Genomic DNA, 229,524 nt, shown 5'->3' with positions numbered 1-229,524 from the left:
GCGGCGGCGTCCGAGTAGCGCGACCACAGCGTGCCTGATTCCGCCATGGCCTCGCGCGGCGTCTGCCCCCAATGCGCCGAGGAGGCCGCCTCATAGAACGGATAGACGGTCACGGGCCGAAACACGCCGAGCTTCACCGCTAAGGGCTTCTGGAACGCCGCGCCGCGCTTCGGTTCCTCGACGTCATGGGCGAACGGCGTCCACGGGAGCTTGACGCCGGTGCGCTCCGCCTTGGTCGCGGTCGATTGCGCCTCGGCGCCGCAGATCGCCGCCACGCTGCACTCGCCGCGCGCGATGCGCTGGGCCGCCTCGTGGATGTAGCGGATCGGGCTCTCGCCGCCGACTGGGCCGTAATGGCAATGCGCGGGCGAGATGCCGAGGCGTTGCGCCAGGAGCTGCTCCGGATCGCGATAGCGCCAGCTCAGGAAATTGACGACGTCGAGCGATTGCACCTCGCCGAGCAGTTTTGCACCGGCGTCTTGTTCGGCGCGCCGCAGCGCCTGTTCGAGCAGGTCGAGCGGTTCGAGACCCGCCGCGATCTCCTTCGGGCGATCGATGATCTCGCCGATGCCGACGATGACGGGGATGCGGTCTTCGGGGATATTGGTCATTTCTTCTTGCTTCAATTCACGATGTCAGTTGTTCGTCATTGCGAGCGCAGCGAAGCAATCCAGAATCTTTCCGCGGCGGCAGTCTGGATTGCTTCGCTGCGCTCGCAATGACGAATGGACTACTCTGCCACCAGCGCATTCATGTGCTCGACGGCTTCGGCAAAATCCTGCTTGAACTCCTGTACCACGGCGCCCGCTGATTTCACGCTGTCGATCAGGCCGACGCCCTGGCCGACGAAATAGCTGACGAGATCGCGCGCCCTCGCGTTGCCGCTTGCGGCGGCGCGGTCGATCGAATGGAAGGCGTCGCGGCTGATGATGCTTTGCAGCGGCATCGGCAGCGCGCCCGGGCTGTCCGGCGCGCGGTCCCAGGCATCGGTCCAGACCGAGCGCAGCTGCCGCGCCGGCTTGCCGGTGCGGCCCTTGGAGCGGACGGCATCACGCGAGGACGCCGCGATCATCTTCTCGCGAAAGATCTCGCTCGTCTCGGACTCGACGGTCGCGAGCCACACCGAGCCGGTCCAGGCGCCGGCCGCGCCCATCGCCATGCAGGCCGCCATCTGCCGTCCCGTCATGATGCCGCCGGCCGCCAGCACCGGCACGTCGCGGATCGGCTTGATCGCCTTGATCACCTCCGGCACCAGCACCATGGTCGAGACCTCGCCGCAATGGCCGCCGGCCTCGGTGCCCTGCACCACGAGGATGTCGACGCCGGCCGCGACCTGGCGCAGTGCGTGCTCCTTGGCACCGACCAGCGCTGCGACCGGCACGCCATGCTTCTTGCCCATCTCGGTCATCGCCTTCGGCGGCACGCCCAGCGCATTGGCGATCAGGCGGATCGGATGATTGAAGGAGATTTCGAGCAGCTGAAGCGCGGTCTTGCCGTCGAACGGCTGCGGCTGGTTGTCCGCGACCTCGGTGGTGGTCAGCTCGATGTCGTACTTCTTCAGGAGATCGCGCGTGTAGTTGCGGTGCTCCTGCGGCACGCGCGCCTCCAGGCTCTTCCAGGTGACGTCCTTCTCGCCCGCGGTCGAGATGTTTTCCGGAATCAGCACGTCGATGCCATAGGGCTTGCCGTCGACATGATCGTCGATCCACTTCAGCTCACGCTCGAGCGTATCCGGCGTATGCACCGTCGCGCCCAGCACGCCGAAGCCGCCGGCGCGGCTGACGGCGGCGACGACGTCACGGCAATGGCTGAAGGCGAGCAGCGGGAATTCGATCCCCAGCATGTCGCAGATCGGCGATTTCATGGCTCTCTCCCGGCGGCAGGCTTCGCATTCTCGTTGCTTTCGCTGGCAAAGCAAAGTGACGCGAGCGGATCGATGACATGCCGGATCCGGCGGTGCATCTTGTGTATAGACGTTGCGCTCTATCCGTTGGCCGCGCAGGCCCTGCGGGCGCCCGGGAATGACGGAGGGGAGGGGCTGCCATGACAAAACGCAGAGTTGTCCCATCCGGCAATGCATTGCGGCGCCCTTGTCATCGGCCGTTTGCGGGCTAATTAATGCAGACGCATCTTTTTTCCCGGAGCCCCGTATGACCGACGCCCCCGCCTACGTGCCGCCCAAAGTCTGGACCTGGAACAAGGAGAACGGCGGGCAATTCGCCAACATCAACCGACCGATTGCCGGCCCCACCCACGACAAGGAGCTGCCGGTCGGCAAGCACCCGCTTCAGCTCTATTCGCTGGCGACGCCGAACGGGGTCAAGGTCACCGTGATGCTGGAGGAGCTCTTGGCGCTCGGCCACAAGGGCGCCGAATATGACGCCTGGCTGATCAAGATCGGCAATGGCGATCAGTTCGGCAGCGGCTTCGTCGACATCAATCCGAATTCCAAGATCCCGGCGCTGATGGACCGTTCCGGCCCCGAGCCGATCCGGGTGTTCGAGTCAGGCTCGATCCTGTTCTACCTCGCCGAGAAGTTCGGCGCCTTCCTGCCGAAGGATGTCAAGGCCCGCACCGAGGCGATGTCCTGGCTGTTCTGGCAAATGGGCAGCGCGCCCTATCTCGGCGGCGGCTTCGGCCATTTCTACGCCTATGCGCCGACCAAGATCGAATATGCCATCGACCGTTTCGCAATGGAGACCAAGCGCCAGCTCGACGTGCTCGACCGGCGTCTCGCCGACAACGAATATCTGGCGGGCAAGGACTACACCATCGCCGACATGGCGGTGTGGCCCTGGTATGGCGCACTCGCCAAGGGGCTGGTCTATGGCGCCGGCGAATTTCTGTCGGTGCAGGACTACAAGAACGTGCAGCGCTGGAGCGACCAGATTGCGCAGCGCCCCGCCGTGAAGCGCGGCCGCATGGTTAACCGCGTCTCCGGCGATCCCGCCAGCCAGCTCCACGAGCGCCACGACGCGAGCGACTTCGAGACCAAGACCCAGGACAAGCTCGTGCCCGCGACGTAGCTGACGGGTTCATCACCTCTCCCCGCAAGCGGGGAGAGGTCGAATTCGATCGCAGATCGAATTCGGGTGAGGGGGTACAGGTCCCTCGACAGTCTCGCGCGTGGAGAAACGCCCCTCACCCCAACCCTCTCAGCGCGAGCCAAGCTCGTCGCGGCCCCGTAAGAATGGGGCGAGGGAGCGCACCGGTGCTGCGGCCTATTTCTTCATGCCCTCCGCCGCCGGAAACACCACGCGGTCATCGGTGCGGCAGTAACGGTCGGCGAACATGCGGCCGATCGGGTGATAGCGGTCCATGTGCACCCGCATCGCCTTGTCGTCCCAGAGCTCGTCGCGAATGTGGAAGTGGAGGCCTTCGCCCATGATCAGCCGGCGATCGTCGTTGACGTCGATCAGCTTCCAGAGCTTGCACTCCATCGCCCAGGGCGTGTCAGCTAGCCGTGGCACCGCGATCTTCGTCGAGGGCGCAAGCTTCAGCCCGAGATAATTGGGCTCGCTGATCTCAGGCGGAAAATCGCCGCTGCTCTCGTGCATCGCCCGCGCCAGCGGCTCGTCCGTGAGGTTGACCACGAATTCACCGGTGCGCTGGATGTTGAGAAACGTGTCCTTGTCCTCGCCGTTCGGCTTGCGGTTCGCCGCGAACATGCAGAGCGGCGGATCCTCGCAGAAGGCGTTGAAGAAGCTGAACGGGGCGGCGTTGACCACGCCGGTCGGCCCGAGCGTGGTCACCCACGCGATCGGCCGCGGCAGAATGAAGGACGTCAGCACCTTGTAGCGCTCGCGTGGCGTCAGCTCGCTGGCGGCGTAGTCCATTGGGGCTCCTCGGCTTTCTTCGCCTCTCCCCGCCTGCGGGAAGAGGCCGATGCGCGGAATGCGCGGCGGGTGAGGGGGCTCTCCGCGAGTCCGACTGTCACCGTCCTCGCGGAGAATCCCCCTCACCCTCTCCCCGCAAGCGGGGAGAGGGAAAAGAGATAAGGCGCCTTACGCCATGCTCAGCTCGTGGCGGCCCACCACCATCCAGTGCACCTCGTCCGGACCGTCGGCGAAGCGCAGGTGCCGCACGTCCTGATACATCTCGGCGAGCGGGGTCCAATGCGAGATGCCGGTGGCGCCGTGCATCTGGATGGCCTGGTCGATGATCTTGCAGGCGCGCTCGGGCACCATGGCCTTGACCATGGAGACCCAGACGCGGGCCTCCTTGTTGCCGAGCACGTCCATCGCCTTCGCTGCCTTCAGCACCATCAGCCGCATCGCCTCGATCTCGCAGCGCGCCTGCGCGATGATCTGCATGTTGCCGCCGAGATGGGCGATCTTCTTGCCGAAGGCCTCGCGGGTGAGGCCACGCTGCACCATCAGGTCGAGCGCCTTCTCGGCCTTGCCGATGGTGCGCATGCAGTGATGGATGCGGCCCGGGCCGAGGCGGAGCTGCGAGATCTCGAAGCCACGGCCTTCGCCGAGCAGGATGTTCTCCTTCGGCACGCGCACATTGTTGAAGCGCATATGCATGTGGCCGCGCGGGGCGTGGTCCTGGCCGAACACGTACATGGGACCGAGCACCTCGACGCCGGGCGTGTCGCGCGGCACCAGGATCTGCGACTGCTGCTTGCTCGGCGGCGCGTCCGGGTTGGTCTTCACCATCACGATGAGGATCTTGCAGCGGGGATCGCCGAGACCCGAGATGTAGTACTTCTCGCCGTTGATCACCCATTCGTCGCCGACCAGCTTTGCGGTGGTCGAGATGTTCTTGGCGTCGGAGGAGGCGACGTTCGGCTCGGTCATGACATAGGCCGAACGGATCTCGCCGTTGAGCAGCGGCTTCAGCCATTTCTCCTTCTGCTCCTTGGTGCCGACCCGTTCCAGCACTTCCATGTTGCCGGTGTCGGGCGCCGAGCAGTTCATGGTCTCCGAGGCCAGCGGGCTCTTGCCGAGCTCGGCGGCGATATAGGCGTAGTCGAGATTCTTCAGGCCCTGGCCGGTCTCGTCATCGGGCAGGAAAAAGTTCCAGAGGCCTTCCTGCTTGGCCTTGTTCTTGGCCTTCTCCAGCACCTCGAGCTGCTTCGGCGTAAAACTCCAGCGATCTTCCTTGCCTTCGCCGGCCTTGGCGAACTCGATCGACATCGGCTCGACGGTGTCGCGGATGAACTTCTTGACGTGATCATAGAGCGGCCGGACCTGGTCCGACATGCGCAGGTCGTTGAGCTCGTCGCCGGGATTGAGCGTGTAGTTGGTGGTGCGGGGAATGTAGGTGTGTTTTGTCATTGGTCCTCCCGGGGGTCACTGAGATCGCATTGGGGGCGAGAATAGTCGCAGCGACGCCGAAGCGCGAGCGCGCATTTACCGCGCGGAGCCATGCCACCTGATGGAATATCGCGAGGGCGTTTGAAATGTTGTTTGAATGGGGCGACGCGCAAGTGGGCTCTAAGCGCCGTCCGATCCCCAGGAGTCCGTCATTGCGAGCGCAGCGAAGCAATCCAGAATCTTAACCGCCGCGGCAGCCTGGATTGCTTCGTCGCAAGAGCTCCTCGCAATGACGGGAGAGACCGGTCGACCTCAGGCAGGCATCCGATGCATCGCGCAGATCTTGTTGCCATCGAGATCGCGCAGGTAGGCCAGATAGAGCTTGCCGCCCGGGCCCTGGCGAATGCCGGGCGGATCTTCGATCGATTTTGCGCCGGCTGCAACGCCCGCTGCGTGCCACGCATCGACCTGTTCCGGCGAATTGGCGGCAAAGCCGATCGTGCCGCCGTTGGCGCAGGTCGCCGGTTCGCCGTTGATAGGCTTCGATACCGAAAACACGCCGGTCTTGGTGATGTAGAAGATGCGGTGGCCGTCGACCCTGGCCGGCCGCACCTCGAGCGTGCCGAGCAGTTGGTCGTAGAACGCCTTGGCCTTGTCCAGGTCGTTGGTACCGATCATGACGTGTGAAAACATTTGCCCGTTCCCTCAGTGTTGTAGCCCGGATGGAGCGATGCGAAATCCGGGTCTTGCTTGCTTTTGGCCGTCCCGGACTCGCTGCGCTCCATCCGGGCTACGAGAATCAAAACGCGGTATAGCCGCCGTCGATCACGAACGTATCCGCGGTGTGATACGACGACGCCTTGCTCATCAGATACACCGCGATGCCGCCGAAATCGGAGGCTTCGCCGAAGCGCCGCATCGGAATCCGCGGCATCACGTTGGCTACGAACTTGTCGTTCGCCATGAGCCCTGCGGTCATGTCGCTCTTGATCCAGCCCGGCAAGATCGCATTCGCGGTGACGCCGTGACGCGCCAGCTCGACGCCGAGGGCGCGCACCAGCGCGTTGATGGCGGCCTTGGTCGCGGCATAATGCTCGTTGCGCGCCGTGCCGAAGATCGAGGCGAGGCTCGAGGTCGCGACCAGCCGGCCAAAGGGATCGCCGGCATTGGCGCGATCCGTCATGTGCTTGGCGGCGGCCTGGAACGCGTGGAACACGCCGTCGAGATTGGTCGCGAACATCGTGCGCCATTCCTCCTCGGTGCGCTCGATGAAGGCGCGCCGGCCACCGCCGCCGATGCCCGCATTGGCGAAGCAGCCATCGACCCGGCCGAAGGTGTCGAGCGTCGCCTTCATCGCTGAAGCGACCGAGGCCGGATCGGTGACGTCGCAGACGCGGCTGTCGACCTTGCCGGACAGGCCCGCCATGCTCGCGGCAGCGGCCTTGTTCTTGTCAGCATTGCGGCCCCAGATCGAGACGTTGCAGCCCTGGCCCGCGAGCGCCTGCGCGATGCCGAGCCCGATGCCGCCATTGCCACCGGTGATCACGGCGACGCGGCCGGAAAGGTCGAAGAGGTTCATGGCGCGTTTCCTGTTTTTAGACTGCGGCGCATCAGCCGCTGCGCACAAGATTGCTTGCTATGCTCCGATCACCATGGACAAGACCGCGCCAAAAATCAAATATGCGCCCCGGCAAGACGAATTCCGGCCTGCGAAACTGACGCGGGCCGCAACCGATGAGGAAACCATGCAGTTCAAACACGTCACGCTCGACTTCGATGGCTCGGTCGCGATCCTCAAGCTCGACCATCAGGAGGTGATGAACGCGGTCTCCGTCGACATGCTGGGCGGTCTTTCCGAGGCGCTCGATGCGATCGAGGAGAAGAAGGACGCGGTGCGCTGCGTGGTGCTGACCGGTGCGGGGCGGGCGTTCTGCACGGGCGCCAATCTGCAAGGCCGCAACAACCAGGCGAAGAAGACCAAGGCCGGCCTGACGCTGGAGACCGGCTTTCATCCCTTCCTGCGCCGCATCCGCAACCTGCATTGCCCCATCGTCACCGCGGTCAATGGCCCGGCCGCCGGCGCCGGCATGAGCTTCGCGCTGCTCGGCGACATGATCCTATGCGCGCGCTCGTCCTATTTCCTGCAGGCCTTCCGCCGTATCGGCCTCGTGCCGGATTGCGGCTCGACCTGGCTGTTGCCGCGCCTTGTCGGACGCGCGCGCTCGATCGAATTGTCGTTGATGGGTGAGCGCTTGCCGGCCGAGAAGGCACTGGAATGGGGCCTTGTCAACCGCGTCTATGATGACGGCGTCTTGATGGAGGAAGCGATGAAGCTGGCGCGCGATCTCGCCAGTGGGCCGACGGTGGCGCTGTCGCTGATCCGCAAGCTCTATTGGGACAGCCCGGAAAATTCCTTCGAGGATCAGCTCAATCTCGAATTCCAGTGCCAGCTCCGCGCCGGCGACACCGAGGATTTCCGCGAGGGCGTCGGAGCGTTCCTCGAGAAGCGGCCCGCGCAGTTCAAGGGCAAATGATCGAGGCGGCGCTTTCACGCAGCGTCCGGCGCTGGTGCAAAGGGGCGACCGGCGCGACCTCTGCGGCAAAGCTCTCCGGCGGCGCCAGCCAGGAAACCTGGCGCTTCGACATCACCCATCCCGATGGCGTGATCGGCGCGATCCTGCGCCGCTCGCCGAAGGGCTATGGTGCTGCACCGACGCGCGCGGCCGGTCTTGCCGCCGAGGCGAAGTTGATGCAGCTCGCTTTCGAGGCCGGCGTGCCGTCGCCGCGCGTGATGCATGTGCTCACACCGGAGGACGATCTCGGCACCGGCTTCGTCATGCAGCGGGTCGAGGGCGAGACCATCGCGCGCAAGATCTTGCGCGATGAAGAGTATGCGGCGGCGCGGCCGCGTCTGGCGCGGCAGATCGGCGGCATTCTCGCAGGTCTCCATCGGCTACCGCAGGACAAATTGCCTGCGCTGCGCAACAGGGGCGCGACCCAGGAGATCGCCGAGTTCGAGCGCGACTATCGCAGCCTGAACTGGCCCAAGCCCGTGTTCGAGCTGGCGCTGCGCTGGCTGCGCGATCACGATCCCGGTCCCTCGGCCGAGACCACGCTGGTGCACGGCGATTTCCGCAACGGCAATCTCATCATCGGCGCCGATGGCGTTCGCGCCGTGCTCGACTGGGAGCTCGCCCATCTCGGCGATCCCATGGAGGACCTTGGCTGGGTCTGCGTCAATTCCTGGCGTTTCGGCGAGATCGACAAGCCCGTCGGCGGTTTTGGCACGCGCGAGGAGCTGTTCGCCGGCTATGAGGCGGCAGGCCGCAAGGTCGATCCGGACCGCGTCAAGTTCTGGGAGGTGATGGGCACGCTGCGCTGGGGCATCATGTGCGGCGGCATGATGCAGCGCTTTCGCGAGGGGCCCGACCATTCCATGGAGCGCGCCATGATCGGCCGCCGCGCCAGCGAGACCGAGATCGATCTGTTGCGGCTTTTGGCGCCGCGCGGGAGCTGACACATGCAGGACGAGCCGACCCCGATCGAGCTGACCAAGGCAGTCGCCGATTTCCTCCGCAGCGACATCACGCCGCTGATCTCCGGCCACCAGGCCTTCAAGCTGCGCGTCGCCATCAACATCCTCGACCTCGTCACGCGGCAGTTGACGCGGGAGGAGGGGAGTGATGCGAAGGAGGTGGAGCGCCTGCGCGCGCTGCTCGGCATCAACGGCTCGGTCATGGAGCTGAACCGCGTGCTCGCCGAGCGCATCGCCAGGGGAGAAGTCGATCTCGCGACCCCCGGTCTCGCCGAGCATCTCTGGGCGACCACGATGGACAAGCTCGCGGTGGATCAGCCGAACTACGCGTCCTACAAGCGCGAGCTGGGGCGGGGCGGATAGCTCTTTCCCCGTCATTGCGAGGAGCCCTTGCGACGAAGTAGTCCAGACTGTCTCTGCTGGGCAACCTGGATTGCTTCGCTACGCTCGCAATGACAGTGTTGAGAGAGGGGGCGCTCCTCTCTCCTCCGTCATTCCGGGGCGTCGCGAAGCGACGAACCCGGAATTCATTCATCCGCACGTTCTGTCGCTCGATGGATTCCGGGCTCGCGCCTGTCGGCGCGCCCCGGAATGACGAGTTGGGAAGACCCGTTTCCTACTTCCCCACCCATTTCGGCGGGCGCTTCTCGGAAAACGCCTTCGGGCCCTCGATGTAATCCTGCGAGGCGACCATCGCCTGCACGGCCGGATAATCCCGCTGCTCCGCGATCGCCTGCTCCAGCGACGCGCCGAGCCCCTTCTGGATCGCCTGCTTCGAGGCCCGGATCGACATCGGCGAATTCTTGGCGATCATCTCGGCCCAGCGCAGCGCGGCCGCGAGCGCCTCGCCCTGCGGCACCACCTCGTTGACGAAGCCGAGCTCGAGCCCTTCCTTGGCGCTGACATGGCGCGCGGTGAGGATCATGCCCATGGCGCGCTTCAGCCCGATCTGCCGCGGCAGCCGATGCAGGCCGCCGGCGAGCGCGGCAAGGCCGACGCGCGGCTCGGGCAGGGCAAAGGTCGCGTTCTCCGCGGCGATGATGAGGTCGCAGGCGAGCGCGATCTCGAAGCCGCCGCCCATGGCGACGCCGTTCACGGCGGCGATGATCGGCTTGTCGCAGTCGAAGCGTGAGGTGAGGCCGGCGAAGCCGCCCTTGTCCCAGCCGCGCTTTCCCCCCGCTGCCTGCCACTTCAGATCGTTGCCGGCGCAAAACGCTTTATCGCCGCTGCCCGTGACGATCGCGATCCACTGCTCGGGATCTCCGGAGAAGTCGTCGAACACCTTCTGCAATTCGAAATGCGCATCGGTGTGCAGCGCGTTGTAGACCTCGGGCCGTGACAGCGTCACGATCGTGATCGGCCCCTTGCGTTCCACCTTTGAGAATTTCAGCTCCATCGCGCGCTCCCGGATTTCTTTCGAAGGAATATTGGCGCCATACTACCGTGCGGGTGCGCCAGAGCACCATCAAATTGCGCGGGCGCGCCTTGCGCTCCTCACATCTCGGCTTGCTTGACTTGCACGCGCTCTTCTCACCTTAATCGCACCAAGCAAGAATGCGCCCAGCGCCTTAACGCAAAACGACAAAATCAATCCGGGAGAGAACCTGTGGATTTCTCATTGCCTGCCGATCTCGTTGCCTATCTCGGAGAGCTCGACCGCTTCATCGAACGCGAGATCAAGCCGCTGGAACAGGCCGACGACAACATCCGCTTCTTCGACCATCGCCGCGAATGGGCGCGCACCGATTTCGAGAATGGCGGCCTGCCGCGCCATGAATGGGAGGCCTTGCTGCGCAAGGCCAAGGATCTCGCGGACGCCGCCGGGCATCTGCGCTTTCCGGTGCCGAAGCAATATGGCGGCAAGGACGGCTCCAATCTCTGGATGGCCGTGATCCGCGAGCATTTTGCCGCCAAAGGCCTCGGTCTGCATAACGACCTCCAGAACGAGCACTCCATCGTCGGCAACTTCCCCGTCGTCACCATGCTCGACCGCTACGGCCGCGACGACCAGAAGGCGATGATCGACGGCTCCATTAAGGGCAAGTACCGCATCACCTTTGGCCTGACCGAGCCGCATCACGGTTCGGACGCCACCCACATGGAGACGCGCGCGGTGCCCGCGACCCGCGACAACGTCAAGGGCTGGATCATCAACGGCGAGAAGATGTGGACGACAGGCATGCACGTCGCCACGCACTGCGCGCTGTTCGCGCGCACCAGCGGCAACGATGGCGATGCCCGCGGCATCACCTGCTTCCTGGTGCCGGCCAAGAGTCCCGGCGTCAGGGTCGAGGAGTACATGTGGACCTTCAACATGCCGACCGACCACCCGCGCGTCAGCTTCACCGACGTCTTCGTGCCGGAGGATGCGCTGTTCGGCGAGGTCGGCCGCGGCCTGTCGCTGGCGCAATGCTTCGTGCACCAGAACCGCATTCGCCAGGCGGCAAGCTCGCTCGGCGCCGCGGTCTACTGCATCAACGAGAGTGTGAAATACGCGCGTGAGCGCAAGCCGTTCGGCAAGGCGCTGGCGGAAAACCAGGCGATCCAGTTCCCGCTGGTCGAGCTTGCGACGCAAGCCGAGATGCTGCGCCTCTTGATCCGCAAGACCGCCTGGGAAATGGACCAGCTCAACGAGGAGCAAATCGAGCGCACGCTCTCCGACCGGGTCTCGATGTGCAACTACTGGGCAAACCGCCTCTGCTGCGAGGCCGCCGACCGCGCCATGCAGGTCCATGGCGGCATGGGCTATTCACGCCACAAGCCGTTCGAGCACATCTATCGCCACCACCGGCGCTACCGCATCACCGAAGGCAGCGAGGAGATCCAGATGCGGAAGGTGGCGGGGTTCTTATTCGGCTATATGGGGCCGGGGAAGCATTAGAGGCTCGCAATGCTCTCGTAGGGTGGGCAAAGCGAAGCGTGCCCACCACCTCTATCCGCAAGCATCAAGCGTAGAGAGATGGTGGGCACGGCGCTTTGCGCCTTTGCCACCCTACGGCACCGCGGATCAATTCACCCGCCGATCCTTCCCCGCCCAATACGGCTCGCGCAATTGCCTGCGCAAAATCTTGCCGCTCGGATTCCGCGGCAGCGCCGGCAAAAACTCCACGCTCTTCGGCGTCTTGTAGCCGGCGATGCGGGTCCGGGTGAAGTTGATGATGTCGGTCGCGGTCGCCTGCTTGCCCGGCTTCATCACCACCACCGCCTTCACCGCTTCGCCCCACTTGTCGTCGGGCACGCCGATCACGGCGGCTTCCGCGACATCGGGGTGATCGCACAGCGCGCTCTCGACCTCGGCCGGATAGATGTTCTCGCCGCCGGAGATGATCATGTCCTTGATGCGGTCGTGGATGTAGAGATAGCCGTCCTCGTCCATGTAGCCGGCATCGCCGGTGCGCAGCCAGCCGTCGCTGCGCAGCGTGGATGCGGTCGCCTCCGGCAGGTTCCAGTAGCCCGCCATGTTGGAGCCAGAGCGCGTTGCGATTTCGCCGACCTGCCGCGGCGGCAACGGCTTGCCGTCCACGTCCAGAATCGCGATCTCCACGCCCGGCAGCGCCTTGCCGGCCGAGCGCATCCGCTCCAGCCCTTCGACGTGATCCTCCGGCGGCAGCGCGACGATGGTGCCGGTGGTCTCGGTCATGCCGTACAATTGCACGAAGCCGCATTTGAAGACCTCGATGCATTCCTTCAGCAGCGCTGCGGGAATCGGCGAGGCGCCGTACAGCATGTATTTCAGCCGCGAGAAGTCGACCGTCCTGGCGCGCGGCTGCCGCACCACGAATTGCATCGCCGCCGGCACCATGAACAGTTTTGTGATGCCCGACTGCTCGAAGAAGTCCAAAACCTTGGTCGGGTCGAACTCGCGTGCGATCACCCCGCGGGCGCCGTGATAGAGTCCCATCACACCCCAGCCGGAGCCACCGATATGGAACACCGGCATGGCCACCAACGACACGTCGTCGGTCGACCACCGGTTCCACTCCGGCTTGTCCTCGGCATTGCCTGATTGCACCAGATTGAGGAAGTTGGCATGCGACAACATCGCGCCCTTCGGCTTGCCCGTCGTGCCCGACGTGTAGAGCTGGATCGCGATGTCGCGGGTGTCGATCGGCACCTTCGGATCATCGCCGCTCTGCGCATCGCGCCATGCCGTAAAATCTGGCCATTCCGGCGCGCCGCCCTCGGTGGTGATGATGGTGTGGACGCTTGGTATCTGATCCCTGATCTGGCGGACGAGCGTGATGAACTCCGGTCCCACGAAAAGCACCGGCGCGTTGCAATCTGAAACGATGAAGGCGACCTCGGGCCCTGCTAGCCGCCAGTTCACCGGCGCCATCACGACGCCACCCTTCATCGCGCCCATCAGGAGCTCGAAGTAGATGTCGCTGTTCTTGCCGAGATAGGCGATGCGGTCGCCCTTCTTCACGCCCATTGCGAGGAGCGCGTTCGCGACCTTGTTAGTCTTGGCGTCGAACTCGGCGAAGCTGGTGGTGCGGCCTTCGAATTCATAGGCAATAGCGCTGCCGCGGCTTTTCGCACGCTCGCGCACCATGTCGGCGAGGTTCGCCAATGGCTGTGTGGACATGTTTCTCCCGCAGGCGTTTGTTTTTATGCCGGGGAGTGTGGCGTCATCCGCGGGTGAAGACAAGATGGGACAAGATCGGCTGCGGTTTCATGTCCCGGACGCTGCGCAGCACGAAGTGATGCGCTGCAGAGCCGGGACCCAGCATGCTGCATTGTGCGTTGAGAGAGTTGGGCCCCGGCTCAGCAGCGCACCACGTCGCACCGGACGATGCTTCGCATCGCCGGGGACGCGCTGCGCTTCGTCCGGGGCACGGAAAAGCGTCACCCCCGCTTCGCGCGGTCCTTCTCGTTCTGCGCCATGATGCTCTCGCGCGCGGTCTTCCAGTCGTCGTCGCTCCAGTCGCGGAGCTGGTAGAAGTTGCCGCCCATGGCGAGCGCCTGGGCGCCGTCCATGGCGATGGTCTCGCCGTTGATCCAGTCGCAGCCGCCGGAGATCAGGAACACGGCCACGTTCTGCAGTTCCTCCATGGTGCCGACGCGGCCCATCGGGTTCATCGCCTTGGTGCGCGCGCCGGCTTCGTCACCGGGCTTGATGCGCTTGCTCATGCCCTCGGTCGGGATCTCGCCCGGGGCGATGGTGTTGAGGCGGATGCCGTGTCGTCCCCATTCGGTGGCAAGCGACATCGTCATGGCGTGGATCGCCGACTTGCTCATCGCCGAGGGCACCACGTAAGGCGAGCCGTTGCGCACCCAGGTCGTGGTGATCGAGACGACGTTGCCGGGCTGCTTCAAGGCGATCCAGCGCTTGCCGACCGCATGTGTCACGTAGAACGTGCCGTGCATGACGATGTTGGCGACCGCATCGAAGCCGCGCGGCGAGAGCTCCTCGGTTCGCGAGATGAAATTGCCGGCCGCATTGTTGATGAGATCGGTGAGGGGGCCATCGCGGAAGATGGTCTCGATCATCTCCTCGACTGCAAGCGCGTTGCGGATGTCGACGCCGTGGCTGGTGACGCGGCCGCCGTAGAGATCCATCAGCTCGGTCGCGGTCTCGTCGCACACGATCTTGCGCCGGCCGCAAATGTGCACCTCGGCGCCGAGCTGGAGGAAGCGCGCCGCCATCGACTTGCCGAGACCGGTGCCGCCGCCGGTCACGAGAATGCGCCGGCCGGCCAGAAGATTTTCCTTGAACATGGCTGTTTCCTCTGTCGCGATTGTCAGTTAATTGGTCGATTGACTAAATCCGGCCGCCGGCGTCCTGTAAAGCGGCACTGAACAAGAACACGCAAGAACTAAGGGAGAATTCGTCCATGGACGATCGCGTCTCGATCTCGATCTCGGAAGGCGTTGCCGATGTGCGCCTGGTGCGCGCCGACAAGATGAACGCACTGGATCAGCCCATGTTCGAGGCCCTCGTCGCCGCAACCGACCGGCTCTCGAAGGAGAAAGGCGTGCGCGCCGTCGTGCTCTCGGGCGAAGGCCGCGCCTTCTGCGCCGGGCTGGACATGGGGCGTTTTGCCGCCATGAAGGAGAAGGGCGGCAACGGAATTCCGGGGGGCGAAAATCGCGATCTCACGGTGCGCACCTATGGCAAGGCCAACTTCGCGCAACAGGCGGTGTGGGGCTGGCGCCAGCTACCGATGCCCGTGATCGCGGCCGTGCACGGCGTCGCCTTCGGTGGCGGCTTCCAGCTCTCGCTCGGCGCCGACATGCGCTTTCTCAGCTCGGATGCGCGCATGTCGATCATGGAGATCAAATGGGGCCTCGTGCCTGATATGGCGGGCACGCCGATCCTGGCCTCGCTGGTGCGCGACGACATCCTGCGCGATCTCACCTACACCGGGCGCATCTTCTCCGCGCAGGAGGCGATGGCTTACGGCCTCGCCACGCGCATCTGTGACGATCCGCGCGCTGCGGCGCTGGAGGTCGCGCGCGATATCGCAGGGAAGAGCCCCGATGCGATCCGCGCGGCCAAGCGGATGCTGAACAACCTGTCGGTCGATCCGGGCCCGGCGCTGCTCGCCGAATCCGTCGAGCAGCAGAAGCTGATCGGCAGTCCCAACCAGACCGAGGCGGTCCGCGCCAACCTGGAGAAGCGCGCGCCGAATTTTGCGGATTAGAGTCCGTCATTCCGGGGCGATGCGAAAGCATCGAGCCCGGAATCCATAACCACGATCGGGAGTATGGATTCCGGGCTCGCCCCAATGGGCGCGCCCCGGAATGACGACTGTGGTTGTGTCGACGCCCTCCAACCCGACGAAAGATCGGAACTCAACAAATGACCGAAACCTCCCCCTTCCTCGGCATCGTCTCCGGCGAGCGCCGCCGCTCTCACGTCGAGGTCACTGAGCGCGCCGACCGCATCGCGTCCGGCCTCGCCAAGATCGGCGTCCGCCCGGGCGATAGCGTCTGCATGCTGATGCGCAACGACATCGCCTTCCTCGAAGCCGCCTACGCCGCGATGCGGCTGGGCGCCTATGGCGTGCCGATCAACTGGCACTTCAAGCCGGAGGAGATCACCTACATCCTGAAGGATTCCGGCACCGCCGTCCTGATCGCTCATGCCGACATGCTGCACGGTTTGCGCGATGCGATTCCTGAGGGAGTCACCGTGCTCAGCGTGCCGACGCCGCCGGAAATCCGCTCCAACTACAAGATCGATCCCGATCATCTGACGACGCCTGACTTCGCGATCGATTTCGAGTCCTGGCTCGCGCAACATCCGCCCTATGAAGGTCCGATCGTGCCGCAGCCCATGAACATGATCTACACGTCGGGCACCACCGGCCATCCCAAGGGCGTCCGCCGCAACGCACCGACGCCGGAGCAGCAGGCTGCCGGTGAGCGCATGCGTGCGATGATCTATGGGCTCAAGCCCGGCGCCCGCGCATTGCTGCCGGGGCCGCTCTATCATTCCGCGCCGAACTCGTTCGGCATCCGCGCCGGCAAGCTCGGCGGGGTGCTGGTGCTGATGCCGCGCTTCGAGGCGGAGGAATTTCTGCAGGCGATCGAGCGCTACAAGATCGACACCATCTTCATGGTGCCGACCATGTTCATCCGCCTGATGAAGCTGCCCGAGGAGGTGCGCAGGACGTACGACGTCTCCTCGCTGCGCCACGTCATCCATGCCGCCGCTCCGTGTCCGGCCGACGTCAAGCGTGCCATGATCGAATGGTGGGGGCCGGTGATCTACGAGTTCTACGGCTCGACCGAATCCAGCGCCGTGACCTTCGCGACCTCCGAGGATGCGCGGAAGAAGCCCGGCACCGTCGGCAAGATTTCGCCGGGCGCCGAGCTGCGCTTCATCGGCGACGACGGACGCGTGCTCGGCGTCGGCGAGATCGGCGAGATCTATTCCCGCATGGCCGAGATGGCCGATTTCACCTATCACAACAAGCCGGAGAAGCGCGCCGAGATCGACCGCGACGGTTTCATCACCTCCGGCGACGTCGGCTATATCGATGAAGACGGCTACGTCTTCATCTGCGACCGCAAGCGTGACATGGTGATCTCGGGCGGCGTCAACATCTACCCCGCGGAAATCGAGTCGGTGCTGCATGCCCTTCCAGGCGTGCACGATTGCGCCGTGTTCGGCATCCCCGATGCCGAATTCGGCGAGGCGCTGATCGCCGTGGTCGAGCCGCAACCCGGCGTCACGCTCGAGGCCACCGACGTTCGCGCGAGCCTGAAGACGCATCTGGCCGACTACAAGGTACCCAAGCACATCGAGATCCGCACCGGCCTGCCGCGCGAAGATTCCGGAAAAATCTTCAAACGCCGCCTGCGCGATCCCTATTGGGAGCAGGCGGGCCGGAAGATCTAGCCCTGCTTGATAGCCGTAGGGTGGGCAAAGCGTCCGCCGTCGCTCGAAGAGCGAAGGCGGAGGCGTGCCCACCAAGTTCGCTTCCGAAGGCAGTTCGTGGGCACGGCGCAAGGGCGCCTTTGCCCACTCTACGAGACTGCGGAGAGATCATCCCGGGTTATGCGGCGCTCCGGGCTTCACCTTGCGCGCCCTGAAGCGTCCTGGCGCGGACAAATTCCGAGCCTATATGAATGGGATCACCACCTCCGGATCGTCCCATGGCCCCCGTTTCCATCCTTCTCAACATCCTCTGGATCCTCATCGGCGGCGCCTGGATGGCGTTCGGCTGGTTGATCGCCGCGATCGTCATGGCGATTACCATCATCGGCCTGCCCTGGGCGCGGGCGGCGTTCAACATCGCCGTCTACACGCTGCTGCCGTTCGGCTCCCGGGCGGTCAACCGCTACGATGTCACCGGCGTCGAGGATATCGGCACCGGCCCGCTCGGGGTGATCGGCAACATCATCTGGTTCGTGCTCGCCGGCTGGTGGCTCGCACTCGGTCACCTCCTGACCGCGCTCGTTCTCGCCGTCACCATCATCGGCATCCCGTTCGCCTGGGCCCATCTGAAGCTCGCCGGCATCGCGCTCTGGCCAATCGGCAAGGTGATCGTGCCGGCTTAGGACGTTGCCTCAACGTCGGCGTTCGGCGGCAGAGCGGAGCCGTGCGGCGCCGTCGCGGATTCAATCGCGCGGGCTACTTCTTTTTTGGTGTCAACCAGTCCTCGTCTTCCAGGGACGGTGCTTGTTTCTGCTGTTCCAGGATTTTTCTGTACTCCTCCGGGATCACCTGGCTGCGAGATGCTTCATGCAGCGTGTGCGGGAACCAGGTCGCAATGCCGGGGAAGGCAATCATCAGGCCAACGCAGATCACCTGCAGCACCATGAACTGGAACATGCCAGCGTAGATCGTTCCGAGACTCCAGCCCTTGACCACCTGCTTGAGATAGTACGCTGACATGGCGACGGGCGGCGACAGGAAGGCGGTCTGCAGCACCACCGCAACCAACGCTCCGAACCATATGAGGTCGATGCCCATGCCTTTCACGACAGGATAGAAGATCGGCAGAAACACCAGGATGATGGCCGGCCACTCAAACGGCCATCCCAGCAGGAAAATGAGAAGGAGCACGACAATCAGCATGAGGCTCGGCGGCAACTGTAGGCCGAGCATCGTCTCGGTGATCCAGTTCGCCGAGCCAAGGCGGGCGAACACCGCACCGAAAATGTTCGACGTGACCGCCAGCAGGAGGACCATGCTCGACGTCGCCATCGTCGAGATCAGCGCCCGTTGCAGTCCGCTGAGCGAGAACCTGCGATATGCGATGGCCAGGATCAGCGCGCCGACGCTGCCGATGCCGGCGGCCTCCGTCGGCGTCGCAAGCCCCCCGATGATCGAGCCGAGCGTCGCCGTGATGAGCCCGAGCAGCGGCAGCGTGCCGACGGCGACCTCGCGTGCAATGTATCCAGCGGAGTAGATCCGCTCATCCTTTGGCACTGGCGGCCCGAGCTTGGGATTGATGAAGGAGCGGCCCATCAGATAGATGATGTAGATGCCGGCCAGCAGAAAGCCCGGTCCGAAGGCTGCAGCATAGAGATCGGCGACCGAAACCCCGAGCACCGGCCCCATCACGATCAGCATGACCGACGGGGGAATGAGAATACCGAGCGTGCCGCCCGCCGTGATGGTGCCCGCTGAAAGCTTGGCATCATAGCCCGCCTTCGTCATGATCGGCGATGCCATGATGCCAAGAACGGTAACGGCTGCGCCGACGATGCCTGTCGCCATCGCGAACACGGTCGAGGTCAGGATGACGACGAGGAAGAGCGCGCCGCGCACCGGCGCAAGCAGCATGCGGAACGCCGTAAAAAGGCGCTCCATGAGTCCCGCCTGCTCGGTGATGAAGCCCATGAAGATGAACAGCGGTACGGCGGCGAGAAGTTCTTCCTTCATCATGCCGATGGTCTGGAAGTAACCAAGCTCGAAGACCGTCCCGCCCATGCCCCAGTAGCCGAACGAGAAGGCGAGAAACAGCAACGTGAACGAGATCGGCACACCGATGAAGATCGCGCCCAGCAGCACCAGCAGCATGATGAGGCCGATGAGCGCTTCTGCGGTCATATCTCGACTTTCTCCTTATGCTCCAGCTCGACGCCGGTGCGCGCCATGTAGATGCTCTTGATCAACTCGGACACGCCCTGGACCAGCAGCAGGAGGCAGGCGAGCGGCACGACGAATTTGAACGGCCACAGCACGGGCCGCCAGGGAGTCTGGTCCGAAGTCTCGTTGATCAGCCAGGCGTAGTGAAATTCGTTCCAGCTGATCAGGAACAGCATGATCAGGCTCGGGAAGAAGAAGACGACGTAGGAGATCGTATCGATCCAGCCCTTCCTACGGATCGAGAACTTCTCCCAGAAGAAGTCGGTACGGATATGAGCACCCTTGTGCAGCGCGTAAGCGGCGCCAAGCATGAAGAGCGAGCCGTACAGCATGTAGGTTGCGTCGTAGGCCCATATGGTCGGCGCGTTGAACAGGTAACGCGCTCCAACCTCGTAGGCGACGGCGAAAACCAGCGGCACCGAGAGCCACGAGATGATCGTGCCGGTCCGGTCGGTGAAGCCGTCGATCATCCTGATGATAGCCAGAAGCGCCGGTGGCTGCCCGCCTGTTATCTCAGCCATGCCTCGCTCCTGTCGCCGATCACTCGTGCGGCGCAAGCAGGCCGCCTGCGTGCGAATTGAGGGCGGTCAAATCGGCCGCCCTCGGAGGAAGTCCTATTTCTCGGTTGGGAAGTAGTAGTTCGCCATGAAGGAGTATGGCGGGAAGTAAGACCTCTTGTACGGCACCACAGCGCTGGCATACGCCTTCTGCGAGTCGTGCACCTTCTTGAAGAACGGGTTCTTGGCGCCCTCGGCCGCCGCGATCTCGTCCCACTTCTTGATGAAGGCCAGCAGGATCTCCGTCGGCGTGCGGAGGATCTGTACGCCGTGCTTCTGCTGCATCTCAATCAGCGCATCGGCGTTCTGGCGCTGCCACTTGGTCCACCAGACGAGGAATGTCTCGTTGGCCGCCGACTTGATGATCTCCTGATGTTGCGGGCTGAGCTCCTTCCACACATCGCCGTTGATCACGAGCTCGCCGACCGTCACGTTCTCATGCAAGCCGGGTGAATAGTGATACTTCCAGACATTGTGGAAGCCGAGCTGCATGTCCTCGATGCCACCGACCCATTCGGCGCAATCGATCACGCCGCGTTGCGCGGAGGGAATGATTTCTCCGCCCGGCATGTTGACCACCGTGAAGCCGAGCGCCTGCCACACTTCGCCGGCCATGCCGGTCTGGCGGCATTTCATGCCCTTCATGTCCTCGACCGTCTGGATCGGCTTCTTGAACCAGCCGAACGCCTGCGGCCCTGCAGGCAGGATTGGAAACACGACGAGGTTGAGCTTGAGCTCCTTCTGATAAAACTCGTTGTAAAGCTCGAGGCCGCCGCCGTGATAGAGCCAACCCATCACGTCCATGAAGTCCATGCCGAAGGTGCCGCCGGGACCGCCGGTGAACAGGATCGCGGTCTTGTTCTTGCCGGTCCAGTAGCCGGCCCACGCATGCGCTCCGTCGAGCACCTTCTTATTGGTTGCGTCCAGCACCTCGAACGCCGGCACGACCTGGCCGGCGGGCATCGCCTCGATCTTCAGCGCGCCGGCTGACAGCTTGTTCACTCGGTCGACGAAATAGGTGAAGTTGTCATAGAGCGTGAGCGACGCCGGCCATGTGGCCTGCATCTTCAACACCTTCGTCTGCGCCATGACTGTTGTGGTGGATACGACAAACGCCGAAGCGATCAGGGCAACGGCGACCAACCCCAGAAACATGCGTTTCATGAGCTATCTCCTCCCTTGGACAACGTGACCGCGGCGAACTATTTTCTTCGTTGTTCTTGATCGCCAAGTCTTCAAACCACGTCTGTCATCATTCTGCCACCATCGCCGCAAGTTGTCATCTTGCTTTCTGGCCGCAGCAAGCGCTGGATTTGGACATGGGCGAGACGTCAGCTCTTTGACCCTTCGGCGACGAACCTCCATTCGTTTGTTGCGCTGGCTGTCGGTGGCAAACCAGACGCCGGGGGGCGCCTTGGGCTGCGGCCGGACGCGTCCAGGCGATGCGGCGCACACCATGCCTCGCGTTGCCCGACGGGCAAAACACGCCAATGCAGGTCAAGTGGCGGGGAGTGCAAATATTCTGATTGACCGAATTCGCTGTTTCGGGTAAACCGCAGCACATCCCGGCTCGTCAAAGGGACGTTTCGCGATCGTCACGATACGTAGGCCGGGATGCGATGGACGCGGCAGCGCCGGCGCGTGACGGGATGGCAGGGCGGGCAAACCCGTGAGCCATCGCGATCCGCGGCACGACACGGTGTGGTCACAGCGTTGCTTTTCGGCATTGGGGGCGAGCACGCGCGAGCTTCCGACTGTCCGGGAGGGACGTTCGCGGACGGCAAAAGCGTGTGGTCCTGACGCCCGGGGTCTGTGCGTCAAGGCTTGCGGTGGTGAAGCGGCCCGACCGGGTGCGCGCATCAGTGATCCGCAAGGCGACGGGGGCAATAGTGCATCGCTCCCCGGGGAGAGCGCGCCATAAGCCGTAAAACCATTGCGCAGGGAAGGCCGGGATGTTCCGGCATCACCTGTGGTCACCCCGCGTGCGTCTTGTCGCGTGCGGACCTTGGGTGCCGGCTGGCGCCCGGCCTTCCCTGCGCCCTTGCTTCTCGATGAGGGCGAAACGGGCAGCAAAACTTCGGGCGCCTGCGCCGCGAGACCGCGAAGGCATGCTTATTATTCGACCAGCTATTTTCTCGTGCCCCGGACGCAGCGCAGTGCGCCGCACCTTCGCGGCGTGGTGCGCTGCAGAGCCGGGGCCCATTGCGGCGATGTGCCCTGAGGCTCCTGGGGCCCGGCTCTGCGCAGCAACGCTAAGAGGCGTTGCTGCTTGTCCGGGACACGAGATCGTCGCACTCCGATCCACGGTGCGTCGCCCCAACTTCATCTTGCACTGCGGTAGAAAAATATCGCACACTCCGTCGGACCGGGCCGCCAAGGCGCGAGCAGGGGAGCGAGCCATGTCCCTCCAGACCGTACCATCCGACAGCACTGAGCAGCGCCCCAACCGCCCTGAGGATGTCCAGGCGATGGAGGCCGATGCCCGGCTGCGGGACGACATCCGCCTGCTCGGACGCATCCTCGGCGACACCGTGCGCGACCAGGAGGGGGCCGACGTGTTCGACCTAGTCGAGCGCATCCGCCAGACCTCGATCCGGTTCCACCGCGACGAGGACCGGCTCGCCCGCCGCGAGCTCGAGCAGATCCTCGACAGCATGTCGACCTCCGAGACGGTGCGGATCGTCCGCGCCTTCAGCTATTTCTCGCACCTCGCCAACATCGCCGAGGACCAGAACAACATTCGACAGATGCGCGCGCGCGCGGCGGCCCAGAATGGCGGCTCCGGCGTGCTGGCGGAGACACTGGCGCACGCCAAGGCGGCGGGCATTGGTCCCGACCAGCTTCGCACCTTCTTCAAGACCGCGCTGGTCAGCCCGGTGCTGACCGCGCATCCGACCGAGGTCCGCCGCAAGAGCACCATGGACCGCGAGATGGAGATTGCAGCCCTGCTCGATCGCCGCGAGCGGGTTGCACTGACCGCGGAGGAGGCGGCTGCCAGCGACGAGCAGCTCCGCCGCGAGGTGCTGACGCTGTGGCAGACCAATCTCTTGCGCCGGACCAAGCTCACCGTGCTGGATGAGGTCGCCAACGGCCTGTCGTTCTACGACTACACCTTCCTGCGCGAGGTGCCGCGGCTCATCAACGCGCTGGAGGATCGGCTGGAGGAGGGCGGCGAGCAGGCGGCCGGCGAGCTCGCCTCGTTCCTGCGCATGGGCAGCTGGATCGGCGGCGACCGCGACGGCAACCCGTTCGTCACTGCCGACGTCATGCGCGGCACGCTGCGGCTGCAGTCGAGCCGGGTGATGCAGTTCTATCTGAACGAGCTGCACGTGCTCGGCGCGGAGCTGTCGATCGCAGCCCATCTCGCCGACGTCTCCGAGGAGCTGCGAACGCTTGCCGAGCGCTCGCCGGACACCTCGCCGCACCGGAGCGGCGAGCCCTATCGCCTCGCGGTTTCAGGCATCTATGCCCGTCTCACCGCGACGGCTGAAAAGCTCGAAGTCGAGATCACGCGCCGGCCTGTCGGCAAAGCGGCGCCTTACGAGAGCGTGAGGGAGTTGCTGGCCGATCTCGACGTGCTGCATCGCTCGCTGATCTCCAACAACGCCCGCGTCATCGCCCGCGGTCGGCTGCGGCTCTTGCGCCGCGCGGTGGATTGCTTCGGCTTTCACCTGGCCCGGCTCGACATCCGTCAGAACTCGGCCATCCACGAGCGCACCATCGCCGAGCTGATCGACGCCGCCAATCCCGGCATGTCCTATCTCGCGCTCGGCGAGGACGCCCGCATCTCGCTGCTGACCAACGAGTTGCGCTCGACGCGCGCGCTGGTCTCGCCCTTCGTCAAATACAGCGACGAGACCATGGGCGAGCTCAACGTGTTCCATGCCGCCGCGGAAGCGCATGCGAAATTCGGCTCGGACGCCATTCCCCAATGCATCATCTCAATGTGCAAGGGCATGTCGGACATGCTCGAGGTCGCCGTGCTCCTGAAGGAGGTCGGCCTCGTCCATCCCTCCGGCCGCAGCGCCATCAACATCGTGCCGCTGTTCGAGACCATCGAAGACTTGCAGGCTTCGAGCAGCATCATGGACCGCATGCTGTCGTTGCACGATTACCGCCGGCTCGTCGACAGCCGCGGCAGCGTGCAGGAGGTCATGCTTGGGTACTCCGACAGCAACAAGGACGGCGGCTTCGTCACCTCGGGCTGGGAGCTCTACAAGGCCGAGATCGGCCTCGTCGAAGTGTTCGAGCGGCACCACGTGCGCTTACGCCTGTTCCACGGCCGCGGCGGCTCCGTGGGGCGCGGCGGCGGGCCGAGCTATGACGCCATCATCGCGCAGCCCGGCGGCGCGGTGAACGGCCAGATCCGCATCACCGAGCAGGGCGAGATCATCTCGTCGAAATATTCCAACGCCGAGGTCGGCCGCAACAATCTGGAGATCCTCGCCGCCGCGACGCTGGAGGCAAGTCTGCTGCATCCACGCCAGAGCGCGCCGCGCCGCGAATATCTGACCGCGATGGACGAACTCTCGAACCTCGCCTTCAAGGCCTATCGCGGCCTCGTCTACGAGACCGAAGGCTTCGTCGATTACTTCTGGTCGTCCACCGTCATCAACGAGATCGCCACGCTCAACATCGGCAGCCGTCCGGCCTCGCGCAAGAAGACCCGCGCGATTGAGGACCTCCGCGCGATTCCCTGGGTGTTCTCCTGGGCGCAATGCCGATTGATGCTACCGGGCTGGTACGGCTTCGGCAGCGCGGTCGAACAGTGGATCGCGGAGCATCCAGAGCAGGGCATGCCGTTCCTGAAAGAGCTCTACCAGGAATGGCCGTTCTTCCGCATGCTGCTGTCGAACATGGACATGGTGCTGGCGAAAAGCTCCATCGCGATTGCCTCGCGCTATGCCGAGCTGGTGCCGGACGAAGCCTTGCGTGAGAAGATCTTCGGCCGCATTCGCCGCGAATGGCATTCCTGCATCGAAACGCTGCTCGATATCATGGGCCAGGACCGATTGCTCCAGGGCAACCCGCTGCTGGAGCGCTCCGTCCGCCACCGCTTCCCCTATCTCGATCCGCTCAACCACGTGCAGGTCGAGCTCTTGAGAGAGCACCGCGCGCAGAACCCCGACGAGCAGGTGCTGCGCGGGATCCAGCTGACCATCAACGGCATCTCGGCGGGGTTGAGGAATACGGGGTGAAGGCGAGTAGCGAATGGCGAGTAGCGAATAGAACCCTATTCGCCATTCGCCACTCACCATTCGCGCTATCTTACACCGGATCCCAGGTGAAGATGTCGGCCGAACGATCCAGCTTGTAGAATGAGCCCTTCAGCGCCGGCATGCCGTGTTCGGCGATCGACTGCGGCGTCCAGCCTTCGCTCCGCTGCACCGAGCGGATCGGGCGGTTCTGGCTGAACAGGAAGATCTCATTCATGCGCACGCCAAAGATCTGGCCGGTGACGTCCTTGGCGGAATCGCCGAGCAGGTAGCCGCAGAGCGGCGCGATCTTCTCCGGGCCCATCTGCTTGATCTTCTCGACGCGCGCCTTCTCGGCGTCGGTCTCGGTCGGGATGGTGCCGATCATGCGGGTCCAGGCGAACGGCGAGACGCAGTTGGAGCGGACGTTGAAGCGCCCCATGTCGAGCGCGATCGACTTCGACAGCCCGACGATGCCGAGCTTGGCCGCCGCGTAATTGGCTTGGCCGAAGTTGCCGATCAGGCCGGAGGTCGAGGTGAAGTGCACGAACGAGCCCGACTCCTGCTCGCGGAAGATGCGCGCTGCGGCGTGGCTGACGTAGAACGAGCCCATCAGATGCACCTTGATGACGGCCTCGAACGCTTCCACGCTCATCTTGTGGAAGATCATGTCGCGCAGGATGCCGGCATTGTTGACGACACCGTCGAGCCGGCCGAAATGGTCGGTCGCGGTCTTCACGATCTTGCTGGCGGGAATAGCTTCCGCGACGCTTTCGAAATTGGCGACGGCCGTGCCGCCGCGCTTCTTGATCTCCTCGACCACCTCCTCGGCGGGCGCCGCGTTCGCGCCGGCGCCATCGGCGGCTCCGCCGGGATCGTTGACGACGACCTTGGCGCCCTCGGCGGCGCACAGAAGCGCAATCTCGCGCCCGATGCCACGGCCTGCGCCGGTGACGATGATGACCTTGTCTTGCAGTGATTTGCTCATGTGGGTTCTCCGCTATGCGTTCCGGCGTTTCTTACCTCGCCCCCGCTTGCGGGGAGAGGTCGGAGCGCATCGAAGATGCGATCCGGGTGAGGGGGTACAGGTCTCGCGGCCATCTCATCCGTGGAGAGAGGCCCCTCACCCCAGCCCTCTCCCCGTAAGAACGGGGAGAGGGAGAGGCGAGCAGCGCGTTACCTCTCGTTCGTAAACACGATCGTGCCACTCGCGGCGAACATGCCGCCGACGCCGTGGCACACCGAAATCTTCGCGTTCGGCACCTGCGCCGGCGCGATCCCGCGCATCTGGCGCACGCTCTCCTGCAGCGCGTACATGCCGTACATGCCCGAATGCATGTAGGAGAGGCCGCCGCCATTGGTGTTGAGCGGCAGTTTCCCGCCGGGGCGCGTGTTGCCGTCTGCGATGAACTGGCCGGTTTCCTCGTAGGGCATGAAACCGAGATCGCCGAGGCCGAACAGCGGCAGATGCGCGAACGCATCGTAGATCATGAGATGGTCGACGTCCGCGTGTGCGATGCCGGCCTCCTTGAAGGCGAGCGGGCCCGCGGTCTTGAACGCACGCGAGGAGTTGAACGTCTCCATCTGGCTGACCATCGGCGTCTCCACGCTCTCGCCGGTGCCCATGATGTAGACCGGCTTGCGCGGAAAATCCCTGGCGCGGTCGGCCGAGGTCAGGATCAGCGCGCCGCCGCCGTCGGTGACGAGGCAGCACTGCAGAAGCCGGAACGGATAGGCGATCATGCGCGAGTTGAGGACGTCGGCGACCGTGATCGGCTCCTTCATCATCGCGCGCGGATTCTTCGCCGCCCACTCACGTTGCACCACCGCGACCGAAGCCAGCTGCTCGTGAGTGATGCCGTAGGTCTTCATGAAGCGCAGCACGGGAATCGGGAACATGCTGGGCGGGCCATAGACGCCGAAAGGAGCCTCGAACTGGCCGTTGAGGCTGTCGGCCGGCGTCGAGCGCGGCAGTTTGCCGATCATCGACTTGCCGCTCTCGGCGTGGGTGATCAGCACCGTCTTGCACAGACCCGCCTCGATCGCCGCCGCGGCGTGGCGGACATGCAGCATGAAGGAGCAGCCGCCGACCGAGGTGCCGTCCACCCAGGTCGGCTTGATGCCGAGATAGTGGCAGACCTGCTGCGGCGTTTCGACCGCGGTGGCGAAGCCGTCGATGTCGGACAGCTTCAGCCCGGCATCGGCAATGGCGTTGAGCGCGGCATCCGCATGCAGCTGGAGCTGCGAGGCGCTGGGGATGACGCCGAGCTCTGTGGTCTCGGCCGCGCCGACGACGGCAACCTGGTTCTTGCGCATGGTCTTACCCCTTCGCCGGGCGGAAGACGGGGAGGGTGATCTTGTCGTCGAGCTCCTGGAAAGCGACCTCGAGCTTCATGTCGAGTTCGAGCGCCTCGGGGGTCTGCGGGCAGTCGACGATGTTGCTCATCATCCGCGGGCCCTCGTCGAGCTCGACCACCGCGATGGCGTAAGGCGGCGTGAAGCCCGGCGCGGCCGGACGATGGTTGATCACGTAGCTGTAGAGAATGCCCTGGCCGCTCGCCTTGAAGATGCTGACCTTGCGCGAGGCGCAGGAGGGGCAGAACGGGCGCGGCGGGAAGTAGACATGGGCACAGGCATCGCAGCGCTGCAGGCGCAATTCGCCGGCCTTGGTGCCGTCCCAGAAGTGCTGGGTCTCCGGCGTCGGTTTCGGTCGCGCGCGCTGCGGTTCGGCCATGTTGGCGGCTCCTCCCAAGAGACTCCCGAGCGACAGGCCTCGCGCCCGCCGGTTTCGAACTTGATGCGACAATCGACCATGGCGCGTCAACGGTCCAGCAATGCGCATGCATGCCATCATGCGCACAATGCTTGTGTCGAGCTGAGCCAGCGCTATAGATTGCGCGCGAAATATTCCGTGAGACAGACATGCCCGATTTTCCGACACTGGCGCAGCTCGCCGAAGACCTCGAAAGCGGCCGCACCACCTCCCGCAAATTGGTCGAGGCCTGCCTCGCCAGGATCGCCGACCCCGCGGGCGAGGGCCAGCGCGCCTTCATCCATGTCGACAAGGACGCCGCGCTCGCCGCCGCCGATGCGATGGATGCCTTGCGCAAGGCCAAGGCGGCGCCGTCGCGCTATGCCGGCATTCCGATCTCGATCAAGGATCTGTTCGACATCAATGGCCAGGTGACGCGCGCCGGCTCGCGCGCGCTGGATGACTCAGCCCCGGCCGAGCACGATGCCGCGACGGTGGCGCGGCTGCGAAAGGCCGGCTTCGTCGTGATCGGTCGCACCAACATGACCGAGTTCGCGTATTCCGGCATCGGCATCAATCCGCATTATGGCACGCCGAAGGGAGCTTGGAACCGGTCCGAAGGCCACGTGCCCGGCGGCTCGTCCGCCGGCGCGGCGGTGTCCGTGCTCGACGGCATGGCGCATGGCGCGCTCGGCACCGACACCGGCGGCTCCTGCCGGATTCCGGCCGCCTTCAACGGCATCGTCGGCTACAAGCCGACGCAGCGCCGCGTGCCGCTCGACGGCTCGGTGCCGCTTTCATTCTCGCTCGACAGCATCGGACCGCTCGCACGATCGGTCAGCTGCTGTGCCATACTCGATGCCGTGCTCGCGGGTGAGCCGATCGTCGCCTTGAGGCCGCGGCCGATCCAGGGCATGCGCCTTGCGGTGCCCACCACGATCGCGCTCGATGACCTCGACGCCGAGGTGGCCAAGACCTTCGAGCGCGCGCTGAAGACGCTGTCCGATCACGGCGGCATCGTCGAGCGTATCGAGATGGCGGAGTTCCATGACGTCGGCCCGATGAACGCCAAGGGCGGTTTTGCGGCCTCCGAGAGCTATGCCTGGCACCGCTATCTCATCACGGCCAAGGGCGACGTCTACGATCCCAGGGTCGCGGTGCGCATCATGCGCGGCGAGGCGCAGAGCGCGGCCGACTACATCGACCTGCTCAACGAACGCCGCTCGCTGATCGCGCGCGTCAATGCGCGCATCGCGCCCTATGATGCGCTGGTGCTGCCGACCACGCCCAACACACCGCCGAAGATCGCCGACCTCGCCGACGATCAGGCGTTCACCCGCGAGAACATCCGCGCCTTGCGCAATTGCAGCCTGATCAACCTGATCGACGGTTGCGCCATCTCGCTGCCCTGTCATCGCGAGGGCGACATTCCCGTCGGCCTGATGCTGGCGGGCGCAGGCGGCTCGGACCGCCGTATCTTCGAGCTTGCTGCCGGCATGGAGGCCGTCATTCGTGTTTGACCTGACTTTCACCGTCGATGCCCAGGACACCACCACGCCGCTGACGCTGGCGATTGACCAGCTGGTCATCGCCGGCTGGACCGGCCGCGACACGGTCGCGCGCGACAAGCACATCGCCGAGCTGGAGGAGATGGGCATCGCCCGCCCGGCCTCGACGCCGATCTACTACCGCGCCTCGGCGCGGCGGCTGACCCAGGAGGACAGCATCGAATGCACCGGTGGCGATTCCTCCGGCGAGGTCGAGTTCGTGCTGATCGGCTGGCAGGGCCGCATCTTCGTCGGCTGCGGCTCCGATCACACCGACCGCAAGGTCGAGGCCTACAACGTCACGGTCTCCAAGCAGATGTGCGACAAGCCGATCGCCTCGACGCTGTGGCAGCTCGAGGACGTCATCGGCCATTGGGACAAGATGATCCTGCGCTCCTACGCCACCATCAAGGGCGAGCGCATGCTCTACCAAGAGGGCACGCTGGACGCGATGCTGCCGGTCGCCGACCTCATCGCGCGCGGCTTTGACGGTAGCAAGTTCCCCGACGGCTGCGCCATGTTCGGCGGCACCTTCGCCGCCAAGGGCGGCATCCGCCCGGCGGATCGGTTCGATTTCGAGCTCGAGGATCCCGTGCTGAAGCGGACGATCAGGCATGGCTACGACGTGGTGACGCTGCCGGTGAGGGGGTAACTCGCTCCACAAGCGACGGCCTCGTAGGGTGGGCAAAGCGAAGCGTGCCCACGTATTGCGAAGACGTGGGCACGGCGCAAGAGCGCCTTTGCCCACCCTACGAAACTGCCGGTGAGGGGTTGATCCCTCTCCGCGTCATTGCGAGCGAAGCGAAGCAATCCAGGCTCTCTCCGCGGAACCAGTCTGGATTGCTTCGTCGCAAGGGCTCCTCGCAATGACGGGGAGACGATCATCGGAAATCGGGTGGTTGTGGCGCCCGGGATCTGCGACACCCGCTCCCGTCATTCCGGGGCGCGCCCACTTGGGCGCGAGCCCGGAATCCATACTCCCGATCGTGGTTATGGATTCCGGGCTCGCGACTGCATCGCGCCCCGGAATGACGGATGGATAGGATCATCGCCATGGCCATCGCGAAACTCGTTTCCGCTCTCGATGAAACAGCCGACCTCGCCGGCCACGTCGACGCCCTCGACTGGCCCCAAATCACCGCCGAGCTCGACTCCCAAGGCTGCGCCGTGCTGAAGAACCTGCTGACGCCTGCCCAATGCGGCGCCATTGCCGCGCTCTACCCGGACGATGCGCACTTCCGCAGCCGCATCGTGATGGGCCGCCACGGCTTTGGCCGCGGCGAGTACAAGTACTTCGCCTATCCGTTGCCCGAACTGATCGCGCAGCTCCGCCCCGCGCTCTACGCGCACCTGCAAGCCGTCGCCAATCGCTGGAATGAGGCGATGGGGATCGACATCCGCTATCCCGGCACACATGCGGCGTTCCTGAAGCGCTGCCACGACGCCGGGCAGACGCGGCCGACGCCCCTGCTGCTGCAATATGAGGCTGGCGACTACAATTGCCTGCACCAGGACCTCTATGGCGAGCACGTGTTCCCGCTCCAGGTCGCGATCCTGCTGTCCGACCCCGGACGCGATTTCAGCGGCGGCGAGTTCGTGCTGACCGAGCAGCGTCCGCGCATGCAGTCGCGGGCCGAGGTGGTGCCGCTGGCACTGGGCGATGCGGTCGCCTTCGCTGTGCATCATCGTCCGGTGCAGGGGACACGCGGCACCTACCGCGTTAATCTGCGCCACGGCGTCAGCCGGATCAGATCCGGCCGGCGCCACACGCTGGGTGTGATCTTCCACGATGCCAAATGAGCGCTGCGATTGACGGGTGATCTGTTCGACAGCCTCGCCGAAGCCCAACCGTCGCGTGAGAACATCGCCGACGGCGCCGTACTGCTGCGCGGCTTCGTCAAGCCGATCGAGAGCGCGCTGATCGACGCGGTGCGCGCCATCGTGGCGCAGTCGCCGTTCCGGCGGATGACGACGCCGGGCGGCCATCTGATGTCGGTGGCGATGACCAATTGCGGCGATCGCGGCTGGATCACCGATCACACCGGCTATCGCTACGACCCGATCGATCCGCGCACCGGTGCGCCATGGCCGGAGATGCCGCCGCTGCTCCGCGATCTCGCCCGCCGCGCCGCGGAGCAGGGCGGCTTTGAACGCTTTGCCCCCGATGCCTGCCTCGTCAATCGCTATGAGCCGGGCACGCGGCTGTCGCTGCATCAGGACAAGGACGAGCTGGACTATTCCGCGCCGATCGTCTCGGTCTCGCTCGGCCTGCCCGCGACCTTCCTGTTCGGCGGCCTCGTGCGCAATGACAAGCCGCGTCGCTTCCGGCTCGTCCATGGCGACGTCGTGGTCTGGGGCGGGGCCAGCAGGCTCGCCTATCACGGCGTCGCGCCGCTCGCCGACGGCGAGCATCCGCTGTTGGGAAAGAAGCGGATCAATCTGACCTTCCGCAGGACGCGCTGACGCGTTTCCTCGCCGCCTTCGCTCGTCTAAGCTTCGGGCGGGGAGGCGGCGACATGACGACCACACAGAGCTCGGCCGGCACGGGCACGGCGAACCGCACGGGGCTGTATCTCGCGGTGCTGCAATTGGTGTTCACGCTGGGCTGGACGACCTACGTCGTCTACCTGCCAAAGCTCGCCGCCGATGTCGGCATCGCGCCGTCCGCCGTGATCCTCATCCTGATGCTGGATCAGGCGATTTTCACCATTGCCGATACCGCGATGGGAGTAGCCGCCGATAAGCTCGCGCCCCATGTCGGCAGGCTCGGCCTGTTCGTCGCCCTCGTGACCGCGATCTCCTGCGGCGCCTTCGTCGCACTGCCCTTCGTTGCCGGAGCCGGTGCGGCGGCGCAGGGCTGGTTCATCGCGCTGATCGTGATCTGGTCGATCACGTCCTCGGTGCTGCGAGCGCCGCCGCTGACCTTGCTCGGCAAGTACCGCGCCAAGCCGCAGGTGCCGTTCCTCGCCGCGCTGACCATGCTCGGCTACGGCGTCGCCGGCGCGCTCTCGCCCTATCTCGGCGTGGTGCTGCGCGAGCACGATGCGCGGTTGCCCTTCGTGATCTCCAGCGCAGTGCTGCTCCTGACCGCGCTCGGGCTGTCCAGGATCGAGCATGACGTGGCGCGCGACACCGTGCCATCCACACCGGACGAAGCGGCAAAGCCGCTCGGTCTCGTCCCGATCGCCTTCATCGTCGCGATGATCGCGCTCGCACTCGGCTACCAGCTGCACTTTGCCATGAACAGCGCGCCGTTCTATCTGCGCTTTGCAGCTCCCGGCGACCTGCAATGGCTGATGCCGGTGTTCTGGATCGGCTTCAACATCGCGATGTTTCCGGCAAGCCTGATCGTCAAGCATCGCGGCGGCCTCGTCGTGATGGGCGCCGCCGGCCTGTTCGGTGCGATGGCGATTGCGGCGGCCGAATTCGCCGGCAATCTCAACACGCTGATCGCCGCGCAATTTCTCGCCGGAGCTGCCTGGGGCTGCATGCTGATGAGCGCGGTCTCGGCTGCGCTCGCGATCGGCTCGACCGGCGCGGAAGGCAAGGTCACGGGCCTCGTCTTCTCCGCGCTTGCCCTCGGCACCTTCGCGCGGATGGCGGCGGTTGCCGGCGGCCTGCAGAAGATGCCGGAATACGCGCCGCTGCTGCACTGGGCGCCGGTCGCCTGCTGGTCGGTCGCGGGCGCCGGTCTGCTGGTGATTGCAGCCGCGCGGCTGCAGGGCGCGTCTAAAGCGCGATGAATTAGGCTTGATCGCGCAACGACGGAGGTACGCTCCCTCTCCCGCTTGCGGGAGAGGGTTGGGGAGAGGGTGCTTCCGCAATGGGACAATCCCCAAGAGGAGAAAGCCCTCACCCGCGCCTTCGGCGCGACCTCTCCCGCAAGCGGGAGAGGTGAACAAGCCGCGACAATCGATTCAACCTAAAGCCATTTCGCCTCAAGGCTTCGGCGGGTGAATGAAGGCCCACGGGCTGACTTCGGAATCCCGGGGCACCTCGACGGAAATCAGCACCGGCCCGCCGTGGCCGAGCGCCTTCTCCATCGCCGCCTTGAATTGCTCCGGCGCGGTGACGCGCGCAGCAGTCACGCCAAAGGATTCCGCGAGCTTGACGAAATCCGGATTGACGAGGTCGGACGCCACCACTCGGCCATCGAAATGCTGGCGTTGGTCGCGGCGGACATTGCCGTAGGCGTTGTTGTTGAACACCAGCGTCACCACGCCGATGTTGAACTGCACGGCGGTGGCAAGCTCCTGCACGCCGAACATGAAGCCGCCGTCCCCGGTGATGGCGACGACCGGCTTGTCGGGATTGGCGACCTTGGCGCCGAGCGCGGTCGGGAAACCCGAGCCGAGCGTGCCCTGGTAGCCCGAGGTGATGAAGGTGCGCGGCTGGTAGATTGGAAAGCCGTACCAGGAGGCGAAGCCGACCTGCGACAGTTCGTCGGTGACGATCGCATCTGCCGGCAGTACCTCGCGCAGGATGTTGAGATAGGCCATCTGCGGCTGAACCCGCTGGATCTCGGCTTGCGCGGCCGCGGTGGCCTCGCGGATCGTGCCGCGCCGTCCGGAAGTCTTGCTGTAGCCGGCCCTGCGAACGGCGGCGGCGAGATCGCGGGTCGCGGTCTTGGCATCGGCGACGATCGCGGTGTCCGACGAGAACCGCCGCATCTCGACCGGATCGATGTCGATGCGGATGCTCTTCAGGCCAGTGGGCCGATACGGCCAGCGCGACATGGTCGGCAGCTCAAGCCGTGTGCCGATGCCGATCATGAGATCGGTATTCGGCCACAGCCTGTAGGCCGCGGCCATAGTGAGCCCGAGCTCGTGCGCATTGGAGACGATGCCGCGGCCGCTGCGGAAGGCGACCACGGGCGCATCGATCATCTCGGCGAGCTCGAGGATTTCCTCACCCGCTTCGATCGCGCCGCTGCCGACGAAGATCATCGGCGCCTTGCTGGTCCTGATGAGCGCGGCGGCCTGCTTGATCATATCAGGATCAGGCTGCGGCGCCGGCAGAGGCTCCAGCACCTTCGCAGGCGCCGCGTCGGCACGCTGGGTGAAGACGTCCCAGGGCATCTCGACCGACGCGGGGCCGCGCCGTCCCGACATCATCTCCTGGAAAGCGCGCGCGACGATCGTCGGCGCATCGCCGGGATATTCGATGCGCTCGGCCCATTTCACATAGGTGCGCAAGGTCGCGAGTTGGTCCGGCATCTCATGCAGATGGCCGCGACCCTTGCCCAGGAACGAAGTCGGCACCTGGCCGGTGACGCACAGCACCGGCTCGTTGCAGCCGAACGCGGTGAGCAGCGCGGCGCTGGCATTGAGCACGCCCGGGCCGGGTACCACGCTGAACACGCCGGGCCGGCCGCTGGAGCGCGCATAGCCGAATGCCATGTAGCCGCAGGCCTGCTCGTGCCGCGCGCCGATCACCTTGAGCTGGGCCTGGTGGAACGCGTCGAACAGGCCGTAGACCTGCGCGCCGGGCAGGCCGAACACGGTGTCGACGCCGTGGGCGACAAGCCCGCTTACGATCGCTTCGCCGCCGGAGAGGCTGGTCATTTGGTTATTCCATTTCGCTTGTTGTTCAGGCTTCGTCGATCACGCCGTTGCGCAAGCGCCCGATCCCCTCGGCCTCGACCTCGACGACATCGCCAGGCTTCAGATAGCGCGGCGGATCGAACCGCGCACCGGCGCCGGTCGGCGTGCCCGTGACGATGATATCGCCGGGGACCAGGGTTGCGAAGGTCGAGATATAGTTCAGGAGATAGCGGAACGGAAACATCAGCCGGCTGGTGCGATCGTCCTGCCTGAGCTCGCCGTTGACATGCGTGGTGAGCCTGACGTCCGCGATCTGCGATTCCCGCGTGTAGGGCACCAGCCACGGGCCGAGGCTGCCGCTGGAATCGAAGTTCTTGCCCTGCGTCACGTTGAACTTGGCGTGGCGCAGCCAGTCACGCACCGAGCCCTCGTTGCAGAGCGTCAGCGCGGCGATGTGATCGAGCGCGGCGCTTTCGGGAATGTGCCGGCCTTGCTTGCCGATCACCAGCACGATCTCGCCCTCATAGTCGAGCTGCGCCGAGGCGCGCGGGCGCACCAGCGGCGTGTCGTGGCCGACGAAGGAGCGGGGCGAGCGCATGAACATGCTGGGATATTTCGGCGCCTCCTGGCCGTCCTTGTACTCGGCGTTACGATCAGGATAGTTGACGCCGATGCAGATGATCTTCTCCGGTGCCGGGACCGGCGGCAACCAGGTGATCTCGCTGAGTGCGTGAACCGGCGTGCGACCAGCGGCTTCCTCTGCAAGGCTCACGAGCTTTCCGGACGCGATCACCTCGCGCAGCGTCGGATAGGTCTGGGCATAGCGCGCGGAGAGATCGACGATGCCGCCTTCCAGAACGGCGCCGTACTTGGTTTCACCCTTGACGGAATAGGTGGCGAGACGAGGCAGCTTCATCAGTCCGCCACCAGCACATCGGCCACGAATTTCGGCTCGCGCACGGCTTGGCCCGTGAACGGCGAGCCCTGCTCGAACCAGGACCGCGGCGCCGGGGCGCCCCACAGCGTCTGGCGGCGCGGATCGCGCAGCGACCAGCGCAGCGGCTCGTGGTCGTGATCTCCGGTGAAATAGTCGCTGGTGTAGAGCTCGAGGCGGTGTCCGTCGGGATCGCGCACATAGAGGAAGAACGCGTTCGAGATGCCATGGCGTCCCGGCCCGCGCTCGATGTTCTTCACAAAACCTTGCGAAGCCATGACGTCGCAGAGATGGATGATGTTCATCGCCGTCGGCGTCCAGTAGGCGAAGTGATGGAGGCGCGGCCCCTTGCCGTTGGTGATCGCAAAATCGTGGACATTGCCCTTGCGATGCATCCAGGCCGCGGCGATGCGCCCGTTCGGCCCGTCCTCCTCGGCATATTCGGTGAGGCGAAAACCGAGCCGGGCGTAGAATTCCATCGTGTCCTGCACTTCGGCCGCGAAGACGTTGAAGTGATCCAGCCGCTGCGGGTGGCAGCCCCGGTAGAGGTCGTAGCGGCGCAGGAGATGCGGCCGCCGCTCCATCGCCGCGTAGAGCTCGATTCTAAAGCCGAAGGGATCGGTGAATTGCAGCGTGCGGCCCTGGAACGGCTGGTCGACGAAGGCGTAGGCGAGGCCGTTCTCGGACAGGAACGTGGCGGCCTTGTCGAGATCTTTGTCGTTGCCGACCTTGAAGCCGAGCCGGGCGCAAGCCGGCACCGCGGCCTTGCGCAGCACCAGCGAGTGATGCTGGTGCTCCTCGGCCGCGCGCAGGTAGACGGCCTCTTCGTCGGCGTCCTCGACATGCAGGCCGACAATGGTCTCGTAGAACTCGCGGCTCAGCTTCAGGTCGGTGACGTCGAGCACGACGTGGCTGGAGCGGATGATGTTGAACGGCGGTTCGAAGACATGTTGCGGTACCGGCATGTGCGTTTCCCCTTCTCGGCTTCGTCATTCCGGGGCTTACGAAGCACGAACCCGGAATCCATTCATCCACCAACTCTGCTGCTCGATGGATCCGGGTTAGGCTCTTCGAGCCGCCCCGGAATGACACCGCCGCTAAATTCCCAGCTTCTGAATCTTGTGCGTGCCCCGCGCTAGCGAGACGTGCTTGGTTTCCATGTAGAAGTCGAACGAATAATCGCCGCCGTCGCGGCCGATGCCTGAAGCCTTCATGCCGCCGAACGGCGTCGGCAGATGGCGGACATTCTCCGAGTTCAGCCAGATCATGCCGGCCTCGAGCGCATCGGCAACACGCAGTGCGCGTCCCATGTCATTGGTCCAGACATAGCCGGTCAGGCCGTAACGGATGTCGTTGGCGATCTCGATCGCGTCCACCTCGTCTCGGAAGGGCAGTACGGTCAGGAACGGCCCGAACACCTCCTCCTGCGCGACCCGCATCTTGCCGTGCGCACCGGTCACCAGCGTCGGCTCGACATAATGCCCGCCGCCGGGGCCGTCGTAGGCCTTGCCGCCGACCGCAATGGTGGCACCGTCCTGGCGCGCCACGTCGAAATAGGAGCAGACCTTTGCCAGATGCCGCTCGTGGATCAGCGGGCCGATCTCGGTGGCGGGATCGAGGGGATGGCCCACCTTGAGCGCCTTCACCCGCGCGGTCAGCTTCTCCACGAATTCTTTCGCGATGCTCTGCTGGATCAGCAGCCGACTCGAAGAGGTGCAGCGCTCGCCATTGAGCGAGTAGATCATGAACACGACGGCATCGAGCGCGCGGTCGAGATCGGCGTCGTCAAACACGATCACCGGGTTCTTGCCGCCAAGCTCGAAATGCACGCGCTTCAAGGTCGGCGCGCCCTGCATCATGATGGCCGAGCCGGTCGCGCTCTCGCCGACGAAGCCGATTGCCTTGATGGCGGGATGCTCGGTCAGCGCCTTGCCCGCTTCCTCGCCAAAGCCGTGCACGGTGTTGAGCACGCCGTCGGGGACGCCGGCTTCCTTCACGAGCCTTCCCAGAATGGAAGCGGTCACCGGCGACCATTCGGCCGGCTTGTGCACGACGGTGCAGCCGGCCGCCAGCGCTGGCGCGATCTTCCAGGTCGAGAGCATGAACGGCGTATTCCATGGCGTGATCACGCCGACCGGGCCGATCGGCACCCGCGTCGAGACGTTCCAATGCTCCTCGCTCGGCGTGTTAAGGCCGTCGCGCGCCTCGCTGCATTTGTCGGCGAAGAAACGGAAATTCTCGGCGGCGCGGATCGCGGCCTTTGCCATGAAGCGATAGGCCTGCCCGGTATCGATGCATTCGAGCACCGCGATGTCCTCGGCATTGTCCTCGATCGCATCGGCCACCCGATGCAGCAGCTTCTTCCGCATCGGCGGGCCCATGTCGCGCCACGACTTGAACGCGAGTGCAGCCGCAGTCGCTGCCGCGTCGATGTCCTCGGCATTGCCCCGCGCGACGCTGGCGAGCACGGCGCCATCGACCGGCGACCTGGTCTCGAACGTCTCGCCCGAGATCGAGGCGACGGTCTTGCCGTCGATCATGTGGCCGATGCCGTCCGCGCGCAGAGTTTTCAAAAGCGGCGCGAGGCGGTCACGGTTGGCCTGGAACAGATCGGCTTTCGGCGTGGGCTTATCCATGAGCGGCCTCCGCTTTCAGGGCGTCGTGAATGTTGTTGCGCTTCCAGCTGGTGTCCTTGTCGTTGATCTGCATGTCGAACGACAGGGCGAACTTGCTGGCGGCGAAGACGGGATCGAGATGTCTTGAGAGCGCCTGGAAGACGTGCTCGCCGGCCTTCTGGCGGGTAGGCAGGTCGCGGCCCTCGCCGATGCGCAGCACCATGTCCAGGAATCCGTAGTCCTGCCGCGCGTCCGCAATCGCATAGTGCTCGCAGCGGATGGCACGAACGCGGATGCCGCCGAGCGGGAAGATACCGGTCTCGCTAGCTGCCTTGCGCACGACCTCGCACACCGCGGCGATGTCGAGACGGTCGTCGAGATTGGCCGAATACTCGATGGTGAAATGCGGCATCGCGGTTTCACTCCCTGTCTTCTTCCGCCTAGGCGAAGTAGCAGCTCACCGAGCCGTAGGCGCCATAATCGGCCTGGATTGTGTCGCCCTTGCGGGTCTCAATCGGACGGATGAACGAGCCGGCGAGCACGACCTGGCCGGGCTCGAGCGCCAGCCCAAGCGGGGCGATCTTGTTGGCGAGCCAGGCGACGGCAGTCGCGGGATGATTGAGCACGCCGGCGGCAAGGCCGGTCTCTTCCAGCTGGCCGTTCTTGAAGCAGAGCGCTCCGATCCAGCGCAGGTCAGCATCCAGCGGGCGGATCGGCCGCCCGCCGAGCACGATGCCGGCATTCGCCGCATTGTCGGCGATGGTGTCGAAGATCTTTCGCGTCGCCTTGGTCTTGGGATCGACGCGCTCGATCCGCGTATCCAAAATCTCCAGCGCCGGCACCACGAAGTCGGTGGCGTTGAGCACGTCGAACAGCGTGCAGTCGGGCCCTGAAAGGCGCTTGCTCATGACGAAGGCGAGCTCGGCCTCGACGCGCGTCGCGATGAAGCGCTCGGTCGGAACGAGGCCGCCATCAGCGAAGAACATGTCGTCGAGCAGCACGCCGGAATCCGGCTCGTCGATGCCAAGCGCGCTCTGCATCGCTTTCGAAGTGAGGCCGATCTTGTGGCCTTTGACCACGCGCCCCTCGGCGATCTTGACGTCGACCCAGGCCTTCTGAATCGCATACGCATCCGAGATGCTGATGTCCGGGAAGTCGTGCGAGAGCTGCCGGATTTGCGTGCGCGTCTTCTCCGCCTGGTGCAGACGCCTCGCGCAAGCTTGGATATCGTCGTTGGAAAGCGCCATTTGTGATCTTACAAATCGTGGTGCCGCGGAGATACTTAACATGTTAAGTGAATGCGTCAAACACAAATTCGGCTTGCTGCACTGCAAACGTTTTGCGGCTTGAAGGGGCGTCATGACCAAGAAATCTGCCGATCCCGCCAACGGTCACCCGCCTGCCGCGCGCCAGGTGCCGATGCGCGATTTCTCGCGCTCGCTGCCGATGTCGCTGCTGCGAGCCCGGGAAGCGGTGATGCGGCAGTTTCGTCCCTCGCTGCGCGAGCACGGCCTGACCGAGCAGCAATGGCGCATCCTGCGCGCGCTGGCGGCGATCGAGGCGGTCGAGGTCACGGAACTCGCGCGCACCGCGTTCCTGCTCGGGCCGAGCCTGTCGCGCATCCTGCGCGACCTCGAGGCGCGCAACCTGATCGAGCGCAAGACGGCGAAGGCCGACCAGCGCCGCAGCATGGTCTCGATCTCGAAAGAGGGGCTGAAGCTGATGGCCTCGGTCGCGCCGACGTCGGAGGCGATCTATGCCGAGATCACGCGGCGCTTCGGCGCCCGCAAGCTCGCCGAATTGCAGGAGATGCTCGGCGAGCTCGAACGGAGCCTTGCCGGGCTCGGCGGCGCGGACGAGACAATAGCCGGGGAGTGAAACCAGATATGCGTGCGTGCGCGGCGAGAGCCATGGACATTCACGCTTTTTTTCGCTCAAAGTGCGGCCCAACCGATCCGCGGCGAGTGAGAGCAACAGGGAAGGAAAGGCAACGTGGCGAACAAAGTCAAAGAGATCTGGAAGTCGGGCAAGGCGGTCGTCAACGCCTGGCTTGCCATTCCCTCCGGCTTCTCGGCCGAGATGGTCGCGCAATGCGGCTTCGACAGCGTCACGGTCGACATGCAGCACGGCGTGCAGGACTATCTCTCGATGGTGCAGTGCTTCCAGGCCATGGACAAGCATCCGATCACCCCGATGGTCCGCGTGCCCTGGAACGAACCCGGCATCATCGGCAAGGTGCTCGATGGCGGCGCCTATGGCGTGATCTGCCCGATGGTCAACACGCCGCAGGAAGCCCGGAACCTGGTCTCCTATTCGAAATATCCGCCCAAGGGCGTGCGCTCCAACGGTCCGATCCGCGCCGGCATGTACGGCACCGCCGGCTCCTATCAGAAGACGGCCAACGACGAGATTGTGCTGCTGCCGATGATGGAGACGCGGACCGCCGTCGAGAACATGGAAGCGATCCTCGACGTCGAAGGCATCGACGGCGTCTATATCGGCCCGTCCGATCTCGGCTTCTCCTACGGCCTCGAGCCCAAGCTCGACCGCAGCGAGCCCGAGATCCTCGCGATCTACGAGAAGATCATCAAGGAATGCGGCAAGCGCGGCCTCAACCCGGGGATCCATTGCAGCGGCGCCGAAGGCGCGGCGCGCGCGATCAACATGGGCTTCAAGCTGGTGACGCTGTCCAACGAAGTCGGCCTGATGACCACCTACGCCAAGATGCAGGTGAACGCGACCCGCAAGGATTCGGGCGGCAAGGCGTAAAAAACCCGCGAATGGCGAATGGGAGTAGCGAATAGGGCTGCTCCCATTTCCACTCGCCATTCGCTATTCGCTACTCGCCTCCGAAGGAGACTTCCATGACCATCAGCCCCGTCATCCGCCTGCATCCCGATGATGGTGTGGTGATCGCGCGCGCGAGCCTGCCGCCGGGAACATTGGTCGCCGACGGCGTGACCACGGTCGATCGCATCCCCTCCGGCCACAAGGTCGCGATCAAGCCGATCGCCGAAGGCGAGCCGATCAGGCGCTACGGCCAGATCATCGGCTTTGCCACGCAAGCCATCGCGCCGGGCCAGCACGTGCACGTGCAGAATTGCGGCATGGGTGATTTCGCCAAGGACTATGCCTATTGCGTCGACGTCAAGCCGACGCCGAATTTCGACCTGCCGGCGACCTTCGAGGGCATCCGCCGTCCGGACGGCCGCGTCGCCACGCGCAACTATATCGGCATCCTCACCTCGGTGAATTGCAGCGCGCATGTCGCGAGCCTCGTCGCCGACGTCTTCAAGAAGAATCCCTTCACCGGCGACAATCCGCTCGCCGACTTCCCCAACGTCGACGGCGTCGTCGCGCTGACCCACAAGACCGGCTGCGGCATGACGCAGAACGAGCCGCTGGCGCTGCTCCGCCGCACGCTCGGCGGCTATGCGCGGCACGTCAACTTCTCCCACGTCATCGTGCTCGGCCTCGGCTGCGAGGTGAACCAGATCGGCGGCCTCATGGAAGAGCAGAAGCTTGCCGGACGACTGCGCGCGATGGACATCCAGGAGGTCGGCGGCACCCGCAAGACGGTCGAAGCCGGCATCGCCTTCGTGCGCGAGGCGCTGACTGACGCCGACAAGGTCAAACGCGAGACGGTGCCGGCGAGCGAGCTCACCGTGGCGCTGCAATGCGGCGGCTCGGACGGCTATTCCGGCGTTTCCGCCAATCCCGCGCTGGGGGCGGCCAGCGACCTCATCGTGCGTCACGGCGGCACCGTGATCCTGTCGGAGACGCCGGAGACCTACGGCGCCGAGCATCTCTTGACACGCCGCGCCGTCAGCCGCGAGGTCGGCGAGAAGCTGGTCGACCTGATGCGCTGGTGGGACGAATATACCACGCGCGAAGGCGCCGAGATGAACGCCAATCCGAGCCCCGGCAACAAGGCCGGCGGCCTCACCACCATTTTGGAAAAGTCCCTCGGCGCGATGGCGAAGGCCGGCACCACCAATCTCGTCGAGGTGCTGCGCTATGCCGAGCCCGTCACCAAGAAGGGGTTCGTGTTCATGGACACGCCCGGCTACGATCCAGTAGCTGCGACCGGGCAGGTCGCCGGCGGCGCCAACCTCGTCTGCTTCACCACGGGCCGCGGCAGCGTGTTCGGCTGCAAGCCGGCGCCGTCGATCAAGCTCGCCACCAACACGCCCATGTACAAGCGCATGGAAGAGGACATGGACGTCAATTGCGGCACCATCCTCGAAGGCGAGGAGAGCGTCGAACAATGCGGACGGCGCATCTTCGAACTCATCCTCAAGACCGCCTCGGGCCAGCCCACAAAGAGCGAGAGCTTCGATTTCGGCGGCGCCGAGTTCGCGCCCTGGGTGCTGGGCGCGACGATGTAGTCGCGCTTGGCTAGCGCTGCGCAGCCCATCAAGAGCCGCCGGTAGCCGATGACCGCAACCGGAATCGGAGCGCGTGTGGCGATCCGAAATGCAACGACCGTTCGCTAAGTAATGATACGTAGGTGGGCGCCGGCTGCAAAAAGTTCCCGGCTTACACCTGGTTAACATTGTTGCCGTAGACACGAGGGTGATGCGGCTTCACAGCGTGGTGGGGCCGGCGTGACTTGAGGATCGAACCGATGCAAGCGATACGTCCCACTGGGGTGGAAAATCTCCTCGGTGAGGAGGAGCTGATCGTATCGAAGACCGATCTCAAAGGCCGCATCACCTACGCCAACGACGTCTTCATCCGCATGGCGAAGTACTCGTGGAAGGAGCTGATGGGCGCGCCCCACAGCCTGATCCGCCATCCCGACATGCCGCGCGCCGTCTTCAAGCTGCTGTGGGACACGCTGCAGTCCAAGCAGGAGATCTTCGCCTACGTCGTCAACCTGGCGAAGGACGGCAGCCACTATTGGGTGTTCGCCCACGTCACGCCGACATTCGACGAGCGCGGCAACATCGTCGGCTATCACTCCAACCGTCGCAAGCCGGATCCCGCGCAGATCGAGCGCATCAAGCCGATCTACAAGACGCTGTGCACTGAGGAGGCGCGGCATGCCAATGCCAAGGAGGGCATGCAGGCGAGCTTCGAGACGATGGTCGGGCTGCTCAAGCAACAGGGTGTCGGTTACGATGAATTTGTGCTCTCTCTCTCTAAGGCGCAGGGAGCGACCGCGCTCGCGTGTGGTCTTGCCGTCGTTGCGTTCGTTCTCTCGCTGCTCGGCATATCCGGTATCACGAGTGCCGCTTCTCTCGGCGCGACGATCGCGCTCTCCGGCTATGCCGTCTGGTGCCAGCACCGCGCGGCGGTTTCCGTCGACGAGGTCGCCGATGTCTGTCGCAAGGCGGCGGCCGGCGATCTCGAGGCGCGCATCCTCAGCGAGCGGCAGGCCGGGCGCATCGGCGCCATCCAGAAATCGGTCAACGACATGCTCGACATTACCGATGCGTTCCAGCGTGAAGCTTCGGCGTCGATGGAGTATGCCAGCCGCGGCAAGTATTTCCGCAAGATCCTGGCGCGGATTGCCCGGCTCGTTCCGCCGCTCGGCGACCGTCATCAATTCCGGCACCGACAGCCTTGGCCGCAGGGTCGTCGAGATCGCGGACCTTGCCAGGCAGTTCGGCGCGCATCTCGACCAGGTTGCGGGCACGCTGATGGGCGCGGCGACCGATCTCGAATCCGATGCCGGCCAGATGGCGGCGGCGGCGGAGAAGACCAGCCTGCAAACCTCCGGCGTGCTCAGCGCGTCCGACCAGGCCTCGCGCAACGTCGCCACTGTCGCCAGCGCCGCCGAGCAGCTCGCATCGTCGATCGCCGAGATCAACCGCCAGGTGGCCGGCTCGACCGCGAGCACGGGGCGGGCGGTGAACGAAGCCAATCGCGCCGGCGGCGAGATCCGGAGCCTTGCGGACGCCGCGATGCAGATCGGCGATGTCGTCAAGCTGATCAGCGAGATCGCCTCGCAGACCAACCTGCTCGCGCTCAATGCCACCATCGAGGCGGCCCGCGCGGGCGACGCCGGCCGCGGCTTCGCGGTGGTGGCCTCCGAGGTCAAGAGCCTCGCCAACCAGACCGCCAAGGCGACCGAAGAGATCAGCGCCAAGGTCGGCGAGATGCAGCAATCGACCACCACTTCGGTCGCTGCCGTCGAGGCGATCGCGCAGACCATCGCGGAGATCGACGGCATCTCCGCCTCGATTGCCGCCTCGATCGAGCAGCAGGGGGCGGCGACGCGCGAGATCGCCCGCAACGTTCACGAAGCCTCAACCGGCACCTCGCAGGTCTCCTCCAACGTGACGGGCATCAGCGAAGCCGCCGCCGACACCGGCCGCGTCGCTGCCCGCGTCAACCACGCCTCCGAACGCGTCCACGGCGAAGTCGAGACGCTCCGCCGCGAAGTGACCCAGTTCCTGCAAAGGCTGACCTCGGCGGCGTAACGTTTCTGCAAACGAGGTCGTCATGCCCGGGCTCGTCCCGGGCATCCACGTTCTTGGTTCTGCGCGGCAAAGGTCGTGGATGGCCGGGACAAGCCCGGCCATGACGCCGTGGAAGCAGCACCGCGCCAACCCTAACGTCGGATGCGATCGCCCCCATGGCGATTGGGATACTTCCTAGGCACCCCGTGCCCGTTGTTAGTGCTTGATCGCACTCCCCTCAGGTGTTCTGCTCAAAAAAGCTGCTGGAGCACTGCAACCCGTGTCGATCTACGTCGCGCTACACCACGTCACGCACTACAAATACGACCGCCCGATCGACCTTGGCCCGCAGACCATCCGGCTGCGGCCGGCGCCGCATACGCGCACGCCGATCCTGAGCTATTCGCTCAAGGTCACGCCCTCAAATCATTTCGTGAACTGGCAGCAGGACCCGCAGGGCAACTGGCTGGCGCGCTACGTCTTTCCGGAGAAGACCACCGAACTGAAATTCGAGGTCGACTTCACGGCGCAGATGACCGTGGTCAACCCGTTCGACTTCTTCGTCGAGCCCTATGCCGACAGCTTTCCGTTCGAATATCCCAAGGATCTGAAGACGGAGCTTGCGCCTTATCTCGAGACTATCAAGCCCGACCGCCTGTTCGCCAAGTTCCTGGATTCGATTCCCCACGAGGCCCCCAACACCGTCAACTTCCTGGTCGACCTCAATCGCGAGCTCCAGAAGAAGGTCCGCTACATCATCCGCATGGAGCCGGGCGTGCAGACGCCGGAGGAGACGCTTGCCTCAGGCGCGGGCTCATGCCGCGACTCCGCCTGGCTCTTGATCCAGACCTTGCGCCATCTCGGCCTCGCCGCCCGCTTCGTCTCGGGCTATCTGGTCCAGATCCGTCCCGACATCGATCCGATCGAGGGACCGCCGGAAGTCGAGAACGACTTTACCGATCTGCACGCCTGGGCCGAGGTCTATCTGCCGGGTGCCGGCTGGATCGGATTCGACGCGACCTCGGGCATGCTCGCAGGCGAAGGGCACATCCCCGTCGCAGCCACGCCGCACTATCGATCCGCGGCGCCGATCTCCGGCGGGGCCGGCTTTGCCGAGGTCGAGTTCTCCTTCGACATGAGCGTGAGGCGCATCCGCGAGGCGCCGCGCATCACAAAGCCGTTCTCCGACGAATCCTGGGCGCGCCTCAACGATCTCGGCGAGCAGGTCGACGGCGATCTCGCCGCCCATGACGTGCGCCTCACCATGGGCGGCGAGCCGACCTTCGTCTCGGTCGACGATCTCGAGGCCGGCGAGTGGAACACGGAAGCGGTCGGCCCGACCAAGCGCGCGCTCGGCGACGATCTGATCCGCCGGCTGCGCACGCGCTTCGCGCCGGGCGGGCTGCTGCATTACGGCCAGGGCAAATGGTATCCGGGCGAGAGCCTGCCGCGCTGGGCCTTCGGCCTCTATTGGCGCAAGGACGGCGTGCCGATCTGGAAGAATGCCGACCTCATCGCCAAGGTCGAAAACCCGCGTCGCGCCGAGGTGAAGGACGCCGAGACCTTCATGGAAGGCACCGCGGCCCGGCTCGGCCTCGATGCCGGCTACATCATGCCGGCTTATGAGGACACCGCGTACTGGCTCCAGAAGGAGGCGGAGCTTCCCGTCAACGTCGATCCCTCCGATTCCAAACTATCCGATCCGGAAGCCCGCGCGCGGATGGCGCGCGTGTTCGACGAGGGCCTCAACACACCGCGCGGCTTCGTGCTGCCGATCCAGCGCTGGAACGCGCCGCCGCGCTGGCGCAGCGAGCGATGGCAACTCCGGCGCAATCATCTGTTCCTGATGCCGGGCGATTCGCCGCTCGGTTTGCGCCTGCCGATCGGCTCGCTCGGCTACGTCCCGCCCAACCAATATCCCTACATCGTCGAGCAGGACCCGATGGAGGCGCGGGACAAGCTGCCGGTGTTCACGCTCGCCGCGCGTCCGGAATCCCCGCCGCGGGCCGCGCCCGAGCAGCTCAACACCTCCGTCCCGGTTCGCACCGCGATGTCGGTCGAAGTCCGCGACGGCGTGCTCTGCGCCTTCATGCCGCCGGTCGAGCGCATCGAGGACTATCTCGAACTGATTGCCGCGCTCGAAGCCACCGCGGAGGAGATGCAGCTACAGGTCCATGTCGAGGGTTATCCGCCGCCGTTCGATCCGCGCATCGAGGTGATCAAGGTGACGCCCGACCCCGGTGTCATCGAGATCAACATCCAGCCGGCGAAGAACTGGCGCGATGCGGTCGAGATCACGACCGGTCTCTATGAGGATGCGGCGAAGGTGCGCCTCGGCGCCAACCGTTTCCTGGTCGACGGCCGTCACACCGGTACCGGTGGCGGCAATCACGTCGTGGTCGGCGGCTCCTCACCGCAAGACTCGCCGTTCCTGCGCCGGCCCGATCTTCTGAAGAGCCTGGTGCTGTATTGGCAGCGCCATCCCGCGCTGTCCTACTTCTTCTCCGGGCTTTTCATCGGTCCGACCAGCCAGGCGCCGCGCATCGACGAAGCCCGGCACGACAGCATCTACGAGCTCGAGATCGCGCTCTCGCACGTGCCGCCGCCGGGCACGCAGACGCCGCTGTGGCTGGTGGACCGGCTGTTCCGGCACCTTCTGGTCGACATCACCGGCAATACCCACCGTGCCGAGATCTGCATCGACAAGCTCTATTCACCGGAAGGGCCCACGGGCCGGCTCGGCCTCGTCGAATTCCGCGCGCTCGAAATGCCGCCGGATCCGCGCATGTCGCTCGCGCAGCAGCTCCTGATCCGCGCGCTGATCGCAAAGTTCTGGCGCGAGCCGCTGAGCGGCAAGTTCGTGCGCTGGGGCACCGCGCTGCACGATCGCTTCATGCTGCCGCATTTCATCTGGGAAGATTTTCTCGACGTGCTCGGTGAGCTCAAGCAATCGGGCTATCCGTTCGAGCCGGAATGGTATCTGGCCCAGCTCGAATTCCGCTTCCCCGCTTTCGGCCGCATCCATCATGGCGGAGTGACGCTGGAGCTGCGGCAAGCGCTCGAGCCTTGGCACGTGCTCGGCGAGGAGGGCTCGGCCGGCGGCACCGTGCGCTATGTCGATAGCTCGGTCGAGCGGCTCCAGGTCAAGGCCGAAGGCTTCGTCGAGGGCCGCCATGTCGTCACCTGCAACGGCCGCCGCCTGCCGATGACCCCGACCGGCCGCTCCGGCGAGGCTGTGGCCGCCGTCCGCTTCAAGGCCTGGCAGCCGGCCTCCGGCCTGCACCCGACCATCCCCGTGCACGCGCCGCTGACCTTTGACCTGATCGATACCTGGAACGGCCGCTCGCTCGGCGGCTGCGTCTACCACGTCGCCCATCCCGGCGGGCGCAACTACGACACCAAGCCGGTCAATACCTACGAGGCCGAGGCCCGGCGGCTGGCGCGCTTCCAGGACCACGGTCACACCCCGGGTCCGATGCAGCCGCCGCCCGAGGAACGCACAAATGAATTTCCGCTGACCCTCGACTTGCGGACCCCGCTCCTGCAATGAGTATGATGGTGGGGGAGGGAAAGGCCCATGGGCGAGGGCGCAGCCGAAGACAACGACCAGGCGGGCAGGGCAAATGCCCAGCAGCGGATTGCGCAGTGGGTCCGCGACTATAGCCGCCTGCCCGGCATCCCCGACGAGTTCCTGGGGCCCGACGGTGCGCCGCGCGCGGTCTGGAGCCGCTTCTTCGACGCCTTCGGCGCGCTGGCGCCCGACGAGATCGAGCGCCGCTTCGGCATGGCCGATCGCCATCTCCGCGAGGCCGGCGTCACCTACCGCGCGCCCGGCGATAGCGCCGACCGGCCCTGGTCGATCAGCCATCTGCCGCTTTTGATCGACGAGGCCGACTGGCAGCAGCTTTGCGCCGGCATCACCCAGCGCGCCGAGCTGCTCGAGCGCGTGCTGCGCGACATCTATGGCGAGGGGCGCCTCGTGGCCGAAGGCGCGCTCCCGGCCGCGGCGATCGCCGGCAGTCCCGAATATCTCCGTCCCGTCTGCGGCGTGCCGCCGCCCGGCGGACGCTATCTCTCGATCTATGCCGCCGATGTTGGCCGCGGGCCCGACGGCCGCTGGTGGGTGCTCGGCGACCGCACCCAGGCGCCATCGGGTGCGGGCTACGCGCTGGAGAACCGCCTGGTGCTGTCGCGCGCCTTCTCCGATCTCTACAAGTCGATGAACGTGCCGCGCGTCGCGCCGTTTTTCGAAGCGTTCCGCGACTCCCTTCGCGCGCGCGCCGATCGCGACGAGCCCAGGATCGGCGTGCTCACCCCCGGCAGCTTCAGCGAGACCTATTTCGAGCACGCGACGCTGGCGCGCTATCTCGGATTCCTGCTGGTCGAGGGCGACGATCTCGCGGTCAGCGACAATCGCGTCCACATCCGCACCGTCGCCGGCCTGAAGCGGCTGGATGTGCTGTTGCGCCGGGTCGATTCCAACTCGCTCGATCCGCTCGAGCTCGATGCCTCCTCGCGGCTCGGCGTGCCCGGCCTGATCGACGTGCTGCGCAAGGACGGCGTCGTCGTCGCCAACATGCCGGGCTCGGGCGTTTTGGAGGCGCGGGCGCTGCTCGGCTTCCTGCCGGCGCTGAGCCGCCGCCTGCTCGGCGAAGACCTGAAGATGCCGCACATCGCGACCTGGTGGTGTGGCCAGCGCGTGGCGCGCGACGAGGTGCTGGCGCGGCTCGACGAGGTCGCGATCGAAGGCGCCTATCGCCGCGGCGTTCCCGGCTTCGACTCCAGCGGTCCGGTGCTCGCGAGCGAGCTCGACGCGAGCGGACGGCAGCGCCTGATCGAGGCGATCGGCGCGCGCGGCATGGACTATGTCGGCCAGGAGGTGGTGCGGCTCTCGACCATGCCGGTGTGGGAGCATGGGCAGCTCACGCCGCGTCCCTTCGTGCTGCGCGTGTTCGCGGCCGCCACGCCGGATGGCTGGGCCATCATGCCGGGCGGCTTCTGCCGCATCGCCGAGCAGCCGGACGCGCGCGCGGTGTCGATGGGCGACGGCGCGCGCGCCGCCGACGTCTGGGTCGTCTCCGACAAGCAGGTCGCGACCGCGACGCTTCTGCCCGCGATCGACAAGGTGCGCATCCGCCGTATCGCCGGCGTGCTGCCGAGCCGCGCCGCCGACAATCTGTTCTGGCTCGGCCGCTATCTCGAGCGCGCCGAGGCGACGCTGCGGCTGGTGCGCGCTTTGGGCTCGCCGAGCGGGCCGAACAAGGGCACCGCGGCCTCGGTGCAATCGGCCGAACGCATCCAGCGCCTGCTGGTGGCCTGGGGCGCGGTTTCGCAATCCTCACGCACGGCCGCGGGGCGCATCGTCGCCGAAGCGCTGCAGGGCGCGGAGCGTTTCGGCTCGGCCCTGTCGCTGGTGAGGGCGGCGCAGCGCACGGCGACCTCCTTGCGCGAGCGGCTGTCGCCCGATGCCTGGCAGGTGATCACCGAGATGGCCGAGCGCCTCGCCATCGAGGTGGAGGACGACGACAGCGTGCTGAGCGCCGCCGAGCTGACCTTGCAGGAGCTGGCGAGCTTCGCAGGCCTTGCGCAGGAGAATATGAATCGCGCCGCCGGCTGGCGCTTCCTCGACATCGGCCGCCGTATCGAGCGCGCCATCAACACCACGCGCTTCACCCGCCAGTTCGCCTATGACGAGGCCGGTGACGAGGATCTCGACATCCTGCTGACGCTGGTGGATTGCCAGATCACCTACCGCTCGCGTTATCTGCTGGCGCCGATCCTGGCCCCGGTGCGCGACCTCGCGGTGCTCGACGGCTACAATCCGCGTTCGGTGGCGTTCCAGGTGACGACGCTGAACGAGCACATCGCCGCGCTGCCGAGCCTGAAGGAGCATGGCCTGATCGAGAAGCCGCAGCGTCTGGCGGTGGCGATGCAGGCGATGCTCGCGACCGCCGAGGCTGAGAAGCTCGAGGTCAAGACGCTGTTCGCCCTGGAGCAGGATCTGCTCAGCCTCGGCGAGGCGATCGGGCAGCACTACTTCCCGCACGGCCCCAATGCCAGCCGGCCGGAAAAGCTGACGGGGCTGGCGTGATCTACGACATCCGTCACGTCACCACCTACGAGTACGAGAATCCCGTCAGCTTCGCCCGCTGCACGCTGCGACTGGAGCCCGCAAGCGGCGGCGGCCAGGAGCTGATCTCGCACGAGGTCGAGATCCATCCGCGCCCGGCCGAGCGCAATGTGCGGCGCGACTTCTTCGGCACGCTGACCGAGAGCGTGGTGATCGAAGCCGCGCATCGCAATCTGCGCATCGACTCGCGCTCGCGCGTCTCGGTGTCGCGCAAACCGCCGGCCCGCGATGCGGTCAGCCCGCCCTGGGAGAGCGTCCGCGATGTCGCGTTCGAAGCCACCAGCCTCGGGCCGTCCTCGCCGGTCGGCTATGTCTTTGCTAGCCCCCTGGTGCCGGTGCTGCGCCCGGTCAGCGCCTATGCGGGGATAAGCTTTCCGCCCGGCGCGGGCATCCTCACCGGCGCCGTCGACCTGATGCGACGGATCCGCGGCGAATTCCGCTACGATCCGAAGGCGACCGTGATCTCGACACCGCTCGACGAGGTGTTCGACAAGCGTCACGGCGTCTGCCAGGACTTCGCCCATGTCATGATTGCCGGGCTGCGCGGGCTTGGCCTGCCGGCGGCCTATGTCAGCGGTTATCTGCGCACCGCTCCGCCGCCGGGACAGCCGCGTCTGCAAGGCGCCGACGCCAGCCATGCCTGGGTCTCGTTATGGTGCGGGCCGGAGCTCGGCTGGATCGATCTCGATCCGACCAACGATCTCCTCATCGGCAACGATCACATCGTGCTCGCAATGGGGCGCGATTTTTCCGACGTCTCGCCGGTCGACGGCATCATCGTCGGCTCGCCCAAGCAGAAGCTCAGCGTTGCCGTCGACGTGCTGCAGGTGGAGTAGGGCGGGTACGTCAGCCTCTTCGATGCAGCACAATCACATGCCCAGGAGCGGCGTATGCCACCCTCTTTACAGCGCTAAGCGGTCAGCACGTCTTCGATCCGGATCGGCAGGGTGCGGACGCGCTTGCCGGTCGCATGAAAGACGGCGTTCGCGATCGCGGGGGCGATACCGACCAGGGCGATTTCGCCGAGACCCTTGACCCCGAGTTCATTGACGTGCGGATCCGACTCCTCGAGGAAGTGCGCTTCGACCTGGGGAATGTCCAGGTTGACGGGCATCAGGTAGTCGGCCATGTGAGCGTTGACCGGCCGGCCGTCGCGAGCGTCGAGAACGGTGCGCTCCATCAGCGCCATACCGATGCCGCCGACCATTCCGCCGGTGCATTGGCTGCGGGCGAGACGCGGGTTGACGACGCGGCCGATGCCATAGGCGCCGACCGCGCGGCGGACGCGGATCGTGCCGACGTCGGGATCGACGGCGACCTCGACGAAGACGGCGCCGAACGAGTGCATCGAGAACCTGGCGGCAGCCTCGGGATCCCGCTGAGACGACGCCGTGGCTTCGATCGGTCGATCGTTCCGGTCCTTCGCGGCCTGTTCCCGCACGGCGATGCAGGCAGCGCGGATCGCGGAGCCGACCGAGGCCATGGTCCAAGAGCCGCCGTGGGATGGTGCAGGCGGATAATCTGAGCGGCCAAGGCTGAAGCGCACCTTTTCGACGGGGAGCCCGAGAGTCTCGGCGGCGACCTGCGTCATCGACGTATAGGTGCCCGGACCCATGTCGCTGGCCGCGATCTCGACCTCGGCTGTCCCGTCGCGAAGCAGCCGCGCCCGCGCGGTGGCCGGCGCGTGAAAGGCCGGATAGCTTGCCGAGGCTACTCCCATCCCGATCAGCAGGCGGCCGTCGCGCATCGAGCGCGGTTCGGGCGTACGGCGCGACCAGCCGAATCGTTCGGCCCCGAGATCGTAGCATTTCATCAGCGATCGGCTGGAGAAGGGCTTGTTTTCTCCCTCGTCGATCTCCGGCTCGTTCCGGCGCCGCAGATCGATCGGATCCAGGCGGAGCCTATAAGCCAACTCGTCCATGGCGCATTCGAGCGCGAAAACGCCGCTGGCCTCGCCAGGGCCACGCATGTGGTTTGGCGTTCCGGTATCGAGCGGGACCAGGCGGTAGCGCGTCCGCACGTTGGGCGAGGAGTAGAGGAACGTCGTGACCGAGGTCAGGGCTTCCATGAATTCTTCGTAGCGACTGGTCTCGCCCGTACCTTCGTGCACCACGCTGATGAGCTTTCCATCCGCCGTGGCGCCGAGAGCGATCCTCTGCACCGTGCGCGGCCGATGTCCGGTCGTGAAGAACATCTGCTTGCGCGTCAGGACGAGCTTCACCGGGCGGCCAACGTGGCGGGCGGCCATGGCCGCGAGCGTCACATGAGGCCAGGTTCTGAGCGAGGTCCCGAAGGCCCCGCCGATGAACGGGCAGATCACCGTCACTTTCTCGGGTGACAAACCGAAGATCGCCGCGATCTCGGCCTGCTCGTTGACGACGAACTGGCTCTTGCTCCAAAGCGTCAGGCGGTCACCGTTCCAGCTGGCGATCGTCGCATGCGGCTCCATCGGATTGTGGTTCTCGCGCGCGATGTCATAGGTCTCGTCGACCTTCACCGGCGCGTCGGCCAGAGCCTTATCCGCGCTTCCGCGCGTCGTGTCGGCGGGAAGCCGGGCGTCCGGCTGTTTGCCGGCCTCCGGTACGATGGGACGAGCTTCAGGGCCCGCGGAATCGACGATTGGCCGCTCGGCCTTGTAGGTGACGCGCAGCGCCGCGGCGGCCCGCTCCGCCTGCGCGATGGTCGCGGCAACGACGAGCGCCACCGGCTGGCCGTGGAAGCGCACAAGATCGTCCTGCAGCACATGCAGCCGCTCGCCCGTCGCCGGATCGATGTAGCTCTTGTGCGGGCCGTACGCCAGGCGTGGCGCGTTGAGATGCGAGAGAACGGCGAGAACGCCCGGCATCTTCTCGACCGCCGCGCTGTCTACGCCGGTCAATCGTCCAAGTCCTATTGTGGCGCTGACGATCACGGCATAGGCCTGGCCCGGCTGATTAAAATCGGCCGCGTACCGCGCGGAGCCGGTGACCTTGGCGCGGCCGTCCACGCGGGGCAGCGGCTGTCCGATGACGCTGATCGTCATGCAATTCCTCCCGTCATTTCGAAGGCGCGGACGATCGTCCGCGGCAGGAGTTCGAGTTTGTAATGATTGCCGGACAGCGGGCGGGCCCCTTCCAACGCCGATCGGGCGGCCGCCTCAAACACCTGCCGGCCTGGTACCTTGCCGATCAGCGCCGCTTCCACCGCGCGCATGCGCCAAGGTCGGGTGCCGACCCCGCCAACCGCGAGCCGCGCGCCGCGGATCACGCCGTCCACGACGTCGAGCGCCGCTGCCGCGGAGACCAGCGCAAATTCGTAAGACGCGCGGTCGCGCACCTTGAGGTAGCGCGCCCGGCGGCTATCAGGCCCCCCGGGGACCCGCACTTCAACGATGAGCTCGCCCGGCAGCAGCGTGTGTTCGAGATGGGGGGTGTCGCCGGGCAAGCGAAACAGCTCCTCGACCGGGAAAGTGCGCTCGCCCTTCGGCCCCCTGACCTGCATGGTGGCGTCGAGCGCGACCAGCGCGACCGCAACGTCCGAGGGGTGCGTCGCCACGCAGTGATCGCTGGTGCCGAGAATGGCGTGACCGGCATTCAGGCCGTCGCGTGCGGCGCAACCTGAGCCAGGGCTGCGCTTGTTGCAGGATGCGTCGAGCATCCGAAAGTAGGGGCAGCGGACGCGCTGGAGCAGGTTGCCGCCGATCGAGGCCATGTTGCGCAGTTGCGGTGAGGCGCCCTCGATCAGGCTCTCGGAGATCAGCGGGTAAAGACGCTGAACATCGGAGTGGGCGGCGATGTCGGCCATCCGCGCGAGCGCGCCGATGACGAGATTGGACCGGTCGACGCGAATACCGGAGAGCGGAAGCGCATTGATGTCGACGAGCTGCTGCGGCTGCTCCACCTCGTCGCGCATGAGATCGATCAATGTCGTGCCGCCGGCGATAAGGCGGCCTCCGGAGGATGCGGCGGCGACGGCGGCCTCGATGGAGGTCACCTTCTCGATCGTGAACGGGAGCATGGTCAGACCCTCTTGGCGGCGTCGGCAACAGCGGCGACGATCCCGGGATACGCCCCGCAGCGACAGATATTGCCGCTCATCCAGAACCGAATGTCGTCCGGCGAGCCCGCATGGCCTTCGGCGATGCAGCCGACCGCCGACATGATCTGCCCGGGGGTACAGAAGCCGCATTGCAAGCCGTCGTGCTCGACGAATGCGCTCTGGAGCGGATGAAGCTCACCATTCTTCTCGAGACCCTCGATCGTCTCGACTGTGGCCCCGTCGTGCATCGCAGCCAGCGTCAGACACGACACGACCCGCCTGCCATTGAGCAGGATGGTGCAAGCGCCGCAGGCGCCCTGATTGCAGCCCTTCTTCGTACCGGTGAGACCGAGATCTTCGCGCAGGACGTCGAGCAGGGATTGCCGCGTATCCAAGTCAAGCTCCTGTCTCGTTCCGTTCACGTTCAGGCGAACCCGTGCCGTCGATGCAGCGGGCTTGCTTTCGGATGCGGGTTGCGCGGCAACTTGGGGCACCACCGCCATGGAAGCCGCTCCGCCGACAGTCAGCAGGAGCGAACGGCGCGATACTCCGCCCCGCGTGCTTTCGGTCTCAGCAGCGCCGGCGGCGAACGGCTCTTGGTTTGTCATGGTGGTCGGGATCCCCTCGGATGATCCCGCCCAGTAAGCCATGATCCCGGCGGACGCACCGTTCCGATATTGCGGCGACTATCGCAATCTTGCGACGAAGTGGCGCCGGCGCCTAAGGACTCTGCTTCTCGCCCATTGCGGCGAAAGGCCGCCCAGCTGTGAGGGGGCGCAATGAGATCAAGCCTACCCTCGCGCTATCTTCCCATCGGCGTTGTCTCGATACCGCCATGTCCATCATGCGCAGTATTTGGGCAATCAGTCAGAAGACATTTCGGGCCGAAGCTTCCCTTCCCCGCAATGTCGTGAAATATTGGTATGTTGATGAAGCGCCTGTCGCGGGTGCGGTCAAATAGTGCGTAACCAAAGCGATGCCCGATCCGGTACACACACGAGAACGAAACCCTTCCCAATCTATGATCCGGATTCTATCGGAGGCACCGCCGCCGTTGGCACCCATCCAGCTAGACTGCGGCACTCAACTCACTCATCGTTTTGTTCGCGGCACGCGTTACGGCTATGCCCCGGGCATGCCCGGACACCTTGTCGGCACCTATTATGGTGAGCCTCAACACAGTGCGTGGACTGTTGAGCGACGGCGGCTCTCCGCTCCGCTGCGGACCAATTCCATCACAGTGATTCCCGAGCGGCATGATGGAGATTGGGAAGTTGACGGACCGCTGCACGTGTCCCATGTCTACCTCACCAACGAACGACTGGAGCATTGCCGAACGCTCATCGGCGGACGAGGCAATGTAGAGCTGATAGCACGCGTCGGCAGCGAAGACGCCGTGACCTCGCAGATTCTCGCGATCCTCAGCAACCCCGCCGTCATTGCCGATCCTTCGGCAAAGTTGCTGGTCGATCGCTCGGTCGACCTGCTCTGCATCCAGTTGTTGCGTTTGCACAGCATAGTACAACTGCCGCAGAGCCCCGCCTATACTCGCGGCGGGCTCGCACGCTGGCAGCTTAAGCGTGTGACCGATTACATGCTGGCGCATCTCGACAAGCCGATCGGCCTCGACGAACTGGCGTCGCTCGTCGGCCTCAGCCGCTACCACTTTTGCACGGCGTTCCGCCTCTCGACCGGATTGACGCCGCATGTCTGGTTAACTCGGCAACGCATATTGCTTGCACAACGGCTGCTGAATGATCCAAATCTATCGATCAGTGAAGTTGCGCTCGCGGTCGGATATTCGACGCCATCGGCTTTCGCCCAGACCTTCCGCAGAATTGTCGGCACGACGCCCCGAAGTTTCCGCCGATCCTTGTAGCCTCACATCGGATGTCTGCTTCTGGGCCCATCTCCGACCCGGGGCGAGGACGCCAGCGCGCTGCTATCGAGGTGGAGCGGACTCTCCAAGGAGTGCAGCGCGGGCTTATAAGTAGCGCCCCTGGTAATGGTCGGCGCTCGCCGTTCATCTCACCATGGTCTCGCGATCCCAGGCCTTGTAATCGGGCGAACCCTGGGTGCGGATAGGACCGTCATAGCCGTATTCCACCATGTGCACGGTCACATAATCTTCTCCAAAAAAAGCGACGCCGTAGGATTGCGGCAGGTCGCAGGCGCTCAGCAGCTGCGTCTCGGAAAAGAGCGGATAGCTCGCATGGTTGGTGCCGCGCAGCGACGAGACGGGGACGCCTGCAATCGAGCCTGCAAGAGGCAAGTGACAATGCCCGAAGAAGACGTGGCGGATCTTAGCCCGATGGCGGCTGACGAGATGCCGGAACGGAGCCTCGTCGAGCAGGCCGATCTGGTCGAACGGGACGAGATGCACCGGCATGGGATTGTGGTGCATGAAGAGCAGGAACGGCCCGTCATGCTCGGCAAGCCGGGCCTCGAGCCAGCCGAGACGATCGTCGCAATAGCGGCCGGCGTGCGTTTCCGGATGGGCGGTGTCGAGAAACAGGCAGCGCCCCGCGGCCGTATCGTGGATGCCCTGGACGAAGCCGTTCTCGTCGGCGAGGTCGGGGAATACGCTCAGGAAGGCGGCGCGCCGGTCGTGGTTGCCGATGCACAGCCGCACCGGCAGCGGATATGCGTCGAGGCGCTGCTTGAGCCATTGATAATCGGCGAGATCGCCCCAATCCGAGAGGTCGCCGGTGATCACCATCAATTCGGCGTCGTGATGATCGTTCAGCGCATGCGCCAGCGCCCGCTCGAAATTGACGCGCGGATCGCGGCCGCCGATGGTCGAGCCGGGCGCCGTCAGGTGAATGTCGCTCAGGTGCAGCAGTTTCATCGCCATCTCCAGTCATTGGTCCGGCACGGGCGCCGATGGCGTCCCGTGCCGGCAGATGTTAGGACGCTCAGCGCGCCGCGCCGGTCGTCTTCGGCAGCAGCTTCTGCACGTCAGCCGTCATGTCGGCGAGAACGGCCTCCGGCTCCTTGGCGCGGGCGCCCGAGATGATCGAATTGAGATGATCCTTGATCACGTCGGTGATCTTCAGGCCGTTGTCGCCGGGGAAGGCGTACCACTTCGTGAGCAGCGCGAGTTGGCTGACCGCGGTGTAGTTATTGGGGTTCTTGACGTAGAAGTCCTTCAGATAGACCTCGTTGGCGACCTTGTTCGGCGGCATGTAGCCGGTCGTCTCCGCCATGATCGCAGCGCCCTTGGCGCCGGTCCAGAACTTCACCACTTCCCAGGCGGCATCGCGCTTGGCCTTGTCCTTGGCGAGGATCAGCACGACGTTGCCGCCGGCCGGCAGCCTGCCCTTCGGGGAGGCGACGTCCGGGAACGGAATTGTCTTCAGCGCGAACTTGCCGCCGGTCATCTGTGTGACCTTGTTGAGGTCCGAGGTCGAGGTGACGTGGACGCCGGTCTTGCCGGCCGCGAACGCGGCGCGCATCGACGGCTGGTCGAGATTGGGCATGCCGGCCTCGTTGACGAGCCGCGCGATCGTGTTGATGGCGAACTTGCCCTCGGCGCCGTCGAAGGCGACCTTGGTCTCATCGGCATTGAGCATGGTGCCGCCGCGCGCGAACACCGGCGCCTGCCACAGCCAGTTGCCGGTGATGTCCCAGGCATAGGTGACGCCGTTGGTGTCGTTGCCGAGCGCCTTGATCTTCTTGGCGAGCGCGATCAGCTCGTCCCAGCTCTTCGGCAGATTGTTCACGTCGCCGCCGGCCTGCTTCACCAGGTCGAGATTCACGTAGACGATCGGCAGCGAGATCGCGAAGGGCAGGGCGTAGACCTTGCCGCTGGCGGTGCCGATGTCGAACATCGCCTGGTGGAAGCCCTGCTTGTCGAAATCCTTTTCGGCGGCGATGTAGCCGTCCAGCTCGGCCGGGATGCTCTTGTCGACCAGGACGCGGATGCGGTTCAGACCCTGGAACGAGACATCAGGCATCTGATTGGTCACGGCCTCGCGGAGCACCTTCTGGGTGCCGTCCTCGTAGGATTCGTAAGGCGCCCGCATCGTGACCTTGATCTCCGGGCGCACCTTGGCGAATTCCTCGGCGATGCGCTTGTGCGTCTCGGTGAACAGCTCCGGATAGGGATATTGCATCACGATCTCGGTCTTTGTCTGCGCGAGCGCAGATCCGGCCGCAAGCGACAGAGCCGCCGCGGCGATGATGGTCTTCAGCATGATAGACTCCTTGTTTGAGGTGACGTGGCTACTTGATCCCGGTCAGGGTGATGCCCTCGATGAAACGGCGCTGGGCAAAGAGGAAAGCGATGACGAGCGGCGCGATGATCACCATCGCCGCCGCCATCAGCGGGCCGTAGCTGGTGCCGGCCTCGCTGTTGCGGAAATGGGCGACCGCGAGCGGCGGCGTGCGCAAGTGCTCGCTGTTGAGCACGATCAGCGGCCAGAAATAGTCGTTCCAATGCGCGACCACGGAGAAGATCCCGAAGGCGGTCACTGCGGGAATCGCGGCCGGCAGCATCACCCGCCAGACGATGCCAAATTCGGAGATGCCGTCCATGCGCGCGGCGTCGACGAGATCGTCGGGCACGGTCTTGAAGAACTGGCGCATCAGGAAGATGCCGAACACCGAGATCGTGAAGGGCAGCACGAGCGCGGCATAGCTGTCGAGCAGGCCGATCTTGTGCAGCAGCAGGAAGACCGGGATCGCGGTCGCCTGCGGCGGGATCAGGATCCCGAACAGCACCAGTGCGAACAGCGTCTCGCGGCCGAGGAAGCGAAGTTTTGCGAGCGCGTAGGCCGCCGGCAGCGCCACCATCACCTGCAGCACGAAGATCGAGACCGTGACGATGATTCCGTTGAGCAGGAAGCGCAGCAGATTGGCCTTGGCGAAGGCCTCGCGCAGGTTCTCGACAAGCGCGAACTGGTGCGGGATCAGGTGCAATTCGCTGGAGAAGATCTCGGTCTGCGGCTTGGATGCGGTCGAGATCATCCAGATGAAGGGTGCCAGCATGAGCGCGGCGCCCGCGATCAGGAGCACGTGGCGGAGGATCGCCCGGAACGGGATGGGATGCGCGTTGCTCATGTGTAGTGCACGCCGCGATCGGCGAGCCTCGATTTGATCAGCGTGAGCAGGAGGACGAAGACCAGGAAGACGACGGTGATGGCCGCGGCATAGCCCGAGCGGAAAAACTCGAAGCCTTCCGTGTACATCGTGTGGATCAGCACCTCGGTGGATTTCGACGGGCCACCCTTGGTCAAGACGTGCACGGTGTCGAACACCTGGAACGAGCGGATGCCGGAGATCACGACGACGAAGGTCGTGACCGGCCCCAGCATCGGCCAGGTCACGAGGCGGAAGCGTGCCCAGCCGCTCGAGGCACCGTCGATTTCGGCCGCCTCGTAGAGCTGCTTGGGGATGGAGACGAGGCCGGCGAGGAACAGCACCATGTTGAAGCCGACCGCCTGCCAGATGCCGATCGCGCACAGCGCATAGAGCGCCGTGCTGCGGTCCTGCAGCCAGGCGAAGGCCGGCAGGCCGGCGCCGCGGAGCAGCCCGTTCACCAGGCCGAATTGCGGATGGAGCATGAATTCCCACACCACCGCCATCGCGATCAGAGTCGCCATGACGGGCAGGAAATAGATCGTCCGGTAGAGGCTGCGCAGGCTGGTGCCGCTCTGGATCAAGAGCGCGATCGCAAGGCCGGCGATCACGGCGCCGGGCACTACGATCACGACGTAAGTCAGCGTGTTGCGCAGCGCGGTCCAGAACACCTTGTCGGCGAACAGGTCCTGGTAGTTGGCCAGCCCGATCCAGGAGAAATGCGGCGCGCCGAGCTGATAATCGGTGAAGGAGAGGGCGATCACGCCGGCGAGCGGACCGAGCAGCATGACCAGCATGAGCGCGGCGGCCGGCGTCACCAGCGCGTAGGCGGCATGAGTCCGCCTGCTGCCATGGGCCGGCAGCGTGCGCCTCGTCGTGCCCGTGGGAGCGACGGCCGCGCCGGTGGTCATGGAGCCGTCAGACATGGGCGGGCTCACGGATGCGCTCGGCCTGCTCCACTCTGAGCTCGATCCGTTTCCCGGCCGGATCGAACATCCGCACCGCGTCTGGTGCGAAGCCGAAGGCGACGGAGCTTGCCATCGCCGGCAAATGCTTGACGTCCGCGAGCCGCGCGATCAGGCGCGACCCGGTGCCTTCGACCGCGAGATGCACGAAGGCTTCGGCGCCGAGATTCTCCAGGTGGACGACGGTTCCGGAGAACGGCCCGGTGCCGAGCTCGATCCGCTCCGGGCGGACCCCGATGCGACAATCGCCGGCCGCCGCGTTGCACGAGAGCTTCAGCGTGGTCCCCAGCACATCGACGCCGCCGTCCTTTCGGATCCGGCCGGGGAGGACGTTGATCTTGGGGCTGCCGATGAATTCGGCAACGCGGATGTCGCCGGGCTCGTTGTAGATCTCGGCCGGCGTGCCGGCCTGGATCAGCTCACCGCCCATCATGACGGCGATCCGGCTCGACATCGTCATCGCCTCGGCCTGGTCGTGCGTGACGTAGACGAACGTCGCCTTGAGGCGGCGGTGCAGCTCGGCGAGCTCTGCGCGCATGTGGACGCGCAGCTTCGCGTCAAGATTGGAGAGCGGTTCGTCGAACAGGAAGGCCACCGGCTCGCGCACCATGGCGCGTCCGACCGCGACGCGTTGCCGCTGTCCGCCAGACAATTGTCCAGGCTTGCGCCGCAGCAATGGGGTGATGTCGAGCTGCTCGGCGATGCCTTCGATGTCGGCGCGAATGTGCCGTTCCTTGGCGCGCCGGCCCGGCAGCAGCGCACCCAGCAGCGGCAGTCGCTCGATCGCGGAGAGGCGCCGCATCCGCAGCGGCACCGCGATATTGTCGAAGGCGCTCAAATGCGGATAAAGCGCATAGGATTGGAAGACCATCGCGAGGTTGCGCGCGCTCGGGCGAATGCCGTCGACGGGGCGGCCGTCGATACGGACCTCGCCGGAATTTTGCGGCTCGAGCCCGGCAATGATGCGAAGCAGGGTCGACTTGCCGCAGCCGGACGGGCCGACCAGCGAGATGAACTCGCCGTCGGCGATGCGGAAATCGATGCCCTTCAGGACGTCGGTGCCGTCAAAGGACTTGCGGATTGCGGATAGTTCGATTTGCGCCATGCGCACTGATCCCCTGCTGGTCCGTTTGCGGCGCACGAGGAGTAGGAAGCGCGTCTGACATTCACATAACGGTCAATGGCCTTCCTTATGGTCATCCCAGGTTTTGCTTTCGCCCGGTCCGACGGGGAATATCATCTTGGGGTTGTTGTCGTGGCGTTGACGTCTTCGCGTGTCCGGGCGGTCAATGCCGTGTTCGAGACCGGCAGCTTTGCCGCTGCGGCAAGGCGGCTCGGGGTGTCGCAGCCGGCCGTTGCGCAGCTGGTGCGGGATCTGGAGGCCGAGTTCGGGGTGGCGCTGTTCGACCGGCACGGCCAGACCCTGATCGCGACGTCGCTGTGTCGGCGGCTCTATGCCGCCACGAGCCGCATGCAGGCGGTCGAGGCGGATGCGCTCGCCATCCTGCAGCAGCGCGACGAGCTCACGGGGGGTGAGCTTCGCATCGGGCTTGGCAACGCCATGCCCGGCATGGCGTTGATCGCGGCGTTCCGCAATCTGTATCCGAAGATCCAGATCAACATCGAGATCGGCAGCTGGTCGGCGATCATGGCCGCGGTGGTCGACCAGCGCGTCGACGTCGCCGTATTGCCGGAGGTGCCGCAGGACAACCGCTTCCGGCGCGAGCCCTGCGTGCAGCAGCGCGTCGTTGCGATCTGCCATCCCGTTCACGATCTCAGCCGCCAGTCGCGCGTGTCCATCGCCGGCCTCATGCAATATCCGCTGGTGTTCCGGACCCGGGATTCCGCGACCCAGCGCGCCGTGGACCGGGCGTTTCGCACCCTCAACCTGCGCGCCAGTCCGACGATCATCGTTAATACGCGCGAGGGGATGCTGGAGGCGGTCGCCAACCGGCTTGGCGTCGGCTTCGTGTGGGAGCACGGCTCGAGCCGCATCGACCGGATCGCGAAGGTGGCGATCGCGGAAATCGAGGCGGAGTCGCCCGAATACATCTTCTCGCTGGCCGGCAAGCGCGGCAAGCTGGTCGAGCTGTTCTACCTGGCCCGAAGCCTTTCGCGCCCGGCCGACGGCGCCGATATCCTGGCCGCGCCCTGAGCGGTCCGAGAAGCGGCGCCGCTCCCGCGCCTTCCGGCCCAGCCTCTGGTTGTGCCGAACTGTGACGGCAACCGTGATGTTACGCAGCGGGGCCGGCAAGATGACAGGGAATTTTCGCCCCGGAGTTTGGTGACCCGGCCCAAGATGGGCTATGCTCCCCGGCAAGTCGAGACAAGAATGAGACGTCGGGAGACGGCATGGGATACCAGCGGCGGACGGGGCTGCATCCATGATGACCTTACCCAGGCTGGCGGCCGAATCCCTGGAGAAGGTGCTGGGCTCGTTCATGCGTCGCAGGTTCGGTGAGACGCCGGCCAACATCATCGAGAGCGCCACCCGCACGACGATGGAATGCATCGGCAACAGCGATGCGCTCTATCACAATATCGAGCACACGATGCTGGTGACGCTGGCTGGGCATTCGATTCTCAGCGGTCGGTATCTCCACACGCACCTGGCGGCAGAGGATTATGTCCACGTCCTGATTGCCTGCCTCGCTCACGATATCGGCTATGTGCGCGGCCTGTTCGAGGAGGATGACGAGGACGGCTTCCTGGTCGACGCGGCCGGCACCAAGGTTTCCCTGCCGCGCGGCGCATCGGATGCCAGCCTGATGATGTATCACGTCGATCGCTCGAAATTGTACGTGATGCGGCGACTGAGGCATATTCCGGGGCTTGACCCGGAACGCGTCGCCCGCGCGATCGAAGGCACGCGGTTTCCCGCCCAGCCGGGGCAGGAATACGATACCGAAGCCTCGATCCTGCGCGCGGCCGACTTCATCGGCCAGCTCGGCGATCCCAACTATCTGCGCAAGGCCAACGCGCTCTATTACGAGTTCGAGGAGGTCGGCATCAACCGCCAGCTCGGCTACGACTCGCCCGCCGACATCGTGAACCGCTATCCGCAATTCTATTGGAACAGCGTTGCTCCGCACATCCAGACCGAGATCGGCTATCTCAACAAGACCGAGATCGGCCGGCAATGGATCGCCAACCTCTACAGCAACGTGTTCCGTGCCGAGCGCGACATCTCGCTGTCCGGTCCGCAGAAATAGCTGCGACATGCATGCAACAAAAAACCGTCACCACTGACGTCCTCGACATCGCCTATCGCGAATACGGTGCGCCGGACGGCTGGCCCTGCATCATGGGGCACGGCTTTCCCTATGACGTGAACGCCTATGCCGAGACCGCGCCGATCCTCGCCGAGGCCGGCGCACGCGTGCTGGTGCCCTGGCTGCGCGGTTACGGGCCGACGCGGTTTCGCTTCGCCGAGACGCTACGCTCCGGCGAGCAGGCGGCGTTAGGTGCCGATCTCCTGGCCTTCATGGATGCGCTCGGGGTCAAGCGTGCCATCGTCGGCGGCTATGATTGGGGCGGGCGCGCCGCCTGCGTGGTTTCGGCGCTCTATCCGGAGCGCGTGATCGGTCTCGTCTCCGGCAATTCCTACAACATCCAGAACATCGCCCTCGCCATGGAGCCGGCCTCGCCGCCGGAGGAGGCGGCGTTCTGGTATCAATATCTCTTCCACAACGAGCGCGGCCGCCGCGCCTTGGAGCGCAACCGCCGCGGCTTTGCCCGTCAGCTCTGGACGATGTGGTCGCCGAAATGGGCCTTCGATGACGCAACGTTCGAGACGAGCGCCGTGTCCTTCGACAATCCCGATTTCGTCGACGTCGTGATCCATTCCTACCGCCATCGCTACGCGCTGGTTGCCGGCGATCCCGCCTATGCGGGGATCGAGGCGAAGCTTGCCGCGCAGCCGCCGATCCGTGTCCCGACGATCGCGATCGACGGCGACAGCGACGGCGTCAATCCCGGCACCGCCCACCACGCGCGCAAGTTCGAGGGGTTTTTCGAGCGGCGCGTCTTCACCGACGCCGGTCACAATTTGCCGCAAGAGCGGCCGGCCGAATGGGCACAGGCCGTGATCGACGTGCGGAAAGCGGCTGCCTCATAGGCGGCCCCGAGGCGCCCTCGGCGCACCTCATCATGAGGGGATTGGCGGGTCGGCACTAGGCCATCCTCCCGTTCCCCAAATTTCCCCGACTTTCGGGAACCTTTTCCGATTGGCGCCGTCCAAGCTGTGGGCCCGCTTCCATATGCGGGCTCGTTGCAGGGGAGAAGCTTGATGAAGTCACAAGTGCGCAAGCTGGAACGTGTCGCCGTGGCGCAGACGCCGTCCGATCGGCCTGACAGGGCGGAGGTCGAACAGGCGATCCGGACCATGATCCGCTGGGCCGGCGATGATCCCGCGCGCGACGGTTTGCGCGAGACACCTGCTCGCGTTGCACGCGCGTTCGCAGAGTATTTTTCCGGATACGCACAGGACCCGACCGAAATCCTGCAAAAGACCTTCGAGGAGATCGAAGGCTATGACGAGATGATCGTGCTGCGCGGCGTTCGCTTCGAGAGCCATTGCGAGCACCACATGGCGCCGATCGTCGGTCGCGCCTGGGTCGCCTATATTCCGCAGGGGCGCGTCGTCGGCATCTCCAAGCTCGCACGCGTGGTGGACGTCTACGCAAAACGGCTCCAGATCCAGGAGAAGATGACCGCACAGATCGCCAACACCATCAACGACGTGCTCAAGCCCGAAGGCGTCGGCGTCATCATCAAGGCGACACATCACTGCATGACCACGCGCGGCGCGCACAAGCCTGGGACCGATCTCGTCACCAGCCGCATGCTGGGCGTATTCCGCGACAATGCGCTGACGCGCCAGGAACTGCTGGGGCTCGCCAATTCGGACGACTGACTCGCGCGCTCATGATGGAGGCGTTGCCATGGCCGAGGATAAGAAGCCGAGCGGACCCGACCTGACCGAAGGCGTGGCCCTGACCGAGTTCAAGGACGGCAAATTGCTCGGTCACGTCGGAGAGGACGATGTCCTGCTGGTGCAGGCTGGCAGCGAGGTCTTTGCGATCGAGCCGGCCTGCAGCCATTATCACGGCCCGCTCGCCGAGGGCCTGGTGGTGGGCGACACCATCCGCTGTCCCTGGCATCATGCCTGCTTCTCCCTGCGCACGGGCGAAGCCACGCGGCCGGCGGCCTTGAACGCGCTGGCGGTCTGGGAGGCCACGCGCGATCAGGACAAGATCATCGTCCGGCGCAAGCGCGAGGCCCTGACGCCGCCGTCCGCCCATCGCAGCGCACCGGCGCCAGACAAATTCGTCATCGTCGGCGGTGGCGCCGCCGGCTTCGCCGCCGCCGAGACGCTCCGGCGCGAGGGCTTTGCCGGTGCCATCACCATGTTCAGCAATGACGGCGCGATGCCGGTCGACCGGCCAAATCTCTCCAAGGATTACCTTGCGGGCAACGCGCCGGAGGACTGGTTGCCGCTGCGTGGCGAGGACTATTACCGCGACTCGGGCATCGATCTCAGGCTCAACGCCGACGTCGTCGCGATCGATGCCAAGTCGCGCAGCGTCACGCTCGGCAACGGCGACAAGCTGCCGTTCGATCGGCTGCTGCTGGCGACCGGCGCCGAGCCGCTCAAGCTGCAGATCCCGGGCGCGGACCAGCCGCATGTTCACACCCTGCGCTCCGTCGCCGACAGCCGGGCGATCATCCAGGCGGCGGGGAGCGCCAAGCGGGCGCTGGTGATCGGCGCCAGCTTCATCGGCCTCGAGGTCGCGGCGTCCTTGCGGGCCCGCAAGATCGAGGTGCACGTGGTCGCGCCGGACGAGCGGCCGATGCAGAAGGTGCTCGGCGCCGAGATGGGCGATTTCGTTCGCTCCCTTCACGAGGACAACGGCGTCGTCTTCCACTTGAAGGAAACGGTGGAGAAGCTCGATGGCCTACGTGCGAGGCTGAAGAGCGGTGCTGTCATCGAGGCCGACCTCGTCGTGGTCGGCATCGGCGTCAAGCCGCGCCTCGCGCTCGCCGAGCAGGCGGGGCTAACCGCCGATCGCGGCGTCAGCGTCAGCGAATATCTGGAGACCAGCGTCGCCGGTATCTTCGCGGCCGGCGACATCACGCGCTGGCCCGATCCCCATTCGCGGCAGAGCATCCGTGTGGAGCATTGGGTGGTGGCGGAGCGGCAGGGTCAGACCGCCGCGCGCAACATGCTCGGCAGGCGCGAGCGCTTCGACGCGGTGCCGTTCTTCTGGAGCCAACACTATGACGTGCCGATCAACTATGTCGGCCACGCTGAGAACTTCGATGACGTCGCGATCGACGGCAATATCTCCGGAAGGGACTGCCTGCTGAAGTACCGCAAGGGCGGCCGCGTCCTCGCGGTCGCTTCAATCTATCGCGATCTCGACAATCTCAAGGCCGAGCTCGAGATGGAGCGCACGCGCGGCTGAAGCCCCGCGCGCGAGCTTGATTTGCGTCAACATTGCGACAGGTGAAGGCTGTTCTGCTGGCTGTCGTCCCGGTGCGGTGTGTGCTATCCTGGCGTGTGCCCGCGGGCTTCGCATGCAGGAGTGGCCCATGACCAGTGCTTCAGACGCATCTCATCCTTCCAGCTCGGGTATCTCTGCGCTGCACGGCAAATGGGGGTGGATCGTCGCGCTAGGCGTCGTTTACCTCATCGCCGGCTTCGTTGCGCTCGGCAGCATGGTCATGGCGACGGTGGCGAGTGTGATCGTGGTCGGCGCCATGATGATCGTCGCCGGCGTGACGGAGATCATCGGCGCATTCCAGATGAAGAGCTGGGGCAAGTTTCTGATCTGGGCCTTGCTCGGCGTGCTCTATGTCATCGCCGGCTTCCTGACCTTCGCCAACCCGCTGTTCGCGGCAGTCCTGCTGACATTGTTCTTGGGCGCATCGCTGATCGCCTCGGGCGCGGTGCGGCTGTTTCTTGCCTTCAGCATGAAGCGCGAGAGCCCGTGGCTGTGGGTCGCGCTCTCGGGCGCCATCACGCTGCTGCTCGGCCTCCTGGTCGTGGCGCGCTGGCCGGTGAACAGCGTCTACATCCTCGGCCTGTTTCTCGGTATCGACCTGATGATGGCCGGCGCCGGCTGGATCAGCTTGGGTTTCGCCTTGAAGCGGCGCGGCTAGCGCAACGCCATCAGCAACTCGACGCAAGACCCTCTTGCGGAACTCCGCTGAGCTGACGTGCTGACAAGAGTCAGCACGCCGCGTGACCGTCTCGCGCGGCGATGATCATCGGGGAGAAACCATGAAAGCCGCTTTGGTCCTGGCCGCAGCGCTGGCCGCCGCCTGCGCGTCCGCCCCTGTCTCCGCGCAAAAATCCTACGGTCCTGGGGTCAGCGACACCGAGATCAAGATCGGCAACACCATGCCCTATAGCGGTCCGGCCTCGCCGCTCAGCATCACGGGACGGGTGATCTCCGCCTATTTCGACGAGATCAACGAGAAGGGTGGTGTTGGCGGCCGCAAGCTCAACCTGATCTCGCTGGACGACGCCTTCTCCCCGCCCAAGACCATGGAAGCCGCGCGGCGCCTCGTCGAGGGCGACGGCGTCGCCTTCATCTTCGCCACCATGGGCACGGCGCCGAGCTCGGCGATTGCAAAATATCTCAACAGCAACAAGGTGCCGCAGATCTTCCTGATCAGCTCGGCCTCGAAGTGGAACGATCCCGCCAACATGCCGTGGTCGATCGCGCTGCCCTGGGCACCGAACTACACCAGCGAGGCCGCAATCGATGTCGCCTATGCCCGCGCCAAGAACCCGAATGCGCGCTTTGCGGTGCTCTACCAGAACGACGACGCCGGCAAGGAATATCTTCGCGGTGTCAAGGAGGCGCTCGGTGCCGACGCCGACAAGGCGATCGCGATGGCCTCGAGCTTCGAGGTCGCCGACCCCACCGTCGATTCCCAGGTTCTGACGCTCGCCAATACCAAGGCCGACGTCTTCATGATCTATTCGGTGACGCCGCGCGCCTGCGCGCAGGCGATCCGCAAGGCGCACGAGGTCGGCTGGCAGCCGACGCGCTTTCTCGCCTCGGGATGCGCCAACAAGGCCACCGTGATGGCGCCGGCCGGGCTTGAGGCCGGCAAGGGTGTGCTGTCGCTCGGCGCGCTGAAGCCGTTCGTCGAAACGCCCAGGGACGACCCGGCGATGACGGCCTATATCGACTTCATGAAGAAGCGCCTGCCGAATGCCGACATCAACAACGTCGCCGGCCTCTACGGCTACACCGTCGCCGAAGCGCTGGTGGTCTTACTCAAGCAATGCAAGGACAATCTGACGCGCGAGAACATCATGGCACAAGCGGCGAATCTGAAGAACGTGCCGCTGTCGCTCCTGATGCCCGGCATCACCCTTAACACCACGCCGCAGGATTTCCGCCCGATCAAGGACGGCTACATGCTCCAGTTCGACGGCAATGACTGGATCGTGGCCAGCGAATTGCTGCGCGGGACGTGAGAGGCGGGTTCTCGCGGCGGATGCGAAATCGTAGGGTGGGCAAAGGCGCACTTGCGCCGTGCCCACGATCTATCAATGATGACCGAGAAAGAGCGTGGGCACGCTTCGCTTTGCCCACCCTACGAGACTGATGTCTCCATCACGTCATGGCCGGGCTTGTCCCGGCCATCCACGCATTTCCCCGCGGCACGAAGAACGTGGATGCCCGGGCCTTCGCCTCGCCGAAGCGGCTTCGGCCGCGCAGGCGGGATAAGCCGGGCATGACGACCTCAAATGTAGCGAACAGGAGACCAGCATGGATTTTCACCACTCCGCCCGTTCGCTGGAGCTCCAGGACCGCGTTCGCCAGTTCATGCAGGCCCATGTCGAGCCGGTCGAGGAGCTCTATTACGAGCAGGTCAAGCCGGAAGCTTCACGCTACAAGACTCCGCAAATCCTTCAGGATCTGAAGCGGCTGGCGCGCGATCAGGGGCTCTGGAACCTGTTCCTGTCCGGCGAGCACGGCCCGGGCCTGACCAACCTCGAATACGCGCCGGTGAAGGAGATCATGGGCCGCATCCTCTGGGCGCCCGAAGTCTTCAACTGCTCCGCGCCCGATGTCGGCAACATGGAGGTGCTCGCCAACTACGGCACCAAGGCGCAGCAGGAGCGCTGGCTGGCGCCGCTCCTCGAGGGGCGTATCCGCTCTGGCTTCTCGATGACGGAGCCGCAGGTCGCCTCCAGCGATGCCACCAACATCCAGTGCGAGATCAAGCGCGACGGCGACGATTACGTCATCAACGGCCGCAAATGGTTTACCTCGGGCGCGATGAACGAGGATTGCGAGATCCTGATCGTGATGGGCAAGACTGCGCCCGACCACCCCGACCGCCATCGCCAGCAATCCATGATCCTGGTGCCGAGGAATACGCCCGGCGTACGCATCGTCCGCGACATGCTCACCTACGGCTTTGACGATGCGCCCGTCGGCCATCCCGAGATCGTCTATGACAACGTCCGCGTGCCCGCCGAGAACATTCTGCTCGGGGAGGGCCGCGGCTTCGAGATCGCGCAAGGCCGGCTCGGCCCCGGCCGCATTCATCACTGCATGCGCCTGATCGGCTGCGCCCAGCGTGCGCTGGAATTGATGTGCCAGCGCGCGGTCTCGCGCGTCGCCTTCGGCAAGCCGCTCGCAGAGCAGGGCTCTGTACGCGAGGATATCGCGCACTCCTTCTGCGAGATCGCGCAGGCGCGCCTGCTCACCTTGCAAGCCGCCGACAAGATGGACCGCGAGGGCAACAAGGCCGCGCGCGACCTGATCGCCGCGGCCAAGATCGTGGTCCCCAGCATGGCCGCCCGCGTCATCGACCGCGCCATCCAGATCCACGGCGCCGCCGGGGTCTCGCAGGACACGTTCCTCGCGCGCGCTTACGTCTACGCCCGCTTCATCCGCATCGGCGACGGGCCGGACCAGGTGCATCTCGCGGCCGTCGGGAAGGAGCTGATCAGGCGCGGCGGGGTGATGGGGTAGCGCCGTGGCCCTTGGCCGGATTGCGCATCGGCGGCGCTTCGAAGCGCCGCGACGGGCAAGTCCTTTGGCCGCGATGCCGTATGGCCTCAGATCACTGTAGTACAATAGTAACTACTGCTGACCGAGAGTGACCCTGCACGCCATGGCGGGTTCACCCAGGTGAAAGAGCACAGATCGCTTTCGCGCGAGAAAACGTCCGATACCGACGTTACAGGAAGCGCTCGCGTCCTGGAGGTGCCGGCGGGCCATTTCCGCATGAGCCTGCGTTGGCTGATCGTCGCGGCGCTCCTCCTGGCTGCCTTGCTCGTCCAGATACCGATCGTCCTGAACCCGGATCTGGCCTGCCTGCTGACGGAGGGCGAGCAGGTCCTGGATGGCCGCAAGCCGGGCGTCGATCTCTTCGAGCTGAATCCACCCCTGTCGGTCTATTTGTACATGCCGGCATCGATGCTGGCGCGAACGACCGGAATTGCGCCTGAAGTGATCGTGATCATCCTGATCCTGGTCGAAATCGTCGTCGCGCTTCTGATGATCGATCGTGCCGCTGCGGCGGCAAGGCTGGGGGCTGAAGAGCGGATCGTTGCGACCTGCCTGTTCGCGTTCTTGTTCGCAATTCTTCCGAGCGGCGTATTCGGACAGCGTGAGCACGTCGCCGTCATTGCGCTGACCCCTTTCGTCGCCGTCACCGCGATCCGCTGGCGTGGCCTCAGCCCCGGACCGGTTGCGATCCTGGCGGGACTTGGGGCCGGGCTCGCCATGAGCATCAAGCCCCACCTTGCCATGGTCGTTGGGCTTCCGATCGTGCTGGCGGTCTTCCGCCAGCGCTCGCTCAGGCCGTTGTTCTCTCCGGAAGCGATGACGGCGGCGGCTGTCGTCATCGGATACGGAGCGGTCCTCGCCAGCGTTTTCCCCGCTTATCTTTTCGACTATGCGCCGATGGTCTCTGCCGCATATCTGCCGTTGCGGATGAATCTGGGCGATCTGCTGTCTTTCCCGGCCATGGTGTTGGCCGGGTCCGTCGTGTTTCTCGGCTTGCTGGCCCCGCACGAGTTCAAGTTTGGAGGCAACGCGACCCCGTGGTTGGCTGCGGCGCTCGGTGGAGCTGCGAGTTTCGTTCTCCAGGGCAAGCATTGGACCTACACGGCGTTTGCGCTCTGTGTCTTTGCGATCGCCGCGCCGCTGTTGCATGCGCGCATCAGGACGATGCGGATGCCGGTCATGATCGCCGGCCTCGCCGCCGTTGCGCTCATCGGCTATTGCCTGGCCTTGCAGGTCCGGCCGTTTCCGCCGCTCAAGGAGCGCATCCTGGCCCTCGCAAAGCATCCGCGGCTGATCACGATCGGCGATCACGTCGCGCTGGGGCATCCGCTCGTCCGCGAGGTCAACGGGACCTGGGTGGGCAGCTCCTGCATGCAGCTGTTGGCTGCCGGCGCGATGATGCTGCAGAAAACGACGACGCCAACCGAAGGCGAGCGCGCAAGACTGGACAGCATCATCGATTTCGAGCGGCGGCACTTGCTCGCAGACCTGCGCGCCGGTCGTCCGGATGTGATCCTCGTGGATACCCGGCTGCTGAGCGCGGTCCCGTTCGACTGGCTGGCCTGGGCGAGGTCCGATCCGGAGCTCCAGGCCGAGCTAACTCGTTACCGCGAACTCGAGGATGCCGGCGGCCGGGTCCGGATCTTGGTCGCTCGATCGGGTTCGGAGCGGTAACCCCGTTCGGTTGCCAGCCGCGGCAGGCGCCACGCTCGGCATGCTGACATCATGCCCCTGTTTTGCCCGACGAGTCAAAATCGGTCCGTAAGAACAGCACGCTTTCGCGCCGTTCGGCCAAGCCACTGAAAAACCTCACCCCGCCTACTGTGCATGGGGTTGTTTTTCCGTTTTTGCTGGAGCGACCGTTTTCGCGGCGCCAGGCGGGCCGCTATCCCGCCTTGGCGATGCGCCCGTCCGCCGACCCCGCGCGCAGGTTCTGGAAGAACGTCTCCACCTCCCGCGACAGCGTCTGCGCCGTCTCGGTCAGGCTGCTGGCGGCGGTGAACACCGAAGCCGCCGCAGTATCGGTCTCGCCAATGGCATCGCGCAGCGAGGTGATGTTCGCCACCAGCGTCTCGTTGCCTTGGGCGGCGCTTTGCGCGTTGGAGGAGATCTCGCGCGTGGCCTGGTCCTGCTGACTGACGGCGCCGGCAATCGCGGATGTGACCTCGTTGATCTCGCGCACGGCCCCGCCGATCTCGCGCACGGCGTCGACGGCGTTCCGCGTCGAGGCCTGGATCATCGCGACGTTCTCGCTGATCTCGGCCGTGGCCTTGGCGGTCTGGCCCGCGAGCGCCTTCACCTCGTGGGCGACGACAGCAAAGCCGCGGCCGGCATCGCCGGCGCGCGCCGCCTCGATGGTGGCGTTCAACGCAAGCAGGTTGGTCTGCTCGGCGATCGCCTGGATCAGGTTGAGCACGCCGTCGATGCGTTGCGTGGCTGCAGCGAGGCTCTCGATCTCGGAGATCGACTTCTCGGTGCGCTGGCCGGTCTGCTCGACCGCGCCGGCGCTCTGCCGCACCTGGCGGCCGATCTCCACCACCGAGGCTGAAAGCTCCTCGGCCGCGCCCGCCACCGCGGTGACGTTGTGCGAGGCCTGCTCGGTGGCGTTCGCCGCGGTGCCGGCGCGGCTGCTCGCATCCGCAGTGACACGCGTGATGGTCTGCGCGGTCTCGCGCATGACGGAGGCGTTGTCGCTGAGGCCGCGCATGATCGCGCCGATCGCCTCGCGAAATTGCTCGACGGACCGCTCGACGTGACGGGCGCGCTCCTCGCGCGCGGCGGCGTCTTGCGACACTTGCGAGGCGAGGTTGCGGTTGCGCCCCATCGAGTCCTGGAACACCTGGATGGCGCGGGCCAGCGCGCCGATCTCGTCGGCGCGGTCGGAGTGCGGCACCACGACATCGTCGGCGCCGTCGGCGACCTGCTTGATGGTGGCGGTGATCGCGGCGAGCGGCCGGGCGATCGAGCGGGCAATGATGACGATGCCAGCGACGACGAGGGCCAGCGCCACGCCGCCGAGGCAGGTGAGGATGAACGACAATGTGCGGGCGGTCTCGGTCTGCTGCGCGATCTGCCTGCCGCGCTCGGCATAGACCTTGGACAGCGCCTCGAGGTCCTTGTTCAGCGCCGAGCGGACGCTGCGGTTGGCGTCGTTGTCGCCCCATTCGCGGCCCGCTGCCGCGTTGATCTCGACGCCGCGCCGCACCAGCTCCTTGCGGAACTCGACGAACTGCTCGATGCGCTTCTTGAAGGTCGCGAACTGCTCGGCATCGTCTTCCTTGACGATGGTCTCCCAGCGTTTCACGACGTCGAGGATCTGGGCGTTGAACTTGAGCAGGCCGTCGCCGTATTTCTTCACCACGGCCGGCTCGGTCGACATGTAGATGCCGCGCGATTCCATCACCACCGCATAGACGAGGGAGTTGACCCGCTCGACGTTCAGCGCGGCGGAATTGGCCGTCTCGATCGCGACTGCGAGGTCCGCGCTGCGGCGGCTGTTGTAGTCGGACAAGATCGCGATCGCTGCCGTGAGCAGCGCGAACAGCGCGAAGATCGCATAGAGCTTGCTGGCAAGCGTGAAGCGGCCTGCCGGCTTGGCGGCATTCCCAGATCGGACGGATGTCATGATGTTCAAGGAGCCCGGATTGGCCTGACCGGCCGGTGAACGGGGTCAGGCAAATTGTTGCAAAACTATGCAGAACGAAGATGGACGCCTCGTTAACGCGCGGCCTGGCCGCCTCCGTCCTAGGTCGAAGGAAAGGCAAGTCATTTCAGCGTCTTGATCCGAAGGTTTAGTTTCAGGATAGTCTTTTGGGATAGTCTTGGAGTCGGCCGTTGGCCGAGCAACCCGGAGAGACCCTTGGTCTACCGCCACAGCATCGACGCCACGACCTACAGCTTTCCCGACCTGCGCGACCTGCTCGCCAAGGCGACACCCCCTCGCTCCGGCGACCGGCTGGCCGGAATTGCCGCAGCCAGCTCCGAGCAGATGATCGCCGCGCGGATGGCGCTCGCCGATGTGCCGCTCGGCCAGTTCCTGCAGGAAGCCGTTGTTCCCTACGAGGCCGATGAGGTCACTCGCCTCGTCATCGACAGCCATGACGCCAGGGCGTTCGCGCCGGTGGCATCGCTGACGGTCGGCGCCTTCCGCGACTGGCTGCTGTCGGACGCCGCAACGCCCGAGATCCTGCGCAAGCTGGCGCCCGGCATCACGCCGGAGATGGCGGCCGCGGTGTCGAAGCTGATGCGCAACCAGGATCTGATCCTGGCCGCGCGGAAATGCGAGGTCACCACCGCCTTTCGCAACACCATCGGCCTGAAGGGGCGGATGAGCACACGCCTGCAGCCGAACCATCCCTTCGACGATGCAAGGGGCATCACCGCCTCGATCCTCGACGGCATCCTGCTGGGGGCAGGCGATGCCTGCATCGGCATCAATCCCGCCAGCGATGATCCGGCCGTCATCGCGCAATTGCTGCGGCTGCTCGACGAGATCATCGCGCGGCTGCAGATCCCGACGCAAGGCTGCGTCCTGACCCATGTCACGACGACGCTGTCGCTGATCGGGCAGGGCGTGCCGGTCGACCTCGTCTTCCAGTCGGTCGCGGGCACCGAGGCCGCCAACCGCAGCTTCGGCATCGACCTCGCACTGTTGAAGGAGGCGCAAGAGGCCGGGCTGTCGCAGTCGCGCGGCACGGTCGGGCGGAACCTGATGTATTTCGAGACCGGCCAGGGCTCGGCGCTGTCGGCGGGCGCCCATCACGGCGTCGACCAGCAGACCTGCGAGGCGCGCGCCTATGCGGTCGCCCGCGCCTTCGCTCCGCTGCTGGTCAACAGCGTGGTCGGCTTCATCGGCCCCGAATATCTCTATGACGGCAAGGAAATCATCCGCGCCGGGCTAGAGGATCATTTCTGTGGCAAGCTGCTCGGCCTGCCGCTCGGGGTCGACATCTGCTACACCAACCACGCCGAAGCGGATCAGGACGACATGGACAATCTCCTGACGCTGCTCGCCGCCGCCGGCGTCACCTTCATCATGGGTGTTCCCGGTGCCGACGACGTCATGCTGAACTACCAGTCGACGTCTTTTCACGACGCGCTCTATGTCAGGGACGTCTTCGCGCTGCGCCGTGCGCCGGAATTCGACGACTGGCTGGCGCGCTCGGGCATTGCAGGTGCCGATTTCCGGATTGCCGGCGATGCAGGCCTGCTGCCCGATTTTGCCGCGCGGCTGATCGCATGAGGCGGAAGGTCAACTCGGTTGGGAAACCATCGGCGCCTCTCGGAATTATGCTTACGCCACAATATTGAGAAATTCCGGCGACAGCATTACGCTATGTGTCGGGCTGGCAATTTCCGCACCATCGGTTGAGTGTGGCGGGGGAGCTTTGATGCGAGCTGAAAGTAACGGAACGTCCCGGCGGATTCTCTGCGTGTTTCCGCGCTACACCTCGTCCTTCGGCACGTTCGAGCATTCCTATCCGCTGACCGATGGCGTTCGCGCCTTCATGCCGCCGCAGGGGCTGCTGCTGATCTCCGCCTATCTTCCGAAGGAGTGGCAGGTCAAATTCGTCGACGAGAACCTGCGCCGCACGACGAGGGAGGAGTTCGAATGGGCGGAAGCGGTCTTCGTCAGCGGCATGCACATCCAGCGCCAGCAGATGAACGACATCTGCCGCCGTGCCCATGAGTTCGATCTGCCGGTCGCGCTCGGCGGGCCTTCCGTCAGCGCCTGTCCCGACTATTACCCGTCCTTCGATTATCTGCATGTCGGCGAGCTCGGCGATGCCACCAACCAGCTGATCGAGATCCTGTCGCGCGACACCTCGCGGCCCGAGCAGCAGGTCGTGCTCACGACCAAGGACCGCGTGCCGATGACGGAGTTTCCGATTCCGGCCTACGAGCTCGCCGACGTGAAGAAGTACTTCCTCGGCAGCATCCAATATTCCAGCGGCTGTCCCTACCAGTGCGAGTTCTGCGACATCCCCGGCCTTTACGGCCGCAATCCGCGCATCAAGACGCCGCAGCAGATCATCGCCGAGCTCGACCGCCTGCGCGAATGCGGCATGACCGACACGGTCTATTTCGTCGACGACAATTTCATCGGCAACCGCAAGGCGGCCATGGACCTGCTGCCGCACCTGATCGATTGGCAGAAGCGGACCGGCTACGTGGTGCGGCTCGCCTGCGAGGCGACGCTCAACATCGCCAAACGCCCCGAGATCCTCGAGAAGATGCGCGAGGCCTATTTCATCACCATCTTCTGCGGCATCGAGACGCCGGATCCCGACGCGTTGAAGGCGATGCAGAAGGACCACAATATGATGGTCCCGATCCTGGAGGGCGTGCGCACCATTAACTCCTACGGCATGGAGGTGGTCTCGGGCATCATCATGGGGCTCGACACCGACAAGCCGAACACCTCGGAGGCGCTGCTCGCCTTCGTCGAGGAGTCCCGGATTCCGCTGCTCACCATCAATCTGCTGCAGGCGCTGCCGAAGACGCCGCTATGGGACCGGCTTGAGCGCGAGGGGCGGCTGGTCGAGGACGATGGCCGCGATTCCAACGTCGACTTCCTATTGCCCTATGACGAGGTCGTCGCGTCCTGGAAGCACGCCATGGCAGTCGCTTACGCGCCCGACAAGGTCTACGCGCGCTATCAGCACCAATGCGACCACGTCTATGTGAACCGGCTCAAGGTGCCGGTGCCGGACGAGATGAAGACCTGGCCGAACATCCGGCGCGGCCTCGTCATGCTACGCAACATCTTCTGGAAGGTCGGCGTGCTTGGCGACTACAGGCGCGTGTTCTGGAAGTTCGCGCTGGGCCGCATCAAGCGCGGCGACATCGAAGGCCTGATCGGCTGCACGCTGATCGCGCACCATCTCATCACCTTTGCGCGCGCGGCCTCCAGCGGCAAACAGAACGCTTCGAACTATTCGATCCGGCTGCGCGAGGCCGCCGTTCCGGCCGAATGATGCCCCATGTCTGACCCGGCCCTGCCGCGCCGTCCGACCCTCGATTTGCAGTCGTTCACGCCTGCGCGCGTCGCGCTGGGACGCAGCGGCGCGAGCCTGCCGACGAAGGCGTTGCTCGATTTTACGCTGGATCATGCCCGCGCCCGCGATGCCGTGCATGCCGCCTTCGATACGCCGCGTCTCATCGCCGATCTCGACGCGCTCGGTGTTGCCGCGACCGAGGTGAGGAGCCGGGCGGTCGATCGCAGCGACTATCTGCGGCGGCCGGATCTGGGACGGCAGCTCGACCCCGGCTCGGCCCAGCGTCTGGCACGAAGCATCTCGGCGCCGTGCCAGCTCGCGGTCGTGATCGGAGACGGCCTGTCCGCGGCGGCGGTCCATAGCCATGCGGCGATCGTGGTGAGGCGCCTGCTGCCATTGCTTGCGGAGGGGGATGCTGTCGCGGTTCGCCATGTCGTCGTCGCATCGGGCGCGCGCGTCGCGCTCGGCGACGAGATCGGCGCCATTCTCGGTGCGCGCATGGTCGTGATGCTGATCGGCGAGCGGCCCGGCCTGTCCGCGCCCGACAGCCTCGGCGCCTATCTGACCTTTGCGCCGAGGCCCGGCCGCACCGATGCCGAGCGCAATTGCGTCTCCAACATCCATCACGCCGGGTTGAGCCACGAGGAGGCGGCGTTCAAGATCGCCTGGCTGGTCCGCGAGGGGCTGGCCCGGGAGATCACCGGCGTGGCGCTGAAGGACGAGAGTGCGGACCGCGCGCCGCGCCAGATTGGCACATCCTCGCCGGGATGACGGTCATTCCAAGCCCGGATCGCCACTTTTCTGATCGATTCGGCCGCGCCGGGCCTGCTTGCGAAAAGACCTGTTGACCTGCTAAACCGCTGCCGGCGATTTTCCGCGCATTTTCAAAGGGCAAGCCTCCCATTGGTATGGCGTTTTCAAGCCGTTCGCGCGGCGCGATAAGCTCGCAAGGCCGAGCCGATTTAGGAACTGGATAAGGCATGCTCGAAAAGCACAGCGAGAATGAGGTTCATGTCGACAAGGTCGAGCAGGGACCTACGTCCTCCATCGCCTTCGGGCTGGAGCGGCTCGGGCTGATCGCCGTTCGGGCCCCGATCGTCTCCTGCATCGTCCTGCTCGCGTTGATCGTCGGCGCGGTGTTCGGGATCTACCGGATCAAGATCGACGATTCGCTGTCGCAGCTGTTCCGCTCCGACAGCCGCGAATTCCGCCAGTACGAAGAGGTGACCAAGAAGTTCCCGGCGGAGGAGTTCGATGTCCTCGTCGTGGTCGAGGGCAAGACCCTCCTGGAACGCAGCAACCTCGAGAAGCTGCGCGATTTCGTCACCGACCTGCAGCTGGTCGAAGGCACCCGCGGGCTGGTCTCGCTGTTCTCGGCGCGCCAGGCGCCGGCCCCCGGCAAGCTGCCGGCGGCCCTGTTCCCGGCCGAGCTGCCCGAGGGCGCGGCCTATGACAAGTTCATCGAGACCGTCAAGAACAACGAGATCATCCGCGGCAAGTTGCTGTCGGAGGACGGCACGCTGGCGTTGATCGTGCTGTCGCTCGATCCCGAAGTGGTCGGCTCCAACAAGCTGACCAAGACCGTCGGCGACATCCGCGCGCTGATGAAGGAGGATCTCGGCGACACCGGGCTCAACGTGCAGCTCTCGGGCGTGCCGGTGATGCAGCTCGAGATCCGCAATGCGGTCGAGCGTGACGGGCTGACCTACAACATCCTCGGCATCCTCGCCGGCTGCATCATCGCCATCATCTTCTTCCGCAAGATCTCGTTCATGATCGCCGCGGCATTCCCGCCGATGATCGCGATTCTGCTGGCGCTCGGCGCGCTCGGCTGGGCCAATTTCAACCTCAACATGTTCCTGAACGTGATGACGCCGCTTATCATGGTCATCAGCTTCTCGGACTCGATGCAGCTCACCTTCGCCGCGCGCGACCGGCTGATCGCGGGCCAGGACAAGTTCACCGCGTTCAAGAACGCGGTGCTGGTGGTGGGCCCGGCCTGCGTGCTGACGCATGGCACCGCCGGCATCTCCTTCATCGCGCTGATGTTCTCCGACTCCGACCTGATCCGCAAGTTCGGGGAGGCGGGCCTTGCCGCCACCATCATCGCGCTGGTCGCGGTGCTGTCGCTGGTGCCGGTGTTCGGCGTCCTGTTCGTGCGCAACGAGAAGGTCTTCGCGGTCAAGTTCCAGGGTGCGGACGCCGGTGTCCAGGCGCTGCGCAATTTCTGCTACTGGATCGCGGTGCGCATGGTCGGCCGGCCCGGCCTGTTCAGCCTGATCGCGGTGCTGTTCGTCGGCGGCCTCGGCGTCATCTATGCCAATCTGGAGCCGCGCTACCGGCTCGCCGACCAGGTGCCGGACAAGCGCCAGGCGGTTGCTGCCAGCGATCGGCTCGATGCCAAGCTCACCGGCGCCAATCCCGTCAACGTGCTGATCGTGTTCCCCAAGGGTGAATCGCTCTATTCACCGCAAACGCTCCAGACCATCGCCGAGGTGCATGCGACGGTCGAGAAGTCCGCAGGGGTCGGCAACGTGTGGTCGCTGGAGACGCTACGCCGCTGGCTGGCGGAGAAGGCCGGCAGTGCCGATGTCGCGACGCTGAAAGAATATGTCAGCGTCATCCCCGAGCACCTGGTGCGGCGCTTCATCGACGCCGAGCAGGACGCCGTGGTGGTGGCCGGCCGCGTGCCGGACAAGGATTCCAGCCAGCTCCTGCCGATCGTCGACAAGCTCGATTCCGAGCTCGACGCCGTCCGCAAGAAGCATCCCGGCTATGAGATCGCCGTGACGGGTCTCGCCGCCATCGCCGCGCGCAACTCGGCCAACATGATCGAGAAGCTGAACCACGGCCTCACGATCGAATTCGCGCTGGTCGCGATCTTCATCGGCCTCGCCTTCCGCTCCTGGGTGGTGACGCTCGCCTGCATCCTGCCGGGCATCTTCCCGGTGGTGATGTCGGGCACGGTGCTGTGGGCGATGGGCGAGGGACTGCAATTCGCCAGCGTGGTCGCGCTGACCGTCTCGTTCGGACTTGGCCTCTCCGCCACCATCCACTTCCTCAACCGCCTGCGGCTGGAGAACAAGCCGGGCGTCGGCTCGGCGCTGGCGGTGGAGCGGGCGACCGTGCTGGTGGGACCGGCGCTGATCCTGACCACGGTGGTGCTGGCCTGCGGCCTCGTCGTCACCGTGTTCTCCGACCTGCCGTCGCTGCGGCTATTCGGCTGGCTCAGCGCCTTCTCGATGGTGATGGCGCTCGTCGCCGACCTCTTCATCCTCCGGCCGACGGCGATGTGGCTGATCAATCTGCACGCCAAGCTGCACGGCCCGGACAAGCAGGCGATCTGAGTGGCTTCATCCACCGGACACTCGGCGCAGTCTGAATGACTGCGCCGGAGTTCCGGTCGGGGACGAATCATGCAGTACGACGGCTCCATCGTGGCGTTTCAACAGAAGCGAGGCGGTGATTCAGCTGCTTTTTTCGTCCCGTTCCTGACATCGGGTATGACCCTGCTCGACGCGGGCTGCGGGCCCGGCACCATTACGGCAGCGCTGGCGGACCACGTCGAAAAGGCCGTCCCTCGATATCGAGCCGACGGCCATTACCGCCGCCAATCGGCTCGTGTCGGCGGCGGGCTCGACCAATCAGGCCTTTGTCGAAGCCGATATGACGGCGCTGCCGTTCGCGGATGGAACGTTCGACGCCGTGTTCTTTCACGCGGTGCTCTACCATCAGAGCCGGGAGATATTGGCGCGAACGCTGGCCGAAGCGCGCCGCGTGCTGAAGCCGCGCGGTCTCGTCGCAACGCGCGATGCCGATGTCGGCGGCAACGTTCTTCATCCTGAAATCGACGGCGTGCGGCTCGCGCTCGATCTCTGGCAACGCTGGTACCAGCACGACGATCCGGAGGCGCTTCGCTTCGGGCGCCGTCAGGGCTCCATCCTCCGAGCCCACGGCTTCGCGCCGGTCTGGGCTGGTGCGAGCTACGTCAACCACAGTGCCGATGCGCAGAGCCGCAGCGAGGCCGTTGCCGATGCGCAGCGGAGCCTGCTGGGGCTCGGACCGCAACTCGTGGCCAGGCGGCTCGCGACAGACGATGAGATCCGGGCCGCGCTTGCCGGATGGGAGGCCTGGGAACGCGATCCGGACGCGGTCTATTTCCGATGCCGCTGCGAATGCATCGCGCGAAAGGACTGATCCGGCGCGGTTCGGCTCACGCCTCGACGCGAACGATCCCGTAGGGATTGAACTTGAAGTCGCCCTCGGCGTAGTCCTGCTCCCGCGACAGCGCGAGCTTGCGGTCGCGCAGCGTTGCCTCGGTGCCGCGCTCGGCCATTGCCTCCGCGATCTCGTCCATCAGCTTCGCTGCGTTCCGGTCGCTGCCGCGCGATCGCGCGACATAGATATCCGGCAGTCCGACGAGGTGGAAGCCGACGCTTTCGTTGTAGGTGTCGCCGGCGAGCGGCCGCTTGGCGAAGGCGAGGCGGCAGGTCCGGGCCATGGCTGCCGTGACAAGGCCCTGGCTCGGGTTCGCGGCGGCCTTGCACTCCCGGGCCAGTTGCCGCCATCGCGCGAGGCCGTGGGCAACGCCCGCGCTTTCGCCCTTCACGGCGGTGGCGCCGGCCTCGATCATCTCCTCGACAATTCGCAAGGCGGCAGCTGAATAGGCGACCGTCTTGTGCTGCTCCATCGGCGGGCTCAGCACGTAGAGGACCGCTTTGTGATTGAGTACGGCCATTTCGTCCGCCTCGGACCACGCTTTCGGAAAGACGCGGTCCCAGCACACACCGAAAGAGCGCTCCATGTGCGGATCGGGTTTGGCTTGCGAATAGGTGCGGTCGATCTCGAAGCCGAAATCGGCGATCGTCTTCGCCACCGCCTTCGGCGGATGCAGCAGGCTTTCATTCTTGCCGAGGAAGCAGAGCACGTGACGCGGCTTCACGGACGAAGGCTGCATGTTCGCCCCCTGCTGCTCGCTGGCGAAGGCGCGGCTGGCCACGAAGAGCCCGGCGGCCTTCAGCAGATGTCTGCGGATCGGCTCCATCTCAGCAAATCCAGCCGGTCAGTTCGTGTCAGCAAAAAGCCCCCGGCTCGCGAGAACCGGGGGCATGTTCTTCATTGCGTGCGAAAGGCCTTCAGCCCTTCGTCATCGTGATGTTGACGCCGCGGATCTCGCCCTTGGACGAAATCTGCACCGTCTGCTTGGTGCCGTTGGTGCGCAGCGACAGGTTGGCGGCAAAGCCGTTGGCCTCGACGAAGACCTCGATCTGGCCGCCGCCGGCGGTGCCCTGGAGATTGCCGAAGATGTTGCGGCTGGACTCGCTCCAGTTGCCGGAGATGCGGTCGCCCTGGCTCGTCACGTCGCTGGTGAGGTTGAACTTGTAGCTGTCGGAGGCGCAGCTCAGCGCCTGCTTCAGGTTGAGGCCGCTGCCGGCGACCTTATAGTCCGCCTTGCAGCGAATGCGCTCGGTGGAGCCGTCGGACAGCGACACCGTGCCGGTTCCGGTCCACGCGCCGTCGAAACCGGCAAACGGTCCGGACGACTGAGCATGACTTGCCGATGCCGAGAAGAGCAGCGCCGCCCCGATGCCGGCCGCCTTGATTGCCAGTCCAGATCGCCCAAAGAATGTCATCTCGAATATCCCGTTTTGGAACGACGTTCGCTTCGATTGAGAACGTCTCGCCACACCGAAAGTTTAGTACTCCGAGCAAGTCGCAGGTTCAAAGCCTGGCGGCCAGAGACGGCGGTTCACGCGACCCCGCCGTGCTTCCAGGGCCGCGATTTGCCGCGTTTCGTCATGTTTCCGGCAGCCGACGACGGGCGAAGAGATGCAGCGCGGCAACAGGTCTGCATTAAAACGCGATGCTCCAGAATTATGACGTAGTATCAAGCCCTTACATCTGCCAATGAAGGCGCGGGGAAGACCTGATTCGGCGCGGGCGGCGCCAATTTGGCCGCATTTGCCAGTGCTTGTGCCTTCTCTGAGGCCGCTACAAGCGGCGACTTGCCATCAGAACCAATCCGCTCCGGCCATCCGCCCTGCGCAGTCCGGGATCGGTGCGATTCTGCCGTCAGAATGAAGGAATACAATGCGCAATCTTCTCGTCGCTCTCACCCTGCTGTCGGCCTCCCTTTCGACGACGGCGTTCGCCCAGCAAGGGCGTGGCACGGAGGCCGAGCAGAAGGCCTGCACCCGCGATGTGCAGAAGTTCTGCCGCCCGGTCATCGACCAGGGCGATTTCACCATCCTGGCCTGCCTCAAGGAGAACCGGGCCAAGATCTCGCAGGCCTGCGACCAGGTGCTGAAGAACCACAATCAATAAACTCGGCCATTGGCCCAGAAAGGCGGCCCTCGGCCGCTTTTCCGGGCCTAATCCGAAGGGGCAGCCATCGACGGACAGGATTGGTTTTGCGGCCGTATTCCCCTATATGGGGGCCGCGGCGGCGTCGCCGGCGTGAGCCCGCCCGAGCGAAAAAGCCCTTCCTGTCCAAACGATTGTAAACCAGCCCTCGATGACCTCTGCGAGCGAATTGCGATCCGGCAAGGGTGACCGCGACGAGAATTTTCCCGTCGCGTCCTGGATCATTCATCCGCGTCATCGCGCCCTGATCCTGGCCTATTACAATTTCGTCCGCACAGCCGACGACATCGCCGACCACGCGACGCTACCCGCCGACCAGAAGCTCGCTTATCTCGATCTGCTCGAGGCGGAACTGCTCGGCAAGGGCGACACCCAGCCTGAGGCCGTCAGCTTGCGCCGCGCGCTCGCCGAGCGCGGCATGGCGCCGCGTCATGCGCTCGACGTGCTGATCGCCTTCCGCATGGACGTGACCAAGCTGCGCTATGAGACCTGGGACGAGGTCATCCATTATTGCCGCTACTCGGCGATGCCGGTCGGCCGCTTCATGCTCGACGTTCACGGCGAGAGCACCTCGACATGGGCCGCCTCGGACGCGCTCTGCGCGGGCCTTCAGATCAACAATCACCTGCAGGATTGCGGCAAGGATTATCGCGAGCTCAATCGCGTCTATCTGCCGCGCGATGCGCTGGCAGCACACGGCGCCTCCGTCGAGCAGCTCGGTCTCGCGCAGTCGCCGCCGGCGATGCTGGCCTGCCTGCAGTCGCTCGCCGCACGCAACGAGGCGCTGCTCGGGGAGGGCAGGTCGCTCGCAGCCGAGATCCGGGATTTCCGTCTCGGCGTCGACGTCTCCGTCATCCAGGCCTATGCCGACCGCATCGTGCGCCTGCTCAAGGTACGCGATCCCTTGCGGGAGCGCGTACATCTGAACAAATTCGAGCTGCTCGCCTTCAGCCTCGCCGGAATCATCGGCGAAGTGGGCCGCCGTGCGATCCGTCGCAAGGCCATTTCCAGACCGGGGACTGCCCATGACGCTTGAGGCGACCACGCCCGGCGCCAATTACGGCTCGACCGCATCCGGCAGCTCGTTCTATGCCGCGATGCGCATCCTGCCGCGTGATCAGCGCGAAGCGATGTTTCAGATCTACAGCTTCTGCCGCCAGGTCGACGACATCGCCGATTCCGACGGCCCGCGCGACGAGCGACTCGCCGCACTTCAGGAATGGCGCAACGATATCGACGCGCTCTATCAGGGCCATCCGCCGCCGCGGCTGAAGGACTATGTCGCCTCGGTGAAGACCTTCGGGCTCAAGCGGGAGGATTTCCTCGCCATCGTCGACGGCATGGAGATGGACGTGCCGCAGGACATCCGTGCGCCCGACATGGCGACGCTGGATCTGTATTGCGATCGCGTCGCCAGCGCCGTGGGGCGGCTGTCGGTGCGCGTGTTCGGCATGCCCGAGGAAGATGGCATCCTGCTCGCACACCACCTCGGCCGCGCGCTGCAGCTCACCAACATCCTGCGCGACATCGACGAGGATGCCGGCCTTGGCCGGCTCTATCTGCCGCGCGAGGCGCTGCTGCATGCCGGCATCACCTCTGATGATCCGAACCGCGTGATCGCCGAGCGCGCGCTGCCGAAGGTCTGCATGCCGCTGGCGCAGCGCGCCAAGGTGCATTTCGAGAAGTCGGACGAGATCATGAACCGCAACAGGCGCCGCGCCGTGCGCGCGCCGCGGATCATGTCGAAATACTACCATTCCATTCTGGACCTCCTGATCGCGCGCGGCTTCACCGCGCCGCGCGAGCCGGTGCGTGTGTCGAAGATCACGCGCATCCTGATCCTGCTCCGTTACGCTTTCATCTGATGCAAAACACAGCTCACATCATCGGCGCTGGAATTTCCGGCCTCTCCGCCGCCGTGCGGCTCGCCAATGCCGGCTTCAAGGTCGCCGTGCACGAGGCGACGCACCAGGCCGGCGGCCGCTGCCGGTCCTATTTCGACGGCGCCACCAATCTCACCATCGACAACGGCAATCATCTGCTGCTGTCGGGCAACAGCCATGCGCGCGCCTATGCGCGCGCGATCGGCACCGAGGCGGGCCTTGTCGGCCCCGAGCGGGCGCAATTTCCGTTCGTCGATATCAAGACCGGGCAGCGCTGGCAGATCGATCTCGGCGATGGCCGGTGGCCGACCTGGGTGCTCGACGAAAGCCGCCGCGTGCCCGACACCGGCCTTTCCGATTATCTCAAGCTGGCGCCGCTGATCTGGGCGTCGGAGGAGACGCTGGTCGGCAAGTCGATTCCGACCGAGGGCATCCTCTATCAGCGCCTGGTGCAGCCGCTGCTGCTGGCAGCTCTCAACGTCGATCCGCCCGAGGGCTCGGCCGGGCTCGCCGGCGCAATCGTGCGCGAGACGCTGCTTGCGGGCGGGCAGGCCTGCCGCCCGCTGATCGCGCGTGATGGTCTCAGCGCGGTTCTGATCGAGCCCGCCGTGAAGTTTCTGCAGGGGCGTGGCCACACCGTTCAGCTCGGCCATGAGCTGCGCTCGTTCGTCAGCACGGACGGCAAGGTGACCGCGCTGAATTTCGGCGGCGAGGATTTGATCCAGCTCGGCGCGGGCGATGTCGTCGTGATGGCGGTGCCGCCGCGCGCGGCAGTCAACCTGCTGCCGGGGCTGAAGACGCCGACCGAATTCCGCGCCATTGTGAACGCGCATTTCCGCTTTGAGCCGCCGCCGGGCTCGGCGCCCATCCTCGGCGTGATCGGCGGCGTGGTGGAATGGCTGTTCGCGTTCCCGAACCGTCTGTCGGTGACCATCAGCAATGGCGACCGGCTGGTCGACATGCCGCGCGAGGAACTGGCGCAGACGATCTGGAACGAGGTCTGCCAGGCGGGAGGTGTGTCCGGTGAGCTGCCTCCTTGGCAGATCGTGCGCGAGCGCCGCGCCACATTTGCGGCGACGCCGGCCCAGAACGCCCTGCGTCCCGGGCCGGTCACTGCGCTGAAAAACCTATTTCTCGCCGGGGACTGGACTGCTACGGGACTGCCAGCAACCATCGAGGGATCGGTCCGGTCGGGTGACCGCGCCGCCGATCTGGTTTTGGCCGCCGAAGGATCCTGAGAGGCGGCCTAAGGGGCAATTGTCCCGGTCAACTTCAATCGACTATCGGAGCAATCGAGCGACATGGATTCCGTGACCGCGACCAACCGCGAAGCCTTGGAATCGAGCATTGCCTCGGCCACCCAGGGCCTCCTCGGCCTCCAGCAATCCGATGGCCATTGGGTGTTCGAGCTCGAGGCCGACGCCACGATTCCCGCGGAATACATTCTGCTGCGGCACCATCTGGCCGAGCCGGTCGATGCCGTGCTCGAGGCCAAGATCGGCAATTATCTGCGCCGCATTCAGGGCGTCCACGGCGGCTGGCCGCTGGTGCATGACGGCGAGTTCGACATGAGCGCCAGCGTCAAGGCCTATTTCGCGCTGAAGATGATCGGAGATTCCGTCGATGCGCCGCATATGGTGCGCGCGCGCGAGGCGATCCGCTCGCGTGGCGGGGCGATCCACAGCAACGTCTTCACCCGCTTCACGCTGGCGATGTACGGCGTGCTGACTTGGCGCGCGGTGCCGGTGCTGCCGGTCGAGATCGTGCTGCTGCCGTTCTGGTCGCCGTTCCACCTCAACAAGATCTCCTATTGGGCGCGCACCACGATGGTGCCGCTGATGGTGATCGCCGCGCTGAAGCCGCGCGCGAGGAATCCGAAGGGCGTCGGCATCGACGAATTGTTCCTGCAGGACCCGCGCTCGATCGGCATGACCGCCAAGGCGCCGCACCAGAGCATGGCCTGGTTTCTGTTGTTTCGTTCGCTAGATGCGATCCTGCGCGTGGTCGAGCCGCTGTTTCCGAAGAGCCTGCGCAAGCGCGCGATCGACACCGCGCTCGCCTTCACCGAGGAGCGGCTCAACGGCGAGGACGGGATGGGCGCGATCTATCCGCCCATGGCCAACATCGTCATGATGTACGACGCCCTCGGCAAGGACGAGAACTTCCCGCCACGCGCGATCACGCGCCGGGGCATCGACAAGTTGCTCGTCATCAAGGACGACGAAGCCTATTGCCAGCCCTGCGTCTCTCCGGTGTGGGACACGACGCTCACCGCGCATGCGCTGCTGGAGGCCGGCGGTGACAAGGCGGTGCCGGCCGCCAAGCAGGGCCTCGACTGGCTGATCCCGAGGCAGGAGCTCGAGCTGAAGGGCGACTGGGCGGTGAAGCGGCCCGATGTGCGCCCGGGCGGCTGGGCCTTCCAATACAACAATGCCCATTACCCGGATCTCGACGACACCGCCGTGGTGGTGATGTCGATGGACCGCATGCGCCGGGAGCACGGTGCGGCCGGCTATGACGCCGCGATCGCCCGCGGCCGGGAGTGGATCGAGGGCATGCAGAGCGACGACGGTGGCTGGGCCGCCTTCGACGTCAACAACCTCGAATATTACCTCAACAACATCCCGTTCTCGGACCATGGCGCGCTGCTCGATCCGCCGACCGAGGACGTCACGGCGCGATGCATCTCGATGCTGGCCCAGCTCGGTGAGACCGCCAAGACCAGCAAGCAGGTGGCCGCCGGGGTCGCCTATTTGCGGAAGACCCAGCACCCGGAGGGGTCCTGGTACGGCCGCTGGGGTATGAACTTCATCTATGGAACCTGGTCGGTGCTGTGCGCCCTCAACATGGCGGGCGTCGACCACAAGGACCCCATGATCCGCAAGGCGGCGGCCTGGCTGACCTCGATCCAGAACGACGACGGCGGCTGGGGCGAGGACGCCGTCAGCTACCGGCTCGACTACAAGGGTTGGGAGGCCGCCCCCTCGACCGCCTCGCAAACGGCATGGGCCTTGCTTGCCCTGATGGCGGCAGGCGAGGTTGATCACCCAGCCGTCGCCCGCGGGGTGGAGTACCTGATTGCAACACAAGACAAAAAAGGACTGTGGGACGAGCAGCGGTACACCGCCACAGGCTTCCCCCGCGTGTTCTATCTACGTTATCATGGTTACCCAAAGTTCTTTCCGCTGTGGGCGTTGGCGCGGTATCGGAACTTGCGGAACACCAACAGCAGGGTGGTAGGGGTCGGAATGTGACTTTGGGGACGGGGGACTATGTTACCGCGGGTCAGGCCATCGACCCGCGGCCGATACTGATCGTGACCGGATTGGTTCAGGAGGCCCGCATTGCGGCCGGGCCCGGAATGGCGGTCATTTGTTCATCCAGCAGCCCGACCCAGTTGCGGGCGCTTCTGACGGTGGTGGATCCTGAGACGATTCGCGGCGTGATCTCGTTCGGCGTGGCCGGCGGGCTCGACCCGAGCTTGCGCTCCGGCGACGTCGTGCTGGCGACCGAGGTGCTCTCCGGCGACACCCGCTGGGCCGCCGGCCTGTCGCTCGGCGACGAGCTGATCGAGCGCCTGACCTCCGGCCGCCGCCGCGTGGTGCGCGGCAGCCTCGCCGGTGCCGAGGAAGTGGTCACGAAGCGCTCCTGCAAGGCGGCCCTGCACTCCGAAACCGGGGCGGCCGCCGTCGACATGGAAAGCCACATCGCTGCGGCCTACGCCGCCGAGGCCGGGCTGCCCTTCGCCGCCGTCCGCGTCATCAGCGACCCCGCCCACCGCGCGCTGCCGGCGCTCGCCCGCGCCGCGATCAAGCCGAACGGCCAGATCGACCTCGGAGCCGTGCTGCGCGGCATCGTGCGCAATCCGGCAACGCTGCATGCCCTGGTCTCGACCGGCATCGACTTCAACCGCGCGCTGCGGTCGTTGCGCGGCTGCCGGGACTATTTGATCGGGACGGAGTTCGTCGAGAGCGAGGCCTTGGTGTCGAAGGCGGCGTGAGCGGGGTCTTCGATCTGAGAATAAAGAAAAGGCCCGGTCGCGCGACCGGGCCTTTTTCGTTCGGTGTCTGTAGCCCGGATGGAGCGAAGCGTAATCCGGGGCCTTGCTACATGGAGAGACCATCCCGGATTTCGCTTGCGCTCCATCCGGGCTACGGACTCTGCGTTTTACGCTGCCGTCGACGCCTTCTGCGCTGCTTTCGCCTGCGCAGCCGCAGCTTCGTCCTTGCGGATCTCCGAGAGCTTCTTCTGGACCTGCTCGGAGAAGATGTACTGCGCCGGGCGCTGCTTGGAGAGGTCGATTTCCGGCGCCATCGGGCCGCTCGTCCGCACGCCGCGCAGCGCCACCCACATCGCCTTCAGCGGGTTGTTGAGCGCTGCGGTCGCAGCCGTGGGCTCGTAGCCGCAATGGGCCATGCAGTCGGCACACTTCTCGTACTTGCCGGTGCCGTAGGAATCCCAGTCGGTGGTCTCCATCAGCTCCTTGAAGGTCTTCGCGTAGCCTTCACCGAGCAGGTAGCAGGGCTTCTGCCAGCCAAAGATGTTGCGCGCGGGCATGCCCCACGGGGTGCATTCGTATTCCTGGTTGCCGGCGAGGAAGTCCAGGAACAGTCCGGAATGCATGAAATTCCACTTCTTGCCCTTGCCCATCGCAAAGACGTCGCGGAACAGCTTTTTGGTCTTGGTGCGGTTGAGGAAGTGCTCCTGGTCCGGCGCGCGCTCATAGGCGTAGCCCGGGGACATCGAGACGCCGACGCCGAGCTCGGTGGTGAGGTCGAGGAATTTGGCGATCTCCTCGGCCGGGTGGCCGTCGAAGATGGTGGCGTTGACGTTGACGGTGAAGCCGCGCGCCTTGGCCGCCTTGATCGCCGACACCGCGCGGTCGAACACGCCCTTCTGCGACACGGCCTTGTCGTGGTGGTCGCGCAGGCCGTCGAGATGCACCGAGAAGAACAGATAGGGCGAGGGCTCGAACAGATCGAGCTTCTTCTCCAGCAGCAGCGCGTTGGTGCAGAGCGAGACGAACTTCTTGCGCTCAACGAGGCCGCGCACGATCTCGCCGATCTCCTTGTGAATCAGCGGCTCGCCGCCGGGAATGGCGACCATCGGCGCGCCGCACTCGTCGGCGGCGTCCCAGCACTCCTGCGCCGTCATGCGGCGGTTGAGGATCGCATCGGGATAATCGATCTTGCCGCAGCCGACGCAGGCGAGGTTGCAGCGGAACAGCGGCTCCAGCATCAGCACGAGCGGATAGCGCTTGCGGCCAAGCAGTTTCTGCTTGAGCAAATAGCCGCCGATACGCATTTCCTTGAAGAACGGGATGGCCATTACAGGTTTCTTTCTGGGCTTTTTAATTCGGGTGGGTCAGCTCGCGGCCAGTTGGGCCGGAAGCCGGAATTCGATGTTTTCCTCGCGGCCCGGCAACACCGAGACCTTTACCGGTCCGATCCGCCGCATCGCTTCGATCACGTCATCCACGAGTACCTCGGGCGCCGAAGCGCCGGCCGTGACGCCGACGGTCCTGGCATCCTTCAACCACTCCGGATTGAGCTCGCTGCCGTCGGCAATCAAATAACTCGCGACGCCGGCCTCAGTGCCGATTTCGCGGAGCCGGTTCGAGTTCGAGCTGTTGGCAGCGCCCACCACCAAGATCACGTCGACCAGCTTGCTCAAATCCCTTACCGCAGATTGGCGGTTCTGTGTCGCATAGCAGATATCCCGGATATCCGGACCTTGAATGTCTGTAAAGCGGGCCTGAAGGGCCGCGATGATGTCCTTGGTGTCGTCGACCGACAGGGTGGTCTGGGTGATGTAGGCCACTGGCGTATCCGCCGGCAGGGTCAGCGCCTTAACCTCTTCAACGCTCTGGACAAGCTGCACCGGCCCCGGGACCTGGCCCATCGTGCCCTCGACCTCGGGATGGCCGGCATGGCCGATCAGGATCAGGGTGCGGCCCTTGCCGATGTAGCGCTTCCCCTGATTGTGAACTTTCGTGACCAGCGGGCAGGTGGCATTGAGCACCGGAAGGTCGCGCGCGGCGGCCTCTTCCTCGACGCTACGGGCGACGCCATGGGCGCTGAACACCGTCACCGCCTTCGGCGGTACCTCGGAGAGTTCCTCGACGAAGATGGCGCCTTTGGCCTTCAGGCTCTCGACGACGTATTTGTTGTGCACGATCTCATGGCGCACGTAGACGGGCGGGCCGTACTTCTCCAGCGCCCGCTCCACGATTTCGATTGCTCGCACCACCCCCGCGCAGAAGCCGCGCGGTTGCGCCAGATAAACTTCCATTGGACGCCCCTCACGCAAGTTGCACCAATCCGCTCTTTGCAGTCCCCAAGCGGCACTCCGATACTGACCAATGAGTTGCAATATCCGCACCATTGGTTCGCGCCTGCGGTAGCCACCCACCCCTGTGGACGGCTCCGGCGCATGGAGGCGCAATACTTTGTGTCAAAAAATCGGCGGTAGGGGAAGGTGGAACCGCTGAGGGGGGCGTCAGAGGTATTTTAGTAGGGATTGCGGTATGCCTACGTGCGCGACATTCCTGCATAGTCCTTCGTCACGTTCCCGCCTCAACTCCCTGGCTATACCGGCCGCCCCGCATGATTTTGCCACGGTCTCCCGCCGTTTACCTCGAACCTTCTGGCGGCGAGAACCACCCAAAACAGCAATAGGTTTCGGCCGGGAACTCCGATAAACAGCGGGCGTTTCCGGCAAGCTGTTAACCGCAGAAAGAAAAGAAGTGCTGCAAAGCGTCGTCGTTGCCATCGTCAGGGCCTGCACCCGGTTTGCCTCCCTCGTAGTCGTTCTCGGGCTCCTGCTGTCGGTGGGGGCGGGCTATTACGCTGCGCGCCACTTCGCCATCAACACCGATATCAACTCGCTGATTGCCCAGAATCTGGACTGGCGGCAGCGTGACCAGCAATTCGACAAGGCGTTCGATCAGAACGAAATGATCCTCGCTGTGGTCGAGGCCAGGACGCCGGAAATGGCGAGCGCCGCGGCAGACGCGCTCTATGCCAGGCTGAAGGACGACAGGACCAACTTCCACTCGATGCAGCAGCTCGGCAGCGGCGCGTTCTTCGAGCGGAACGGCCTGTTGTTCCTGCCGACCGAGGAGGTCGGCAAGATCACCGGCCAGTTCGAAGCCGCCGCGCCGCTGATCGAGATCATGGCCGGCGATCCCTCGATCCGCGGCCTGACCGGGGCGCTGGAGACCGGCCTTGCCGGCGTCAAGCGGGGCCAGGTCAAGCTCGACAGCACCGAGCGGCCCTTCAACCTGATCGCGCAGACAGTCGAGACCGTGCTCAACAAGGGCAACGCCAGCTTCTCCTGGCGCGAACTCGTCAGCGACGAGCCGCTCAAGGACTCCGACAAGCGCACCTTCATCGAGTTCAAGCCGATTCTCGACTACAACGCGCTGGAGCCCGGCAAGGATGCGACCGACGCGATCCGGAAAGCGGCGGCGGATCTGGATTTTGCTGGCAAATACCAAGCGCGGGTGCGGCTGACCGGCCCGGTGCCGATCGCCAACGAGGAATACGCGACCGTTCAGGAGGGCGCTGTCGTCAACGCCGTCGGCACGATTCTCGTCGTGCTGGTCATCCTATGGCTCGCGCTGCATTCGTCGAAGATCATCTTCGCGGTGTTCGTCAATCTGTTCGTCGGCCTGGCGATCACGACAGCAGCCGGCCTGATGATGGTCGGATCGTTCAACTTGCTGTCGATTGCGTTCGCGGTGCTGTTCGTCGGCCTTGGAGTCGATTTCGGCATCCAGTACAGCGTCCGCTACCGCTCGGAGCGCTACAAGCACGACGATCTCGCCGGCGCGCTGGTGCTGGCAGCCAAGCGCTCGGCGGTGCCGCTGTCGCTGGCGGCGATGGCGACGGCCGCGGGCTTCCTCTGCTTCATGCCGACCGACTACAAGGGCATCGCAGAGCTCGGCCAGATCGCCGGCGTCGGCATGCTAGTGGCGTTCATCTCGTCGATCACCGTGCTGCCGGCGCTGCTCAAGCTTTTGAACCCGCCCGGCGAGCCGGAGCCGGTCGGGTACGCCTTCCTGGCGCCGCTCGACCACTTCCTCGAAAAGCACCGCGTGCTGATCGTCGGCGGCACGCTGCTGCTCGCGCTCGGCGGCCTGCCGCTGCTCTACTTCATGAAGTTCGACTTCAACCCGATGAACCTGCGCAATCCGCACGCCGAGTCGATCGCGACCTTCCTCGATCTGCGCAAGGATCCGAACACCGGGGCCAATGCCGTCAACGTGATGACGACGTCGGAAGAGCAGGCGAAGCAGGTCGAGGCGAAGCTGGAAAAGGTGCCTGAGGTGCTCAGGGTGATGTCGCTCGACAGCTTCGTGCCGCAGGACCAGCCGCCGAAGCTGAAGCTCATCGCGCAGGGCGCCAAGGTGCTGAATCCCGCCCTCAACCCCGATCAGATCGATGCGGCGCCGACGGACCAGGAGAATGTCGAATCGCTGAAATCTTCGGTCGACAATCTGCGCCGGACGGCGGGCGACGCGAAGGGCCCTGGCGCTGTCGCCTCACGCCGTCTCGCCGGCGCGCTCGAAAAGCTCGCCAGTGCCGACGAGGCCACACGCAACAAGGCGCAGGACGTGTTCGTCACGCCATTGAAGATCGTGTTCGATCAGCTCCGCAACGCGATGCAGGCCGGGCCCGTCACACTGAACTCATTGCCGCCCGAGCTCGTCAGCGCCTGGAAGAGCAAGGACGGCATCATCCGTGTCGAGGCGCTGCCCAAGGGCGATCCCAACGACAACGATACGCTGCGCAGATTTGCGGCAGCGGTGCTCCAGGCCGAGCCGACTGCGATCGGCGGGCCGGTCTCGATCCTGAAATCCGGCGATACCGTCGTGAAGGCGTTCATCCACGCCGGTATCTATGCGCTGCTGGTGATCGGGCTCCTGTTGTGGATCACGCTCCGTCGCTTCGTCGACGTGCTGATGACGCTGGTGCCGCTTCTGGTTGCCGGCGTGGTGACGCTCGAGATCTGCGTGTTGATCGGACTGCCGCTGAACTTCGCCAACATCGTCGCGCTCCCGCTGCTGCTCGGTGTTGGCGTGGCGTTCAAGATCTACTATGTCGTGGCCTGGCGCTCGGGCAGGACGAACCTGCTCCAGACCAGCCTGACGCGCGCGATCTTCTTCAGCGCGCTGACCACGGCGACCGCGTTCGGCAGCCTGTGGCTGTCGAGCCATCCCGGCACGTCCAGCATGGGCAAGCTGCTGGCGCTCTCGCTGGTGACGACGCTCGCCGCCGTGCTGCTGTTCCAGCCGGCCCTAATGGGCAAACCCCGCAATCTCAGGGAGTAGGCAGATGTCGCCGACCGGGTCGGCGGCGCCCTTCTGACCGGGCTTGGCTGCGCCGGCGGCCTTGGGAGCAGCAGGTGCAGGCGTGGTGGTGCCGCTCCCGGCTTGGGCTGCTTGGGCCCCTTGCCCCGCTTGCCCCCCTTGGGGCTTCGGCGCAGTGCCGCTGGATTTCGCTGCGCCCTTGGCCATGGCGTTGGCAGGGCTCGAAGGGATCGGCGGGCCGACCCGGGTCCAGGTTTCGCCGCCGCAGAGGAAGCCCATGACGCAGCCCTTGATCTCCAGCTGGTCGGGACCGGCCGGCGTAATGGTCGCGCTGTAGAGCTGGCCGTCCTTGGCGTTGTAGACCTGTCCTTCCCACTGGTCGACGCCAGGCTTCTTCTTCATGTCGATCAGGGTTGCCATGCCGAGCGTCGGCCTGTTCTTTTTCGAGACATCCGGATTGTTCTCGTCGCGTCCGCCGGGCTGCTTTTCCCAGGAAACCGCGCCCCACATGCTGCCATAGCATTGGGCGACGCGAATGTTGGCGACGCCGTCGGCGACCCGCCAGTCGCCGGTCGGATCCGCGGCGAGCGCGGGCGTCAGGCCGGCGTAACCGCCAGCCAGTATTAGTCCGGTGTAAAGGGCCAAACGCATGTGTGTTCCTTGGCAGTGCAACATGGTCTAAAGCTGTGCTTGCGAAGATGGTCCGAAAAAGGGCAAAAGGCCGCACAGACCGTTTTCAGCAACGGTCCGTTTTCAGTTGACGAGACCGCCCTCAACCGAAGTATGTAGCGGATGCACAGCCCAAATCCAGACATGTCTCAGCTATTCGCGGACCGTCAGGCCCAGCGCAGCACCCTGCATAACCGGTATCTGAACGAGCAGTTCGTCCGGGTTCTCAAGACCATCGGCTACGATGTCGGCTTTCAGAAGGGGCATGGGCAGTATCTCTACGACCGCGAGGGCGCGCGCTACCTCGACCTGTTGTCCGGCTTCGGCGTGTTTGCGATCGGGCGCAATCATCCGGTCATGCGCGAGGCGCTCAAGAGCGTGCTCGATGCCGACCTGCCCAACCTCGTCCAATTCGACGTCTCGACGCTCGCAGGTGTGCTGGCCGAGCGCCTCCTGAAATACGTTCCCTATCTCGACAAGGCGTTCTTCGCCAATTCCGGCGCCGAATGCGTCGAGGCCGCGATCAAGTTCGCGCGCGGCGCGACGGGGCGTCCCGGCATCGTCTATTGCGCGCACGGCTATCACGGACTGACCTACGGCGCGCTGTCGCTGACCGGCGATGCCAATTTCCGCACCGGCTTCGAGCCGCTGCTGCCGGGCTGCACCGCGATCCCGTTCAACGACCTGGCCGCGCTGGAAAAGGCGCTGGCCTCGCGCGAGGTCGCCGCCTTCGTCGTCGAGCCGATCCAAGGCAAGGGCGTCAACATGCCCAGCGACGAGTTCCTGCCCGGCGCGGCCGCACTCTGCAAGAAATACGGCACGCTGTTCGTCGCCGACGAGATCCAGACCGGCATGGGCCGCACTGGCCGCTTCCTGGCGGTCGAGCATTGGAACGTCGAGCCCGACATGGTGCTGCTGTCGAAGTCGCTGTCGGGCGGCCACGTGCCGGTCGGCGCCGTGCTGACGCGCAAGAGCATCTTCGACAAGATCTTCAACCAGATGGACCGCGCGGTGGTGCACGGCTCCACCTTCTCCAAGAACGACCTCGCGATGGCCGCGGGCATCGCCACGCTCGACGTCATGGAATCGGAGAAGCTGATCGATGCAGCCGCCAAGCGCGGTGCCGAGCTGCGCCTCGCGCTGACGCGCATGGTGCCGGGCTACGAGCTGCTCAAGGAAGTCCGCGGCAAGGGCCTGATGATCGGCATCGAATTCGGCCCGCCGAAATCGTTGCGCCTGCGGGCCTCCTGGAACGTGCTGGAGACCGCCAACAAGGGCCTGTTCTGCCAGCTCATCACCGTGCCGCTGTTCAAGGATCACAAGATCCTGACGCAAGTCGCTGGCCACGGCAGCCACACCATCAAGCTCTTGCCGCCGCTCACCATCACCGAGGAAGACTGCGCCTGGATCGAGCGCGCCTTCGACGACGTCATCGCCGGCAGCCACAAGGTCCCCGGTGCGATCTGGTCGCTCGGCAAGACGCTGGTGGACAACGCGGTGCGACGGTCGGCCTAGAGACGATCGCTCAGGCCGCCTCGTCCGCGGCCGAAACTTACCCGGCAAACTCGCGCACGGCTTCCACCACGTGCTCCGGCACTTCCTGCGCGACGCAGTGGCCGGCATTCTCGAAAACCCGCGTGGTCACGCCCGGAATCAGCGACACAGCGCGTCTCGCCATCTCCTTGTAGATTGGACCCGACTTCGCCGCTGTCGTGACGCGCACCGGACAGTCGAGCTTGGTGAGCGAGGCAAACGGATTGCCGCGGGCATCCCCAATGTAGACCTGCTCCATCGCCTCGTAGATGGGGAGCAAGATCGCGGCTTCGATTTCCGGCGTGCAGCAGAGCCGGATACGGCCGTCATCCAGGGGCGCGAAGCCGTGGCGCACATACGCCCGTAGCGAGGTTTCGGTCCAATCCGCAAACGCCGGTGCTGCGCGGTAACGTTCGAACACGGCGTCGGGACTGTCGAACTCGGCGCGTCGGCGCAGCGTGCCCTGCACGCGGGCGAGCGATTCCTCGCTCAATCCGCCGGAGCGCGCCGCGCGCGGGTCCATGACGGTCGGCTCCATCACGAACAGGCGCGCGAAGCGACCGGGCAGGAGTTTCGCCGCGAGAAGGAGATCGGTCGCACCCGCGCTGTGGCCGATTCCGTAGATGTCGCGGAGATCGAGCGTATCGACCACCCGGCAGATGTCGTCGGCGTAATCAAGGAAGTGATAGGCGCCGGGCTTGTGGCTTGCACCATGACCGCGGCGGTCGAGGGCATAGACGGTGTAGGTCGATGCGAGCTCGCGCGCGACCTCGTGCCAGACGTCGGCGACGAAACCGGTGCCGTGTACGAGCAGGGCAGGCGGCTTACCGCTCTCGCCCCATTGCAGCATGGCGATGTTGGCCTCGGCCGGGCCGATCGAGAAGCGGTGCGGGTCGATCATGGTGGCAAGATGCTACTTCGCATCCTCCAGGATCATCGTGGCGCCCTTCTCAGCGATCATCGCGGTCGGCGTATTGGTGTTGCCCGAGGTGATCGTCGGCATGATCGAGGCATCGACGATGCGCAGGCCGTCGAGGCCGTAGAAGCGCAACCGCTCGTCCACCACCGCCATTGGATCGTTCGCCGTGCCCATCTTCGCGGTGCCGACGGGATGGAAGATGGTGGTGCCGATGTCGCCGGCGGCTTTCGCGAGGGAGGCATCGTCGTCGCCGACGGAGGGACCGGGCAGATATTCGCTGGGGCGATATTTGGCCAGCGCTTTCTGCTGCATCAGGCGCCGCGTGGTGCGAATAGCGTCGGCGGCGACCTGGCGGTCGTCGTCGGTCGACAGGTAATTTGGCGCGATGATCGGCTTCTCGTCCGGGCTCGCCGAACGAAGGCGCACGTTGCCGCGCGAGGTCGGCTGCAGATTGCACGCGCTCACCGTGATCGCAGGGAAACGGTGCAGGGGATCGCCGAACTTGTCGAGCGAGAGCGGCTGCACGTGGAATTGGATGTTGGCGCGGGCGCGCGTCGCATCCGAGCGGGTGAAGATGCCGAGTTGCGACGGTGCCATGGTCAGCGGGCCGCGGCGGCGGAAAGCGTAGTCGAGCCCCATCAGGCCGCGGCGCAACAGATTGTAATAGGTCTCGTTCAGCGTGCGCACGCCCTCGACCTTGTAGATCGCGCGCTGCTGCAGGTGATCCTGCAGATTGCGCCCGACGCCGGGCTTGTCCATGACGATGTCGATGCCGAGCGGCGACAGCCAGTCGGCCGGTCCAATGCCGGAGCGATGCAGCACCTGCACCGAGCCGATGGAGCCTGCCGAGAGCACCACCTCGCGCTTTGCGCGCGCCTCGATGATCTCGCCGTTCTGGATGAAGCGCACGCCGACGGCGCGGCCCTGCTCGATGATGAGGCGGTCGACCAGCACGTGCTTCTCGAGCCGCAGATTGGGGCGCCTCAAGGCCGGCTTGAGGAAGCCGCGCGCCGAGGACCAGCGCCGGCCGCGCTTCTGGTTGACGTGGAAATAGCTGGTGCCTTCGTTGTCGCCGGTGTTGAAATCCGGGATGCGCTTGATGCCCATCTCCTCGGCGGCGTCACCGACCGCGTCGAGAATGGCCCATGACAGCCGCGGTGCCTCGATGCGCCAGCCGCCCCCGGCGCCGTGATGCTCGCTGGCGCCGAGGAAGTGATCCTCGAGGCGCTTGAACAACGGCAACACGTCGTCATAGCCCCAGCCGGTCAGGCCAAGCTGGCGCCAATGATCGTAGTCGGCAGCCTGTCCGCGCATCGAGATCATGGCGTTGATCGCCGAGCAGCCGCCGATCACCTTGCCGCGCGGATAGGCCAGCGAGCGGCCGTTCAGGCCGGGCTCGGCCTCGGTCTTGAACATCCAGTCCGAACGCGGATTGCCGATGGCGAAGAGATAGCCGACCGGAATGTGGAACCAGATCCAGTTGTCGTCGCCACCAGCTTCAAGGATGAGAACGCGGTTGCCCGGGACAGCCGACAGCCGGTTGGCGACGATGCAGCCCGCGGTGCCGGCTCCGACGACAATGTAGTCAAACTCACCTTCAAGTCGCCTCGGCATTCTGCTTCCACCCGGATGGTCTCTTTGCTTTCCGTTAATAGGCAGACGCAGCCGACCGGGACAAGCCCGGCCATGCCGGGTGAACAGGGCTAGGCCCCGATTGCCGGCGGTTGGGTGGACCGACGCTTGCATGGTAGACAGACCTTGCATTTCCAACAGCTCGAGACCTTCCATGCCCATCGTGAACCGCGTCGCCGACCTTCAACCCGATATCCAGGCCTGGCGGCGGGACATCCATCAGCACCCCGAGCTGCTGTACGATGTCCACCGCACCGCAGCATTCGTTGCTGACCGGTTGCGGGAGTTCGGCTGCGACGAAGTCGTGACCGGTCTCGGCCAGACCGGCGTCGTCGGCGTGATCAAGGGCAACAAGCCCACCGGCGAGGGGCTCAAGGTGATCGGCATGCGTGCCGACATGGACGCGCTGCCGGTCGAGGAGCAGACCAATCTGCCTTACGCCTCCAAGATCCCCGGCAAGATGCACGCCTGCGGCCATGACGGCCACACCGCGATGCTGCTCGGGGCGGCCCGCTATCTCGCCGAGACGCGCAATTTCGCCGGCGATGCCGTGGTGATCTTCCAGCCCGCCGAGGAGGGTGGCGCCGGCGGCGCGGCCATGGTCAAGGATGGCCTGATGGAGCGGTTCGGCATCGAGCAGGTCTATGGCATGCACAACGGCCCGGGCATCCCGGTCGGCTCGTTCGCGATCAGGCCAGGCCCCATCATGGCGGCGACCGACGAGGTCGACATCATGATCGAGGGCGTTGGCGGCCATGCCGCGCGTCCGCACAAATGCGTCGATTCCGTGCTGGTCGGCGCGCAGGTGATCACCGCACTGCAGTCGATCGTCTCGCGCAGCGTCGATCCCCTGGAATCGGCGGTCGTATCGATTTGCGAATTCCACGCCGGCAATGCCCGCAACGTCATTCCGCAGACCGCGACCCTGAGAGGCACCATCCGCACACTGTCGCCTGAGGTGCGCAAGCTGGTCGAGAAGCGCGTGCATGAAGTCGTGGCGGGCATGGCGCAGATCACCGGCGCCAAGATCGACCTGCACTACAAGCGCAATTATCCGGTCGTGAAGAATCATGCGGCGGAAACCGAAGTGGCACGGCGCATCGCCACGCAGGTCGCGGGCGAGGCCCATGTCCACGAGATGGCGCCGCTGATGGGCGGCGAGGATTTCGCCTACATGCTGGAAGCGCGGCCCGGGGCCTTCATCTTCTGCGGCAACGGCGACAGCGCCGGCCTGCATCACCCCGCCTACAATTTCAACGACGAGGCGATCGTCTACGGCACGTCCTATTGGGTGAAGCTGGTCGAGGAGCAGCTCGCGGCGTCGTAGGACCGGGTCCGAAGCACAGATGAAAGGGCCCGTGCATTCCACGGGCCCTTGTCTATTTGAGAGATCGGATCGTCAACAACGGCGTGAAGCCATTTCCCGCTGTATTCACGCAGCCCGTGCGGCCTTCTTCTGCAGGCCGGCGGCGATCTTCAGATCTTCGACGAAGCGCCGATATTCCAGAACCTTGGCTTCGGGATCAGGCAGTCGCAGCAGATAGGACGGGTGCACGGTCACCAGCGCCTTGCGGCCTTCGGGAAGCTCGATCAACCGGCCGCGGTTCTTCCCGATAGGGGTGATCTTGCCGAACACGCTTTGCGCGGCGGTGGCGCCCATCGCCACGATGAGATCCGGTTGGATTGTCGAAACTTCCCGCTCATACCATTGCCGGCACGCCCGGATCTCGGGTGTGTTCGGCTTCTGGTGCAGGCGAATCTTTCCGCGCGGCACGAATTTGAAGTGTTTCACCGCGTTGGTGACATAGACCTTCTTGCGGTCGACGCCGGCCTCCTCCAGCGCGCGATCGAGCATTTGCCCGGCCGGGCCGACGAAGGGATGGCCGGCGAGGTCTTCCTTGTCGCCGGGCTGCTCGCCGACCAGCATGATGTTGGCATTCTTCGGCCCTTCGCCGAACACGGTCTGTGTCGCGTCCTTGTAGAGATGGCAGGTGCGGCAATGCGCGGCCTCCTCGCGGAGCGTTTCGAGATCGTCGGCAGCTGGCTTGCGTCTCATCGGAGCCTCCGGCCGCTTCTGAGGCTTGTGCGGATCGGTTGCGGCATTGGCGATCATGGCGCCGGTCATGCGCTCGGCGTCTTCGATCAAGGGCTTAATGATCGAGGCCTCGGGCAGGTTCCTCCAATATTTCTTCGGCATCTCGGCCTGCATCGCCTTCACCTTGAGCCGGGCCGGATTGAAGATGCTGGCATAGTAGCGCCGCCAGGTTTCCTCCAGCCGGTCTTCGCCCGGCGCCTCGCTCTTGCTGACGCCCGGCGTGAAGGAGAGCGCATGGCCGTCCCAATGCGCGCAGAGGTCCGGCGTCAGGATCGACCAGGGCATGTCGGCAAAGCGCTTGGCGAAGAACGGCGCGGCGAGCTCGACGACGTGATGCTCCGGCTCGAACCAGGCGACGTAGTGCGCCTGGCGTTCCCTGCCGATCTCGCGGAAGCGCACGAAGGCATGCATCTTGTGCTCGTCGCGATAGACCGCTTTCGCCATGGCCGTGACAAGCGCGACATCGGGGTCGGTCGCGACCTCGATGAGATCGTGATTGTCCTTCAGCCGGAACAGCAGGCGATACAGGATCGCAAAGCGCTCGTTGTCGCGATGCAGGATCGCCGCCTTGGCAAGCTCGACGAATTTTGCCGAGACGGTGAACGTGCCGTCGTTCACCTCGAGGATCGGAGACGGCGCTTGCGGCGCGAACAGCTCGGCTTCACGGCCCTGCACGGTCCAGGTGGCCTCGCCGGGCGGCACGTGATGGAGCACGAGGCTACGCGCGGCTTTGCGCCAGCCGTCGAAATCGGTTTCGGTGTCGAGCATGATGTACTGCATCAGAAGCCAAATCCCAGTTGCGTTGCTTTCGGCTTGAACCGTTCGATCAGCCCGGCAGCATCGAGACGATGCGGTGCGGGACGGTGATCGCTGAGGACGATGAACGGCAGTGCCTTGTTGCGGGGCACATGCAGCCGCGCGAGGTCGGCGAGGCGGATCGTGGTGGTGCGCCGCGTCGCGAGGATGCGTTCGACCGTCCTGGTGCCGAAGCCCGGCACCCGCAGCAGCTCCTCGCGGCTGGCGCGGTTGACGTCGAGCGGGAAGCGGTCGCGGTGGCGCAGCGCCCAGGCGAGCTTGGGATCGATGTCGAGCGGCAGCATCGCGCTGTCGTCGACGATCTCACCGACGTCGAAGCCGTAGAACCGCATCAGCCAGTCGGCCTGGTAGAGCCGGTGCTCGCGCAGCAGCGGCGGCTGTATCAGAGGCAAAGCATGGCTCGCGTCGGGGATCGGGCTGAAGGCGGAGTAATAGACGCGCCGCAGCCGGTAGGCGCCGTAGAGATTGGCGCTGGTGTGGAGAATGGTGTGATCGGAGGCGCTATCTGCGCCGACGATCATCTGCGTACTTTGTCCGGCGGGCGCGAAGCGCTGCGGTTTGGCCTTTGTCTTCGCGCTGCGGCTGTCCTCGGCCTCGTCCAGCTTCAGCCGCAGCCGGCCCATGGTGCGGCGGATCGCGCGCACGTCCTTCTCCGGCGCGAATTGCTGCAGGCTCGTCTCTTCAGGCATCTCGATGTTGATCGAAAGGCGGTCGGCATACTTGCCGGCCTCGGCGATCAGCGCGTCGTCGGCCTCGGGAATGGTCTTCAGGTGGATGTAGCCGCGGAAGTGATGCTCCTCGCGCAGTTTTCGCGCGACGTTCACCACTTGCTCCATCGTGTAATCAGGGCTGCGGATGATGCCGGAGGAGAGGAATAGGCCCTCGATGTAATTGCGCCGGTAGAAGTCGAGCGTGAGCTTGACCAATTCGTCGATGGTGAAGCGGGCGCGTGGGACGTTCGAGGAGGCGCGGTTGACGCAATAAAGGCAATCGTAATTGCAGGCGTTGGTCAGCAGCACCTTGAGCAGGGAGATGCAGCGTCCGTCCGGCGCGTAGGAATGGCAGATGCCCATGCTTGGGGCGGTCGAGCCCATGCCCTTGCCGTCGCTGGAATCCCGCTTCTCGGTGCCGCTGGAAGCGCAGGATGCGTCGTATTTGGCGGCATCCGCCAGAATCTCCAGCTTGCGTTGTACGTCCATGTTTGAATCTCTTTGATTCCGCTCATGAATCTTTGGATGCGCCAATTCGATTGACTCTGCCGGCGCCGTTAGCTTTATATTAGAACATATCATGAACAAATGAGCCAGCTGCTGGTTCTCTTTTTGAGAGCCATCGGCAATCACCTCTGAGGAGCGGCGAGCATGAGCGGCGCACGTATGAGCGCGCTTGCGATCCTGCGCGGCCAGATCGAGCGCATCGAGACGGCGGAGGTCGTGCATCCGCGCGATCGCATCGCCCTCGGCCATGGCGCGGCCGACGCCGTGCTGAAAGGCGGGCTCGCGCGCGCGGCGATCCACGAGGTGTTTTGCGAAGGGCGTCAGGGCGCGGCTGCGACGGGGTTCGTCATGGGCCTTGCGGGACGCGTGAGCGCGCGCCGGCCGCTATTGTGGGTGCGGCAGGATTTTTCGGAGCTCGAAACCGGTGCGCTGTCGATGAGCGGGTTATCCGAGCTAGGCCTCGACCCTCGCCGTGTGGTGATGGTGCGCGCCGCCGATGTCGAGAGTGCGCTGCGCACCTCGGCCGACGCGCTCGCCTGCGATGCGCTGGGCGCCGTCGTGCTCGAGCTCTGGGGCGATGTCAGGCAGTTCGATCTGGTGGCAAGCCGCAAACTGACGCTGGCCGCGCAATCTTCCGGCGTTACCGGCCTCTTGCTGCGCATGGCGGCGCAGCCGCTGCCTTCGACCGCGGAGACACGATGGATGCTGCGTGCGGCGCATTCGCCTCCGGGCTCGATGTGGAGTGCCTGGGGCGCGCCGGTGTTCGATGCCGAGCTCTTGCGCAATCGTCATGGCCCGTGCGGCCGGTGGATCATGGAATGGAATTGTGATGAGTGCCAGTTCAGTGAACCCTCGACGTATCCTCAGCCTGTGGCTGCCGCGCCTGCCCATCGACAGGATCCAGCGGTTCGTTGGCAGCGCCGGGCTGGGTAAACCCAATCATGAGCCTGATATCGTCGTCATCAAGGACAACAATGCGCTGGTGATCCATGCGCTGGACGAGGCCGCCGAGCGCCTCGGTCTGTATATTGGCCAGCCGCTCGCCAATGCGCGGGCGATGTGCCCGGACTTGCGTGTGTTCGACGCCGATACCGTGGCCGATGCGAAGACGCTCAGCGATATCGCCGATTGGTGCGACCGTTTCACGCCGCTGGTGGCGCTCGATCCGCCGCACGGGTTGTTCCTGGACATCACCGGCTGCGCGCATCTGTTCGGCGGCGAGGCCGCGTTGTTGCGGACATTGGTCCGCGCATTAGCCCGTCAGGGCTTTGCCGTCAACGCGGCGATCGCCGGCACCTCGGTTTGTGCGCGCACGCTGACGCGGCAGGCCACGGGTACCATCGTGGCCGATGGCGGGGAGGCGGAGGCGATCAGGTCGTTTCCAGTCTCCGCGCTCGGTGCAGGTGAAGCCATCACCACCGGCCTGCGCCGCGCCGGGCTGAAGACCATCGGTGATGTCGCATCGCGCAGCGCCTCCGAGATCACGGCGCGGTTCGGCGCCCGGTTCTCCACGCTGCTCGCCCATGCGCTGGGGCAGGGCGATGCGCCGATCAGCCCGCGCAAACCGCCGCCCGATTACATCGTCGAAAAACGCTTTGCCGAGCCGATCGCGACCGACACCATGATCGCGATGACGCTGTCGCGGCTGGCCAATACGTTGATCGCGTCCATGGAGAAGCAGGGCAAAGGCGCGCGGCGGCTGGAAGCGGCATTCTTCCGCACCGATGGCGCGGTGCGTACGATCACGGTCGAGACTGGACGTCCGGTGACGCGAAGCGCCGTAATCGACCGCTTGTTCCGCGAGCGGCTCGATGCACTCGCCGATCCCCTCGATCCCGGCTTCGGCTTCGACATGGTGCGCCTATCGGCGAGCCGCACCGAGATCGTGGTGCAGGAGCAGCGCGATCTCGATGCCCATGTCCACGACAACGACGAGCTCGCCGCGCTGATCGACCGCATCGCCGCGCGCATCGGCGGCAAACGCGTCGTCGTGCACCTGCCGCAGGATACTCATATTCCCGAAAGCGCGGTGCTGGCCGCATCGGCGCAGCATCATCTCGCCGCTGCCATGCAGGCCGAATGGCCGGCGCGCGTCGCGAGCGAGCCGCCGCTGCGTCCCTTGCGCCTGTTCGACAAGCCGGAGCCGATCAAGGTGCCGTTCGCGACCGTGCCCGATGGCCCGCCGCATCAATTCACCTGGCGGCGCGCGCTGCATGCGGTGGTGCGGGTAGAGGGACCCGAGCGCATCGCGATGGAATGGTGGCGGCAGGACGGCAAGCAGCTGACGCGGGATTATTTCCGCATCGAGGATGCCGAGGGCCTGCGCTTCTGGATCTTTCGTGACGGTCTCTATGAAGGCGAGGTGTTCGACGGTGACGGCAAGCCGGCGTCTCCCGGCTGGTATGTGCATGGTCTCTTCGCATGAACAGCCCCGCTTATGCCGAGATCGGCATCACCACCAATTTCTCCTTCCTGCGCGGCGGCTCGGATCCGCGCGCCTATGTCCACCAGGCGAGCGCTTTAGGAATTCCTGTGATCGGCATTGCCGATCACAACACGCTCGCGGGTGTGGTGCGGGCCTACAAGGAGCTCGACAATGACAAGGTGCTGCACAAGCCGAAATTGTTGATCGGCGCCCGCATCGTCTTCGTTGACGGTACGCCCGACATCCTGGTCTATCCACGCGACCGCGCGGCCTATGGCCGGCTGTGCCAGCTCCTCACGAGAGGCAAGCGCGGCGACGACATCACGCGGATCGAGAAGGGGGAGTGCCGTCTCACCTTGGCCGATCTCCTGGAATTCTCGGAAGGCCAGCTCCTGGTGTTGACGTTGCCGCATCGTTTCGAGCCGGCGCGGGCGCTGGATGTCCTCGCAAAACTCAGGGATAGCCGTGCCGAGGGCGTGTGGCTCGCGGCGAGCCTGCTCTATCGCGGCGACGACAAGCGTCGCCTGTCGCGGCTTGATGATCTCGCCGCAAAGGCAAAGGTGCCGCTGCTCGCGACCAACGAGGTGCTGTATCACGATCCCCGCCGCCGTCCGCTCCAGGACGTGCTGACCTGCATCCGGGAAAAGACCACGATCGAGGCGATTGGGCGGAAGCTCGAGGCCAATGCCGAGCGCTTCCTGAAGACGCCACGCGAAATGGCGCGGCTGTTCCGGGATTTTCCCGAAGCGATCGCGCAGACCCTGCGCTTTGCGGACGCAATCGAGTTCTCGCTCGATCAGCTCAAGTACCAATATCCCGACGAGCCGGTGCCGCCGGGCAAGACCGCGCAAGGGCATCTGGAGGATCTGACCTGGGCGGGCGTCGACAAATATTTCGGCGGCAAGATCGGCGACAAGCTGCGCGCGACTCTCAACAAGGAGCTCGCGCTGATTGCCGAGCTGAAATACGCGCATTATTTCCTCACCGTGCACGATATCGTGCACTACGCGCGCAGCCAGAACATTTTGTGCCAGGGTCGCGGCTCGGCGGCGAACTCGGCCGTATGCTACGTGCTCGGCATCACCTCGGTCGACCCGACCAAGGTGGACCTCTTGTTCGAGCGCTTCATCTCCAAGGAACGGCTGGAGCCGCCCGACATCGACGTCGATTTCGAGCATTCGCGGCGCGAGGAGGTGATGCAATATGTCTACCGCCGCTACGGTCGCCACCGCGCCGCGATCATCGCCACCGTCATCCATTATCGCCCGCGCAGCGCCATCCGCGACGTCGGCAAGGCGCTCGGCCTGACCGAGGACGTCACCGCCGCGCTCGCCGACACCGTCTGGGGCAGCTGGGGCAAGGGCCTCAACGACATGCAGGTCCGGCAGGCCGGGCTTGATCCCGGCAATCCCATGATCAATCTCGCGGTCGAGCTTGCGACCGAGCTGATCGAATTCCCGCGCCATCTGTCCCAGCATGTCGGCGGCTATGTGCTGACGCAGGACCGGCTCGACACCTATGTGCCGATCGGCAATGCCGCGATGGACGATCGCACCTTCATCGAATGGGACAAGGACGACGTCGACGCGCTGAGCATGATGAAGGTCGACGTGCTCGCCCTGGGTATGCTGACCTGCATCAGGAAATGTTTTGATCTCATCGACCAGCACAAGGGCGAGCGTTTTGTGCTGGCGAGCGTCCCCCAGGACGACCCCAGGGTTTACGACATGCTGTGCCGCGGGGAATCGCTCGGCGTGTTCCAGGTCGAAAGCCGCGCCCAGATGAACATGCTGCCACGGCTGAAGCCGCGCACCTTCTACGATCTCGTCATCGAGGTCGCGATCGTGCGCCCCGGGCCGATCCAGGGCGACATGGTGCATCCTTACTTGCGGCGGCGGAACGGGCTCGAGAAGGTGAGCTACCCCTCGCCGTCGCCGGAGCATGGCGACAAGGACGAGCTCTACAAGGTGCTGCACAAGACGCTCGGTGTCCCGCTGTTCCAGGAGCAGGCGATGCGCATTGCAATCGAGGCCGCGCACTTCACCTCCGAGGAAGCCAACGGCCTGCGCCGCTCGATGGCGACCTTCCGCAATGTCGGCACTATCGGCCAGTACGAGGAGAAGCTGATCGGCAACATGGTCGCCCGCGGCTACGATCCCAATTTCGCCAAGAGCTGCTTTGACCAGATCAAGGGATTTGGCTCCTACGGCTTCCCGGAGAGCCATGCTGCGAGCTTTGCACAGCTGGTCTATATCTCGTCATGGCTGAAGCACTATCACCCCGACGCCTTCTGCTGCAGCCTGTTGAACTCGCAGCCGATGGGCTTCTATGCACCGGCGCAGATCGTCGGCGATGCCCGCAAGAACGGCGTCGAGGTACGCGACATCGACGTGTCCTACAGCTTTGCGCAGAACACGCTGGAGGAGGGGAGCGGCAAATTCTGCGCCGTGCGGCTGGGCTTCCGCCAGATCGATGGATTTCATTGGCTGGACGAGGATGAGGAGCGCCTGAAGCGCTCTCAGCTGTCATTCCATAGCGATGCGCCAGCGTCGAGCCCGGAATCCACGATCGGGAGTATGGATTCTAAGGTGCGCAATTGCGCACCAGAGCTCGCGCCAAGATGCGCGCCCCGGAATGACGACGTGGAGAGAGTGCCCGACTGGGCCGACCGCATCGTCGCCGCGCGCAACCGTCGTCCCTTCACCTCGCTGGAGGATTTCGCCCGCGACACCGGCCTGCCCAAGCGCGCGCTGATCCTCTTGGCGGATGCCGATGCGTTCCGCTCGCTCGGGCTCGATCGCCGCGAAGCGCTGTGGCAGGTGCGGCGGCTGCCTGACGACATGCCGCTGCCGCTATTCGAGGCGGCGACCGCGCGCGAGCAGCCGGACGAAGGCGCAAAGCCGCTGCCGGTGATGCCGCGCGCAGAGCAGGTGGTTGCCGACTACCAGACCATCCGCCTGTCGCTGAAGGGACATCCGATGGAATTCTTGCGTGAGATGTTTACGCGCGAGCGTATCGTCGCCTGCAAGGAGATCAGCCATGAGAACGAGCGGCGACGCGTCCGCTGCGCCGGCGTGGTCCTGGTGCGACAGCGGCCGGGCAGCGCCAGCGGCGTCGTGTTCATGACGCTGGAGGACGAAACCGGCATCGCCAATGTCGTGGTCTGGCCCAAGATCATGGAGCAGTACCGGAAAGAGGTGATGGGCGCACGCCTCATCCTGGTCGAAGGCTACATCCAGAGCAGCCCGGAGAAGGTGACGCATCTCATCGCCCAGCGCATGGTCGACCGCTCGCACGATCTGGTCGGATTGGCCAACGATGCGCTCGGCCGCAAGCATCCGCTGCCCGCCGGCGCCACCGTGGTCGAGCCGCTCAACGAAGATCCCCGCGCGCTTACGGACATGCCTGCGCAAAAAATCCGCCACCCCCGCAACGTCCGCATCCTGCCGCCGTCGCGGGATTTCCATTGAGGCTCGTGCCTCTCGCAAAGCTGCAGTAGGGTGGACAAAGGCGCGTAAGCGCCGTGCCCACCTTAGAGCATGATCCGGAAAAGTGTGAAGCGGTTTTCCGAAAAGATCATGCTCAAACAATAACCTAAAGCGCGATGACGAATAATCCTAATCGCATCGCGCTTTAGCATCTCGTTGCGAAAGCGGTGGGCACGCTTCGCTTTGCCACCCTACAAGCTCGTCGCTGATGATGCCGTCCCTTAAAAGTTCACCCGGTTCGAGATCGCGCCATCCACCACCAGATTCGAGCCCGTCGTGAACCCCGACACCGGGCTGGCCAGAAACACCGCCGCGCTCGCGATGTCCTGCGGCGTCGCCATGCGGCCGGTCGGATTGCGCTTCATCGCGTCCTGGTACCGCTCCGGCATGTTCTTCTCGATCATCTCCCAGACGCCGCCCTTGAAATAGACGGTGCCGGGCGACACGACATTCACGCGGATCTTCTTCTTCGCGTATTGCCGCGCCAGTCCCTTGGCCATGTGGATCAGCGCGGCCTTGATCGGGCCGTAGGAGCTGGCCGCGTCCGCCTGCGCCGCTGAAATCGACGAGATGATCACGAACGCGGCATCGCCGCTGCCGGCGCCGCTTGTCTCGAGGAACGGCCGTGCGGCGTCGAAGGCGTGCACGGCGCCGAGCACGTCGAGCCGGAAATTCTGCTCCCAGGATGCGGGATCGTGCCCTTGCGCCATTGCGCCGGCATTGGAAAACAAAAGGTCGATGCCGCCGAGCTCTTTTGCTGCAGCCTCGATCCAGTTTTTGAGCGCCGCGCCGTCGGTGACGTCGACCGGGCCGCCGGTGGCGTTGATGCCGCTCGCCTTCAACTCCGCGACGGTGGTAGCAACCTGATCGGCGTTGCGGGCGCACACCGCGACATTGGCACCTTCACCGGCCAGCGTCGCCGCAATCGCCCGCCCGATGCCGCGCGTGCCGCCGAGCACGACGGCGTTCTTGCCTTTGAGACCGAGATCCATGGTTGGCTCCGTTTTGTTGGTCGTGCGACTGTAGCTGTTTCAAGAAAGCTTCAGAAGTCTCTCGATCGTCATTGCGAGGAGCGCTTGCGACGAAGCAATCCAGACTGCAGCCGCGGAAAGATCCTGGATTGCTTCGCTGCGCTCGCAATGACGTGGGGAGAGGCAGGGCCCACCTCACTCGGGCGCCGCCCCGACCGGCGGGCCACCGGGCGGCCGGTGCAGGAAGGTCAGCGAGGCATAGGCACCGGCCCAGGAGCCGATCGCAGCGAAGGCGACATAGAAGGCGTTCTCGGTGTAGCTGATCACGGCGTAAGAGGAGAGCAGGTACCAGATCGCGCTCCAGTTCGCCGCGGGGATGCGCTTGCGGGCGATCACGGCCGAGGTGAACATGACATAGACGGCGTCGGTGGCCGCCGTCGCGATGAACACGGCACCTGCGATGAGGGGATCGATGGCGACCATTGCATTCCCTTATGTGCTGATGGATGGTCGTAAAAATACAGCATGATCCGGAAAAGTGTGCAGCGGTTTTCCGAAAGATCATGCTCAATCGCAAGGGAGAGAAGCGGTCATGCAAAGCCCCGCCGACATCCTCGAGGGCATCTGGACCTCCGCTGGCGGGGATCCGACAGCGCTCGGCCGCGTGCGGCTGACTGGCGAGGAGCCGCAAATACCGTCCTCGTTTCGCGTTGCCGTCGCCGGCCAGACCACGATCGCGGCGGCCGGCCTTGCCGCCGCCGAGATATGGAAGCTGCGCAGCGGCGAGGCGCAGGACGTCTCCGTCGACATCCGCCACGCTGTCGCCGAATGCCGTTCCGAGCGCTATCTGCGCCTCGACGACAAGCCGCCGCCGCCGGCTTGGGACGCGATCGCCGGCGTCTACCGAACCGGCGATGGCCGCTTCGTTCGCTGCCACACCAATTTTCCGCATCACCGCGACGCCGTCTGCAAGGTGCTCGGCTGCGAGCCCGAGCGCGAGAAGGTGCAGGCCGCGCTGATGCAGTGGAAAGGCGAGGACTTCGAAACCGCGGCCTACGCCGCGTGCGGCGCCGTCGCCTTGATGCGCTCCTACGACGAATGGTCCGCGCACCCGCAGGCGCGCGCGCTCGCGCGATTGCCGCTGCTCTCGATCGAGAAGATCGGCGAGGCGCCGCCTAGGCTGTGGCCAAGAGGCGATCGTCCGCTCTCGGGCCTTCGCGTGCTCGATCTTTCCCGCGTCATCGCCGGCCCCGTCGCCGGCCGCACGCTCGCAGCGCACGGTGCGGACGTGCTGCTGGTGTCAGGCCCGGAGCTGCCCGCAATCGACTGGCTCACCATCGACACCGGCCGCGGCAAGCTCACCACCTTCATCGAGCTGAAGAGAAAGGCCGGGCGGGCGCAGCTGCGCGAGCTGTTGAAGGACGCCGACATCTTCTCGCAAGGCTATCGTCCGGGCGCGCTCGCCGCGCTCGGCTTTGCGCCAGAGGACGCGGCGCACATCACGCCCGGCATCGTCTATGTGACGTTGTCAGCCTACGGCCATGCCGGTCCTTGGGCCGAGCGGCGCGGCTTCGACTCGCTGGTGCAGACTACGACCGGCTTCAACCATGCCGAAGGCCAGGCCGCCGGCATCGATGGTCCCAAGGAATTACCGGCACAGATGCTCGATCACGCCACCGGTTTTCTGATGGCGTTCGGCGCGATGATGGCCAAGGCACGCCAAGTTCGCGAAGGCGGCAGCTGGCACGTGCGCGTGTCGCTGGCGCAGACCGGGCGCTGGCTGTGGAATCTCGGCCGGCTCGAGGGCGGATCGAATATCCCGGATCTTGGGGGAGAAGCCGTAGATGCTGCGTTTATGCAGCACATGCAATCTGGCTTCGGCATGTTGAAGGCGGTGCAGCATTCCGCACTTCTGTCGAAGACGCCGGCGCAATGGAGCCGTCCGGCGATGCCGCTCGGCAGTCATCCGGCACAATGGCCGGGCCGAAGCTGACATGAAGCTGACGTGGGACTGACGTGAAGCTGACGTGTCGCAAGATTTTAAAGCAAACGGAAAGGGCCACGCGCTTTTTAGGTTGTTTGAACTCTCAATTCGGCACTATTAGCGCGATCGACGAGGCACTCATTTGCCGAGATCGTCGCAGACACGCCCGGGCCCCATGGCACTTGAAAATATCAAGCGATTGCACCTGATTGCAAAACAACGGGTGATCGCATCCATAGTTTTACTAGCTCTCGCCGGCGCCGGTGTCGGAGCGTACGGCTTGTTCTCTTCGGGCCCGAAGGCAAAGAATCACTCCGAGATCTCGAGCCAGTCGCGCAGAAATGCGCAGACCTTCGCGCCAACGCCGTCCGAATGGGCGACGCTGACGATCGAGCCGGTCAAAGCCAGGAGCTTCCGGGCCGAGTATGTCACCGAGGGCAAGGTCGCGGTCGACGAAGACCGCTCGACGCCGGTGTTCTCGCCCTATGCAGGCCGTGTCACCAAGCTGCTCGCCAAGCCGGGCGAGACGCTGAAGCAAGGTCAACCGCTGTTTACGATCGAGGCCGCCGACACCGTGCAGGCCCAGAACGATTTCATCGCGGCGATGACCTCGCAGAACAAGGCGAAGTCGGCGCTCGAGCTCTCCGACATCCAGTTCAAGCGCGCCAAGGACCTCTATGAGGGCCATGCCATTCCGCTCAAGGATTACCAACAGGCGGAAGCGGCCCAGGTGCAGGCGCGCAACGACATGCGCTCTTCGATGACGGCGCTGGAAGCCGCGCGCAACAAGCTGCGCATCCTCGGCTTCACCGACGAGGCCATCAAATCGTTCCAGGAAAAGGGCGTCATCGATCGGGAGATCACGATCCATTCGCCGATCTCCGGCACCGTCGTGCAGCGCAAGATCGGCCCGGGCCAATACGTCAATTCCGGCGCCAGCGATCCGGTCTTCGTGGTCGGCGACCTCTCCACGGTCTGGCTCACCGCCTTCGTGCGCGAGAGCGATGCGGCCGCGGTGTGCATCGGGCAGGACATCACCGTCAACGTGATGGCGCTGCCGGGCCGTCCGTTCAGCGCCAAGATCAACTACGTTGCCGCCGCGATCGACCCCGCCACCCGCCGCCTGCAGGTCCGCGCCACGATCGACAACAAGGACGGGCTGCTCAAGCCGGAAATGTTCGCGAACGTCACGATCTATTCGGCCGGCGACCGCGCCGCGCCGGCGGTGCCGAAGCAGGCGCTGATCTACGAGGCCGACAAGGTCCGCCTCTGGGTCGCGCGCGAGGACAAGTCGGTCGAGCTGCGCCAGATCAAGATCGGTCTCATCAACGGCAACCTCGTCGAGGTCACCAGCAATCTGAAACCCGGCGAGCAGATCGTCACCAAAGGCAGTCTGTTCATCGACCGCGCGGCGTCCGGCAGCTGATCGACGACCCAAGAAAATTGAAGACCTGAATGGATCGTCTCGTTGCCCTTGCCGTCAACCGGCGTTTCCTGATGGTCGGCATGTTCGTCGCCGTGCTGATCGGCGGCTTGATCGCGTTCAACCGGCTCAACATCGAGGCCTATCCCGACCCGACCCCGCCGATGGTCGACATCGTGACGCAGAGCCCGGGCCTGTCGGCGGAGGAGATTGAGCGCTACATCACGATCCCGATCGAAACCCAGGTCGCCGGCCTGAAGAACATCAAGACCATCCGCACCATCTCGCTCTACGGTCTGTCCGACGTCAAAATCCAGTTCTCCTTCGCCTACACCTATGACGAGGCGCTGCAGCAGGTGCTGAATCGCCTGGCGCAGCTCGCGCCGTTGCCGGGCAACGTGCAGCCGCAGATCTCCCCGCTCAGCCCGATCGGCGAGATCTTCCGCTATCGCCTCGTCGGTCCGCCGAACTACAGCGTGCTCGACCTCAAGACCATCCAGGACTGGATGCTGCAGCGCCGCTTCCGCGCGGTGCCCGGCGTAATCGACGTCACCGGCTGGGGCGGCAGGAGCAAGACCTACGAGATCCAGGTCGATTTCAACAAGCTGGTCGCCAACGGCCTGACGCTGCCGCAACTGCTCCAGGCGGTCGGCAATTCCAACGTCAATGTCGGCGGCAACACCGTCGATATCGGCCAGCAATCCGCCGTGGTCCGCGGCGTTGGCCTGATCCGCTCGATCGACGATCTCGCCAACACCATGGTGGCGCAGACGGGTGGCAATCCGGTGCTGGTGAAGGACGTCGCCACCGTCACGGTCGGTCAGAAGCCACGTCTCGGCATTGCCGGCCTCGACGATTCCGACGACATCGTGCAGGGCATCGTGCTGATGCGGCGCGGCGAGCAGAGCTCGCCGACCATCAAGCGCGTCCACGAGCTCGTTCAATCCATCAACAATTCCAGCATCCTGCCGCCTGGCGTGCGCATCGAGCGCATCTATGACCGCGGCGACCTTATCGAGCTTACCACCCACACCGTGCTGCACAACATGGTGGTGGGCATTCTGCTGATCGTGCTGTTGCAGTGGATCTTCCTTGGCGATCTCCGCAGCGCGCTGATCGTCGGCGCCACCATTCCGTTCGCGCTGTTCTTCGCCGTCATCATCCTGGTGCTGCGCGGGGAATCGGCCAACCTCCTGTCGGTCGGCGCGATCGATTTCGGCCTCATTGTCGATGCCACCGTGATCATGGTGGAGGCGATCTTCCGCCGCCTCACGCAAACGACGCCGATGTCGGGATCCGAGCATATGTCGCCCGAGACGCTGTTCGGCATGAAGAGCCATGCCATCCTCAGCGCGGCCGCCGACGTCTCCCGATCGATCTTCTTTGCTGCGGCGATCATCATCGCGGCGTTCCTGCCGCTGTTCACACTCTCTGGCGTCGAGGGCAACATCTTCGGGCCGATGGCGCGGACCTATGCCTATGCGCTGGCCGGCGGACTGCTTGCCACCTTCACCGTGACTCCCGCGCTGTCCGCCATCATCCTGCCCGCTCATGTCGAGGAGACCGAGACGAAGGTGATGCTGATCCTGCACCGGCTCTACATGCCTGTGCTGAATTGGGCGGTCGCCAACCGCAACATCGTCCTTGGCGGTGCGGTCGGCCTGGTGTTGATGACGGTCGCGCTCGCCCGGTTGCTCGGCCTCGAATTCCTGCCGAAGCTGGAGGAGGGCAACCTCTGGATCCGTGCCACGCTGCCGCCGACCATCTCGCTGCAGGAAGGCAACAGCTACGTCAATGAGATGCGCAAGGTGATCCGCGCCCGGCCCGAGGTCGAATCCGTCGTGTCGCAACACGGCCGTCCCGACGACGGTACCGACGCCGCCGGCTTCTTCAACGCCGAGTTCTTCGCGCCGCTCAAGCCCGTGAGCCAGTGGCCCGGCACCCGCGACAAGGAAGAGCTGACCGCGCAATTGCTCAAGCAGCTCGACGATCGCTTCCCCGGCGTCGAATTCAACTTCTCGCAATATCTCCAGGACAACGTCTCCGAAGCCGTGTCCGGTGTGAAGGGCGAGAACTCGATCAAGCTGTTTGGTAGCGATCTCCAGGCTCTCACCGACACCGCCAACAAGATCAAGCAGGTGCTGTCGACCGTGCAAGGCGTCACCGACCTTGCGGTTTTCACCTCGCTGGGCCAGCCGACTGTTCAGATCGACATCGACCGCGCCAAGGCGGCGCGCTACGGCCTTGCACCGGGCGACATCAACGCCACCATCAAGGTCGCGATCGGCGGCGACACCGCCGGCGACCTCTATGAGCCCGGGAGCGACCGCCACTTCCCGATCATCGTCCGCCTCGCGCCGGAGTACCGCCGCAGCGCGGAGGCGATCCAGAATTTGCGGATCGGCGCGCCCGGGCCGAACGGCACCGTCACGCAGATTCCGCTGAGCGAGGTCGCGACCATCAGCCTCGTCTCGGGTGCGGCCTACATCTATCGCGAGCAGCAGGAGCGTTATCTGCCGATCAAGTTCTCGGTGCGCGAGCGCGATCTAGGCAGCGCGATCCGCGAGGCGCAGGACAAGATCGCCGCGCAGGTGCAGCTGCCGCCGGGCTCGCATATGGAATGGGTCGGCGAGTTCGGCAATCTGCAGGACGCGATCCGGCGGCTGTCGATCGTGGTGCCGATCTCGCTGGCGCTGATCGGCGTGCTCCTCTGGTTCAATTTCGGCTCGATGACCGACACGCTGCTCGCGATGAGCGTGATCCCGATGGCGATCTTCGGCGGCGTGCTCGGCCTCTTGATCTCGGGCACCGCGTTCAGTGTCTCCGCGGCGATCGGCTTCATCGCGCTGTTCGGCATCGCGGTGATGGACGGCATCATCATCCTGTCGCAGTTCAACCAGCTGATCGAGGAGGGCATGGACCGCATGAGCGCGGTGGTGCGCACCGGCGAGCTGCAGCTCCGGCCGGTGCTGATGACCTGCGTGGTCGCAGGAGTCGGCCTGCTGCCGGCGGCGCTGTCGGAAGGGATCGGCTCGCAGGTGCAGAAGCCGCTCGCGGTCGTCGTTGTCACCGGCATGATGCTGGCGCCGGTCGTGATCCTGGTGACCTTGCCGGTGCTGATCTCCTTCTTCTCCCGCCGCGCACGCTGATCGTCAGAACCCGTAGAGCCGCGCCGGATTGTCGACCAGGATCTTTTTGCGCACCTCGGCATCCGGTGCCCACACCGGAAGCTGGTTGAGCAGGCGGCCGTCGTCGATCTGGTAGAGCGGCGCGATGTCGGTGGGCTTGCGGCCCTCGACGCGGCTCGAATCCGGATGCGGCCAGTCGGTGCCCCAGACGATGCGGTCCGCATTGGCCGCGATCAGCGCGCGGGCATAGGGCACCATGTCCTGATAGTCGGGCGCCAGCTTCGACGAGCGATAGGCGCCGGAGATCTTCACATAGGCCTTGCCGGATTTCACCAGCGCGACGAGATCGGAGAAGCCGGGCTGCTCCAGGCCGAGCGAAGCCTCGAGGCCGCCGAAATGGTCGAACACGACCGGCACCGGCGCCGTCTCGACGAGGTCCTTGATCGCAGAGATCATGGCAAGCGTGGTGTAGAGCTGCACGTGCCAGCCGCGCGCCTTCATGCGCTCGACGACGGCGGTGAAGCGCGGCCGGCCGACATTGGGGTCGTTGACGCCGCCGGTCGCCAGATTGAGACGGATGCCGCGGAAGCCCTCTTGATGCATCGTATCGAGCGCGCTCTCCGGCGTCTTGTCGTCGATCACGGCGACGCCGCGCGCGGTCGCGCCGCGCGCCTTCATGCCGAACAGCGTGGAGGAATTGTCGATGCCGTAGACGCTCGGCGTCACGATCACCACGCGCTCGATATGCAGCGCCTTGTGCAGCGCCGCCATTTCTTCCGGCGAAGCCGGCTCCGGCGTATAGACACGCCCGGCGAAGAACGGAAACTTTTCGACATCGCCATGAATGTGGGTGTGGCAGTCGCAGGCATGCGCCGGCACATCGAAATTGATCGGCGTCGAGGGCTGCGCCGCGCGGGCACGGGCTTTGCTAGTCATGGCTACTCCGGCCGCAAGGGAGGCAAGCAGGACGCTGCGTCGGCTGAGCACGGTTTCTCTCCCGGTTTGTTTTTTATCGGCGAGTGGGAGGAGATTATCACATCAGCCGGGCAACTGCTCCGCTTCGCTGCATAGCTGCTCGACAAGGTCCGCAAGCGGACGTGAGCCGTCCACGCGCACGACCGGGCAGGGCAGGCCCGAGAGCCACGCTTCGTGCTTGGCGAGACTGCGGCCTTCGCGATCGCCGGCTTCGTAATGGGAGGCCCATTCGACGAAGTCTTCGGTTTCGCCATGGCGCCAGCCGCCCGGTGCGACGGCATCGGCGCCGAAATGGGCGGCCTCGCGGGCGCGCAATCGTTTCATCCGGATCTCGCGCGGCGCGGTCACGAAGACGACCAGGTCGAAGTACGAAACGAGCTCTTCGCCCCAGCCGGTGACGGACCCGCTCAGCACCCAGTCGAGACGCGGCAAGAACATCTCGTGCATCAGGCGCAGGCGGTCGGCGGCGGGGCGGGTCGTCCGATAGGGCGGCACCGTCGGCAGCCAGAAATAGTCGTCGCTGTCATGATGCGGCAGCGCCAGCCGGCCCGCGAGCGCGCGGCCGATCGTGGTCACGCCGCAGCCCGAGGCTCCCATCAGATGGATGCGGCGGCTTTTCATGTGCATCCACCAAAGAGACTTAAGGCTACTGCCCCGACGGCGTCCGCAGGCCGTGCCAGGCGTCACGGACCTGATGGTAATGCACCTCGGGCAGGTAGTCCGGCGTGTTCAGGTTCAGCGTCTTGACGTCGAGATGGCCGATGGCGCTGAGCAGCGTGTAGGAGGCGATCACGCGGTCGCGTTGCGCGCCGATCAGGCGGGCCTTGGCCTGGATCAGGTCGGCCTGCGAGTTCAGAACGTCCACCGTCGTGCGCTGGCCGCCGGCCGCCTCGCGCTGCACGCCCTGCAGCGCGACGGTGGCCGCCTTCACCTCGGATTCCGAGGCCGAGACCGTGACCTTGGCGCCTTCATTGGCGACCCAGGCGCTGACCGCCGCCGTGCGCGCCTGGTTGCGCACCTGGTCGAGAACGAGGCGGCTCTGCGCCGTGATCTCCTTGGCCTGCCGGGTCTGCGCCGCGGCCTGGCCGCCGTCGTAGATCGGCGCGGTGACGTTGGCGACGATCGAGGCTTGATCCTCGGCGAAGGTACCGAGCGTCGGGTCGTTGTTGCGGCTCTTGCTGGCGCTGCCCTGGATGGTTGCGCTCGGCAGCAGCGTGCCTTCGGCGATGCGGATGTTGGTGGAGGCGACATCGACGTCGAAGCTGGCGGCCATCACCGCCGGATGCTGGCGGATCGCCATCGTCATGGCGTCCTCGCGGCTCTTCGGCAGATAGCGGTCGACGGCCTCGGCAGGCCTGAGCTGCGAGGGCGCATTGCCGATCACTTGCGCATAGGTGGCCTGGCTGACCGCAAGCGCGACCTCGGCCGCGTTGAGATCGGCAAGGCCACGATTGAGGCGGGCCTCGGCCTGCGCGGTGTCGGTCGGCGTGACGTCGCCGGCATTGAGCCGGCGCTGGGTGACGGAGAGCGTCTCGCGCAGGAAGGCGACGTTGGAGCGCTGCGCCTCGACCAGTGACTGGTTGGCGAGAACGTTGGTGTAGGCGGTGACCGCATCGAGCAGCACGCCCTGGCCGACATTGCGGAGCGCTTCGCGGCCCGACTGCACCTGGAGCTCGGCGGCCCGCACGCCGTTGGCGGTGCGGAAGCCGTTGAACAGGCTCTGCGTCACGGTGACGCCGATGATCCAGGGCTTCAGATTGCCGGTCTGGATGGTGTTGTCCGGCAACAGATTGCGCACCGATTGCAGGCCGGCGCTGAGGCTCGCCACGATCTGCGGCCGGTAGCCGGCCAGCGCCTGCGGCACGTTCTCGTCGGTGGCGCGCTGGCGCGCACGCTCGGCATTGAGCTGCGGATTGGTCTGATAGGCTTTTGCCAAGGCGTCCGGCAGGGCTTCGGCCGATGCCACGGAGGGAAGGGCGCAAGAGAGCGCCAGCGTGGTCCATGTCGCAAGCACATGACCCGCGCCCGATCGACGTCGCGTCACCCCGCGACCAGCTCTGGCGGTACGCCCAATCATGTAATCCCGCTTAACCCCGGCTGTCCGCCCCCCGCCGACGATGGCCTCTTAACTGTTTAGCCAGCCGAGGTCCCGCAGGCAAACTGCCGCGGGCAAAACTCCCATGTATTCCGTGCTTGTTGCAGGCGCGTCACAGGCTGTGCGCGGGAAAGCGCCAGAGCCTTACACTGGCCTGACCGGCTCGTGCGCTACCGGTTCTTGTTCACAGGCTTGCGCTTCTCGATGAACGCCGCCATGCCCTCCGAACGGTCCTCGAGCGCGAAGGTCGAATGGAACAGGTTGCGTTCGACGCTCATGCCTTCGGAAAGCGTGGTCTCGAAGGCGCGGTTCACCGCTTCCTTGGCCATCGCGGCCGCAGGGCGCGACATCGCGGCGATCTTCTCGGCGGCCGCCATGACCTCGTCCATCAGCTTGTCGGCGGGTACGATACGGCTGACCAGGCCGGAGCGCTCGGCTTCGGCGGCGTCCATCATCCGGCCGGTGAGGCAGAGGTCCATGGCCTTGGACTTGCCGATCGCGCGCGTCAGCCGCTGGGTACCGCCGATGCCGGGAATGGTGCCGAGCGTGATCTCGGGCTGGCCGAACTTCGCGGTGTCGGCGGCAATGATGAAATCGCACATCATGGCAAGCTCGCAGCCGCCGCCGAGCGCGTAGCCGGCGACCGCGGCGATCGTCGGCTTGCGGCAGCGCGCGATGCGGTCGCCGCCGATCGCGGCGAAATCCTCGGAGAACATGTCGATGAAGCCCTTGGGCTGCATCTCCTTGATGTCGGCGCCGGCGGCAAAGGCCTTCTCGTTACCGGTCACGACGATGCAGCCGATGGCGTCATCGGCCTCGAGATCGTCGACCGCAGCTGCGATCTCGCGGAAGACGCCGAACGAGAGCGCGTTGAGCATCTTCGGCCGGTTCAGCTTGACGATGCCGACCGCGCCGACGCTCTCGACGATGATGTGTTCGAACGTGCTCATGCTCCACCCACGCTTTCGATTGAGCGGGCAATGTGCCCGCTGGCGCGGATGCCTTCAAGGGGGCCGGACGCGGGACGCGCGCGGGGGCGCGTCCCGGCGGAACCGGCCATCAGGCCATGAACATGCGCGCGGCGGAGGCCAGGGTCAGCAATGTGCCGACGCCGATGAAGATCTTGCCGATCAGGGAGCTCTGGTCCCAGGCCGAGCTCTGCTGGCTGCTGGCCATCACCGGCGCCGGCCGCGGCTGCGCCTCGGTTGCGGCGATCACCGCCTTCTGCGGCGGCGGGGTCTCCTGCAAGGCCCGATCGATGTCGTTGAGTTGATCGGGCGCGACGACCTGGCTTTCGGGGTTCTCGGCGCTGGTATTATCGGCGGCTGCCTGGACGTTGTCGTTGGCGCGGTTCGTCATCGCGGAGGCTGCCGCGGCAGTCGGAGTGTCGGCGGCGAGCTGCGCATTGGCGTTGGCGACCTCCGGGGCCAGCTGGCTCCAGGCTGGGACCTGACCGTCGGTCTTGTCTTTCTTGGCCTCGTCGGGCTTGGCCGCCGTGTCCTTCTTGTCCGCCTTGTCCTCGGATTTCTGCACCGTCTTCTTGCTGTCGGTGCGGCGCGACTCGTGGCGCCGCTGCTTGGCCGTATCGGCCCCTTTGTCGGCGCTCTCCGGTTTGTTGCCTGCTGCCGCGTTCGGCGCCGCCTGTGCGAGGCCCCCGGACAGCAAGACAAGCCCGGCCAAAACGATCAGGGCCGCGCGCGCGCTGGTTTTCATCATGTCGACGATCTCCCCAATTCCGCCCGTCCCGGCAGCAAACAGAGACCCCGGGGCGTGACGACAGCGGGGCAGAAAATGGGAATCTTCGGGCCACACCCGGCAAAAACGCGGCAGACCGCCTCCCCAAGCCGCCCGCCCGATGCAGGACGCACCGATCGGTGTTAAGAGCCGTCGCAGATGTTTGCGGCCGCATCGGTCGCGCGGCCCGGATCTTGATCACGAATTCGTGATAATTTTGGCGCCCGCGTAACAAATTGAACGAGCGGCCGAATTGCATGGTGAGGGGCGCGCGTGCGCGGACGTGAGGACGAATGGACCGGCCTGATGCGGTCGGCCATGGCTGGCGATGATGCGGCGTATCATCGTCTGTTGAAGGCAGTCACGCCGGTGCTGCGGGCCGCCGCGAGGCGTGGCTTGGCGCGGGCGGGTCAGCCGCCCGACCAGGCCGAGGATATCGTGCAGGAGATTCTGTTGGCGGTACATCTGAAGCGGCATACCTGGGACAGCGAAGCCCCCTTCGCGCCCTGGCTGTTTGCGATCGGCCGCAACAAGCTGATCGATGCGCTCCGGCGGCGCGGCAGGCGCGTGTTCGTCAACATCGACGATTTCGCCGAGACGCTGCCGGGCGAGGCGCCGCAGGACACCGCTTCGGCCGGCGAGGTCGCCGCCCAGCTCGGAACCCTGCCGCAGCGTCAGCGCGACGTGCTGCAATCGATCGCGGTCGAGGCCGCCTCGATCAAGGATACGGCGGCAAGGTTGTCGATGAGCGAGGGTGCGGTCCGGGTCGCGCTGCATCGCGGACTTGCGGCGTTGACCGCCAAATTGCGGGACCATTGATCATGGACACCGATCAACTCATTCGCTCGCTCGCCGCCGACAATCCGCACCGCGCGCCCCGCGTCGGCGCCGTGCTGAGCATGGCCCTGCTGGTGGCTGCGCCGCTGTCGATCCTGATCTTTGCGACGTTCTTCGGCGTGCGCGCCGACGTCATGAGCGCCATGCGCAACCCGTTCTTCGACATGAAGTTCGCGGTGACGTTGTCGCTCGCAATCCCCGCCATCATCGTCAGCCTTCATTTGTCGCGTCCCGAAGCCCTGCTGCGCGGCTGGGGCTGGCTGCTGCTGCTGCTTCCCGTCGGGCTGCTCGCCGTGGCGATTGGCAGCGAGGCGATGATGGCGCCGGCGATGCCGATGACGATGCGCCTGGTGGGTAAGAACTCCAGGGTCTGCATGGTCGCGATCCCCGCAATGGCGCTGCCACTGCTTGCGGGGGCGCTGTTCGGCCTGCGCCACGGCGCGCCGTCTCGTCCCGCGCTCGCCGGAGCGCTCGCGGGGCTGGTGTCGGCGGGACTTGCGGCGACTCTCTATGCCTCGCACTGCACCGACGATTCCCCGCTGTTCGTCGCGACCTGGTACACGCTCGCGACCGCGCTGGTGACGGCGATCGGCGCGGCGGTCGGATCGAGGGTGTTGCGGTATTAAAGCATGATCCGGAAAAGTGCGAAGCGGTTTTCCGGAAAGATCATGCGCAACCAACAACCTAAAGCGCGATGACGATTCATCCAAATCTCATCGCGCTTTAGCCGCGCCGGCTTCACGCCGCCGGCGTCGCGTGCAACTGCATGCGGTGGAAGCGCAGCACCTGTTGCGCGGTCGATGAGCGCAGCGCCTCATAGGTGTCGCGCAGCTTCAGCATGTCGGTCTGCGACCCGCCGGAGAGCTTCTCGCGCAAGGCGATGATGGCGCGCACGCTCGACCATTGCATGCCCGCGGCCTTGGCGAGGATCATCACGCCTTCGGTGCGGCTCTCGATCATCATGGTCTCGGCGGTCTCGACCGCGATCCCCGCGAGTGCGGCCAGCGCCGCATTGGTCTCGTCGAACTTGCCCTGCTCGGCGAAGGTGGCGACCTGGAGCTCGTTGAGGCGGCCGTCCTCGTGCAGCGACTTCACCAGCGCGCGAGCCATCTCCGTCTGTTTCGTCCTGGCGACGGCGCGAACCCGTTGGGCCGCTTCCTCGACGGCCCTCGACACCTCGTCCGCGAGCTCGGGATGCGCAGCCGCGAGCTTCCTGCGCACGCTCGAGGATGCCTTGGCGACCAGCCTCAGATAGTGATGCCGCGGCAGGTCGGGTCGCAGGCCGATGCAGCCGCCGAGGTCGTCGTCGCGCTCGGCGCGGACGACGAGGTCGGCGAGACTCTCCTCCGAGAACCGCGCGCCCGGATTGCCGACCGTCGATTGCACCACGTCCTCATTGCCCCGCGCCACCAGCACGTCGGTCAGCGCTTCCGACAGCGTCCGCCGCAGCGAGATCGCCTTGAGATGCGCCTGGCCCCTGGTGCGCGCAATCTCGACCAATGTTGCCTCATCCAGCCGCTCCGACTTCGACAGCACGGGGCCGGAGACTTCGATCACCTCGTCGAGCGCGAGCGTGCGGATGATCTGCGGCGGCGCAGCCGCGATCGGCGCGAGCCGCTCGGCGAGCAGCGCCTTGGCCGACGTCTCGATCTGCTCGATCAGGCACTGGAACACGTCGTCGAACACGCGGATATGGTCGTCGGAATAGTCGACCGCGTTGCCCACGAAGAGATCGGTGACGCGGCGGAGCGTCTCCACCCGGCGCGCGACGGTGCCGTGCGAGAGGGCAGCCTGCAACTCCTCGAGCAGGCTTTCGGATGGTCTTGCGGAATTGGATCTCATTGCTCTGTCCTGGAGCGTTCGGCCCGGCAGCGGCGTCTGTCGTGCCGGAGAAAAATGGATCGGTCAGCTCGTTGCAATGCAGTTGCGCCCTTGCGCCTTGGCGGAATAGAGCGCGCTGTCGGCACGCGCGAGAAACGTGTCGGCAGTATCGACGTCGCGCAGCGTCACGACGCCCGCGGAAATGGTCACCCGCAGGCTGAGGGAGAACGCGCCCCAGTCGAGATCGGCGACGATGCCGCGCAGGCGCTCGAGCGTGCGGAGCGCGACGTCACCCGACGTATCCGGCAGCAGCAGCAGGAATTCCTCGCCGCCGTAGCGGCCGAAACTGTCGGCCGGGCGGATGTTGGCGAAAATGGTGATCGCGAAGGTGCGCAGCACCTCATCGCCAATGGGATGGCCGTAAGCGTCGTTGATGCGCTTGAACCAGTCGAGATCGATCAGCGCGATCGCGAAGGGCGTGGATGCCCGCCGCGACTTTTCGATCTCGGTGTCGAGAAGCCGCATGATGCAGCGGCGGTTGTAGGAGCCGGTGAGCTCGTCGAGCTCGGCCAGTTCCTCGATGCGTCGATAGGCGGCCTTCAATTCGATGCTGCGCTTGTACAGGATCTTGCGTAACGTGGCGCCGAACAGGCCGAGGAAGGCGCACTGCCCGATCACCAGCACGAAGCAGAGCATCGAGGCGGTCCGCTGCAGCCGGGTCGCGACCGGCAGTCCGATCGGCAGGTCCGATCCCAGGAAAACCACGGTGAGCCCGCAGGTGGCGAGGCCCCAGGTGAGCATGGCCTGGCTCGACGTCATCCGCAGCGTGCCGAACGCGAAGATCAGAAACAATACGGCAAGGAACGCGACCCCGATGGTGGGCACCGCGAGCAGGAACACCAGTTGCAGCGCCATATGCGCCGAGATCTGATAGACGGTGAGGTAATGATCGTCGAAACGGTCGCCGAAACCGGCCTCCGACAGCACCGTGAAAGTCCCGATGATCAGAAGGCCGCCGAGCCAGAACAGCGTCGGAACGGCCACGGAGACCGCGCCGTCAAAGGCGTAGAGCAGCAGGACCGCGCCGCCCAGCGAATAGCTCGCGACCTGGCCGATATACATCTGGCGGCGCTGCCAGACGCGGCGCGCCTTGACCTCGGGAGCCGTCGTCTCGGGCGCGAGGACGAGATCCGCGACCTCTGCGGCATTCCTCTCCGGAAAGGACGTCGCGGCCGTATCCATGGTCCCGCCAATGGTGCATGTCAGCGTAAAAACCTACGTGGCAAGCCTTTAGGTTTGGTATCCTTTGAAATCGAATCCGAACCGTGCAGCAGGGAACAAGGCGATCATCTAGCGTGAGAATTTTACCGATGATCACGCATCGTGTGCGCTGCGGTCGAGCCGAAGCAAGGCTTGGCGCGACAAAAGTGGTGCAGGGCTGCTATGGAACCGGATGAGGCCGGCCTGCCTATGTCCGGGCAGGCATCCCGCAGGGAATATCGCAGTATTATGGTACCGATTCGGATGAGCGACGCTGACCACCACGGGTGGGACAGGAAAAATGCCCGTATGTGGGGTAGCTCACACAAGCCCCCGTATGACTGCGGTAGGTTCAACAATTTTGCCCCCCACATCGAACCGTCCACCGCATCGACCCGACCAACCTTGCGAGACGGCCATTGAGCGCGACACAGGCGGCTTCAGACGAGATCCTGATCGCCAGGATCGCTCAAGGTGACCGGCTCGCCATGCAGGTGCTGTACGGGCGGCACCATGTCAGGGTTTACAGGTTCGGGCTGAGGCTCGTGCGGGACGAGCAGGCGGCGGAAGACCTCATCAGCGAGGTGTTTCTCGACGTCTGGCGTCAAGCCGGCAAATTCGAGGGCCGATCTGCCGTTTCCACCTGGCTGCTGGCAATCACCCGATTCAAGGCCCTGTCTGCGCTCCGGCGCAGGAAGGATTTCGAGCTGGACGAAGACGCCGCCAACGCGATCGAGGATACGTCCGACGATCCGGAAACGGTGGTGCAGAAGAAGGATACCAGTGAGGCGTTGCGGGAGTGTCTGACGGGCCTCTCGCCGGATCATCGGGAAGTCGTCGATCTCGTCTACTACCACGAGAAGTCCGTGGAAGAGGTGGCCGAAATCGTCGGGATACCGGAGAACACTGTGAAGACGCGCTTGTTCTATGCGCGCAAGAAACTGGCCGAACTGCTGAAGGCAGCCGGCGTCGAGCGAGGCTGGCCATGATGGCTTTGAGCAAGAAGATGCTGGAGCAAGAGCCCAGTGAAATTGAACTGCTGCTGCCCTGGCACGCTGCCGGCACGCTGAACGCGCGCGATGCGCGCCGTGTCGAGGAAGCGCTGGCGCGCGATCCGGACCTGGCGAAGCAATATGCGGCGATCCGGGGCGAGTACGAAGAGACCATTCATCTGAACGAGAGCCTTGGCGCTCCGTCGGCGCGCGCGATGCAGAAGCTGTTCGCCGCGATCGATGCCGAGCCGGCGAGGGCCAGCGGCTCGCTGCCGCTGTCGGCGCGTATCTCGACCTTCTTCGCGAGCTTGTCGCCGCGCACGCTGGCGTGGTCGGCGAGCCTCGGTGCCGTCGCGCTCGTGCTGCAGGCCGGCATCATCGGCGCCGTGCTGATGAAGAACCAGCCGGCGACCTTCCAGACCGCTTCGCTCTCGACCAGCGCACCGATCACGCGCGAGCTTGGTAGCGCCGCCGCGCCGGCGCGCGCGCTGGTGCGCTTCACCCCTGAGGCGCGCGTCGCCGACATCACCGCGCTGCTCGACAGCTACCAGGCTTCGATCATCGGCGATGCCAAGGGCGGCATGTTCCGCCTCCAGTTCGACAAGGCGATGAACCAGGACGAGCTCGCTTCGCTGCTCGGCAGGATGCAGCGCGAGAAGTTCGTCAACCTCGCCGTCGCGGCGCCCTAGGCGCGCCGCCGAGCCGATGACGGGCAAATCCGAGAGCAGGGTGCGCACTGGGGCCCGCGCTTCATCCGTCGGCGTTGCGCTTCTGGTCGCCTTCTGTTTTGGCGTGGAAGTTGCGCAGGCGCAGGCGATCATGCGCACGCCGACGATCAGCGTTCCCTCGCGCACGCCGACCGTCTCTCCAAACATCACCCCGCGGGTCAGCCCGAACATCGCTGCGCGCGCGGTGAGCGTTGGCCGCGGCCCGCGGACGATGGCGACTATTCCCACGACGTCGCGCATCCGGCCGACGACGCCGGTGCTGCCCTATGCACGTTACTCGCCGAACCTCTATCCGGCCTGCACCGCGCCCTATCGCAGCGGCGACGGCGAATGTCTGGCGCAGCCGAACGCGGGCGGCGAGGGCACTGGAAAATCCGGCAAGAAGAGCGCCGGCAAAGGGCGCGGGAACAACACGCCGGTGGCGCTGATCTCGCGCAGCTTCGCAGGCGAATTCGTCGCCGAGATCGACGGCGCGCTGTCGACGGCCGAGGCCGACGAGCTGGCGCGTCGCCACGGCCTGACCCGCCTCGCTTCCGAGAATTTCCCGCTGATCGGAGCCACGTTCGGCCTGTTCCGCATCGCCGACGGCCGGCCCTATGAGACCGTGCGGCGCGAATTCGCGGCCGACGGCAGCGTGCGCTCGCTGCAGCCGAACTTCCGCTACGTGCTCCAGGACCAGAAATCGTCGGCCGCCACCGAGGGCGATCCTGCGCAATACGCGCTGGCAAAGCTGCGCCTGCCTCAGGCGCATACGTTGGCGCACGGGGCCAACGTCACGATCGCCGTGATCGATTCCGGCATCGACGCCCGGCATCCCGAGCTCGCCAATTCCGTCGCCGACAATTTCGACGCGCTCGGCAGTGCCGAAGGGCCGCACGTCCATGGCACCGGCATCGCCGGGGCGATCGCGGCCCATGCCCGTCTGATGGGCAGCGCGCCCGAGGCCCGCATCATCGCCATCCGCGCCTTCGGCGGTGCCAATGGCGGTGCGGAGAGCTCGTCCTATATCATCCTGCGTTCCCTGAATTACGCCGCCGAGCACGGCGCGCAGATCGTCAACATGAGCTTTGCCGGCCCGAAGGACGCGGTGATCGAGCGCGCGATCGCGGCGACGGCCGCGCGTGGTCTCATCCTGATCGCCGCCGCCGGCAATGCCGGGGCGAAATCGCCGCCGCTCTATCCGGCGGCCAACCCCAACGTGATTGCGGTCAGCGCGACGGATCGGCAGGACAGGCTGTTCTCCGCCTCCAACCGCGGCAACTACATCGCCGTCGCGGCCCCCGGCGTCGACATCTTCCTGCCGGCACCCGACGGTAAATACCAGGTGACATCGGGAACCTCGTTCTCGGCCGCCTATGTCTCAGGCGTCGCGGCGCTGCTGCTCGAGCGCAACCACGCACTCAAGCCGGAAGCGCTGCGCATGACGCTGGTGAAGACCGCACGCGACCTCGGCTCGCCCGGGCGTGACGACCTCTTCGGCGACGGCCAGGCCGACGCGTTTGCCGCCGTCATGGCTGTTCCCGCCGATAGCACGACGCCGGTCGCTGCTGCCCCCGGTACAACAAAACGTGAAGATGCTCCGAAGCGTCGCGAGGAGCCCGGCGCACGCGCGATCGAGCAAACCTCGCTGTCGAGCGCGGAGGATAAACCCGCGGTTTCTCAGGCAGATAGGCCGCCGGCGCGATAGTCGCTGCGACAACTTTACGCTCACGCCAAAGGTTAAAAAATCAAGCCGCGCATTTGAACGTTCAGTCCGCTGCCACGACCAACTGATGTGGGAGCGGTCATCCCTCCCCATCAGTCATATCAGGCGCGAGCGCCCATCCACCCCAAGCGCCCATATGGCTCGACCCGTCCGGTTGTCCCCCCGGACGGGTCTCTTCTTTTCAGAGCGTTTTCGAGCGAAGTGGGTGCCGGTTCGCGTGAAGAAAACGCGTCAAGACAAGAATCTGGCGTCCGATTTTTCGAAGCTTCACATCCGTTCATCTTGCAGTTGAAGATCGCCGTGGCTTCGGTCGCCGCCGCGAGGGCGTCCCGCCGCAACTCCGTCATGCTTGTGCGAAGCTTGACTCGAAAACACGGAAAATCACCGCACGACTACGGTATTTGACGACGAGCGTTGCGTCGTTGCTGGACAAGTCAAAACTTTTCCACAAAATATTCTTGTCGCGTCTAAATTGATTCGTGTGCGTTGCGTCCCCCGCGTCCGTGTTTTCTCCTGACGGGCTGGTTCATGACACATCGCCAAGAGTCAATTCATGCCGTGGCCGTCGGCCGCGACATCGCAGCGCGCTGGTGCGCTCTCGCCGAGCAGCGCCTGCAACATCTCTCCGAGATGTTCGAGACCGGCCGCTGGCGCCGGTATCATTCCGAGATTGCCTTCCTTGAAAACATCCAGGAAGCCAAGCGCGCCGTCCAGACCTGGCGCGCGCTTGCGACCGGCGGCGATGTCGCCGAGGCGGCTGCGAGCGTGACGCCGGCATTCGGTTGGTCGCCGGCGACGATGCCTCGCATGGCGCCGCGCGAGCAGCAGGCGCAAACGATGCAGCCCAAGACCTTGCAGCCAAAGGCCGTTCACATCGCCCCCGAGACCACCACGCCGGTCAGGCTCGATCCGAAGCCCGACGTGCTCGCGGAGATCACCGAAGCCCCGATCGCGCCGCTTGCTATGCCCGTAGCTTGGCCGTCGTTCACCGCGCCTGCCGAGATGCCGCCGCTCAGGGCGCCCGCTGCGAAGGCACCGTTCACTGCGCCTGCCGTGAGATCGTCGCTCGCGGAGCCGGCCGCAACACGGCCATTCGCCGCGCCGGAAGTGAGGCCGCCCGTGCCCGCCGCGAAGCCGCCGAAGACCGCGCCCGCAGCGATGGCGGCGCTCCTGCCGCAGTTCGCCCCGCCCGCCGAGGAAATCGTCGCCGCCCCCGAGCGCGTCGTCGAATTCACTTTCAGCCTCGACGGCCTGGAAGCGAAGTACCCGCTGCTCCGGAACGCCTTCTAGCGCCGCACCGCATTGCCGCCGACCACCAGCTGCGCAAAACGTTGTGCGCCGTCGGCCGATAGATCCGACGTCACCGCGCGGGCGTGATCGAGGCCGACCACGGCGCCGCGCGGCGTTTCGGAGATCATGTTGTTGTTGACCAGCGCGGTGCCGGCACCCGGCACGACGGAGACGCCGACGCCGGCCAGCGCCTTGCGGATCACGTTGCCCGTGATCGCGACGTCGCGCAGATATTTGCCCCAGCCGGCGACGATGCCGTAGGACGGCGCGTTCTCGATCACGTTGCCGGTCACCGAAGAATCCGCCTCGATGTAGATGCCGACACCGGCATCGTCGTCGGGCGCGGTCCCGATCGGCCGCTTCGGGATCAGGTTGCGGATGATGTTGCCCTGGACCACTGCGATGCGGCCGCCCTCGTTGAAATTGCAGACCGAGACGCCGACGGCCGCGCCGTCCACAATGTTGTTGGCGATCACTGCAGCCTCGAATGCGAACTCGGAATAGAGCGCCACCTCGCGCACGTCGCTGACGCTGTTGCCACTGATGTGGATGTTCGAGGCCGAGTTGCCGCGCACCGCCGAATAGTCGCAATTCCTGATGCGGTTGCCTCGCACGATCACGTTGCCGGCGCGAAAGGCGTTGATGGCATTGCCGAACTGGCCCGAGCCGCCGGGGCCGGCCTTGATGTTCTCGATGCGGTTGTCGGCGACCAGCGTGCCGTCATCCCCGATCGCGGTGCGCAGGATCTCGATCCCGTTGTCGTTGGTGCCGAGAATCGTGTTGCGGCAGACGCTGAGGCCCCTGGCGTCGAACGACACGACCGCCGTCACCGCGATGTCGTTGAAGATGTTTCCGGAGATGTCGCCCGCGACCTGCTCGAGCCAGATGCCGCTGCCGCCCGAGCTCGCGATAGCGCATTCGCTGATGCGCACGTCGCGCCCGCCGAGGACGTGGATCAGGCCGCGCCGTGGCGGCAGCGGGATGCCGCCGCCCTCGAAGGTGATGCCGGTGAGGCCGATCGCATCGGAGCCGTCGCTCTGGATCGCCGAGGCGCCGCCGGTGAAGACGAGCTTGGTCGCGCCGCGCACGCCGATCAGCTGCGCGCCGTTCGGCAGCCGCAACAGACCGGTCCGGTACACGCCGGGTGGCAAGGCGAGCGGCAATTGCGCCCGCGCGGCCTCGTCGATGGCACGCTGCAGCGCGCGGGTCTGGTCCTCGCTGCTGCCGGGCCGCACACCATATTGCGTGGCATCGCGGCCGAGCAGCGACGTCAGCGGCGCGGCGCGCGCGGCATCGGCCGGCATGGCCAGCGCACCGGCAATGCCGGCGGTCGAAGCCCCGATGAGATGACGGCGATTGAGGTTCATGACGCGTCCTCCGGCGGACGCGGGAGGTGTCCGCAGCGGTTTCGTAGCGCAGCAGGGCGAGGACCGTGAGGATTGTTCGCGGTAGGGTTAAATGTTTACGCAAAAGACGGTGCCGTAGGGTGGGCAAAGGCGCGCTTGCGCCGTGCCCACGACCTGTCCGAGGCAGTAACAGAAGACGTGGGCACGCTTCGCATTGCCCACCCTACGAGGCCGGCGTGTTCCGCGCCTTGCGCGCCAACTGCACCATCTCCATCAGCATCGCTTCCCCCGCATCCACCAGCTCCTCCAGCGTGATGCGGGCCGCGCCCTTGCGGCGCACGCCGCCGCTGCGTGCGAGCAGGGGAATGTGGATGAACGCCGCAAGCCTGGGTCCGCCCGCCTTCACGCGCTCGATCGCGCGCCAGCTCAAGTAGTTGCAGAGATAGGCGCCGGCGTCGCGCGAGGCACGCGCGTCGATGCCGGTGAGGCGCGCGGCGCGCAGCAGCCTTGCGGTGTGCGGGCCGAACATCATCGCGTCGGCATGGCCGGCGATGCCGCGCTTGGTCGAGCGGGTGTTGGCGGCGTCGGGCCAGAGCATGGTGACGGCGTTGCGCGCCCGCGTCTCGATACGCAGGTAAGGCGTGCGTGCGGCGAGGCCGAACATCAGCAGCGCGTCGGGCTTTTGCGCAGCGAGCACGTCGGGTAATTGCCGGTCGACCGCGGCATAGGTGACCGGAAAAATGTGGCTCGAGAGCGCGACATCGTCGAGCGCGGGCCGGCGCAATTGCGCCAGCCGCGCCACCAGCGGCTGGGTCGGATTGTAGGGCGCGCCGGGAAACGGACCGAAGCCGGTGAGAAGAATGCGGAGCTTGTCGCTCATTGCAGCAACTCCAGCATCTGCTCGGCGGCGAGCGCCGGCGTGAGGTGGCCATCGGCGACCTCGGCCTCGATCTTTCGGACCTTGCTCCGCACCGAGGCCTCGCTGCGCAGCCGTGCCAGCATGCGCTGCTCCAGCATCGACCACATCCACTTCACCTGCTGCTCGCGCCGCCGCGCGGCGAAATCGCCGGACGCGTTCATCGCCTTGCGGTGATCCAGAACCTTCTGCCAGATCTTTGCGATGCCGTCGCCGGTCAGCGCCGAATAGGTCTCGACCGGCGGATGCCAATGCTCGGACCGCGGCGCCAAGATATGCAGCGCGCCGCGATAATCGGCCGCGGTGATCTTGGCGCGCTTCAAATTGTCGCCGTCGGCCTTGTTGATCGCGATCATGTCGGCGAGCTCGACCAGGCCCTTCTTGATGCCCTGCAGCTCGTCGCCGCCGCCCGGCAGCATGAGGGCGAGGAAGAAGTCGGTCATGTCGCAGACGGCGGTCTCCGACTGGCCGATGCCGACGGTTTCCACCAGCACGACGCCGAAGCCGGCGGCCTCGCATAGCAACATCGCTTCGCGCGTCTTCGCCGCGACGCCGCCGAGCGTGCCCGAGGAGGGCGAGGGGCGGATGAAGGCGTCTCCAGACGCCGACAGCCGCGCCATCCGGGTTTTGTCGCCGAGAATCGAGCCGCCGCTGCGCGCCGAGGACGGATCGACCGCGAGCACCGCGACCTTGTGGCCCTGATCGATCAGATACGTACCCAGCGCATCGATCGTGGTGGATTTGCCGACGCCGGGCGAACCGGTAATGCCGACGCGAAACGCCTTGCCGGTGTCGGGCAGCAGCATCTGCACCAGCTCCCGCGCCAGTGCCTGGTGGTCGCTGCGCCGGCTCTCCACCAGCGTGATGGCCCGGGCGAGGGCCGCACGACTGCCGGCGCGTACGTCACGGGCGAGGGATTTGATGTCGAGCGAGGCCTTCTTCTCAGTCATGCCTCTGCTTTACAACGGCGAGGCGGGGCAGGCGAGGCCCGCCCGCCCGATATCACCGGGTCGTTGCCGCGGCGGTCTGCGGCTGTTTCACCTTGCGCCAGATCCACACCATGACCGGCCAGAGCAGCGCGCCGATCGCCATCGCGGCGAGGATGGCCGCGACCGGACGCTCGAAGAACGGCAGAATGCTGCCGTCCGACTTGATCAGCGAGGTGACGAAAGCCTGCTCCACCATGGTGCCCATGACGATGCCGAGCACCATGGCGGCGACGGGATAGCCGTTCGTCTCCATGACATAGCCGATCACGCCGAAAGCGGCGACGGTGACGACGCCGAACATGTTGTTGCCGATCGCGAACGAGCCGACCGCGCAGCACAGCATGATGATCGGCATGATGGCCGAGCGTGGTGCCAGCAGGATGTAGGTGGCGACGCGGATCATGGCGATGCCGAGCGGGATCATCAGGATATTCGCGATGATGAACATCAGATAGATCGCGTACATGCTCGACGCCTTCTCGGTGAACAGCGTCGGGCCGGGATTGAGCCCCTTCATGTAGAGCACGCCGATCGCAATCGCGGCGATGGTGTCGCCGGGGATGCCGAACAGCAGCGAAGGCACCCAGCCCGAGGCGATGCTGGCATTGTTGCTGGCGCCGGCCTCGACCAGGCCCTCGACATGGCCGGTGCCGAACTTTTCCGGCTCCTTGGAGAAGCGTTTCGACATCGCATAGGAGACCCAGGCGGCCATGTCGGCGCCGGCGCCGGGCAGCACACCGATGATGATGCCGACGATGTTCCCGCGCGTCATCTGCCAGCGATAGAGCTTGGTCAGCTTCCACTGGCCGGCCATGATGCTTCCGAATTTGCGCCGCGGCAGCGGCGGCGGCTCGGGCGTCAGCATCGCGCGCATCACCTGCGCCACCGCGAACACGCCGACGAGGGCCGGGATCGGCTCGATGCCGCCGAACAGGTCCGTAAGCCCAAAGGTGAAGCGCGGGACGCCGCCGGGATTCTCGATGCCGATGCAGGCGACGAGCAGGCCGATGAACATGCCGGCGATCGCCTTGACGGGCGAGGAACGCGCCACCAAGGTGGCGCACATCAGGCCGAGCAGCGCCAACCAGAAATATTCGAAGGTCGAGAACGACAACGCGATCTCGGCGAGCGGCGGCGCCAGGATCATCAGCGACAGCACGCCGGCGATGCCGCCGACCGCGGAGAACCAGACGCCGGCGCCTAGCGCGAGCTCGGCCTGGCCCTTGCGCGTCATGGCGTAGGCTTCATCCGCGTAAGCCGCGGATGCGGGCGTGCCCGGGATACGCAGCAGCGCGCCGGGAATGTCGCCGGAGAAGATCGCCATCGAGGACGCCGCCACGATGGTCGCGATCGCCGCGATCGGTGACAGATAGAAGGTGACGGGGACGAGCAGGGCGGTTGCCATCGTCGCCGACAGGCCCGGCAGCGAGCCGATTACCAGCCCATACACGGAGGCTGCGAACATGGAGATGATGACCTCCCAGGTGGAGATCAGCGCGAACGCATCAATCAGGGTCTTCAACATCGATCACCAGGGCGTCGGCAGCAGGCCAACCGGCAGCGGCACGCGGAGCAGCTTGCCGAAGATGAGATGAATGGCGAACGGCGAGAGCATCGCGAGCGGCAGCGCCAGCTTCAACTTCGCCCCGAGCGCGGTCGAGGTCACGTAGACCATGATCGCCGCGGTGATGATGAATCCGAGCCGGTCGGCGGCAAGAACGTAGAACAGCAGCAGCGCCGGCGGCAGCAGCGCGCGCAGGCCGTAGAGCTTGCCCTGCGGCGGCGGGGCAGCCGCCTGGCCGTCCTCGAACGGGACCAGCTCTTCCTCCTCCTCGAAGGAACGGCCGATCCCGAACACGATCGCGAGCCCGCACAGTGCAAGGCCGCAGCCGATCACCAGCGGAAATACATTGGGGCCGACCGGCTGCCCCGGCACCGGCGGCAGAATGTAGCCGCCATAGGCGGCAGCCGCGCCGAGCGCGACGAGAAACGATCCCGTGACGGAGTCGGGAAGACGCATAGGGGAGTCCTACAGGAGGTGCGCTCCCTCTCCCCGCTTGCGGGGAGAGGGTTGGGGTGAGGGGGAGTCTCCGCCGGGGAGGTGAGAGATGGACTCGCGGAGAGTTCCTCGCACCCCGATCAAGGCGTCGCAGGTGCGGATCACGCCTTGCTCAGGCCCGCGGCCTTCATCGCCTCGCCCATTTGGGCGTCGCCCTTGTCCATGAAGCCCGCGAAATGGGCCGCATCGCCCCACACGGTGCCGAAGCCGCGATTGCTCATGAAGTCCTTGAACTCGGCGGAGTCGTAGACCTTCTTCAGCGCGGCGGTGAGCTTGGTTGCGATCTCCGGCGGCAGATTTTTCGGCCCCGCAATGCCGCGCCAGGCGCCGGTTGCGTAGTCGATGCCCATGGCCTCCTTCAGCGTCGGCACGTCCTTGAACACCGGATTGCGCGCGGGCGCCATGATGGCAAGGCTCCTGGCCTTGCCGGCCTCGATGATGGCGCGCGCTTCCGGCACCGAGCAGGTGGTGAGATCGACACCGCCGGCCGCGAGATCCTGCATTGCGGGTGCCGCGCCGTTCGACGGCACCCAGGCGACCTGGTTGGCGGGCAGGCCCATCGCCTGCATCCAGCCGACCAGCGCCAGATGCCAGATGCCGCCCTGGCCGGTGCCGGAGGCCTTGAACTTCCCCGGAGGCGCCGCCTTGATCGCGTCGGCGAGCTCCTTGACCGTCTTGTAGGGCGAGGAGGAGGAGACCTGGATGCCGGGCGGATCCTCGTTCATCAGCGCCAGCGGCGTGTAGCTCTTCGGCGTCAGGTCGGTGAGGCCCTGCCAGTGCATCATCGAGATTTCGACGGTCAGCATGCCGATGGTGTAGCCGTCGGGCTGCGCGGTCGCGATCGCGCTATGGCCGACCACGCCGGAGCCGCCGGTGCGGTTGACCACGTTGAAGGGCTGGCCGAGGTCTTTCTCCAGCAGTGCTGCGACGATGCGCGCGGTGGCATCGGTGCCGCCGCCGGCGCCCCAGGGCACGATCACGGTGACCGGCCGGGCCGGATAGGCTTGCGCAAGTGCGGGCTTGAAGCCGAAAGCGGCGGAGGCCGCGATAGCGGCGGTGGAAGCCGCAAAGGTGCGGCGTGAAATCTTGGACATTGAATCCCTCCCAGCGGCGCCCGTGATGCCGGGCGCTCTTGTCAACTCGGGCATTCTAGTCGGCTTTGCGTCGCCGCCGCAAGGTAGCGCTACCAACCGGAAGGCCATGTTGTGTGAAAGCAGACGCCTCCTCGAACGGGCGGTCGGAAATCGGGTGGGTTTTGTCCGCGCGCCTGGCCAACCTCTGCGCGCAACGAAACCAAAGGCAAGCCACCGATGACCCAAGCCTATTACAGCGCCGTGCTGGACCACCCGCTCGACGACGTCTGGTCCCTGATCCGCGATTTCAACAACTACCCCGCTTATATCGACGGCGTGAGCGAGAGCGAGATCGAAGACAACAGGCGCGGCGATGAAGTCGGCGCCGTCAGGCGCTTCTGCTATCTCGGAAACTGGATCCGCCAGCGCCTGGTCGGTCACTCGGACGACCAGCACAGCCTGACCTATGCCGGTCTCGAAGCGATACCCTATCCGCAAGACGACGGCGGCCCGAGTCCGGCGCCGACGCGCTACCAAGGCACCATGCACCTGCGTCCGATCATCGAGGGCAACCGAACCTTCATCGAATGGTCGGTTGCGCTCGAAACTGAACCTGCGGACGCCGAGCGCTGGAAAGCGTTGTTTGCCTCCTGGATTCCCGATTGGACGGATTCCCTCGCGCGGACGCTGGCCCGAACCCGTCCGCGATCCCGTTAGCCTGAGCTCACGGCTCGTCCGCGTCGCCCTTGGGCCGCGCGCCGCCGAAGATGCGGGCGCCCTCGGCCGTGAGGTAAGGCCTCAGCGTCTCCCACGGCACGAAGGCGACATACTCGCCCTCGGCGTAGGGACCGACGGCATAGGGCGGATAGTGGAAGGTGAGGCCGGAGCTCTTGCCGGCCGCGGTGGAGGGCCCGAGCGTCACCGCGCCGATCTTGAGGAGGCGCGGCTCCACGGACTTGAACCACTCGTCGGTCGCGGTCTCTCCGGCGCCGCGCTTCTTTTTCTCGTCCTTGATCGAAGCGATGATGGCCTTCACCATCGCCTTCATAGTGGGGCCGCCATCGGCGGTCTCGGTGAAGAACGGGCGGATCGAGATGCGCTTGTTCGCGGCCTTGTCCCACAGGATTGTGTTCACGTCCGAGTTGGGATGCGCGCCGCCTGTGTTCATGTAGTCGTTGCGCAGGACGCTGACATACCGGTCGGCAACCACGGAGCGGATTTCATATTTGCGCTCGAACTCCCAGCCGCCCTCCTTGAAGAACTGCGGGTCCGCTTTGTGCGCGGCAGCGGCTTCCGCGCCATTCTTGTCGAGCCACTTCTTGCCCTCCGCGAGGCAGTCCGCCGCCAGCGCCGCATCCGCCTTGATCCTGTCGCCGAGGAAGACGCGCGCTTCGATGCTCTTGGTCTTGACGATCGTATCGGGTTTGGGATCGGCGGCGTGGGCGGAAAACGCACATGTTGCGCTCAGCGCCAGGGCGACGCTCAAACCGGCGATGAACTTCAAGGTTAGTGCTCCTGCGTGAGCGTCAGAATATTTCGACAATATCGTCCGCGATCCGCTCCGCAAAGCGGGGAGAAATGGAGCGGCGAACAGTTGCCTGTGCTTGCAAGCCAGTCGCATCCTCGATGATGTGCTCGACATCGATCAAGTTGAGCAGGGAAAACGAGGTGTCCGGCTCGATCTCGACGAGCACGTCGATATCGCTATCAGGCCGATAATCGTTGCCGGCTCGCGAGCCGAAGATGGCAAGCTTTGCTACGCCCTTGCCTCTGATGGCATCCGCGTTCTTGCGTATCGCAGCGACGATTTCGTCACGCGTCATGGACACACCTGGCCGTCACACGGCCAGTCTATCATCTACTCCGCCGCCTCGCTATGCCCCAGCCGGGCGTTCAGCTTGCGGATCAGCTCCTCGGCGGCGTCCGCGATCACCGTGCCGGGCGGGAAGATCGCCTCGGCGCCGGCGGCATAGAGCGCATCGTAATCCTGCGGCGGCACCACGCCGCCGACGATGATCATGATGTCGTCGCGGCCCTGCTTCTTCAGCGCGGCTTTCAGCTCCGGCACAGCGGTGAGGTGGGCGGCGGCCAGCGAGGAGACGCCGAGAATGTGCACGTCATTCTCGACCGCCTGCCGCGCGGCTTCGTCGGCGGTGGCAAACAGCGGCCCGATGTCGACGTCGAAGCCGATATCGGCGAACGCCGACGCGATCACCTTCTGGCCGCGGTCATGGCCGTCCTGGCCGATCTTGGCGACCAGGATGCGCGGGCGGCGGCCTTCGGCCTCCTCGAAGGCGTCGATCAGCGCCTGAACCTTCTCGACCTGGGTGCCCATGCTGGACGCCTCCCGCTTGTAGACGCCGGTGATGGATTTGATCTCGGCGCGGTGCCGGCCGAACACCTTCTCCATCGCGTCCGAGATCTCGCCGACGGTCGCCTTGGCGCGTGCCGCATCGATCGCGAGCGCCAGCAGATTGCCGTTGCCTTCGCCGGCCGAGCGCGTCAGCGCGGCGAGGGCGGCATCGACCTCCTGCTGGTTGCGCTCGGCCTTCAGCCGCTTGAGCTTGTCGATCTGAAGCCGGCGCACATTGGTGTTGTCGACCTTCAGGATCTCGATTTTGTCCTCGTCGGTTGGCTTGTACTTGTTGACGCCGATCACCGCCTGCTTGCCGGCATCGATACGTGCCTGCGTCTTGGCCGAGGCCTCCTCGATGCGCAGCTTCGGCACGCCGGCCTCGATCGCCTTCGCCATGCCGCCGAGCTCCTCCACCTCCTGGATGTGGCCCCAGGCCTTGGCGGCGAGGTCGCGCGTGAGCCGCTCGACATAATACGAGCCGCCCCAGGGATCGATGATGCGGGTGGTGCCGCTCTCCTGCTGCAGGAAGAGCTGGGTGTTGCGGGCGATGCGCGCCGAGAAATCGGTCGGCAACGCCAAGGCCTCGTCGAGCGCGTTGGTGTGCAGCGATTGGGTGTGGCCTTGCGTGGCCGCCATCGCTTCCACCGTAGTACGCATCACGTTGTTGAAGACGTCCTGCGCGGTCAGCGACCAGCCCGAGGTCTGGCTGTGCGTGCGCAGCGACAGCGAGCGCGGGTCTTTCGGATTGAACGGCTTGAGCAGCTTCGCCCAAAGCAGGCGCGCCGCGCGCAGCTTGGCAACCTCCATGAAGAAGTTCATGCCGATCGCCCAGAAGAACGACAGGCGCGGCGCGAAGCGGTCGACGTCGAGGCCTGCGGCAAGGCCGGCGCGCAAATATTCGACGCCGTCGGCCAGCGTATAGGCGAGCTCGAGATCCTGCGTCGCGCCGGCCTCCTGCATGTGATAGCCGGAGATCGAGATCGAATTGTACTTCGGCATCTTTTGAGAGGTGTACGCGAAGATATCAGAGATGATCCGCATCGAGGGCGCGGGTGGATAGATGTAGGTGTTGCGCACCATGAACTCTTTTAGAATGTCATTCTGAATGGTGCCCGACAGCTTCTCCGGCGGCACGCCCTGTTCCTCGGCAGCGGCGACATAGAGCGCGAGGATCGGCAGCACCGCGCCGTTCATGGTCATGGACACGCTCATCTGGTCGAGCGGAATCCCTGCAAACAGCGTGCGCATGTCGTAGATGGAATCGATGGCAACGCCGGCCATGCCGACATCGCCGCCGACGCGCGGATGATCCGAGTCATAGCCGCGGTGAGTGGCAAGGTCGAAGGCGACAGAGAGGCCCTTTTGCCCCGCCGCGAGATTGCGGCGATAGAACGCGTTGGAATCCTCCGCCGTGGAGAAGCCGGCATATTGCCTGACCGTCCAGGGCTGGTTGACGTACATGGTCGGGTAGGGGCCGCGCAGGTACGGCGCGATGCCCGGATAGGTCTCGAGAAAATCGAGCCCGGCCAGATCAGCCTCGCCATAAGCGGGCTTCACCAGAATGCCCTCCGGCGTCAGCCACGGTTCGGCGCTGCCGGCAGGGGTGGCAGTTGCAGCTCGCTCGAAAGCGACCTCGGCGAAATTGGGAATGCGGGTCATTCCTTGGAATCCTCAAACCTGCGATTGCGCTCGATCAGCTTTTGCACATTCTTCTTGTAAACGGGATCGTCCAGGCGGCTCTGAGTCACTCGGCCGGTCCCGTCCCAGAGCAGCCATGCGAGCAGCTTTTCAGTCTTCCATTCTGCCAGACCGAGCAACGCTTGTCCGAGCAGTTGAAACATGGACCGCCTCAATCATGATCCGGATGCTGATGGCTGACGATGGTCGCCATCTTCTCCGGTCCGTAATTCTGCTGCGTTGTCTGGCTCGGCAAATTGGCGATGCCGACGACCCAGCCGAGGCGGGATTCGATGCCGAACTGCCGCGTCGGCACCACCCGGTCAGGGCGATCGAAGGTACCGGTCATGATCTCGATCCGGTCGCCGTCGATGCGGCCGAAGCTCAGCGGTGTGCCGCAGGCGGCGCAATAGCCGCGATCGGCGATCGAGGAGGAGCGGAAGAACGACGGCTTGCCCTTGGTCCAGGCGAAATCGGTCTTGTTGATGTCGGCCAAAGAGGCGAACGGCGCGCCGCTCGCCTTCTGGCACATCCGGCAGTGGCAGATCGAAATCCTGGTCGGCGCCGTCATGACCGCAAATCGCACGGCGCCGCATTGGCAGCCGCCGGTGAGAACGGGTTTGCTGGTGTCGGTCATCGCTGTTCCATCCGTCGGTAGGCGTCCTGCAGTGCCGCAAGCGCATCGCCTCCGGCGAAGACAAAGCCCGTGACGCCGGCGGCTCGCAGCGCCGCCTCGGCCTCGGCCGGCCGGCCCGCCAGGTAGATATGTCGCCCGCCGGCCAATTGCAGGGCCTTTGCCGCGGCCTCGGCGTGTTCCGCATAACCCTTGTCGCTGGAACACAGACAGGCCAGCTCGGCGCCGGAGGCCTTGAAGGCCGCGGCCAGCTTGGCCGAATCGGCAAAGCCCTCGCTGCCTGTGGCCTCAATGCCGCCCGCCTCAAAAAAGCTCTTCGCGAACGTTGCGCGCGCGGTGAAATCGGCGGGCGTGCCGAGATTGGCCAGGAACACCTTTGGCCGTGCGCCCCGCGCCTTCAAACTCGCGTCGGATTTGTCGCGCAGCGCCTCGAACGGTTCCGCGAGACGGATCGGAGGCAGCGCCTCGAACTTGTAGGTCTGTTCGCCGTAGGGCGGAAGCGCGATCGGCGCTGCCTTCAGGACAGTGGCTTCGCTCTCGTGCAGGTTCGGAAACTCGCTGGCGCCGGTCAGTATGTCCCTGCGCTTCGCGATATTGGCCTCGCGCGCCTTGCGCGTGGCCGCGACCTTGCTTTGGAACACACCCTGCTGAAGCGCCGCGAACGCGCCACCGGCGCTCTCGCTCTCCTGGAACAGTGCCCACGCGGCATCGCACAGCTGCGCCGTCAGCGTCTCGATGCCGCCAGCCCCCGCCGCGGGATCGCTGACCTTGGCGAGGTTGCATTCTTCCAGCAGCAGAAGCTGCGTGTTACGCGCCACGCGCCGCGCGAACGGATCGGGCAGGCCGAGCGCCAGCGTATGCGGCAGCACGGTGATGGCATTGGCACCGGCCAGTCCCGCGGCGAACGCCGCCATGGTCGCGCGCAGCATGTTCACGTAGGGATCGCGTTGCGTCAGCATGCGCCAGGCGGTATCGGCCGCGATGAACAGCGGTTTCGGCGCCAGCCCGCAAGCGGTCTCGATGCGCGCCCATAGCAGCCGCAGGGCGCGGAACTTGGCCATGGTCAGGAATTGGTCGGCATCGGCGGCGAGCCGCGCATAGACCATGTCCTGCGCGGCTTCCAGCGGAATGCCCGCGCCTTCGATCGCGCGCAGGTAAGCGAGGCCGCAGGCGAGCACGAATGCGAGCTCCTGCACCTCCGAGCCGCCGGCATCATGGATCACGCGGCCGTCGGCGGAGGCGAACGGCCCCTTGAAGCCGAGCCCGGCGAGGCCCTTGATGGCGCCCGTAATCGCAGGGGCAACTTCGTCCCAGGTATAGGGGCTGTGGCCCCACACCGCGCCCGCCGCGAGCGGGTCGAGCCCGAAGCGGATGTTGCAGGCGCCGGGATCGAGGCCGTTGCTCTTCACATATTCCGCGACATGGATCGCGGCCATCCGCGATTGCGGTCCGATCTCGAGCTCGATGCCGATGCCGGCGTCGAGGTGAATGTCTTTCAGGATCTTTGCCACCGCCTCGGCCGACGGTTCCAGGCCGAACCCGCGCGCGCCATTGGCGCCGGCAAACACCAGCGCAAGCCCGCTCGCACCGTTCTCCAGATCCTGCAGCGCCTGCGCGTTCGCGAGCGCCGCATCGGGATGGTCGATCCGCTGCACGATCTGCCACGGCGCAGCCGGCGGTCGGCCCATCACCGGCACAACGCCCTTCGCGCGCGGATAGAGCGGCTCGATCTTGATGCCGTCATAGGTCTTGCCGACCAGCTTCTCGAACGGCGCGCCCTTCAGCACGCCGTCGACCAGCTTGCGCCAGTCCTCAGGCGTGGCCTTGGGAAAATCCGCCGCCAGCGGCAGGTCGTCAGTCACGGAGGTCATGCGGCGCGGGGCTCCCGAAAATCTTGTTATTCGCAGGCGAAATTGCCATGGCGGACCGTTCCTGCAAACGGTTGTTTTTGGTTAACCGGTATCCGGAAGCCGCTCAATCCCTTGCGTCGAGACGCTGGCGAGCCCGTCACGCACACGAATGGCTGAGATCACGCGGTCAGGTGCGATTTCGGCCAGCGGCACCAGCACGAAGGCGCGTTCGAACAGGCGCGGATGCGGCAGCGTCAAATCGGGCTTCTGCAAGGAGACATCGTCGTAGGCGATCATGTCGAGATCGAGCGTGCGCGGGCCCCAGCGCCGGTCTTTCTCGCGCGTGCGGCCGAATTTCTGCTCGACTTTCTGCAGCACGAACAATAGCGCATGCGGATCGAGGCTGGTCTCGATCTCGATGCAGGCATTGATGAAGGGATCCTGGTCCTCGTCGCCCCAGGGCGGGGTGGCATAGTCGGACGAGCGCGCGATCAGCGCCGCCTGTGCCATGCCGCAGATATGCGCGATCGCCTTCTTGAACGTCGTGCGGACGTCGCCGACATTGCCGCCAAGTGCGATCAGCACGCTCGCCATGCTAGGGATGCCGCGAGCGCGTCAGCACGATGCCGACATCGTCGAAGATCGCGGCGATCGGCGCGTGCGGCTTGTGCACGGTGACCTTCACGGCGCGGATGCGCGGAAAGTGCGACAGGATGGCATCGGCCACCGCGCCGGCCGCGCGCTCCAGGAGCTTGTAATTGGTATTCTTGAACGCCGCCGTCGTCGTCGTCACGACATCGGCGTAGGACACCGTGTCCGCGAGCCGGTCGCTGCGCGCAGGCTCGGACAGGTCGGTATAGAGCTCGAGATCGATGACGAAACGCTGGCCGACCTCGGTTTCGTGATCCATCACGCCGTGGCGGGCATGGATCGACAGGCCGGTGACGAAGATCGTGTCGGTCATTGCTTGCTCTCGATGGCCTGCGCCACCCGCAGGGCCTGCAGGGTTTCGGCGACGTCATGGGTCCGGATGATCTTGGCGCCGCGCTGCGCGGCGACCAGATGCGCCGCGATCGAGCCGGCGAGCCGCTCCGATGGCTCGGACGGCGACACCGAGGCGATGAAGCGTTTGCGAGAGGCGCCGACCAGGATCGGCAGGCCGAACATGTCGAGCTCGCGCAAGCGCGCCAGCGCGGTCATGCTCTGCTCGGCGGTCTTGCCGAAGCCGATCCCGGGATCGAGCACGATTTTTTCGCGCGCGATGCCTGTCTTCGCGGCAATATCGAGCGAGCGCAGGAAGAATGTCTTGATATCAGCGACGATGTCGATGGCGGGATCGACGCTGTCGCGGTTGTGCATGACGATGACCGGAACGCCCCTGGCGGCGATCAGCGGTGCCATGCCGGCGTCGCGCTGCAGGCCCCAAACGTCGTTGGCGATCGCCGCGCCCTGGTCGAGCGCGAAGGCCACCACCTCCGCCTTCATGCTGTCGATCGAGACGGGCACACCGAGCGCCACGACGTCCGATAGCACCGGCTTCAGCCGCGCGAGCTCTTCCGCCGCCGTGACCGGCCGGGCGCCCTTGTAGGGCCGGGTGGATTCGGCGCCGATATCGATGATGTCGACGCCGGCGGCGATCATCGCCCGCGCCCGCTCCAGCGCCCGCGCCGGCGCGGTGAACTCGCCGCCGTCGGAGAAGGAATCCGGGGTGATGTTGAGCACGCCCATCACCGCAGGAAGCGGCCCGCCCACGAGCGTCCGCAGTGCGCCGATCCCGGCCGAGCCGGCCGGCGGGACGGAAGGGGAGGGCGAGGCATTCATGCGGCCCGCTTTGCGCGGTCGCGAAGGGGGTGTCAAGCCGGGATTGAGGGCGATTCGCGGCCATTCCGATGCGCACAGACGGCCGAAAGGATGCGATGTTTTTGCCCACACGCCGTCATTGCGAGCGCAGCGAAGCAACCCAGAGTGTCACCGCGGAAAGATTCTGGATTGCTTCGCTGCGCTCGCAATGACGATGCGGGAGCAGTGGTACCCCACCTCTCCGGCTTGATCCGCAGCTTAGTACGTAATCTTCGGCGGCAGCTTCTTGGCCTTGGCGATGATGTCGCCGACCGACTTCTCGGAAGGCAGGACGCGGACCAGCTTCTTCTTCTCGTTGGCCTCGCGCATGCTCTGCGCCAACCTCGCCGGATTTCGATAGGCGAGCTCGCGCACGGTGGTGACGCCGGCGGCGCGGACGAGCCCGACCTTGGCCCTGCCCATGCCGGGGATGCGCATGTAGTCGGAGACGTTGGCCCATTCCAGCAATTGCTGCTCGCTGATGCCGGTCTTGGCCGAAAGCGCCTTGCGGCCCTTCACGGTGGACGCCGCCTCGAGCAGCGCGTCGGTGGTGCGGATTCCTTGCGCCTTCAACTTGTTGGCGGCAAAGGCCGGCAGGCCCTCAATCTCGGAAATCGGATATGTCATGATACTCGATATGAAAAGCGTCGCTCAGGCGAACTGGCTGAGGCCCGGCGTCCCCGCGATGATCTTGCCCATCTGATCCGCTCCGATTTTGTCTCGCCCGTAGCGGAAAAGTTCACGGGCGACGTTTTGAATCTCGGACATGCCGAGCCCCAGGCCCATCAGGCGGGTGCCGACGGCCATCAAGCCGCCGCCCATCAGCCGCGACAGACCGCCACCGCTCTTGGAGGCTTCGATCGCAGCTTCCGCTCCGGGGATCTGGTCGATCAGGGCCTGCACACTGTCGGAAGGGCCCTCGTTGCGAAGGAAGGCCAGGATAATGCCGACGGTCTTTTCAGCGACAGCACCATCTATGCTGGCGTTTGTCGCCAGCCGTCCGATCAGCTCGTCCATAAGACCCCGCCCCTCAGCCGGTTTGCATGCCGGAATATTGCTTTCGAAAATGATCTTGAGCCGGTGTGACGTGAAATACAAGCGATGAACGCAGGCGCCGTCGCGAACGCGCGAAAAGTGTTGCCGCCGTGCAAGAGCCTAGAACGAATCGGCGAAAAATTGCCGCTATGCGAAACGCCTCGTTGCTACTTTGGGCTGACCGTGTCCGTCCGGTCGGACAATGTCGCATGCGCAGGAGCCGCTGAACCGATTTAATCGGCGCACGAGATGCGTTAAACTACGGAATTGGTGCATTCGGGTTTCGAGACGCGAAACTCGGCAGAGAGATCAGAGAGAATAATGACCGCACAGGACAGCAAGCTCGGCGATACCGACGACAAGATCTTCGTCGGCAAGGGAGACGAGCAGGCTTGGCTGACGCTTGCGCTGGCCAATCGCCACGGCCTCGTCACGGGTGCAACCGGAACCGGCAAGACGGTGTCGCTGCAAGTGATGGCGGAAGGATTTGCGCGCGCCGGTGTTCCGGTCTTCGCGGCCGACATCAAGGGCGACCTCTCCGGAATCTCGGAAGTCGGCGAGGCCAAAGACTTCATTCTCAAGCGCGCCGGCGAAATGGGTCTCAAGTTTCAGCCGGACCAGTTCTCGACCGTGTTCTGGGACGTGTTCGGCGAGCAGGGACATCCGGTCCGCGCCACCGTCACCGAAATGGGGCCGCTATTGCTGGCGCGGATGCTCGACCTGAACGAGGTGCAGGAAGGGGTTCTCAACGTCGCATTCCGCGTCGCGGACGAGAACGGCCTGCCATTGTTGGACATGAAGGATCTGCGATCGCTGTTGGATGCGATCGTGCCCGCCAGCGGCAAGAAGGGACCGGATGCTGAGGAAGATCCGTTAGCCGAGATCCGGAAGGCCGCGCAGAGCTTCGGCAATGTGAGCAAGGCGACGGTTGGAACCATTCAACGCCAGCTGCTGGTGCTGGAAAACCAGGGCGGAACGAAATTCTTCGGTGAGCCTGCACTGGAGCTGAAGGATTTCATGAAGACCGATAGCGACGGTCGCGGCATCGTCAACATCCTGGTTGCCGACAAGCTGATGGAGAGCCCCAGGCTCTACGCTACCTTTCTGTTGTGGTTGCTGTCGGAGTTGTTTGAGGAATTGCCGGAAGCCGGCGACCTGCCGAAGCCAAAACTGGTGTTCTTTTTCGACGAGGCGCATCTGCTGTTCAACGATGCGCCGAAGGCGTTGATGGACAAGATCGAGCAGGTGGTTCGTCTGATCCGTTCCAAGGGCGTCGGCGTCTATTTCGTCACCCAAAATCCGATCGACGTGCCGGACAAGGTGTTGGCCCAATTGGGCGGTCGCGTGCAGCATGCGCTGCGCGCCTTCACGCCGCGCGACCAGAAGGCGGTTGCCGCTGCGGCGCAGACCTTCCGGCCCAACCCGAAGCTCGACACCGCCAAGGTGATCACGGAGCTCGGCAAGGGCGAGGCGCTGGTGTCCTTCCTCGAGGGCAACGGCACGCCTTCGATGGTGGAGCGGGTGATGATCCGGCCGCCGACGGCGCGGATCGGGCCGATCATGCCCGAGGAGCGCAAGGCGATCATGAGCAGGAGCCCGGTGAGGGGCAAATACGATACCGCGGTGGATCGTGAGTCCGCCAATGAGATGCTGCAGAAGCGCGTAGCCGGCACGGCTGCGCCTGCCGACGCACAAAATGGTGGAGCCGGCGCAGGCGGCGGAATCCTTGGCCAGATCGGCTCGATCGTCGGCACCGTCTTCGGCACCAACGTCAAGCGAGGTCGTCTGTCGACCGGCCAGGTCATTGCCCGCGACGTGACGCGATCGGTCACCAACCAGGTGATCGGCGGGATGGCCGCCAATATCGGCAAGTCGCTCGGCGGCCAGCTCGGCGGCTCGATCGGCCGTACGCTGGTCCGCGGCGCGCTCGGCGGATTGCTACGGCGTTAGGCAGAGCGCCCGGCGGGCAAGCATGCATCGACCCCTTTCGCGATCTGCAAGGGGCCGAACGTCACACATCGTAGTGAGGCGACTCCCTAAGCCCCTGCCGGTCTGCTAGGTCCTGGACGATCCCAACAAGCCGCCGCGTCCCATGCATGTGATCGACCTCGACTACAATACGGCGAACTGGCCATCCTCATGCTGCTGTCGCTGCCGTGGTTTCCGCTCGCCTTCCAGGCTTGGGGCAACAACCTCGCTGCGACCGCCATCCTCGCAGGGTGTCTCGCCTGGCACATCCGGCATCCGCCGCTTGCGGCTGGCCCCGAGGCCGCACGGGCGCTAAAACCCGGGACCTCTTGAGACTCAAACAACCAGGATAGCAATCATGGCCAACGCGCAGCTCCAATCCGTGCTCGACCACATCGACAAGGATTTCGACAACAGCCTGCAGCGCCTGTTCTCGTTGCTGCGGATCAAGTCGATCTCGGCCGATCCCGCCTTCGCCGATGATTGCAAGGCTGCCGCCGAGCATCTCGCCAGGGACATCGCCAGCCTCGGTGTCGCCACCGAGGTGAGGCCGACCGCGGGTCATCCCGCCGTCGTCGGCAAGACCGGCGCGGGCGGGCGGCCGCACGTGCTGTTCTACGGCCATTACGATGTGCAGCCGGTCGACCCGCTCGATCTCTGGCATCGTCCGCCGTTCGAGCCCGTCGTCACCGATCATGCCGACGGCCGCAAGATCATCGTCGCGCGCGGCGCCGAGGACGATAAAGGGCAGGTGATGACGTTCGTCGAGGCCTGCCGCGCCTGGAAGAAGGTGACGGGCTCGCTGCCGGTCGACGTCACCTTCCTGATCGAAGGCGAGGAGGAGGTCGGCTCGAAGAACTTCGTGCCCTTCATCGAGGCCAACAAGGACGAGTTCAAGGCCGATTACGTGCTGGTGTGCGACACCAGCATGTGGGACCGCAACACGCCGGCGATCACGACCTCGCTGCGCGGCCTGCTCTATGAAGAGCTCAAGATCACCGCCGCCAATCGCGATCTGCATTCCGGCGTGTTCGGCGGCACCGCGATGAACCCGATCCGCCTGCTCACGAAGATCCTGGGTGGCCTGTTCGACGACGACAACCGCATCACCATCCCCGGCTTCTATGACGGCGTGAAGGACACGCCGCCCGATATCCTGGAGCAGTGGAAGAAGCTCGATTTCACGCCCGAGACCTTTCTCAAGCCGGTCGGGCTGTCGCTCCCGGCTGGCGAGAAGGGCAGGCTGCTGGTCGAGCAGGCCTCGACGCGCCCGACCTGCGACGTCAACGGCATCTGGGGCGGCTATATCGGCGAGGGCTCCAAGACCGTGATCCCCTCGCATGCTTCGGCCAAGGTCTCGTTCCGCCTGGTTCAGGGCCAGGACCCGCAAAAGATCCGCAAGGCGTTCCGTGATTACGTGACGGGGCGCATTCCCGGCGACTGCAAGGTCAAGTTCGGCGACCATTCTGCCGCGCCCGCAGTCGCGCTCGACTGGACCATGAAGCCGCTCGCCGCCGCCAGCAAGGCGCTCGCGGAGGAATGGGGCAAGGAGACCGTGCTGATGGGCTCGGGCGCCTCGATCCCGATCGTCGCCGACTTCAAGCGCACGCTCGGCCTCGACTCGCTGCTGGTGGGGTTTGGCCTTGACGACGACAACATCCACTCGCCGAACGAGAAATACGACCTGCAGAGCTTCCAGAAGGGCATCCGCTCCTGGGCAAGGATCCTCGCCGCGCTGGCGGAGGTGAAATAACGCACGGTGCCGTAGGGCGGGCAAAGCGCAGCGTGCCCACTACTTCGCGCGCAAGCCGCAAGATGGTGGGCACGGCGCGATGCGCCTTTGCCCACCCTACGAGACCTCACCCCGTCATTGCTTCGCTGCGCTCGCAATGACGACTCAAATAAAAACGCCGCCCGGAATTGGGCGGCGTTTCATTCCGATACGTGCAGAGGTAGTTTGACGCAAACACTACCTCAATTTCGTGAAAATCTCAAGACCTGTAGCCGGGATTGACGCGGTCGAGCTTCCGCAGCAAGGGCGGCCAAACGAGATTGGTGGCGCGCAGCTCGGCGCGGTCGCGGTTCGACAACAGCTCCGTGTTCTTCTCGATCGCGATCTCCTCGACCGGATAGACCGGCGTGCCGAGCGCGCGCGTGCGCACCTGCATCGAGCAGGCGCGCTCGAGATGGTACATGCGCTCGAACGCGGAGGCGACCGAGCGGCCGACCGTCAGCGTGCCGTGATTGCGCAGGAGCATGTGGTTGTGGTCGCCGAGATCCTTCTGCAGCCGCGGCCGCTCCTCGTGGTCGAGCGCGATGCCTTCATAGTCGTGATAGGCGAGGTCGTGGGTGACGAGCTGGGCGGTCTGGTTCAGGGGCAAGAGGCCTTCCGCGCTGCTCGACACCGCGGTTCCGTCGAGAGTGTGGAGGTGCAGCACGCAGATCGCGTCCTCGCGCACCTCGTGGATCGCCGAATGGATGGTGAAGCCGGCAGGGTTGATGCTGTACTCGCTCTCGGAGAGCTGATTGCCGTGCAGGTCGACCTTGACGAGGCTGGAGGCCGTGATTTCCTCAAACATCAGCCCGTAGGGATTGATCAGGAAGTGATGGTCGGGACCGGGCACGCGCGCGGAGATGTGGGTGTCGACCAGATCGTCCCAGCCGTAGAGGGCGACCAGGCGATAGCAGGCGGCGAGATTGACCCGTTGCTGCCACTCCGCCTCCGTCATGTTGGAGGGGACTTCCCTCAGGCGAGCTTCTGCTGGCGACATGGCTGATCTCTCCGAACCTCGTTGTTGCGGAACGGGAGCGTAGTCGCGGGAGAGGCTTGCGGCAAGGCGCGAGGAGCGTGGCTGTCAAGCGTGGCCCGCATGGAGCGCGTAGCCCGCATGGAGCGAAGCGGAATGCGGGGCAGCTCGCACGATGCCACAGGTCCCGGATTACGCTTCGCTCCATCCGGGCTACGGATACGGAGAAATCCTACGGCGCCGGGATCGACAGCAGGCTGGAAATGCCGCGGCCGCGGATGTCGTAGACGCGCGCGAACACCACGTCGTCGCGCTTGATCTCGACCATGACCGGGGCGGTGAGGCCCTTGCAGTAGAACTCGCCGAGCGTCATGGCGAAATCGGCCGCGTTGGAATCCCAGCCGATGGTGAAGTCGGGCCCGAGCGCCACCTGGGCCGGGCGCTGCGGACCACACACCGCCACCTTCCATTTGCGGTTGCCGGGCGGCACTTCCTGGCGCTCGACGAGCTGCTCGCGCAATCCGTCGGAGGCCTGCTTCAGGGCGAGACCCCAATAGTCCAGCATGAAGCGGTCGTCGGCGCCGCGCACGGTGCCGGCGATGTGGTTGAAGTGCGTGTATTGATAGGGGTGCAGCCGGATCATCTCGGCGAGCGACAGCGCAAGGCCGAAGCAGAAGGTGGCGAGCACGACCGGCTGCCAAGTGCGGTGATTGGCCCGCAGGCGCTCCATCGTCCGGGCGAAGGCGACGCCGCCGAGCACCGCCATCGGCGGGATCACGAAGACGAAATGGCGGATGCCGTTGTAGAGCGCCGGGCGCTTCACCATCGCGATCGCGAGCGGCAGGGTCGCAGCCAGCGTCAGCATCAGGAGGATGGTCTTGCGGCGCGCCGGAACCTCGCGCCGCGGCAGCATGGCGAAGGTGCTGACGATCGCACCGCCCATCAGAACCAGCATCACCTCGGGCAGCTGCAGGGCGAACAGCGTCGGCAGATACGACCAGGGCATGTCGGGCACCGACACGATCGCACCGTCGAACATCTCCTTCCACGGCTTCTCGAAGAAATGCGAGAAGTAGGTCAGCGCCGCCAAGGGATTGCCTGGCTCCATGATCGACCACGGCCAGATCAGGCCCATCACGAGGTAGCCGAGCACGAGGCCTGGCAGCAGCACATAGACGACATGGACGAAGCGGCGAACGGATTCGCGCGGACCTTCGGTGCGCAATTCCTCCAGCAACAGCGGCACGAAGCCGACCACGGCGTAGACGAGCGCGAGTCCGCCGAGAACACGGCAGCCGAGCGAAAGGCCGGCCCCCAAGCCGACGATCAGGATCGTGCGCGGCGATGGCTGCGGATATTCCTCGGCGAGCCGGACGAGGCCGAGCATCAGGACGACCATGGCGACCGCGAAGGGTGCATCCTTCGGGTTCATGAACATGTGGCCGTAAAAGGTCGGGCAGAGCGCAAGCAGGAGGAGGGAGGCCAGACCGGCAAGGGGTCCGCCGATGCGGCGGCCGAGCCGCCATGTCACGGCAAGCCCGATTACGCCGACGATGGCGCCGACCAGACGGCGGGTCTCGAACAGCTCGAGCGGAATGACCTTGTGCAGCAGGGCCGCGACCATGTCGAAGCCGCCGCCATACATGTAGAGATTGGCGAAGGAGAGTGCTGCGGTGTCCTTGAAGCCGGAACCGAACATGCGCAGCAGCAGGTCGGCATATTCGGCGTGGGTGTAGTCATCCCAGCCGAGCCCGTAGTCGCGGAAGGTCAAGCCCGCAATGACGGCGACCGCGGCCAGCACCAGCATGGCGAGATCGTCGCAAGTCCGTTCGATCGAGCGCCGCTGAGGCGTGTCGATCGCCGAAGTCGTGATGGATGTCATGGCTATCGGTGCCCCGGAATCCCCTTTTGGCCCTGCTGGCGCGCGCGGGCCTCAACCCCGGACTCCCTATAGCGCAGTTCCATTACCAAGTAATTGGGCATTATGGCTAAATTCCTGATGCGACGCAGCAATTCCGGTTGGCACCCATTCAGATGACTTTGCGAGCAGCTTTAGCAGTAGCGAGCCTCGGCTGAAGGGAATGTGAATAAGTCCCTGATTTCCTTCCCTTTAGGAACACTGCCCAGAATTGGCCGTTGGCGTGGAACAGCGTATGACGGTATCGTGGCGTAGCGGTTCTCGCGCGTGGATGCGCGGCCGGGGGTGAGTTCGATGAATTTGGCATTGCTGATCGTGGGGATTTGCGCCGTGCTGGCGGGTCTCCTCGCGGTGATTTTCGGCATGACGATCAGGGAATTCAGCCTCGGCGGGACTCTCATAGTCTCCGGCACCATTGGCGTCTGCTCCGGAATGTTACTGATCGGCCTGCATCTGGTGCTGCTCGAGCTCAGGGGCATCGCACGCCGGCTGGCCGGTGCGGTCGCGCCATCCGAGGTTCGGGTCAGGCCCGCGCTGCCGGGCCTCGCTGTGCCTGGCGTAGTCGCGCCCGAGCCGGTGCCCGCTGCGGCGGTGAGAGCCGAGCCGGCGCCGCCGCCACCGCCCGCAAGTCCGCCGCCATGGCAGAGCGAAGCTGCCGCGCGCGAGCGGCCGCATGCCGAGGCACCGCAGCAGGAGCCGGAAGCCCCGACCCCGCCTCCCGCTCCGGAAGCGTCGCGCCGGCGCAACCTGCTGTTCGCCTCGACCTCACGCAAGGAGCGCGAGCGCGCGGAGGCGAAATCCGGTGAAGTTGCGCCGCCGCCTGCGGAGGCGGGTGAGGCTCCCAACTTTCCGCCGCCTGCGAGCTTTGACGTGGCCTGGCCGAAGCCGGACCGTACGCGCGCGTCGGAGCCGCAGGCCGCCCCGCGCCGTCCGCCGCCGCGCTCGCCGTCGCCCCCCGCAGAGACCGCCCCACCGTCGCCACCCGAGCCGCCGCCCGTGGAGCCCGCACCCGTGACGGTGCTCAAGTCCGGCGTCGTCGATGGCATGGCCTATTCGCTCTATTCCGATGGCTCCATCGAGGCGCAGATGCCGGAGGGCATGATGCGCTTTGCCTCGATCGACGAGCTCCGCGCCCATCTCGACCAGCGCGGTTGAGGCGGTCCGCTGAAGTAAAGCGGCGCCTTTCACCAGTAATCAGTGCATCGTCGTCAGTTGTCGTGTTCTAGCCGAATGTATTCTTGACAGTGAATACTTCGGTGGCGTCAATCCCGTAACCACAAGCGGACAAGGGAGGGGCGCATGTCGGATGCGGGGGCGAAGAATTTCATCGAGCTGACCGCGAGCATCGTGTCGGCCTATCTCCGCAACAATCCGACGCCGGCGGCCGAGATTCCGAACCTGATCAGTCAGGTGCATGGCGCCTTGGTGCGGGTCTCGTCAGGCCGCACCGAGACCGCGCCGCTGGAGCCGGCCAAGCCCGCCGTCTCGCTCAAGAAGTCGATCGCGCCCGATTATCTCGTGTGCCTCGAAGACGGCAAGCGCTTCAAGTCGCTGAAGCGCCATTTGCGCACGCAGTACAACATGACGCCGGAGCAGTACCGCGAGAAGTGGGGCTTGCCGGCCGACTATCCCATGGTCGCCCCGAACTATGCGGTGGCGCGCTCGCAACTGGCCAAGCAGATGGGCCTCGGGCAGCAGCAGCGGAAGAAGGGGAAGTAGTTCAGGCCCGAGATCCCGTAGGGTGGGCAAAGGCGCTCTTGCGCCGTGCCCACGAATTCTCACCAATCACACGCAAATGGTGGGCACGCTCCGCTTTGCCAACCCTACGGCAGTTTGCTGTGTGGTTCGGTACGTGCGCTCCTCACTCGAGCGGGCTTTGCTCACGTCGCTTCCGCGAGCGCCTCTCTCGCATCGGTCTTGATGCGCTCGACCATCGAGCGCAGGCCGTTGGAGCGCTGCGGCGTCAGATGATCGCGAAAGCCGAACTCGTTGAACACGGCGATCGCGTCGGTATCGAGGATCTCCCGCGGCGTGCGGCCCGAATACAGCGCGAGCACGATCGCGACCAGCCCGCGCACGATATGGGCGTCACTGTCGCCGCGATATTTCAGGACCGGCTCGCCATTGCTGCGATCGACCGTCTTCTGCAGCCAGACCTGGCTGACGCAGCCCTGGACCTTGTTCTGGGCCGAGTGTTCTGCCTCCGGCATCGGTTCCAGAGTGCGGCCGAGCTCGATGACGTACCGGTAGCGGTCGTCCCACTCGTCCAGAAGCTCGAAATTGTCCCTGATATCGTCGATCGTCGTCATATCGGCCCGCAGTTCCCGCTTACCGCCAATATAGAGACGCGAAGCCCTGAAATCGATAGGGCTTGGACGCTAATTCGCCGGCCCCGGTCCGCGCCATTCGAGCGCAAGGTCATCCTGGGTCAGGGTATCGCGCGGCGCCTCGCTCGCTGCAAGATCGCCTTCGCCGGCCTGCGCGATCGAGCCGGTATGGTCGGGCGCCTTCTTGCTGTCGGTCTTGCCGTCGTTCCTGCCGCCGTCGTTCTTGTCGTTGGTGATCTGCTCTTTCTTGTCGTTGATGATCTGATAGAGCTTCTTCGCGCCGTCCTGGGCGCGCTGGCCGATGATGGTCGCGGCCTGGCCGCCGACCTCGCAGGCCGCCGGCTGGCGCTTACAGAACTGGGTCACGTCGGAAACGGCCGCGGTCGCGGCCTGCACCGCATCGGCGGCGCCGATCTGCGGCAGCTTGTCCGATTCGGGCGTCTTGTCCCGCGGCAGGAGCACCAGCACCAGCCCGAGCCAGAATGTGATGCGGAGCAGAAAGCGCATCTTATCGACCTGTCCGTTAGACTCCGCCCGCGGCGATCTCCCGCGGATGTCGGACCTAGCGATCCTCGATAAATCGCAAGTGATTGCCTTGAGCTTAATTCGCGGAAAATTGACGCAAAATTCTTCCGCAGCGACGTTCCGGTAAATTTTCGATTGACGCCACCGCCCGTGTTTCTGCCGGCCACCCCGCATCCACCAATTCGAAACCATGCGGAGCAGGGTGAAACCCTGCGTTCACCATTCGCAGCGAAGACGTCGCCAAATCGTCTAAAAAGCTCCGCGATAACGCGGTGTCCGGCCCCACGCTGTGCCGCCTTAGCACTCGTTTAAGGTCGCTCTGACACGGTAGCTCAACGACAAGGAGGCGTTCCGGCGCGTCTTCCAAGAGACGATTGAGCCGAAGCGCGAGACCCGTGACAGTTTTGAGTATCATCCGCGATTGTCTCGATGCACTGCTGCATCCCTCCGCGCGCTACGATGCGCTGATGCGCGCACGGCATCGCGCCTTCATGGCACCGCGGCTGCTCGGCAGCCTAGCCGCCTTCGCTGCATTTCCGGTCTATCTCGCCATGCGCGGCGCGCCGAGCGCGATCGAGGTCGCGGCCTTTGCCTGGCTGATCGCGCCGATCATGTTGTCCTGGTTCCTGTCGCGCACCGGCCGTTACGAGGGCGCGCACGTGCTGTCGTCGCTGGCGCTCGCCGGCCTGATCATGGCCGTCGCGATCACGACGGGCGGCATCGAATCCTTCGCCGCGGTCTGGCTGATCGTGGTTCCGCTCGAAGCTGCGCTGTCGGCCTCGCGCCGCGTCGCGGCGTTCGCCTCGCTGCTCGCGCTGTCCTGCGCCGGAATGCTGATCCTGGTGAGCCAGCTCGGCTGGTTGCCGGTGGTTGAGCCGAGTGCCGCCGAGCGCGGCGTGCTGATGGCTTTCGGCGTCACGTCTGCCACTCTTTATGCCGCCGGTCTCGCCTTCGGCGCGGAATCGCTCGCGCGCACCAGCGTTGCGCTGTTGTCGCGCGAGGAGGAGCGTTACCGCCTGCTGGCGCGCAACATGAGCGATGTCATCTCGCGGCATCAGCGCAACGGTGCGGTGCAATTCATCTCGCCGGCGGTGGAGGCCATGCTCGGCATGCAGGTGGCCCAACTGCTCGGCCACGGCCTGTTCGACCGCGTCCACGTCGCCGATCGGCCGGCCTATCTCACGGCACTGTCCGACGCGGCGCGCGGCGAGGTGCGCAGCGTCGAGTTCAGGCTGCGGCGCGAGCCCGCCGCCGAGCGCGGCCAGGTCGATTTCATCTGGGTCGAGATGCGCTGCCGTCCGCTCGATCAGGACGGCGCGCGTGACGTCACGTGCGAAGCCGAAGTCGTTGCCGTGATGCGCGACGTCACCGACCGCAAGCTTTTCGAGCAGGCGCTGGACCAGGCGCGCAGCGCCGCCGAAGCGGCCGATGCCGCCAAGACGCGCTTCCTCGCCACCATGAGCCACGAGCTGCGCACGCCGCTCAACGCCATCATCGGCTTCTCCGAGATGATCGCGCAGGAGCAGACCCTGATGCTGGGTGCTGCGCAGCGCAAGGAATACGCCCAGCTGATCAACGATTCCGGCCAGCACCTGCTGTCGGTCGTCAACGGCATCCTGGACATGTCGAAGATGGAATCGGGCAATTTCGAGATCGCGTCCGAGCCGTTCGCGCCGCGCGCTTCGCTATTGCATTGCTGCAATCTGCTGGCGCTGAAGGCGCGGGAGAACGGCATCGACCTGATCACCGACGCGCCGCAGGACCTGCCCGTCATGACTGGCGATCCCAGGGCCTTCAAGCAGATCGTGCTCAACCTCGTCGCCAACGCCATCAAGTTCACCGAGCGCGGCGGTCAGGTCTGCGTATCGGCCGCCGTGTCCGGTTCGCAGCTGACGCTGCGCATCAGCGACACCGGCGTCGGCATCGCGCCCGACGATCTCAAGCGCATTGGCGCACCGTTCTTCCAGGCCGGCACAACCTATCAGCGCCGTCACGAGGGCACCGGCCTTGGACTTTCGATCGTGAAGAGCCTCGTGGCGTTGCATCTCGGCGAATTGACGGTACAAAGCAGGTTGGGCGAGGGCACCGCGGTCACCGTCAAGTTGCCGCTCGTCTACACGCCGCCGCAAGCCAAGCCGGCCGAGCGCAAGATTGCGACGCTGACGCCGGCGCTGCGTCAGGATCTTCAGGACCAAGCTCACGACCAGTCTCAGGACCAACCCGCTCTGGTGAAGAAAAGTGCCTAAGAAGTCTGCCAAGGACGAAGCCGCTCCGCGCCGCCGTGGCGCCAAAGCTGCGGTCATCGACGTCGAGACCGAGCGCAACCTCGTGATGCGCGTGCTGCTGCACAGCCCCAAGGACACGCTGGCAGGCCTCGTCGCCGTCGCCGCGATCGCCGCGATCGTTGCCAATGCGCTGTTCCTCCAGACCGGCCGGCACCCCGCGCCGATGTTCGGCACGGTGATCAATCTTCCCGCGCCGTCGTCCGTGCCGCTGTCGAATCCCATGCCGCGTCCACGTCCCGTCGGCGCCGATACCTCGCCGCTCGAGCCGCGCGCCACCGAGTTCCGCGTCGAGCCCAAGCCTGTCGAGCCCAAACCCCCCGAGCGTGCCGCCGAGAAGCCGCCCGAGAAGCCGGTCGAGGCGACCGCCTCGACGCGCTCGAATGATCCGATGACCAATCTGGTCAAGGCGACCACTTCGACGCCGCCCGCGGCGCTGCGTCCGCCGGCGCCGATCCCGGCGCAAAGCCCGGCCGCACGCCGCATTGCCGGCGTGCAGCGCGCGCTGTCCGAATACGGCTACGGCAATCTGAAGATCACGGGCACCATGAGCGGCGAGACCCAGGCCGCGATCCAGAAATTCGAGCGCGAGCACAAGATGCAGGTCACCGGCCAGGTCTCCGACCGTCTGCTGCGCGAGCTCGCCGCTGCGATCGGCCGCCCGGTCGAATAAGCACCAGGCCGGCGCAGAGTCACAGTCCCATGTGCGCTCGGTGCCTCCGCGGGGAGGGATGTCGCCACAATTGACTTCAGATTATTTTGTAGTTACAAAATAATCTTGTGAAGATCGTTTGGGATGAGCCAAAGCGCCGAGCCAATCTCGACAAGCACGGGATGGATTTCGCAGATATCAACGAGACCTTCTTCGACAATGCTTTGGTTTTGGCCACTTATGGCAACCGCTGGCGCGCGATCGGTATCAACATTCGTGGCGTCATCTCGGTGATCTTCGCGTCCCTCGGAGCCGAGGGCGTCAGCATCGTCAGCATGCGTTCTGCCAGCAGGAAGGAAAGGAGGCTCTATGAAGAAAGCCGTCGCTAAGAAGGGCTACACCGCACGGGACATGCGAGCTGTGAGCGACAATCCGGAATGGACCAAGGATGACTTTGCTAAGGCCAAGACTTTCGACGAGGTTTTCCCCGGCATGCGGAAGGGCCGCGGTCCCAATAGAGCCCCGACGAAACAACAGGTGACCTTGCGCCTGAGTCCGGCCGTGCTCGATCACTTTAAGGCGGAAGGTCCGGGTTGGCAGAGCAGGATCGACGAAGAGCTGATCAAGGTGGTGAAGCGCAAGCGCACCTCCGCCGCGGGTTAGCTCATGCGTTTGAAATCCAACATTTGGGTGGCGGCTTACCTCCGTCGCTGCCAGACCGAGGGCGTGTTCGGCGCCGTGCGGCGTCGCGGTGCCGAGGAAGCGGGCGCGGTGTTCGTGAAGGTGTCGCTGCTCGACGGCAATGCGATGCTGTATGCGCCGGCGCCGCAGACCGTCTATGACGACGGCCGGCCGGTCGATCGCTTCTTCGTCCCTGTCGCGCCGCAGCCTCTGCCGGATCACACGATCGAGGAGCGGCTGATCAAGGAAATCCGCTTCGATCCGGATGCCTGGATCGTCGAGACCGAGGATCGCGCGGGCCGGCATTTTCTGGAATTGGCGAAGGCGTAGCCTCAACCGTCATTGCTCGCAATGATGGGGTTGGAGTTCGTTGCGTGCCTCACCGCTGCCGCTCGCTGAGGCGGCGTAAGCAAATCAGCGATCCGACGAATTAGTCCCCGTCCGCACCGCCGGGCTCGAGCCGGGCTGCACGCCCGGCCGCGTCTGGCTCGCGCCGGCACGTGCGCGCTGGCGCTCCCCGTCATGCAGCGAGGACTGATACTTCGCGCGGGTGACCGCGAGCGTCGAGCCGCGCCAGGCCGCCAGCATCACCAGCGCCGATCGCTCGGCGAGGCGGTCGTAGAGCCGCGACAGACGGTACACGGCGGTCACGGACGTGCCGATCTCCGGCTTGAAGAACAAGAGAATGCGCTGGAACACCGGGCTCGGCATGTCGAGCGCGCGCGCGGCGACGGCAAGCGCCTCGCCGCCGGCATCATCGACGATCTGGGCTGCAACGCGCGAGGGCAGGATCAGGCTGTCGCCGAGCTCGAAGGTGAAGCTTTCGATATCGCCCGCGATCGCCGCCATCTCCAGGATCTGGATCGCGCGCTTGGCGCGCACGGTCGGAATACGGGGGGCGGCTTTCAGCGGGGTCTGCGCCAGATTGTGCAGGATCAGCGCGCGCTCGGAGGCGCCGGCGCGGAAGAACATGTCGTGGATCTCGGCCGCCTCTTTCGGCTGCATCGCCATGTTGGCGGCCATGCGTTGCTCGGCCTCGGTCGGCACGCGCGCCGGAGCAGACGCGCGCGGCGGGGCGGGGATCTCCCGGGCCAGTGGAACCCTGCGGCCTTCCTGGGTCGCGACCAAGCCTAGCTTCTGCAGGATCGGGACGGGCGTCTGCGGATAGACCGCGAGGCGGGCCTTGACGGCCGCGCGCGTCGCATCGTCGACCTGGTCGATCAGCCGCGTGGCGAGTTCGACGAATTGCCGCTGCTCGTCGTCGCTGTGGGTGCTCGTCTGGACGTAGAGGTCGGTCAGCACGCGCAGCAGCGTCGGACGGACATCGACACCTTCGCGACGGGACAGGGTCATCAGCCCGTCGAATCCGGGAAACAGCGACTTGGTCATGGAGGCGTACGCAACTCGGGAAAGACTTGGTGGCGAGCCTAGCGCAGCTTCGTTTAAAGCCTCGTTAAGGAAAACGAGGCGTGAAGCCGGCCCTGCAATTTGAGGCGTTGTCGTGCCGCAACGGGACGGCGCGGCGCGGTCCGTGCGGCTACGGTTGAAGCGGCCCGTTTACACCCCGTTAACCATGAGCTGATCTTAATGAATGCATGTTGCTGGGGCGCGTTCGGTCGCGCGGCAATTGAAGAGAGCTGACATGGGGACCATCATCGAATTTCCGGCCGGTCGCCGGGTGGGCTCGTCGGGGGATGTCGCTCCGCGCGCGGACATGGGAATGGTCCTGATCCTTCCCGTGATTCGAATCGAGCGCGAGGCGGACGAAACCAGCGGCGATCGCGGGCCGGAGCAGGGCACAGCGCCGGGGCGCCGTCGTCGCCGCCGCTGACATCCGGCTTCATGCAATGCCGGACGTCATCCGCCAGATCCGGCCTGTCCTATCGGCCGTCCTGTTCACGCTGCTGGGCGTCTTGCTCGCGGCGTGTAGTGGTGGCGACTTCGGCCGCACGCGCGAAAGCATGCGCAGCGACGACATGCATCGCTGGCTCGGTGCGGAGGTTACCTCCAGCGTCGGCCTGAGGCCCTCGCAATTCCAGCTCACCGACGAAGAGCGCCAGCTTCGCGACCTCGCCTATCCCATGATCGAGCCGCCGCTGTCGCGCCCCGCATGGAAGAGCGTGTTCGGCGACTACAAGGCGCTGCCCTCGCCGTGGCGGCAGAAGGTCGTGTTCGACCGCACCATGTACGGGCGCACGCTGATCGACGAGCCGCACCGCTCGCATTCCTCGCGCTACGCGCAGCTGATCGAGGACGTGCGCAACGACATCACCCGCTTCGAGCCGTTCTTCGCATCCGCGATCCGCGTCATCGATCTCGACAGGAAGCGCGATGCGAGCATGGCGCGTGTCTCCGCGCTGTCGCCGAGGGAGAGGGACGACGCAGTCGCGCGCATGCAGGAGAACTCGCTGATCATCCAGTGGGTGCAGCAATGCCTGGAGCAGCGCATCTCGTCCTACCGCTGGGCGCTGGAGCGCCTGGTGATCCAGGCTCCCGACGGCATGGCCGCCGATGCCGACCGCCTGATCGGCGAGCTCGCCGCCCAAACCGCCAATCCGCCGGTCCAGGGGCAACCGCCCTATGGTCGCGCGGTGATCTCGAAGGGCTGAGCACGCGTTCTCTGCCTGTCGAGCGCGGCCGCCCCGCGGCCGATCGGCCCGATTCCCCGGGTCGCCTGACCGGTTCCACGTGACCGTGCCGCCTGTAGCCGCCCGACCCGTCGAGGACTCCGGGAACCGCATTGATGGCCCTTGTCCTTCCGCGCAGGCCGGATAGGATCGCCTCGTTTCTTCGAATTCATTTTATCCAAAGGTCCTTCGAGATGAGCTTAAACGCCGCGCATCCGCGCAAGAGCCGTCTGGACATTTCCTCGCGCCACCTGTTGGCATTTGCCATTCTGCTCGGATCGACCTGCTCCGCGACCGCGCTGACCAAGGAAGCAGCGCTCGAGAATTGCCGGATGAGCGTCGGCAAGCCGATCGTGCAGGCCTGCATGCGCGCCGGCGGCGCCAATCTCGAAGCTTGCCGCGCCAAGGCCTCGCCCCAGGTCAGGGCCTGCACAATGGCGGCGCTGAACGCCGCCAATGGCCGCGCCAATGTCGCCGTCGAGCTTCCAAAGGAGACTGCTCCCAAGCTTGAAGCCGGCACGGCACTGCCGAAGGATTTCGTCGCCCCGCCGCGCAGCATCTCCGACATCACGGCGATCCTCGACGGCGATAAGCCCAACGAGAAGATGATCGCGGAATTGAAGTCGGAGGCCGACTCCGTGCCCACGGGCAAGGAATCCCGCCAAGACCTCGCGCAGCTCTATTTCGATCGCGCCAATGCACGCGCGCAGCTCGGCCGGCTCGCCGAAGCGATGGCTGACGCCGACAAGGCCGTGGAGGTCGGGCGTGGCGCCGTCGGCCCGAATTTGCTGGGGCGCATGTTGCAGCTCCAGTCCCTGCAACACTCGCTCGCGGGCGATCCGAAGCGCGCGCTCGAGATCATGCAGAGACTTTTGCGCGAATCGGCCAGCATGCCGGGCGCCAAGGGATTTCAGTTCGTGACGAACCGCGGGATCGCGGTCGTTCTCATCCAGATGGGCGACCTCGCACAGGCCGAAGCCTATCTCCGCCGCAGCCAGACCGCGATCCAGGAGGCCCGCACCAGCGGCCATCCCAATTGGCGTGCGGCCTATGCGAAGTTCGGTCAGAGCTGGGAAGGCGAGCTGGAGCTCACTCGCGCCGCGATCTTCGAGGCGCGCGGACAGTTCGCAGACGCCGAGGCCGCCTATCGCACCGCCGAGCTGCGCAAGCGCGCAAGCACGAAGGCGATCATGGCGTCGGACAGTGCGCCGGCCGAGACCCTTCTGCTGCAGGCGATCGATGGCACCGTGTTGAGCCAGGCGCGCATGAAGGCGAAGCAGGGCAAGTTGGCCGAGGCCGAGGTGGACGCGCGCCGCGCGCTGCTGTCGCGCCTGAAGGATACCGGCAAGTACAATCCGGTTACGCCGCGCTTCGTCATGGGCATGGCGGGCATTTTGGTCGATCAGGGCCGCTACGAAGAGGCCGAGAAGCTCGGCCGTGTCGCCCTCGATATCAACAAGACCGTGGGTGTGCCCGAGGATTCGCAGGCGACGGTGCAATTGCTGTCGCAGCTCGCGGGCATCCTGACGCTTCGCCGCCAGAACGCCGAAGCGGGCGAAATGTTTGCGAGGATAGAAAAGGCCGTCGCCGGCTGGGACCCGCAGCGCCGCCAGGTGTTCGAGCTCAATCCCTCTCGCATCCTGTCCCTCTATGATTCCGGACAGCTGGACGCCGGCATTGCCGCCGCGGAGCAGCTCGTGAAGAGGCAGATCGCCCGGGTGGGGGAGAATCATTTCGACGCCGCCTCGGCACGCGGCACGCTGGCGGTCGGATTGATGCGCGCCCGCCGCGATGCCGACGCAATCCGCGAGTTTAGGGCCGCCATTCCGGTGATGATGGCGAGCGCCAACGATAACGCCGACGACGAGAACACGACGGTGGTGGCCGCGCGCAGCCAGCGGCTGCAGACCATCGTCGAGAGCTATCTGCTGCTGCTCGGCAGGGCCGAAGGAGGCAGCAGCAACGTCGGCGAAGAGACGTTCAGCCTGGCCGATGCCGTCCGCGGCCGCTCGGTGCAGCAGGCGCTGGCTGCCTCGAGTGCGCGTGCGGCGGCAAAGGATCCCGCTCTCGCCGAGCTCGTGCGCAAGGAGCAGGATCTGAGCAAGCAGGTCAACGCCCAGCTCGGTACGCTTAACAACGTGCTCGCGCTTCCCGCAGCGGAACGCGACGAGAAAGGCGTGCAGCAGATACAGGCCTCGATTGCAGCGTTGCGCGGCCAGCGCGACAAGGCGCGCCAGGAGATCAAGCAGAAATTCCCGATCTATGCCGATCTCGTCTCGCCCAGGCCGCCGAGCGTCGCCGAGATCCGCGCGACGCTGACCGACGGCGAGGCCATGCTGTCGTTCTATTTCGGCCAGAACGGCAGCTTCGTCTGGGCCGTGCCGAAGTCGGGGCCGGTGGCATTCGCCGCCGTCCAGGCCAGGATCGGCGACATCGAGAGCAAGATACGCAAGCTGCGTGAAGCGCTCGAGCCACAGGCTGCGATGATCTCGGACATTCCACCGTTCGATCTCAAGCTCGGCCATGAGTTGTACGAGCTGCTGCTCAAGCCGGTCGAGAGCGGCTGGAAGCCGGCCAAGAACCTGATCGTCGTCACCAACGGTGCGCTGGGCCTGCTGCCGCTCGCCTTGTTGCCGACGGCACCGGCGGAGGTGGCCGCCGACGAAGACCCGCTCTTCGTCGGTTATCGCAACGTGCCGTGGCTGGCGCGAACCCATGCCGTGTCCACGGTGCCGTCGGCGGCGGCGCTGCGCACGCTGCGGCAGTTGCCGCCCGGCAAGCCCGGCCGCGGCGACCTCGTCGCGTTCGGTGATCCCTATTTCAACAGCGATCAGCACGCCGAGGCGGAAGGCACGGGTGAGAAGATTCAGCTCGCCGATGCCGGCGGCAACATCACGCGCGGCGGGCCGCTGAAGCGGCGCAACAGTCCCAAGCTCGACGGCGTCGATAGCGCCGAACTCGGTCTGTTGCCCCGTTTGCCCGACACCGCCGATGAGTTGAAGTCGATCGCGCTGGCCTTGCAGGCGGATCCCTCGAAGGTGCTGTTTCTCGGCAAGAGCGCGACCGAGAGCGCGGTGAAGACCATGAATCTCTCCGGCTTCAGAATCCTGGCCTTTGCGACCCACGGTCTGGTCCCGGGCGAGCTCAACGGACTGACGCAGCCGGCACTCGCTCTGTCGTCGCCGGTGGTGACGGGCGAGGGTGGCGACGGACTGCTGACGATGGAAGAGATTCTCGGTCTCAAGCTCGATGCGGACTGGGTCGTGCTGTCGGCCTGCAATACCGGCGCCGGCGCAGGCGCAGGGGCCGAGGCGGCCTCCGGGCTGGGCCGCGCGTTCTTCTACGCCGGCACGCGCGCCCTGCTGGTGACGAACTGGTCGGTGCACTCCCAGTCGGCGCGGCAATTGGTGACGGACCTGTTCAAGCGGCAAGCCGACGATCCCAAGCTGTCGCGCAGCGAAGCGCTGCGCCAGGCGACGATGGCTCTTGTCGATGGTCCCGGCTATCTCAACAGCGAGGGCAAGACAGAGTTTGCCTATGCGCATCCGCTGTTCTGGGCGCCTTACACGATTATCGGCGATGGCGGCTTGCGTTGACGAATGGGAAGGGGGGCAAGGAAAATGAAGCGGAATGCTCTACTGGCTCTGGTGGTTGCGGGTCTGTTGGCCGCGGGATCCTCGCGCGCCGCGCCATTGATCACGGAAGAGGAGGCTAAGCTGCCGCCTCCCAAGGGCGCGGTCGCCGTCGATCAGCGCGGCATCATGCGCGGCCCGAAAATCGAGTTCGTCTCGCCGGGCGCTCCCGCGAATTCTCCTCTGCGGCTGGTGTTGAAATTCCAGTCCTATGGCGGGGCCAAGATCGATCCGGAATCGGTCAAGGTGATCTTCCTCCGAACGCCGAACGTCGACCTGACGCCTCGGGTCAAGCCCTTCGTGCAGCCAGATGGCATCAACATGCAGGATGCGGAGTTGCCGCCGGGCGAGTACACGATGCGTATCGACATCAAGGACAGCGATGGCCGGCCGGGCACGACCGTCTTCACCCTGAAGGTTGCGCCCAAGTGAGCTCGCAGGTGAACTCGCAAGTGACGTGCCCCTACTGTCGGTCCGAAGGTGCCGAGGGTGCGCTGGTCTGCGCCTCGTGCGGGCGCGACATCGCCGTTCCGGCCACGCTGCTTGCCGAGCGCGACGATCTCTTGCGCAAGCGCGAGGATCTGCGCGATGAACTGAAGCGGGCCAGAGGCGAGATCGAAGCCATTATGAGGCGAGGGAAGTCGCGCTAGCGATGGAATGTCCGTTCTGCGCCGAGACGATCAAGGACGAAGCCATCGCGTGCAAGCATTGTTCGCGCGACTTGCGCGTCGTGCGGCCGACGCTCCTCGAGATCGACGAGATCGTTGCCGAGTTGGACAAGCTCAGACGGGATCTCGATCGCGTCAACGTCCGTCTGGAGCGCTACAACAATCCGTTACGCTATTACGGAACGCATGCGGTGCTTTATGTCGCGATCCCATCCCTGCTGCTGGTGATCGCGCATGTGCTTGTGACCATCACCTTCAACATGTCTCCGATCCCGCTCCGGATTGCATCGATCGCCATACCGCTGCTGTTCGGCTTCGTGGCCTATCCGTTGCACCGGGTATCCGCCCTGACGGCGTTCGTGCTGGCGTTCCTGGCAGCGGCCGTCAGCGTCCTGTCAATGCTGACGGTTACGGGGATCCATGACCATGTTCCGATCCTTCCGACGATCTGGATCGAATGGCGTGAAGTGTTCGAGTATGGCGCCAGTATCCTGCTCGCCTTCGTCTCGGGCAACATCCTCAGCGTCGTGATCTTCCAGATCGTGCCGCGCGTGCTGACCCAGGGCGGCAAGCCGAACGCCTTCGCATTCAGGGTGGCGCGGCTGCTCGGGCAGCATGTCGGCGAGGAACAGCTGCGCCGTCGTGCCCGCTTGATCCAGGACCTCATGCAGACCGCGGGGCCGCTCGCCGGCGTTGCCGCGACCGGCGTCGGCTCGATCTATGCGGGCTTGAAGGGCTTACTGGGATAGCTCGACTGCACGTCCTCAGGCGCGCAGGGCTATCGCATATGAGATGTCGGCTATGGGCGCCGACTCTCTCCACGGCGTCATGGCCGGGCTTGTCCGGCCATCCACGCCTCTCCACGCGGCGCAAAGAACGTGGATGCCCGGGACAAGCCCGGGCATGACGGCTCTGCAAAATCCAAATGCGATAGCCCTGCTCACGCCGCGCCTGCAGGCCTAGCGCGCTTCCACCACTTCACCGTCTTCCTTCACGAAGCGGCCGACCGGATTGTCCAGGAGATCAACCACGGCTTCCGACGGCCGGCACAAGCGCGTGCCCTTTGGCGTCACCACGATCGGCCGGTTGATGAGGATAGGGTGGGCGATCATGACCTCGAGGAGCTGCTCATCGCTCCATTTGGGATCGTCCAGGCCGAGCTCCTTGTAAGGTGTTCCCTTCTCGCGCAGCAGCGCGCGAACCGGAATGCCCATGCTCGCGATCAGTTCCTTGAGCTTGTCCCGCGAGGGCGGAGTCTTCAGATATTCGATGACATCAGGCTCGACGCCGCTCTGCCGGATCATCGCCAGCGTGTTGCGCGAGGTGCCGCAGGCCGGATTGTGATAGATCGTGACGGTCATCGAGCTGTCTCCGTGATTGCGACCGAGGCGGACGCGCGTGAGCGGCCGAGCAACCAGTTCATCAGCAGCATGCCGGCGAAGGCGCCGCAGAGTTCCGCGAGGATGAATCCGGGCAGGTCAAGGGGGCGGATGCCGGCGAACGTGTTCGTCAGCGACCTTGCGATGGCCACCGCAGGGTTGGCAAACGACGTGGAAGCCGTGAACCAATAGGCGGCCGTGATGTAAAGGCCCACCAGCCAGGGGATGGCCGTCCGCTGAAACCGGATGCCGGCCAGGATCGTCGCGACCAGCCCGAACGCAGCGACCGCTTCGGCGAACCATTGCGGCCCTCCGGTTCGGACCTTCGTCGAGAGGTCGAGCAGCGGCAGGCCGAACATCAGATGCGCCGCCAGCGTTCCCGCGATGCCGCCGGCGATCTGCGCGACTATGTACAACGCAGCCTCGTATCCCGGCAGCTCGCGCTGGCCTGTGAAGACGAGCGTCACTGCGGGATTGAAATGTGCGCCGGAGATCGGACCGAGCACCGTGATGAGAACGACCAGGATGGCGCCGGTCGGCAAGGTGTTGCAGAGCAGCGCAAGTGCGACGTCCTTGGTCAGCGTTTCCGCCATGATGCCGGAGCCGACCACGGTGGCGACGAGAATGCCCGTGCCGAGCGCTTCGGCCGCAAGGCGCCGCGGGAGATCGAAATTGTCCATCAGCCGGCCTTCGGCGCCAAATCGGTTGCACCTTCGGAGCGGCCGATTTCGCGCAGCTTGGTGCCGAGCGAAAGCTTGTCGATGCTCCTCAGCGGGAGGTTCACGAATGTAGCGATGCGGTTTCTCAGATAACGAAACGCGGTGACGAATGCCGCCTGTTTCTCCAGTTCTGACCCCTCTGTCGCGGCAGGATCCTCGATGCCCCAATGTGCCGTCATCGGCTGGCCCGGCCAGATCGGACAGGACTCGCCCGCCGCGTTGTCGCAGACCGTGAAGACGAAATCCATCACCGGTGCATCCGCAGCGGCAAATTCCAGCCAGCTTTTCGAGCGCATTCCGTCCGTGGGATAGCCCATCTGTTCCAGCGTGCGCAACGCCAGCGGATGGACTGCGCCTTTCGGGGCGCTGCCGGCGGAGAAGGACTGAAAACGGCCGCCGCCGTCCTTGCGCAGGATCGACTCAGCCAGGATCGATCGCGCCGAGTTGCCGGTGCATAGGAACAAGACGTTAAACCTGTGATCAGACACGGCTTCGCTCCTTTCGTTTTGGCGAGCAGCACGATCGCAAGGTCTCGACGACGGGGTCGCAAACTTCCGGCCGTCCGCCGCAGCAATCGCGCAGCAGGAAGACCGCGACGTCGCGAAATTCGTCGAGATTGGCGCGGTAGACGATCGAGCGGCTGTGCCGCTCGGAAGTCACGAGGCCGGCGCGGCTCAATATCGACAGATGCGCCGACAGCGTGTTTTGCGGGACCTCCAAGAGGCGCGCGAGGTCGCCGGCCGCAAGACCCTCGGGTTCGTGCCTGACCAGCGCCCGGAACGCCTCCAGACGGGTCGGTTGGGACAGCGCGGCGAGCGCCAGAACGGCTTGTTCAGTTTCCATATATCCAGATTTATGGAAATTGCCGCCAGCATGTCAACTGAAATCCGGTCTGGCGATCATATTCCAATATTCTAGAATTATCGTTTGACGGCAGAGCTGCACCGGCGCATGATGTCGCTCATGAAGATCGACGACGCAGCAGCACGCCTGGAAGCCCTGGGGAATCGGACCCGCCTGCAGATTTACCGGGCGCTGGTCCGGGCCGGGCACGCGGGCATGCCGGTCGGCCGCTTGCAAGACAAGCTGAAGATTCCGGCGTCGACGTTGTCGCACCACATCAAGACACTGGTCTCGGTCGGATTGGTCAGTCAGATCAGGGAATCGACGACCTTGATCTGCCGCGCCAATTTTGACGCCATGCGCGGGCTGGTCGATTTCCTGGCCGCGGAGTGCTGTGCGGAAGATGCGGGGTGTAGCGATACCCAGAGCGCAGCCTGATCCATTTGGTCAATTATTCCATAATTCTAGAAGGATGGAGAGTTCGAAAATGGACAAGACGGTAGCGATCATCGGGGCGGGGCCGGTCGGCCTCGCAGCCGCCGCCCATGTGCTCGAACGCGGCATGTCCCCCGTCGTGCTCGAAGCTGGAGCCGAGGCGGGGCATGCGGTGCGGCAATGGCAGCACGTCCAGCTCTTCTCGCCGTGGGAATACAACGTCGACAAGGCCGCATCGCGCCTGCTTGCGCCGACGGGATGGAATTCGCCGGACCCGGGCTCCTATCCGACCGGCGGCGAACTGATCGAGCGCTATCTCGCGCCGCTGGCAACGCGAACGCCGCTGCGCGAGACGATCCGGACCTCGAGCCGCGTCACCGCGATCAGCCGCGCCGGCTTCGACAAGGCGAAGACGAAGGGGCGGGGCCAAGCGCCGTTCGAAATCCGCTACCGGAACGGCAAAGGCGACGAAGTGCTGCGCGCCGATGCCGTCATCGACGTCTCCGGCACGTGGTTCTCGCCCAATCCCGCCGGCAGCAACGGTCTGCCGGCGTTCGGCGAACGCGAATGCGCCGGCCGCATCGCCTATGGCATGCCGGCCGTGCGCGGCTCCGCTCGCGAAAGATATGCGGGCAAAACGGTGGCCGTGCTCGGTGCCGGCCATTCCGCGCTGGGCACGCTGATTGATCTCGCGCAGCTCGCCGAGGAGGCGCCCGGCACCAGGCCCGTTTGGCTGTTGCGCGGCGACGATCCGGCAACGGCCTTCGGCGGCGGCCGCAACGACAAGCTTGCCGCGCGCGGCGAGCTGGGGTCAGCCTTCGCCGCGCTCGTGACTGCCGGGAAGATCGCGGTCGAGACCGGTTTCGCTGTCACGCACATTTCGGAGATCGAAGGCCGCCTCAGGATTTCGGCAGGCGCCGACTCTGCTGCGCGGAGTGTGGTTGCCGATGAGCTGGTGGTGTCGACCGGCTTCCGGCCCGATCTCTCGTTCCTGTCCGAGCTGCGGCTGCGGCTCGATCCGGCGATCGAGGCGCCCCTCGCGCTGGCGCCGCTCATCGATCCCAACGAGCATAGCTGCGGAACGGTACGGCCTCACGGCGCGCGCGAGCTGGCGCATGATGAGCCGGGCTTCTATCTCGCCGGCATGAAATCCTACGGCCGGGCGCCGACCTTCCTGATGTTGACCGGATACGAGCAGGTCCGATCGATCACCGCCGACATCGCCGGCGACAATAAGGCCGCGGCACGGGTCGAGCTCGTGCTGCCGGAGACCGGCGTCTGTACACGCGCCGCCGTAGAGTCCGCTGCCGCAGCGGGATGTTGCGGCGGTCCGGCCAAGGCCGAACCCTCGGCCTGCTGTGCCGCCGATGAATCCGCGAAGAAGGCGGGCGGTGCGGGGTGCGGCTGCTCATGAGCCGAGGCACTGCGGGCCCGCTCACCGTCGTTATCGCGCTCGGCAGCGCACAGACCATCGCGTGGGCGTCGAGCTACTATCTTCCTGCGATCCTCGCCGCGCCGATCGCAAGCGATCTCGGTCTTGCGCCCACTTACGTATTCGGCGCGTTGTCGGGAGCGCTCGTCATCTCCGGCCTGCTTGGTCCGAGAGTGGGGCATGCCATCGATACGTTCGGTGGGCGCAGCCTGCTTGCTGTCTCGAACCTCGTTTTCGCGGCGGGCTTGCTGCTGCTGTCCATGGCCTATGGCGTAGCGGTGCTGATCGCAGCCTGGATAATGCTCGGGATCGGCATGGGCATGGGCCTCTATGAAGCCGCCTTCGCGACGCTTGCGCGCATTTACGGCGCCAATGCGCGACGAACGATCACCGGCATCACCCTGATCGCCGGTTTCGCCAGCACACTCGGCTGGCCGCTCACGACGTGGCTCGCCACGGAGTACGGCTGGCGCGCGGCCTGCCAGCTATGGGCGGTGATCCACATCGGCCTTGCCTTGCCGCTCAACCTTGCGCTGCCCCGTGCCGCTCCATTGCATCAGGAGGCCGGACCGAGCACGGGCGCGAGCCAGCAATCCGGCCGCCAGAGCGAAACCTTCGCGATGATGCTGCTGGCGTACATGTTTGCGGCCGCGAGTTTTGTCAGCTCCGGAGTCTCGGCCATCCTGCCCACCATGCTGGTTGCGTTCGGCGCCACGCCAGCACAGGCGTTGCTGGCAGGAGCATTGGTCGGACCGGCGCAAGTCGGTGCCCGCCTTCTGGAAGCCGGATGGCTTGGCCGGTTTCATCCGCTGCTGTCGGCGAGGCTCGCCATGCTCATGAATCCGATCGGCGTGTTGGCGCTGGTCGCGGGCGGCCCCTTGCTCGCACCGGTCTTCACGGTGCTGTATGGCGCCGGTAACGGCATCATCACCATTGCCCGCGGTACGCTGCCATTGGCGCTGTTTGGGCCGGTCGGGTTCGGCAGGCGTGTCGGGATGATTTCGCTGCCTTCCAGGGCAACGGGCGCTTTCGCGCCCCTTGCGCTGGGACTGATGGTGGAGCATCTCGGCAGCAGCGCGCTCTGGATCGGCGCGCTGGCCTCGGTCTCTGCGTTCCTCGCGCTTCTGCTGCTTCGTGGGGATCAGACGGAATGAGTCCCTGTCCGATGGGAGGAGAACATTCGTAGCTTGCGCGGCTGGCCGCTGATTGCGGTGATGTGTATCGGCCAGCTCGGCAATCTGCTGCCGCACGTGACGTTATCCGCGAATCTGGCCCAGCATCTGATGCCGGCATGGGGATTGTCGGCCGCTGAGGGCGGGATGATGGCGAGCGGCTACGCGTTTGGCTACATGCTGGCGGTGCCCGTGCTGACGACGCTGACCGATCGCATCGACGCACGGCTCGTGCTCCTCGGCGGCTCTGTCGTCAGCGGACTTGCGACCGTCGCCTTTGGCATCTTCGCGCAAGGCTTCTGGTCGGGGACCATCATCTGGTCGCTCGCCGGCCTTGGCTTTGCCGGTGCCTACATGCCCGGGCTCAAGGCACTGACGGACCGGCTGCCCGCCGGCGACACCTCGCGGGCGGTCACGCTCTACACGTCGAGCTTCTCGGTGGGCGTCGGCCTGTCGTTCCTGATCGCCCAAGTCCTCGCCGACGGCTGGGGATGGCGGACCGCGTTCTACGTGACCGGCATCGGTCCCATCGCGATGGTGGTCGCGTGTCTCTTGATCGATAGCCGCAGTCCCGCTCCAAGAGCGGGGCGCCTTTTGAACTTTGCGCCCGTCTTCGCCAACCGCGAGGCGCTCGGTTACATCTTCGGCTACGGCGCGCACTGCTTCGAGCTTTACGGCATTCGCACCTGGCTGGTCGGCTTCTGGACCTACGTCGTCGCGCATCAGGGCGCGCCCTCATGGCTAAGCCCGGTCCTGATGAGCTTCTGCTTTGCAGTGATCTCCATGCCGGCCAGCATCCTCGGCAACGAGGCCGCACTGAAATTCGGGCGACATCGGGCGATCACGGTGGTGATGATCGCCTCGGCTTGCGTTGCCCTCGTCATCGGCCTGAATGCGACGGCTCCGGCATGGGTGCTGGCGCTGCTGCTGATGATGTATGGCCTGACGGTACCGGCGGATTCCGGTGCATTGACAGCCGGGACGTCGGCCGCGGCTGTCTCGGAGCATCGCGGGGCGACTCTCGCCCTGCATTCGACCGTCGGGTTCGGCTTATCGGCAATCGGAGCCTGGGGAACCGGGGTTGCCCTCGATGCCGCTGGTGGTCCCCAGCGTGCAGAGGGCTGGCTGCTGGCCTTCATCGTGCTCGCGGCCGGGATCGCACTCGGCCCGCTCGCCTTGCTATGGTCGCGGACGGCTCGGTCCGACGAGCTGGTATCGAGGTCGCAATAGGCGAGGCAGGATGCGGGCGATCGGCCTGACGGGCCTCGGAGCCTTGGTCACGAATGCTTGACCTTGATCAAAGAATGCTTTCGGCCGCAGACTATGGTACTCAGGCAGCGTTGCGGCTCCAAAGGTATCCAAAAGGTTAAAAGCACGTTTCATGCGGATCGTTCGGACCATCCTGGCACTCGCCATCGCCATATCCCTGGCGATGCTGCCGGCTGGCGCGTCCGCATCCGGCTTCGCGATGTCGTCGGGTGACATGCAGGCGGCCATGCAGGCCGGCGGCGACGGCGACATGTCGATGGACGATTGTTGTCCCGACATGAAGGGTACGGGTTCCGACACCGGCTACAAGTGCGGGATGGGCTTCTGCTGTGTCGGCGGCACCGTCGCACTGGCGGACATTCGTCCGCTGGCTTTCGAATTCCTTGCCGTCGCGGCAGCGGAAACGGCCATTCCTGCCGATCAGGTCGTCGACTCTCGCGGCGGCAGTCCTCCCTTCCGGCCTCCTCGAATCTGATCTCTCCAAAGACGCGCGCGGGCACGCCCCGCGCGGCGATGACTGATGTGCGCGTTCCTGCGTCGCGGTCGAGATCAATTCATGAGGACAGGACAATGCTTTCCAAGTTCAGCACTGCGGCTGTTGCCGCCACCCTTTCGCTCGCCGCTTCAGTCGCTCTGGCGGGTGCCGGCGATTACGCCTTCGAGCCGGTCAATGCCGAGATGAAGAAGGGCGACGACGTCACGCTCGCCGTTCGCTTGACCAACAAGCAGACCGGCAAGCCGGTGCTTGATGCCGTCATCTTCAAGACGCGCGTCGACATGGCTCCGGACGGCATGGCCGAGATGGAATCGGCGGTCGCGCCGCTGCCCTCCAAGGAGCCGGGCGTCTACGCCTTTAAGACGGACCTGCCGATGGCCGGCCGCTATCAGGTCACGCTCTCGGCGAAGGTGCAAGGCGAGCCTGAGACGGTCACCGGCAAGGTCATCGTCAAGGTGACCAAGTGAGCTTTCGGGCGCCGTTGGACGGCGCCCGAACTTCTCTTTCCCATTCAGATGGACGCGCGCTCCGAGCGCGCGAAACAACCATGAAGACGTTGCGTCTGTTGACGACTCTCGCTCTCGGCAGTGGCCTCGCCCTTGGCGCGTACTGGTTCTCGAACGAGGGGCGCTGGTCGGTCCATGCCGAGGTGACCCCGGCTGCGGCGCCAGCGGACCGGACTCCGCTCTACTATCGCGATCCGAGCGGCGCGCCGCTTTGGTCCGCCGGGCCAAAGAAGGACGATCGCGGGCGGGACTATCTGCCGGTCTATGATGACGACAAGGCCGCCCAGGCAGAGCCGAAGCCACCGCAGGCGGCTTCATCGCGAAAAATCCTCTACTACCGCAATCCGATGGGGTTGCCCGACACCTCGCCGGTGCCGAAGAAGGACCCGATGGGGATGAACTATATCCCCGTCTACGAAGGCGACGACGCCGATGACGGCACGGTGAAACTGTCGCCCGGCAAGATCCAGCGCAGCGGCGTGAAGTCCGAGCCGGTGGCGCGGCGACCGGTCCAGGTCCTGGTCAAGGCGCCCGGTACGATCCAATTGGACGAGCGCCGCGTCTCGGTGATCGCGATGCGCGCCGAGAGCTTCGTGCAGAAGATCGCGGACGTCACCACCGGCTCCCGCGTGAAGGCGGGCCAGCCGCTGATGGAGATCTACAGCTCGGCGGTCGCCTCCGCGGCGGCCGACTATCTCGCGACCATCACCTCCAAGACCGTCGGCGGGGTCGAGATCTACGGCCGCGGCTCGCGGCAACGGCTGATCAATCTCGACGTCCCCGAGCGGGTGATCGCCGAGATGGAGAGAACGCGCCTCGCGCCCGTCACCATCCACTGGTCGGCGCCGCGCGACGGGATCGTGCTCGAGCGCAATGCGATCGAAGGCATGCGCGCCAATCCCGGCGACGTGCTGTTCCGCATCGCTGACACCTCGCTGGTCTGGGCGCTGGTCGACGTCGCCGAGCGCGATCTCGGCAACATCGCGGTCGGGCAGGCCGTTACGGTGCGCGCGCGCAGCTTTCCCGGCCGAAGCTTCACCGGCAAGATCGCGGTGATCTATCCGCAGGTGAACCGCGAAACCCGGACGGTTCGCGTCCGCATCGAGCTCGCCAATCTAGATGCGATGCTGCTGCCGGACATGTATGTCGATGCCGACGTCCACACGGCGGACAGCGCGCCTGTCCTGGCGATCCAGGACAGCGCAGTGCTCGACACCGGCACGCGGCAGGCCGTCCTCGTCGACAAGGGGGACGGGCGCTTCGAGCCGCGGGAAGTAAAACTCGGCCGGCGCGGCGGCGGCTTTATCGAGGTGCGGGACGGCCTTGCCGAAGGCGAAGCAGTGGTCACATCCGCGAACTTCCTGATCGATGCCGAAAGCAATTTGAAGGCCGCGCTGAAAGGCTTTGCCGAGGCTGCGCCTCAAGCCGCCGACGGCGGCCATGCGACGGGAGAGCACAAATGATCGCCCGCATCATCGCCTGGTCGGCGCGCAACCTGCTGCTGGTGCTGTTCGGCATCGGCTTTGCGGCGGCCGCCGGCTTCTACGCGCTGCTTCATCTGCCGCTGGATGCGATCCCCGACCTCTCGGACACCCAGGTCATCGTCTACACCGAATATCCCGGCCAGGCGCCGCAGGTGATCGAGGACCAGGTCACCTATCCCCTGACGACGGCGATGCTGACCGTGCCGAAATCGAAGGTGGTGCGCGGCTTCTCCTTCTTCGGCGTGTCGTTCGTCTACGTGATCTTCGAGGACGGCACCGACATCTATTGGGCGCGCTCGCGCGTGATGGAGTTCCTGAACGGCGCAACGTCGCGGCTTCCCGTCGGCGTCACCCCGACCATCGGGCCCGATGCGACCGGCGTCGGCTGGGTCTACCAATACGCCGTGATGTCGAAGGAATTGAACCTCGCCGACACGCGCACGATCCAGGACTGGAATCTGAAATTCGCGCTCGCCAAGGCCGAAGGCGTCGCCGAGGTCGCCAGCATCGGCGGCTTCGTCAAGCAGTACAACGTGGTGCTCGACCCGCAGCGCATGCGCGATCGCGGCATCAGCATGCAGAAGATCCGGGAGGCGATCCGTGCCAGCAATGCCGACGTCGGCGGCCGCACGGTCGAGCTGTCGGAGTTCGAATACGTCATTCGCGGCAAGGGCTACATCAAGAGCATCAACGATCTCGGAAACATCGTCCTGAAGACCAGCAACGGCACGCCGGTGCTGCTGCGGGACGTCGCCAATGTCGAGCTCGGACCCGACGAGCGGCGCGGCATCGCCGAGCTGAACGGCGAGGGCGAGGTCGCAAGCGGCATCGTGCTGCAGCGCTTCGGCGTCAACGCGCTCGACGTCATCGAAAACGTCAGGAAGCGTTTCAAGGAGATCGCGAGCAGCCTGCCGAAATCGGTCGAGATCGTCCCGGTCTACGACCGCTCGGGCCTGATCTATTCGGCGATCGACACGCTCAAGCACACGCTGTTCGAGGAGAGCATCGTCGTCGCGCTCGTCTGCATCGTGTTCCTGCTCCATGTCCGCAGCGCGCTGGTCGCGATCCTGATGCTGCCGGTCGGCGTGCTGATGGCGTTCGGTGCCATGAAGCTGCTGGGCCTGGGATCGAACATCATGAGCTTAGGGGGCATCGCGATCGCGATTGGCGCCATGGTGGACGCCGCGATCGTCATGATCGAGAACGCGCACAAGCACCTCGAGCGCGCCGAGCCCGGTCAGTCGCGCGTCCAGATCCTGATCGACGCGGCATCCGAGGTCGGTCCGGCGCTGTTCTTCAGCCTGCTCATCATCACCGTCTCGTTCGTGCCGATCTTCACGCTGGAATCGCAGGAGGGGCGGCTGTTCAGCCCGCTGGCGTTCACGAAGACCTTCGCGATGGCGGCCGCGGCCCTGTTGTCCGTCACGCTGGTGCCGGCGCTGATGGTGATCTTCGTCCGCGGCAGGATCGTGCCGGAGAGGAAAAACGTCATCAACCGCTTCCTGATCTGGATCTACCGCCCGGTCATCAAGGGCGTGCTGCGCGCCAAGACGCCGGTGATCCTGGCTTCGCTGGTCGTGCTCGCCGTTACGATCTGGCCGGCACGGCAGCTCGGCACCGAGTTCATGCCGACGCTGAACGAGGGCACGCTGCTGTACATGCCGACGACGCTGCCCGGCATCTCCGTGACCAAGGCGGCCGAGCTGATGCAGACGCAGGACCGCATCATCAAGTCGTTCCCGGAGGTCGAATCGGTCTACGGCAAGGCGGGGCGGGCGGCGACCGCGACCGATCCGGCGCCGACCGAGATGTTCGAGACCTTGGTCAGCCTGAAGCCGAAGGAGCTTTGGCGTCCCGGCGTCACCGTCGACAGCCTGATCGCGGAGATGGACAAGGCGCTGCAATTTCCGGGCGTCTCCAACGCCTGGACCATGCCGATCAAGGCGCGCATCGACATGCTGTCCACCGGCATCCGCACCCCCGTCGGCGTCAAGGTGATGGGCACCGACCTCGTCGAGATCGACCGGCTGGCGAAGCAGGTCGAACGGGTGATCAAGACGGTGCCGGGCACCTCATCGGCCTATGCCGAGCGCGGCATCGGCGGCTACTATCTCGAGATCGTCCCGGATCGCGAGGCGCTCGCCCGCTATGGCATCCTGATCCAGGATGTTCAGGACACCATCGCGGCGGCGCTCGGCGGCCAGACCGTCACGACGACGGTGGAGGGGCGGCAGCGGTTCACGGTGAACATGCGCTATCCGCGCGACCTGCGCGACAATCCCAAGGCGATCGCCAGCGATATCCTGGTGCCGATGCCCGCAGGCGGCGCGGTGCCGCTCGGCGAGGTCGCGAAGGTCGAGCCGGCGCGGGGGCCGACCTCGATCCGGACCGAGAACGGCCAGCTCGCGACCTACGTCTACGTCGACATCCGCGATCGCGACATCGGCAGCTACGTCGCCGATGCGCAACGCGCCGTGACTGACAGCATCCAGTTCCCGCCAGGATATTACGTGGTCTGGAGCGGTCAGTACGAATATCTCCAGCGTGCCGCGGCGCGCCTGAAGATCGTGGTGCCGGTGACGCTGACGATCATCTTCCTGCTGCTGTACCTGAATTTCAGGGCCATGACCGAAACCCTCATCGTCATGCTGTCGCTGCCCTTCGCGCTGGTCGGCGGCATCTGGATGATGTGGTGGCTCGGCTTCAACATGTCGGTCGCCGTCGCCGTCGGCTTCATCGCGCTCGCGGGCGTCGCCGCCGAGACCGGCGTCGTGATGCTGATCTATCTCGAGCATGCCCTGGCCGAGATGAAGGCGGCGTGCAGCGCCCAGGGCAGGAGCTTCACCCGGCAGGATCTCCACGATGCCATCATGGTGGGTGCGGTCGAGCGCGTCCGTCCCAAGATGATGACGGTCGTCGCTATCATGGCGGGCCTGCTCCCGATCATGTGGAGCACCGGAACCGGGTCGGAGATCATGCAACGAATCGCGGTGCCGATGATCGGCGGCATGATATCGTCGACGCTGCTGACGCTGATCGTGATCCCGGCGATCTTCGGATTGGTGAAGGGCTTCCGCCTGCCGCCCAAGCGCGAGGACAGAGGACAACCGGCTGAGATGCCCAAGCCGATCGGCGCCAGATTGCGCGTCGTGGAGCCGGCCGGATGAGGCGAGCCGTGACGCACGATCATATGTCGAGGCGCCGGAGTGACAGAAGAGGAAGCCGAAGATGAAGCAACGCGCATATCTGATGACCCGCCGGTCCCTTGTCGGGCTGATGGCCGCGGCAGCTTTTGCAAGGCGTGCCGCGGCAGCGCCAGACGCAGCCACGCTCACGGTGCACCGGGATCCAAGCTGCGGCTGCTGCGCCGGCTGGGTGCAGCATCTGCGGGACGCAGGGTTTACCGTCCAGGTGGAGGAGACTCCCGACCTCGAGCCGATCCGGGCGCGTCTCGGCGTCCCCTCGAACCTGATCGCGTGTCACACGGCAGAGGTCGCGGGTTATGTCGTCGAGGGGCACGTGCCGGCTGCGGCCGTGCGGCGCCTCCTCGCGGAGCGTCCAAACGCGAAGGGACTAGCCGTCCCGGGCATGCCGGTCGGATCGCCCGGGATGGAAGGCGGCACGCCGCAGCGCTACGAGGTGGTGCTGTTCGGTGCCGACGGCCAGAAGCCGTTCATGCGCTTCATCGGCGCGGAGGCGATTGATTGATGAAGGAGCGGACGGTGCTGCGCGATGCCTAAAGCGGAATGGCTTTAGCTCGAATCTATAGCCGCGGGCTCGGTGCGACCTCTCCCGCTTGCGGGAGAGGTCGCGCCGAAGGCGCGGGTGAGGGCTTTCTCCTCTTGGGGGCTATCCCACTGTGGAAACACCCTCTCCCCAGCCCTCTCCCGCAAGCGGGAGAGGGAGCGCACTTACGTTGTAGCAATCAAACTGACTCATCCCGCTTTAGCCACCACTACGGCTGCGGCGGATAGCGCTCGAATCCCGGCAGTTCGTGCGCATGCTCCATCCAGCGCAGGCGCTCGGCGACCTGGATCTGTATCGTGGCAGGCACCGCCTCGGGATCGTCGTAGGTCGCGCTCTGGATGTCGATCATCCCCGGGAGTATGTCGGCATTGACGTAGAACAGTCCGGTTCCGCACGCGCCGCAAAACTGCCGCCGCCCGTGTTCCGAGGAGCGGTAAAGCTTCGGCTCGCCCTTGGTCACCTTCACCGCGCCCTCCGGGTACATCGTCCAGCCGACGACCGGAGCGCCGGCGTGTAGCCGGCAATCGCGGCAGTGGCAAAGCGCGTGGACGATCGGCTCGCCTTCGACCTCGTAACGGATTGCGCCACAATGACAGCCGCCGGTGATGGTGCTCATGCGTTCCTCCGATCGAAGATGACGTTTCAGATCGATAGCCCTCGCGCCTTTTGGCTTCAACAACGCAACCAAATCGGGATTGCGTCGTACTGTCGCCTGACAGCTGCTGCCATTTCCTACAAGCGCGACCAGGCTAAGTTCGCGCCCGTGTGCGCGCGATCCGCATCAGCCGTTGCTTCACCGTCCGCGCGATCGCAGCCGGCGCCTCCTCGGGGATCGCAAAGCACGAGCTCGCGTTGATCTCGCAGAGCACGTAGGTGTCTGCGCCGGCCGCATCTTTCGGCCCGTACAGGAAGTCCGCATCCCAGATCACCGGCAATGACGACTCATCGATGCCGAGCGTTGCCATCATCTGCGGCGTCCATTCGTCCTCCATCGCTCCTCGCAGCGCCTGGAATGGCGAAGCATCAGGCCCGTGCATGATCCGCGGCCCGGGCTGGGCCTCAGGCGCCTCCGGTCCTTCCGGCGGCGGGATCAGGGCCTTGATCTTCTGGTGTCCGAAGCCTGCGACTTTGGTGCCGCTCATGTAGCAGCGGATCATGCCGTCGGGCAGGCGCGGTTGAAACGCCTGGTCGATGATGCAGCCGCCCCAACCGAAATAGGGCTCGCACCGTGCGAGCAGCGCATCGATCGGCATGTCCTCAGGCGTGCTGCCGCGCTGTGCATGCAGCACGCGAACCATGCTTTCCGTGCCGGGCAGGGCCTCAACCTTCCAGACCCCCTGGCCGCCATTGCCGCGGTTCTGCTTCAGCACGCGCGGGCCGCCGGCACGAAGGCGCGCCGGAAACTGGCTGCGGAAGCTTGCCGCGGTGTCATAGCGATGCGTGTCGGCGCCCCAGCCCAGATGACGCGTCCGGTAGAGCACCTCCTTGACGCCCATCTTCAGGATGATGTCCGGATGCGCGCTCACCCATGGCCCTTGCGCCGCGACGTCGCGCAGCAGGGCGTCGAGCTCGGCGCGGGTCTTGCCCTGGTGGATCGGATCGACCCAGACCAGCACGCCGTCGGCTGCGAGCAATTGGTCGCGGACTGCGCCCGCAAAGCTCTCGTCGTAAATCGCTGGGAAGGCGTCGATGCCTGCGGCGGCGAGCGCCTCGAAGACGCGGACGAAGCGGCTGTTCTGCGCCGTCGCCTCGCGCCGCGCGGCAGCGTCGCCGCGGGAGAGGATGGCTATTGTCTGGCGGGAGGAGGGGTGACGTTCGGTGTCCATGCGCAAGCTCCACGTATGTGCGTGCTGCGCAGAGCTTGGACCTGGGTCTCACGGGGAGTCTGCATCTTCCCCACGCGGACAATGTATGTGAAACCGCCTCGTCGTTTCAAGATGGTTGGCGGGTTCCTGACGAAGGGAGCTCGCCTCCATCGATCTCGACGCCGGAAAGCTTGATCAAATCATTGATGTCGAGATCGAATTGGACTCGATCGAACGAGACCGATCAGGATGGGTCGCTTACGCCATCCTCGTTGTCCCCGAGGATTGTCTCCGATAGCAGTGCAGCGGCCTTCTGCAGGGGAGCTATGAACCGATCCAGCTCAGTGAAGCTCACCCGCGCCACGGGAACGGACACACCCAGGCACGCGATCAGCTCGCGATCCGGTGAGAGGATGGGAACGGCACAGCCGACTACGCCTCGCACATATTCTTCATTGGTCTTGGCCCAGCCGCGCTTGCGGGTCTCATCGAGCACCTCCATGAGGCGCTCGACATCGACGATCGTGGTTTCGGTGTATCGCGTCAGCGTGAGCGCGCGGCACAGCTTCTCGCGCATGCGCTCCGGCAGTCGGCTCATATAGATCTTGCCAGTCGACGTGCAGTGGAGCGGGGCCGCTTCGCCGGGATTGAACTGGAGGCCTTGCGGTTGCGAGACGCGGACACTGTCGACGTAGGCAACGACATTGTCCCGCACGACCCCGATCTCGCATTGCTCGCCGATTTCGGTGGCGACGGCGCGAAGCACCGCGTGCCGCCGCGCGGTGCGGAAGGCTGCGCCGATGACACCGGCCGACAGCAAGACCAGTTGATTGCCGACCACGTAGCGCTTCGTCCCCACGGCTTTCTGAAGAAGCCCGCGCTGCTCCAGATTTCCGATGAGCCGATGGGCCGTCGGCAGCGGTAGGGACAGCGCAGCGGCGATCTCCGCAACCGAGGCTGCTCTGGTCTGACTGGCGACATAGCCAATGATCGCGAACGCGCGGTCCAGTGGGCCGTCGGTACTCGGCTGCTGCATTTCACCAGTCTCTACCCATCTCAGAAAATTATCATTTTTCGGAATAAAAACTACTGAAATATGAAAATCTTTCTAGCCGCTTTTGTGCTGTGCCCATATCGTTGGCGTTGTCCGGTGGTGAACAGGATTTGTGCAGTGCGAGCCACCGCGGACGTGCTCAGGAGATCGGGATGTCAGGTCTTTACGACGTCGATGCCGTGAGGAAGGAGTTTCCGGCTGCCGAGCGGATCACCTATCTCGACTCCGGCTTCCAGACGCCGCTCGCGCGTCCCGTCAAGGCGGCGATCGATCGTTTTCTGAGCGAAGGTCTCGAGACTGCCGGCCCGAAGAGCCTCTGGCTCGATCGCGTCGAGCAGACGCGCGAAAAGCTGGCGCGGTTTCTCGGCGCATCGGCCGACGAGATCGCCTTCACCAAGAACACTTCGGAAAGCATGAACATCGCCGCGAATGCGCTGCCGCTGCGCGCCGGCGACAAGGTCCTGATGATCCACGGCGATCATCCGAACAACGCCTACGCATTCCTCAATCTGCGGCGCAAGGGCGTGACCGTCGCATTCGTGCCGATGACGGAGATCGTGAACGCCGACAGCCTTCGTCCCTACATCGATGCGAGCACGAGGGCGATCTCGATCTCGCAGGTAACATTCCATGCCGGTCATCGTTTCGACATCGAAAGCATCGGCGCCCTCTGCGCGGAGAAGGGGCTCTATTTCGTCGTCGACGTGATGCAGGCGATCGGCGTCGTGCCGATCGATGCGAAAGCGATGCGCGCGACCTTCATCGGTTCGGGCAGCCATAAGGGGCTGCTCGTGCCACAAGGGCTGGGCCTGCTTTATTGGGACAAGTCGAGGGCTGAGCTCGAGCCGGCCTATCTTGCGGCCGCGAGCCTCGCTGAAGTCCCGGCCGATCTGATCGCCCGGCCTGACAGGCTCGATCCGGCTCCGAGCGCGCGCCGCTTCGAGCTCGGCAATTTCAATCTTCCGGCGATCCATGCCCTCGATGCCTCGCTCGACATGATCGAAGCGCTGGGCGTCGAGAACATCCAGAACCATTGCTTCGATCTCGGCGATCATCTCATCGCCCGGCTCGATGTGCTGGGCGTTCGCCTGGTTGGCCCTCGCGCGCGGCAGCATCGCGCGCCGCACATCTACGTCATTGCGCTGCCCGCGGCCGAATGGCTCGGCCATTTCGAGGAGAATAACGTCCGCGTGTCGCCGGAGCGGGACGGCATTCGCGTGTCGTTCGGGATGTTCAACACGATTGCCGACGTCGACCGCCTGATCGAGGTCATCCAGCGGCGCGGCGTGAAGTCATCATCGAGAGCCGCATAGGCTGTTCATCAAGGAGACGTACATGACGAAGTTTGCATGTGTCTTGAGCATTCTGTCGGTCATTGGCGGCCTTGGCAACGCCGCTTCTGCCGCCAACAGCCCCACGCTCGCCCGGATCAAGTCGAACGGCGCCATCACCATCGGCCACCGCGAGGCTTCGATCCCGTTCTCCTACCTCGGTCCCGACCAGAAGCCGATCGGGTTCTCGCTCGATCTCTGCGCAGCCATCGTCGAGCGCATCAAGGTGGAGACCGCCTTACCCAATCTCAAAGTCAATTACGTTCCGGTGAACTCGTCCAACCGCATCCCGCTGATCCAGAGCGGCACCGTCGACATCGAGTGCGGCGGCACCGCCAACGACAGGAAGCGGCAGGAGCAGGTCTCGTTTTCCGTCGCCACCTTCGTCAGCCAGCCGCGCTGGCTGGTCAAAGCGGACAGCGGCCTGAAGACGGCCGGCGATCTCAAGGGCAAGACCATCGTCGTGACCCAGGGCTCCAATGCCGTCGGCTTCGCGCAAGGCGTGAATGCGAAGGAGCAGCTCGGCTTCAACATCGTCCAGGCCAAGGACCATGCCGAATCCTTCCTGATGTTGAACACCGGCCGCGCGGCCGCCTTCATGGAAGACGATATTCTGCTCGCCGGCCTCAAGGCCGCAGCTCCGAAGCCGGATGCGCTGATATTTCTCCCCGAGGGTTACGCCAAGATCTATTATGGCCTGATGTTCACGAAGGGCGATACCGGCTTCAAGGCGCTGGTCGACGACGTTTTGTCGAAGCAGATGGCGTCGGGCCAGTTCGAAAAGACCTACGCCAAATGGTTCACCAGGCCAATTCCGCCCAAGAATGAGAACCTGGCGTTTCCGCTGACGGTCGAGCTCACGGAACGGATCGCGCATCCCAGCGACGCCGTCGATTGATCGCGACGTCGGCAGAGACTGTCCCGCAAACCGAGCCCCGAGGTTCGCCATGTTTGCAGTGCTTCTTGAACAGACCGCGGACGGCCAGCGCTATATCGACTGGCTCGTGTCGGGCCTCGGCTGGACCTTGGCACTGGCGTTCTTCGGCTGGTGGATCGCCTTCGCGGTCGGTGTCGTCGTCGGCATCGGCCGCACCGTGCAAAACTGGGCCGTCGCGGCGCTTGCCCGTCTCTATGTGGAGATCTTCCGCAACATTCCCGTGCTGGTGCAGATGTTTCTCTGGTACTTCGTCCTGCCGGAGATACTTCCCGTGTCGCTCGGGAACGCCATCAAGCAGATTCCGCCGCCCTGGGGATCGTTCTTTCCGGCGCTGGTGTGCCTCGGTCTCTACACCGCCGCCCGGATCGCCGAACAGGTGCGTGCCGGGATCGAGGCCCTGCCGAAAGGTCAGGTCGAAGCGGCAAGCGCGCTCGGGCTCAGCGGGTATCCGACCTATCGCTATGTCATCGTTCCGCAGGCGCTGCGCCTGATCATCCCGAGCCTGACCAGCGAGGTGATGGGCATCTACAAGAACACCTCGGTCGCGCTCACCATCGGACTGATGGAGCTGACGGCGCAGGCCCGCCAGATCAGCGAAGCGACATTCCAGACCTTCACCGCTTTCGGCGCCGCAACGCTTGTCTACCTCGCGCTGGCGCTCATCGCCTATCAGGGGATGGCGCTGATCGACAGGGCCGTGCGCATTCCGGGCACGGGCCCTGCGGACGATGCAGTCAAACCCGCCGCGACGCGCGCCACCCAACCGATCGACTCTCTGCCTGATGCGATGGAGATCGTGAAATGAACAGCCTCGATTTCTCCGTTGTCCTCCAGGCGTGGCCTTACCTCTGGTCGGGCCTGCTGTTTTCGCTGGCGCTGACCGCCGTTGCTTTCGTGGTCGGCCTGCTCCTCGGCACTTGTCTAGCCCTGGTACAGCACTTCGAAGTGCCCGTGCTCGGCAAGCTCGTGCGCGGCTATGTCGCCCTGATGCGCTCGATCCCGCTGATCCTGGTCCTGTTCTGGTTCTTCTTCCTGGTGCCGATCGTGCTCGGTCATCTCAACGGAAGCGGACGGCCGATCCCGATCGGCGCCACCTGGACCGCGTTCATCACCTTCGGCCTGTTCGAGGCCGCCTATTATTCGGAGATCATCCGCGTCGGATTGCGCGCCGTGAACCGGGGACAGTTCGAGGCCTGCCAGGCGCTCGCATTGTCCACCTTCGACACCTATCGCTCCGTGATCCTGCCGCAGGTGCTCCGCGTGACTAGCCCGATCATCCTGAGCCAGACCATCATCCTGTTCCAGGACACCTCGCTGGTCTACGTGCTCTCGCTCACCGATCTGCTTGGCGCAGCCTCGAAACTCGCGCAGCTGAACGGCCGTCTGGTCGAGATGTATCTGGTCATTGCGGTGGTCTACCTCGCCATCAGCTCGGCGGCATCGCAATGCGTGGCCTCCTTACGCAAGCGGTATGCGATCGCGGGACTACGCCGCTAGCGCTGCGCACGGTCATCCCAGTCTTTGGAGAGGAAAATGCTTGAGCTCGCTGCGAGGAATCGGGCGTCCATCGTCACCGTGGAAAATCTGGTGAAGCGGTTCGGCCATTTCACGGCCCTGAACGACGTCAATCTCACTGTTGCCGTCGGCGAGAAGGTCGTGCTGTGCGGCCCCTCCGGCTCGGGCAAGTCGACGCTGATCCGCTGCATCAACCACATCGAGAAGCACGATGCGGGGCGCATCGTCGTCGACGGCATCGAGCTGTCGGACCGCATGACCGACGTCAACGGCGTTCGTCGCGAGGTCGGCATGGTGTTCCAGAGCTTCAACCTGTTTCCGCACCTCTCGGTCGTCGAGAACTGCATGCTGGCGCCGATGAAGGTGCGGGGCCTGTCCCGCACTGATGCGCATGAGCGAGCGATCGGTCTGTTGCGCAAGGTGCGCATTCACGACCAGGCGAACAAATATCCGGGGCAGCTCTCCGGCGGCCAGCAGCAGCGCGTCGCCATCGCGCGGGCGCTGTGCATGCAGCCGAAGATCATGCTGTTCGACGAGCCGACCTCCGCGCTCGACCCGGAGATGGTCAAGGAAGTGCTCGACACTATGGTGGAGCTCGCGAAGGACGGTATGACCATGGTCTGCGTCACGCACGAAATGGGCTTTGCCCGCGAGATCGCTGATAGGGTGGTGTTCATGGATCGCGGCTGCATCGTCGAGGAAGCCGACCCCGAAACCTTCTTCCGCGCACCGAGCACGGAGCGGGCGAGGGATTTCCTCTGCCAGATCATCCATTAGCGATCCGTCTCGATCTGCGAACCGATCGAGGGCACGTCGCGGGAACCAGCCTACTAATGCCGCCAGATTCTCACGGCCGAAATGACCAGGATCACAGCCAATCCCGGCAGAAGAATCGAATTCGGGACGACGCCGAGAAGCAGGCCGCCGATGAATGTGCCGGTGATGGACCCGATGGCCATCGCAAGCATGAACTGCCAATTTGCGCGGAGCACCGAAAAGCTCTGGTCGCGACTATAGCGTGCAAATCCCACCAGCATGGTCGGCAGGCTCACCGCGAGTGAGAGGCTGCCCGCCAGCTTCACGTCCGCGCCGAACAACAGGATCAGGGTGGGGATCAGGAATTCCCCTCCGGCGACGCCGAGCAACGATGCCACGATCCCGATCGCAAAGCCCGCTGCTATGCCCGCGACGATCAGGCTCACGCCTGTCAGCGCCGGTGGGGTTGCCGCCTCGTTGCCATGTGCGAACAAAAGCATGCCGGCGATCAGGAGCAGCAGGACGGCAATGATCTTGTAGAGCGTCCCGGACTCCAGACGCGTCGCCCAGGATGCCCCGGCGTAGGCGCCGACAAGGCTGCCCGCCAGCAGGTTCAGGATGATCGGCCAATGGGCATGTATCTCCGCGAACGGAACGGCGCGTGCGCGAAACGGCAGTGCGCTCGCCACCACGATCAGGCTCGTCGCCTTGTTGAGAACCACCGCCTCGAGGCCGCGAAATCCGAACAGGCTGATGAGCAGGGGCAGCCGAAATTCTGCACCGCCGAGACCGATCAAGCCGCCCAGAGTGCCGATGATTGTGCCCGAGCCGAACGCGGCAGGATTGTTTCGCATGGACACGACGGAAAGATGCGCCAAAGACAACACCCGCGACGGACGGCTCCGTGCGGGTGTGACGAACTCTCGATGATGCCAGTATGCCCCTGTTTTGCCCGACGAGTCAAAGGTACGCACGCGTCCCCGGCAGTATCGTTGCGGTCGGCGGAAGAGCGTAACGATTTCAACGCCCCGCTACTGTGCATGGGGTTGTTTTCGCACTTTTTGTTTGGCGGCCGCGCTCACCGCCGGCTGCGCGGTGCCTCGGCCTTGGCCGGCGGCTCGGTCTGCGGGGCGCAGGTCGCAGCCTGAAGCGAGCCTTGCGCCTGCTGCATCAAGCCGGGCTCGGGCGCGAGCGCCTTCATCAGGATCAGGCCGGTCGTGGTCGGGGAATCGATGATGAGGCGGTCGGCCGCGGTGACCTCTTCGTCCTCTGGCAGCTCGCTATGCTGCGCTTCCGTCATCAGATCGAGCTCGATCACCTTGCGGCCCGCGGAGCGGTCATTGATGGCGTAATAGGCGATCTCGTTGCGGGTGTAGAACGACACCGAGGTGTAGGCCTGGCTCACCGGCACGGTGAGCTTGATCGGCCCGCCAGACAGATCATAACGACAGATCGCCAGCGCGAAGGCCGGATCCATGAACGGCATCGGCGAATTGTTGGGATCGGCGAGGGGAAGCTGGGTGACGGCGTTCACCCTGGTCATCGGCGTCAGCCGCGAATAGGCATCCTGCGTCGCGATCCGCGGCAGCGCCAGCACGCTGACGAGATGGACCACGAGGCCCAGCACCACGCCAGCGACGATGGTGAAGACGAGCCGGATCATGAGCAGCCCACCGTGGTGATGCTCGGCATCGGCGCATCGCGCTGGGTGCGCGTTCCAACGCCGACCGGCGTGTCGTAGAGACGCAGCATCAAGGCGTAGCGCTCGATGCCGCCGGTCGGCAGCCAATTGCCGGCGCGCGAGCGCGAGGCGATCCGGATTTCGAACGAGCCGTCGGAGGAGCGCACGATCTCCTGGCTGGTGAAGCCGTAGCGCTGCAGCGAATTGGCGACGAGATGGCCCTTGCGGTCGTAGAGCGTCAGCGTCCAGAACCGCGCCGGCGGCGTCACGCCGGAGATGACCACGTCGCAGCGGCCGTCGAGCGCCTTCTTCCTGTCGTCGGTGGTTGCGGTGAAGGCGACCCCGTCGCCGGTGCCGATCGGCAGCTCGCCGTTGCGGACGATGGTGGCGCGCGAATAGGGATCGACGTCGGCGGTGCCGGTGCGCGGCCGTGCCGTCCAGGGGCCGATGGTCAGCGCGCCGATCTCGGTGCCGCGCGTCGTGGTCATCCACGTCGCGCCGACGCCGACGACCGTCGCGAGAAGAAGCGCCGTCAATGTGGTCAGGATCAGCCGCACTTGCTTTCGATCAGTTCTTGCGCGGGGCGGAGGCGTTGGCGTTGTCTTCCGCATAGTTCTGCGGGAAGGCGAGCGCGCTCGCCGACGAGGACGGCCTCGCCGGATTGCTGTCATTCGCCGTCGATTTGTTCGCGGCCTTGGCCGCATCATCCAGCAGCTTCTCGACCCGCACCAGGATGTCGGCGCCGCGCTTGGTCAGCACCGGCGGCGGACCGGGCTTGGTCTCGAGCACTTTCGGCGCCGCGTTGGCCTGCGCGTTGCTCACATGCTGCGGCGGCAGCTTCTGGCCCATGCCGATGCCGGGGATCTCCCGGACCTCGACGCCCTGATGCGCCACGAGCATGATGTCGTGCCAGGTCTGCGCCGGCAGCGAGCCGCCGGTCATGCGGTTGGTCGGCGAATAATCGTCGTTGCCGTACCACACCGCGCAGGTGAAATTGCCGGTGAAGCCGACGAACCAGGCGTCGCGATAGGCATTGGTCGTGCCGGTCTTGCCCGCGGTCGGAATGCCGTCCAGCGCGGCGCGGCGCGCGGTGCCTTCGCTGACGACGTGGCTCATCATGCCGGACATGTCGGCGGCGACGGAGGCGGGGATCGCCTGCCGCGGCTTCGGTCCGTCGCGGTCCCAGCGCCAGACCAGGTCGCCGGCGCCGGTGCGCACCTCCAGCACCGCATGCGGCGTCACCGCCTTGCCGCGGTTCGGGAAGGTCGCGTAGGCGACCGCGTGCTCGAGCACTGTGACTTCGTCCGAGCCGATCGGCATCGACGGCGTGTCGGGCAGCGGCGCCTTGAGACCGAAGCGGCGCGCGACCTCGACGATCTTCGCGCGGCCGACCTTGGCGGGGTTCTGCGTCTTGGGCTCGTTCTTCCGGCCGATCTCGATCGACAGCTTCACCGGCACGACGTTGATCGAGCGGGTGATCGCCTGCGTCAGCGTCACCGAGCCGGAATAGGAATGGCCATAGTTCTGCGGGCACCAATTGCCGATGCAGACCGGACCGTCGACCACGACCGAGTTCGGCGTGTAGCCGTTCAAGAGGGCCGTGGCGTAGACGTAGGGTTTGAACGAGGAACCCGGCTGGCGATAGGCGTCGGTAGCGCGGTTGAACTGGCTGGCGCCGTAGTCGCGCCCGCCGACCATGGCGCGGACGCCGCCGTCGAGGTCGGCAACGACGGTCGCCGCCTGCGTTGCGTGGTAGTCGCGGCCGAACTGGCGAAGCTGGTTCTCGACAGCGGCCTCCGCCGCCTTCTGCAAGTTGGCGTCCATCGCGGTGCGGACCACGAAGACGCGCTCGGTGTAGGACTTCGGGAAGGTGTCGACCAGCTTGCGCATCTCGTCGAAGGCGTAATCGAGATAATAGTTCGGCGAGGCCTCGTCGCGGCGGTCGACGGCGAAGGCCGGGTTGCGGCGGGCGCCGAACACCTGGCCCTCGGTCATGAAGCCGGCATCGACGAGGTTGTCCAGCACGACGTTGGCGCGGGCGCGGGCGGCGGGCAGGTTGATGTGCGGGGCGTACTTGGTCGGCGCCTTGAACAGGCCGGCGAGCATCGCCGCTTCCGCCAGCGTCACGTCGCGCGCGGACTTGTTGAAGTAGAAATGCGCCGCGCCGTCGACGCCGAAGGTGCCGCCGCCCATATAGGCGCGGTCGAGATAGAGCTTGAGGATCTCGTTCTTGGTCAGGCGCCATTCCAGCCAGATCGCGAGGAAGGCCTCGTTGACCTTGCGCTCGATGGTGCGCTCGTTGCTCAGGAACAGGTTCTTGGCGAGCTGCTGGGTGATCGAGGAGCCGCCCTGGCGGACGCCGCCGGCTTGCGCGTTGGTGACGAGCGCGCGCGCGGTGCCGGCGATGTCGATGCCGAAATGCTCGTAGAAGCGGCGGTCCTCGGTCGCCAGCGTCGCCTTGATCAGCACGTCTGGAAAGTCTTCCAGCGGAATGGAATCGTTGTGCTTGATGCCGCGGCTGCCGATCGGGTTGCCGTAGCGGTCGAGGAAGCTCACCGCGAGGTCGGACTTCTTCAGCCAGTCCTCGTCCGCGGTCTCGCGGAAGGCGGGAATGGCGAGGGCGAGCATCACGACGAGGCCGCCAAGCCCGAGGGTTGCGGCCTCCGAGAACGGCTCGATGAACACCCAGCGCTTCCACCGCCCGACATAGAAGCGGTCCATGAAGGTCGAGTAGCGCTCGTAGAGCTCGCGGATGCCCTTGGCCGAGGAGAACAGCGAGGAGTCGATGCGCGCATCGAGATCCAGGAAGAAATTCCGGATCCTCTGCTTCCAATGCGGTGGTATGATCTGGCGCACCTAGAACCCTTGCGGCTTGCTTCGAAAGCGTTCAAGCACCCGGCCGGGGCGGCATCGAGACGTCTTGCGGGTATGTTGCGGCAAACCCAAGGCGCCCGGCCAGCATCCGAGGGACTTGCTGTTCCTTCTAGCCGAGCGGGGCTCATAAACCAATGGCCACGCTCGCTATTTTGAACAACAGGCCTAATTGACCCCGGATCATTACGGGCCTCAAAGGGGCCTCGCTTGCACCATTGCCGCCGCGCGCCCTAGATGGCGTTGCCGTAGCTCTATCGAACTGTTGTTGAGGCGCATGACCGCAGCTCCCAAACGATCTCAAGGCCAGGAAGGATTCTTCTGGAAAACCAAGACGTTGGAACAGATGTCGGAGCGCGAGTGGGAAAGCCTGTGCGACGGCTGCGGCCGCTGCTGCCTGAACAAGCTCGAAGACGAGGACACCGGGCAGATCTACTTCACCCATATCGGCTGCAAGCTGCTCGACGGGACGAGCTGTGCCTGCAAGGACTATCCGAATCGTTCCGACAAGGTTCCGGACTGCGTCCGCCTGACCCCGGCCAATGTCCGCACCCTGAACTGGCTGCCGCCGAGCTGCGGCTACAAACTCGTCGCCGAAGGGCGCGACCTCTATTGGTGGCATCCGCTGGTTTCGGGTGACCCCAACACCGTGCACGAAGCCGGCGTCTCCGTGCGCGGCCGCGTGGAAGGCAGCGAGGAGGAGGTCCCGGACGAGGAGCTCGAGGACCACATCGTGCAATGGCCGGCGACCTTGCCGAAGCGAGCGCGCTTGAAGCGACGTCCGAAGGACTGATCCGCCGCCGCGCCGAGGTCACGTCTTTGCGATGACCTCAAGGCGGGATGCACCCATGCGTCGCGGTGCCTGCCTGGGAAGAAATTTCCCCTCTACATTGGGCTGCATAGTACGAATCCTTCGCGGTGTTGCACCGCGTCACGACGCCCGATCGAGATGAACAAGTTCGACCGGCAGAGCGATTCTGCCGACATCCAGGCCTTGCCCGACGATATTGCCGAAGAGCTGTCCCGCCTGCCGAGCGAGGTCATCAGCGTCGACGACGCGCCCTCGATCGCCCCGCCGGTGCCGCTGAGCTCCGACGAAGTCCGCACCATCGTCATCAGCCTGATGCTGACGATGTTCCTGGCCGCGCTCGACCAGACCATCGTGGCGACGGCGCTGCCGACCATCGGACGCCAGTTCCAGGACGTCTCCAATCTCTCTTGGGTGATCACCGCCTATCTGCTCGCCTCGACCGCGGTCGCGCCGGTGTTCGGCACGCTCAGCGACATCTACGGCCGCCGCGTCATGATCATCATCTCGCTCAGCCTGTTCGTCGCGGGCTCGGTGCTGTGCGCGATCGCGCCGAACATGCCGATGCTGATCCTGGCACGCGGGCTTCAGGGCCTCGGCGGCGGCGGCATCATGCCGGTGGTGCAGACCGTGATCTCCGACGTGGTGAGCCCGCGCGAGCGCGGGCAGTATCAGGCCTATTTCTCCAGCGTCTGGATGGTCGGCGGCATCCTCGGCCCGGTCATCGGCGGCGTGTTCGCCGAGCATCTGCACTGGTCGATGATCTTCTGGATCAACCTGCCGCTTGCGGCCGCAGCGCTCGCATTGCTGCTGCCGAAGATGAAGAAGATCCCGGTGTTCCACCGCAAGCGCAAGGTCGACTGGCTCGGCGGCGTCTTGCTGATGGCGTCCGCCGTGGTCTTCATGCTGGTGCTGACCTGGGGCGGCACGCGCTATCCCTGGCTGTCGCCGACCGTGCTGGCGATGGTGGGCGGTGCCGTTGCGCTCGCGGTGACCTTCGTATGGCATGCCCGGCGGGCCGACGAGCCGTTCCTGCCGCTGCCCTTGCTGACGGGATCGGTGGCGCCGTTCGCGCTGACCGCGGGCGGCTGCGGCCTCGGCGCGATCACCGGCCTCACCGTGCAGCTGCCGCTCTATTACGAGCAGGTCTATCATCTCACCGCCAGCGAGGCGGGGCTTGCGCTGATCCCGCTTGCGGCGGTCTCGACCGTCGGCGCGGCCGTCGCCGGCCGCACCATGGCTCGCGCGAAACACTACAAGCGCGTCGCCATCATCGGCACGTCATGGGCCGCGTTGTGCGGTCTCGCCCTCACGGTCACCACCTTGCCGCTCTGGGGTCTGCTGCTGCTGATGGCCGCGTTCGCGCTGGGACTCGGCACGACTTTTCCGGTATGCGTGGTCTCGCTACAGAATTCGGTGGCGCGTCCGCAAGTCGGCACCATCACCGGCGCGATGAACTTCTTCCGCTCGCTGATGTCCTCGTTCACGGTGGCGGCCTTCGCCGCGATCCTGCTCATCGCGCTCGGCACCGACATCCCGCTCGCCGGCGAGCATCACGCCGCGGGCGCCGTCGCGATCCCCGCCGACGACATGCGGCACGCCTTCCGCTACGTGTTCGGCGCCGCCACCGCGCTGATGACGATTGCTGCGCTGTGCCTGATCGCGATGGAGGAGCGGCCGCTGGCCGGACCCTCGGCCAAGCAGCCAGTGGAGATGGCCGAGTAGGCTAGCCGCCTCGATCGGCGTAAGGCTCGTTTGCGACATTGCCCTCGGCGGCCTTTCGCGCCGCCGCCGCAAGATGGGTCTTGAGCTGCGCCAGCGCGTCGGCGGACCAATCATGGACATCGGTGACGGCGACCCAGGCATCGACGTAATGTTCGGGCGCGTAGACATGGCCAAAGCCCATCGGGGTATTGGTCGCGACTGCCATGTCGAGGGCGAGCTGCAGCATCGTCACGACTGGATACCATCGCAGCTCCGGTGACACATCCGGCCCGCGCGGCGCCGTCATCCAGTCAGGGGCCCGATAGGCGTCGCGATAGGCGAAGAACGTGATCGCGTCGCTCGCATATTGCAGATAGACGATGCGCATCGGACCCCAGGGCGCATCTGCCGGCACCGTCGGTCCATTCTGGTTCATGAAGCGCACGAAGCGGCCGTCGCGGAATTCCGGCAGCCAGGCCGGCGTGCCCGGATTGCGGTTTGCCGTGATCGAGCGCCAGATGCGACTTTCGAACGGCGCGCCGCTCAAAAGTGCGCCCGCAATCGGATCGCCGATCATCTCAAACAGCTCTGCGGATTTTTCCGAGTTCATCGCGCCGAGGCTCAGTCCGTGCAGGTACAGCTTCGGCCGCCGGTTCTTCGGCAGCGTCGTCCAGTAGCCGTAAATTTCCGAAAACAGGGCGCGCGCCGCTTCTGCACCGGATTCGGGCTGAAACAGCAGCGTCAGCGGACTGTTGAGATAGGAATACTGCATCGCGACACTGGCGACGTCGCCATGGTGGAGATATTCGACGGTGTCCATCGCGGCAGGGTCGATCCAGCCGGTTCCGGTCGGCGTAACGACGATGAGTGTGTCGCGATCAAACCCGTGCTGCCGCTTGAGCTCGTCGAGCGCAAGCCTGGCGCGCGCTTGCGCCGTCTCGGCGCCGCCAAGGCCGACATAGACCCGCACGGGCTCCCGCGCGGGCCTTCCTGTAACGGCGCTGATCTCAGTTGCGGTCGGCCCCGAGGCGATAAATCTGCGCCCCATGCGTCCAAGCTGCGTCCACTTCACCAGCGAGGCGGCACTTCCCGTTCGTTCGGGCGCGGTCGGCTGCGGCCGCTCGGGCTCAAGCAAGGCGTCGACTTCGCGAAAGGACAAATCGAGCGCGTTGAACGCCGTGCGGATCAGGACATTGCTGGCGATCGACCAGAACAACAGGCCCGCGGCGAGCACGCCGATGACGTTCGCGATCCTCCGCGGAATGACGCGCCTCGCACGCGCGGCGATGAGGCGCACGGCAAGCGCGAACAGCCGCGCCAGCACCAGCAGCACGACGAACGTCATCACGGCGATGGCGCAGACCTTGAGCGGATGGGCGGTCTCGACTGGCGCCATCTTCATCACGGTGCGGATCGAGTTCTGCCATCCGGCTGCCCGCCACAGAAAAACAATGACGACGAGCAGGCAGGCGGCCGCCACCAGCGCGTTTGCGGTCGATCTCAGGCGCGCCGGTGGCTCGGGCAATTCCAGATAGTGCCACAGCCAGCGCCAGACGTTGCCGGCGAGATAGCCGATCCCGAAGCAGGCGCCGGCGATGGCGCCCTGCGTGAGATAGCTCCGCGGGATCAGCGTCGGCGTCAGCGCGGCTGCGAAGAACAGGGCACCGAGCATGAGGCCGACGCCGGAGAACGACAGCAATTGCCGCCGAATGAGCCACGCCAGTTTGCCGAAAGCACCCACCGCGCGATTCAACCTCAGCTATTGTCTGACAGACCACTCTTGCGCGGCAGCACGATCGTGAATTCAGTAAACTTGCCCGGCTCGGTCGCGACGTCGATCGTGCCGCCGTGCTGCTTCACGACGATGTCGTGGGTCATCGACAGCCCGAGGCCGGTGCCTTCGCCGGCTGGCTTGGTGGTGAAGAACGGATTGAACATCTTCTCCTTCACATCGTCGGCAATGCCGGTGCCGTTGTCGCGGATCGCAATCTCGACGTTATCGCCGCGATCGCGCGTCGCCGCGATCACCGTCGGCTCGTAACCGGCGGCACCGTCGGCCTTGCGCCTGATGACCGCGTGGAAGCCGTTCGAGATCAGGTTCAGGAGCACGCGGGTGATTTCCTGCGGAAACACTTCGGCCTGTCCGGCCGCTGGATCGAGCGCGCGCTTCAGCGTCACGTGGAATCCGGGCTTCTCGGCGCGTGCGCCGTGATAGGCGAGATTCAGGCTCTCCTCGACCAATGCATTGATGTCGCTCAGCCCATGCTCGCCGCCGCCTTCGCGCGAATGCAGCAGCATGTTCTTGACGATGGAATCGGCGCGGCGGCCGTGCTGCACGATCTTGCCGAGGTTGTCCTGCAGAAGCCCCGTCAGCTCGTCGACCTCGCTGCGGACATTCTCGGGGAGCGGGACCGGCGCGAGCACCTCGTTCAGCTCCTCGGTCAGCTCGGCAGACAGCGAGGCGAAATTGTTGACGAAGTTGAGCGGGTTCTTGATCTCGTGCGCGATGCCGGCCGTGAGCTGGCCCAGTGACGCCAGCTTCTCGGTCTGGATCAGGCGGTCCTGCGCGGCGCGGAGATCATCGAGCGATTTGGCGAGCTCGCTGGTGCGGTCCTGAACCTCGTTGAACAGGCGCGTGTTCTCGACCGCGATCACGGCCTGGTCGGCAAAAGTTTTGAGCAGGTTGATCGCCTTGTCCGGGAAATGACCGGGCTCCCGCCGCGTGACGGCGATGGTGCCAATCGCAAGGCCATCGCGCAGCATCGGCACCACGAGGATGCTGCGGTAACCGCGTGTTCGCGCCAGCTCCTTCATGGCTTCGGTAAGATCAGGCTCGTTCTGCATGTCGCTGCGGAAGGCATACTCGCCGCTGCTCGCCACCCGACTGTGAATGCCCGACGAGGACAGCGGCGCCGGAAACGAGCTCAGCAGATCCGCATTGCCGGCCTCATTGTCGGTCGTGAAGGCGGCCAGATGCAGCATCCCGTCGACGACGCGGGTGACGGTCGAGGAGTGCGCTCCGATCAGCGCCTTGGCGCTGTCGGAAATGGCCTGGAACACCGGCGTGACATCGGACGGTGAAGCCGCGATCACCTTGAGAATGTCGGCAGTCGCAGTCTGACGTTCCAGTGCTTCCTTGGTCGCGTTGAACAGGCTGACATTCTTGATCGCGATCACCGCCTGGTCGGCGAAGGTCTGCAGCAGGCGCACATGATGCTCGGCGAAGTTGCCGATCGCGCGGCGCGTCGCGATGATGATGCCGATGGCTTCGCCTTCGCTCATCAGCGGCGCGAACAGCATGCTGCGATAGCCGCGGGCCCGCGCGATGTCGCGCGCGGCCGGCTCGACCTCGGTGTCGGGCAATTGCGCCGCGGTACCATTGGCCACCAGCTGGTAGGGCGGAAACTGCGCGAACGGCACCGGGAACGAGGCCTGGAGCACGCGATCGCCCGCGGGATCCGTCGGCGTGAATGCCGCAAGGTGCGCGGCGCCGTCGACATAACGCAGCACCGCGGTGGAGAAGCCGCCGATCAGCCGGTTGGCGTTGGTGGCAATCGCCTCGAATACCGGCTGCACGTCGGACGGAGAGGCCGCCATCACCTTCAGGATATCGGCCGTCGCGGTCTGGCGTTCCAGCGCCTCCTTCGTCTCGTTGAACAGGCGCGCGTTCTCGATGGCGATCACGGCCTGGTCGGCGAAGGTCTGCAGCAGCTCTACGAGGTCGGGCGCGAATGCACCCGTTACCGTGCGTGTGACGCTGATCATGCCGACCGGCACGCCCCGGTTCATCAGCGGCATGAACAGCACGCTGCGGAAGCCGCGCAGCCGCGCCAGCTCCCGGTTCAGTGCCGGGACGTCGGCCGCCTCGCTGTCGGGAAACTGGATCGTCTGGCCGTCGCGCACGAGGCTAAAAGTCGGGAAGTCCGCGATCTTGCGCGGGAACGACGCCTTGAGCCCTGCGTCCGCCTCCGGGGTGGTCGGCGTGAATGCCACGAGGTGAAGCTCGTCGCCGATGAACTGAAGCACGGTGGCGGAGAAGCCGCCGAGCAGGCGCTTTGCGCTGGCGGCGACCGCCGTAAAGACCGGCCGCGCATCGGACGGCGAGGCCGCGATGGTACGCAGGATCTCGGCGCTGGCGCTCTGGCGATCCCGAGCCGTCGCAAGCTCGGCCCGCAGCTGCGCAATCTCGGCGGCGGCCGACCGCAATCGGCGCTCGAGTTCCTCGATTTCCTGCAAAACGGTCGTCATTCCCGGTCCAGCTTGATGCCGCGGCGTGCGCGGCACCGGGCCGGATTATCACAACTTCTGCGGCCGGAGCCAGCGGCTCGCAGCCGTGCCCGCATCGGCTCCGCTCACGTGCCGGGCCGCGACACCTCGGTCTCCTTGGCTGTGATGAACTCCAGCAGCACCGGCACGCCTTCCCTCGTCTTCGCGATGCCGCGCTTGATCGCGGGCACGATGTCCTCCGGCCGCGTCACCCGCTCTCCGTAGCCGCCGAAGGCGCGGGCCATCGCGGCGTAGTCGCCGGAAATGTCGGTCGAGCGATATTTTTCGGTCGAGATCGGCATCACCTTCAGCTCGATCGCCATCGAGAAATTGTTGAGCAGGATCGACATGATCGGGATGCGCTCGCGCACCGCGGTCTCGAAATCCATGCCGGTGAAGCCGATTGCGGCATCGCCCCAGACGTTGATGCAGAGCTTGTCGGGCCTTGCCAGCTTGGCGCCCATCGCAAGACCGAGGCCGTAGCCAAGCTGCGTGGTCTTGCCCCAGCCGAGATAGGTGAGGGGTTCGACCGCTTTCCAGAACGGCGAGAGCTGGTCGCGCGGGCTGCCCGCATCGTGGGTGATGATCGTATTCTCGACGTCCACGGTGTGCTGGAGATCCCACAGCACGCGGTAGGGGCTGAGCGGCGCGTCGTTGCTGGTCAGCTTCGGCATCCATTTCGTCAGCCATTCCTTGTGCGAGGCTGCGATCTCGGCCGCGACGGCGGATGCATCGCGATCCGCGGTGACGGTCTTGCCGATCTCTTCCAGCAGCGCGTCGAGCACGAGGCCGGCATCGCCGACCAGCCCGATGTTCGCTTCCACATCCTTGTTAAGATGATTGGGATCGAGCGTCGAATGAATGATGGTCTTGCCCTTCGGCATTGCAATGCCGAAATTGGTCTCGGTGAAGGAGCAGCCGATGCCGAAGATGACGTCGGCCTCGGCCAGAAACTTCGGCACCGCGCGCGGCACTGCGAGGCCGCCGGAGCCGAGCGACAGCGGATGCGTCTCCGGAAACGATGATTTGCCGCCCAAGCTGGTGGTGACGGGGATCGCCAGCCGCTCGGCGAGCCGTTTCAGTTGCGGCCAGGCCTGCGCGTAATGCACGCCCTGGCCGGCATAGATCACCGGCCGTTTTGCGTTCACGAGCAGGCTGGCGGCTTCCTTGACGTGAACGGGGTCGGCGCCGTAGCGGGTGCGCAGGACCGGCGTGTAGTTCAGCGGCTCCGGCACTTCCTCGTTCCACATGTCCGAGGGGATCTCGACGATGACGGGCCCGCCGCGGCCGTTCTTCAGCCTGGTGAAGGCGCGGCGGAAGATGTTGACGACTTCGGTCGCGAGGATGATCGGCTCGGACGATTTCGCGAACGGCTTCATCGCCTCGGTGGAATTGAAGTTCGGCTCGATATGCGCCAGCCTGCGCTGATAGCCCATCGGCAGCACCAGCACGGGAACGGATTCGCCGAAGCACTGCGCCACGCCGCCCATCGCATTCTCCGCGCCCGGCCCGTGCTGCATGCAGAAGGCGCCGATGCTGCGCCCTGACGTCACCCGCGAGATCGCATCCGCCATGTGGATGCCGACGCGCTCCTGCCGCACCATCACCGGGCGGATCTCGGCCTTGGCCGCGTGCTCGATCAGATGGTTGACCGGATAGCCGCAGAGGATCTCGATCCCCTCGCGCCTCATGATTTCCGCAATGGCGGTGCCGAGCTTCATGGCGTCTCTCTCCTCAGGCTAAGGCCGGTTGATCCGGCTTGTTGGGAGGAGAGGATCAGGAATTTCCGGAAGCGTAAAGCGCGGCTCCTTGGCTACGCAGGTAGGTCTGCCATGCAGGACCGCTTCGGCTCATCTCGTCGAGGCAGTCCATTCCTCGCCGATGGCAGCTCGAAAGACGCCCGGAGGAATCTTTCCAACGTCTGCCGGCGCGAGCTTGCTGAGAGGAGGACCGCATCTGTCGACGAAAAAGTCGAAAGTGTCGCTGCGCGTCCCAACGCCCGCCGTTTGCGCTATGGATGAATACGCACGCACGCAAGTCTTGAAATCGGAAATCACCTGCTGCAGTTTCTCGTTCTGTTCGGCGGGCGCGGACGTCGGCCAAGCTGCGGTCGCAAGCAGAAGAATGGTCGGGGTTGTTAACTTGATAGGCCTTCAGATGTCCTATTTGCAGTTCTGACAGATCGTCAGCTTTCGCTTCAAAGCCTCGTCTTCCTGATCGAAAGAAGAGCCAGCATCCTGGTTGGATCTGACTTCCTTTGCCGCGCGCGACCTCGCAGGCGGTGTCACCTCGCCGGGTGCGGCATTGTCCTCGGTGACGCTGAAGCCGTCATAATCGCCACCCGGGTTGGGCGCCTGCGGAAGCCCGCCGACCACAGGTGGCGAAACTTCTCTGGCGGAGGTGGCGGGTGGAACTCTGGAACGTGTGGCGCTCGTGCGCGGCGGCGATGCCTCGGGCGCGGCAAGCGACACCGGCGGCGCCATCGAGCTCTGCCCGTTCGCGCCGTCGTGCGGCCAGATGCCGGCCAGCGTGAGGCTGAGCGCCAGGAGCGTCGAGCGTCTCATTGTCATCCCTTCAAATAGATCTGCTTCAATGATTGAAGGTACGGCACTTCGCGCCGCGCCGAGAAAATATTAACCCTCACATGGCGTGCAAAATTGACGGAAATGCGGTGCGAGTGGCCGAGTGCCACGACCCCTTGATTTGCCCGCCGGGCGAAACACGCCAGCGCTGGGTCAGTCGCGCGCGGCCAAAATATTCGTATTTACAGAATTTCTGTTTTACCGTACAGCGCTGGCGGCGCCACCGCATCCCGGTCCGCGTCTCGTGACGGTCGCGAAACGCCCCTTGTGGCGAGCCGGGATGTTTCGTCGGCACGCCAGGTTGGCTGCAGGGCGAGGCCGTCGGCCGGCCGTTACTTCATCGCCGTGCTGACCGAGTTGAACTTGTTGTTGAGCAGCGCAGCGCCCGTGCTGTTGACGATGGTCACGATTGCCAGAGCGATCCCAGCAGCGATCAGGCCGTACTCGATTGCGGTTGCGCCATTCTCATCGGCAAGGAAGGACCTAAGCAGACGCATTGCCAACTCCTGTTCATCCGATCCGATGGATGGTCGCGTCGTTATCGGACTTGCAAATCGATCGAACAAATCTTCGAGCGCGCCAAAACGCGGCGATCGCACCTTAGCTCGTACGACGGCATTCATTAAATTAGGGTTCCGTCGATCCGTTCAAAATGAAGTCAAACCGACAGCCCGGGTGCATTGCCCCATTGGCTTGGCCGCTTAACCGATTGTTGAGCCTGTTCGTCAACGAATAGGCAAGGATGTCTCGATCGCGCTCATCCGCGCCGGCCGTCCGCATTCAGCGCCCGCAACATCGCGATGCGGGCGAACATCACCCAGCCGCCGCCGGTCTCGGCCGCATTGATCAAGGTCTCGATCGCCGTCTGCCAATGCGCTTCGTGCTGGGCGTCCTCGGGCAGCTCCATGATGTAGTCGGCGGCTTCTTGAAGCGTGAGCAGCTTGCGCTTGTTGCTCACGCGGACGGGATCGTCGAAGGTCGTCGACCAGGGCATGTCAGGCCGGCCGGTCGGCGAGGGAAGACATCACGGCGTGATCGCGGGGTGTGGTGCTGTTAGCCGGCCTTCTTTGCCCGCGCCGGCGCGCGCACCGGCTTGTCGGCGGCCTTCTTCGGCGTGGTCGCAGCCCTCGCCGCAGCTTCCTTGCCGCCCTTGCCCGATATCGGCAGCAGCATCTCGCGCTGGCCCTCGACGCGCTTCTTCGGCTTCTTGGCCTTGGTGTCCTTGGCGGTCTCCTTGGCCGTGTCCCTGGCGACCTTCGCCGCGGGCGCCGCGTCCTTCTCGTTCGCGATGCTCTTCTTCAGCGCGTCCATCAAGCTGATGACGTTGCCGCCGGTCTTCGGTGCGGCCTTGGCGGTAATCGGCATGCCGCTGCGCTTCTTGTTGATGAGATCGATCAGAGCGGTCTCGTAATGATCCTCGAACAGCTCGGGCTCGAACGCGCCGGACTTCTTCTCGACGATGTGCTTGGCGAGGTCGAGCATGTCCCTCGTCAGCTTCACGTCCTGGATGTCGTCGAAATATTCCTTCTCGCTGCGGACCTCGTAGGGGTAGCGCAGCAGCGTGCCCATCAGCCCGTTCTCGAGCGGCTCCAGCGCGATGATGTGCTCGCGGTTGGTCAGCACCACGCGGCCGATCGCGACCTTGTCCATGCTGCGGATGGTCTCGCGGATCACCGCATAGGCGTCGTGGCCGACCTTGCCGTCCGGCACGAGGTAGTAGGGGCGGATCAGATAGCGGTTGTCGATGTCGGCCTTGGGCACGAACTCGTCGATCTCGATCGTGTGGGTGGAATCGAGCGCGATGTCGTCCAGCTCGTCCTTGGTGACCTCGATATAAGTGTCGGTGTCGACCTTGTAGCCCTTGACGATGTCCTCGGAGGTCACCTCGTCGCCGGTCTCGGCATCGACCTTGAGATACTTGATGCGGTGGCCGGTCTTGCGGTTGATCTGGTTGAACGAAACCTTCTCCGTATCCGAAGTGGCCGGATAGAGCGCGACCGGGCAGGTCACGAGCGACAGACGCAGAAAACCCTTCCAATTGGCGCGGGGGGCCATGGGCTACTCCAGACGCAACAGCGGACAAGCTTTGAGGATACCATCGCCCAGTTGCGAATCATAGCAACCGCCGGCGCGGAATCTTGCAACGGCGTTAATCGCCGCCTGCGCCGTGTTTGCCGGGCGGGCCCATGGACCGGAACATCGCCCGAGATGACGCGTTGCCCCGGCAATTCATCGCCGAGGAGGTCGCGGCCATCCGACGCGACAGCCACAGATCGAGGTCACCATGGCAACCAGGCGAGAGCAGAACCGGATCGTTGAAACTCCGACCGAGGCGCGCCAGGGCGAGCCCGGACCTTCGGTGGCGGCGCTGCTCGCCATCTCGACCGGGCTTGCGATCCTGATCCTCGCCGTCGTCTGGTTCGTGTTCTTCCGGACCTGACGGCGGATCAGCACGCCGGCACCTTCCGGCTCGCCGCGCGATGCGGCACGTTGCGCCCACCATGCCGCCGGCTCCTCCGGCGGCATGGTGGGCGCAGTCGCATTTGTGCGCGCCAGGTCGTATATGACCAAAAAGTAACGTAGCCCGGTTCCCTGCGTTCATATTCAGTTCACGCCGGAATTGCTCATCTGTGGCGGTGTTCATGTCGCCTGTTCTTGCAGCCTATCCTTGGAGAGAAGCGTGCGCCTGCTCGTTGTTGAGGACGACCCCGATCTCAATCGCCAGCTCACCAAGGCGCTGACCGACGCCGGCTATGTCGTCGATCGGGCTTTCGACGGGGAGGAGGGGCACTATCTCGGCGACAACGAGCCGTATGACGCCGTGGTGCTCGATATCGGCCTGCCGAAGAAGGACGGCATCTCGGTGCTGGAAGCCTGGCGCCGCAACGGCCGCACCATGCCGGTCCTCATCCTCACCGCACGCGACCGCTGGAGCGACAAGGTGCAGGGCTTCGATGCCGGCGCCGACGACTACGTCGCAAAGCCGTTCCACCTCGAGGAGGTGCTGGCGCGCATCCGCGCCCTGCTGCGCCGCTCCACCGGCCATGCCCAGAGCGAATTGACCTGCGGCCCGGTGACGCTCGACACCCGAACCGGCCGGGTCAGCGTGTCGGGCAATCCCATCAAGATGACCTCGCACGAATATCGGCTTCTGGCCTACTTGATGCACCATTCCGGGCGGGTGGTCTCGCGCACCGAGCTGGTCGAGCATCTCTACGACCAGGATTTCGACCGCGACTCCAACACCATCGAGGTCTTCGTCGGCCGCATCCGCAAGAAGCTCGACGTCGACATCATCCAGACCGTCCGCGGTCTGGGCTATCTCCTGACCCCGCCGCCGGCCCCGGGCGCCTGAGGCGTTCCGGCCTTTGAAGTATCTTGGCTTGACGGGAGGCCGAACAGGGCCCTTGGTCCGGTCATGACGTCCGACCACCTGCCATCCAGCGCCGCCCGGGATCATTCCGATGGCCGCTAGCTCGCTTGCGAACCGACTGTTCCTGTCGGCGACCGCCTGGCTCGTGGTGATCCTGGCCATCACAGGCGTGGTGCTGTCGTCGGTCTACAAGAACGCCACCGAGCGCGCCTTCGACCGCCGGCTCAATCTCTATTTGCGCACCCTCATCGCCGAGGTCGCAACGCCCGACGAGCCGCCGGACCGCCAGTTCCAGTCGCTTGGCGAGCCCCTGTTCGACCTGCCGCTGTCCGGCTGGTACTGGCAGATCACGCGGACCGACACCGAAAAGCCGGAAGTGCGCTCCTCGCGCTCGCTTTGGGACAAGAAGCTACCGAAGCTCGAAGAGCAGGGTGCCGAGCTCACCGCCGCCGGCATCCGCCTCGCCTATGTCGACGGGCCGGAAGGGCAGAATCTGCGCATGGTGGAACGGCCGGTCGATCTCGGTGCCGACGGCAAATTTCTGGTCAGCGTCGCCGGGGATGATACCGAGATTTTCGACGAGACACGCAGCTTCGACTACTATCTCGGCGGCACCTTCACGGCGCTCGGCATCGTGCTGCTGCTGACGACCGTGTTCCAGGTCCGTTTCGGCCTTGCACCGCTCAAGCGCATCTCGGACGCGATCGCCGACATCCGCTCCGGGCGGGCGGAACGGCTCGAGGGTGAATTCCCGGTCGAGATCGCGCCGCTGGCGCGCGAGACCAACGCGCTGATCGACGCCAATCGCGAGATCGTCGAGCGAGCGCGCACCCATGTCGGCAATCTCGCTCATGCGATCAAGACGCCGCTTTCGGTCATCGTCAACGAAGCCAGCGCGCATGCCGCCGATCCGTTCGCGGAGAAGGTGATGGAGCAGGCGGATGTGATGCGCGACCAGGTCGCCCATCATCTGGAGCGCGCCCGCATCGCGGCACGGGTCTCGGTGGTCGCGACCGTGACGGAGGTGGCGCCTGCCATCGAGGGACTGCGGCGGACCATGGAGAAGATCCATCGCGACCGCGGCATCGCGGTCGAGGCCAAGGCCGATCCATCCGCCAAGTTCCGGGGCGAGCGGCAGGATCTTGAGGAGATGGTCGGCAATCTCGTCGACAATGCCTGCAAATGGGCGGCCTCGCGCGTCCTCATTGATATCCTCGTCGAGCCGCCACAGCGGGCCGGCGCCGGCCCGCGTTTGCGGGTCATCGTCGACGACGACGGCCGCGGCCTGTCGGAAGCCGAGCGCGCCCAGGTCGCCCGGCGCGGCCAGCGCCTCGACGAGTCCAAGCCCGGGTCGGGACTGGGGCTGTCGATCGTGACCGACCTCGCGGCCCTCTATGGCGGCAGCCTTTCGCTCGGCAGCGCCCCGACTGGGGGTCTGCGCGCCGAGCTGGTTCTTCCCGGACTATAATCCCTTGTTTCGACGACAATTTCCGGCGCGGCTGAGGCTCCTCGAGCGAAGCATGGGAGGCATTCGAGGCAGCTTCCTAAACGGCTTCTTAAGTGGGGACCCCCTATGATCGCGCCGGACCCATCCCATGTCCGCCATTTTACCGTGCATTACCCGGGCGCATGAGCCAGACATCGATCGAGCGGCTGAGGGAATATCTCGCGCAGCTCCCGCCGCAGTCGCAGGCACTGCTGATGCGGGAGTTCGAGCGTGCGCTGGAGCGCGGCCAGGACACGGCCGTGGCCACCCTCGTGCTCGAGCAGCTGCGCAAGATCGTCCGCAAGAGCGAGGCCGACGAGGCTTTGCCGCCGCGCACGGACGATCTGTCGCGGCTCCTATTCCAGGTGTTGGAACCGTTCCTCGTCGAAGCGGGCACTCCTGTCAGGTCCGGCCAGATTCGCCGCTCCTCGCTGCAGCCGATCTGGCAGTGGCTTGGCCGTGACGGCGCACCGGACAAGGTGAACGAATTCGAGGCGGCGCTGGCGCGCATGCCGGCGGACAGTGCTGGTCAGGTCGAAGCCCTGGCGCAGAAGCTTCAGGCCGTGGCCGCGGATGCGATCTTCGAGCTGACGGGGCCGGGCGGCGGCGACAAGTCCCGGGCGCTGGCCCGGGTCGGACCGCCCAACGTGATCGAGGATCTCTATTCGATCGGTGCGGTGCTCCAGGTCCGGGACGCCATTGCGACATTGAACGAGAAACTGCCGCGCACCTTGCGGGCCTTCGGGGATTCCCAGATCGCCTCGGTGACGTCGGCGCTCAACATTCCGGCGCTTCAGACGCCGCAGATGCTGCCTTTCGCCTTGTCGATCGTCGTGCAGCGGATGACCGCGCCCTGGCAGATCATCCGCCTTGCGGTGAAGATAGCGGCGTCCGATGACGAGATCCGCGTCGCGGCGACGCCCTACGGTGTGGCCGTCACGATGGCCCTGCATGATCTGTCCTGCGTCGCCGCGGTCCTGCGCATGGACATCAAGCGCGGCCATTTCGACCATGTCGCCGGCAACCTCAAGACGCTGCACGACGGCGTGCGCGGACTGCGCACCGAGCTCGACCTGCGCAACGATTCGGCCTGGGGCAAGCAACTGACCTCGATCCGGGCCGACATCTCCAATGCGCTGCAGTCCGAGATCGACAGCGTTCCCGGCCGCGTCCGCCGCATCCTGCGCCAGCGCCCCGAAAAGGACATTCCGCCGGGCGCGCGGATCGACAGCACCGAAGTCGAGGAAACGGTGGCACTGATCGACTTCGTCGCGACGTGCCGCAACTATGCGAGCGAGCTTGCGATCAACGAGGTGACGCTGCGTACCTTCTCCGATCTCCAGCAATATGTGGAACGGTCGACCGAGCAGCTGGTGCAGTCGCTGCGTGCCGCCGATCACAAGGTCCGCACCTATCGGCAGCAGCAGGTGCAGGCCGCGATCCGCTTCTGCCAGGTGCTGTTCGGCGACGATTACGCCTCATTGATGAGCCGGGCCGCCGAAAATGCACTCACGGGCGAGCGCAAATCGTCGCGCGCAGGCTGATCGGCGCGCATTTTTTCTGATCACAATTTTAAGTTGACGACGCCGATGGCGCACCGTACTTTCGCAGTGCAAGTCTGGAAATTTCCATCTGTAGACGCATGAAACCGGTCATCAGCTCGATTGAAATTGAGAACCGCGTCCTCGTTGCCAAATATCAACGGCTGATGGTTGGAGCCAAGGTGGTGCTGGTCGAGAAGGCCAGCGATCGGCAGCTGCCTGAGACCGCCACCAGGGTTGCATCTCGGGTTCCGGTCGGAGCGCTGCGCATCAGATTGCCGGATGCAATCAAGCCCGGAACATACTTCCTGAAGGCCTTCGACGGGCACGGCGAGCAGGCCGCGCAAAGTATCGACTTCGAGATCGGCTAAGCCGTTGGATTTTCACCTTTTCGGGACGACCCGCGGGTAGCGCCGCCTTGACAATTGTCAATTGCCGCATCCTCCGGCCGTGGTGTAAAGGCACCTACAGGCGCGGTTCGGGCGCCGCCGGAAGCTTGCCAGATGACGCTATGGTTCGTGTTCGCGCTGATGACGGTCGCGGCGATTTTCGCCGTGCTCTGGCCGCTTGGCCGCACCAGCCGCGCGCAAGATCAGGGCAGCGAGGTCGCGGTCTATAAGGACCAGCTGGCCGAGATCGAGCGTGATCTCGCCGCAGGATTGATCTTGGCGCCGGAGGCCGAGGCTGCGCGCGTCGAGGTCAGCCGCAGGCTGCTCGCGGCGGCGGCCAGCGAGCCGGCAACGGCGCCGAAGTCGAACCTCAAATGGCGCCGTGCGGCGGCCGTGCTGGCGCTTGCCGGACTGCCGCTCATCGCGGCCGGCGTCTACATGCCGCTCGGCTCGCCCCGGCTGCAGGACTTTCCGCTTGCGCAGCGGGAGCGCGGGGGTGGCATGGCGCAGTCGCTCGAGAACCTCGTCGTGCAGGTCGAGCAGCATCTGGAGAAGAATCCGACGGACGGGCGCGGCTGGCACGTGCTCGCGCCGGTTCTGGAGCGGCTCGGCCGCTTCGACGACGCGGTGCGCGCCTATCGCAACTCGCTCACCTACAATGGCGAAAGCGCGGAGCGCAGGTCCGATCTCGGCGAAGCGATCTCGGCTGCCGCCGGCGGCGTGGTGACCGCCGAGGCCAAGGCCGAATTCGAGCGCGCGCACGCCTTGAACGCCGACGATCCCAAGGCGAATTACTTTCTGGGCCTTGCCGCCGAGCAGGACGGCCGCAAGGACGACGCGGCCAACATCTGGCGTGCGCTGCTTGCGAAAGCGCCGGCGGATGCTCAGTGGCGTGCCCTGGTGCAGTCCTCGCTGGCGCGGGTCGGTGGGGGCGGCACGCTGCCGGCGCTGTCCGACGAGACGATTGCTGCCTCCAAGGACATGGCCGAAACCGATCGCAACGCGATGGTGCGCGGCATGGTCGACCGTCTGGCGACGCGGCTGAAGCAGAACGGCGACGATGTCGAGGGCTGGCTGCGTCTGGTGCGCGCCTATCTGGTGATGGGCGAGCGGGACAAGGCAATGGGCGCTTCGGCCGATGCCCGGCAGGCGGTTGCCAGCAACGCCGAGCGGCTGCGCCAGCTCAACGAAGGCCTGAAGACTCTCGGGATCGGCGGATGATGATTTCGGGACGAGAGATGCGGAGAACGGATACGCCATGACGCGCAAGCAACGACGTATGACCATCATCGGCGGATCGCTCGCCGTGCTCGCGCTCGCGGCCGCGCTGGTGCTCAACGCGCTGCGCGACTCCATCGTGTTCTTCTCGACCCCGACCATGGTCGCCGAGAAGCATGTCGAGCCCGGCAAGCGGTTTCGCCTCGGCGGCTTGGTGCAGCCCGGCTCGCTCCAGCGCGGCGACAATCTCGCGGTGACGTTCGAGGTCGCCGACGGCAACGCCAAGCTGCCGGTCGCCTTCAAAGGCATTCTGCCCGACCTATTTCGCGAAGGGCAGGGCGTCGTCGCGGAAGGCGCACTCGATGCCAACGGCGTGTTCAAGGCCGATACCGTCCTTGCCAAGCACGACGAGACCTACATGCCCAAGGACGTCGCCGATGCCCTGAAGAAGCAGGGGCACTGGAAGGACGATTACGGTGCCCAAGGCTCCGGCGCCCAAGGCTCCGGTACCCAAGCCTCCGGTGCCGCCAAACCCGCGGCGACGACCGCGCAAGGCAATCCGCAGGGAGCGGTGCGGTGATCGCGGAATCAGGACATTACGCGCTGGTGCTGGCGCTCGCCCTCGCACTGATCCAGTCCGCGGTGCCGCTGATCGGCGCGCGCCTTGGCGACGCCGCCCTGATGAACGTGGCGCGCTCGACCGCACTGGCTCAGTTGCTGTTCGTCGGCGCCTCATTCACGGCGCTGGTGATGCTGCACGTGAACTCGGATTTCTCCGTCGCTAACGTCTACGAGAATTCCCACTCGATGAAGCCGCTGCTCTACAAGATCACGGGCGTCTGGGGAAACCATGAAGGCTCGATGCTGCTGTGGGTGTTGATCCTCGCGCTGTTCGGCGGCTTGGTCGCAAGCTTCGGCAACAATCTGCCGCTCTCGCTGCGCGCGCATGTGCTGGCTGTGCAGGCCTGGGTCGCCAGCGCGTTCTACCTCTTCATCCTGATGACATCGAACCCGTTCCTGCGCATCGCGAGCCCCCCGATCGAGGGACGCGATCTCAATCCCGTGCTTCAGGACATCGGTCTCGCCGTGCATCCGCCGATGCTCTATCTCGGCTATGTCGGCTTTTCGATCTCGTTCTCATTCGCGATCGCGGCCCTGATGGAGGGACGGATCGATGCGGCCTGGGCGCGCTGGGTGCGGCCCTGGACGCTGGTCGCCTGGATCTTCCTGACCCTCGGCATCGCCATGGGCTCGTATTGGGCCTATTACGAGCTCGGCTGGGGCGGCTGGTGGTTCTGGGATCCGGTGGAGAACGCTTCGCTGATGCCCTGGCTCGCCGGCACCGCGCTCATGCATTCGGCGCTGGTGATGGAGAAGCGCAACGCGCTGAAGGTCTGGACTATCCTGCTCTCGATCCTGACCTTCTCGCTGTCGCTGCTCGGTACCTTCCTGGTTCGCTCGGGCGTCATCACCTCGGTGCACGCCTTCGCCACCGATCCGACCCGCGGCGTGTTCATTTTGCTGATCCTCTGCCTGTTCATCGGCGGCAGCCTGGCGCTGTTCGCGGGCCGCGCCACCTCGCTGAAGCAGGGCGGCCTGTTCGCACCGATCTCGCGCGAGGGCGCGCTGGTGCTTAACAATCTGCTGCTCACGGTGGCCTGCGCCGTGGTGCTGTTCGGCACGCTCTATCCGCTCGCGATGGAGATGCTCGCCGATTTCAAGATGTCGGTCGGCGCCCCCTTCTACAATCTGAGCTTCGCGCCGCTGTTCGCGCTGTTGCTGCTCGCGGTGCCGTTCGGGCCGATGCTGGCGTGGAAGCGCGGCGACCTGCTCGGCGTGATGCAGCGTCTGCTCGCCGCCGGCGTCGCCGGGCTGGTCGTGGTCGCCATCGTCTGGGCCTGGGTGCGGGGCGGCAGCGCGCTGGCGCCGCTCGCGATCGGGCTCGGCGTCTTCGTCATCGCCGGCGCGGTCACCGATCTGGTCGAACGGACGGGCCTGGTGCGCCTGCCGTTCGCAACGGTGCTGCACCGGGCGCGCGGCCTGCCGCGCTCGGCGTGGGGCACCGCGTTCGCGCATGCCGGCCTCGGCGTTGCGCTGATCGGGATCGTCTGCGAGACCACCTGGAACAGCGAATACATCGCGACTATGAAACCGAACGAGACTGCCCATGTCGCCGGCTACGATCTGAAGCTCGACGGGCTGTTTCAACGCCAGGGCCCGAACTACCGCGAGATGATTGCCGAGTTCAAGATCAGCCGCGATGGCGAGGCGGTCACGGTGATGACGCCGTCCAAGCGCAGCTTCACCACGCGCGGCTCGTCGACCACCGAAGCGGCGCTGCTGACGCGCGGGGCGAGCCAGCTCTACGTCTCGCTCGGCGACGCCACCGCCGAAGGCGCCATCGCCGTGCGCATCTATCACAAGCCGCTGGTTCTCCTGATCTGGTGGGGGCCGGTGCTGATGGCGCTCGGCGGCGTGCTCTCGCTCTCCGACCGCCGCCTGCGGGTCGGCGCGCCGAAGCCGGCGCGGGCCAAGCAGCGCCTCCAGCCCGCGGAATGATCCGATGCGCCGGATGATGGCCGCCTTCGTCGCCTTGCTGCTGCTGGCGTTGCCGGCGGCCCACGCTGTCCAGCCCGACGAGATCATGCCGGATCCGGTGAAGGAATCGCGCGCGCGCGAATTGTCGCGCGAGCTTCGCTGCATGGTTTGCCAGAATCAGTCGATCGACGATTCCGATGCGCCGCTGGCACGCGATCTCAGGCTGCTGGTGCGCGAGCGCATCGCGGCCGGCGACAGCAATTCGCAGGTGCTCGATTTCCTGGTGGCGCGCTACGGCGAGTTCGTGTTGCTCAAGCCGCGCTTCGAGCTGCAGACCCTGCTGCTGTGGCTGCTCGGGCCGGTGCTGCTGATCGGCGGCGGCCTGGCGCTGTGGCTGCAGATCCGCCGCCGCTCGGGAAGGGGTGCCGACGTACCGCCTCCGCCGCTCACGGCGGAGGAGAAGGCGCGGCTTGCGGCCTTGATGTCGGACGAACCCAAATCGCCCTGAAGCCGTCTACGTCGTGCCACGCAGTGCGCGGCAACGGCTGCGTGGTTCATGCTAAATTGACCTTTGTCTGGAAGCTTGTCGCGAGATTTGATTCCAGCTCCTGAGTCCCCCGATGTTCGCGAACAGCAATCTGACGATCCGCTTCCTGGTCGGCGCCGTCGTCGCTGCGTTATTGTTCCTCCTTGGCATCGGCGGCAGCACCGGCTTCATCGCGGTGCTCTATCTCAACAACGAGATCACCAGCCTCTCTGCGAACTTCGCCGCGCTGAGCGGCCCGGCGCGCGACCATGCCATGCAGACCTACCAGCAGGCGCAGACCGCGTTTTCTTATTTCCTGCTCGCCTGCGGCGTGATCGCCGTCGTCGCTTTCGCGATCTGCTTCACGACCTGGTTCGCCGTGCGCAACGGCATCCTCAATCCCCTCGCGGCCATCGTGCATGCCATGCGCGAGGTCGCCGACCAGAAGTTCGAGACATCAGTTCCGGGGCTCGGTCGCACCAACGAGATCGGCCTGCTCGCCGGTGCGCTGGAGGTGTTCAAGACCAACGGCATCGAGCGGCGCCGCCTCTCCGAGCAGCAGCTGCATGAAGCGCAGCATCAGGCCGAGCGTTCGAAATTCCTCGATAACAGGATCAAGCGCTTCAACGATCTCGTCGCCAGTGTCGTCGCCAGCGTGGCGTCATCGGCCGTGCATCTGAAGACCAACGCGGAGACGTTGTCGCGGACCGCCAACGACACCAGCACCAAGGCCAATGCGGTCGCGAGCGCGGCGAGCCAGGCCAGCGCCAGCGTGCAGACGGTTGCAGGGTCCGCCGAGGCGATGACGAACTCCATCGGCACGATCAGCCGCCGCGTCACGGACGCGACCCAGCGCGCCGAAGGCGCTGCAAGCCAAGCGGAGAAGAGCCGCGATACCATTCACACGCTGTCGGATGCCGCCGAAAAGATCGGCGCGGTCGTCCAGCTCGTCCAGGCGATCGCATCGCAGACCAATCTCCTGGCGCTCAACGCCACCATCGAGGCGGCACGGGCCGGCGAAGCGGGCAAGGGGTTTGCGGTGGTCGCCTCGGAAGTGAAGAACCTGGCGCATCAGACCAGCAAGGCGACGGAGGAGATCACCTCGCAGGTCGCCAGCATTCAAGGCATCACCGCGGAGACCCGCGGCGCGATCGACGGCATTTCCAGGACGCTGTCGGAGATCTCGTCGATCATGTCGGGCATCGAGGTCGACACCGCCCAGCAGCGCAACGCCACACAGGAGATCACGCGCAGCGCCCAGGATGCCGCGCGCGGAACCCTCGACGTCTCCAACCATATCGTCCAGATTACCTCCACCTCGGCCGAGACCGGCCGCATGGCGGCCGAAGCCAGGGATTCGGCCGTCGATCTGTCGCGGCAGGCCGAGACCTTGAAGCGCGAAGTCGACGAGTTCATCGTCAGTGTCAGGGCGAGCTGAGGGGCCAGAATTCGCGCCTGCCGTCTGGTCGGGGGAACTCGATTAAGTTCCTGTAAGGCCACGATTTTTGGCCTGTGCTGAACTGCCGCATCCGCCTCGAGGCATCATTACAAAAGTTTAACCCCGCCGCCAGCGCGCGGTAAGGCGGGAGTCCCCATCTTCAGGTTCGCAAGGTGCCGCATCCGGCACCAACAGGAATTCAGGGCTCTGGAGATTTCCGCATGAACGATCGTATCGACCTTTCGAACCTCCCGTCCTACCGGCAGCCGCGCCGGTCGGTGTTTTCCGCGCGCAAGCTCGCGCTGATGGCTTCGGTCGTCGCCGGTCTCGGCGCGGCCGTCTATGGCTTCAGCCCGTCGACCTCGCCGGCCGACCTGTTCTCCAGCCCGGCGCATGCGCAGGTCAACAACGAGGTTCGCAAGGTCGAGCGTCCGGTCGGATTCGCCGACGTCGTCGAGCGCGTGAAGCCTTCGGTGATCTCGGTCAAGGTCAACATGAAGGAGAAGACCGCGAGCAATGACGACGGCGACGATTCCTCCTCGCCGTTCCAGCCGGGCTCGCCGATGGAGCGCTTCTTCCGCCGCTTCGGTGGTCCGGATGGTTTGCCCCCCGGCCTGAAGGGCGGCCGTGGCCGCGTCGTGCAGGGGCAGGGCTCCGGCTTCTTCATCTCGGCTGACGGCTATGCCGTGACCAACAACCACGTGGTCGATGGTGCCGACAAGGTCGAGGTCACCACCGACGACGGCAAGACCTACACCGCCAAGGTGATCGGCACCGACCAGCGCACCGACCTCGCGCTGATCAAGGTCGAAGGCAGCACAAACTTCCCATTCGCCAAGCTCGCCGACAGCAAACCGCGGATCGGCGACTGGGTGCTCGCGGTCGGCAATCCCTTCGGTCTCGGCGGCACCGTGACCGCGGGCATCGTCTCGGCGAGCGGCCGCGACATCGGCAACGGCCCATATGACGATTTCATCCAGATCGACGCGCCCGTGAACAAGGGTAATTCCGGCGGTCCGGCCTTCGACACAAACGGCGAGGTGATGGGCGTCAACACCGCGATCTACTCGCCCTCCGGCGGTAGCGTCGGCATCGCGTTCTCGATCCCGGCCAACACCGTCAAGAGCGTGGTTGCGCAGCTCAAGGACAAGGGCTCGGTCAGCCGCGGCTGGATCGGCGTACAGATCCAGCCCGTAACCTCCGACATCGCCGACAGCCTCGGCATGAAGAAGGCCGAAGGCGCGCTGGTGGCGGAGCCGCAGGCGAACGGTCCGGCGGCGAAGGCCGGCATCGAGTCCGGTGACGTGATCACCGCGGTGAACGGTGAACCCGTCAAGGATGCCCGCGAGCTCGCCCGCACCATCGGCGGTATGGCGCCCGGCGCGTCCGTGAAGCTCAACGTGCTGCACAAGGGCCAGGACAAGGTCGTCAACCTCACCCTCGGCCAGTTGCCGAATACGGTCGAGGCCAAGGCCGACTTGGACAAGGACAGCGGCAAGGGCGCCAGCAAGGGGACGGACGTACCGAAGCTCGGCATGACCGTTGCGCCCGCCAATTCCGTGGCCGGTGCCGGCAAGGAAGGCGTCGTGGTCACCGAGGTCGATCCGAAGAGCGCGGCGGCCGAACGCGGCTTCAAGGAAGGTGACGTGATCCTCGAGGTCGGCGGCAAGAGCGTGGCGACCGCCGGCGAAGTCCGCGACGCCATCAACGCGGCGCGGACCGACAACAAGAACAGCGTCCTGATGCGCGTGAAGAGCGGCGGCCAGTCGCGCTTCGTCGCGGTGCCCATCGCCAAGGGCTGAGGCCTTCAGGAGGCCTACGAGATGAAGGGTACCGCCGGCATCAGTCGCCCCCGCCGCCGGTGCCCTTCGGGGAAGCAGCGCAACGCTGGCTTCCCTCATCTACCTTCCGGTGGAATTACGCCCCCCTCCGTCGGAAGGCCTAGGGCGGTGAGGTCCCCCCAGCCTCACCGCCCGCCTTTTTCCCGCTTCGAGCCTCTCCTGCTCGGCTTGCATGCGGTTGCCGCTCGCGCCATGTTTAGAGAAGGTTGACCTCCTTGACCGCCGCCGAACGCACGATGCGCCTCCTCATCATCGAAGACGACCGCGAATCCGCCGACTACCTCGCCAAGGCGTTTCGCGAAGTCGGACACATCGCCGACCACGCCGCCGACGGCGAGGAAGGCCTCGCCATGGCCGAGAACGGCGAATACGACGTGCTGGTGGTCGACCGCATGCTGCCCAAGCGCGACGGCCTGTCGCTGATCGGCGCATTGCGCGACAAGGGCAATACGACGCCGGTGCTGATTCTCTCCGCGCTCGGGCAGGTCGATGACCGCATCAAGGGTCTGCGCGCCGGCGGCGACGATTATCTGCCGAAACCCTATTCCTTCGCCGAGCTGCTGGCCCGCGTCGAAGTGCTGTCGCGCCGCCGCGGCGGTCCCGCCGAGGAGACGCTTTATCGCGTCGGCGATCTCGAGCTCGACCGGCTCTCGCATCGCGTCGCCCGCGGCAAGGACGAGCTGACGCTGCAGCCGCGCGAATTCCGCCTGCTCGAATACCTCATGAAGCACGCCGGCCAGGTGGTGACGCGGACCATGCTGCTGGAGAACGTCTGGGACTATCATTTCGATCCGCAGACCAACGTCATCGACGTGCACATCTCGCGGCTGCGCTCCAAGATCGACAAGGGCTTCGAGCGCCCGCTGCTGCACACGATCCGCGGCGCGGGGTACATGATCCGTGACGGCATCAGATAGATTAAGGGCGAATCGAACGGGTACATGATCACCTCATCTGCCGTTTGTCGCCTTGTGAGTAAGTGATCTAACGTATTCTAGGAGCGAGGAAAGTTGGTCCGGCTTATTCGCCAAGAGCCACTCCGTGAGCATTATGGAGTGGGTGGTTTTTCGATACTCAACCCTGGCATCAGACAGGGCATTGAAGAGATCGTGTAGTAACTTCGGAGCATCGACAAGCACCTCCCACCGATCAGCCTCTCCGAGTGGGCGATCCAAGTAATTTCGATCAGCCTGGTGCTGTTCGATCCATTCGACGGCACTAATAACAGGCGGGGCTCCCACGAGTTCGGTGACAACCGCGGTGATAGCATCGGGATCGACTAGATAATTTTCGTAAGTTCGGCGTGGTAGGAACTTCGCCTTGCCGCGAGATGCTCGATCCAGATCTTCCATTTCCTTTTGAGTGCGCTCTTCTCGATCAAGAGAAAATGCCAGGGCGGGCGGTAAGAGGGCGCTGCCAAGGCTCAGCTTTTCGTACACTTCCCAGGCGAGCTTCGCTCTGGGCCGGCTTCCCGTCAGATCATCCGTGGCAACCACGGATGCGATAGACAGCGCCGGCGAGGCAAGGCCCAAGTGTTCCAATAGGAGCGGAAAGCAGCGTTCCTCAGTGGGGCCTTCGACCCATAGGATCTGATCGGCACCGAAGACGTCCGATAGGCTGACGCCGAGATCAGATAGCAGCTTTCGCTGATCTAGCAGATTCTTCTGGTCGAGCGTCTGCACGACGGACTGCGTTCCGCGCCACTCGATCAGGTGCACATACTCGGGATCTGCGATCTTTATAAGTTCTGAGGAGTGCGTCGAGATAATGTACTGGTGGTCGAATTGCTTTAGTATCGAGATGAGCTTCTTTGCCGCTCCGGGATGAAGGAAGCTATTTGGCTCATCAATGGCAATAATGCGAGGAAAGCTGGCTGTGACGACCACATATAGCAAGGCGAGTACCTGCCCGACGCCCGTCCCGCTTTCGTTTAGAGATACTGTGATGCCAGCCTTGGATGAGCTAGCATCGGAGTCGCTCATCACAATTTCGATCTCAGCCGTGTTGGCTGAGATCGGTCTCGATCCTACCCAAAAAATACTCGGAAAGATTTCCCTGACGAGTCTCTGAAATCGTTCGTGGGCACTGTGATTCTTTGGCAGTTGAAGCAATACTGAGGCGAGATTGTTAGCGTTCGGCGCGAGTTCGTCATTCTCACTGATCTGGCATTGTGCGACGCTCAGTCGCTCAGCCCTAAAGCCGTAGTAGGATTTACTCAGGAGCAATCCAACAAATCCGGGAAAGTCGTCGTTGCCACCAGAATCTTCCCCCAGAGTCCATCTCTGGCGGTCCGGTTGAGCCTCAATCCGCACAGAGAAGCGACTGCCATTGCCCGCGACTTGAAATAGCTGATGGGAAGGAAATCCTGCGAACCAGCTGCCTTCTGCTGGATGATATAGCCGGAAATTAAGCTCGTGGCTGGCAAAGAAGTTGGACGCGTATTGGAAGCGCTGGGAGCGGTCAACGTGCTCGGGCACAGGCATGAACAGTCGCGATCCGGTAGTCAGGATTTGAAACTCAAGCTCCTGTCCGGTTAGCGAAACACCGTAATCGATTTCTGAAATCGGATTCGGAATGGGCGGGTAGGGGCCGCGCTGGGGTATGCGATGTGACGCATTCCTAAAGGTGTTAGGATTGAGGGCCTCTAAGAGTGCGGTCTTGCCAGAGTTGTTCTGTCCAATCAAAATCGTGAACTTGGGACCGAGCGGGATCCTCTGCGAGTCGAGATGCGATTTATAGTTTCTAATATGCGCGAACGTTAACTTCACAATGTAGCTCCGCACTCCCGGGCCGCGTTAGACCCTTCATTGAGACCGTGGAAACCCTTAGCTATAACTTGGAGATGATCAGTTTCTTCAAGTGGCGAAAAGTCTTCGTATCAGATCGCGGTCGACTGCATCAGCGATCTGAAATTATCGAATGACGATATTGCTTTGTCCAAGAGCTTTCGTTTTTGTAGAGCAATAAAAGCTGCGAACGATCGTGCTTGGCAGTTCAAAGAGCGCTCGGGATTGAATTCTATATCCGTGAAGCCTGCCCACTCATCGCGACGCTCTAGCCATTCGCGATGCGGATAGAGCGCTTTAAAGTAGAGCCAATCGTAGAAGACTGTTGTTGGGGAGGTTGGGAAGTCTTTTCCCTCGAATCTAAAGCCAACTAGCTTGCCAGACGTTTTGAGGCGCTCATCACGTTTCGCTTCCCTGCTATCTTTCCAATAGAGATCTACGTAGGGGCCGCCGTGCTCGAAAACTTTGCTACCTTGGAATGCGCATTCTACTGTTGTCGCTTTGCCCTCCACGTCGACCTTCAAATGGAACGCGCTGAGCTTTCGGCCAACCTCTAGCTCGGATTTGCTTGATATCTCTAGCAGTGGAGCAATTCCAAGATCCGAAGCAGCCCGATGCAATTCGAGAACGTTCTTCTTTTTCTGAGAAGAGGCAAGTCCGGGGTGCCAGTGAAACTGGACTGGAATTTCATGGACGATCTGAGTCCCGGTTATGGATGGGACAAATACGGGTCGTTTAGCCATCGAGAGACCGTTGTTCCAAATTAAAGTCCCTTGAGAATATGCCGAGACTCGATGTTTGTAGGAATGAGGATTTCGTATTTTCGCGCGATCTTAAGCCTGTCCATGATTTTCGCGTCCTTCCAGTCCATCCAAGTATAGATGACCGGTAAGTCGAATTCGTCCAAGCCAATTGTCGGCTCCATTCTCTCCACGCCGTTCTGATTTGACGGTGCGCTTGTAAGCATCACCCCTGGAAGCTTTATCACTTCTGGATCGATTCCCAGATAGATCGGATTGAGCTTTCGGTCACCGGTTCGGGCCACATATTCCATTGGGTGGCTGTCGGTGAGACAAAGGCATACGAATTGATCGGTACCCTTTAAACGATCACTCTCAAGGCTGTTCGCGTCTCCACCAGTGACGACGCGGTCATACAGGCCGCGGGCTTTGAGTTGACTCGTGGACAGAAGGCCATGTTCGCGGATCAGTGGGAGGTTCTTTTTATCCGTAAAGTGATAGAACCGTTTGTGCTGGGTACTGAGCTTTACGATCCTTTCGAGAAAATGATCCAAATCCATGTTTCGAGTGTCTCCAAATGTGTAAAGTGTTACCTTAACGTGTATCTTTGAATTTGTGCAACGTCTGCGTCCGCCGTTACGTGAACGATTTGTCACTTCTGATGCTGTGGAGAAGCGTCTAAATTCTAAAGTATGCACGATGGCAGTGAAATCAGTTACTTAAGAGTGATCCGTGACGGCATTCGGTAAACTTGTCCGCACCACGGCGTTCCGGCTGACGCTGGTCTATCTGCTGCTGTTCGCGATGTTCGCGGCCTCGCTGCTGGCCTATTTCGCCTGGAACACGCGGCGGCTGATCACCGAGGAGATCACGCAGACCGTCAATGCCGAGACCTCGGAGATCAACGAGATCTACGGCCGCGGCGGCATGGTTCGCCTGGTGCGCACGATCGAGTACCGCGCACTGCGGCCGGGCGCCAACCTCTACCTCGTGACCACGCCGACGGGTCAGGCGATTGCCGGCAATGTCGGCTCGCTGGCGCCGGGCGTATTGGCGACGCGCGGCTGGTCGGAGACGGCCTACCGGCGGATCGAGGACAGCGATGACCGCGATCATCGCGCGCTGGTTCGTGTCACCGAATTGGAGAACGGCTTCCGGCTTCTGATCGGCCGCGACCTCGCCGAGCGGCGGCGCCTGTTCGGCATCGTCGCCAAGGCGGCGCAATTTTCGGTCCTGATCGTCGTCGTGCTCGGCCTCGGCGGCGGCATCTTCGTCGCGCGACGGGTGCTGAGGCGCATCGACGCGATGACCGGCACGGCGCAGCGGATCATGACCGGTGATCTCAGCGAGCGCCTGCCCGTAGGGCGCAGCGGCGACGAGATCGATCGTCTCGCCGAGAACCTTAACGCCATGCTGGAGCGGATCGAGGCGCTGATGGCGGGGCTGAAGGAGGTTTCCGACAACATCGCCCACGACCTCAAGACGCCGCTGACACGGCTGCGCAATCGCGCCGAGGAGGCGCTGGCGAGATCGGGCTGCGAGGCGGATTATCGCGCCGCGCTGGAGCGGACCATCGAGGAGTCCGACGGGCTGATCCGGACCTTCAACGCGCTTCTGATGATCGCGCGCGCGGAATCCGGACAGGCGCGCGGTAACATGGACGACTTCGATGCCGCGGAGGTCGCGGAGGGCATCCACGAGCTCTACGAGCCGCTCGCCGAGGACGACGGCATGACCCTGAAGGTCAAGTGCGAGCCGACGCCGGTTCATGCCAATCGCGAGCTGATCAGCCAGGCGCTCGCCAATCTTGTCGAGAACGCGATCAAATACGGCCAGCCCGCGGCACAGCCGGCGGGAACCGTGGTCAGCATGGACGCGCGGCAAATCACGATCGAGGCGAGGCGCGACGGCGACCTGGTGCTGCTCAGCGTCACCGATCGCGGCCCCGGCATCCCCGAAGCCGACCGCAAGCACGTCATCGAGCGATTCGTGCGGCTGGAGGCCAGCCGCACGCTGCCGGGCTCGGGCCTCGGCCTCAGCCTCGCCTCGGCGGTGGCGACGTTGCACGGCGGCGAATTGCGCTTGGGCGATGCCCATCCCGGCCTCGTCGCCACGCTGGTGCTGCCGGCGCGCGCGGGTGCCGGCGACAGGGTTGCTCCGCCAATACCGGATGTGCCACAGAAGGTGGCATGAACCACTCCGCGCCGGGAAACGCGGACAAGCATGGTGAGAGGCTGGCCGCACGCTTCGCGGAGGCTCCCCATATTGCCGCTTCCGCAACCGACGAACCCCGTTTCGAAACCTGGCTGGCCGAGCTCGAGCCGGCACAATCGGCCCGTCTCGAAACGCATCTCGGCCATCCCTTCGCCCGCGAGATCCTGACCGGGATTGCGGAATTCTCGCCCTATCTGTTCGACCTGGTGCGCGCCGATGCCTTGCGCCTGATCCGGCTGCTCGAATGCGATCCGGATGCGCATCTGACGGCGCTGATCGCGGAGGCGCGCAGCGCGGTGCTCGCGGCTTCGGAGGAGGCCGAGGTGATGCGGCTGCTCCGCCGCATGAAGGCTGAGGCTGCGCTCCTGATCGCGCTGTGCGATATCGGCGGTGTCTGGCCGGTGATGCGGGTGACGGCGGCGCTGACCGATGTCGCGGTGTCCTCGGTGCAGGCGGCACTGCAATATCTGCTGCGGCAGGAAGCCGCACGCGGCAAGCTCTCACCGCCCAATCCCGAGGCACCCGAAGAGGGCTGCGGGCTGATCGTGCTCGCGATGGGCAAGATGGGTGCGGGCGAGCTGAACTATTCCAGCGATATCGATCTCATCGTGTTCTTCGATCCCGATGCGACGACCCTCGCGCCCGATATCGAGCCGCAGCCGTTCTTCGTCCGCGTGACGCAAGGCATGGCGCGCATCCTGCAGCAGCGCACCTATGATGGTTACGTCTTCCGCGTCGATTTGCGGCTGCGGCCCGATCCGTCCTCGACGCAGGTGGCGATCTCGCGGGACGCCGCGCTGAACTATTACGAGCGGGAAGGGCGCACGTGGGAGCGCGCCGCGATGATCAAGGCGCGGACCTGTGGCGGCGATTCCAGGGCAGGTGAGGCGTTGCTTGCGGAGATCGCGCCGTTCGTCTGGCGCAAGCATCTCGACTTTGCCGCACTTGCCGACGTCCACGACATGAAGCGGCAGATGCAGACCTATCGCGGCCAGAGCGAGGTTGCGGTCGAGGGCCACAACGTCAAGGTCGGGCGCGGCGGCATTCGCGAGATCGAATTCTTCGCGCAGACCCAGCAATTGATCGCCGGCGGCCGCCATCCCGAATTGCGGGTGCGGCCGACGCTGCGGGCGCTCAACGTGCTCGCCGCCAGCAATTGGATCACCGTGGCGGCGCGGGACGAGCTGGCGACCGCCTACGAATACCTGCGCCGTGTCGAGCATCGCCTGCAGATGATCGCCGACGAGCAGACCCACACGCTGCCGGAGGACAAGCAAGCGGTCGAGCGCTTTGCGTGGTTCTTCGGCTATCGGAATCGCGAGGCGTTTGCGCGCGACCTCTTGCACCAGCTCCAGATCGTGCAGGGCCATTACGAAAAACTGTTCGAGGGCGATGACCCCACCGGCACGGCGAGGCTGCCGGCGCTCGACTACGGTGCGGGCCCCGATGATCCGCGCCTGCTGCAGCACCTCGCGACGCTCGGCTTCAAGAAGCCCGCCGCGGTCGCGCAGACGGTGCGCGACTGGATCACCGGCGACTATCGCGTCTTCCGCGTTGAGGCGACGCGAAGCGCCTTCGTCGAGTTCGTGCCGGCCTTGATCGACGGACTTGCCCACGCCGAAGAGCCGGATCGCGCTGTCGTCTCGTTCGATCATTTCCTCGCCGCGCTTCAGCGCGGCGGCCGGCTGATCACGCTGCTCGGCCAGAACCGCGATCTCGTCGCGCTGGTGGCGCTGGTGCTCGGAGCAGCGCCCCGGCTCGGCGACATGCTGGCGCGGCAGCCCCAGCTGATGGATGGCCTGATCGATCCACGCTTCTTCGGGGCCATGCCCGACAGACAGGAATTGTCGGGGCGGTTAGCTGCCACCGTGCAGGACGCCGGTTCATACGAGGAGTTCCTCGATCGCTTGCGCCTGTTCGGGCAGGAGAGCCTGTTCCTGATTGGCACGCGCATCCTCTCCGGCACCGTCTCCGCGCAGCAGGCGAGCACGGCCTTCGCCGACGTCGCCGAGGGTATCGTCCACACCGTGCACGGCCTGGTTGCCGATCGCTTCGCCGCCCAGCACGGCCGCATCAAGGGGCAGCAGACCGCCATCATCGCGATGGGCCGGCTCGGCAGCCGCGAGATGACGGCCTCGTCCGATCTCGACCTGATCCTGCTCTACGATTTCGACGGCGAGCATCCGGACTCCGATGGAGTGAAATCGCTTCACGGCGCGCACTATTTCGCCCGCTTCACCCAGCGCCTGATCAGCGCCTTCACGACGCGCACCAATTACGGCGTGCTCTATGAGATCGACATGCGGCTGCGTCCCTCGGGACGCGCGGGTCCGGTGGCGTCGAGTCTCGTCTCGTTCGCGGACTACCAGGCCACCGAGGCTTGGACCTGGGAGCACATGGCGCTGACGCGTGCGCGCGTGGTCTCGGCTTCGCCCGAATTCCGGGAGCGGATCGAGCGCGTCATCCGCGATGTCCTGACCCGCCGCCGCGATCCTGCCATCACCGCCAACGACGTCGCCGACATGCGGCGCGCGATCGCGCAGGAGAAGGGCGAGGCGGATTGCTGGGATCTCAAGCATGCCGCCGGCGGCATGGTCGATATCGACTTCATCGCGCAATATCTCCAGCTCGTGCACGCGCATGACAAGCCCGAGATTCTCGACGTCAGCACCATGCAGGTGCTGGAGAATGCCTGCAGGATCGGCGTGCTCGCGCAATCGGAGACGGAGATCCTGCGCGCCGCGGCGCGGCTCTATCACGACTTGACGCAGATTCTGCGGCTCTGCGTCAGCGAGCGCTTCAAGCCTGATACCGCCGGCACCGACCTGCAGCGCGTCATGGCGCGCGCCGGCGACGCGCCGGATTTCTCCTCACTGGAGGCGCGGGTGAAGGAGACGCAGAGCGAGGTGCGGCGCGTGTTCAGGGCGCTGCTGGAAGGGTCATAGCCTGCTTCAGCGCGGTGATGGCCTCGCGCACGTCGGGCTCCAGGCCCGCACCGCCCGCATCGAGATGGGCGAAGATCGCGCGCTTCATGCGGGGATCCCAGAACTTCTTGATGTGCTCGGCAATACCAGGCACGGCCTTGTCACGGCCCTGACTACCAAAGAACTTGCCGATCTGGTTGGCCATGTAAATCAGGCGGTCAGGCGACATCGGCGACCTCCGTGGCATGGCGCGCGACGATCCGGCTACCATGTGAAAATATCTCGAACCCGTCCTGCCGCGCGATGGCGATCAGCGTGATGCCGGCGGCTTCCGCCGTGCGGACCGCGAGGGCGGTGGGCGCGGACACCGCGACCATCACCGGCGCGCCCATCGCGGCGGTCTTCTGTACCATCTCGACCGAGACGCGGCTCGTCAGCAGCACCATGCCGTTGCGCGGCTCGTTGCGGCTGCGCGCCAGGGCGCCAGCGAGCTTGTCGAGCGCATTGTGGCGGCCGACATCCTCGCGCAGCGCGACGATGTTGCCTGTGGGGGACCAGAACGCAGCGGCATGAACGGCGCGGGTCTGCAGATTGATCGATTGCAGCGGCGCGATGGCCTGCATCGCCGCCATGACCTGCTCGGGGGTGAAGGTCTGCCCGTCCGGGACGATCGCCGCGGGCCGCACCGCTTCGGCGATGGACTCGACGCCGCAGATGCCGCAGCCTGTGGGACCTGCGATGTGGCGACGGCGCTGGTTGATGCGCGCGGCATCTTCCGATGCCAGCCACATGCGCAGCTCGATGCCGTCGTCGAGGCGGACCATTTCGAGCGACTTGATGTCGTCGACCGATTTGACGATGCCTTCGCTCACGCTGAAGCCGACCGCAAAATCTTCCAGGTTCTGCGGCGTCCCCATCATGACGGCATAGGTGCCGCCATTATAGGTCAGCGCCAGCGGCGTCTCCTCGGGGACGAACCGCGTTCCTTCGGACGCCGCATTGTTGCGCCAGACGTCTCGATCGATGGCCTGGACCGATACGTGCATGCGCTACTCCGCGGCTTCGGCCGGCACGATGCGGCGGGATTGGCGCGCCTGCGCATCATAGGCCTTCTGCCACTCGGACGGGCCGTTCGAGGGCGAGACCTGCACCGCCGTGACCTTGTATTCGGGGCAGTTGGTCGCCCAGTCCGAATAATCGGTCGTGATGACGTTGGCCTGCGTGTCCGGATGGTGGAAGGTGGTGTAGACGACGCCGGGCGCAACGCGATCGGTGATCTCCGCACGCAGCGTGGTCTCGCCGGCGCGGCTCTTCAGCCGCACCCAGTCGCCGTCGCGCACGCCGCGCTGCTCGGCATCATGCGGGTGGATCTCGAGCCGGTCCTCGGCATGCCAGACCACGTTTTCTGTGCGCCGCGTCTGCGCGCCGACATTGTACTGGCTGAGGATGCGGCCCGTGGTCAGCAACAGGGGATAGCGCGGGCCGGTGCGCTCGTCGGTCGCGACATATTCGGTCACGACGAACTTGCCCTTGCCGCGAACGAAGCCATCGATATGCATCACCGGCGTGCCCTCCGGCGCCTTGTCGTTGCAGGGCCACTGCACCGAGCCGAGCTCATCGAGCTTGGCATAGGAGACGCCGGCGAAGGACGGCGTCAGTGCCGCGATCTCGTCCATGATCTCGGAAGGGTGGCCGTACTTCATGTCGAAGCCCATCGCCTTGGCAAGGCCGATGGTAACCTCCCAGTCGGCCAGGCCGTTCTTCGGCGTCATCACCTTGCGGACGCGCTGGATGCGGCGCTCGGCGTTGGTGAAGGTGCCGTCCTTCTCGAGGAAGCTCGAGCCGGGCAGGAAGACGTGGGCGTAGTTCGCGGTCTCGTTCAGGAACAGGTCGTGGACGATGACGCATTCCATCGCCGACAGTGCCGCGACCACGTGGCTGGTATTGGGGTCGGACTGCAGGATGTCCTCGCCCTGCACATAGATGCCCATGAACGTGCCTTCGACCGCGGCATCAAACATGTTGGGAATGCGCAGGCCCGGCTCGGGGTTGAGCTTGACATTCCAGAGCGCCTCGAACTGGTCGCGCACGGCATCGCCGGAGATGTGGCGGTAGCCGGGCAGCTCGTGCGGGAACGAGCCCATGTCGCAGGAGCCTTGAACGTTATTTTGGCCGCGCAGCGGGTTCACGCCGACGCCGGGGCGGCCGATATTGCCTGTGACCATCGCAAGGTTCGCGATCGCGATCACGGTGGTCGAGCCCTGGCTATGCTCGGTGACGCCGAGGCCGTAATAGATCGCGCCGTTGCCGCCGGTGGCGTAGGTGCGGGCCGCTTCACGCAGATCCTTCGGATCGACGCCGGTGAGGATGGCGGTGGCTTCGGGGCTGTTCTTGGGCCGGGCGACGAAGGCGGCCCATTCCTCGAACTCGCTCCAGTCGCATCGCTCGCGCACGAAGGCTTCGTTGACGAGCCCTTCGGTGACGATGACATGCGCCAGCGCGGTCATGACGGCGACGTTGGTGCCGGGCATCAGGGGCAGGTGCAGCGCCTTCACATGCGGCGATTCCACCATCTCGGTGCGGCGCGGGTCGATCACGATCAGCTTGGCGCCCTGGCGCAGCCGCTTCTTCAAGCGGGACGCGAACACCGGATGGGCGGAAGCCGGATTGGCGCCGATCACGACCACGACGTCGGTGTCCTCGACCGAGTCGAAATCCTGCGTGCCGGCGGAGGTGCCGAAGGTGGTGGCAAGGCCATAGCCGGTCGGCGAATGGCAGACGCGGGCGCAGGTATCGACATTGTTGTTGCCGAAGCCGGCGCGGATCAGCTTCTGCACCAGATAGGTCTCCTCATTGGTGCAGCGCGACGAGGTGATGCCGCCGATGGCATCCCGGCCGTATTTTTGCTGGATGCCGCGCAACCTGGCGGCGGCAAACGTGAACGCTTCGTCCCACGACACCTCGCGCCAGGGATCCTCGATCCGCTCGCGGATCATGGGCTTGAGGATGCGCTCCTTGTGGTTGGTGTAGCCCCAGGCGAAGCGGCCCTTGACGCAGGAATGGCCGCGATTGGCCTTGCCGTCCTTGTAGGGCACCATGCGCACCACTTCCTCGCCGCGCATCTCCGCCTTGAAGGCACAGCCGACGCCGCAATAGGCGCAGGTGGTGACCACGGAATGCTCGGGCTGGCCGATCTGGATCACCGAATTCTCGGTCAGCGTCGCGGTCGGGCAGGCCTGCACGCAGGCGCCGCAGGAGACGCATTCGGAGCCCAGAAAACTCTCGCTCATGCCCGGCGAGACGCGGCTGTCGAAGCCGCGTCCGGAGATGGTCAGCGCGAAGGTGCCTTGCACCTCCTCGCAGGCGCGGACGCAACGCGAGCAGACGATGCACTTGGAGGGATCATAGGTGAAGTACGGGTTGGACTCGTCTTTGGGCATCCAATGGTCGTTGTCGCAGCCGTGGCTCTTGGCGAAGACGTGGTTCTCGCCTTCATAACCATAGCGCACGTCGCGCAAGCCCACCGCGCCCGCCATGTCCTGCAGCTCGCAGTCGCCATTGGCGCCGCAGGTGAGGCAGTCGAGCGGATGGTCGGAGATGTAGAGTTCCATCACGCCCTTGCGCAGCTTTTTGAGCCGCTCGGTCTGGGTGTGCACGACGAGACCGTTCATCACTGGCGTGGTGCAGGAGGCCGGCGTTCCGGCGCGACCCTCGATCTCGACGAGGCAGAGACGGCAGGAGCCGAACGCGTCGACCATGTCGGTTGCGCAGAGCTTCGGGATCTGGTGGCCCGCGTCCATCGCGGCGCGCATGATCGAGGTGCCCTCGGGCACCTTGACCTCTCTGCCGTCGATTGTGAGCGTCACCATCGTCGTGGATTTGGAGCGCGGCGTGCCGTAGTCGACTTCTTCGATCAGAGACATCGTCCTTCTCCTATTCCGCGGCCTGCAGCGTGGTCGGGATGGGTGCGAAATCCTCCCGGAAGTGCTTCAACGCGCTGAGCACGGGGTAGGGCGTGAAGCCGCCGAGCGCGCAGAGCGAGCCGAATTTCATGGTGTTGCAGAGGTCCTCGACCAGCGCGATGTTTTCATTGACGCGCTCGCCGCGCATGATCTTCTCGATGGTCTCGACGCCCCGGGTCGAGCCGATCCGGCACGGCGTGCACTTGCCGCAGGATTCGACGGCGCAGAACTCCATGGCGAAGCGCGCCTGCCTGCGCATGTCGACGCTGTCGTCGAACACGACGATGCCGCCATGGCCGATCAGGCCGTCGCGTGCGGCAAAGGCCTCATAATCGAACGGCGTGTCGAACAGCGCACGGGGGAAATAGGCCCCTAACGGCCCGCCGATCTGCACGGCGCGGACCGGGCGGCCGGTGAAGGTGCCGCCGCCGATGTCGTCGACGAGCTCGCCGAGCGTCACACCGAAGGCGGTCTCGAACAGGCCACCGTAGCGGATGTTGCCCGCGAGTTGGATCGGCATCGTGCCGCGCGA

At 65.1% G+C, this 229,524-nt stretch carries 199 protein-coding genes and 2 pseudogenes (2 of these 201 running past the window's edge); 106 read left to right on the top strand and 95 right to left on the bottom strand.

The genetic code is table 11. The features are described 5' to 3' along the window. A protein-coding gene (locus ACM43_RS31395; RefSeq protein WP_271545332.1) for an acetyl-CoA acetyltransferase crosses the window boundary here: on the bottom strand, positions 1-611 show its beginning. The gene continues 898 nt to the left of window position 1, outside the view; the window shows 611 of its 1,509 coding nt (coding positions 1-611); it begins with the start codon at positions 609-611; its stop codon lies beyond the left edge, outside the window. A 119-nt stretch (positions 612-730) separates the two neighbouring features. Next, positions 731-1,864, bottom strand: a complete 1,134-nt coding sequence (locus ACM43_RS31390; protein ID WP_271545331.1) for a nitronate monooxygenase — start codon at positions 1,862-1,864, stop codon at positions 731-733. 286 nt (positions 1,865-2,150) lie between these two features. On the opposite strand from ACM43_RS31390, the gene yghU reads away from it, so the two are divergent. Continuing rightward, positions 2,151-3,026: a glutathione-dependent disulfide-bond oxidoreductase gene (yghU, locus tag ACM43_RS31385; RefSeq protein WP_271545330.1), complete on the top strand. Its 876-nt coding sequence runs from the start codon at positions 2,151-2,153 to the stop codon at positions 3,024-3,026. A gap of 195 nt (positions 3,027-3,221) precedes the next feature. On the opposite strand, the gene ACM43_RS31380 is transcribed toward yghU, so the two are convergent. The 4 genes from ACM43_RS31380 to ACM43_RS31365 form a co-directional block, all read right to left on the bottom strand. Beyond that, positions 3,222-3,836, bottom strand: a complete 615-nt coding sequence (locus ACM43_RS31380) for a flavin reductase family protein (protein ID WP_157281222.1) — start codon at positions 3,834-3,836, stop codon at positions 3,222-3,224. Between the two features lie 168 nt (positions 3,837-4,004). Beyond that, positions 4,005-5,282, bottom strand: coding sequence for an acyl-CoA dehydrogenase family protein (locus ACM43_RS31375; protein WP_027571275.1), 1,278 nt, complete (start codon positions 5,280-5,282; stop codon positions 4,005-4,007). Positions 5,283-5,573: 291 nt separating this feature from the next. Further along, positions 5,574-5,954 carry a VOC family protein gene (locus tag ACM43_RS31370; RefSeq protein WP_109144469.1) on the bottom strand — a complete coding sequence of 127 codons (381 nt, stop codon included), beginning with the start codon at positions 5,952-5,954 and terminating at the stop codon, positions 5,574-5,576. Between the two features lie 106 nt (positions 5,955-6,060). Beyond that, entirely contained in the window at positions 6,061-6,840 is a 780-nt protein-coding gene (locus ACM43_RS31365; RefSeq protein WP_157281226.1) for an SDR family NAD(P)-dependent oxidoreductase, read from the bottom strand. A 166-nt stretch (positions 6,841-7,006) separates the two neighbouring features. Between ACM43_RS31365 and ACM43_RS31360 the strand changes: the two genes are divergently transcribed. Genes ACM43_RS31360 through ACM43_RS31350 form a run of 3 tightly spaced genes read left to right on the top strand, consistent with a single transcriptional unit; the run spans position 7,007 to position 9,159 of the window. Then, a complete protein-coding gene (locus tag ACM43_RS31360; RefSeq protein WP_157281228.1) occupies positions 7,007-7,795 on the top strand; it encodes an enoyl-CoA hydratase/isomerase in 789 nt (262 codons plus the stop codon). Then, positions 7,792-8,778: a phosphotransferase family protein gene (locus ACM43_RS31355; RefSeq protein WP_271545329.1), complete on the top strand. Its 987-nt coding sequence runs from the start codon at positions 7,792-7,794 to the stop codon at positions 8,776-8,778. Before ACM43_RS31360 ends, ACM43_RS31355 begins: the two co-directional genes overlap by 4 nt. Positions 8,779-8,781: 3 nt before the next feature. Then, positions 8,782-9,159: a DUF6285 domain-containing protein gene (locus tag ACM43_RS31350; RefSeq protein WP_271545328.1), complete on the top strand. Its 378-nt coding sequence runs from the start codon at positions 8,782-8,784 to the stop codon at positions 9,157-9,159. 253 nt (positions 9,160-9,412) lie between these two features. Here ACM43_RS31350 and ACM43_RS31345 read toward each other — a convergent pair whose 3' ends face one another. Beyond that, complete coding sequence (locus ACM43_RS31345; protein ID WP_271545327.1) at positions 9,413-10,192, bottom strand: enoyl-CoA hydratase-related protein; 780 nt, start codon at positions 10,190-10,192, stop codon at positions 9,413-9,415. 210 nt (positions 10,193-10,402) lie between these two features. Here ACM43_RS31345 and ACM43_RS31340 point away from each other — a divergent pair, with 210 nt between their 5' ends. Then, complete coding sequence (locus ACM43_RS31340; RefSeq protein ID WP_271545326.1) at positions 10,403-11,677, top strand: acyl-CoA dehydrogenase family protein; 1,275 nt, start codon at positions 10,403-10,405, stop codon at positions 11,675-11,677. Positions 11,678-11,803: 126 nt separating this feature from the next. Here the strand turns inward: ACM43_RS31340 and ACM43_RS31335 are convergent, their stop codons facing one another. Continuing rightward, entirely contained in the window at positions 11,804-13,381 is a 1,578-nt protein-coding gene (locus ACM43_RS31335) for a fatty acid--CoA ligase (RefSeq protein WP_271545325.1), read from the bottom strand. Positions 13,382-13,641: 260 nt separating this feature from the next. Then, positions 13,642-14,514, bottom strand: coding sequence for an SDR family oxidoreductase (locus ACM43_RS31330; RefSeq protein ID WP_271545324.1), 873 nt, complete (start codon positions 14,512-14,514; stop codon positions 13,642-13,644). A gap of 116 nt (positions 14,515-14,630) precedes the next feature. On the opposite strand from ACM43_RS31330, the gene ACM43_RS31325 reads away from it, so the two are divergent. The 3 genes from ACM43_RS31325 (at position 14,631) to ACM43_RS31315 (ending at position 17,805) form a co-directional block, all read left to right on the top strand. Next, entirely contained in the window at positions 14,631-15,440 is an 810-nt protein-coding gene (locus tag ACM43_RS31325; RefSeq protein ID WP_271545323.1) for a crotonase/enoyl-CoA hydratase family protein, read from the top strand. A gap of 158 nt (positions 15,441-15,598) precedes the next feature. Further along, positions 15,599-17,143: an acyl-CoA synthetase gene (locus tag ACM43_RS31320; protein ID WP_271545322.1), complete on the top strand. Its 1,545-nt coding sequence runs from the start codon at positions 15,599-15,601 to the stop codon at positions 17,141-17,143. 257 nt (positions 17,144-17,400) lie between these two features. Beyond that, positions 17,401-17,805, top strand: a complete 405-nt coding sequence (locus ACM43_RS31315) for a YccF domain-containing protein (protein WP_036006208.1) — start codon at positions 17,401-17,403, stop codon at positions 17,803-17,805. 73 nt (positions 17,806-17,878) lie between these two features. Here the strand turns inward: ACM43_RS31315 and ACM43_RS31310 are convergent, their stop codons facing one another. The 3 genes from ACM43_RS31310 to ACM43_RS31300 all read right to left on the bottom strand — a co-directional run bounded on the left by ACM43_RS31310 (position 17,879) and on the right by ACM43_RS31300 (position 21,063). Beyond that, the gene (locus ACM43_RS31310) at positions 17,879-19,303 is read right to left on the bottom strand and encodes a TRAP transporter large permease (RefSeq protein WP_145627859.1); all 1,425 of its coding nucleotides are present in this window, start codon (positions 19,301-19,303) and stop codon (positions 17,879-17,881) included. Continuing rightward, positions 19,300-19,863, bottom strand: coding sequence for a TRAP transporter small permease subunit (locus tag ACM43_RS31305; RefSeq protein WP_271545321.1), 564 nt, complete (start codon positions 19,861-19,863; stop codon positions 19,300-19,302). The genes ACM43_RS31310 and ACM43_RS31305 overlap by 4 nt, the downstream gene beginning before the upstream one ends. A 93-nt stretch (positions 19,864-19,956) precedes the next feature. Then, complete coding sequence (locus ACM43_RS31300; RefSeq protein WP_271545320.1) at positions 19,957-21,063, bottom strand: TRAP transporter substrate-binding protein; 1,107 nt, start codon at positions 21,061-21,063, stop codon at positions 19,957-19,959. Between the two features lie 1,235 nt (positions 21,064-22,298). Here ACM43_RS31300 and ppc point away from each other — a divergent pair. Further along, positions 22,299-25,097 carry a phosphoenolpyruvate carboxylase gene (ppc, locus tag ACM43_RS31295; RefSeq protein WP_271545319.1) on the top strand — a complete coding sequence of 933 codons (2,799 nt, stop codon included), beginning with the start codon at positions 22,299-22,301 and terminating at the stop codon, positions 25,095-25,097. A gap of 70 nt (positions 25,098-25,167) precedes the next feature. Here the strand turns inward: ppc and ACM43_RS31290 are convergent, their stop codons facing one another. The 3 genes from ACM43_RS31290 to ACM43_RS31280 form a co-directional block, all read right to left on the bottom strand. Next, positions 25,168-26,082 carry an SDR family NAD(P)-dependent oxidoreductase gene (locus ACM43_RS31290; protein ID WP_109144458.1) on the bottom strand — a complete coding sequence of 305 codons (915 nt, stop codon included), beginning with the start codon at positions 26,080-26,082 and terminating at the stop codon, positions 25,168-25,170. A gap of 188 nt (positions 26,083-26,270) precedes the next feature. After that, positions 26,271-27,410: a thiolase C-terminal domain-containing protein gene (locus ACM43_RS31285; RefSeq protein WP_271545318.1), complete on the bottom strand. Its 1,140-nt coding sequence runs from the start codon at positions 27,408-27,410 to the stop codon at positions 26,271-26,273. 4 nt (positions 27,411-27,414) lie between these two features. Continuing rightward, on the bottom strand, positions 27,415-27,828 hold the full coding sequence (locus ACM43_RS31280) for a Zn-ribbon domain-containing OB-fold protein (protein ID WP_271545317.1): 414 nt from the start codon (positions 27,826-27,828) through the stop codon (positions 27,415-27,417). 188 nt (positions 27,829-28,016) lie between these two features. On the opposite strand from ACM43_RS31280, the gene ACM43_RS31275 reads away from it, so the two are divergent. The 5 genes from ACM43_RS31275 (at position 28,017) to ACM43_RS31255 (ending at position 33,136) form a co-directional block, all read left to right on the top strand. Continuing rightward, positions 28,017-29,366 carry an amidase gene (locus ACM43_RS31275; protein WP_271545316.1) on the top strand — a complete coding sequence of 450 codons (1,350 nt, stop codon included), beginning with the start codon at positions 28,017-28,019 and terminating at the stop codon, positions 29,364-29,366. Continuing rightward, entirely contained in the window at positions 29,359-30,045 is a 687-nt protein-coding gene (locus tag ACM43_RS31270) for a DUF2848 domain-containing protein (protein WP_271545315.1), read from the top strand. The genes ACM43_RS31275 and ACM43_RS31270 overlap by 8 nt, the downstream gene beginning before the upstream one ends. 401 nt (positions 30,046-30,446) lie before the next feature. Then, positions 30,447-31,193, top strand: a complete 747-nt coding sequence (locus tag ACM43_RS31265; protein ID WP_271545314.1) for a 2OG-Fe(II) oxygenase — start codon at positions 30,447-30,449, stop codon at positions 31,191-31,193. A 9-nt stretch (positions 31,194-31,202) separates the two neighbouring features. Then, the gene (gene alkB / locus ACM43_RS31260; RefSeq protein WP_271545313.1) at positions 31,203-31,856 is read left to right on the top strand and encodes a DNA oxidative demethylase AlkB; all 654 of its coding nucleotides are present in this window, start codon (positions 31,203-31,205) and stop codon (positions 31,854-31,856) included. A 53-nt stretch (positions 31,857-31,909) separates the two neighbouring features. Next, positions 31,910-33,136, top strand: coding sequence for an MFS transporter (locus ACM43_RS31255; RefSeq protein WP_271545312.1), 1,227 nt, complete (start codon positions 31,910-31,912; stop codon positions 33,134-33,136). 195 nt (positions 33,137-33,331) lie between these two features. Here the strand turns inward: ACM43_RS31255 and ACM43_RS31250 are convergent, their stop codons facing one another. The 6 genes from ACM43_RS31250 to hpaH form a co-directional block, all read right to left on the bottom strand. Then, positions 33,332-34,957 carry a thiamine pyrophosphate-dependent enzyme gene (locus ACM43_RS31250; RefSeq protein ID WP_271545311.1) on the bottom strand — a complete coding sequence of 542 codons (1,626 nt, stop codon included), beginning with the start codon at positions 34,955-34,957 and terminating at the stop codon, positions 33,332-33,334. Positions 34,958-34,982: 25 nt separating this feature from the next. Next, entirely contained in the window at positions 34,983-35,852 is an 870-nt protein-coding gene (locus tag ACM43_RS31245) for a fumarylacetoacetate hydrolase family protein (protein WP_157281278.1), read from the bottom strand. Beyond that, positions 35,852-36,835, bottom strand: coding sequence for a 3,4-dihydroxyphenylacetate 2,3-dioxygenase (gene hpaD / locus ACM43_RS31240; RefSeq protein ID WP_157281281.1), 984 nt, complete (start codon positions 36,833-36,835; stop codon positions 35,852-35,854). Before hpaD ends, ACM43_RS31245 begins: the two co-directional genes overlap by 1 nt. 132 nt (positions 36,836-36,967) lie before the next feature. After that, positions 36,968-38,506: a 5-carboxymethyl-2-hydroxymuconate semialdehyde dehydrogenase gene (gene hpaE / locus ACM43_RS31235; protein ID WP_271545310.1), complete on the bottom strand. Its 1,539-nt coding sequence runs from the start codon at positions 38,504-38,506 to the stop codon at positions 36,968-36,970. Continuing rightward, complete coding sequence (locus tag ACM43_RS31230; RefSeq protein ID WP_271545309.1) at positions 38,499-38,897, bottom strand: 5-carboxymethyl-2-hydroxymuconate Delta-isomerase; 399 nt, start codon at positions 38,895-38,897, stop codon at positions 38,499-38,501. Before ACM43_RS31230 ends, hpaE begins: the two co-directional genes overlap by 8 nt. 28 nt (positions 38,898-38,925) lie before the next feature. Further along, positions 38,926-39,732: a 2-oxo-hept-4-ene-1,7-dioate hydratase gene (gene hpaH, locus ACM43_RS31225; protein ID WP_271545308.1), complete on the bottom strand. Its 807-nt coding sequence runs from the start codon at positions 39,730-39,732 to the stop codon at positions 38,926-38,928. Positions 39,733-39,844: 112 nt separating this feature from the next. Between hpaH and hpaR the strand changes: the two genes are divergently transcribed. From hpaR to ACM43_RS31185, 8 genes and pseudogenes are all read left to right on the top strand, one after another. Beyond that, positions 39,845-40,363 carry a homoprotocatechuate degradation operon regulator HpaR gene (gene hpaR / locus ACM43_RS31220; RefSeq protein WP_225149904.1) on the top strand — a complete coding sequence of 173 codons (519 nt, stop codon included), beginning with the start codon at positions 39,845-39,847 and terminating at the stop codon, positions 40,361-40,363. Positions 40,364-40,477: 114 nt separating this feature from the next. After that, positions 40,478-41,254 carry an HpcH/HpaI aldolase family protein gene (locus ACM43_RS31215; RefSeq protein ID WP_035709283.1) on the top strand — a complete coding sequence of 259 codons (777 nt, stop codon included), beginning with the start codon at positions 40,478-40,480 and terminating at the stop codon, positions 41,252-41,254. A 95-nt stretch (positions 41,255-41,349) separates the two neighbouring features. After that, complete coding sequence (locus ACM43_RS31210) at positions 41,350-42,873, top strand: UxaA family hydrolase (protein ID WP_271545307.1); 1,524 nt, start codon at positions 41,350-41,352, stop codon at positions 42,871-42,873. Between the two features lie 239 nt (positions 42,874-43,112). Beyond that, positions 43,113-43,628, top strand: a pseudogene (locus ACM43_RS31205) (PAS domain-containing protein); the annotation flags it as partial. 370 nt (positions 43,629-43,998) lie between these two features. Then, complete coding sequence (locus ACM43_RS31200; protein WP_271545306.1) at positions 43,999-44,913, top strand: methyl-accepting chemotaxis protein; 915 nt, start codon at positions 43,999-44,001, stop codon at positions 44,911-44,913. Between the two features lie 259 nt (positions 44,914-45,172). Then, positions 45,173-48,442, top strand: a complete 3,270-nt coding sequence (locus tag ACM43_RS31195) for a transglutaminase family protein (RefSeq protein WP_271545305.1) — start codon at positions 45,173-45,175, stop codon at positions 48,440-48,442. Between the two features lie 27 nt (positions 48,443-48,469). Beyond that, on the top strand, positions 48,470-50,983 hold the full coding sequence (locus tag ACM43_RS31190) for a circularly permuted type 2 ATP-grasp protein (RefSeq protein ID WP_271545304.1): 2,514 nt from the start codon (positions 48,470-48,472) through the stop codon (positions 50,981-50,983). Next, the gene (locus ACM43_RS31185; RefSeq protein ID WP_271545303.1) at positions 50,980-51,858 is read left to right on the top strand and encodes a transglutaminase family protein; all 879 of its coding nucleotides are present in this window, start codon (positions 50,980-50,982) and stop codon (positions 51,856-51,858) included. The genes ACM43_RS31190 and ACM43_RS31185 overlap by 4 nt, the downstream gene beginning before the upstream one ends. A 74-nt stretch (positions 51,859-51,932) precedes the next feature. Here ACM43_RS31185 and ACM43_RS31180 read toward each other — a convergent pair whose 3' ends face one another. From ACM43_RS31180 to ACM43_RS31170, 3 genes are read right to left on the bottom strand one after another with little or no spacing between them, the layout of a single operon-like run. Further along, the gene (locus tag ACM43_RS31180; protein ID WP_271545302.1) at positions 51,933-54,044 is read right to left on the bottom strand and encodes a xanthine dehydrogenase family protein molybdopterin-binding subunit; all 2,112 of its coding nucleotides are present in this window, start codon (positions 54,042-54,044) and stop codon (positions 51,933-51,935) included. Next, positions 54,041-55,018: an FAD binding domain-containing protein gene (locus ACM43_RS31175; protein ID WP_271545301.1), complete on the bottom strand. Its 978-nt coding sequence runs from the start codon at positions 55,016-55,018 to the stop codon at positions 54,041-54,043. The genes ACM43_RS31180 and ACM43_RS31175 overlap by 4 nt, the downstream gene beginning before the upstream one ends. 2 nt (positions 55,019-55,020) lie before the next feature. After that, positions 55,021-55,647, bottom strand: a complete 627-nt coding sequence (locus tag ACM43_RS31170; RefSeq protein ID WP_442869359.1) for a (2Fe-2S)-binding protein — start codon at positions 55,645-55,647, stop codon at positions 55,021-55,023. Positions 55,648-55,874: 227 nt separating this feature from the next. Between ACM43_RS31170 and ACM43_RS31165 the strand changes: the two genes are divergently transcribed. Together ACM43_RS31165 and ACM43_RS31160 are read left to right on the top strand one after the other, a co-directional pair. Beyond that, complete coding sequence (locus ACM43_RS31165; protein ID WP_271545299.1) at positions 55,875-56,000, top strand: hypothetical protein; 126 nt, start codon at positions 55,875-55,877, stop codon at positions 55,998-56,000. A 93-nt stretch (positions 56,001-56,093) separates the two neighbouring features. Continuing rightward, positions 56,094-56,918 carry an AraC family transcriptional regulator gene (locus ACM43_RS31160; protein WP_271545298.1) on the top strand — a complete coding sequence of 275 codons (825 nt, stop codon included), beginning with the start codon at positions 56,094-56,096 and terminating at the stop codon, positions 56,916-56,918. A gap of 144 nt (positions 56,919-57,062) precedes the next feature. Here the strand turns inward: ACM43_RS31160 and ACM43_RS31155 are convergent, their stop codons facing one another. The 5 genes from ACM43_RS31155 to ACM43_RS31135 all read right to left on the bottom strand — a co-directional run bounded on the left by ACM43_RS31155 (position 57,063) and on the right by ACM43_RS31135 (position 62,188). Next, on the bottom strand, positions 57,063-57,887 hold the full coding sequence (locus ACM43_RS31155; protein ID WP_271545297.1) for a phosphodiesterase: 825 nt from the start codon (positions 57,885-57,887) through the stop codon (positions 57,063-57,065). Between the two features lie 67 nt (positions 57,888-57,954). Continuing rightward, positions 57,955-59,235: an ABC transporter substrate-binding protein gene (locus tag ACM43_RS31150; RefSeq protein WP_271545296.1), complete on the bottom strand. Its 1,281-nt coding sequence runs from the start codon at positions 59,233-59,235 to the stop codon at positions 57,955-57,957. A gap of 28 nt (positions 59,236-59,263) precedes the next feature. Continuing rightward, on the bottom strand, positions 59,264-60,100 hold the full coding sequence (locus tag ACM43_RS31145) for a carbohydrate ABC transporter permease (RefSeq protein WP_157281323.1): 837 nt from the start codon (positions 60,098-60,100) through the stop codon (positions 59,264-59,266). Next, on the bottom strand, positions 60,097-61,044 hold the full coding sequence (locus ACM43_RS31140; RefSeq protein WP_271545295.1) for a carbohydrate ABC transporter permease: 948 nt from the start codon (positions 61,042-61,044) through the stop codon (positions 60,097-60,099). The genes ACM43_RS31145 and ACM43_RS31140 overlap by 4 nt, the downstream gene beginning before the upstream one ends. Continuing rightward, positions 61,037-62,188 (bottom strand): ABC transporter ATP-binding protein, encoded by a 1,152-nt coding sequence (locus tag ACM43_RS31135; RefSeq protein WP_271545294.1) that lies wholly within the window; start codon positions 62,186-62,188, stop codon positions 61,037-61,039. Before ACM43_RS31135 ends, ACM43_RS31140 begins: the two co-directional genes overlap by 8 nt. A gap of 150 nt (positions 62,189-62,338) precedes the next feature. Here ACM43_RS31135 and ACM43_RS31130 point away from each other — a divergent pair, with 150 nt between their 5' ends. From ACM43_RS31130 to ACM43_RS31090, 9 genes are all read left to right on the top strand, one after another. Then, the gene (locus ACM43_RS31130) at positions 62,339-63,238 is read left to right on the top strand and encodes a LysR family transcriptional regulator (RefSeq protein WP_271545293.1); all 900 of its coding nucleotides are present in this window, start codon (positions 62,339-62,341) and stop codon (positions 63,236-63,238) included. 229 nt (positions 63,239-63,467) lie between these two features. Then, entirely contained in the window at positions 63,468-64,295 is an 828-nt protein-coding gene (locus ACM43_RS31125) for an HD domain-containing protein (RefSeq protein WP_271545292.1), read from the top strand. Positions 64,296-64,306: 11 nt separating this feature from the next. After that, positions 64,307-65,200 (top strand): alpha/beta fold hydrolase, encoded by an 894-nt coding sequence (locus ACM43_RS31120; RefSeq protein WP_271545291.1) that lies wholly within the window; start codon positions 64,307-64,309, stop codon positions 65,198-65,200. A gap of 171 nt (positions 65,201-65,371) precedes the next feature. Further along, positions 65,372-65,998 (top strand): GTP cyclohydrolase I FolE, encoded by a 627-nt coding sequence (gene folE, locus ACM43_RS31115; protein ID WP_271545290.1) that lies wholly within the window; start codon positions 65,372-65,374, stop codon positions 65,996-65,998. 28 nt (positions 65,999-66,026) lie between these two features. Next, positions 66,027-67,550: an FAD-dependent oxidoreductase gene (locus ACM43_RS31110; protein ID WP_271545289.1), complete on the top strand. Its 1,524-nt coding sequence runs from the start codon at positions 66,027-66,029 to the stop codon at positions 67,548-67,550. A 127-nt stretch (positions 67,551-67,677) separates the two neighbouring features. Next, positions 67,678-68,247 (top strand): HdeD family acid-resistance protein, encoded by a 570-nt coding sequence (locus ACM43_RS31105; RefSeq protein ID WP_271545288.1) that lies wholly within the window; start codon positions 67,678-67,680, stop codon positions 68,245-68,247. Positions 68,248-68,368: 121 nt separating this feature from the next. Continuing rightward, complete coding sequence (locus ACM43_RS31100; RefSeq protein WP_271545287.1) at positions 68,369-69,580, top strand: ABC transporter substrate-binding protein; 1,212 nt, start codon at positions 68,369-68,371, stop codon at positions 69,578-69,580. Positions 69,581-69,875: 295 nt separating this feature from the next. After that, positions 69,876-71,090, top strand: coding sequence for an acyl-CoA dehydrogenase family protein (locus ACM43_RS31095; protein WP_271545286.1), 1,215 nt, complete (start codon positions 69,876-69,878; stop codon positions 71,088-71,090). A gap of 255 nt (positions 71,091-71,345) precedes the next feature. Then, the gene (locus ACM43_RS31090; RefSeq protein ID WP_271545285.1) at positions 71,346-72,803 is read left to right on the top strand and encodes a hypothetical protein; all 1,458 of its coding nucleotides are present in this window, start codon (positions 71,346-71,348) and stop codon (positions 72,801-72,803) included. Positions 72,804-73,014: 211 nt separating this feature from the next. On the opposite strand, the gene ACM43_RS31085 is transcribed toward ACM43_RS31090, so the two are convergent. Then, on the bottom strand, positions 73,015-74,754 hold the full coding sequence (locus ACM43_RS31085; protein WP_271545284.1) for a methyl-accepting chemotaxis protein: 1,740 nt from the start codon (positions 74,752-74,754) through the stop codon (positions 73,015-73,017). 234 nt (positions 74,755-74,988) lie between these two features. Here ACM43_RS31085 and ACM43_RS31080 point away from each other — a divergent pair, with 234 nt between their 5' ends. The 5 genes and pseudogenes from ACM43_RS31080 to ACM43_RS31060 all read left to right on the top strand — a co-directional run. Beyond that, positions 74,989-76,371, top strand: coding sequence for an ethanolamine ammonia-lyase subunit EutB (locus ACM43_RS31080; RefSeq protein ID WP_271545283.1), 1,383 nt, complete (start codon positions 74,989-74,991; stop codon positions 76,369-76,371). Between the two features lie 148 nt (positions 76,372-76,519). Then, a complete protein-coding gene (locus ACM43_RS31075) occupies positions 76,520-78,106 on the top strand; it encodes a B12-binding domain-containing radical SAM protein (protein WP_271545282.1) in 1,587 nt (528 codons plus the stop codon). A 6-nt stretch (positions 78,107-78,112) separates the two neighbouring features. Then, positions 78,113-78,898, top strand: a complete 786-nt coding sequence (eutC, locus tag ACM43_RS31070) for an ethanolamine ammonia-lyase subunit EutC (protein ID WP_271545281.1) — start codon at positions 78,113-78,115, stop codon at positions 78,896-78,898. A gap of 209 nt (positions 78,899-79,107) precedes the next feature. Beyond that, positions 79,108-81,474, top strand: coding sequence for an efflux RND transporter permease subunit (locus ACM43_RS31065; RefSeq protein ID WP_271545280.1), 2,367 nt, complete (start codon positions 79,108-79,110; stop codon positions 81,472-81,474). A 226-nt stretch (positions 81,475-81,700) separates the two neighbouring features. Continuing rightward, positions 81,701-82,324, top strand: a pseudogene (locus ACM43_RS31060) (class I SAM-dependent methyltransferase); the annotation flags it as partial. Positions 82,325-82,340: 16 nt separating this feature from the next. On the opposite strand, the gene ACM43_RS31055 reads toward ACM43_RS31060, so the two are convergent. Next, entirely contained in the window at positions 82,341-83,171 is an 831-nt protein-coding gene (locus ACM43_RS31055) for a hypothetical protein (RefSeq protein ID WP_271545279.1), read from the bottom strand. 91 nt (positions 83,172-83,262) lie between these two features. After that, positions 83,263-83,760: a hypothetical protein gene (locus ACM43_RS31050; protein WP_157281367.1), complete on the bottom strand. Its 498-nt coding sequence runs from the start codon at positions 83,758-83,760 to the stop codon at positions 83,263-83,265. A 457-nt stretch (positions 83,761-84,217) separates the two neighbouring features. Here ACM43_RS31050 and ACM43_RS31045 point away from each other — a divergent pair, with 457 nt between their 5' ends. The 6 genes from ACM43_RS31045 to ACM43_RS31020 all read left to right on the top strand — a co-directional run bounded on the left by ACM43_RS31045 (position 84,218) and on the right by ACM43_RS31020 (position 90,373). Further along, the gene (locus tag ACM43_RS31045; protein ID WP_157281370.1) at positions 84,218-84,451 is read left to right on the top strand and encodes a hypothetical protein; all 234 of its coding nucleotides are present in this window, start codon (positions 84,218-84,220) and stop codon (positions 84,449-84,451) included. A 190-nt stretch (positions 84,452-84,641) separates the two neighbouring features. Next, complete coding sequence (hpnC, locus tag ACM43_RS31040) at positions 84,642-85,526, top strand: squalene synthase HpnC (protein WP_271545278.1); 885 nt, start codon at positions 84,642-84,644, stop codon at positions 85,524-85,526. After that, on the top strand, positions 85,516-86,355 hold the full coding sequence (gene hpnD / locus ACM43_RS31035; protein WP_057027142.1) for a presqualene diphosphate synthase HpnD: 840 nt from the start codon (positions 85,516-85,518) through the stop codon (positions 86,353-86,355). The genes hpnC and hpnD overlap by 11 nt, the downstream gene beginning before the upstream one ends. After that, positions 86,355-87,611 (top strand): hydroxysqualene dehydroxylase HpnE, encoded by a 1,257-nt coding sequence (hpnE, locus tag ACM43_RS31030; protein ID WP_271545277.1) that lies wholly within the window; start codon positions 86,355-86,357, stop codon positions 87,609-87,611. Before hpnD ends, hpnE begins: the two co-directional genes overlap by 1 nt. A gap of 63 nt (positions 87,612-87,674) precedes the next feature. Continuing rightward, the gene (gene shc, locus ACM43_RS31025; protein WP_271545276.1) at positions 87,675-89,627 is read left to right on the top strand and encodes a squalene--hopene cyclase; all 1,953 of its coding nucleotides are present in this window, start codon (positions 87,675-87,677) and stop codon (positions 89,625-89,627) included. Continuing rightward, positions 89,624-90,373, top strand: a complete 750-nt coding sequence (locus ACM43_RS31020; protein ID WP_271545275.1) for a phosphorylase — start codon at positions 89,624-89,626, stop codon at positions 90,371-90,373. Before shc ends, ACM43_RS31020 begins: the two co-directional genes overlap by 4 nt. Positions 90,374-90,540: 167 nt before the next feature. On the opposite strand, the gene hpnH is transcribed toward ACM43_RS31020, so the two are convergent. Both hpnH and ispH read right to left on the bottom strand, forming a co-directional pair. Next, the gene (hpnH, locus tag ACM43_RS31015; protein ID WP_128262668.1) at positions 90,541-91,701 is read right to left on the bottom strand and encodes an adenosyl-hopene transferase HpnH; all 1,161 of its coding nucleotides are present in this window, start codon (positions 91,699-91,701) and stop codon (positions 90,541-90,543) included. A gap of 36 nt (positions 91,702-91,737) precedes the next feature. Beyond that, complete coding sequence (gene ispH / locus ACM43_RS31010; protein ID WP_157281381.1) at positions 91,738-92,664, bottom strand: 4-hydroxy-3-methylbut-2-enyl diphosphate reductase; 927 nt, start codon at positions 92,662-92,664, stop codon at positions 91,738-91,740. Between the two features lie 454 nt (positions 92,665-93,118). Between ispH and ACM43_RS31005 the strand changes: the two genes are divergently transcribed. After that, positions 93,119-95,707, top strand: a complete 2,589-nt coding sequence (locus ACM43_RS31005; RefSeq protein WP_271545274.1) for an MMPL family transporter — start codon at positions 93,119-93,121, stop codon at positions 95,705-95,707. Here the strand turns inward: ACM43_RS31005 and ACM43_RS31000 are convergent. Beyond that, entirely contained in the window at positions 95,675-96,337 is a 663-nt protein-coding gene (locus ACM43_RS31000; RefSeq protein WP_271545273.1) for a DUF2147 domain-containing protein, read from the bottom strand. The two genes, ACM43_RS31005 and ACM43_RS31000, sit on opposite strands and share 33 nt — an antisense overlap. Positions 96,338-96,478: 141 nt before the next feature. On the opposite strand from ACM43_RS31000, the gene hpnO reads away from it, so the two are divergent. Beyond that, positions 96,479-97,870: an aminobacteriohopanetriol synthase HpnO gene (gene hpnO / locus ACM43_RS30995; RefSeq protein ID WP_128262664.1), complete on the top strand. Its 1,392-nt coding sequence runs from the start codon at positions 96,479-96,481 to the stop codon at positions 97,868-97,870. Positions 97,871-97,907: 37 nt separating this feature from the next. On the opposite strand, the gene ACM43_RS30990 is transcribed toward hpnO, so the two are convergent. After that, positions 97,908-98,789, bottom strand: coding sequence for an alpha/beta fold hydrolase (locus ACM43_RS30990; RefSeq protein ID WP_271545272.1), 882 nt, complete (start codon positions 98,787-98,789; stop codon positions 97,908-97,910). A gap of 12 nt (positions 98,790-98,801) precedes the next feature. Further along, positions 98,802-100,421 carry a GMC family oxidoreductase gene (locus ACM43_RS30985; protein WP_271545271.1) on the bottom strand — a complete coding sequence of 540 codons (1,620 nt, stop codon included), beginning with the start codon at positions 100,419-100,421 and terminating at the stop codon, positions 98,802-98,804. 172 nt (positions 100,422-100,593) lie between these two features. On the opposite strand from ACM43_RS30985, the gene ACM43_RS30980 reads away from it, so the two are divergent. After that, complete coding sequence (locus tag ACM43_RS30980; RefSeq protein ID WP_271545270.1) at positions 100,594-101,766, top strand: M20 aminoacylase family protein; 1,173 nt, start codon at positions 100,594-100,596, stop codon at positions 101,764-101,766. Positions 101,767-101,871: 105 nt separating this feature from the next. Here ACM43_RS30980 and ACM43_RS30975 read toward each other — a convergent pair whose 3' ends face one another. Together ACM43_RS30975 and ACM43_RS30970 are read right to left on the bottom strand one after the other, a co-directional pair. Continuing rightward, complete coding sequence (locus ACM43_RS30975; RefSeq protein ID WP_271545269.1) at positions 101,872-103,314, bottom strand: UdgX family uracil-DNA binding protein; 1,443 nt, start codon at positions 103,312-103,314, stop codon at positions 101,872-101,874. Then, the gene (locus ACM43_RS30970) at positions 103,314-104,549 is read right to left on the bottom strand and encodes a putative DNA modification/repair radical SAM protein (RefSeq protein ID WP_271545268.1); all 1,236 of its coding nucleotides are present in this window, start codon (positions 104,547-104,549) and stop codon (positions 103,314-103,316) included. Before ACM43_RS30970 ends, ACM43_RS30975 begins: the two co-directional genes overlap by 1 nt. A 162-nt stretch (positions 104,550-104,711) precedes the next feature. Between ACM43_RS30970 and ACM43_RS30965 the strand changes: the two genes are divergently transcribed. From ACM43_RS30965 to ACM43_RS30955, 3 genes are read left to right on the top strand one after another with little or no spacing between them, the layout of a single operon-like run. Continuing rightward, on the top strand, positions 104,712-105,500 hold the full coding sequence (locus ACM43_RS30965) for an ImuA family protein (RefSeq protein WP_271545267.1): 789 nt from the start codon (positions 104,712-104,714) through the stop codon (positions 105,498-105,500). Continuing rightward, positions 105,397-106,992, top strand: a complete 1,596-nt coding sequence (locus ACM43_RS30960; protein WP_271545266.1) for a Y-family DNA polymerase — start codon at positions 105,397-105,399, stop codon at positions 106,990-106,992. Before ACM43_RS30965 ends, ACM43_RS30960 begins: the two co-directional genes overlap by 104 nt. Then, the gene (locus ACM43_RS30955; RefSeq protein ID WP_271545265.1) at positions 106,989-110,462 is read left to right on the top strand and encodes an error-prone DNA polymerase; all 3,474 of its coding nucleotides are present in this window, start codon (positions 106,989-106,991) and stop codon (positions 110,460-110,462) included. The genes ACM43_RS30960 and ACM43_RS30955 overlap by 4 nt, the downstream gene beginning before the upstream one ends. A gap of 239 nt (positions 110,463-110,701) precedes the next feature. Here ACM43_RS30955 and ACM43_RS30950 read toward each other — a convergent pair whose 3' ends face one another. Both ACM43_RS30950 and ACM43_RS30945 read right to left on the bottom strand, forming a co-directional pair. Continuing rightward, entirely contained in the window at positions 110,702-111,472 is a 771-nt protein-coding gene (locus tag ACM43_RS30950) for an SDR family NAD(P)-dependent oxidoreductase (protein WP_271545264.1), read from the bottom strand. 174 nt (positions 111,473-111,646) lie between these two features. Further along, a complete protein-coding gene (locus ACM43_RS30945; protein ID WP_135168054.1) occupies positions 111,647-111,934 on the bottom strand; it encodes a hypothetical protein in 288 nt (95 codons plus the stop codon). Positions 111,935-112,043: 109 nt separating this feature from the next. Here ACM43_RS30945 and ACM43_RS30940 point away from each other — a divergent pair, with 109 nt between their 5' ends. The 3 genes from ACM43_RS30940 to ACM43_RS30930 all read left to right on the top strand — a co-directional run bounded on the left by ACM43_RS30940 (position 112,044) and on the right by ACM43_RS30930 (position 118,007). After that, the gene (locus tag ACM43_RS30940) at positions 112,044-113,444 is read left to right on the top strand and encodes a CoA transferase (protein ID WP_271545263.1); all 1,401 of its coding nucleotides are present in this window, start codon (positions 112,044-112,046) and stop codon (positions 113,442-113,444) included. Positions 113,445-113,610: 166 nt separating this feature from the next. After that, positions 113,611-114,861 (top strand): efflux RND transporter periplasmic adaptor subunit, encoded by a 1,251-nt coding sequence (locus tag ACM43_RS30935; RefSeq protein ID WP_271545262.1) that lies wholly within the window; start codon positions 113,611-113,613, stop codon positions 114,859-114,861. A 29-nt stretch (positions 114,862-114,890) separates the two neighbouring features. After that, the gene (locus ACM43_RS30930) at positions 114,891-118,007 is read left to right on the top strand and encodes an efflux RND transporter permease subunit (RefSeq protein WP_271545261.1); all 3,117 of its coding nucleotides are present in this window, start codon (positions 114,891-114,893) and stop codon (positions 118,005-118,007) included. 3 nt (positions 118,008-118,010) lie between these two features. Here the strand turns inward: ACM43_RS30930 and ACM43_RS30925 are convergent, their stop codons facing one another. The 5 genes from ACM43_RS30925 to ACM43_RS30905 form a co-directional block, all read right to left on the bottom strand. Then, positions 118,011-118,973: an amidohydrolase family protein gene (locus ACM43_RS30925; RefSeq protein WP_271545260.1), complete on the bottom strand. Its 963-nt coding sequence runs from the start codon at positions 118,971-118,973 to the stop codon at positions 118,011-118,013. Between the two features lie 51 nt (positions 118,974-119,024). Beyond that, the gene (locus tag ACM43_RS30920) at positions 119,025-119,582 is read right to left on the bottom strand and encodes a hypothetical protein (protein ID WP_271545259.1); all 558 of its coding nucleotides are present in this window, start codon (positions 119,580-119,582) and stop codon (positions 119,025-119,027) included. 25 nt (positions 119,583-119,607) lie between these two features. Continuing rightward, a complete protein-coding gene (locus ACM43_RS30915) occupies positions 119,608-121,038 on the bottom strand; it encodes a TolC family outer membrane protein (protein ID WP_271545258.1) in 1,431 nt (476 codons plus the stop codon). A 188-nt stretch (positions 121,039-121,226) separates the two neighbouring features. Continuing rightward, on the bottom strand, positions 121,227-122,006 hold the full coding sequence (locus tag ACM43_RS30910; protein WP_036006037.1) for an enoyl-CoA hydratase: 780 nt from the start codon (positions 122,004-122,006) through the stop codon (positions 121,227-121,229). A 109-nt stretch (positions 122,007-122,115) separates the two neighbouring features. Further along, positions 122,116-122,772, bottom strand: a complete 657-nt coding sequence (locus ACM43_RS30905; protein WP_271545257.1) for a hypothetical protein — start codon at positions 122,770-122,772, stop codon at positions 122,116-122,118. Positions 122,773-123,063: 291 nt separating this feature from the next. On the opposite strand from ACM43_RS30905, the gene ACM43_RS30900 reads away from it, so the two are divergent. Next, positions 123,064-123,609 carry a sigma-70 family RNA polymerase sigma factor gene (locus tag ACM43_RS30900; RefSeq protein ID WP_036042899.1) on the top strand — a complete coding sequence of 182 codons (546 nt, stop codon included), beginning with the start codon at positions 123,064-123,066 and terminating at the stop codon, positions 123,607-123,609. Between the two features lie 2 nt (positions 123,610-123,611). After that, the gene (locus ACM43_RS30895; protein ID WP_271545256.1) at positions 123,612-124,253 is read left to right on the top strand and encodes a DUF1109 domain-containing protein; all 642 of its coding nucleotides are present in this window, start codon (positions 123,612-123,614) and stop codon (positions 124,251-124,253) included. Between the two features lie 112 nt (positions 124,254-124,365). Here ACM43_RS30895 and ACM43_RS30890 read toward each other — a convergent pair whose 3' ends face one another. Then, positions 124,366-125,469, bottom strand: a complete 1,104-nt coding sequence (locus ACM43_RS30890) for a DUF2336 domain-containing protein (protein WP_271545255.1) — start codon at positions 125,467-125,469, stop codon at positions 124,366-124,368. Between the two features lie 63 nt (positions 125,470-125,532). After that, on the bottom strand, positions 125,533-126,690 hold the full coding sequence (locus ACM43_RS30885; protein ID WP_271545254.1) for a GGDEF domain-containing protein: 1,158 nt from the start codon (positions 126,688-126,690) through the stop codon (positions 125,533-125,535). A 437-nt stretch (positions 126,691-127,127) separates the two neighbouring features. Between ACM43_RS30885 and ACM43_RS30880 the strand changes: the two genes are divergently transcribed. The 4 genes from ACM43_RS30880 to ACM43_RS30865 all read left to right on the top strand — a co-directional run bounded on the left by ACM43_RS30880 (position 127,128) and on the right by ACM43_RS30865 (position 131,423). Next, positions 127,128-127,697, top strand: coding sequence for a sigma-70 family RNA polymerase sigma factor (locus ACM43_RS30880; RefSeq protein ID WP_271545253.1), 570 nt, complete (start codon positions 127,128-127,130; stop codon positions 127,695-127,697). Then, entirely contained in the window at positions 127,694-128,389 is a 696-nt protein-coding gene (locus ACM43_RS30875) for a hypothetical protein (RefSeq protein ID WP_271545252.1), read from the top strand. Before ACM43_RS30880 ends, ACM43_RS30875 begins: the two co-directional genes overlap by 4 nt. A 16-nt stretch (positions 128,390-128,405) precedes the next feature. Continuing rightward, positions 128,406-130,115, top strand: coding sequence for a S8 family serine peptidase (locus ACM43_RS30870; RefSeq protein ID WP_271545251.1), 1,710 nt, complete (start codon positions 128,406-128,408; stop codon positions 130,113-130,115). Positions 130,116-130,691: 576 nt separating this feature from the next. Then, on the top strand, positions 130,692-131,423 hold the full coding sequence (locus ACM43_RS30865; RefSeq protein ID WP_271545663.1) for a TIGR03809 family protein: 732 nt from the start codon (positions 130,692-130,694) through the stop codon (positions 131,421-131,423). On the opposite strand, the gene ACM43_RS30860 is transcribed toward ACM43_RS30865, so the two are convergent. The 6 genes from ACM43_RS30860 to ACM43_RS30835 form a co-directional block, all read right to left on the bottom strand. Further along, positions 131,420-132,790 (bottom strand): TIGR03808 family TAT-translocated repetitive protein, encoded by a 1,371-nt coding sequence (locus ACM43_RS30860; RefSeq protein WP_271545250.1) that lies wholly within the window; start codon positions 132,788-132,790, stop codon positions 131,420-131,422. The genes ACM43_RS30865 and ACM43_RS30860 overlap by 4 nt on opposite strands. 202 nt (positions 132,791-132,992) lie before the next feature. Next, positions 132,993-133,649 carry a pyroglutamyl-peptidase I gene (locus ACM43_RS30855; protein ID WP_271545249.1) on the bottom strand — a complete coding sequence of 219 codons (657 nt, stop codon included), beginning with the start codon at positions 133,647-133,649 and terminating at the stop codon, positions 132,993-132,995. Beyond that, entirely contained in the window at positions 133,646-134,635 is a 990-nt protein-coding gene (meaB, locus tag ACM43_RS30850; RefSeq protein WP_271545248.1) for a methylmalonyl Co-A mutase-associated GTPase MeaB, read from the bottom strand. Before meaB ends, ACM43_RS30855 begins: the two co-directional genes overlap by 4 nt. A 52-nt stretch (positions 134,636-134,687) precedes the next feature. Further along, positions 134,688-136,199 (bottom strand): tripartite tricarboxylate transporter permease, encoded by a 1,512-nt coding sequence (locus ACM43_RS30845; RefSeq protein WP_057027170.1) that lies wholly within the window; start codon positions 136,197-136,199, stop codon positions 134,688-134,690. 3 nt (positions 136,200-136,202) lie between these two features. After that, a complete protein-coding gene (locus ACM43_RS30840) occupies positions 136,203-136,694 on the bottom strand; it encodes a tripartite tricarboxylate transporter TctB family protein (RefSeq protein ID WP_157281456.1) in 492 nt (163 codons plus the stop codon). A 140-nt stretch (positions 136,695-136,834) separates the two neighbouring features. Next, positions 136,835-137,827: a tripartite tricarboxylate transporter substrate binding protein gene (locus tag ACM43_RS30835; RefSeq protein ID WP_128262639.1), complete on the bottom strand. Its 993-nt coding sequence runs from the start codon at positions 137,825-137,827 to the stop codon at positions 136,835-136,837. A 216-nt stretch (positions 137,828-138,043) separates the two neighbouring features. Here ACM43_RS30835 and ACM43_RS30830 point away from each other — a divergent pair, with 216 nt between their 5' ends. Beyond that, on the top strand, positions 138,044-138,523 hold the full coding sequence (locus tag ACM43_RS30830; protein WP_271545247.1) for an SRPBCC family protein: 480 nt from the start codon (positions 138,044-138,046) through the stop codon (positions 138,521-138,523). A 7-nt stretch (positions 138,524-138,530) separates the two neighbouring features. On the opposite strand, the gene ACM43_RS30825 is transcribed toward ACM43_RS30830, so the two are convergent. The 11 genes from ACM43_RS30825 to ACM43_RS30775 all read right to left on the bottom strand — a co-directional run bounded on the left by ACM43_RS30825 (position 138,531) and on the right by ACM43_RS30775 (position 147,179). Beyond that, on the bottom strand, positions 138,531-139,301 hold the full coding sequence (locus ACM43_RS30825) for a DUF3298 and DUF4163 domain-containing protein (protein WP_404546272.1): 771 nt from the start codon (positions 139,299-139,301) through the stop codon (positions 138,531-138,533). A 31-nt stretch (positions 139,302-139,332) separates the two neighbouring features. Next, positions 139,333-139,629, bottom strand: coding sequence for a nucleotidyltransferase family protein (locus tag ACM43_RS30820; protein WP_109144401.1), 297 nt, complete (start codon positions 139,627-139,629; stop codon positions 139,333-139,335). Positions 139,630-139,664: 35 nt separating this feature from the next. Further along, positions 139,665-141,821 carry a methylmalonyl-CoA mutase gene (gene scpA, locus ACM43_RS30815; RefSeq protein WP_271545245.1) on the bottom strand — a complete coding sequence of 719 codons (2,157 nt, stop codon included), beginning with the start codon at positions 141,819-141,821 and terminating at the stop codon, positions 139,665-139,667. Next, positions 141,818-142,003, bottom strand: a complete 186-nt coding sequence (locus ACM43_RS30810) for a hypothetical protein (RefSeq protein WP_157281468.1) — start codon at positions 142,001-142,003, stop codon at positions 141,818-141,820. The genes scpA and ACM43_RS30810 overlap by 4 nt, the downstream gene beginning before the upstream one ends. 8 nt (positions 142,004-142,011) lie before the next feature. Further along, positions 142,012-142,476, bottom strand: coding sequence for a GFA family protein (locus ACM43_RS30805; protein ID WP_057027174.1), 465 nt, complete (start codon positions 142,474-142,476; stop codon positions 142,012-142,014). Further along, a complete protein-coding gene (locus ACM43_RS30800) occupies positions 142,473-144,344 on the bottom strand; it encodes a methylmalonyl-CoA mutase family protein (RefSeq protein WP_271545244.1) in 1,872 nt (623 codons plus the stop codon). The genes ACM43_RS30805 and ACM43_RS30800 overlap by 4 nt, the downstream gene beginning before the upstream one ends. 81 nt (positions 144,345-144,425) lie before the next feature. Then, a complete protein-coding gene (folK, locus tag ACM43_RS30795; RefSeq protein ID WP_271545243.1) occupies positions 144,426-144,917 on the bottom strand; it encodes a 2-amino-4-hydroxy-6-hydroxymethyldihydropteridine diphosphokinase in 492 nt (163 codons plus the stop codon). 1 nt (position 144,918) lies between these two features. Further along, entirely contained in the window at positions 144,919-145,287 is a 369-nt protein-coding gene (folB, locus tag ACM43_RS30790; protein ID WP_271545242.1) for a dihydroneopterin aldolase, read from the bottom strand. Further along, a complete protein-coding gene (gene folP / locus ACM43_RS30785) occupies positions 145,284-146,144 on the bottom strand; it encodes a dihydropteroate synthase (protein ID WP_271545241.1) in 861 nt (286 codons plus the stop codon). The genes folB and folP overlap by 4 nt, the downstream gene beginning before the upstream one ends. Before the next feature lie 237 nt (positions 146,145-146,381). After that, complete coding sequence (locus ACM43_RS30780; RefSeq protein WP_036005985.1) at positions 146,382-146,789, bottom strand: DUF4332 domain-containing protein; 408 nt, start codon at positions 146,787-146,789, stop codon at positions 146,382-146,384. Positions 146,790-146,813: 24 nt separating this feature from the next. Continuing rightward, positions 146,814-147,179 (bottom strand): hypothetical protein, encoded by a 366-nt coding sequence (locus tag ACM43_RS30775; protein ID WP_057027235.1) that lies wholly within the window; start codon positions 147,177-147,179, stop codon positions 146,814-146,816. Between the two features lie 339 nt (positions 147,180-147,518). Here ACM43_RS30775 and ACM43_RS30770 point away from each other — a divergent pair, with 339 nt between their 5' ends. From ACM43_RS30770 to ACM43_RS30760, 3 genes are all read left to right on the top strand, one after another. Next, complete coding sequence (locus tag ACM43_RS30770; protein ID WP_271545240.1) at positions 147,519-149,147, top strand: helicase HerA-like domain-containing protein; 1,629 nt, start codon at positions 147,519-147,521, stop codon at positions 149,145-149,147. A gap of 189 nt (positions 149,148-149,336) precedes the next feature. After that, positions 149,337-149,498, top strand: a complete 162-nt coding sequence (locus ACM43_RS30765; protein ID WP_404542402.1) for a hypothetical protein — start codon at positions 149,337-149,339, stop codon at positions 149,496-149,498. A 25-nt stretch (positions 149,499-149,523) separates the two neighbouring features. After that, positions 149,524-150,918 carry a M20/M25/M40 family metallo-hydrolase gene (locus ACM43_RS30760; protein ID WP_271545239.1) on the top strand — a complete coding sequence of 465 codons (1,395 nt, stop codon included), beginning with the start codon at positions 149,524-149,526 and terminating at the stop codon, positions 150,916-150,918. A gap of 238 nt (positions 150,919-151,156) precedes the next feature. On the opposite strand, the gene ACM43_RS30755 is transcribed toward ACM43_RS30760, so the two are convergent. Together ACM43_RS30755 and ACM43_RS30750 are read right to left on the bottom strand one after the other, a co-directional pair. Then, positions 151,157-151,936: a class II aldolase/adducin family protein gene (locus tag ACM43_RS30755; protein WP_271545238.1), complete on the bottom strand. Its 780-nt coding sequence runs from the start codon at positions 151,934-151,936 to the stop codon at positions 151,157-151,159. 208 nt (positions 151,937-152,144) lie between these two features. After that, positions 152,145-153,794, bottom strand: coding sequence for a glycosyltransferase family 39 protein (locus tag ACM43_RS30750; protein WP_271545237.1), 1,650 nt, complete (start codon positions 153,792-153,794; stop codon positions 152,145-152,147). Positions 153,795-154,124: 330 nt separating this feature from the next. Between ACM43_RS30750 and ACM43_RS30745 the strand changes: the two genes are divergently transcribed. Continuing rightward, the gene (locus ACM43_RS30745) at positions 154,125-154,985 is read left to right on the top strand and encodes a DUF308 domain-containing protein (RefSeq protein ID WP_271545236.1); all 861 of its coding nucleotides are present in this window, start codon (positions 154,125-154,127) and stop codon (positions 154,983-154,985) included. Between the two features lie 144 nt (positions 154,986-155,129). Then, complete coding sequence (locus ACM43_RS30740) at positions 155,130-155,549, top strand: MucR family transcriptional regulator (protein ID WP_157282430.1); 420 nt, start codon at positions 155,130-155,132, stop codon at positions 155,547-155,549. Between the two features lie 161 nt (positions 155,550-155,710). Here the strand turns inward: ACM43_RS30740 and ACM43_RS30735 are convergent, their stop codons facing one another. Continuing rightward, a complete protein-coding gene (locus ACM43_RS30735) occupies positions 155,711-156,139 on the bottom strand; it encodes a SufE family protein (protein WP_157282431.1) in 429 nt (142 codons plus the stop codon). A gap of 69 nt (positions 156,140-156,208) precedes the next feature. After that, positions 156,209-156,664, bottom strand: coding sequence for a DUF5330 domain-containing protein (locus tag ACM43_RS30730; protein WP_271545235.1), 456 nt, complete (start codon positions 156,662-156,664; stop codon positions 156,209-156,211). A 413-nt stretch (positions 156,665-157,077) separates the two neighbouring features. Here ACM43_RS30730 and ACM43_RS30725 point away from each other — a divergent pair, with 413 nt between their 5' ends. From ACM43_RS30725 to ACM43_RS30705, 5 genes are all read left to right on the top strand, one after another. Continuing rightward, positions 157,078-158,928 (top strand): sensor histidine kinase, encoded by a 1,851-nt coding sequence (locus tag ACM43_RS30725; RefSeq protein ID WP_271545234.1) that lies wholly within the window; start codon positions 157,078-157,080, stop codon positions 158,926-158,928. Continuing rightward, on the top strand, positions 158,921-159,637 hold the full coding sequence (locus ACM43_RS30720; RefSeq protein WP_271545233.1) for a peptidoglycan-binding domain-containing protein: 717 nt from the start codon (positions 158,921-158,923) through the stop codon (positions 159,635-159,637). The genes ACM43_RS30725 and ACM43_RS30720 overlap by 8 nt, the downstream gene beginning before the upstream one ends. 107 nt (positions 159,638-159,744) lie before the next feature. Further along, positions 159,745-160,005 carry a BrnT family toxin gene (locus tag ACM43_RS30715; protein WP_271545232.1) on the top strand — a complete coding sequence of 87 codons (261 nt, stop codon included), beginning with the start codon at positions 159,745-159,747 and terminating at the stop codon, positions 160,003-160,005. Then, positions 159,986-160,279, top strand: a complete 294-nt coding sequence (locus ACM43_RS30710) for a BrnA antitoxin family protein (RefSeq protein WP_271545231.1) — start codon at positions 159,986-159,988, stop codon at positions 160,277-160,279. Before ACM43_RS30715 ends, ACM43_RS30710 begins: the two co-directional genes overlap by 20 nt. A 3-nt stretch (positions 160,280-160,282) precedes the next feature. Further along, positions 160,283-160,627, top strand: coding sequence for a DUF1491 family protein (locus ACM43_RS30705; protein WP_225149869.1), 345 nt, complete (start codon positions 160,283-160,285; stop codon positions 160,625-160,627). An 84-nt stretch (positions 160,628-160,711) separates the two neighbouring features. Here the strand turns inward: ACM43_RS30705 and ACM43_RS30700 are convergent, their stop codons facing one another. Beyond that, on the bottom strand, positions 160,712-161,686 hold the full coding sequence (locus ACM43_RS30700; RefSeq protein WP_271545230.1) for a DUF2336 domain-containing protein: 975 nt from the start codon (positions 161,684-161,686) through the stop codon (positions 160,712-160,714). Positions 161,687-161,939: 253 nt separating this feature from the next. Here ACM43_RS30700 and ACM43_RS30695 point away from each other — a divergent pair, with 253 nt between their 5' ends. From ACM43_RS30695 to ACM43_RS30670, 6 genes are all read left to right on the top strand, one after another. Beyond that, positions 161,940-162,128 (top strand): hypothetical protein, encoded by a 189-nt coding sequence (locus ACM43_RS30695; protein ID WP_271545229.1) that lies wholly within the window; start codon positions 161,940-161,942, stop codon positions 162,126-162,128. 16 nt (positions 162,129-162,144) lie between these two features. Next, positions 162,145-162,906, top strand: coding sequence for a hypothetical protein (locus ACM43_RS30690; protein WP_271545228.1), 762 nt, complete (start codon positions 162,145-162,147; stop codon positions 162,904-162,906). 212 nt (positions 162,907-163,118) lie between these two features. Further along, positions 163,119-166,520, top strand: coding sequence for a CHAT domain-containing tetratricopeptide repeat protein (locus ACM43_RS30685; protein ID WP_271545227.1), 3,402 nt, complete (start codon positions 163,119-163,121; stop codon positions 166,518-166,520). Positions 166,521-166,544: 24 nt separating this feature from the next. Then, positions 166,545-166,988 carry a hypothetical protein gene (locus ACM43_RS30680; protein WP_157282438.1) on the top strand — a complete coding sequence of 148 codons (444 nt, stop codon included), beginning with the start codon at positions 166,545-166,547 and terminating at the stop codon, positions 166,986-166,988. 8 nt (positions 166,989-166,996) lie between these two features. After that, positions 166,997-167,206: a hypothetical protein gene (locus ACM43_RS30675; protein WP_157282439.1), complete on the top strand. Its 210-nt coding sequence runs from the start codon at positions 166,997-166,999 to the stop codon at positions 167,204-167,206. Positions 167,207-167,208: 2 nt separating this feature from the next. Further along, entirely contained in the window at positions 167,209-167,973 is a 765-nt protein-coding gene (locus tag ACM43_RS30670) for a hypothetical protein (RefSeq protein ID WP_271545226.1), read from the top strand. A gap of 210 nt (positions 167,974-168,183) precedes the next feature. Here the strand turns inward: ACM43_RS30670 and arsC are convergent, their stop codons facing one another. From arsC to ACM43_RS30650, 4 genes are read right to left on the bottom strand one after another with little or no spacing between them, the layout of a single operon-like run. After that, positions 168,184-168,585, bottom strand: coding sequence for an arsenate reductase (glutaredoxin) (gene arsC, locus ACM43_RS30665; RefSeq protein WP_157282441.1), 402 nt, complete (start codon positions 168,583-168,585; stop codon positions 168,184-168,186). Further along, the gene (locus tag ACM43_RS30660; protein ID WP_157282442.1) at positions 168,582-169,283 is read right to left on the bottom strand and encodes an aquaporin; all 702 of its coding nucleotides are present in this window, start codon (positions 169,281-169,283) and stop codon (positions 168,582-168,584) included. Before ACM43_RS30660 ends, arsC begins: the two co-directional genes overlap by 4 nt. Further along, complete coding sequence (locus ACM43_RS30655) at positions 169,283-169,810, bottom strand: arsenate reductase ArsC (protein ID WP_271545225.1); 528 nt, start codon at positions 169,808-169,810, stop codon at positions 169,283-169,285. The genes ACM43_RS30660 and ACM43_RS30655 overlap by 1 nt, the downstream gene beginning before the upstream one ends. After that, positions 169,803-170,165 (bottom strand): ArsR/SmtB family transcription factor, encoded by a 363-nt coding sequence (locus tag ACM43_RS30650; RefSeq protein WP_271545224.1) that lies wholly within the window; start codon positions 170,163-170,165, stop codon positions 169,803-169,805. Before ACM43_RS30650 ends, ACM43_RS30655 begins: the two co-directional genes overlap by 8 nt. Positions 170,166-170,285: 120 nt before the next feature. Here ACM43_RS30650 and ACM43_RS30645 point away from each other — a divergent pair, with 120 nt between their 5' ends. The 9 genes from ACM43_RS30645 to ACM43_RS30605 all read left to right on the top strand — a co-directional run bounded on the left by ACM43_RS30645 (position 170,286) and on the right by ACM43_RS30605 (position 180,667). Further along, entirely contained in the window at positions 170,286-170,603 is a 318-nt protein-coding gene (locus ACM43_RS30645; RefSeq protein ID WP_271545223.1) for an ArsR/SmtB family transcription factor, read from the top strand. Between the two features lie 49 nt (positions 170,604-170,652). After that, complete coding sequence (locus ACM43_RS30640; protein WP_271545222.1) at positions 170,653-172,014, top strand: NAD(P)-binding domain-containing protein; 1,362 nt, start codon at positions 170,653-170,655, stop codon at positions 172,012-172,014. Then, entirely contained in the window at positions 172,011-173,186 is a 1,176-nt protein-coding gene (locus ACM43_RS30635; protein ID WP_157282714.1) for an MFS transporter, read from the top strand. Before ACM43_RS30640 ends, ACM43_RS30635 begins: the two co-directional genes overlap by 4 nt. A 60-nt stretch (positions 173,187-173,246) precedes the next feature. After that, positions 173,247-174,434, top strand: a complete 1,188-nt coding sequence (locus tag ACM43_RS30630) for an MFS transporter (protein WP_271545661.1) — start codon at positions 173,247-173,249, stop codon at positions 174,432-174,434. A gap of 151 nt (positions 174,435-174,585) precedes the next feature. Next, a complete protein-coding gene (locus ACM43_RS30625; RefSeq protein ID WP_271545220.1) occupies positions 174,586-174,948 on the top strand; it encodes a hypothetical protein in 363 nt (120 codons plus the stop codon). A gap of 95 nt (positions 174,949-175,043) precedes the next feature. Further along, positions 175,044-175,436, top strand: coding sequence for a FixH family protein (locus ACM43_RS30620; protein WP_271545219.1), 393 nt, complete (start codon positions 175,044-175,046; stop codon positions 175,434-175,436). An 80-nt stretch (positions 175,437-175,516) separates the two neighbouring features. Continuing rightward, positions 175,517-176,938, top strand: coding sequence for an efflux RND transporter periplasmic adaptor subunit (locus ACM43_RS30615; RefSeq protein ID WP_271545218.1), 1,422 nt, complete (start codon positions 175,517-175,519; stop codon positions 176,936-176,938). Then, a complete protein-coding gene (locus ACM43_RS30610; protein ID WP_271545217.1) occupies positions 176,935-180,126 on the top strand; it encodes an efflux RND transporter permease subunit in 3,192 nt (1,063 codons plus the stop codon). Before ACM43_RS30615 ends, ACM43_RS30610 begins: the two co-directional genes overlap by 4 nt. Before the next feature lie 61 nt (positions 180,127-180,187). Beyond that, positions 180,188-180,667: a DUF411 domain-containing protein gene (locus ACM43_RS30605; protein ID WP_271545216.1), complete on the top strand. Its 480-nt coding sequence runs from the start codon at positions 180,188-180,190 to the stop codon at positions 180,665-180,667. 247 nt (positions 180,668-180,914) lie between these two features. Here ACM43_RS30605 and ACM43_RS30600 read toward each other — a convergent pair whose 3' ends face one another. The 3 genes from ACM43_RS30600 to ACM43_RS30590 all read right to left on the bottom strand — a co-directional run bounded on the left by ACM43_RS30600 (position 180,915) and on the right by ACM43_RS30590 (position 183,547). Beyond that, positions 180,915-181,322 carry a GFA family protein gene (locus tag ACM43_RS30600; RefSeq protein ID WP_271545215.1) on the bottom strand — a complete coding sequence of 136 codons (408 nt, stop codon included), beginning with the start codon at positions 181,320-181,322 and terminating at the stop codon, positions 180,915-180,917. 133 nt (positions 181,323-181,455) lie between these two features. Continuing rightward, the gene (locus ACM43_RS30595; protein ID WP_271545214.1) at positions 181,456-182,532 is read right to left on the bottom strand and encodes a Cj0069 family protein; all 1,077 of its coding nucleotides are present in this window, start codon (positions 182,530-182,532) and stop codon (positions 181,456-181,458) included. Positions 182,533-182,755: 223 nt separating this feature from the next. Then, complete coding sequence (locus ACM43_RS30590; RefSeq protein WP_271545213.1) at positions 182,756-183,547, bottom strand: IclR family transcriptional regulator; 792 nt, start codon at positions 183,545-183,547, stop codon at positions 182,756-182,758. Positions 183,548-183,717: 170 nt separating this feature from the next. On the opposite strand from ACM43_RS30590, the gene ACM43_RS30585 reads away from it, so the two are divergent. The 5 genes from ACM43_RS30585 to ACM43_RS30565 are packed head-to-tail and all read left to right on the top strand — an operon-like array spanning position 183,718 to position 188,125. Further along, positions 183,718-184,878 carry an aminotransferase class V-fold PLP-dependent enzyme gene (locus ACM43_RS30585; RefSeq protein ID WP_271545212.1) on the top strand — a complete coding sequence of 387 codons (1,161 nt, stop codon included), beginning with the start codon at positions 183,718-183,720 and terminating at the stop codon, positions 184,876-184,878. A gap of 22 nt (positions 184,879-184,900) precedes the next feature. Continuing rightward, on the top strand, positions 184,901-185,794 hold the full coding sequence (locus ACM43_RS30580; RefSeq protein WP_271545211.1) for an amino acid ABC transporter substrate-binding protein: 894 nt from the start codon (positions 184,901-184,903) through the stop codon (positions 185,792-185,794). 49 nt (positions 185,795-185,843) lie between these two features. Then, complete coding sequence (locus ACM43_RS30575; RefSeq protein WP_271545210.1) at positions 185,844-186,638, top strand: amino acid ABC transporter permease; 795 nt, start codon at positions 185,844-185,846, stop codon at positions 186,636-186,638. Beyond that, the gene (locus ACM43_RS30570) at positions 186,635-187,330 is read left to right on the top strand and encodes an amino acid ABC transporter permease (RefSeq protein WP_271545209.1); all 696 of its coding nucleotides are present in this window, start codon (positions 186,635-186,637) and stop codon (positions 187,328-187,330) included. The genes ACM43_RS30575 and ACM43_RS30570 overlap by 4 nt, the downstream gene beginning before the upstream one ends. 36 nt (positions 187,331-187,366) lie before the next feature. Further along, a complete protein-coding gene (locus tag ACM43_RS30565; protein WP_271545208.1) occupies positions 187,367-188,125 on the top strand; it encodes an amino acid ABC transporter ATP-binding protein in 759 nt (252 codons plus the stop codon). Positions 188,126-188,178: 53 nt separating this feature from the next. On the opposite strand, the gene ACM43_RS30560 is transcribed toward ACM43_RS30565, so the two are convergent. From ACM43_RS30560 to ACM43_RS30545, 4 genes are all read right to left on the bottom strand, one after another. Continuing rightward, entirely contained in the window at positions 188,179-188,958 is a 780-nt protein-coding gene (locus ACM43_RS30560) for a sulfite exporter TauE/SafE family protein (protein ID WP_157282720.1), read from the bottom strand. Between the two features lie 224 nt (positions 188,959-189,182). Continuing rightward, the gene (locus ACM43_RS30555) at positions 189,183-189,767 is read right to left on the bottom strand and encodes a DUF1254 domain-containing protein (protein ID WP_271545207.1); all 585 of its coding nucleotides are present in this window, start codon (positions 189,765-189,767) and stop codon (positions 189,183-189,185) included. Then, positions 189,764-190,342 (bottom strand): DUF1214 domain-containing protein, encoded by a 579-nt coding sequence (locus tag ACM43_RS30550; protein ID WP_271545206.1) that lies wholly within the window; start codon positions 190,340-190,342, stop codon positions 189,764-189,766. Before ACM43_RS30550 ends, ACM43_RS30555 begins: the two co-directional genes overlap by 4 nt. A gap of 10 nt (positions 190,343-190,352) precedes the next feature. After that, positions 190,353-192,641, bottom strand: coding sequence for a transglycosylase domain-containing protein (locus ACM43_RS30545; protein WP_271545205.1), 2,289 nt, complete (start codon positions 192,639-192,641; stop codon positions 190,353-190,355). Positions 192,642-192,933: 292 nt separating this feature from the next. Here ACM43_RS30545 and ACM43_RS30540 point away from each other — a divergent pair, with 292 nt between their 5' ends. Both ACM43_RS30540 and ACM43_RS30535 read left to right on the top strand, forming a co-directional pair. Beyond that, positions 192,934-193,449 (top strand): YcgN family cysteine cluster protein, encoded by a 516-nt coding sequence (locus ACM43_RS30540; RefSeq protein ID WP_157282462.1) that lies wholly within the window; start codon positions 192,934-192,936, stop codon positions 193,447-193,449. Positions 193,450-193,605: 156 nt separating this feature from the next. After that, on the top strand, positions 193,606-195,189 hold the full coding sequence (locus tag ACM43_RS30535; RefSeq protein WP_271545204.1) for an MDR family MFS transporter: 1,584 nt from the start codon (positions 193,606-193,608) through the stop codon (positions 195,187-195,189). 1 nt (position 195,190) lies between these two features. Here the strand turns inward: ACM43_RS30535 and ACM43_RS30530 are convergent, their stop codons facing one another. From ACM43_RS30530 to ku, 7 genes are all read right to left on the bottom strand, one after another. Then, positions 195,191-196,840: an alpha/beta hydrolase gene (locus tag ACM43_RS30530; protein ID WP_271545658.1), complete on the bottom strand. Its 1,650-nt coding sequence runs from the start codon at positions 196,838-196,840 to the stop codon at positions 195,191-195,193. 83 nt (positions 196,841-196,923) lie between these two features. Then, entirely contained in the window at positions 196,924-199,416 is a 2,493-nt protein-coding gene (locus ACM43_RS30525) for a GAF domain-containing sensor histidine kinase (protein ID WP_271545203.1), read from the bottom strand. 104 nt (positions 199,417-199,520) lie between these two features. After that, positions 199,521-201,155: a thiamine pyrophosphate-requiring protein gene (locus ACM43_RS30520; protein WP_271545202.1), complete on the bottom strand. Its 1,635-nt coding sequence runs from the start codon at positions 201,153-201,155 to the stop codon at positions 199,521-199,523. A gap of 441 nt (positions 201,156-201,596) precedes the next feature. After that, the gene (locus ACM43_RS30515; RefSeq protein WP_157282466.1) at positions 201,597-201,998 is read right to left on the bottom strand and encodes a hypothetical protein; all 402 of its coding nucleotides are present in this window, start codon (positions 201,996-201,998) and stop codon (positions 201,597-201,599) included. 350 nt (positions 201,999-202,348) lie between these two features. Continuing rightward, positions 202,349-202,513, bottom strand: a complete 165-nt coding sequence (locus tag ACM43_RS30510) for a Flp family type IVb pilin (protein ID WP_036005811.1) — start codon at positions 202,511-202,513, stop codon at positions 202,349-202,351. A 260-nt stretch (positions 202,514-202,773) separates the two neighbouring features. Next, the gene (locus ACM43_RS30505; RefSeq protein WP_128262589.1) at positions 202,774-203,010 is read right to left on the bottom strand and encodes a hypothetical protein; all 237 of its coding nucleotides are present in this window, start codon (positions 203,008-203,010) and stop codon (positions 202,774-202,776) included. A gap of 59 nt (positions 203,011-203,069) precedes the next feature. Then, positions 203,070-204,071 carry a non-homologous end joining protein Ku gene (gene ku, locus ACM43_RS30500; protein WP_271545201.1) on the bottom strand — a complete coding sequence of 334 codons (1,002 nt, stop codon included), beginning with the start codon at positions 204,069-204,071 and terminating at the stop codon, positions 203,070-203,072. Between the two features lie 229 nt (positions 204,072-204,300). Here ku and ACM43_RS30495 point away from each other — a divergent pair, with 229 nt between their 5' ends. From ACM43_RS30495 to ACM43_RS30440, 12 genes are all read left to right on the top strand, one after another. Further along, positions 204,301-204,456, top strand: coding sequence for a hypothetical protein (locus tag ACM43_RS30495; protein ID WP_167361642.1), 156 nt, complete (start codon positions 204,301-204,303; stop codon positions 204,454-204,456). A gap of 240 nt (positions 204,457-204,696) precedes the next feature. Further along, positions 204,697-205,371 (top strand): response regulator transcription factor, encoded by a 675-nt coding sequence (locus ACM43_RS30490; protein ID WP_036005801.1) that lies wholly within the window; start codon positions 204,697-204,699, stop codon positions 205,369-205,371. A gap of 109 nt (positions 205,372-205,480) precedes the next feature. Continuing rightward, a complete protein-coding gene (locus ACM43_RS30485) occupies positions 205,481-206,857 on the top strand; it encodes a sensor histidine kinase (protein WP_271545200.1) in 1,377 nt (458 codons plus the stop codon). Positions 206,858-207,018: 161 nt separating this feature from the next. Next, complete coding sequence (locus ACM43_RS30480; protein WP_271545199.1) at positions 207,019-208,419, top strand: hypothetical protein; 1,401 nt, start codon at positions 207,019-207,021, stop codon at positions 208,417-208,419. Positions 208,420-208,517: 98 nt separating this feature from the next. Next, positions 208,518-208,787 carry a hypothetical protein gene (locus ACM43_RS30475; protein WP_157282472.1) on the top strand — a complete coding sequence of 90 codons (270 nt, stop codon included), beginning with the start codon at positions 208,518-208,520 and terminating at the stop codon, positions 208,785-208,787. A 132-nt stretch (positions 208,788-208,919) separates the two neighbouring features. Beyond that, entirely contained in the window at positions 208,920-210,026 is a 1,107-nt protein-coding gene (gene ccmI / locus ACM43_RS30470) for a c-type cytochrome biogenesis protein CcmI (RefSeq protein WP_271545198.1), read from the top strand. A gap of 37 nt (positions 210,027-210,063) precedes the next feature. Then, positions 210,064-210,603 (top strand): cytochrome c maturation protein CcmE, encoded by a 540-nt coding sequence (ccmE, locus tag ACM43_RS30465; protein WP_157282474.1) that lies wholly within the window; start codon positions 210,064-210,066, stop codon positions 210,601-210,603. After that, positions 210,600-212,582, top strand: coding sequence for a heme lyase CcmF/NrfE family subunit (locus ACM43_RS30460; protein WP_271545197.1), 1,983 nt, complete (start codon positions 210,600-210,602; stop codon positions 212,580-212,582). The genes ccmE and ACM43_RS30460 overlap by 4 nt, the downstream gene beginning before the upstream one ends. A gap of 4 nt (positions 212,583-212,586) precedes the next feature. Continuing rightward, on the top strand, positions 212,587-213,069 hold the full coding sequence (locus tag ACM43_RS30455; protein WP_271545196.1) for a cytochrome c-type biogenesis protein: 483 nt from the start codon (positions 212,587-212,589) through the stop codon (positions 213,067-213,069). 112 nt (positions 213,070-213,181) lie between these two features. Continuing rightward, positions 213,182-214,525 carry a methyl-accepting chemotaxis protein gene (locus ACM43_RS30450; RefSeq protein WP_271545195.1) on the top strand — a complete coding sequence of 448 codons (1,344 nt, stop codon included), beginning with the start codon at positions 213,182-213,184 and terminating at the stop codon, positions 214,523-214,525. A 221-nt stretch (positions 214,526-214,746) separates the two neighbouring features. Next, complete coding sequence (locus ACM43_RS30445; protein ID WP_271545194.1) at positions 214,747-216,327, top strand: Do family serine endopeptidase; 1,581 nt, start codon at positions 214,747-214,749, stop codon at positions 216,325-216,327. 275 nt (positions 216,328-216,602) lie between these two features. Further along, entirely contained in the window at positions 216,603-217,283 is a 681-nt protein-coding gene (locus tag ACM43_RS30440; RefSeq protein ID WP_036035209.1) for a response regulator transcription factor, read from the top strand. Positions 217,284-217,316: 33 nt separating this feature from the next. On the opposite strand, the gene ACM43_RS30435 is transcribed toward ACM43_RS30440, so the two are convergent. The 3 genes from ACM43_RS30435 to ACM43_RS30425 all read right to left on the bottom strand — a co-directional run bounded on the left by ACM43_RS30435 (position 217,317) and on the right by ACM43_RS30425 (position 220,452). Then, the gene (locus ACM43_RS30435) at positions 217,317-219,134 is read right to left on the bottom strand and encodes an AAA family ATPase (RefSeq protein WP_271545193.1); all 1,818 of its coding nucleotides are present in this window, start codon (positions 219,132-219,134) and stop codon (positions 217,317-217,319) included. A gap of 110 nt (positions 219,135-219,244) precedes the next feature. Further along, the gene (locus tag ACM43_RS30430; RefSeq protein WP_271545192.1) at positions 219,245-219,895 is read right to left on the bottom strand and encodes a DarT1-associated NADAR antitoxin family protein; all 651 of its coding nucleotides are present in this window, start codon (positions 219,893-219,895) and stop codon (positions 219,245-219,247) included. Between the two features lie 20 nt (positions 219,896-219,915). Continuing rightward, positions 219,916-220,452 carry a DarT ssDNA thymidine ADP-ribosyltransferase family protein gene (locus ACM43_RS30425; RefSeq protein ID WP_271545191.1) on the bottom strand — a complete coding sequence of 179 codons (537 nt, stop codon included), beginning with the start codon at positions 220,450-220,452 and terminating at the stop codon, positions 219,916-219,918. A 172-nt stretch (positions 220,453-220,624) separates the two neighbouring features. Between ACM43_RS30425 and ACM43_RS30420 the strand changes: the two genes are divergently transcribed. Both ACM43_RS30420 and ACM43_RS30415 read left to right on the top strand, forming a co-directional pair. Further along, positions 220,625-222,085, top strand: a complete 1,461-nt coding sequence (locus ACM43_RS30420; RefSeq protein WP_271545190.1) for a sensor histidine kinase — start codon at positions 220,625-220,627, stop codon at positions 222,083-222,085. Next, positions 222,082-225,051: a bifunctional [glutamine synthetase] adenylyltransferase/[glutamine synthetase]-adenylyl-L-tyrosine phosphorylase gene (locus ACM43_RS30415; protein ID WP_271545189.1), complete on the top strand. Its 2,970-nt coding sequence runs from the start codon at positions 222,082-222,084 to the stop codon at positions 225,049-225,051. Before ACM43_RS30420 ends, ACM43_RS30415 begins: the two co-directional genes overlap by 4 nt. Here ACM43_RS30415 and ACM43_RS30410 read toward each other — a convergent pair. The 4 genes in view from ACM43_RS30410 to ACM43_RS30395 are tightly spaced (at most 10 nt apart) and all read right to left on the bottom strand, a layout consistent with a single transcriptional unit that may run on beyond the window. After that, positions 225,026-225,259, bottom strand: a complete 234-nt coding sequence (locus ACM43_RS30410; protein WP_271545188.1) for a formate dehydrogenase subunit delta — start codon at positions 225,257-225,259, stop codon at positions 225,026-225,028. The two genes, ACM43_RS30415 and ACM43_RS30410, sit on opposite strands and share 26 nt — an antisense overlap. Continuing rightward, on the bottom strand, positions 225,249-226,076 hold the full coding sequence (gene fdhD / locus ACM43_RS30405; RefSeq protein WP_157282480.1) for a formate dehydrogenase accessory sulfurtransferase FdhD: 828 nt from the start codon (positions 226,074-226,076) through the stop codon (positions 225,249-225,251). Before fdhD ends, ACM43_RS30410 begins: the two co-directional genes overlap by 11 nt. 3 nt (positions 226,077-226,079) lie before the next feature. Beyond that, entirely contained in the window at positions 226,080-228,953 is a 2,874-nt protein-coding gene (fdhF, locus tag ACM43_RS30400) for a formate dehydrogenase subunit alpha (RefSeq protein WP_271545187.1), read from the bottom strand. Positions 228,954-228,963: 10 nt separating this feature from the next. Continuing rightward, positions 228,964-229,524, bottom strand: partial view of a formate dehydrogenase beta subunit gene (locus ACM43_RS30395; protein ID WP_271545186.1) — the 3' end only. The gene runs 996 nt beyond the window's last position; only the last 561 of its 1,557 coding nucleotides appear in the window; the start codon falls outside the window, past its right edge; it ends in the stop codon at positions 228,964-228,966.

This window comes from Bradyrhizobium sp. CCBAU 45321 (assembly GCF_028128975.1).
GTDB lineage: Bacteria > Pseudomonadota > Alphaproteobacteria > Rhizobiales > Xanthobacteraceae > Bradyrhizobium > Bradyrhizobium yuanmingense.
The sequence above is the reverse complement of the archived record's forward strand: the minus strand, read 5'-3'. Positions and strand labels throughout refer to the sequence as shown.

What these genes read in the sequence shown, in the direction of transcription:
- ACM43_RS30955 (WP_271545265.1), top strand. Translation starts at nt 106,989, where the DNA reads ATGAACAGCCCCGCTTATGCCGAGATCGGCATCACCACCAATTTCTCC.
- ACM43_RS30480 (WP_271545199.1), top strand. Translation starts at nt 207,019, where the DNA reads ATGAGCCAGACATCGATCGAGCGGCTGAGGGAATATCTCGCGCAGCTC.
- hpaR (WP_225149904.1), top strand. Translation starts at nt 39,845, where the DNA reads ATGACCAAGAAATCTGCCGATCCCGCCAACGGTCACCCGCCTGCCGCG.
- ACM43_RS30525 (WP_271545203.1), bottom strand. Translation starts at nt 199,416, where the DNA reads ATGACGACCGTTTTGCAGGAAATCGAGGAACTCGAGCGCCGATTGCGG.
- ACM43_RS30895 (WP_271545256.1), top strand. Translation starts at nt 123,612, where the DNA reads ATGGACACCGATCAACTCATTCGCTCGCTCGCCGCCGACAATCCGCAC.
- ACM43_RS31105 (WP_271545288.1), top strand. Translation starts at nt 67,678, where the DNA reads ATGACCAGTGCTTCAGACGCATCTCATCCTTCCAGCTCGGGTATCTCT.
- ACM43_RS30945 (WP_135168054.1), bottom strand. Translation starts at nt 111,934, where the DNA reads ATGGTCGCCATCGATCCCCTCATCGCAGGTGCCGTGTTCATCGCGACG.
- ACM43_RS31190 (WP_271545304.1), top strand. Translation starts at nt 48,470, where the DNA reads ATGGGCGAGGGCGCAGCCGAAGACAACGACCAGGCGGGCAGGGCAAAT.
- ispH (WP_157281381.1), bottom strand. Translation starts at nt 92,664, where the DNA reads ATGGAAGTTTATCTGGCGCAACCGCGCGGCTTCTGCGCGGGGGTGGTG.
- ACM43_RS31230 (WP_271545309.1), bottom strand. Translation starts at nt 38,897, where the DNA reads ATGCCGCATTTCACCATCGAGTATTCGGCCAATCTCGACGACCGTCTC.
- ACM43_RS30645 (WP_271545223.1), top strand. Translation starts at nt 170,286, where the DNA reads ATGAAGATCGACGACGCAGCAGCACGCCTGGAAGCCCTGGGGAATCGG.
- ACM43_RS30840 (WP_157281456.1), bottom strand. Translation starts at nt 136,694, where the DNA reads ATGCGTCTTCCCGACTCCGTCACGGGATCGTTTCTCGTCGCGCTCGGC.
- ACM43_RS31140 (WP_271545295.1), bottom strand. Translation starts at nt 61,044, where the DNA reads ATGTCTGACGGCTCCATGACCACCGGCGCGGCCGTCGCTCCCACGGGC.
- ACM43_RS30585 (WP_271545212.1), top strand. Translation starts at nt 183,718, where the DNA reads ATGTCAGGTCTTTACGACGTCGATGCCGTGAGGAAGGAGTTTCCGGCT.
- ACM43_RS30510 (WP_036005811.1), bottom strand. Translation starts at nt 202,513, where the DNA reads ATGCGTCTGCTTAGGTCCTTCCTTGCCGATGAGAATGGCGCAACCGCA.
- ACM43_RS31315 (WP_036006208.1), top strand. Translation starts at nt 17,401, where the DNA reads ATGGCCCCCGTTTCCATCCTTCTCAACATCCTCTGGATCCTCATCGGC.
- folB (WP_271545242.1), bottom strand. Translation starts at nt 145,287, where the DNA reads ATGACCGACACGATCTTCGTCACCGGCCTGTCGATCCATGCCCGCCAC.
- ACM43_RS30475 (WP_157282472.1), top strand. Translation starts at nt 208,518, where the DNA reads ATGAAACCGGTCATCAGCTCGATTGAAATTGAGAACCGCGTCCTCGTT.
- hpaE (WP_271545310.1), bottom strand. Translation starts at nt 38,506, where the DNA reads ATGGATAAGCCCACGCCGAAAGCCGATCTGTTCCAGGCCAACCGTGAC.
- ACM43_RS31145 (WP_157281323.1), bottom strand. Translation starts at nt 60,100, where the DNA reads ATGAGCAACGCGCATCCCATCCCGTTCCGGGCGATCCTCCGCCACGTG.
- hpaD (WP_157281281.1), bottom strand. Translation starts at nt 36,835, where the DNA reads ATGCCGGTACCGCAACATGTCTTCGAACCGCCGTTCAACATCATCCGC.
- ACM43_RS30860 (WP_271545250.1), bottom strand. Translation starts at nt 132,790, where the DNA reads ATGAACCTCAATCGCCGTCATCTCATCGGGGCTTCGACCGCCGGCATT.
- hpnC (WP_271545278.1), top strand. Translation starts at nt 84,642, where the DNA reads ATGACCTCTGCGAGCGAATTGCGATCCGGCAAGGGTGACCGCGACGAG.
- ACM43_RS31095 (WP_271545286.1), top strand. Translation starts at nt 69,876, where the DNA reads ATGGATTTTCACCACTCCGCCCGTTCGCTGGAGCTCCAGGACCGCGTT.
- ACM43_RS30845 (WP_057027170.1), bottom strand. Translation starts at nt 136,199, where the DNA reads ATGTTGAAGACCCTGATTGATGCGTTCGCGCTGATCTCCACCTGGGAG.
- ACM43_RS31120 (WP_271545291.1), top strand. Translation starts at nt 64,307, where the DNA reads ATGCAACAAAAAACCGTCACCACTGACGTCCTCGACATCGCCTATCGC.
- ACM43_RS30760 (WP_271545239.1), top strand. Translation starts at nt 149,524, where the DNA reads ATGGCCAACGCGCAGCTCCAATCCGTGCTCGACCACATCGACAAGGAT.
- ACM43_RS31330 (WP_271545324.1), bottom strand. Translation starts at nt 14,514, where the DNA reads ATGTTCAAGGAAAATCTTCTGGCCGGCCGGCGCATTCTCGTGACCGGC.
- ACM43_RS30820 (WP_109144401.1), bottom strand. Translation starts at nt 139,629, where the DNA reads ATGACGCGTGACGAAATCGTCGCTGCGATACGCAAGAACGCGGATGCC.
- ACM43_RS31375 (WP_027571275.1), bottom strand. Translation starts at nt 5,282, where the DNA reads ATGACAAAACACACCTACATTCCCCGCACCACCAACTACACGCTCAAT.
- ACM43_RS30800 (WP_271545244.1), bottom strand. Translation starts at nt 144,344, where the DNA reads ATGACCTCCGTGACTGACGACCTGCCGCTGGCGGCGGATTTTCCCAAG.
- yghU (WP_271545330.1), top strand. Translation starts at nt 2,151, where the DNA reads ATGACCGACGCCCCCGCCTACGTGCCGCCCAAAGTCTGGACCTGGAAC.
- ACM43_RS30750 (WP_271545237.1), bottom strand. Translation starts at nt 153,794, where the DNA reads ATGACATCCATCACGACTTCGGCGATCGACACGCCTCAGCGGCGCTCG.
- ACM43_RS30445 (WP_271545194.1), top strand. Translation starts at nt 214,747, where the DNA reads ATGAACGATCGTATCGACCTTTCGAACCTCCCGTCCTACCGGCAGCCG.
- ACM43_RS30425 (WP_271545191.1), bottom strand. Translation starts at nt 220,452, where the DNA reads ATGGATTTGGATCATTTTCTCGAAAGGATCGTAAAGCTCAGTACCCAG.
- ACM43_RS30620 (WP_271545219.1), top strand. Translation starts at nt 175,044, where the DNA reads ATGCTTTCCAAGTTCAGCACTGCGGCTGTTGCCGCCACCCTTTCGCTC.
- ACM43_RS30930 (WP_271545261.1), top strand. Translation starts at nt 114,891, where the DNA reads ATGGATCGTCTCGTTGCCCTTGCCGTCAACCGGCGTTTCCTGATGGTC.
- ACM43_RS30855 (WP_271545249.1), bottom strand. Translation starts at nt 133,649, where the DNA reads ATGAGCGACAAGCTCCGCATTCTTCTCACCGGCTTCGGTCCGTTTCCC.
- ACM43_RS30530 (WP_271545658.1), bottom strand. Translation starts at nt 196,840, where the DNA reads ATGCTCGGTGCCCTGTTCTTCGCAGCCGCGCTGACGCCGACGCTGATC.
- ACM43_RS30540 (WP_157282462.1), top strand. Translation starts at nt 192,934, where the DNA reads ATGACCGCAGCTCCCAAACGATCTCAAGGCCAGGAAGGATTCTTCTGG.
- ACM43_RS31135 (WP_271545294.1), bottom strand. Translation starts at nt 62,188, where the DNA reads ATGGCGCAAATCGAACTATCCGCAATCCGCAAGTCCTTTGACGGCACC.
- ACM43_RS30935 (WP_271545262.1), top strand. Translation starts at nt 113,611, where the DNA reads ATGGCACTTGAAAATATCAAGCGATTGCACCTGATTGCAAAACAACGG.
- ccmE (WP_157282474.1), top strand. Translation starts at nt 210,064, where the DNA reads ATGACGCGCAAGCAACGACGTATGACCATCATCGGCGGATCGCTCGCC.
- ACM43_RS30920 (WP_271545259.1), bottom strand. Translation starts at nt 119,582, where the DNA reads ATGAAAAGCCGCCGCATCCATCTGATGGGAGCCTCGGGCTGCGGCGTG.
- ACM43_RS30755 (WP_271545238.1), bottom strand. Translation starts at nt 151,936, where the DNA reads ATGTCGCCAGCAGAAGCTCGCCTGAGGGAAGTCCCCTCCAACATGACG.
- ACM43_RS30555 (WP_271545207.1), bottom strand. Translation starts at nt 189,767, where the DNA reads ATGATCCGGCTCGTCTTCACCATCGTCGCTGGCGTGGTGCTGGGCCTC.
- ACM43_RS31370 (WP_109144469.1), bottom strand. Translation starts at nt 5,954, where the DNA reads ATGTTTTCACACGTCATGATCGGTACCAACGACCTGGACAAGGCCAAG.
- folP (WP_271545241.1), bottom strand. Translation starts at nt 146,144, where the DNA reads ATGAATGCCTCGCCCTCCCCTTCCGTCCCGCCGGCCGGCTCGGCCGGG.
- ACM43_RS30410 (WP_271545188.1), bottom strand. Translation starts at nt 225,259, where the DNA reads ATGTCGCCTGACCGCCTGATTTACATGGCCAACCAGATCGGCAAGTTC.
- ACM43_RS30745 (WP_271545236.1), top strand. Translation starts at nt 154,125, where the DNA reads ATGAATTTGGCATTGCTGATCGTGGGGATTTGCGCCGTGCTGGCGGGT.
- ACM43_RS30595 (WP_271545214.1), bottom strand. Translation starts at nt 182,532, where the DNA reads ATGGACACCGAACGTCACCCCTCCTCCCGCCAGACAATAGCCATCCTC.
- ACM43_RS31360 (WP_157281228.1), top strand. Translation starts at nt 7,007, where the DNA reads ATGCAGTTCAAACACGTCACGCTCGACTTCGATGGCTCGGTCGCGATC.
- hpnO (WP_128262664.1), top strand. Translation starts at nt 96,479, where the DNA reads ATGCACAGCCCAAATCCAGACATGTCTCAGCTATTCGCGGACCGTCAG.
- folK (WP_271545243.1), bottom strand. Translation starts at nt 144,917, where the DNA reads ATGGCGAGCGTGCTGATCGCACTTGGCGGCAATGTCGGCGACGTCCGC.
- ACM43_RS31355 (WP_271545329.1), top strand. Translation starts at nt 7,792, where the DNA reads ATGATCGAGGCGGCGCTTTCACGCAGCGTCCGGCGCTGGTGCAAAGGG.
- ACM43_RS30710 (WP_271545231.1), top strand. Translation starts at nt 159,986, where the DNA reads ATGAAGAAAGCCGTCGCTAAGAAGGGCTACACCGCACGGGACATGCGA.
- ACM43_RS30505 (WP_128262589.1), bottom strand. Translation starts at nt 203,010, where the DNA reads ATGCCCTGGTCGACGACCTTCGACGATCCCGTCCGCGTGAGCAACAAG.
- ACM43_RS30870 (WP_271545251.1), top strand. Translation starts at nt 128,406, where the DNA reads ATGACGGGCAAATCCGAGAGCAGGGTGCGCACTGGGGCCCGCGCTTCA.
- ACM43_RS31125 (WP_271545292.1), top strand. Translation starts at nt 63,468, where the DNA reads ATGATGACCTTACCCAGGCTGGCGGCCGAATCCCTGGAGAAGGTGCTG.
- ACM43_RS30780 (WP_036005985.1), bottom strand. Translation starts at nt 146,789, where the DNA reads ATGACATATCCGATTTCCGAGATTGAGGGCCTGCCGGCCTTTGCCGCC.
- ACM43_RS30910 (WP_036006037.1), bottom strand. Translation starts at nt 122,006, where the DNA reads ATGAGCACGTTCGAACACATCATCGTCGAGAGCGTCGGCGCGGTCGGC.
- ACM43_RS30485 (WP_271545200.1), top strand. Translation starts at nt 205,481, where the DNA reads ATGGCCGCTAGCTCGCTTGCGAACCGACTGTTCCTGTCGGCGACCGCC.
- ACM43_RS30430 (WP_271545192.1), bottom strand. Translation starts at nt 219,895, where the DNA reads ATGGCTAAACGACCCGTATTTGTCCCATCCATAACCGGGACTCAGATC.
- ACM43_RS30670 (WP_271545226.1), top strand. Translation starts at nt 167,209, where the DNA reads ATGGAATGTCCGTTCTGCGCCGAGACGATCAAGGACGAAGCCATCGCG.
- ACM43_RS31290 (WP_109144458.1), bottom strand. Translation starts at nt 26,082, where the DNA reads ATGAGCAAATCACTGCAAGACAAGGTCATCATCGTCACCGGCGCAGGC.
- ACM43_RS31310 (WP_145627859.1), bottom strand. Translation starts at nt 19,303, where the DNA reads ATGACCGCAGAAGCGCTCATCGGCCTCATCATGCTGCTGGTGCTGCTG.
- ACM43_RS30940 (WP_271545263.1), top strand. Translation starts at nt 112,044, where the DNA reads ATGCAAAGCCCCGCCGACATCCTCGAGGGCATCTGGACCTCCGCTGGC.
- ACM43_RS31150 (WP_271545296.1), bottom strand. Translation starts at nt 59,235, where the DNA reads ATGCTGAAGACCATCATCGCCGCGGCGGCTCTGTCGCTTGCGGCCGGA.
- ACM43_RS30640 (WP_271545222.1), top strand. Translation starts at nt 170,653, where the DNA reads ATGGACAAGACGGTAGCGATCATCGGGGCGGGGCCGGTCGGCCTCGCA.
- ACM43_RS31055 (WP_271545279.1), bottom strand. Translation starts at nt 83,171, where the DNA reads ATGGAGCCGATCCGCAGACATCTGCTGAAGGCCGCCGGGCTCTTCGTG.
- ACM43_RS30765 (WP_404542402.1), top strand. Translation starts at nt 149,337, where the DNA reads ATGCTGCTGTCGCTGCCGTGGTTTCCGCTCGCCTTCCAGGCTTGGGGC.
- ACM43_RS30705 (WP_225149869.1), top strand. Translation starts at nt 160,283, where the DNA reads ATGCGTTTGAAATCCAACATTTGGGTGGCGGCTTACCTCCGTCGCTGC.
- ACM43_RS31265 (WP_271545314.1), top strand. Translation starts at nt 30,447, where the DNA reads ATGGCCATCGCGAAACTCGTTTCCGCTCTCGATGAAACAGCCGACCTC.
- ACM43_RS30905 (WP_271545257.1), bottom strand. Translation starts at nt 122,772, where the DNA reads ATGATGAAAACCAGCGCGCGCGCGGCCCTGATCGTTTTGGCCGGGCTT.
- ACM43_RS30450 (WP_271545195.1), top strand. Translation starts at nt 213,182, where the DNA reads ATGTTCGCGAACAGCAATCTGACGATCCGCTTCCTGGTCGGCGCCGTC.
- ACM43_RS31180 (WP_271545302.1), bottom strand. Translation starts at nt 54,044, where the DNA reads ATGACGATCAGCGTCATCGGACAGCCGCTGCCCCGCGTGGACGGCCGC.
- ACM43_RS31045 (WP_157281370.1), top strand. Translation starts at nt 84,218, where the DNA reads ATGCGCAATCTTCTCGTCGCTCTCACCCTGCTGTCGGCCTCCCTTTCG.
- scpA (WP_271545245.1), bottom strand. Translation starts at nt 141,821, where the DNA reads ATGACCCGCATTCCCAATTTCGCCGAGGTCGCTTTCGAGCGAGCTGCA.
- ACM43_RS30660 (WP_157282442.1), bottom strand. Translation starts at nt 169,283, where the DNA reads ATGGACAATTTCGATCTCCCGCGGCGCCTTGCGGCCGAAGCGCTCGGC.
- ACM43_RS31170 (WP_442869359.1), bottom strand. Translation starts at nt 55,647, where the DNA reads ATGACAAACCAAGAGCCGTTCGCCGCCGGCGCTGCTGAGACCGAAAGC.
- ACM43_RS30830 (WP_271545247.1), top strand. Translation starts at nt 138,044, where the DNA reads ATGACCCAAGCCTATTACAGCGCCGTGCTGGACCACCCGCTCGACGAC.
- ACM43_RS30685 (WP_271545227.1), top strand. Translation starts at nt 163,119, where the DNA reads ATGAGCTTAAACGCCGCGCATCCGCGCAAGAGCCGTCTGGACATTTCC.
- ACM43_RS30570 (WP_271545209.1), top strand. Translation starts at nt 186,635, where the DNA reads ATGAACAGCCTCGATTTCTCCGTTGTCCTCCAGGCGTGGCCTTACCTC.
- ACM43_RS30740 (WP_157282430.1), top strand. Translation starts at nt 155,130, where the DNA reads ATGTCGGATGCGGGGGCGAAGAATTTCATCGAGCTGACCGCGAGCATC.
- ACM43_RS30600 (WP_271545215.1), bottom strand. Translation starts at nt 181,322, where the DNA reads ATGAGCACCATCACCGGCGGCTGTCATTGTGGCGCAATCCGTTACGAG.
- ACM43_RS30690 (WP_271545228.1), top strand. Translation starts at nt 162,145, where the DNA reads ATGCCGGACGTCATCCGCCAGATCCGGCCTGTCCTATCGGCCGTCCTG.
- folE (WP_271545290.1), top strand. Translation starts at nt 65,372, where the DNA reads ATGAAGTCACAAGTGCGCAAGCTGGAACGTGTCGCCGTGGCGCAGACG.
- ACM43_RS31255 (WP_271545312.1), top strand. Translation starts at nt 31,910, where the DNA reads ATGACGACCACACAGAGCTCGGCCGGCACGGGCACGGCGAACCGCACG.
- ACM43_RS30630 (WP_271545661.1), top strand. Translation starts at nt 173,247, where the DNA reads ATGTGTATCGGCCAGCTCGGCAATCTGCTGCCGCACGTGACGTTATCC.
- ACM43_RS31175 (WP_271545301.1), bottom strand. Translation starts at nt 55,018, where the DNA reads ATGCTCCCGTTCACGATCGAGAAGGTGACCTCCATCGAGGCCGCCGTC.
- ACM43_RS31245 (WP_157281278.1), bottom strand. Translation starts at nt 35,852, where the DNA reads ATGAAGCTGCCTCGTCTCGCCACCTATTCCGTCAAGGGTGAAACCAAG.
- ACM43_RS30695 (WP_271545229.1), top strand. Translation starts at nt 161,940, where the DNA reads ATGGGGACCATCATCGAATTTCCGGCCGGTCGCCGGGTGGGCTCGTCG.
- ACM43_RS30535 (WP_271545204.1), top strand. Translation starts at nt 193,606, where the DNA reads ATGAACAAGTTCGACCGGCAGAGCGATTCTGCCGACATCCAGGCCTTG.
- ACM43_RS30835 (WP_128262639.1), bottom strand. Translation starts at nt 137,827, where the DNA reads ATGTCCAAGATTTCACGCCGCACCTTTGCGGCTTCCACCGCCGCTATC.
- ACM43_RS31155 (WP_271545297.1), bottom strand. Translation starts at nt 57,887, where the DNA reads ATGAAACTGCTGCACCTGAGCGACATTCACCTGACGGCGCCCGGCTCG.
- ACM43_RS30565 (WP_271545208.1), top strand. Translation starts at nt 187,367, where the DNA reads ATGCTTGAGCTCGCTGCGAGGAATCGGGCGTCCATCGTCACCGTGGAA.
- ACM43_RS31090 (WP_271545285.1), top strand. Translation starts at nt 71,346, where the DNA reads ATGAGCCTGCGTTGGCTGATCGTCGCGGCGCTCCTCCTGGCTGCCTTG.
- ACM43_RS31300 (WP_271545320.1), bottom strand. Translation starts at nt 21,063, where the DNA reads ATGAAACGCATGTTTCTGGGGTTGGTCGCCGTTGCCCTGATCGCTTCG.
- ACM43_RS31085 (WP_271545284.1), bottom strand. Translation starts at nt 74,754, where the DNA reads ATGACATCCGTCCGATCTGGGAATGCCGCCAAGCCGGCAGGCCGCTTC.
- ku (WP_271545201.1), bottom strand. Translation starts at nt 204,071, where the DNA reads ATGGCCCCCCGCGCCAATTGGAAGGGTTTTCTGCGTCTGTCGCTCGTG.
- ACM43_RS31335 (WP_271545325.1), bottom strand. Translation starts at nt 13,381, where the DNA reads ATGTCCACACAGCCATTGGCGAACCTCGCCGACATGGTGCGCGAGCGT.
- ACM43_RS31380 (WP_157281222.1), bottom strand. Translation starts at nt 3,836, where the DNA reads ATGGACTACGCCGCCAGCGAGCTGACGCCACGCGAGCGCTACAAGGTG.
- hpaH (WP_271545308.1), bottom strand. Translation starts at nt 39,732, where the DNA reads ATGGCGCTTTCCAACGACGATATCCAAGCTTGCGCGAGGCGTCTGCAC.
- ACM43_RS30635 (WP_157282714.1), top strand. Translation starts at nt 172,011, where the DNA reads ATGAGCCGAGGCACTGCGGGCCCGCTCACCGTCGTTATCGCGCTCGGC.
- ACM43_RS31390 (WP_271545331.1), bottom strand. Translation starts at nt 1,864, where the DNA reads ATGAAATCGCCGATCTGCGACATGCTGGGGATCGAATTCCCGCTGCTC.
- ACM43_RS31075 (WP_271545282.1), top strand. Translation starts at nt 76,520, where the DNA reads ATGCGAGCTGAAAGTAACGGAACGTCCCGGCGGATTCTCTGCGTGTTT.
- ACM43_RS30980 (WP_271545270.1), top strand. Translation starts at nt 100,594, where the DNA reads ATGCCCATCGTGAACCGCGTCGCCGACCTTCAACCCGATATCCAGGCC.
- ACM43_RS30515 (WP_157282466.1), bottom strand. Translation starts at nt 201,998, where the DNA reads ATGAGACGCTCGACGCTCCTGGCGCTCAGCCTCACGCTGGCCGGCATC.
- ACM43_RS30960 (WP_271545266.1), top strand. Translation starts at nt 105,397, where the DNA reads ATGAGTGCCAGTTCAGTGAACCCTCGACGTATCCTCAGCCTGTGGCTG.
- ACM43_RS30915 (WP_271545258.1), bottom strand. Translation starts at nt 121,038, where the DNA reads ATGATTGGGCGTACCGCCAGAGCTGGTCGCGGGGTGACGCGACGTCGA.
- meaB (WP_271545248.1), bottom strand. Translation starts at nt 134,635, where the DNA reads ATGACTGAGAAGAAGGCCTCGCTCGACATCAAATCCCTCGCCCGTGAC.
- ACM43_RS31100 (WP_271545287.1), top strand. Translation starts at nt 68,369, where the DNA reads ATGAAAGCCGCTTTGGTCCTGGCCGCAGCGCTGGCCGCCGCCTGCGCG.
- ACM43_RS31325 (WP_271545323.1), top strand. Translation starts at nt 14,631, where the DNA reads ATGGACGATCGCGTCTCGATCTCGATCTCGGAAGGCGTTGCCGATGTG.
- hpnE (WP_271545277.1), top strand. Translation starts at nt 86,355, where the DNA reads ATGCAAAACACAGCTCACATCATCGGCGCTGGAATTTCCGGCCTCTCC.
- ACM43_RS30580 (WP_271545211.1), top strand. Translation starts at nt 184,901, where the DNA reads ATGACGAAGTTTGCATGTGTCTTGAGCATTCTGTCGGTCATTGGCGGC.
- ACM43_RS30990 (WP_271545272.1), bottom strand. Translation starts at nt 98,789, where the DNA reads ATGATCGACCCGCACCGCTTCTCGATCGGCCCGGCCGAGGCCAACATC.
- ACM43_RS30590 (WP_271545213.1), bottom strand. Translation starts at nt 183,547, where the DNA reads ATGCAGCAGCCGAGTACCGACGGCCCACTGGACCGCGCGTTCGCGATC.
- ACM43_RS31110 (WP_271545289.1), top strand. Translation starts at nt 66,027, where the DNA reads ATGGCCGAGGATAAGAAGCCGAGCGGACCCGACCTGACCGAAGGCGTG.
- hpnH (WP_128262668.1), bottom strand. Translation starts at nt 91,701, where the DNA reads ATGGCCATCCCGTTCTTCAAGGAAATGCGTATCGGCGGCTATTTGCTC.
- ccmI (WP_271545198.1), top strand. Translation starts at nt 208,920, where the DNA reads ATGACGCTATGGTTCGTGTTCGCGCTGATGACGGTCGCGGCGATTTTC.
- ACM43_RS30700 (WP_271545230.1), bottom strand. Translation starts at nt 161,686, where the DNA reads ATGACCAAGTCGCTGTTTCCCGGATTCGACGGGCTGATGACCCTGTCC.
- ACM43_RS30495 (WP_167361642.1), top strand. Translation starts at nt 204,301, where the DNA reads ATGGCAACCAGGCGAGAGCAGAACCGGATCGTTGAAACTCCGACCGAG.
- fdhD (WP_157282480.1), bottom strand. Translation starts at nt 226,076, where the DNA reads ATGCACGTATCGGTCCAGGCCATCGATCGAGACGTCTGGCGCAACAAT.
- ACM43_RS30965 (WP_271545267.1), top strand. Translation starts at nt 104,712, where the DNA reads ATGAGCGGCGCACGTATGAGCGCGCTTGCGATCCTGCGCGGCCAGATC.
- ACM43_RS31000 (WP_271545273.1), bottom strand. Translation starts at nt 96,337, where the DNA reads ATGCGTTTGGCCCTTTACACCGGACTAATACTGGCTGGCGGTTACGCC.
- fdhF (WP_271545187.1), bottom strand. Translation starts at nt 228,953, where the DNA reads ATGTCTCTGATCGAAGAAGTCGACTACGGCACGCCGCGCTCCAAATCC.
- ACM43_RS31250 (WP_271545311.1), bottom strand. Translation starts at nt 34,957, where the DNA reads ATGACCAGCCTCTCCGGCGGCGAAGCGATCGTAAGCGGGCTTGTCGCC.
- ACM43_RS31320 (WP_271545322.1), top strand. Translation starts at nt 15,599, where the DNA reads ATGACCGAAACCTCCCCCTTCCTCGGCATCGTCTCCGGCGAGCGCCGC.
- ACM43_RS30950 (WP_271545264.1), bottom strand. Translation starts at nt 111,472, where the DNA reads ATGGATCTCGGTCTCAAAGGCAAGAACGCCGTCGTGCTCGGCGGCACG.
- ACM43_RS31165 (WP_271545299.1), top strand. Translation starts at nt 55,875, where the DNA reads ATGTCCATCATGCGCAGTATTTGGGCAATCAGTCAGAAGACATTTCGG.
- ACM43_RS30455 (WP_271545196.1), top strand. Translation starts at nt 212,587, where the DNA reads ATGCGCCGGATGATGGCCGCCTTCGTCGCCTTGCTGCTGCTGGCGTTG.
- ACM43_RS30770 (WP_271545240.1), top strand. Translation starts at nt 147,519, where the DNA reads ATGACCGCACAGGACAGCAAGCTCGGCGATACCGACGACAAGATCTTC.
- ACM43_RS31065 (WP_271545280.1), top strand. Translation starts at nt 79,108, where the DNA reads ATGCTCGAAAAGCACAGCGAGAATGAGGTTCATGTCGACAAGGTCGAG.
- ACM43_RS30575 (WP_271545210.1), top strand. Translation starts at nt 185,844, where the DNA reads ATGTTTGCAGTGCTTCTTGAACAGACCGCGGACGGCCAGCGCTATATC.
- ACM43_RS30610 (WP_271545217.1), top strand. Translation starts at nt 176,935, where the DNA reads ATGATCGCCCGCATCATCGCCTGGTCGGCGCGCAACCTGCTGCTGGTG.
- ACM43_RS30625 (WP_271545220.1), top strand. Translation starts at nt 174,586, where the DNA reads ATGCGGATCGTTCGGACCATCCTGGCACTCGCCATCGCCATATCCCTG.
- ACM43_RS31280 (WP_271545317.1), bottom strand. Translation starts at nt 27,828, where the DNA reads ATGGCCGAACCGCAGCGCGCGCGACCGAAACCGACGCCGGAGACCCAG.
- ACM43_RS31350 (WP_271545328.1), top strand. Translation starts at nt 8,782, where the DNA reads ATGCAGGACGAGCCGACCCCGATCGAGCTGACCAAGGCAGTCGCCGAT.
- shc (WP_271545276.1), top strand. Translation starts at nt 87,675, where the DNA reads ATGGATTCCGTGACCGCGACCAACCGCGAAGCCTTGGAATCGAGCATT.
- eutC (WP_271545281.1), top strand. Translation starts at nt 78,113, where the DNA reads ATGTCTGACCCGGCCCTGCCGCGCCGTCCGACCCTCGATTTGCAGTCG.
- ACM43_RS30735 (WP_157282431.1), bottom strand. Translation starts at nt 156,139, where the DNA reads ATGACGACGATCGACGATATCAGGGACAATTTCGAGCTTCTGGACGAG.
- ACM43_RS30975 (WP_271545269.1), bottom strand. Translation starts at nt 103,314, where the DNA reads ATGCAGTACATCATGCTCGACACCGAAACCGATTTCGACGGCTGGCGC.
- ACM43_RS30805 (WP_057027174.1), bottom strand. Translation starts at nt 142,476, where the DNA reads ATGACCGACACCAGCAAACCCGTTCTCACCGGCGGCTGCCAATGCGGC.
- ACM43_RS31285 (WP_271545318.1), bottom strand. Translation starts at nt 27,410, where the DNA reads ATGCGCAAGAACCAGGTTGCCGTCGTCGGCGCGGCCGAGACCACAGAG.
- ACM43_RS30440 (WP_036035209.1), top strand. Translation starts at nt 216,603, where the DNA reads ATGCGCCTCCTCATCATCGAAGACGACCGCGAATCCGCCGACTACCTC.
- ppc (WP_271545319.1), top strand. Translation starts at nt 22,299, where the DNA reads ATGTCCCTCCAGACCGTACCATCCGACAGCACTGAGCAGCGCCCCAAC.
- ACM43_RS30605 (WP_271545216.1), top strand. Translation starts at nt 180,188, where the DNA reads ATGAAGCAACGCGCATATCTGATGACCCGCCGGTCCCTTGTCGGGCTG.
- ACM43_RS31365 (WP_157281226.1), bottom strand. Translation starts at nt 6,840, where the DNA reads ATGAACCTCTTCGACCTTTCCGGCCGCGTCGCCGTGATCACCGGTGGC.
- ACM43_RS31050 (WP_157281367.1), bottom strand. Translation starts at nt 83,760, where the DNA reads ATGACATTCTTTGGGCGATCTGGACTGGCAATCAAGGCGGCCGGCATC.
- arsC (WP_157282441.1), bottom strand. Translation starts at nt 168,585, where the DNA reads ATGACCGTCACGATCTATCACAATCCGGCCTGCGGCACCTCGCGCAAC.
- ACM43_RS30680 (WP_157282438.1), top strand. Translation starts at nt 166,545, where the DNA reads ATGAAGCGGAATGCTCTACTGGCTCTGGTGGTTGCGGGTCTGTTGGCC.
- ACM43_RS30985 (WP_271545271.1), bottom strand. Translation starts at nt 100,421, where the DNA reads ATGCCGAGGCGACTTGAAGGTGAGTTTGACTACATTGTCGTCGGAGCC.
- ACM43_RS30890 (WP_271545255.1), bottom strand. Translation starts at nt 125,469, where the DNA reads ATGAGATCCAATTCCGCAAGACCATCCGAAAGCCTGCTCGAGGAGTTG.
- ACM43_RS30775 (WP_057027235.1), bottom strand. Translation starts at nt 147,179, where the DNA reads ATGGACGAGCTGATCGGACGGCTGGCGACAAACGCCAGCATAGATGGT.
- ACM43_RS30615 (WP_271545218.1), top strand. Translation starts at nt 175,517, where the DNA reads ATGAAGACGTTGCGTCTGTTGACGACTCTCGCTCTCGGCAGTGGCCTC.
- ACM43_RS30650 (WP_271545224.1), bottom strand. Translation starts at nt 170,165, where the DNA reads ATGGAAACTGAACAAGCCGTTCTGGCGCTCGCCGCGCTGTCCCAACCG.
- hpnD (WP_057027142.1), top strand. Translation starts at nt 85,516, where the DNA reads ATGACGCTTGAGGCGACCACGCCCGGCGCCAATTACGGCTCGACCGCA.
- ACM43_RS30560 (WP_157282720.1), bottom strand. Translation starts at nt 188,958, where the DNA reads ATGCGAAACAATCCTGCCGCGTTCGGCTCGGGCACAATCATCGGCACT.
- ACM43_RS31345 (WP_271545327.1), bottom strand. Translation starts at nt 10,192, where the DNA reads ATGGAGCTGAAATTCTCAAAGGTGGAACGCAAGGGGCCGATCACGATC.
- ACM43_RS31275 (WP_271545316.1), top strand. Translation starts at nt 28,017, where the DNA reads ATGCCCGATTTTCCGACACTGGCGCAGCTCGCCGAAGACCTCGAAAGC.
- ACM43_RS30970 (WP_271545268.1), bottom strand. Translation starts at nt 104,549, where the DNA reads ATGGACGTACAACGCAAGCTGGAGATTCTGGCGGATGCCGCCAAATAC.
- ACM43_RS30520 (WP_271545202.1), bottom strand. Translation starts at nt 201,155, where the DNA reads ATGAAGCTCGGCACCGCCATTGCGGAAATCATGAGGCGCGAGGGGATC.
- ACM43_RS30875 (WP_271545252.1), top strand. Translation starts at nt 127,694, where the DNA reads ATGATGGCTTTGAGCAAGAAGATGCTGGAGCAAGAGCCCAGTGAAATT.
- ACM43_RS30810 (WP_157281468.1), bottom strand. Translation starts at nt 142,003, where the DNA reads ATGTTTCAACTGCTCGGACAAGCGTTGCTCGGTCTGGCAGAATGGAAG.
- ACM43_RS31210 (WP_271545307.1), top strand. Translation starts at nt 41,350, where the DNA reads ATGACCATCAGCCCCGTCATCCGCCTGCATCCCGATGATGGTGTGGTG.
- ACM43_RS30415 (WP_271545189.1), top strand. Translation starts at nt 222,082, where the DNA reads ATGAACCACTCCGCGCCGGGAAACGCGGACAAGCATGGTGAGAGGCTG.
- ACM43_RS30885 (WP_271545254.1), bottom strand. Translation starts at nt 126,690, where the DNA reads ATGGATACGGCCGCGACGTCCTTTCCGGAGAGGAATGCCGCAGAGGTC.
- ACM43_RS31305 (WP_271545321.1), bottom strand. Translation starts at nt 19,863, where the DNA reads ATGGCTGAGATAACAGGCGGGCAGCCACCGGCGCTTCTGGCTATCATC.
- ACM43_RS30730 (WP_271545235.1), bottom strand. Translation starts at nt 156,664, where the DNA reads ATGCGCTTTCTGCTCCGCATCACATTCTGGCTCGGGCTGGTGCTGGTG.